The sequence below is a fragment of the Streptomyces sp. CCM_MD2014 genome (assembly GCF_000772045.1).
Lineage (GTDB): Bacteria > Actinomycetota > Actinomycetes > Streptomycetales > Streptomycetaceae > Streptomyces > Streptomyces salinarius.
Genome location: NZ_CP009754.1, coordinates 5,410,701 through 5,637,498 on the forward strand (window position 1 = coordinate 5,410,701; position 226,798 = coordinate 5,637,498).

Consider the following 226,798-nt stretch of genomic DNA (forward strand, 5'->3'; position numbering starts at 1 on the left):
CGTCCGTGGCGGCTCGCGGCCGAGGCGTCCGCGCTGCTGATCGCCGTGGTGGTCGCCTTCCCGCTCTACTGGATGGTGCTGAGCGCCTTCAAACCGGCCGGGGAGATCGAGTCGAGCGAGCCCCGGCCCTGGACGCTGACCCCCTCGCTGGATTCCTTCCGGCGCGTCTTCGAACAGCAGGAATTCGGCCGCTACTTTCTCAACAGCCTGATCGTGGCGGGTTCCGTCGTGATCGCCTCGGCGCTGATCGCGTTCCTCGCGGCGACCGCCGTGACGCGTTTCCGGTTCCGTTTCCGGACCACCCTGCTGATCATGTTCCTGGTGGCCCAGATGGTGCCCGTGGAGGCGCTCACGATCCCGTTGTTCTTCCTCATGCGGGACGTCGGCCAGCTGAACACGCTGGGTTCGCTGATCCTGCCCCACATCGCCTTCTCGCTGCCCTTCGCGATCTGGATGCTGCGGGGCTTCGTGAAAGCCGTGCCGGAGGCCCTGGAGGAGGCCGCCCACATCGACGGGGCGAGCCGGAGCCGCTTTCTCTGGCAGATCCTTTTCCCGCTGGTCTTCCCGGGGCTGGTGGCCACCAGCGTCTTCTCCTTCATCTCCACCTGGAACGACTTCCTGTTCGCCAAGTCGTTCATCATCAGCGACACCTCCCAGTCGACGCTGCCGATGGCGCTGCTGGTCTTCTACAAGCCGGACGATCCCGACTGGGGCGGCGTCATGGCCGCGTCCACGGTGATGACGATTCCGGTGCTGGTCTTCTTCGTACTCGTACAACGACGACTCGTCTCCGGCCTCGGCGGAGCGGTAAAGGACTGACGTGAGCGACGTTCTTCCCCAGCCCCAGCAAGTCTCCTCCCAGGAGGACGCCTTCTTCGACCTCGGCCCGGACACCGCTCTGGTGGCCGGCGACGGCACCGGGCGCACCGAGCGCTGGCTGCGCGCCACGCTGGGCGCCGCCACCGGTCTGCCGCTGGCGCCCGCAGCGGGTGGCGGCGGTGCCATCCGCCTCGCCCTCGACGCCGGCCTGCCCGACGAGGGTTACCGCCTGGTCGTCGCCCCGGAGGGCGTGCACCTCACCGGCGGCGACGCGGCCGGCCTGTTCTGGGGCGCCCAGACGCTGCGCCAGCTCCTCGGCCCGGACGCCTTCCGGCGCGCCCCGCTGCCCGGCCGCCGCTGGCGGCTGCCGCTGACCCGCATCGAGGACGCGCCCCGTTTCCGCTGGCGCGGCCTGATGCTGGACGTCGCCCGGCACTTCATGCCCAAGGACGGCGTCCTGCGCTACCTGGACCTGATGGCCGCGCACAAACTCAACGTCCTGCACTTCCACCTGACGGACGACCAGGGCTGGCGCGTGGAGATCAAACGCCACCCGAAGCTCACCGAGACCGGCTCCTGGCGCGCACGCACGAAATACGGCCACCGCGCCTCGCCGCTGTGGGAGGACAAACCCCACGGCGGTTACTACACCCAGGACGACATCCGGGAGATCGTCGCCTACGCGGCCGAACGGCACATCACCGTCGTCCCCGAAATCGACGTACCCGGACACTCGCAGGCCGCCATCGCCGCGTATCCCGAACTCGGCAACACGGACGTGATCGACACCACAGCGCTCTCCGTGTGGGACACCTGGGGCGTCTCCCCGAACGTCCTCGCGCCCACGGACGCCGTGCTGCGCTTCTACGAGGGCGTGTTCGAGGAACTGCTGGAGCTTTTCCCCTCGGAGTTCGTCCACATCGGCGGCGACGAATGCCCGAAGGAGCAGTGGCGGCGTTCGGCCACCGCGCAGGCGCGCATCGAGGAACTCGCCCTGGCGAACGAGGACGAACTCCAGGCCTGGATCATCCAGCACTTCGACACCTGGCTCACCGAACGCGGGCGCCGGCTCATCGGCTGGGACGAAATCCTGGAGGGCGGCCTGGCCAAGGGCGCGGCCGTGGCGTCCTGGCGCGGTTACGCGGGCGGGGTCGCCGCCGCGCGCGCGGGGCACGACGTCGTGATGTGCCCCGAGCAGCAGGTGTACCTGGACCACCGGCAGGCCCCGGGCGAGGACGAACCCGTGCCGATCGGCTTCGTGCGCACCCTGGAGGACGTCTACCGGTTCGAACCGGTTCCCGCCGAACTGACACCGGACGAGTCCGGACACGTGATCGGCACCCAGGCCAACGTGTGGACCGAGGTGATGGAGAACCAGGGGCGCGTGGACTACCAGGTGTTCCCGAGGCTCGCCGCCTTCGCCGAGGTCGCCTGGAGCGCCCTGCCGGCCCCCGCCGAGCGGGACTACGCCGCCTTCGAGCGGCGGATGGCCGCCCACTACCGGCGCCTGGACGCCCTGGGCGTCGACTACCGGCCGCCCGCCGGCCCGCTGCCGTGGCAGCGACGGCCCGGGGTGCTCGGCCGGCCGATCGACGGGCCGCCGCCGAACAAGTAGGAAAACTCCGCCACATAGCGAGACTCGGAACGTGAAACGCCCCTAAACGTCACCGAAGAGTGGCAACTCGCGCGCATGGCGCCCGGCTCCGATCACCGGAGATCCCGTACGAAAACGTCCCATCCCGCCGACGAGGCGGGCGAATGCCTCCTATGGGACCCCTGCGTTCGGGCCCTGCGAAGATGTGCCAGAGTTGCCACGTCCGCCCTGTGAGGTCGTACGGTACGGCCACATGGGCGGGACCAGGTGGGACAGCGGGAAGGGGCAGTCGGTTTGACCACGCACGCACCGCAGGCGGCGCAGGCCGTCACGCTGCCCACGACACTGGACGAGGCCGTGGCGGCGCTCGCGGCGATGCCCGCGGCCGTTCCGGTCGCGGGCGGCACCGACCTGATGGCGGCCGTCAACTCCGGCCAGCTCAGGCCCGCCGCGCTGGTGGGCCTCGGCCGGATCAGCGAGATCCGCGGCTGGCAGTACCAGGACGGCCACGCGCTGCTCGGCGCGGGCCTCACCCACGCCCGCATGGGCCGCCCCGACTTCGCGGCGCTCATCCCGGCGCTCGCCGCCGCCGCACGCGCCGCCGGACCGCCGCAGATCCGCAACGCGGGCACCCTGGGCGGCAACATCGCCTCGGCCGCCCCCACCGGGGACGCGCTGCCGGTGCTGGCCGCCCTGGAGGCGACGCTGATCATCGCGGGCCAGGAGGGCGCCCGGCGCGAGGTGCCGGTCTCCCACCTGCTGGCGGGCATGGAGATGCTCCGCGCGGGCGAGGTGATCGGCTACGTGCGCGTGCCGCTGCTGCACGCGCCGCAGGTCTTCCTGAAGGCGACCGGCCGCACCGGTCCCGGCCGCGCGACCGCCTCCGTGGCGCTGGTCCTCGACCCGGCCCGGCGCGGCGTACGGTGCGCCGTGGGCGCCATCGCGCCGATGCCGCTGCGGCCCCTGGAGGCCGAGCAGTGGGTGGCCTCGCTCATCGACTGGGACAACGGCCGCGCCATCGTCCCCGAGGCGCTGCACGGCTTCGGCGAGTACGTCGCCGCGGCCTGCATCCCCGACGAGGCCCCGGCCGAGGACGGCTCCGTGCCGCCGCTGCCGCCCGCCGTACTGCACCTGCGGCGCACCGTCGCCGCGCTGGCCCGACGAGCACTGGGGAGGGCACTGTCGTGACCGACGACCGGCATGGCGACGAGTACCGGGACGGGTACGGGGACGAGTACGGCGATCAGCACGCCGGGGGCACGCCGCCGAGCGGCGGACGCTGGGACCCGCTGCCCCAGGGCGACTACGACGACGGCGCCACCGCCTTCGTGAAACTCCCCGAGGGCGGCGTGGACGCGCTCCTCGCCTCCTCCGACAGTCCGCTCGCCGCGCCCGGCCACGGCTACGTGCCGCCCCAGATCACGGTCGCGCCCGCCACCACCGCCGGCACCGACCCGGCCGCCACGGGCTCCTGGGCGATGCCGTCGACGCCGTCCGCCCCCGTGGACGGCACCCAGTGGCAGGCGCCGGACGCCGGGCAGGGGTACGGCGACTACGCCGCCCACCACGACCCGTACGGCGGGGCGGCGCCCTACGGCACGCACCCCGGGCAGGGCGTCCCCGGGCAGGACGACCGGTTCGCCCACCAGCCCGGGCCCACCGGACAGTGGGACTTCTCGCAGGCCGCGCAGGCCTCCGAGGCCGACGCTGAGGCCGCTGCGCCGGCGCCGGCGCCGGGCCAGGACGTGACCGGGCAGTGGTCCATCCCCGTGGCCGGCGGTGACCTGCCGGACGAGTCGGGCGAGTTCACCACGTCGTCCCTGGCCGAGCAGTGGGGCACCGGTGCGCCCGCCACCCTGCCCGGCGGCGCTCCCGCCCCCTGGGCGACGCAGCCCTCCGGGCAGCCGTGGGGCGAACGCCGGGAGGAGAGCGGGCCGGACACCGGTGAACGGTCCGCCGAGGATCTGCGCCCACCGTCGACCCAGCCCGCCGGCCGGCCCTGGGGCGACGGCACGGCCCAGTCCGTCCCGACCGGCGAGGAGCGCCCCGCCGGGCTCCCGCACGCCCACGCCTCCGACGACGGCGCGAACGGTCCCGGCCACGACGGGGGCCGGTACGCCTCCGATTCCGCCGACGGCCCGCACACCCCCGGCCCCGCGGCCGGTGTGCACGGGTCCGATTCCGGCGGAGGGCCGTACGCGGCCGATCCCGCCGAGGGCATGAACGCGCCCGGTCCCGCCGAGGACCCACGGGTGTCCGCGTCCGCCGACGGCGCGAACGGTCCCGGCCACGACGGGGGCCGGTACGCCTCCGATTCCGCCGACGGCCCGCACGCCCCCGGCTCCGCGGCCGGTGTGCACGGGTCCGGTTCCGGCGGGGGGCCGTACGCGGCCGATCCCGCCGAGGGCATGAACGCGCCCGGTCCCGCCGAGGACCCACGGGTGTCCGCGTCCGACGACGGCGCGAACGGGCCCGGCCACGACGGGGGCCGGTACGCCTCCGATTCCACCGACGGCCCGCACGCCTCCGGCATGGACACCTCCGGCCACGCCGACGGCCCGCACGCCGACGGCCCGCACGCCCCCGGTCACGCCGACGGCGCGCAGGCGTCCGGCCCCGCGAACGGCATGCACGCGCCCGGTCACGCCGACGGCGCGCAGGCGTCCGCCCCCGCGAACGGCATGCACGCGCCCGGTCCCGCCGAGGGCGTGCGCCGGTCCGCTTCCGGCGCCGTCCCGTACCCGTCCGGCCCCGCCGACGGGACGGCCGGGGCGGCCACCGGGCCGGCCGGTGGGGCCGAGACGGTGGCCGGCGAGCCCGGTGGGGCCGAGGAGGCCCCTGAAGGCCCGGCAGAAGGCTCGGCGGGCCGCAGTGAGGAGACGGGGGGCGAACCCCGCCCGGAGGCCGCCGACGGCTCCGTGACGGGCTCGGCGCCGACCGCCGGTAGCGGGCCGGCGTCCGAGCTTGCGCGGGAGCACGGCCAGGAGCCGGCGTCCGGGCACGGGCAGGAGCCCGGAGGAGCGCCGCATCCGGAGCCCGCGGCCGGCCCGGCCGGCCCCGAGAGCGCCGACGGGCCCGGTCCGGCGGACGCCGAGGCGGACCCGGCCGACGGCGGTACCGGTTTGGACGGGACCCGGCCCGACGCCACCGACCCCGAAGCGGCCCCCGCCCCGGCCGCCACCGAGGAGCCACCGGCCCCCGTCGGCCCGCAGGACGAGCACCCCCTCGCCTCGTACGTGCTGCGCGTCAACGGCGCCGACCGGCCCGTCACCGACGCCTGGATCGGCGAGTCCCTGCTGTACGTGCTGCGTGAGCGGCTCGGCCTCGCGGGCGCCAAGGACGGCTGCTCGCAGGGCGAGTGCGGCGCCTGCAACGTGCAGGTCGACGGACGGCTCGTCGCCTCCTGCCTGGTCCCGGCCGTGACCTCGGCCGGCAGCGAGGTGCGCACCGTCGAGGGTCTGGCCACCGACGGACGGCCCTCGGACGTGCAGCGGGCGCTCGCCCGGCGCGGCGCGGTGCAGTGCGGCTTCTGCGTGCCCGGCATGGCGATGACCGTGCACAACCTCCTGGAGGGCAACCCGGCGCCGACCGAGCTGGAGGCCCGCCAGGCCCTGTGCGGCAACCTGTGCCGCTGCTCCGGCTACCGGGGCGTCCTGGAGGCCGTCCAGGAGGTCGTCGCCGAACGCGAGGCGCACGCCGACGCCGAGGCACACGCGGGCGCGGACGCCGACGAGCCCCGCATCCCGCACCAGGCCGGTCCCGGCGCGGGCGGCGTCAACCCGTCGGCGTTCGAGTCCCAGCCGCCACCGGACGCGCGGGACGCGACAGGACCGCACGACAGCCACCCGCCCTACGGCGAGCACGGCAACCACGGCCAGGACGGAGGCCACGCGTGAGCAACGACGCCGCGACTGCGGAGGCCGAGGGAACCGCCGAGACGGCCACCCCCGTCCCCGAGCCGATCCCGCACGGCCTCGGCGCGTCCCTGCCGCCCGCCGACGCCCGTGCCAAGACCGAGGGCACCTTCCCCTACGCCGCCGACCTGTGGGCCGAGGGCCTGCTGTGGGCGGCCGTACTGCGCTCACCGCACCCGCACGCGCGCATCGTGTCCATCGACACCAGCCACGCGCGCGACATGCCCGGCGTGCGGGCCGTCGTCACTCACGAGGACGTGCCGGGCACCCCCCTGCACGGCCGCGGCGGCCACGCCGACCGCCCGGTCTTCGCCTCCGACGTCGTACGCCACCACGGCGAGCCGCTCGCCGCCGTCGCCGCCGACCACCCGGACACCGCGCGGATGGCCGCCGCCGCCGTCATCGTCGAGTACGAGGTGCTCGACCCGGTCACCGACCCGGAGCAGGCCTTCGAGGCCGAGCCGCTGCACCCCGACGGCAACCTGATCCGGCACATCCCGCTGCGCCACGGCGACCCGGAGGCGGCCGGCGAGATCGTCGTCGAGGGCCTGTACCGCATCGGCCGCCAGGACCCGGCGCCCATAGGGGCCGAGGCCGGTCTGGCCGTACCGCGCCCCGACGGCGGCGTGGAGCTGTACCTGGCCTCCACCGACCCGCACGGCGACCGCGACATCGCCGCCGCCTGCTACGGCCTGTCGCCCGAACAGGTGAAGATCGTCGTCACCGGGGTGCCGGGCGCCACCGCGGACCGCGAGGACCAGGGCTTCCAGCTGCCGCTCGGCCTGCTGGCGCTGAAGACCGGCTGCCCGGTGAAACTGACCGCCACGCGCGAGGAGTCCTTCCTCGGGCACACCCACCGCCACCCCACCCTCCTGCGCTACCGCCACCACGCGGACGGCGAGGGCCGGGTGGTGAAGGTCGAGGCGCAGATCCTGCTCGACGCGGGCGCCTACGCCGACACCTCCTCGGACGCCCTGGCCGCCGCGGTGGCCTTCGCCTGCGGACCGTACGTCGTGCCGAACGCCTTCATCGAGGGCTGGGCGGTGCGCACCAACAACCCGCCCTCCGGCCACGTGCGCGGCGAGGGCGCCATGCAGGTGTGCGCCGCGTACGAGGCGCAGATGGACAAGATCGCCAAGAAGCTGGGCCAGGACCCGGCCGAGGTGCGGCTGCGCAACGTCCTGGCCACCGGGGACGTCCTCCCCACCGGCCAGACCGTCACCTGCCCGGCACCCGTCGCCGAACTCCTCCAGGCGGTCCGCGACTTCCCCCTCCCCGCCCTGCCCAAGGACACGCCCGAGGACGAGTGGCTGCTGCCCGGCGGTCCCGAGGGCGCGGGCGAACCGGGCGCGGTGCGCCGGGGCGTCGGCTACGGCATCGGCATGGTGCACATGCTGGGCGCCGAGGGCGCGGACGAGGTCTCCACGGCCACCGTGAAGGTCCAGAACGGCGTGGCGACGGTGCTGTGCGCGGCCGTGGAGACCGGCCAGGGCTTCACGACCCTGGCCCGGCAGATCGTCCAGGAGACCCTGGGTGTGGACGAGGTCCACGTGGCCCCCGTGGACACCGACCAGCCCCCGGCCGGCGCGGGCTGCCGCGGCCGCCACACCTGGGTGTCGGGCGGCGCGGTGGAACGCGCGGCCAAGATGGTCCGCACCCAGCTCCTCCAGCCGCTGGCCCACCAGTTCGGCATGTCCACGGAGCTGCTGCAGATCGCCGACGGCAAGATCACCTCGTACGACGGCGTGCTGTCGACGACGGTCGCCGAGGCGCTGGACGGCAAGGAACTGTGGGCCACCGCCCAGTGCCGCCCCCACCCGACCGAGCCGCTCGACGAGGCCGGACAGGGCGACGCGTTCGTCGGCATGGCCTTCTGCGCGATCCGCGCGGTGGTGGACGTCGACATCGAGATCGGCTCGGTCCGGGTCGTGGAACTGGCCGTCGCCCAGGACGTGGGCCGCGTCCTGAACCCGGCCCAGCTGGCCGCCCGTATCGAGGCGGGCGTCACCCAGGGTGTCGGCATCGCGCTCACGGAGAACCTCCGCACCCCGCGCGGCCTGATCCGCCACCCCGACCTGACCGGCTACGCCCTCCCGACGGCACTCGACACCCCCGACATCCGCATCGTGAAGCTCGTCGAGGAACGCGACGTGGTCGCCCCCTTCGGCGCCAAGGCCGTCAGCGCGGTCCCGGTGGTCGCCTCCCCGGCGGCCGTCGCCTCGGCCGTACGCGCGGCCACGGGACGCCCGGTCAACCGGCTCCCGATCCGCCCGCAGGCCGCGGTGGCCACCGGTCACTGAGCCGCTGGTCACGGGCGTGAGGCAACGCGGGGCGGGCCGGGCGCGTCCTACAGGCCGAACGGAGTCCGTGCGCGGGGAGCATTGTCAGTGGCGGCACGTAGCCTCCGAAGGAGCGCGAACGGCAGCCGCCGGCACGCGGACGGCCAGACATTCCCGGGGGAGACGATGCACGCGGTCACCGGCGGTACGACGACGATGCGGGACGCGGCGGCGGACGTCCGGCCGCCGCTCCCCTCACTGCTGACCCGGGTCCGCCTCGCGACGTCCGTGGAGGACGGCGCCGTCCGCCGTTCCCCGGGCGGCTGCGACCGGCCGTCCCTGTGGAACACGTCGGCGCTGATGAGCTGCCTGCTCCTGACGGTGGGCCACGGCACGACGCCGGGCACCACCCCGGACCTGCCGGCCCGCTTCCTGGACCGCGAGTTCGGCCGCCGCGGGGTGACGCGCTTCGAGGACATCGACTTCCCGACGACCCTCACCCACGAGCCCACCCGCCGCTTCCTGCGCGAGACGGGCCTGCCCGAGAACGCCCGCCCCTTCCGCCTCGACGCGGACGACCTGCCGCTCCCGACGCTGGCGGAGTACGGCGAGGACCACCCCGAGCACCCGCTCCCGCCCGACGCGGACCGTTTCGTACGCCTGGGACGGCTGACGGGCGGCGCCCACGTGGTCGTCCACGGCGCGACGGGCGCCGTCCTCACCTGGAGAACCCCCGACGGCACCCTCCACCCCCTGGTGGCGGACACCTCCGCCCTCGCCCTCACCCTGTGGGCACTGCGCCGGGCGGCTTCTCTTCCTCGCGGCTGAGGGTCTGGAAGTTCCCGTCATCGGGATCGCCCACGCTGCGCCGCATCTTCGGATGCTCCTTCGAGCCGCCGAATTCCCACGGGTTGCCGTCGCAGACGGTGGTCGAAAACCGCTTCGCCGCCCCGTCGTCGGGGTACACGCCCCACTCGCCGGTGCCGCTGCACTCCGAGACCTTGTCGCCGTCGTGGTCGTACACGGCGAGGTCGGTCACGACAACGGTGCCATCGGCATTGACGCGAAGGGTTCCGGCATCGTCCCCGGACCAGGTGCCCGCGACGTCGGCCCGAGCCAGTGTCTGCTGCTGCCACATGCATCCCGTGGCCAGCATCAGCACCGCGACCGCGCCCGCCGAGACCACCCCGCGCAACCTCACCGCAGCGACTCGCCCTCGTTCCTCACACATGACTCCCCCTGTGTACGTCGCACCCGGCCGACTCGTGCGAGAGCGGCCGGCACAGACGATGGCATGGAATTTGAACATGTTCAACTCTGTCGGGCCGGACCGGTCGTACGACCAAGGTCCCGGTCCCGTACCGTCTCCCGACAGGGGTCAAAGCGGGTCGTGGCCCTTACTCTGGCGACCATGACCGTCCCTGAGTCCCGTGACACCGATGTCGCGGTCCCCGCCGAGTCCTCCGCCCGTACCGGCGGGTCCGCCGCTTCCGCCGTCCCCGGCGAGACCGTGCTGAGCCGCGCCTACCGGGCGCTGAGTATCGGCATCGTCTCCGTCATCGTGCTGATCGCCTTCGAGGCGACGGCGGTCGGTACCGCGATGCCGGTGGCGGCACGGGAGCTGGACGGGGTGTCGCTGTACGCGTTCGCGTTCTCGGGGTACTTCACCACCAGCCTGTTCGGCATGGTGCTGTCCGGTCAGTGGTCGGACCGGCGCGGCCCGCTGGCACCGCTGACGACCGGCATCGCCGCCTTCGCGGCCGGGCTGGTGCTGTCCGGGACGGCCGGGGCGATGTGGCCGTTCATCCTCGGGCGGGCCGTGCAGGGGCTCGGCGGCGGGCTCGTGATCGTCGCGCTGTACGTCGTCGTGGGGCGGGCCTACCCGGAGCGGCTGCGGCCCGCGATCATGGCGGCGTTCGCGGCGGGCTGGGTCGTCCCGTCCGTCGTCGGGCCGCTGGCCTCGGGTGCGGTGACCGAGCACCTCGGCTGGCGCTGGGTGTTCGTCGGCATCCCGGTGCTGGTCGTCGTCCCGCTGGCCCTCGCGCTGCCGCAGATACGCAGCCGCGCGGCGGGTCCGGTAGGGGGAGGGGACGCACCGGCCTCCTTCGACCGCCGCCGGATCCGCCTCGCCCTCGCCATCTCGCTGGGCGCGGGCCTGCTCCAGTACGCCGCCCAGGATCTGCGCCCGGTCGCCCTGCTGCCGGGAGCCGTGGGCGTGGCGCTGCTCGTGCCCGCCGTGCTCGGGTTGCTGCCGCGCGGCACCTACCGGGCGGCGCGCGGGCTGCCCTCCGTGGTGCTGCTGCGCGGGGTGGCCGCGGGGTCGTTCATCGCCGCCGAGTCCTTCGTCCCGCTGATGCTGGTCACCCAGCGGGGGCTCAGCCCCACCCTCGCCGGGCTCTCCCTGGCGGCGGGCGGCGCGACCTGGGCCGGGGGTTCGTGGTTGCAGTCCCGGCCGCGCCTGGAGCCGTACCGGGAGCGCCTGATGAGCCTCGGCATGGTGCTGGTCGCGGCGGCCGTCGCCACGGCGCCCAGTGTGCTGATCGACGCCGTACCGGCCTGGACGGTGGCCGTCGCCTGGGGCTTCGGCTGCTTCGGCATGGGGCTGGTGATCTCCTCCACCAGCGTGCTGCTGCTCAAGCTCTCCGCCCCCGAGGAGGCCGGTGCCAACTCCGCCGCCCTCCAGATCTCCGACGGGCTCTCCAACGTCGTCCTCCTGTCCGTCGGGGGCGCGGCCTTCGCGGCCCTCGGCGGCGGCACCGTCAGCCATGCGGCCGCCGGGGCCGGTGAGGCCACCGGTTCCCACCCGGCGGCGTTCGCGGCGGTGTTCCTGCCGATGGCGGCCGTGGCGCTGGCGGGGGCGTGGGTGGCGACGCGGCTGCGGGAGAAGTGAGCCGTGGCGGCGGCGCGGCTCACGCGGGGGTGAGCCGCGGTGCACGGACGGGGCGGTTGTGACGTCCGTCCCACCCGGGGGTGACCCGCCCCCGTGCGCGCGTTGATCGCCTCGGCCCGCCGGTAGGGTGGCCCGGTTGTCATACGTGGCCGAGCCGTTCTACCCCCTTCGGAGACCGTGACTACCACCGCCAGCTCCAGCACCTCGCACCACCTGTCCCCGGCCTTCCCCGGCCGTGCCCCCTGGGGCACCGCCGGCAAGCTGCGGGCCTGGCAGCAGGGGGCGATGGAGAAGTACCTCCAGGACCAGCCCCGGGACTTCCTGGCCGTCGCCACCCCCGGCGCCGGAAAGACGACCTTCGCGCTGACGCTGGCGTCCTGGCTGCTGCACCACCACGTCGTGCAGCAGGTGACCGTCGTCGCGCCGACCGAGCACCTGAAGAAGCAGTGGGCCGAGGCCGCCGCGCGGATAGGGATCAAGCTCGACCCCGAGTACAGCGCGGGCCCGCTCAGCCGCGAGTACCAGGGCATCGCCATCACCTACGCGGGCGTCGGCGTACGCCCCATGCTGCACCGCAACCGCGTCGAGCAGCGCAAGACCCTGGTCATCCTCGACGAGATCCACCACGCCGGTGACTCCAAGTCCTGGGGCGAGGCATGCCTGGAGGCGTTCGAGCCCGCCACCCGCCGCCTCGCGCTCACCGGCACGCCCTTCCGCTCGGACACCAACCCCATCCCCTTCGTCACGTACGAGGAGGGCAACGACGGCATCCGCCGCTCCGCCGCCGACTACACGTACGGGTACGGATCCGCGCTCGCCGACGGCGTCGTGCGTCCCGTCATCTTCATGAGCTACAGCGGCAACATGCGCTGGCGGACGAAGGCGGGCGACGAGATCGCGGCGCGGCTCGGCGAGCCGATGACCAAGGACGCCGTCAGCCAGGCCTGGCGCACCGCGCTGGACCCGCGCGGCGAGTGGATGCCGGCCGTGCTGCGCGCCGCCGACCAGCGGCTGACCGAGGTCAGGAAGGCCATCCCGGACGCCGGCGCGCTCGTCATCGCCGCCGACCAGGACTCGGCCCGCGCCTACGCCAAGCTGATCCGCGAGATCACCGGCGACAAGGCCACCGTGGTGCTGTCCGACGACGCGGGCGCCTCGAAGAACATCGACACGTTCAGCCGGGGCACCGACCGCTGGATGGTCGCCGTGCGCATGGTGTCCGAGGGCGTCGACGTCCCCCGCCTCGCGGTCGGCGTCTACGCCACCACCATCTCCACCCCGCTCTTCTTCGCCCAGGCCGTCGGCCGTTTCGTACGGTCCCGGCGGCGCGGCGAGACCGCCTCCGTCTTCCTCCCCACCGTCCCGGACCTGCTCACCTTCGCCAACGAGATGGAGCGCGAGCGCGACCACGTCCTCGACAAGCCCAAGAAGGAGGGCGAGGAGGACCCCTACGCCGAGTCCGAGAAGGAGATGGAGGAGGCGAACCGGGAGCAGGACGAGGACACCGGCGAGCAGGAGCAGTTCGCCTTCGAGGCGCTGGAGTCCGAGGCCACCTTCGACCGGGTCATGTACAACGGCGCCGAGTTCGGCATGCAGGCCCACCCGGGCAGCGAGGAGGAGCAGGACTACCTCGGCATCCCGGGTCTGCTGGAGCCCGACCAGGTGCAGTTGCTGCTGCAGAAGCGGCAGGCCCGGCAGATCGCGCACAGCCGCAAGAAGCCCGACGAAGAGGCCGACCTGCTCGAACTGCCCGCCGACCGCCGCCCCGTCGTCTCCCACAAGGAGCTGATGGAGCTGCGCAAGCAGCTCAACACCATGGTCGGCGCCTACGTCCACCAGAGCGGCAAGCCGCACGGCGTCATCCACACCGAGCTGCGCCGCGTGTGCGGCGGCCCGCCCAGCGCCGAGGCGACCGGCGGTCAGCTGCGCCAGCGCATCGCCAAGGTCCAGGAGTGGGCGACGCGCATGAAGTGACGCGGCGCGGCACCGGAGGCGTGCGCAGTACGTACCGGGACAAACACAGGCAGTCGATAACGGTTGGTGCCCGGATTCTGGACGGAGCCTTCCGCTGAGCGGACCTGGTCGTTACTGTCCCGCTACGCACACGCCCCGTGGCAGCGCCGCCGCGGAGCGCAGCCGTGAAAGCGACTGGGCCCGCGACAAGGCCGGGCCGTCAGCCGATCGGCGGCCTCTCCAGCGCGTCGCTGACGGGACTCGGTGACGCATCCCCGCGAAGAGGGCGCCGACCTCACCACTAAGGAGTGGGCGTCGTGACCGCGGAGACCTCTCAGACGCTCGACCGGGGACTGCGGGTCCTCAAACTGCTGGCCGATACGGACCACGGGCTGACCGTCACCGAGCTGTCCCACAAGCTGGGAGTGAACCGGACCGTCGTGTACCGGTTGCTCGCCACGCTGGAGCAGCACGCACTCGTACGCCGCGACCTGGGCGGACGCGCCCGCGTCGGCCTCGGCGTACTGGGCCTGGGCCGCCAGGTCCACCCCCTGGTCCGCGAGGCGGCGATGCCTGCCCTGCGGGCCCTGGCGGAGGACATCGGGGCGACGGCCCACCTGACCCTGGTGGACGGCGCCGAGGCCTTGGCCGTGGCCGTCGTCGAGCCGACCTGGACCGACTACCACGTCGCCTACCGCGCGGGCTTCCGCCACCCCCTGGAACGGGGTGCCGCAGGCAAGGCCATCCTGTCCGCCCGCCGCCAGCCCCAGCCCGCCGACGAGGACGAGAACGCCCCCGGCTACACCCTCACCCACGGCGAACTGGAGGCCGGCGCCTGTGGCGCGGCGGCCCCCCTGCTCGGCGTCACCGGCGTGGAGGGCAGCGTCGGCGTGGTCATGCTGGCCGACGTCGTCCCGGAGCGCGTCGGCGAACGCGTGATGCACGCGGCCCGCGAGGTGGCGGAGGCGCTGCGGTGACGTTCCGTGCACCGGGTACGGGGAACATCGCCGGCCGGACCCCGCTGCACGAGGTCATGGCGCGGTTGCGCGGGCACCGGCCGGTCTTCCACTCCGAGGCCGACCTTCAGCACGGTTTCGCCCGGGTGCTGTGGGAGCTGGCACCGGAGGTCGAGGCCCGGCTCGAGGTCCCCCAGCGGACCGCGGGGAGAGCCGAGTACCTGGATCTCCTGTGCATCGGGCCGACGGCCCGAACCGCGGTGGAGTTCAAGTACTTCACCCGGGGCTGGACCGGCACGGCCGGCACACCGGCCGAGGAGTACGTTCTGAAGGAGCACGGGGCCACCGACCTCGCTCGTCTGCATTTCGTGCGTGACATCGCCAGGCTGGAGCGGTTCTGCGGACAGTCCGAGCAGGACGGCCTCGCGCTCATGCTGACGAACGAGCCGTCCCTGTGGACGCCACCGCCCCCCGGCCGTCGACGCACCCGGGATCACGAGTTCAGGATCCACGAGGGACGTGAGCTCGCCGGAACGCTCCGCTGGGCCGAGGGGGCGTACGAGCCGAACACCTGCACCCTGACGGGCGCCTACCCTCTCGCCTGGGAGGCGTACTCCGGACAGGGCGGGCCCGGCGGAGAGTTCCGCTGGCTGGCGGTGTACGTGAACCAGCGGGGTGCCGCAGGAGACGGCTGAGCCGCGCCATCAGCGGCACGTTAGATTGACCCCGTGCTCTCTCGTCTCACGCGTCCCCAGTTTCTCGCCGTCTGCGGTGTGCCCGTCGTCGCGCTGCTCGCGGCCGCCGTGTTCGCGCCGTTGCCGTTCTCCGTGGCGCAGCCGGGGCTGACGGCCGACGTGCTGGGCAAGAACCGGGGGGACGAGGTGATCACGATCAGCGGCGCGCCGACGCACGACACCAGCGGGCAGCTGCGGATGACCACGATCGAGGCGACCGGGCCGGACGCGAGCATTCACCTCGGGGACGTGCTCAGCAGCTGGTTCGACACCGACCGGGCCGTGATGCCGCGCGACGCCGTCTACCCGAGCGGCGACGACGTGAGCGAGATCGAGGAGTACAACCAGGAGCAGATGAAGGAGTCCCAGGACTCGGCGACCGCGGCCGCGCTCGGGTACCTCGGGATGGACCGGGACGACGTCGACGTGCAGTTGCGGCTCGAGGACGTCGGCGGGCCCAGCGCCGGGCTGCTGTTCTCGCTCGGCATCGTGGACAAGCTCGGCGCCGGGGACCTGACCGGGGGCAGGGTCGTCGCCGGGACCGGGACCATCACCGACGACGGCAAGGTGGGCGCCGTCGGCGGGGTGCCGCTCAAGACCCAGGCCGCCCGGCGGGACGGGGCCACCGTCTTCCTGGTGCCCGAGGCGGAGTGCTCCGACGCGCAGGCCGAGCTGCCGAAGGGGCTGCGGCTGATCCCGGTCACCACCCTCAAGGGCGCGGTCGACTCGCTGAAGGCGCTGGAGAGCGGGAAGGGCGGCGTTCCCGCCTGCTGACGGCCGGGAACAACCCCTCAGCCCTCCTTCACGAAGCCCTTCTCCTTCATCCAGTCCAGCGCCACCTGGTGCGGGTCCTCGCCGTCCACGTCGACCTTCGCGTTCAGGGTCTGCGCCACGTCGTTGGTCAGCGCCTTGGTGACCGGGTCGAGGACGGACGCGATCGCCGGCCACTTCTTCAGGGTGGCCGTGCGGACCATCGGCGCCGCGTTGTAGTTCGGGAAGAACTTCTTGTCGTCCTCCATCACCACCAGGTTCATGGACTTGATCCGCCCGTCGGTGGTGTACACCTCGCCGTACGTACAGGCGCCCTTCGCGGTCTGCGTGTAGATGATGCCGGTGTCCATCTGCGTGATGTTCCCGGCGGGCAGCGACATGCCGTACGCCTTCTCCAGGCCCGGCAGGCCGTCCGCGCGGTTGGCGAACTCGCCCTCCACGCACAGCGTCACCGCGCCGGGGTCGGACTTCGCCAGCTCCGCCACCTGCGACAGGGTCTTCGTGCCGTACCTCTTGTAGTTGGCCTGGTTCATCGCCAGCGCGTACGTGTTGTTCAGGCGGGCCGGCGGCAGCCACGTCAGCCCCTTCTTCGCGTCGGCCTCCTTCACCGCCTTCCACTGCTGCTCCGGGTCCGGGATCGGCTTGCTGTTGCCCAGGTACGTGATCCACGCGGTGCCCGTGTACTCGTACGTGGCGTCGGCGTCGCCGTTCTCCACCGCGGCGCGGGTGCCGACCGAGCCCTGGATGCCGGTGCGGTCGAGCACCTCCGCGCCGGCCGCCTCGAAGGCGATGCCCATGATCGCGCCCAGGATCAGCTGCTCCGTGAACTCCTTCGAGGTGACCGTGAGACCGGCCCCTTCCAACGGCTTCCCCTTGCCGATGGTGCCCGGCTCCACGTCGTCGACCATCGGGGAGCCGCTGGTCAGCCCGCAGCCGGCGGGGGCCGCGAGGAGTACCGCGGCCAGGGTCCAGCAGACGCGTCGCCTCATGTGCCCACCTCCAGCCCCCGCGGCCGCAGCAGCAGTTCCGCCAGCGAGGCCAGCCAGTCCACCAGCAGCGCCAGGGCCACGGTGAGGATCGATCCCAGGACCAGCACCGGCATCCGCTGGCTGGTGATGCCGGTGGTGATCAGCACGCCCAGGCCGCCGCCGCCGCCGAAGGTCGCGAGCGTCGCCGTACCGACGTTCAGGACGAGGGCCGTGCGCACCCCGGCCAGGATGAGCGGGACGGCGAGCGGGAGCTCCACCCGGGTCAGGACGCCCAGCGGGGACATGCCGATGCCGCGGGCCGCCTCCAGGAGCGTCGGGTCGTTCGCCTTCAGGCCGGCGATGGTGTTGGAGAGCACGGGCAGGACGGCGTAGATGATGATGCCGATCAGGGCGGCCCGGCGGCCGATGCCCAGCCAGATCACCAGCAGCGCCAGCAGACCGATCGCCGGCGTCGCCTGGCCCATGTTGGCGAACGCCATCGCGAACGGGGTGGCCTTCCGGAACATCCGCCGGGTGAGCAGGATGCCCAGCGGGATCGCGATGATCAGCACGAAGAAGGTGGAGATCACCGTGAGCTGGACGTGCTGCCACAGGGCCTTGGTCACCTGTCCGTTGCCGAGCGCGTTCCGGCTGAGCGCGTCCAGGTCCGCCTGCCGGTACCACAGCCAGGTCGCCAGCAGTACGGCGATCAGGACGACGGGCAGGAAGGTCAGCTTGCGCCAGCCGACCCGGGGGCCCTCCGGCGCCGGGGGCGGCGGGGAAGCCCCGGCCTCCTCCTCGTCCTCGCCCGCACCGGCGCCCTCGTCGCGGAAGGCGAGCCCCCTGACCTCGTGCTCGCCGTCGGGACGCCGGCCGGGCACGGGCCGGGAGGAGCCGCTCACGCGCGGCCTCCGACCCCGCCGAAGCCCTCCTGCTCGCTGTGCGTCTGGGTGGCCCGGGTCTCCTCCAGGTCGTGCTGGTGCTCCAGTGCGTCGAGCCGGTCGGCCTCCAGCAGCTCGTGCACGGAGTTCATCAGCGTCTCCATGTCCACGACGCCCTCGTACGCGCCGCGCCGCCCGGTGACCGCGACCCGCCCCGCGTTGTCGGTGAGCACCGCCTCCAGCGCGTCCCGCAGCGTGGCGTCCCGGGTCACCGTGTCGTGGACCAGCGTCCCGGCCCGCGCCAGCGAACCCTTGGCCCGCATCAGGTCGCCGCGCCGCAGCCACTTGTAGGGGCGCCCGCGCCGGTCCAGGAGCAGGATCTCGTTGCTGCCCGACTCCCGCAGCCGGTCGAAGATGTGCTGGAGCGGGTCCTCCACCGTCACCGTCGGGTAGTCGGTGATGCCGACGTCCCGCACCCGGGTCAGGTTCAGCCGCTTGAGGGCCGCGCCCGCGCCCACGAAGCCGGAGACGAAGTCGTCCGCCGGGTTGGTCAGGATCGCCTCCGGGGTGTCGAACTGCGCGATGTGCGAGCGCTCGCGCAGCACCGCGATCCGGTCGCCGATCTTGATCGCCTCGTCGAAGTCGTGGGTGACGAAGACGATCGTCTTGTGCAGCTCCCGCTGGAGGCGGATCAGCTCGTCCTGGAGGTGGTCCCGGGTGATCGGGTCGACCGCGCCGAACGGCTCGTCCATCAGCAGCACCGGCGGATCGGCAGCCAGCGCCCGCGCCACGCCCACCCGCTGCTGCTGGCCGCCGGACAGCTGGCGCGGATAGCGGCCGTGGAACTCCCCGGCGTCCAGGCCGACCAGGTCCAGCATCTCCTCCACCCGGGACCTGATCCTGGCCTTGGACCAGCCGATCATCCTCGGCACCAGCGCGATGTTCTGGGCGACGGTCATGTGCGGGAAGAGACCGGAGGACTGGATCGCGTAGCCGACCTTGCGGCGCAGCTTCACCCCGTCGATGTCGGTGACGTCCTCGCCGTTGATGCGGATGCGCCCGCCGCTGGGCTCGATCAGCCGGTTGATCATCTTCAGGGTGGTGGACTTCCCGCAGCCGGAGGGGCCGACGAAGACGACCGTCTCCCCGGCCTTGATCTCCATCGACACGTTCTCGACGGCGGGCTGCGGATTGCCGGGGTAGCGCTTGGTGAGGGACTCCAGCTCGATGGTCGCACCGGTGGCGCTGTCCGGCGCCTCGCCGCGGCCGTCGTCGGAAACGGAGCCGGACACGGATGTCTCAGACACGGATCCCCCTCGGAATGGTCAGCCGTCCCAGCAGCACGTACGCCGCGTCGAACAGCAGGGCCAGGACGATGATGCCGAGCGTGCCCGCGAGGACCTGGTTGAGCGCGTTCTTGCTGCCCAGCGAGGCGATCCCGCGGAAGATCTCGTTGCCGAGGCCCGGCCCGGAGGCGTAGGCGGCGATCGCCGCGATGCCCATCAGCATCTGCGTGGAGACCCGGATGCCGGTCAGGATCGGCGGCCAGGCCAGCGGCAGCTCCACCCGCAGCAGCCGCGCCGGGCGCGACATCCCGATGCCCTTCGCGGCGTCCACCAGCGCCGGGTCGACCCCGCGCAGGCCCACGATCGAGTTCCGCACGATCGGCAGCAGCCCGTACAGGGTCAGCGCCGTCACCGTCGGCGGCACACCGAGCCCCACGATCGGGATGAGCAGACCGATCATGGCCAGCGACGGGATGGTGAGGATCGTCGACGTGGACAGGGTCGCCAGGTTCCCCGCCCACTCGCTGCGGTAGGTGACGACACCGATCAGCACCCCGAGCAGGGTCGCCACCACCATGCACTGGAAGACGGCGCTGGCGTGCTGGGAGGCGTCGGCGAGCAGTTGCTGGTGGCGATCGCCCAGGTAGTCCCAGAAGTTCACGTCCGCTCACCTCCGGGATCGGGCCGGCCCGGCCTCAGTCGTGTCTGTCGCTGTCCGCCGCCGCCTGCTCCACCAGCGGGATGATCCGCAGCGGAACCGGGTTCTCCATGACGATCGCCGTGGCGGCCCGGACGATGCCATCAAAACCGACAACCCGGTCGATCACCCGCTGGAGATCGGCGTTCGAGCGGGCCACCAGGCGGCACAGCATGTCCCCGGTACCGGTCGTGGTGTGCAGCTCCAGAACCTCCGGAACCGTCGCCAAGTGCGCCCGTACGTCTGCCCCTTGGCCCTGCCGGATCTCCAGCGTGGCGAACGCGGTCACCGGGTAGCCGAGGGCCGCCGGGTCCACTTCCGGACCGAAGCCGCGTATGACTCCGTTCGACTGAAGCCGGTCGAGCCGCGCCTGGGCGGTGCCGCGCGCCACGCCCAGCCGCCGGGACATCTCCAGCACCCCGATCCGCGGCTCCCGCGCCAGCAGGCCGATGATCCGCCCGTCCAGCCGGTCGATCCCCTTGCCCGAACCCGCCACACCCCTCACCCCTCACCCTCCTGGCTGGTCATCCTGTACACATCGCCCGCCATCACCGGCGAACCACTGGTCAGGTTGCCCAGTGAAAACGCAAACTATTGCGCACCTTGCGGAGGCGGGAGAACCTGCGGCTATGACGCAGACCACACACCACACTCCCGACACCGCCCGGCAGGCCGACCCCTTCCCGGTCAAGGGAATGGACGCGGTCGTCTTCGCCGTGGGCAACGCCAAGCAGGCCGCGCACTACTACTCCACCGCCTTCGGCATGAAGCTGGTCGCCTACTCCGGACCGGAGAACGGCAGCCGCGAGACCGCGAGCTACGTCCTGGAGAGCGGCTCCGCCCGCTTCGTGTTCACCTCGGTGATCAAGCCCGCGACCGACTGGGGCACCTTCCTCGCCCAGCACGTGGCCGAGCACGGCGACGGCGTCGTCGACCTCGCCATCGAGGTCCCGGACGCGCGCGCCGCCCACGCCTACGCCGTCGAGCACGGCGCCCGCTCGCTCGCCGAGCCGCACGAGGTCAAGGACGAGCACGGCACCGTCGTCCTCGCCGCCATCGCCACCTACGGCGAGACCCGGCACACCCTCGTCGAGCGCACCGGCTACGACGGCCCGTACCTGCCCGGGTACGTCGCCGCCAAGCCGATGGTCGCCCCGCCGGAGCAGCGCGTCTTCCAGGCCGTGGACCACTGCGTCGGCAACGTCGAACTCGGCCGCATGAACGAGTGGGTCGGCTTCTACAACAAGGTCATGGGCTTCACGAACATGAAGGAGTTCGTGGGCGACGACATCGCCACCGAGTACAGCGCGCTGATGTCCAAGGTGGTCGCGGACGGCACCCTCAAGGTCAAGTTCCCGATCAACGAGCCCGCCATCGCCAAGAAGAAGTCCCAGATCGACGAGTACCTGGAGTTCTACGGCGGCGCCGGCGTCCAGCACATCGCGCTGAACACCAACGACATCGTGGCGACCGTCCGCGCGATGAGGGCGGCGGGCGTCGAGTTCCTCGACACCCCCGACTCGTACTACGACACGCTCGGCGAGTGGGCCGGCGAGACCCGGGTGCCGGTCGACGTCCTGCGCGAGCTGAAGATCCTCGTCGACCGCGACGAGGACGGCTACCTGCTGCAGATCTTCACCAAGCCGGTCCAGGACCGGCCGACCGTCTTCTTCGAGATGATCGAACGCCACGGCTCCATGGGCTTCGGCAAGGGCAACTTCAAGGCCCTGTTCGAGGCGATCGAGCGCGAGCAGGAGAAGCGCGGCAACCTCTGATCCAGCGTGGGTTAGGGCCTGTCCGGCGGATCAGGTCGCAGGACAGGCACGGCACCTCGTCGACGCCGGTGAGCGGGGCCTGGTGCGTGCAGCCGCAAGGCGGAGGAGGGCGTCGACGCGGAGCGTCGGCAACCGACGACAACGCCGCGGACGCGCGTGCCGGGCCCCGCGTCCGGGGCATGATCCGCCGGACAGGCCCTAGTCGGGCGGTCCCTCCAGCGGGGGCTCGCCCAGCTCCGTCAGCGCCCGCTTCGCCTCGGGGGCCCGCAGCGGCGAGAAGTACGGGTTGATCGTCAGCGCCTCCCGCAGATGCCGCCGCGCGGGCCCCGACCGCCCCAGCTCCTGCTCGATCACGCCCCGGTGGAACACGTACAGCGCGCTGCGCACCCCGCCGCCCTTGTCGCCGTCGGTCGCGATCGTCGCGAACTCCAGCGCCTTCTCGTCCTCACCGGTGCGGTGCAGCGCCCAGCCCAGCGCGTCGGCGACCGCGATCCCCGGCTGCCGTCCCCACTCCGCCCGCAGCAGACGCACCGCCTCGGCCGGATCACCGTGGTCCGCCTCCAGCCGCCCCAGCATCAGCGCCTCGTCCGCCCCGGCCTCCTCGGCGCCCCGCGCCCGCTCCCGCAGCAGGTCGTACTCCACCCGCGCGGCCTGCCCGAGGCCCAGCGATTCGTACAGCTCGCCCAGCTCCAGCGCGTACTCGGGACCGGGCCGCTTGGCCAGTGCCGCCTGGTACGCCGACAGCGCCTCGGTCGTCCGGCCCAGCGCCGCCAGCGCCCGGCCCTGGCCGGCCTGCGCGGCCCGCTGGTCCGGGTCGGTGCGCAGCGCCTCCTGGAAGAACCGCAGCGCCTCCTCGCGGTCCCCGCGCTCGAACGCCAGCCGCCCGGCCTGCTCCAGGTACGCCGCCCGCTCGGCCGGTGCCTCCGCCTTCGCCGCCGCGTCCGAGATGCGCGCCGCCGCGTCCTCCCGCCAGCCCCGGTTGCGGTAGACGGCGGCGGCCAGCGCGCTCACGGCGGGGGTCTCCGGCCGCAGCTCCATCACCTTGTCCAGGGCCCGGCCCACGCCCTTGTCGTCGCCGAGCCCCGTGTACGCGTGGATCAGCACGGCGTGCGCCGTCCACCGCTTCGGCGCCGCCTTCACCGCGCTCTCCCCCCACTTCTTCGCCGCCGGGAAGTCGCGGCGCGCCACCGCCAGCGCCGCCAGCCCCTCCAGGGCCTGAGGGTTGCGCTCGGGCCCCGTCTTCAGCGAGGTGCGCAGCGCCTTCTCGGCCTTCGGCCAGTTCGCGCCGTCCGCCGTCCGGCGGCCCTGCTCGACGTAGGCCGCGCCGAGCACCGCCCACGACGCCCCGTCCAGCGGATGCGCCCGCAGATGGGTCTCCCGGTCGCCGATCAGCGCCGCCAGGTCGGGCAGCGCGGCGGGCACACCCGTGGTGACCGCGCCCCGCGCGAGCGCCGCGGGCCCCGGTGCGGGCGGGGGAGCGTCACGCCCGTCCCAGGGCGCCGACAGCACCAGGACCCCGCCGAGTACGGCGGCCCCGGCGACGCAGGCGATCAGCGCGCGGCGCCCGCGGCGCGGCCGTCGCCCGCCTCCGGTCCGTCCCCGCGTGGCGTCCATGCCGTCCATGGCGTTCGTGCCGTTCATGGCGCTCACTGTGCGCCAATACGACGAGCACACCGGGCAGGCTACGGGTGCCGCCCATGGGGTTCACACCGATGGCCCCCGGGTGCGACGCTGTGATCATGAGCCGTATCGAAGCGCCTCGCGACGAAGACGACGCAGCCGCGACGGTCGACAGCACGCCCGGCAGCCCCCTCGCCGACCGGAGCACCCTCGTCGACCGGCTGCTGGCCGGGCTGCCCGCCGGGTCCGTCCTCACCGACCCCGACGTCACCGCCTCCTACGCCCACGACATGGCGAGCTTCTGCCCCGCCGGCGCCCCCGCCGTGGTCGTCCTGCCACGCACCGTGGAGGACGTCCAGCACGTCATGCGCACCGCCACCGAGCTGCGCGTCCCGGTGGTCCCGCAGGGCGCCCGCACCGGCCTGTCCGGCGCGGCCAACGCCACCGACGGCTGCGTGGTCCTCTCCCTGACGAAGATGAACCGGATCCTGGAGATCAACCCGGTCGACCGCGTCGCCGTCGTCGAACCGGGCGTCGTCAACGCCACGCTTTCCCGCGCGGTGAACGAACACGGGCTCTACTACCCTCCCGACCCCTCCAGCTGGGAGATGTGCACCATCGGCGGCAACATCGGCACCGCCTCCGGCGGCCTGTGCTGCGTCAAGTACGGGGTGACCGCCGAGTACGTCCTCGGCCTCGACGTCGTCCTCGCCGACGGCCGCCTGATGTCCACCGGCCGCCGCACCGCCAAGGGCGTCGCCGGATACGACCTCACCCGGCTCTTCGTCGGCTCCGAGGGCTCCCTCGGCATCGTCGTACGGGCGGTCCTCGCGCTGCGTCCCAAGCCGCCCGAGCAGCTGGTGCTGGCCGCCGAGTTCGCCTCCGCGTCCGCGGCCTGCGACGCGATCTGCGCCATCATGGAGGGGGGCCACGTCCCCTCCCTCCTCGAACTGATGGACCGTACGACCGTCAAGGCGGTCAACGACCTCGCCCACATGGGCCTGCCGGAGACCACCGAGGCACTCCTGCTGGCCGCCTTCGACACCACCGACCCGGCCGCCGACCTCGCCGCCGTCGGTGCGCTGTGCGAGGCCGCGGGCGCCACCCAGGTGGTCCCGGCCGAGGACGCCGCCGAGTCCGAACTCCTCCTCCAGGCCCGGCGTCTGGCCCTCACCGCCCTCGAAGCCGTCAAGGGCACCACGATGATCGACGACGTGTGCGTGCCGCGCTCCCGGCTCGGCGAGATGCTGGAGGGCATCGACCGGATCGCGGCGAAGTACGGCCTCACCATCGGCGTCTGCGCCCACGCGGGCGACGGCAACACCCACCCCACCGTCTGCTTCGACGCCTCCGACCCCGACGAGTCCCGGCGGGCCCGGGAGTCCTTCGACGAGATCATGGCCCTCGGCCTGGAACTCGACGGCACCATCACGGGCGAGCACGGCGTGGGCGTCCTGAAGAAGGAGTGGCTGGCGCGGGAGATCGGTCCGGTGGGCCTGGAGATGCAGCGGGCCGTCAAACAGGTCTTCGACCCGCTGGACATCCTCAACCCGGGCAAGCTGTTCTGACGGCTGGGGTCCCTCACCGGGCGAGCAGCTCGGCCAGCCCGTCGTCGATCCCGAGCTGCCGGCCCTCCGTCCCCGGCGGCACCGCCCGCAGGGTCCGCTCCAGCCAGGCCGACACCTGGGGCGTGGGCGCCTCCAGGAGGGCGTCGCCGTCCGGGCTGCTCAGCGCCATCAGCACGACGCTGCGGCCCTCCGCCTTCGACGGCCACACCCGCACGTCCCCGTGCCCGGACGGCCGGAAGACGCCCTCCACCAGCAGGTCACGGGCGAAGGTCCAGTGCACCGGGTGGCCGGAGTCGATGTGGAAGGTGACGTGGACGGCGTAGGGGTCGTCGGAGTGGTAGGCGAGCCGGGCCGGCACCGGGACGCCGTGCTCGGGCGACAGGATGAGCCGCAGCTCCAGCTCGCGCTCCACGACGGTGGGCCGGGTGGGGCCGGTGGGGTCGGTGTGCATGGCGGGTTCCTCTCCCGTGTCTCGTACGGTCCTTGCCCGGGGAGAGCGGCCGGCGGCCGGAGCATTACGCGGGTTCGCGGAACTTTTTTCCGAACCCCGGTTTGGCGGGAGTCCCGGTGAGCGGGTGCCCGGGCGTCCGGGTGTGAAGGTCCCTGCACGAGGTTGCCCGGAAAGGGGCGGGTACGGCGGGACCGGCGGTGCGGATTGCGCCCGTCTGATAGATGTTGGAGCCCCTCTATCAACCCCCGAGCAGATACGGGACGACGGACATGAGCGCCCCAACCCCGGCCCCCGGCGACGACAGGCCCCGCGAGGGGTATTACCCGGACCCGTCCATTCCCGGATACGTCCGGTACTGGAACGGCGCCTCATGGGTGGCGGGCACGAGCCGGCCCGCCCCCAAGGACGGCGAGCCGCTCGCGCCTCCGCCCGGCGCGCGGCCCTCCGTCGAGGAGACAGGACCGCACTTCTTCGACGAGGACCCGGTCGAGGACCCGCCGCCCGCCGCGGCCCAGCACGGCAGCCGTCCGGAGTCCGCCGCGGCCTGGGGCGCCGACCGCTCCGGTCCCGCCGACGCCCCGGAGCAGCGCGTGGCCTGGCCGGGCCCGGCGCGGGGTGCGGACCCGAGGGTCCCGCACACCCGGCAGCCGGCACCGGCCGCCGAGGGTGCCGCGGAGGCCGGCGGTCAGGGCGACGCGGCCGCCTCCGCTCCCGCCCCCGCGTCGGCTTCTCCGGCTGCCCCCGCGCCCGCCCCGGGACCCGGCCCGGCCTCTGCCCCTGCCTCGGCTTCCGCTTCCGCTTCCGCTTCCGGTGAGAGGGAGGCGGAGTCCCAGGCCGGCAACACCTTCGTCTTCCGTCGTCCCTCGGTGGGCCAGCAGGGGACACCGGCGCCGGGCGGTGCCCCCGCCCCCGCGGAGGACGAGGGCACCATGACCTTCCGCGCGGTCCCCCCGCGCACGGGCCCGCAGTCCGGCGGGCCCGGGGCCCCTTCCGGGACGGGTTCCGGCTCCGGCCCCGGCTTCGGGGCGGGCAAGGCGGCCGCCGCCCGGGCCGCCGCGGCGCAGACTCCCGTGGCGCAGACTCCCGCGGCGCAGACACCCGCGCCGCAGGCGCCCGCGGCTCCCGCCGCGCCTTCGGTTCCGCACCAGGCGTCCCCGCCGCAGCCCGCCCCCGCCGCCCCCGCCGCACCGGTGGCGGCGGGCGGGCCCGGTGGAGGTCAGGCCTCGTGGGCCCAGCAGGTCCACCGGCTGGCCGGGGCGGGCGGGGACGAGCAGCCCGTCGCGCCGTGGAAGCCACCGGTCGAGGACGTGTTCCAGGCCGCCGCCCGGCGTCAGGCGGCCGCCCGGCCCGCCGGGCTCGGCAAGCGACTGGCCGCCCGGCTGATCGACACGGTCGTCCTCGCGGGCGTCACCGCCGTGGCCGCCGTACCGCTCGGAATGAAGGCCGCGGACCACGTCAACGACAAGATCGACCAGGCGAAGCTCTCCGGCGAGACCGTCACGGTCTGGCTGCTGGACGGCACGACGTCCACGTACCTCGGCATCGTGCTCGCCGTCCTGCTGCTCTTCGGCGTCGTCTACGAGGCGCTGCCGACCGCCAAGTGGGGCCGCACCCCGGGCAAGAAGCTGCTCGGCCTGGAGGTGCGGGACATCGAGGCCCACGAGTCTCCGTCCTTCGGCGCGGCCCTGCGGCGCTGGCTGGTCTACAGCGTCCCGGGCCTCCTGGTCGTCGGCGTGGTCGGCATCGTGTGGTGCCTGTTCGACCGCCCCTGGCACCAGTGCTGGCACGACAAGGCCGCCGGCACGTTTGTCGCGGGCTAGCTCGGCCGTGGGGCGAGGGGGAGCGAGGGTCCCGTCCCCGGGTGCGGGTGCGCCGTGGTTCTCGCGCAGTTCCCCGCGCCCCTGAGGTACGTGCACCGGACGCCCCGTGAAGGGCGCGGGGCTGTATCGCATACGCGGCTCCGCCGCGTGGGCGCGACCAGCCCCCACACACACCCGCACCCGCCGGCGAAACCCGCACCCCACCCCCGAACGGCGCACGCCGGTCCACCGGACGGCCCTCGGCGGATGCGCCGTAGGAGACTCCGGGTTCGACTCGGGACATGAGCAGCGAACCGCCCCCCGGCGCCGGCGGGCAGCAGCCGCCGGACGACGACCCGCTGAGGAAGAACCCCTACGACAACCCGCCCCCGCCTCCCGGAGAAGGGGGCCCTCACGGCGGCGCCCCGCCTCCCGGCGGCGGCGGCCCTTACGGTGCTCCTCCCCCCGGCGGTGGCGGTCCCTACGGTGCTCCACCCCCCGGCGGCGGCGGCCCGTACGGCGGAGGTCCCTACGGCGGGGACCCGTACGGCGGTGGCGGTTACCCCGCCGATCCGCTGGCCGGGATGCCCCCGCTCGCCGACAGCGGGCGGCGCACGCTCGCGCGGATCGTCGACATGATCCTCGTGGGCATCGTGGTCTGGCTGCTCAGCTGGGCGTTCAACGTCCAGGAGTACACGGTGGACGGCGACGACGTCTCCGTCGGCAAGTCCTTCGGCCAGTCGGTGATCGCCGCCGTGCTCTACATCGCGTACGACACCTACATGACCACGAGGACGGGCCAGACCCTCGGCAAGAAGTGGCTCGGGATGCGGGTGGCCAACCTGGCCGACGGGGCGACGCCCTCGGTGCAGACGTCGCTGATCCGGGCCCTGGTGCTGTGGATCCCGTTCGCGTTCTGCTGCGCCTGCGTGTGGACGATCATCGCGGGCGGCTGGAGCTTCTTCGACAAGCCGTACAAGCAGGGCCTGCACGACAAGGCGGCCAAGACGGTCGTGGTCAGCACCCGTTGACGGTCAGGCGGCCCGCCCGCGCGTCGACTCGCCCGCGCCCGCGGAGACGCGGGCCGGCGCGGGCATCCGTACCGGCTCCCGGTCGTCGGCGAGTCGCCGGGCCGGCGCGGCGGTCACCGTGCGCGTGCCGGGCAGCGGGACCGTCATGGCGACCAACAGCCCGAGGGCGAGGGACGCGACGGCGATGAGAGCGACTCCGGGGCCCGAACTCGTCTGCGACAGCAGCAGCATGGCGAGCGTCGAGAAGATCACGGTGCACGAACCGTAGGCGAACTGTGCGGCAGTCGGACGGGGCATGGCCATCGTGTCCTCGGAAGGCGATCAGGGGGCTGGACGTGCTGTCGGCCTGGCTTTCCGCCGGTCTCCGGGCGTTCCGCCAAGCGACTCTAACCCGCTGTGTGCCCGAGGGGGAACGGTAGTAAGCACGACCTAACCGGCACGGCCGATGCACGGGGGGCGCACGGATTCATGGCGTACTGGAAGCGGGCTGTCCCGCGCGCCCGCCGGGCCCGGCCGGAGCCCGCCGGATCCCGCGAAGGTCACGATCCGGTGTCCGCAAAGCGAACGGCGGCTCCGCATAGTGCACTTGTTCTGCTCAAGTCAAGGTCTGTCTTTTCTGCCGAACCTCTAGTCAAATGTCGTCACTTGACAACACGCGTTGATCACGTGTGCGCGGACCTGCTCTGTCTTTGTCCCCCCTTCCGCGCGCGTGGACGCGGGGGAGGAAATCAAGTGACCAGAAGACCCTGGACGTTCAGAACGGCGGCGACCACCATCGCGCTCGCCACCGCTACCGCCACGCTCTCCGCGGCCGGCGTGGCCCAGGCGGACTCGCCGTCCCGGCCGGAGGCCGTGAACCGCCACGACCCCAGCCCGGACAAGACCGCGCGCTCCCACGACCTCAAGGGCCCCCTGAGCGACACCCAGGCCGCCCAGCGCGAGGAAGCCCTCAAGCAGGTCATCTCCGGCAACGCGTCGGTGAAGAAGAAGGACGGCTCGAAGGTCGTCCAGCTGAAGAGCAAGAAGGGCGACGCCAAGTACGTCGAGCTGGGCCGGGAGAAGACCGACAAGATCTTCACCATCCTGGTCGAGTTCGGCGACAAGGTCGACAGCCGCTACGGCGGCACCCCCGGCCCGCTGCACAACGAGATAGCCAAGCCGAAGCGCAAGGAGGACAACTCCACGGCCTGGCAGGAGGACTACGACCGGGACCACTACCAGGACCTGTACTTCGGTTCCGGTGAGGGCGTCCACTCGGTCAAGACGTACTACGAGAAGCAGTCCTCCGGCCGCTACTCGGTCGACGGCGAGGTCTCCGACTGGGTCAAGGTCCCGTACAACGAGGCCCGCTACGGCTCGAACAAGTGCGACCCGGACAACTGCGCCTGGTACGCGGTGCAGGACGGCGTCACCGCCTGGGTCGCCGACCAGAAGGCGGCCGGCCGCACCGACGCCCAGATCAAGTCCCAGCTGACCCAGTACGACCAGTGGGACCGCTACGACTTCGACGGCGACGGCGACTTCAACGAGCCCGACGGCTACATCGACCACTTCCAGATCGTGCACGCCGGCGAGGACGAGTCCGCGGGCGGTGGCGCGCAGGGCGAGGACGCCATCTGGGCCCACCGCTGGTACGCCTTCGGCACCGACGCCGGCGCCACCGGCCCGGCCGGCAACAAGCTCGGCGGCACCCAGATCGGCGACACCGGCATCTGGGTCGGCGACTACACCATCCAGCCGGAGAACGGCGGACTCGGCGTCTTCGCCCACGAGTACGGCCACGACCTCGGTCTGCCGGACCTCTACGACACCAACGGCGGCGACAACTCCACCGGCTTCTGGACGCTGATGTCGTCCGGCTCGTGGCTGGGCACCGGCCGCAACGAGATCGGCGACCTGCCCGGCGACATGACCGCCTGGGACAAGCTCCAGCTGGGCTGGCTGAACTACGACACCGCCAAGGCGGGCGTCAACTCCTGGCACAAGCTGGGCCTGGCCGAGTACAACACCAAGCACAAGCAGGGCCTGGTCGTCGAACTGCCGAAGAAGGCGGTCACCACCGAGATCGTTCCCCCCGCCCAGGGCGAGACCCAGTGGTGGAGCGGCAGCGGCAACGACCTCAGCAACACCCTGACCCGCAGCGTCGACCTCACCGGCAAGTCGTCCGCCTCCCTCACCCTGGACGGCTGGTACGACATCGAGGCCGACTACGACTACCTCTACACCGAGGTGTCCACCGACGGCGGCGCCAACTGGACCGCGGTCGACGGCACGTTCGACGGCAAGCCGATCCAGCGCGACGGCAGTGACAAGCCCGCCCTGAGCGCCACCGTGGACGCCTACGGCAAGCTCGTCTACCCGCTGGACGCCTACGCCGGCAAGAAGATCGACCTGCGCTTCCGCTACCAGACCGACGGCGGACTGGCCATGAAGGGCTTCGCCGCCGACGAGATCGCGGTGACGGCCGACGGCGAGACGCTCTTCTCCGACGACGCGGAGACCGAGGACGCCGCCTGGACGGCGGACGGCTTCACCCGCAAGGGCGCGTCCTTCACCAAGGACTACGCGCAGTACTACATCGCCGAGAACCGCCAGTACGTGTCGTACGACAAGACCCTCGAGGTCGGCCCGTACAACTTCGGCTTCTCGGAGCGCCCGAACTGGGTCGAGCACTACGCGTACCAGAACGGCCTGCTGATCTGGAAGTGGGACACCTCCCAGGCGGACAACAACACCAGCCAGCACCCCGGCACCGGTCTGATCCTGCCGATCGACTCGCACCCGACCGCGCTGAAGTGGAAGGACGGCACGGTCATGCGCAACCGCTTCCAGACCTACGACGCGCCGTTCAGCCGCTTCCGCACGGACGGCATGACGCTGCACAAGGCGGACGTCGCGAAGTACGTCCCGGGCTCGAAGGGCGTCTCGGTCTTCAACGACCGCAAGAACGACTACTACGACCCGGCGAACCCGACCGGCGGTGTCAAGATCACTGACACCAACACGAAGATCAAGATCCTCAAGGAGGCCAAGAACGGCTCGACGATCGAGCTCGAGGTTGGCCCCGCGGGCAGGTAAATAGCATCTGCCCAGGTCAGAGCATGATCGGCGGTGACCCCCTGGCGGGTCGCCGCCGATCCGTGTTTAGGTGCGTCCTGTGGTTCTCTTATTGACACCGGGCCGGGTGCCCGGACCGACCCAGGCTGACTCGGGGGTATGACCGCATGGCCGCAGGAGGCTTCTGCAAGCTGCCGAACGGCACGGTGGTGGTGGCACTGAACCTGCCCAGCCCCGCCGGCCCGGAGGCCGGGGGAGTGCGCTTTCTCGTCCACGCCCAGAACCGGGCGCGCGCCCTGACCAGGCTGCGCAACCTGGGGCTGCGCAGCGTCTACCTGCGGGGCAACGCGGCCCCGCCCAGCCCCGACGAGGTCACCGCGGTCCTGCACCACCCGGACGGCCTGATATGGCGCACGGCGCCGGTGGCCGGTGCCGTGGGCGGCCCGGACCTGGTCCAGGAGCTGTGGCACCCGATCCGGGCCCTGCTCAGACGCCCGACCGCCCAGACGTAGGGGCCCGGCCCTACTGCACGACCGGCTTCCCGGACAGCTCCACGCCGGCCTCCCGCAGCTCCTCCAGCGCCCGCTCCGTGGTCTCCACGGCCACCCCGGCGGTCAGGTCGAGCAGCACCTGCGTACGGAAGCCCTCGCGGGCGGCGTCCAGGGCGGTGGCCCGGACGCAGTGGTCGGTGGCGATGCCCACGACGTCGACCTCGTCGATCTCCCGGGCCCGCAGCCACTCGGCGAGCGCCGTGCCGTTCTCGTCGGCGCCCTCGAAGCCGCTGTAGGCGGCCGCGTACGCGCCCTTGTCGAAGACGGCGTCTATCGCGCCGGAGGCGACGGCCGGGGCGAAGTTCGGATGGAAGCCGACCCCTTCGGTGCCGGCGACGCAGTGCGCCGGCCAGGAGTGGACGTAGTCCGGGTTGTCGGCGAAGTGGCCGCCCGGCGCGACGTGGTGGTCGCGGGTGGCCACCACGTGGCGGTAGCCGGCGGGCGCCTGCCCGATCAGCTCGGTGATGGCGGCGGCCACGTCGGCACCGCCGGACACCGCGAGGCTGCCTCCCTCGCAGAAGTCGTTCTGCACGTCTACGACGATCAAGGCGCGGCGCATGGTCGGTGTCCTTCGACTGGGTGGGCTGTGGGCGGGGAGCGGGGAGTGGCTGGACGGACGGGGCTGATTCGGGCCTTGCGGGACCGGACCAGTTCTAGCTACCCGAGCCCCCCTGCGCGTACTCCGTCGGAATGACGGGTTCCCCTCGGGAGAGCTGGGTGGCGGACAGCGGCAGGTTGGCGCGGGCCGCCGCGTGCCGGTCCCGGGCGGCGTCCAGCGGCTCGCGGGCGACGACCTCGCCGCCCTTGACCAGCTCGACCAGGAGCTGCCGGTCGGCGAGATCGTCGGGCACCGGACCGGTGCCGACCACCTCGGCCTCGGCGTACCCGTCCGCGTCCAGGCGCCGGGCGGCCCACTTGCGGCCGCCGACGGAGGTCTTGCCGCCGCTGGACTTCTTGGCGACCGGCACCAGCGGCGCCCCCTCCGCCCCGGACTCGGCGCGGGCGACCAGCTTGTAGACCATCGAGGCCGTCGGGTGCCCGGAGCCGGTCACCAGCTGGGTGCCGACGCCGTACGCGTCCACGGGCGCCGCCGCCAGCGAGGCGATGGCGTACTCGTCCAGGTCCGAGGTCACGACGATCTTCGTCTCGGTCGCGCCCAGCTCGTCCAGCTGCTGGCGCACCCGGTGGGCGACGAGCAGCAGGTCGCCGGAGTCGATGCGCACGGCGCCCAGCTCGGGCCCGGCGACCTCCACCGCCGTACGGACGGCCTCGGCGACGTCGTAGGTGTCCACCAGGAGCGTGGTGTCCCGCCCCAGCGACTCCACCTGGGCGCGGAAGGCGTCGCGCTCGTTGTCGTGCAGCAGGGTGAAGGCGTGGGCGGAGGTGCCGACGGTGGGGATGTTGTAGCGGAAGCCGGCGGCCAGGTCGGAGGTGGTTGCGAAGCCGCCGACGTAGGCCGAGCGGGCGGCGGCGACGGCGGCCAGCTCGTGGGTGCGGCGGGCGCCCATCTCGATCAGCGGACGGTCGCCGGCGGCGGACGCCATCCGGGAGGCGGCGGCCGCGATCGCCGAGTCGTGGTTGAGGATGGAGAGGATCACCGTCTCCAGCAGCACGCACTCGCCGAAGGTGCCCTCCACCCGCATGATCGGCGACCCGGGGAAGTACACCTCGCCCTCGGGGTAGCCCCAGATGTCCCCGCCGAAGCGGTACTGGGCGAGCCAGTCCAGGGTCTCCTCGTCGACGATGTCCCGCTCGCGCAGGAAGCGCAGCACGCCCGCGTCGAAGCGGAAGTTCTCCACCGCGTCCAGCACCCGCCCCGTGCCCGCCACGACGCCGTAGCGGCGGCCGTCCGGCAGCCGCCGGGTGAAGACCTCGAACACGCTCCGCCGCCCGGCCGTACCGGCCTTCAGGGCGGCTCGGAGCATGGTCAGCTCGTACTGGTCCGTGAAGAGCGCCGTCGAGGGGACGTCCACCGGCAGCCCAAGGTCCGCTGTGTTCATACGACGGATCGTACCCCCATTTCGTCACTCTGACGATTTTGAGGGACGGCTGCTTCGCGTGGCGCCCGCCACAGGCCCGTTTGTGCGGGTGCCCCCCTGTGGTGGCAGCATGGGCAGTGTGACGGCAGCCGCACCCATGGAGATCGAGAAGACCGAGTCGGCGGAGGAGGTCTTCGCCGTACCCGAGCCAGACGTGCCCTGGGTGACGATCGTGCACAACGACCCCGTCAACCTCATGAGCTACGTGACGTACGTCTTCCAGACGTACTTCGGCTACTCCAAGGACAAGGCCACCAAGCTCATGATGGACGTCCACCACAAGGGCCGGGCGGTCGTCTCCAGCGGCAGCCGGGAGGAGATGGAACGGGACGTACAGGCCATGCACGGCTACGGCCTGTGGGCCACCCTCCAGCAGGACCGGAAATGAGCCCGGAAACGACCCACGCCCGCCCGCAGGACGGAAGCAGCTGAATCGCCTTCATGCCCGGACAATTCGAACCGCTCCCCGGCGGCGGCGCGGCCGTCGCGCTCGACGACGTCGAGATCTCCATCATCCGCTCGCTGGCCGTGCAGCTCCTGGAGCTGATCGGCCCGGGACCCGCCGAGGACGCCTCCGACGACCCGCTCGCCGAACTGTTCGCCGAGGGCCCGAGCGAGCCGCCCTCCGACCCGGTGCTGCGCCGCCTGTTCCCGGACGCCTACGGCGACCCCGAGGGCACCCCGCAGGCCGGGGAGGCCGAGGAGCAGCGGGCGTACTCAGCGGAGTTCCGTCGCTACACCGAGAACGACCTGCGGGCCGGCAAACGGGACAACGCGCTGGCGGTGGTCCGCACCCTGGACGCCCTCTCCTCGGCGTCGGCGGGCGAGGAGGGCGCGGTGCTGAAACTGTCGCCCCAGGAGTCCCAGCAGTGGCTGCGCGCCCTGAACGACCTGCGCCTGGCGATCGGATCCCGCCTGGAGATCGCCGACGAGGACGACACCGACCTGCTCTACCGGCTCCCGGACGAGGACCCGCGCAAGCCGATGGTGATGGCGTACCTGTGGCTCGGCGGGCTCCAGGAGTCGCTCGTCGTGACGCTGATGCCCTGAGAGCTCGTGCCCTCACGGCTTATGCCCTGGACGGGACGGTTTCGCCACTCTCCGTGGTCATGCGTCCGCTCAGCGGAGCCTCAAATCCGGATAACGATCCCGTCAAAGCTGCGCCCCTTTTGACGAAAAGGGGCGCATTTTGTCCGCTTCTACCTGTGTGACACGTCACAAACCGCCCCTGTGATCAGCGTCGCGGTCGTGGTAAATCTTCACGACCGCCCGGCGAACACCACCCGAATGTTCGGCCGGGTGCGCCACCGAGCCGGCAGACCGCCGGCCAGGCACCGAGCGGGATGTGAGGCCCGCTCAGCTCCATCATCCGGGGGGATCGAGACCCGATCCGAGGCCGAGTCGAGGCCCGGGTCGGCATGGAGAAAGGCGCACCACACATGACCTCTGCGCAGGTCGACACGGACAAGGCCCCCGAAGAGGGCTACGAGCGCGGTCTCAACAGCCGCCAGGTCCAGATGATCGCGATCGGCGGCGCCATCGGCGTCGGCCTCTTCCTGGGCGCCGGGGCCAACATCGCCAAGGCCGGCCCCAGCATCATCCTCATGTACGCCCTCGCGGGTGTGATCATCTTCTTCATCATGCGGGCGCTCGGCGAGCTGCTCCTCTACCGTCCCGTCTCCGGCTCCTTCGCCGAGTACTCGCGGGAGTTCCTCGGCCCCTTCTTCGGCTACTTCACCGGCTGGACGTACTGGCTGATGTGGGTGGTCACCGGCATGGCGGAACTCACCGCAGCCGCCATCTACATCCACTACTGGTTCCCGGACATCCCGCAATGGGTCTCGGCCCTGGTCTTCCTGGTCCTGCTGTTCGTGGCCAACCTGATCTCGGTGAAGCTGTTCGGCGAGATCGAGTTCTGGTTCTCAATGGTCAAGGTCACGGCCATCATCGGCATGATCGTGATCGGCATCGGCGTCATCACCTTCGGCTTCAGCCAGGCCGGTGACACCGCCGCCGTCTCCAACCTGTGGGAGTTCGACGGCTTCTTCCCCAAGGGCATCGGCTCGTCCCTGATGACCCTCCAGGGCGTCATGTTCGCCTACCTCGCCGTCGAGCTGGTCGGCGTCACCGCGGGCGAGTCCGAGAACCCGGAGAAGACCCTGCCCAAGGCGATCAACACCCTGCCCTGGCGCATCGCCCTCTTCTACGTCGGCGCCCTCACCGTCATCCTGGCCGTGGTCAAGTGGACCGAGTTCGCCGAGGGTGTCAGCCCCTTCGTGGAGGCCTTCGCGGTCATCGGCATCCCGGCCGGCGCCGGCATCGTCAACTTCGTGGTGCTCACCGCCGCGCTGTCCTCCTGCAACTCCGGCATGTACTCCACGGGCCGGATGCTGCGCACCCTCGCGGACAACGGCGAGGCCCCCAGGATCTTCAACAAGCTGTCGTCGACCAAGACCCCGGCCATCGGCATCTCCGTCTCGGTCGTCTTCATGGCCATCGGCGTGGTGCTGAACTACCTCGTCCCGGAGAAGGCCTTCGGCTACGTCACCTCCGTCGCCACCGCCGCCGGCATCTGGACCTGGCTGATGATCCTGATCAGCCACGTGCTGTACCGCCGCAAGGTCGTCGCGGGCCGCCTGCCCGCCTCCTCCTTCCCGGCGCCCGGCGGCTCGGTCTGCTCCTACATCGCCATCGCCTTCCTGCTCTTCGTCACCTGCCTGATCGCCTACGACGCCGACGCCCGCGTCTGCCTGTACGTGATGGCGGGCTGGGCCGTCGCCCTCGGCATCGGCTGGGCGGTGCTCAAGAGCCGCAACCCGCAGATCACCGAGCGGCCCGGCGAGCCGGAGTTCGAGAAGATCGGCTGACGGACGCACCGGCCGCCCCTGACCAGCGCCTTCGCGCGCACTCCAGGACATCCGGCCACCGGGGACGCTCGTGGCATCCCCATGGCCACCGCTCAGGATGTCCGGCATACGGGCTCCTCCGTACCACCCACCGGTACGGAGGAGCCCGTCTGCTTATCCTGGCCGCATGCTGACCATCACACAGGCCCTGTACGACCAGATCGTCGCCCACGCGCGCGCCGACCACCCCGACGAGGCGTGCGGCGTGGTGGCCGGTCCCGTCGGCGAGGGCCGCCCCGAGCGGTTCATCCCCATGCTCAACGCCGCCCGCTCGCCCACCTTCTACGAGTTCGACTCGCAGGACCTCCTCAAGCTCTACCGCGAGATGGACGACCGCGACGAGGAGCCCGTGGTCATCTACCACTCCCACACCGCCACCGAGGCCCATCCCTCCCGCACCGACATCACCTACGCCAACGAGCCCGGTGCCCACTACGTCCTCGTCTCCACCGCGGACACCGACGGCGTCGGCGAATTCCAGTTCCGCTCGTTCCGCATCCTGGAGGGCGAGGTCACGGAGGAGGAGGTCAAGGTCGTCGAGGCGTACTGATCCCGGCCTGCGGACGGAAAGAGTCCATCAGGTGAGATCACACTCCGGATGCCGGACCGGGAATCGATACGATGAGCCCATGGTTCTTCTCGACGTGAGCGAAAAGGCGCCGGGCACCCTGCTCGTGGCGCGGCTGCACGTCGACCTGTGCAGGCTGAAAAGCGCCATCTGTTGATCTTCGCCGCCGCCGTACGGCCGTGAGCCGCGGCGTGCTGACGTGTGCCGCCGCGCGCCCTACGAACCCACGACAAACTTCCGACAGGAGCACTCAGCCATGGCCATCGAGGTCCGCATCCCGACCATCCTCCGCCAGTACACCGACGGCCAGAAGGCGGTGGAGGGCAACGGGGACACCCTCGCCCAGCTCTTCGCCGACCTCGAGACCCGGCACACGGGCATCCAGGCCCGCATCGTCGACGGCGAGCAGCTCCGCCGCTTCGTCAACGTCTACCTGAACGACGAGGACGTCCGCTTCCTCGACGGCATCGACACCAAGCTGTCCGACGGCGACAGCATCACGATCCTGCCGGCCGTCGCCGGCGGCATGGCCTGATCGCCGATGCGCTACGACTCCCCGCTGGCCGCGGTGGGCAACACCCCCCTGGTGCGCCTGCCGCGGCTGTCGCCGTCCGACGACGTCCGCATCTGGGCCAAGCTGGAGGACCGCAACCCGACCGGCTCGATCAAGGACCGCCCGGCGCTCCACATGATCGAGCAGGCGGAGAAGGACGGCCGCCTCACCAAGGGCTGCACGATCCTGGAGCCCACCAGCGGCAACACCGGCATCTCGCTGGCCATGGCCGCCAAGCTCAAGGGCTACCGCATCGTCTGCGTGATGCCCGAGAACACCTCCCAGGAACGCCGGGACCTGCTCGCCATGTGGGGCGCGGAGATCATCTCCTCCCCGGCCGCGGGCGGCTCCAACACCGCCGTACGGGTCGCCAAGGAACTCTCCGCCCAGCACCCGGACTGGGTGATGCTCTACCAGTACGGCAACCCGGACAACGCCGGCGCCCACTACGCCGGCACCGGACCCGAGATCCTCGCCGACCTGCCGTCCGTGACCCACTTCGTGGCCGGCCTCGGCACCACCGGCACCCTCATGGGCGTCGGCCGCTACCTGCGCGAGCACAAGCCGGACGTGAAGATCGTCGCCGCCGAACCGCGCTACGACGACCTCGTGTACGGCCTGCGCAACCTCGACGAGGGCTTCGTGCCCGAGCTGTACGACGCCTCCGTCCTCACCACCCGCTTCTCGGTGGGCTCCGCCGACGCGGTCACCCGCACCCGCGAGCTGCTCCAGCAGGAGGGCATCTTCGCGGGCGTCTCCACCGGCGCCGCCCTGCACGCCGCGATCGGCGTCGGCAAGAAGGCCGTCAAGGCCGGCGAGAGCGCCGACATCGTGTTCGTCGTCGCCGACGGCGGCTGGAAGTACCTGTCGACCGGCGTCTACACCGCCGAGACGACCGAGGCGGCCATCGAGACCCTCCACGGCCAGCTCTGGGCCTGACGGTTCCTTCCGGACCGCCCGCACAACCGCCCCGTGACGCACGCGTCACGGGGCGCGTCAGCTCTCGGGCCGCCCGCCGGACCCACCCCGCCCGTCCGGGGGCCGCCGCTCCCGGCCCCGAGGCCGCCGCCCCCGGCCCCAGCCGTCGACGACCGTGGCGACGAGCGCGAGCAGGACCACCGCCGCGAAGACGAGCCACCAGGACGTGTTCATACCGAGGACCGTACCGGCGCACACCGCTCACGCGCGCCCCCTCAACGGCCCCGCACGCCCCACTTCCAGCCGAACCGGTGATCCCACAGGTGAGTTCGCCCACAACGGCCCCTGGCGGAGGAGCGACCACAGGTTTTGCGCCTTACGCTCGACAAACCGCACGACCCCCGTCTCTCCACACGCGCCAGCGGAGGTTTCTGCTTCATGAAGCTCACCGTCGTCGGCTGCTCGGGGTCGTTCCCGTCCGCGGAATCGGCCTGCTCGAGCTACCTCGTCGAGGCCGACGGCTTCCGGCTGCTCCTCGACATGGGCAACGGCGCCCTCGGCGAGTTGCAGCGCCACTGCGGTCTCTACGACCTCGACGCGATCTTCCTCAGCCATCTGCACGCCGACCACTGCATCGACATGTGCGCCTACTTCGTGGCGCGCTACTACCGGCACGACGGCGGCCGCTGCGCCCCCCTCCCGGTCTACGGACCCGAGGGCACCGAGCACCGGCTGACCACCGCCTACGCCGACACCCCCTCGGCCTCCTCCATGAGCGAGGTGTTCGACTTCCACACGGTCAAGCCGTCCACCTTCGAGGTCGGCCCGTTCACCGTGCACACCGAGCGCGTCGCCCACCCCGTGGAGGCCTACGCCATCCGCGTCGAGCACGGCGGCCGCTCACTGACGTACTCCGGCGACACGGGAGCCACCCCCGTGCTGGACGAACTCGCCCGCGACACCGACCTGTTCCTGTGCGAGGCCGCCTTCACACACGGCAAGGAGAACATCCCCGACCTGCACCTCAACGGACGCGAGGCGGGCGAGAGCGCCGCCCGGGCCGGCGCCCGGCGCCTGGTGCTCACGCACATCCCCCCGTGGACCGACCCCGAGGTCAACCGCGCCGACGCGCGCGCGGTGTACGACGGGACCGTGGACGTCGCCGCGGCGGGCGCGGTGTACGAGATCTGAGCCCGGGACTCCGGACACGGGGAAGGCCCCGGAACCTCGCGGTTCCGGGGCCTTCCGCACGCCGTGGGGCCGGGGCTCACGCCTTCGTGAGGTCCTCGACCTCCTCCTCGGGCTCGCGGCCCGGGGTCTTGAGGTCGAACTTGACGATCGCGAAGCGGAACGTCACGTAGTAGATCGCCGCGAACACGAGACCGATCGGGATGATCAGCCATGGCTTGGTGGCGAGGTGCCAGTTCAGGGCGTAGTCGATGAAGCCGGCCGAGAAGTTGAAGCCGGCGTGCACGCCCAGGCCCCACGTGACCGCCATCGAGACCGCGGTGAGCACCGCGTGCAGCACGTACAGGACCGGCGCGATGAACATGAACGAGAACTCGATCGGCTCGGTCACACCCGTGACGAACGAGGTCGCGGCCAGCGAGAGCATCATGCCGAGGACGGCCTTGCGGCGCTCCGGGCGGGCGGTGTGCGCCATGGCCAGGGCGGCGGCCGGCAGACCGAACATCATGATCGGGAAGAAGCCCGACTGGAAGATGCCGGCGGAGGGGTCACCGGCCAGGAAGCGGGTGATGTCGCCGTGCACCACGTCACCGGCGGAGTTGGTGAAGTCACCGAGCTGGAACCAGGCCACCGTGTTCACGAACTGGTGCATGCCGACCGGGATCAGCGCGCGGTTCACGCCGCCGAACAGGGCCGCGCCGCCGGAGCCGAGGCCCGTCATCCACTCGCCGAAGTTCGAGATGCCGTCGCCGATGGGCTCCCAGACCAGACCGAAGAAGACACCCACGACGATGCCGACGAACGCCATGATGATCGGCACCAGCCGGCGGCCGTTGAAGAAGCCCAGCCAGTCCACCAGCTTCTTGCGGTGGTACCGCTGCCACAGCACGGCGGCCAGCAGGCCCATGATGATGCCGCCGAGCACCCCCGGGTCGTTGTACGTCGCGGCGACGTCCTCGCCCTTCTGGACCACCGCCTCGGTGACCGGGAAGGCCTCCAGGACCTTGCTGTAGACGAGGAAGCCGACCACCGCGGCCAGCGCGGTCGAACCGTCCGCCTTCTTGGCGAAGCCGATGGCCACGCCTATGCAGAACAGGATCGGCAGCGAGCCGGTGAGCGCACCGCCCGCGTTGTTGAAGACGGCGGCGACCTTGTCCCAGCCGAGGCCGTCCTTGCCGAAGATGTCGTCCTGGCCGAGCCGGACCATGATGCCCGCCGCCGGCAGCACGGCGATCGGGAGCTGGAGGCTGCGTCCTACCTTCTGCAGCCCCTGGAAAAGACCGGATCCCCGCTTCTTTGCGGGGGCCGCCGTGTCGGTGGCGGTGCTCATGCTTCCTCCATCGGGTGGTGGTCTACACCACTCAGTGGTGTAGACCTGTTGTAGCACGATGAAGGCCGCGTAAGGAACCCGTGATTCCGCGACCGGAGCGCTACGCGCAGTACCCGGCCAAGTCCCCTGATCACAGGCGCGCGAGGGCGCGGAGAAGGCCCCCGGACCGTTGGTCCGGGGGCCTTCGCGAGACCACCCTCAAAGGGTACGTGAGGAACGGAAGAGGTCTACACCTTGGTGACGTCCTCCACCTCGTCCTCGGGCTCCCGCCCCGGAGTCTTCAGATCGAACTTCGTGATCGCGAACCGGAAGACCACGTAGTACACCACCGCGAAACACAACCCGATCGGAATGATCAGCCACGGCTTCGTCGCCAGGTTCCAGTTGATGACGTAGTCGATCAGCCCCGCCGAGAAGCTGAACCCGTCCTTCACCCCCAGCGCCCACGACACCGCCATCGACACTCCCGTCAGCACCGCGTGCACCGCGTACAGAAGGGGAGCGATGAACATGAACGAGTACTCCAGCGGCTCCGTGATCCCCGTCACGAAGGAGGTCAGCCCCACCGACAGCATCAGCCCGCCGACCTCCTTGCGCCGGCTCGGCCTCGCACAGTGCGTGATCGCCAGCGCCGCCGCCGGCAACGCGAACATCATGATCGGGAAGAAGCCCGTCGTGAACTGACCGGCGGTCGGATCCCCCGCAAGGAACATGTTGATGTCACCGTGCACCACCGTCCCGTCCGGCTTCGTGTACGAACCGAACTGGAACCACATCGGCACGTTCAGGAACTGATGCAGACCGATCACCAGCAGCGCACGGTTCGCCACCCCGAACACCCCCGCGCCCCACGCGCCGATCCCGGTCATCCAGTCGCTGAAGCTCTCCAGCGCGTCACCGATCGGCGGCCACACCCACAGACACAGCGCCGCGAACACGATCGCCACGAACGCCATGATGATCGGCACCAGCCGGCGACCGTTGAAGAAACCCAGCCAGTCCACCAGTTTCGTCCGGTGGAACCGCTGCCAGAAGTACGCCGTCAGCAACCCCATCACGATGCCGCCGAAGACCCCCGGGTTCTGGAAGACGAACGCCGTCACCTCGCCCGACCCGTCGGTCACCTGGCAACCGATCTGGGGGACGGCCCTCGACCCCTCCGGACAGTCCTCCGGAAACTGCCGCAGCACGTTGTAGTAGACGAGAAACCCCGCCACCGCAGCCAACGCCGTCGAACCGTCGGCCTTCTTCGCCATCCCGATGGCCACACCCACACAGAACAACAGCGGCAGCCCCAGCGACCCGTCGAGCAGCGCACCGCCCGCACCCGTCATCACCTTCGAGACGTTCGTCCAGCCCAGACCGTCGTCCCCGAACACGTCCGGCTGCCCCAGCCGGTTGAGAATGCCCGCAGCGGGCAGGACCGCGATGGGCAGCTGAAGACTGCGACCCATCTTCTGCAGCCCCTGGAACGCCTTGTTCCAGCGCACCCGAGCGGGACTGACCGTGCTGTCGGCACTCATCCGGTCTCCAATCGGTCGCCGGTACACTGGTGTAGACCAGTAGACGGACGGCACCGCCGTCGTGACCGCCATCATTCGGTACCCACCGCATGACCGCTCGCGAAGATGGGCCAACTGTGGGTTACTGCGACAAAGCGGCTCGGATCAGGGAGAACCAACATGGCCAGCAAGGCTGAGAAGATCGTCGCCGGCCTCGGCGGCATCGACAACATCGACGAGGTCGAGGGCTGCATCACCCGGCTGCGCACCGAGGTCCACGACGCCTCCAAGGTCGACGAGGCCGCCCTCAAGGCCGCCGGCGCCCACGGCGTCGTCAAGATGGGCACCGCCATCCAGGTCGTCATCGGCACCGACGCCGACCCGATCGCGGCGGAAATCGAAGACATGATGTGAACCACCGGTTCACCGGCAAGGGGCCTGTCCCGCCCGCCCACGGCGGGACAGGCCCCTTCCCCATGGGCCGCTAGGCTCACCCGCATGTCACGAATCGACGGCCGCACCCCCCAACAGCTCCGCCCCGTCACCATCGAACGCGGCTGGAGCAAGCACGCCGAAGGCTCCGTCCTCGTCTCCTTCGGCGACACCAAGGTCCTCTGCAACGCCTCCGTCACCGAAGGCGTCCCCCGCTGGCGCAAGGGCAGCGGCGAAGGCTGGGTCACCGCCGAATACGCCATGCTGCCCCGCGCCACCAACACCCGCGGCGACCGCGAGTCCGTCAAGGGCCGCATCGGCGGCCGCACCCACGAGATCAGCCGCCTCATCGGCCGCTCCCTGCGCGCCGTCATCGACTACAAGGCGCTCGGCGAGAACACCATCGTCCTCGACTGCGACGTCCTCCAGGCCGACGGCGGCACCCGCACCGCCGCCATCACCGGCGCCTACGTCGCCCTCGCCGACGCCGTCCACTGGGCCCAGCACACCAAGAAGCTGATCAAGCCCAGCCGCAAGCCCCTCACCGGCACCGTCTCCGCCGTCTCCGTCGGCATCGTCGACGGCACCCCCCTCCTCGACCTGCGCTACGAGGAAGACGTCCGCGCCGACACCGACATGAACGTCGTCTGCACCGGCGACGGCCGCTTCGTCGAGGTCCAGGGCACCGCCGAGGCCGAGCCCTTCGCCCGCGACGAACTCAACACCCTCCTCGACCTCGCCGCCGCGGGCTGCACGGAACTGGCCGAACTCCAGCGCAAGGCGCTCGACGCGGCCCTCGACAGGTAGGGCGAGTAAAGGGAACGCCAAAGGAGCGCAACTCGACCGCCCGACGACGCGTCCCTAGCAGTACAGCAAGCGAGCAGTACAGCACCACCACGGGCGTACGGCGGCAGGACCCCGCCGTGCGCCCGCCGCCGCACCGCACACGGGCCGCCCGGCCCTGTCCCAAGGGGAGGACCGAGACCCATGGCCGCGAGTCGCCACCGCCGCCTTCGCCGCACCGCCACCGCCGCCGCCACCGTGGCGGCCATCGCACTGACGGCCGGCCTCACCACCGGCTGCGACGCCGTCGACAAGGCGCTCGACTGCGTGCGCACGGCCGACGCGATAGCCGACAGCGTCACCGAGCTCCAGCAGGCGGTGGAGAACACGGACGACCCCACGCAGTGGGAGGAGTCCCTCGACTCCATCGACAAGAACCTCGGCAAGATCGGCGACCAGACCGACAACGCCGACGTCAACAAGGCCGTCGACGACCTCGGCAAGGCCGTCGACAACGTCCGCACCTCGGTGGAGAACGGCGACGAGACCCCCGACCTCAGCCCCGTCACCGACGCGGCGGGCGAACTGACGAAGGTCTGCACGCCGTAGCGGAGGGCTCGGTGGGGCGGGGCACCGGCTCCGGAATACTGGACCCCATGACCCGCCTCATCCTCGCCACCCGCAACGCCGGCAAGATCACCGAACTGAGGGCCATCCTCGCCGACGCGGGCCTGCCCCACGACCTCGTCGGCGCGGACGCCTACCCGCACATCCCCGACGTCAAGGAAACCGGCGTCACCTTCGCCGAGAACGCCCTGCTCAAGGCGCACGCCCTCGCCCAGGCCACCGGCCTGCCCGCCGTCGCCGACGACTCCGGCCTCTGCGTCGACGTTCTCAACGGCGCACCGGGCATCTTCTCCGCCCGCTGGGCAGGCCGCCACGGCGACGACCAGGCCAACCTCGACCTCCTCCTCGCCCAGATCGGCGACATCGCCGACGAGCACCGGGGCGCCCACTTCGCCTGCGCGGCGGCCCTGGCCCTGCCCGACGGCACGGAACGGGTGGTCGAGGGCCAGTTGCGCGGCACCCTCCGCCACGCCCCCGCCGGCACCGGCGGCTTCGGCTACGACCCGATCCTCCAGCCGGAGGGCGAGACCCGCACCTGCGCGGAACTGACGGCGGCGGAGAAGAACGCGATCAGCCACCGGGGCAAGGCGTTCCGGGCGCTGGTGCCCGTCGTGCGCGAGCTGCTCGGCTGAGCAGCGGAGAACGTACTGGTGCGGCCGGAGGGACTCGAACCCTCACGGGAGTTACCCCACTGGGACCTAAACCCAGCGTGACTGCCAATTCCACCACGGCCGCCCGGCGCTGCTGCCCGGCCATGCTACTGGTCGGGCAGCGCCGTCAGATCCCCAAGTCCTTGATGATCTTGGCCACGTGGCCCGTCGCGCGGACGTTGTAGAGGGCGCGTTCGACCTTGCCCTCCTCGTCCACGACGATCGTGGAGCGGATGACGCCCATGTAGGTGCGGCCGTAGTTCTTCTTCTCGCCGAAGGCGCCGTACGCGTCGAGGACCTTCTTGTCCGGGTCGGCGAGGAGGGTGACCTTCAGGGACTCGGTGTCGCGGAACTTGGCCAGTTTCTCGGGCTTGTCGGGGGAGATGCCGATCACGTCGTACCCGGCGCCGGCCAGCAGCTCCAGGTTGTCCGTGAAGTCGCACGCCTGCTTCGTGCAGCCGGGGGTAAGCGCCGCGGGGTAGAAGTAGACGATGACCTTGCGGCCCCGGTGGTCGGACAGGGACACCTCGTTGCCGTCGGCGTCCGGGAGGGTGAAGGCCGGGGCCTGGTCCCCGGGCTGGAGTCGCTCGCTCATCTGGTCAGCGTAACGGGGGGTCCTGACAGTGCGGAGCGGCAAGTAGCTGACAGACTGTCCGGGACAGTGTCGGAAGACTGCGGAGGCGTACGGTGGCGGACACGTCGGACATCAGAACCCCGGCGCAGATCGAGGCGGACATCAAGCGCCGCCGCGAGGTGCTGGCCGAGACGCTCGACGAGCTCGGGATGCGGGTGCACCCGAAGACGATCGTCGACGATGCGAAGGCCAAGGTCGCGGCCAGCGTCGATCACACGCTCGGCCGGGCGTACGTCCAGGTCAACCGCGTGGTCAGCGATGTGAGGGCGCAGTTCGTGGACGAGCAGGGCGCCCCGCGCATGGAGCGGGTCGTGCCGGCCGCGCTGGTCGTGGCCGGGGTCGTGGGGCTGCTCGCCCTGGGCGGCACCCGGCGGCGGAAGCGCTGAGCGGGGGCAGGTAGGTTCAGGGCGTGAGCGCCAAGAGAAACGAGCACGGTCCCCAGGACGACAAGTTGCCCATCCGGATGCTGCACGACCGCGTGCTCGTGCGGCAGGACACGGGCGAGGGCGAGCGGCGTTCCGGGGGCGGCATCCTGATCCCCGCGACGGCGGCCGTCGGCAAGCGCCTGGCCTGGGCCGAGGTCGTCGCGGTCGGGCAGAACGTACGGACCGTGGAGCCGGGCGACCGGGTGCTGTACGACCCGGAGGACCGTGCCGAGGTCGAGGTGCGGGGCGTGGGCTACGTGCTGATGCGCGAGCGCGATCTGCACGCCGTGGCCGCGGACCGGTTCGAGGGGTCGGAGGACTCCACCGGGCTGTACCTCTGAAGCACGGGTTCGCAGCACGACTCAGGGGCTGGTGATCAAGGTCACCGGCCCCTTTCTCCTGTCTTTGCTACCTTGGGAAGCACCCCGACGAGACGCGCCGTACCGGGCTGAAGGAAAAGACGACGCACCCCGTTCAGTTCGTTCACGGAGGTGCCTGTCATGGCGTGGGTTCTGCTCGTCGTCGCCGGTCTGCTCGAGGTCGGCTGGTCGATCGGGATGAAGTACACCGACGGTTTCACGCGGCTGTGGCCGAGTGTGTTCACCGGTGCCGGGATCGTCGCGAGCATGATGCTGCTGTCGTACGCCGCACGGACGCTGCCCATCGGTACCGCCTACGGCGTGTGGGTGGGCATCGGTGCGGCCGGGGCGGCGGTGCTCGGCATGGTGGTGCTGGGGGAGCCGGCGACCGCCGCCCGGATCTTCTTCATCTGTCTGCTGCTGGTCGCCGTCGTGGGGCTGAAGGCGACCTCCGGTCACTGACGCCGGGGTGTGACGGGGACGCCGGGGAAGCCGGTGTCGGTGTCGCCGCCGCCCGCGCCGTCGGTGTCCCCGCCGCCCGGGCCGGTGCCGCCGTTCGAGGAGTCGTCCCCGGAGTCGCCGCCCGAGTCGCCGCCGCCCGTGGGGCCGGGCTCGGTGCTGGGGCCGCCGGAGCCGGGAGTGCCGCCGCCGGTCGACGGGGGGTCGGACTCGGTGCCGCCGGAGTCGCCGGGCGGGGTGCTGCTGCCGGAGTCGCCCGGGGTGTCGCTGCCGGAGCCGTCCTCGTCGCCGGTGGACGGGGTGTCCGGGTCGCCGCTGCCGCTCTCGTCGCCGTCGCCGGGTTCGTCCGAGGCGTCGCTGCTGGGGGGCGCGGTGACGTCGGCACCGGCCTGGAGCTGGAGGTCGAAGTCGGTGACGGGTTCGCCCTTGAGGGCGTTGCGGGTGTACTGGCTCCAGATCTCGGCGGGGGCGCCGCCGCCGTTGATGCGGGGGAGGCCCATGGCGCCGTACAGGGACTTGTGGGCGGCGGTCTTGGGGTCCTGGCCCATGACGGCGACGACGGTGGCGAGGTCGGGGGTGTAGCCGGCGAACCAGGCGGCGGTGTCCTCCTCGGCGGTGCCGGTCTTGGCGGCGGCGGGGCGGCCGACGGCCTGGGCGGCGCTGGCGGTGCCGTTCTGGACGACGCTGCGCAGGACGGACGTGGTGGTGTCGGCGGCCTCGCGGCTGACGGCCTGGTGCTCGCGCCGCTCGGGCAGCTCGACCTCCTGCTTGCCGTCCTTCATGACCTTCTCGACCAGCGTGTAGGTGCTGTGCCTGCCGTGGTTGGCGAGGGTGGCGTAGGCCTCGGCCATGTCGAGGGGGCTGGCGGTGGCGACGCCGAGGGCGATGGAGGGGGAGGGGGTGAGTTCGGGCGTGTTCTTGGAGAGGCCGAGGTCGATCGCGGTCTGCATGACCTTGTCGGAGCCGACGTCGACGGCCATCTGGGCGTACACGGCGTTGATGGACTTGTCGGTGGCCTCGCGGACGGTGACGTTGCCGTAGTCGCGCTGGTCCTCGTTCTCGGGGGCGTAGCGGCCGCCGGCCCAGCCCTGGACGGGGCGTTCGCTGGTGCCGTCGTAGCGCGTGTTCGGGTTGATCGTCTGGCCGCTCTGGGTCTCGGAGTGGTTCTCGACGGCGGAGGTGAACACGAAGGGCTTGAAGGTGGAGCCGACCTGGAAGTCGCGGCGGGTGGCGTTGGGTGTGTACTGCTTGACGTAGTCGATGCCGTTGTACATGGCGACGACCTTGCCGGTCTTCGGGTCGACGGAGGCGCCGCCGGCGCGGACGTAGGTGTCGACCTTGCGTTCCTTCTTGTCCAGCTGGGACATGAGCTTGTCGTCGACGGCCTTGACGAAGGCGTCCTGCTTGTCCTTCTGGAGGGTGGTGGTGATGCGGTAGCCGCCGCGGCCGAGTTCCTCCTCGTCGACGATGCCGTTCTCGATCAGGTACTTCTTGACGATGTTGACGACGTAGCCGCGCTGTCCGGACATGTTGGTGGAGACGGTGGACTGCTTGGGCTTGGGGAACTTCGCGGCGGCGCGGTCGGAGGCGCTGAGCCAGCCCTTGTCGACCATGCCGTTCATGACGTAGTTCCAGCGGGCCTCGGCGGCGGGCTTGTTCTCGGGGTGGGCGACGACGTCGTACTGGCTGGGGGCGTTGAGCAGGGAGGCCAGGTAGGCGCCCTGGGCGGCGGTGAGGTCCTTGGCGTCGACGCCGAAGTAGGCCTGGGCGGCGGCCTGGATGCCGTAGGCGCCGCGGCCGAAGAAGCTGGTGTTGAGGTAGCCCTCGAGGATCTCGTCCTTGCTCTTCTCGCGGTCGAGCTTGATCGCGATGAAGAACTCCTTCACCTTGCGGGTGACCGTCTGTTCCTGGGCGAGGTAGTAGTTCTTGACGTACTGCTGGGTGATGGTGGAGCCGGACTGCTTGCCCTTGCCGGTGGCGGTGTTCCAGCCGGCGCGGACCATCGCCATGGGGTCGATGGCGGACTCGGTGTAGAAGTCGCGGTCCTCGGCGGCGAGGACCGCGTGCTGGGCGTCCTTGGAGATGCGGGCGAGGCCGACGCTCTCGCGGTTGACCTCGCCGTCGCGGGCGAGGACGGTGCCGTCGGCGTACAGGTAGACGTTGGACTGCTTGGTGGCGAGCGCGTTGGCGGCGGGGATCTTGACGAGGTGGTAGCCGAGGAAGAAGCCGCCGACGATGAGCAGCAGGCCGATGACGACGGTGCTCAGCACGATGCGCCAGGTGGGGATCAGCCGTCGCCAGCCGGTGCGCTTGGGCCGCTTCGCCTTCTTCGTCTTCCCGGCGGCGTCCGGTGTTCCCGACGCCCAGCCCCGGTTCGGCTGCTGTGGCTGCGGCTGCGGCTCGTCGCTCATCTCGTGCACGGACTCCTGTTTCATTTCGTACGGTTTTCGTACGTCTGAGTTCTTCTGAAGAAGACTCTCGCACCGTGAGTTCCGTTCCCACTCGACGGCACACCCGTGAAATTCCGTGGCGGGGGCCTGCGCGGTCGCACTAGGCTCCTGCGCTTCGGTGCCGGTCGGAGGGGGAGGGCTGTGGGTGCGGGCTCGGGGCGGTTGTACGTGGCCGTCGCGGCGGGTGGATTCCGACGGTACGCGACGTATCGGGCGGCCACAGCGGCCGGGGTGTTCACGAACACCGTTTTCGGACTGATCCTCGTATACACGTATCTGGCCCTGTGGGACGAGAAACCGCAGCTCGGGGGGTACGACCAGGCGCAGGCGACGACGTTCGTGTGGCTGGGGCAGGCGCTGCTGGCGGCGCTGGCGATCGGCGGCGGGGGCTTCGAGGACGAGCTGATGGAGCGCATCCGTACGGGTGATGTCGCCGTCGATCTGTACCGTCCGGTCGATCTTCAGCTGTGGTGGCTGGCGGCCGACGTGGGCCGGGCGCTGTTCCAGCTCCTGGGCCGCGGGGTGGTGCCTTTCGTGTTCGGATCGTTGTTCTTCCCGGTTGCGCTGCCGCGTGAGGTGAGTGTGTGGGCGGCGTTCCTGGTGACGCTGGTGCTGGCGATGCTGGTGGGTTTCGCGCTGCGCTATCTGGTGGCGCTGTCGGCGTTCTGGCTGCTGGACGGGACGGGGGTGACGCAGATGGCGTGGCTGGCGGGGCTGTTCTGCTCGGGGATGCTGCTGCCGCTGAACGTGTTCCCGGGGGCGCTCGGCGAGGTGGTGCGGGCGCTGCCGTGGTCGTCGCTGCTGCAGGCGCCGGCGGACGTGCTGCTGGGGGAGGCGGACCCGCTGCCGACGTATCTGTTCCAGGCGTCCTGGGCGGTGGCGCTGCTGGCGGTGGGCCGTCTGGTGCAGTCGGCGGCGACGCGGCGGGTGGTGGTCCAGGGTGGCTGAGGTGTCGTTTTCGGCCGACCGGGGCGTACGGCGGGGGCGGGTCGTCGAGGGGGTGCGGGCGTACGGGCTGATCGCCGGGATGTGGATCAGGTCGACGATGGCGTACCGGACGTCGTTCGCGCTGACGACGTTCGGCAACTTCGCGATGACCGCGCTGGACTTCGTGGCGATCCTGCTGATGTTCTCCCGCGTCGACGCGCTGGGCGGCTGGTCGTTGCCGGAGGTGGCGTTCCTGTACGGGTTGTCCGGGGTGTCCTTCGGCCTGGCCGACCTGGCGGTCGGCTCGATGGAGCGGCTGGGGCGCCGGGTGCGCGACGGCACGCTGGACACGCTGCTGGTGCGGCCCGTGCCGGTGCTCGCGCAGGTGGCGGCGGACCGGTTCGCGCTGCGCCGGCTGGGCCGGGTGACGCAGGGGGTGCTGGTGCTCGGGTACGCGCTGGTGGTCGTGGACGTCGACTGGACGGCGGGGAAGCTGCTGCTGATGCCGGTGATGCTGCTCGGCGGTGCGGGGATCTTCTGCGCGGTCTTCCTGGCGGCGGCGGCGTTCCAGTTCGTGGCGCAGGACGCCTCGGAGGTGGCCAACGCCTTCACCTACGGCGGTACGACGCTGCTGCAGTACCCGCCGACGGTGTTCGCGCTCGACCTGGTGCGCGGGGCGACGTTCGTGGTGCCGCTGGCGTTCGTGAACTGGCTGCCGGCGAGTTACGTGCTGGGGCGGCCGTATCCGCTGGGCCTGCCGGGGTGGGCGGCGTTCACGACGCCGTTGGTGGCCGCGGCCTGCTGTGCGCTCGCCGGGCTGGCGTGGCGGGCGGGTCTGCGTTCGTACCGGAGTACGGGGAGCTGAGGGAGATGACCGAGACGGCCGGGACGGCCGGGACCACGGCGGAGACGGCGGAGAGGGAGACCGTGACGGGCGGGGAGGCGGACGGCGGGGCCTTCATCGAGCTGGAGGGCGTGGAGAAGGTCTTCGACGTGCGCAAGAAGACGGGCTTCCTGAAGCGGGAGCGGCGGCGGGTGCGGGCCGTGGACGGGCTGTCGTTCACCGTGTCGCGCGGCGAGGTGGTCGGCTACATCGGCCCGAACGGCGCCGGGAAGTCTACGACGATCAAGATGCTCACCGGCATCCTGACACCGAGCGGGGGCCGGCTGCGGGTGGCGGGCATCGACCCGTCCCGGGAGCGGACCCGGCTGGCGCACCGCATCGGCGTGGTCTTCGGGCAGCGCACGACGCTGTGGTGGGACCTGCCGCTGATCGACTCCTACCGGCTGATGCACCGCATGTACCGCATCCCCGACGCCCGTTACCGCGAGAACCTGGACCGGTGCGTCGAACTGCTCCAGCTCCAGGACCTGTTGGACGTGCCGGTACGGCAACTGTCGCTCGGCCAGCGGATGCGCGGCGACATCGCGGCGGCGCTGCTGCACGATCCCGAGGTGCTGTACCTCGACGAGCCGACGATCGGGCTCGACGTCGTCTCCAAGACCAAGGTGCGGGGTTTTCTGCGGGACTTGAACGCGGAGCGCGGCACGACGGTGCTGCTGACCACGCACGACCTCCAGGACATCGAGCAGCTGTGCTCGCGCGTGATGGTCATCGACCACGGCCGGCTGATGTACGACGGCCCGCTGGAGGGCCTGCACGAGTCGGGGGAGAGCGAACGCACCCTGGTCGTGGACCTGGAACGGGAGTTGCCGCCGATCGAGGCGCCGGAGCCGGCGCGGGTGGTGCGGGTGGAGGGGCCGCGGCAGTGGCTGGCGTTCCCGGCGTCGGCGTCGGCGGCCGGGCTGGTGGCGGCGGTCGCGGCCCGGTATCCGCTGGTGGACCTGTCGGTGCGGGAGCCGGACATCGAATCGGTGATCGCGAAGATGTACGCGGAACGCGCGGGCGCGTAGTGTCCGGCGCGGTCACCTCGTAGGCTGCTGTACATGACCGACGACGCCCCGGAACTCCGCGCATCCGACGCCGACCGTGAACGAGTCGCCGAGGTCCTGCGCGACGCCCTCGCCGAGGGACGCCTGGACATGACCGAGTTCGAGGAGCGGCTGGACGCCACCTACAAGGCGCGGACGTACGGGGAGCTGGCGCCGATCACCCGGGATCTGCCGGTGGGCGAGGCGCCCGCGGCACCCGTGGCGCCCAGGGTGTCGATGACCAAGGAGCCCGAGCGGGCCGGGGGCTGGGCGGGACGGATCACCGGCGCGGAGCCCTCCTCGACCTGGGCGGTCGCCGTGATGTCCGGCTTCCAGCGCAAGGGGCGCTGGACGGTGCCGGGGCGGTTCAACTCCTTCGCGCTCTGGGGCGGTGGTGAGATCGACCTGCGTGAGGCGGACTTCTCGGCCGGCGAGGTCGTGCTCAACTGCGTCGCGATCATGGGCGGGATGCAGGTGATCGTGCCGCCCGGCGTCGAGGTGATCGTGCGCGGTATCGGCATCATGGGCGGTTTCGACCACCGCGAGGAGGGCGTCCCCGGCGATCCGGGCGCCCCGCGCGTCATCGTGACGGGCTTCGCCCTGTGGGGCGGGGTCGGCGTCGAGCGCAAGGTGACGCGGGCGGAGCGGCTGCGGCTGAAGGAGGAGCGCCGGCAGGAGAAGCTGGAGCGCAGGGCCGCCCGCAGGGAGCTGCACTCCGCCGTCCGGGAGGACGCCGAGTCGGCGCACCGCAGGATGCTGGAGGACCACCGCGACATGGTGCGCGAGCACCGCGAGGAACGCCGCGAGCGGCGCGAACTCCGCCACGAGGACCGCGACCGCCGCAGGCGGGGCGAGGACTGACGGGCGCCGCGGGCCGGGCGGCGCTACGCCGCGACGGGTGCCGCGCCCTTCAGGGTGTCCAGGTCGAGGATCTGGCCCATGCGCGCGTATCCCTTGTCGCCGGGGTGGAGGTGGTCGCCGCTGTCGTAGTCGGAGCGCATCCGGCGCGGGTCGTAGGGGTCGCGCAGGGCCTTGTCGAAGTCGACGACCGCGTCGAAGACCCGGCCGGAGCGGATCTCCTCGTTGATCTCCTGCCGCATCGTCTCGCGGGCCTCGGTGTAGCCGCCGTAGCCGCCGAACGGCAGGATCGTGCCGCCGACGACCCTCAGGCCCCGGTCGTGCGCCCGGTCGACGAGGGTGCGCAGGCCGGTGAGGATGCCGTCGCGGTCGGCGAGTTCGGGGCTGTGCAGGATGTCGTTGACGCCGAGGAGGACGACGACGACCTTGACGCCCGTGCGTTGCAGCACGTCGCGTTCGAAGCGGCTCAGACCGCTCGGGTTGTCGGCGGGCCGGCCCGTCCTGCCGGTCAGCAGGCGGTTGCCGCTGATGCCCTCGTTCACGACGCTGTAGCGGGGCGTGTCCCGGCCGTCGCCGGCCGCGTCGTGCAGCCGCTCGGCGAGGACGTCGGTCCAGCGGTGGTTGGCGTCGACGTCGGCGCCGAGACCGTCGGTGATCGAGTCGCCGAACGCCACCACCGTGCCGTCGGCCTCGTGGCTCAGCACGTCCAGCGCGGTCAGGTAGCGCCAGTACGGCGTGGGCGTGGTGTACGCGACGCCGGTGACGTCGGCCGTGCGGTCGCCGTCGGCGAGGTAGCTGGTCTGCCGGGCCATCGGATGGTAGGTCACCGGCCCGGACGGGAGCGGGGAGTACGTGGTGACCAGGACGTTCGCCCCGTAGGGGATGGCGATGCGGGCGACGTCGCTCATCACCTGGCCGCCCGCGGGGATGATCACCCGGGCGCTGCCGCCGAAGGTGAGCCGGCGCATGGTGTCGGCGGCGGCGGCGGCGGCCGTGTCCGGCCCCGCGGCCAGGGCTATCGAGGCGTGCGTGACGGTCAGCGGCGACTGGCCGTACAGGTTGGACAGGGTGATGCGCGCGCTGGTGCCGCCGACCGAGGTGTGCACGACGTTGCGCACGGAGCGGCCCGCCATGCCGGTCGTCTCGGTGCCGGGTTCGGCGGCGGCCGGCGCGGTGGCCCAGGCGCCCACCCAGACGCCCGTGGAGGCGGGGGCGGCCTCTCCCCGGGAGAGGCGGCCGCCGGCCTGCAGTGTGTGGTCCCCGGCGCCGACGTCCGCGGACGCTCCGGCGTATATGGCCGCGGAGATCGCCACTATCAGGGTGACGATCGCCGCGAGCAGGGCACGGTGCTTGGTGGGAGGCGCCCCCGCACCCCCGTCACGACCAGGGGTCATGCTGTGCTGTTCTCCTCGGGCGAGGGGAGCCCCGAGGGCTCCGGTCCGATGAACCCATGATGCGTCATGGGCGGAGGAAAGGCCGCGGGAGCCCCGGGCGTTCCCCCTCCCGGGACAGACGCCGGGAACTTGTGTTCCGTTCCGGGAGTCGGTCAGGAAGGGACAATGTGTGAGGGACGTATCAGCGAACGGTGGAGCGGATGGAACGCACGAAAGCGGAACTTCCTGCGGGTGCGGGGGACAGAGGTGGTTCCGGGGGCACCGGGACGGGCGCAGGGGAGGACGCCGGCGGCGCGGGTGCGGTCCGTGACCGTGCGATGACGTCGTTCAGCCCGGCCGACGAGATCAAGCGCCGCGGCGTGCGCCGGATGAAGCTCACCGCGACCGGCCTGCTGCTCTTCGTCGCCGTGGTCTACGTCCTGTCCGAGTGGGCCTCCCACCGCGGCGCGGGCGCCTGGGCGGGCTATGTGTCGGCCGCCGCCGAGGCCGGCATGGTCGGCGCGCTCGCGGACTGGTTCGCGGTCACCGCGCTCTTCCGCCACCCGCTCGGCATCCCCATCCCGCACACCGCGATCATCCCGAAGAAGAAGGACCAGCTGGGCGTCTCGCTGGGCGAGTTCGTCGGGGAGAACTTCCTCTCCGAGGCCGTCGTGCGCCACCGGCTGCGCGCCGTCGGCATCGGCAGCCGCCTCGGCGCCTGGCTCGCCGTGCCCGAACACGCCGACCGGGTGACGGCCGAGCTGTCCGCCGCCCTGCGCGGAGCCCTCACCGTGCTGCGGGACTCCGACGTCCAGGCGGTGGTCGGGGAGGCGATCACGCGCCGGGCCGACGCGCAGGAGATCGCGCCCGGCATCGGCAAGATGCTGGACCGGGTCGTCTCCGACGGCGGTCACAAGCGCGCCGTCGACCTGATCGTCTCCCGCGCCCACGACTGGCTGATCCTGCACGGCGACTCCGTGATGGACGCCGTGCAGGGCGGGGCGCCCGGCTGGACGCCCCGGTTCGTGGACCGGAAGATCGGCGACCGGGTCTACAAGGAGCTGCTGCGCTTCGTCACCGAGATGCGCGACATGCCCGCCCACCCCGCGCGCGGCGCCCTGGACCGCTTCCTCACCGACTTCGCCGCCGACCTCCAGTCCGACACGGAGACCCGCGCGCGCGTGGAGCGGCTGAAGACCGAGGTGCTGGGCCGCGGCGAGGTCCAGGACCTGATCGCGTCCGCCTGGACGGCCGTACGGTCGATGATCGTCTCGGCCGCGGAGGACGAGCGCAGCGAGCTGCGGCTCAGGGTGCGTGCCTCGCTGCTGTCGCTGGGCGCCCGGATGGCCTGTGACCCCAAGGTGCAGGCCAAGGTCGACGGCTGGGTGGAGGGCGCCGCGGTGTACGTCGTCACCACCTACCGCAAGGAGATCACCTCGCTGATCACCGACACGGTGGCGGGCTGGGACGCCGAGCACACCACGAAGAAGATCGAGGCGAACATCGGCCGCGACCTCCAGTTCATCCGCATCAACGGCACCGTCGTCGGCTCGCTGGCCGGGCTGCTGATCTACACCGTCTCCCGCATCCTGGGGGCGTAACCCCGTCCGCCGCGGGCACTCCCACGCCATGACAGGAGAATCGCCGGCGTCGGTGCCCGCCTCCACCGGCACGGTCACCACGGCCGTCCCCGCCCGACTGGACCGCCTGCCCTGGTCGCGCTGGCACTGGATGATCGTGATCGGCCTGGGCACCGTCTGGATCCTGGACGGCCTGGAAGTCACGATCGTCGGCAACGTCGCCGGGCGGATCGCCGAGGACGGCAGCGGCCTGGACATCAGCTCCGCCCAGATCACCGGCCTCGCCGCCGCCCTGTACGTGGCCGGCGCCTGCTCCGGGGCGCTGTTCTTCGGCTGGCTGACCGACCGGCACGGCCGCAAGAAGCTGTTCATGATCACGCTGGTGGTCTATCTGGCGGCCACCGCGCTGACCGCGGTCTCCTTCGAGTCCTGGTGGTTCTTCCTCTTCCGCTTCCTCACCGGCTTCGGCATCGGCGGCGAGTACGCGGCGATCAACTCCGCGATCGACGAGCTGATCCCGTCCCGCTACCGGGGCCGGGTCGACCTCATCATCAACGGCAGCTACTGGCTCGGCGCGATCGGCGGCGCCCTGCTGTCCATCGTGATGCTGGACACCGGCATCTTCGCCAAGGACGTCGGCTGGCGGCTCAGCTTCGCGCTCGGTGTGGTCCTGGGCCTGGTGGTGCTGCTGGTGCGGCGGCACGTACCGGAGAGTCCACGCTGGCAGTTCATCCACGGCCAGGGGGAGAAGGCCGACCGGCTCGTCGACTCCGTCGAACGGGAGATCGAGCGGGAGAAGGGTGAGAAGCTGCCGCCGCCCGCCGGTGAGATCACCATCCACCAGCGCAAGTCCATCGGCTTCGGTCTGATCGCCAGGACCGTCTTCGGCCGCTACCCGCGCCGCGCGGTCCTGGGTCTGTCCCTCTTCATCGGCCAGGCCTTCCTCTACAACGCCATCACCTTCGGCTTCGGCACCATCCTCATCACGTTCTTCGACGTGCCGACCGGCAGCACCGGCTACTACTTCGCCGTCATCGCCGCGGGCAACTTCTGCGGACCGCTGGTGCTCGGCCCGCTCTTCGACACGGTCGGCCGCCGGATCATGATCTCCGGCACCTATCTGCTCTCCGGCCTCCTGCTCTTCGGCACCGCCTGGCTCTTCGACCGCGGCTCGCTCACGGCGACGACCATGACGGCCTGCTGGTGCGTGGTGCTGTTCTTCGCCTCGGCGGGCGCGTCCAGCGCGTACCTGACCGTCTCCGAGATCTTCCCCATGGAGACCCGCGCCATGGCCATCGCCTTCTTCTACGCCCTCGGCACCGCCGCCGGCGGTATCAGCGGCCCGCTGCTCTTCGCCGACCTGACCGAGTCGGGCGTGGTCGGCGACACGGTCCTGGCCTTCCAGATCGGCGCCGGCCTGATGTGCGCGGCCGGCCTGGTGGCGGCGTTCCTCGCGGTGAAGGCGGAACGCCGCTCGCTGGAGGACATCGCGGAGCCGCTGTCGGCGGCGGCGCCGGACGCGCCCGGAAACGCGGGCTCCGGCGCGAAGACCGCGTAGCGTCGCCCCCGCAGGCCCGGTCCGACCCGGCACAGACGTCGAGGAGCCCCCGATGAGCATCCGCAGGATCGTCCCGAACATCCACGTCGAGGCCGAGGAGCAGTGGAACACGAGCAGGGACTTCTACGGCCTGCTCGGCTTCGAGGAGGTCATGGACATGGGCTGGGTGACGACCCTGGCCTCCCCGTCCAACCCCACCGCCCAGATCAGCCTCTTCACCGAGGAACGCACGGCGCCCGTCGTCCCCGACCTGAGCGTGGAGGTCGAGGACGTCGACGCGGTCTACGACCAGGTCGCCGCGTCGGGCGCCGAGATCGTGCGGGAGCCCCGGGACGAGGAGTGGGGCGTACGGCGCTTCTTCGTCCGGGCCCCGGACGGCCGGGTGATCAACGTGCTGACCCACCTGACCTGAGCCCCTTTGCAGGCCGGCGGTCCCGGCCGGGCCGGTGCCGTGCCGCTCAGGCGCGCCGGTCGGCGACCGCCCAGGAGGCCAGCGCCACGGCACCGGCCACGCCGAACACGGCGGGCCAGGCGCCCACCTTCTTGGCCAGCGGGTGCGACCCCGCGAACCCGGCGACGTACGCCGCCGTCAGCGCGCCCGCGGCCTTCCCGCCCGCCCGCGCCCGCCACTGCTGCGCGGCGGCGGCCCCGGCGACGGCGAGCACGGCCCCGCCGAGCTGCCGCTTCTTCGTCCAGCGGGCCACGCCGTACCCGCCGACGAGACCGCCCGCGGCGACCGCCGCGCTGGGAACCTTCGCCATCTCTGCCTCCTGCACTGCCGCACCGGTCCCGGTCGAACCGATGTCCGGCGCACCGACTTGCCGGGTTCAGGCTAATCCCCGCCCCTTTCGGCCGAACACCGAGCCCTGATCGCGACACTCGCGGGTATTCGTCCCGTTGGGGTAGCGGGAAGACGAGCACCGGAGGAGACGATGACCACGCAGCGCCCCGGCACCTGCGACCGGCCCCGCCCCCGGACGCTCACCGTGGACGGCGCCCGTGTCGCCTGCTGGGAAGCGGGACCGCGGGACGCCGAGCCCGTACTGCTCCTGCACGGCTACCCGGCCGACCACCACTGCTGGCGCCACCAGGTCCCGCCCCTGTCGGACCGGTACCGGGTCATCACCCCGGACCTCCTCGGCTGGGGCGCGTCCGACCGGCCGTTGCACCTGTCCTTCGACTACGACACGGAGGTCGCCCGGCTCGGCCGGCTCCTGGACGCGCTGGAGCTGGACTCGGTGAACCTGGCCGGCCACGACTACGGCGGCTTCCTCTCGCTCGGCTTCGCCCAGGCCCACCCCGGACGGGTACGCAGGCTGGCGATCCTCAACAGCCGGGCGCAGGGCACCTTCACCCGTCGCTGGTACGCCCTCTTCAGCCTGCTCGGCCTCGTCGGGCGCACCCCCGCCCTGCACCGTCCGGCGACGCGCCTGCCCTACGCCGCCCTCCACCGGCGCGCCTTCGCCCCGCTCGTACGCGCCGGACGGCTGGAGCCCGGCGTCCTGGACGGATACGTCGACTGGATGGCCACCCCCGAGGGCAGCCGCTGGCTGCTGCACTACTTCGGCGACTACCGCACCCCGCCCCGCCCCGAACTGCGCCGGGGCCTGCGTGACCTCGCCTGCCCGACGGCGGTCGTCTGGGGCGGCGCGGACCCGTATCTGAGCCCGGCCATCGCGACCGAGCTGGCCGAGACCGTGCCCGGCGCCGAACTGACGCTGCTGGACGACGCGGGCCACTGGGTGACGGACGAACGCCCGGACGCCGTGACGGCGGCGCTGGGCCGGCTGCTGGAGCGACCGACCCCGATCGGGTGAGACGCAGGTCACATGCGAGAGCCGCCGCGGCCTGTCACATCGCGCCGCCGGCATCCGTCGTAGCTGTGTACGACCAAGAAGCCAGTCAGGCAACGATGGAGAGGAACCCGTCATGGAAGCGCGTCTCAACATGTTCGCCAGCCCGCTCGCCGGCAAGATCCTGCGCCACATCAACTCCGCGGGCAAGGCCGTGTCCGACTCGACGCTGCCGGCCACGACCCAGGAGCTGGTCAAGATCCGCGCCAGCCAGATCAACGGCTGCGGCTTCTGCCTCGACATGCACACCAAGGACGCCGCGAAGGCGGGGGAGACCTCGCTGCGCCTCAACCTGATCGCCGCCTGGCGGGAGGCCAAGGTGTTCACCGACGCGGAGCGCGCCGCCCTGGAGCTGACCGAGCAGGGCACCCGCCTCGCCGACGCCTCCGGCGGCGTCACCGACGAGGCCTGGGCGAACGCGGCGAAGCACTACGACGAGGAGCAGCTCACCGCCCTCGTCGGCCTGATCGCCGTCATCAACACCTACAACCGCCTGAACGTCATCACCCAGCAGCCGGCCGGCGACTACGAGCCGGGGATGTTCGGCTGAGGCGCGGTCCCCGGACGGCACCCCCGGTACCCGGTCCCGCGCCCGCCGCTCAGCCGGCGTGCAGCAGGACCGGGAGCCGCTGGTGGCCGTTGCTGATCAGCGAGGGCACGGGCGGCAGCTCCTCGGCCGGGTCGGCGAGACGCAGGTCCGGGAAGCGGCCGAAGAGGCTCTCCAGCGCGAGGGTCACCTCCATGCGGGCCAGCGGCGCGCCCAGGCAGAAGTGCACGCCGTGGCCGAAGGCCAGGTGCTCCTTGACCGTGCGGGTCGCGTCGAAGGTGTCGGCGTCCCTGTGCCAGTCCGGGTGCCGGTTGGCGGCGGCGTACGAGGCGAGGATGGCCTCCCCGCGGGCGATGGTCCGCCCGTCCGGCAGCGGGATGTCGGTGACCGCGTACCGCAGCGGCAGGTGCTTGACCGCCGGTTCGTGACGCAGCGTCTCCTCCACCACGTCCCCCCAGGTGGCCTCGCCCTTGCGGACCAGGGCGAGCTGGTCGGGGTGGGTCAGCAGGGTGTGCACGGCCTGGTCGATGACGTTGACGGTGGTCTCGTAACCGGCGCTGATCATCAGCAGCAGGGTGTCGCGCAGCTCCTCGGGGGAGAGGCGGTCGCCGTCGCCCTCGTCGTCCCGCGCGGCGATGAGCAGCGACGTCATGTCGTCGCCCGGCGTCGCGCGCTTGGCCGCGATGAGCTGGTCCAGGACCCCGTACAGGCCCGCGGTGTTGGCCTGCGCCTCGGCCTGGTCCAGGGTGGTGTCGAAGACGCCGTCCACGACGGCGCGGAAGCCGTCGCGCTGGTCCTCGGGCACGCCCATGAGATGACCGATCACCGCGATGGGCAGCGGGTAGGCCAACTCCTGCCGCAGATCGACCGGTTCACCGGCGGGCAGCTCCGCGAGCCGGTCGACGAGAGCGGTCACCATCGTCTCGACGGCCGGCCGCATCGCCGCTATCCGGCGGGCGCTGAAGGCGGGCGCCACCAGGCGGCGCAGCTTGCGGTGGTTCGGCCCGTAGGCGGTGAACATGTTCTCCACCGCCACCCACAGCGCCAGCGGCCAGGTGGTGACGACCTCGCCGAAGGCGGGCCAGTGCGCCCGGGCGTCCTTGGACACGTCGGAGCTGGTGAGTAGCTGTTTGAGGAGGGCGGGATCGCTGACCGACCAGGCCTCGACGCCGAGGACGTCCACCCGAGTGGCCGGGCCGCGCTCCCGCAGGGCGCGGTGCTCGGCGTGGTGATCGGCGCCGGAGGGGTCGAGGACGAGGACGGGCTGCTGGGGCGCCATGGCCTGGCTCCTTAGTGTGCGGCGGGCTGAGCGGCGGGGAAGGTGACGGGCAGGGATTCGAGGGCGCGGTGGAACGGGCCGGGGCGCCAGGTCAGTTCGGCGAGCGGCCGGGCCAGGTCGGTCTCCGGCAGTGCGTCCAGGAGGTGGGTGACCGCGGTCTCGGCGATCAGGTAGGCGTGCGAGCGGGCGGGGCAGGTGTGCGGGCCGGCGCTCCACGCCAGGTGGGCGCGGTTGCCGCCGAGCCGCCCGCCGGGCACGCCCTCGGTGAGGGCCGGGTCGTTGTTCGCGGCCGCCATCGAGATCACCACCGGCTGGTCGGCCGGCAGCAGCACGCCCTCCACGTCGATGGGGTACGGCGGGTAGGAGATGCAGTAGTTGGCCATCGGCGGGTCGGTGTAGAGGACGGCGTCGAGGGCGTCGCGCACCGTGGACAGCCCGGCGTGCAGGTCGGCGGAGAACTCGTCGTCGGTGAGGATCTTCAGGATCGTGTTGCTGATCAGGTTGGTCATGGGTTCGATCCCGGCGCCGTAGAGCGTGACGAGCTGGTGGCTCATCTCCTCGTCGGTCAGCTCGACGGGGTGCTGGGCCAGCCGGGACGTGATGTCGTCGCCGGGGTGGGCCCGGCGCAGGGCCACCAGGTCGGACACGGCCCGGGCGAGGATCACGTTGCCCTGCTCGGCGTTGGTGGTGTCGAAGATCTTCGCCATGCCGTCGGCGATGCGCTGCCCGATCTCGTCCGGGCAGCCGAGCAGCGCGCTGAGCACGCTGAAGGCGATGGGGAAGGAGTACTGGGTCAGCAGGTCCGCCGACCCGGCCGCGCGGAAGCCGTCGATGGCCCCGTCGGCGACCTTCTCGACCAGGGCGCGCAGCCCGTGCTGGTCGACCTGGTCGATGGCGTGGGTGTTGGCCGCCCGGTAGCGGGCGTGCTCGGCGCCGCCCGAGCGCAGCGCGTTGGGCCGCCACTCCATCATCGGCCGCACCGGGCAGGTCGCCGGGATCAGCTTCTCCCAGGCGCGCGGGTCGGCCGGGAAGTGCAGCGGGTCGTTGAGGATGCGGCGGGCCTGGTAGTAGCCGATCACCAGGGTCGCGGGCACCCCGGGCGCCAGGTCGACCGGGACGAGCGGGCCGTGGGTGCGGCGCATGCTCCGGTAGGCGGCGTGCGGGTCGGCGGCGAACTCCGGTGTGTACAGGGCGATAGGGCCCGGGGGACCGGCGGGCGCGGGCTCGGCGGAGGGCAGCGTCATCGGCGGGACTCCAGGAGGGCGGCTGAACGGTGCTCGGAGAGGTACTCGGTGAGCGTGATCAGGGCGTGCAGGGAGGAGGTGCGGTCGCGGGCGTCGCAGTACGTCAGGGGCGTGGCCGGCTCCAGGGCCAGCGCCTCGCGCAGTTCGGCCTCGGGGTAACTCGGCGCGCCGGGGAAGGTGTTGATCGCGACGGCGTACGGAATGCCCGCGCTGTCGAGCAGTCCGAGGGCGTCGTGGGAGGCGTCGAGATCGCGTGTGTCGGCCAGGACGAGACAGCCGAGGGCGCCCTCGGCCAGGTCCTCCCACAGCGGCTGGAAGCGGGCCTGCCCCGGCAGCCCGAACAGGTACAGGGCGAGCCGGCCGCCGGCCATGTGGATGCGGCCGAAGTCCATCGCCACGGTGGTCGTCGTCTTGTGCGGGGTGCCGCGCAGGTCGTCCACACCGGCGCTGGCCTGCGTGATCGGCTCCTCCATCCGCAGCGGCCGCACCTCCGAGACGCTGCCGATCAGCGTCGTCTTGCCGACGCCGAAACCGCCCGCGACCACGATCTTGGCCGACCGGGTCACCGTGGCGGGGACGTAGGTGACGGACCCGTCGGCCCGGTCGGTGCCGTGGGCCCGCTCGGCGCCTTCGGCCGGGGTGGACTCGTCGGGCCGGGTGGACTCGTCGGTCCGGGTGGACGCGTCGGTCCGGTCAGACCATGGAGCGAAGTCCACGGAGTACCTCCTGCAGCAGGTCGAAGTCGGGCTGGTCGTCGGTCGCGTCGACCGGGCTGGCGAGGTGGCCGGAGTCCATCAGCGAGGAGACGAGGATGCGCACCGTCGAGGGCGGCAGCTCCAGCGCGGCGGCGATGTCGGCGACGGCCAGGCCGCCGTCCGCGCCGGCGAACAGCCGCATCACCCGCCGGGCGTCCGGCCCGAGCGTGTCCGTGGGGGCGGTCGCGGCGATGACCACGCTCTCCAGGCGCACGTCGTCGCGCGCACGGATCCGGCCCCCGGTGCGGACGTAGGGCCGGACCATGTCGGGGTCACGCCGCGGCCCGCTCATACCGGTGAGCCGCCGTCCGCGGCCGGAACCCGCGCCTGGACCGGCACGCGCTCCTCCGTGGCCAGCTCGTGCCCCACCCGGGTGGCGAGGCGCACCATGTGGTGCGAGATCAGCCCGACGTCGGCATCGGGGCCCGTCGTGCACACCGACAGCATGGTGTTCTTCGCGGCGGTGGTCGTCAGCCCGATGCAGCCGACCGACTCGATCAGCAGCTGCCGCATTCCCGAGCCGCCGGTGAACTCGTCCCAGGCCTTGCCCGCCGCGCGCAGCGCCGCCGTCAGCGCGGCGAACTTCTCCCCGTCGTCCTGGCCGATCGTCTCGGTGCGGGCCTTCAGCAGACCGTCGCTGCTCATCAGCACGGCGTACCGGACGCCCTCGACGCTGCCGAGTTCCTGGTCCAGCAGCCAGCCCAGGCCGTTGGTGTGTGTGTCTTGCACGATCAGTTTCCTTCGTCGTCAGCGCCGTCGTGGGGGGTGGGGTGGGCGGCGGAGGTGCGGATGGCGTCGGCGGAGGTCGGCGAGGGCCGCTCGCCCTCCCGGCCGCTGCGGGTGCCGGCCGCCCAGGCGGCGGCGACGGCGGGACGGCCGGGCTCGGTGTCGTCGGGAGCGGCGGGGCGGCGGCGCGCGGGGGCGGGCGCGGGGGAGCGCCGGCGGACGGTGAGGCCGCTGGCGGTGGTGGCGGGCGAGGGGGCGGGCGGGGTGGGGGACGACGCGGCCGGCTCGGGTGCTGGTGCCGGTGCCGGTGCCGGGGCCGGTTCGGCGTCGGGCGCGGCGGGAGCCGTGGTCACCGCCCGGCCCGGGGCCTCCTCCGCCGCCTGCGCCACCGCCTTCGGCGGCAGCGCCCGGGACACGGCCTGCGGCACCGGCTGGGCCGCCGCCGGGTCGACGATCAGGTTCTTCGGCAGGACGACCATGGCCCGGGTCCCCTGGTAGATGTTGGGCGCGGTCAGCTCGACGCGGAAGCCGTAGTTCTCCGCCAGCAGCGAGGCCACGCGCAGCCCGGTCTGGGGATGGGCGCCCAGGCGGGTGATGTCGTCGCGCTGCTCGCCGGACATCACGTCGCTCGCCCACAGCAGCCGCTCGTCGTCCATGCGCAGCCCGGCGTCGTCCACGATCAGGAAGCAGGCGTGGTGCCCCTGTTCCAACGAGACGTGGACGCTGGCGGCGGGCGGCGAGTAGCGCAGCGCGTTGTCCAGCAGTACGGCGAGCGCGTGCACGACCGCCTCCACGGCGCGGCCCTCGACCACCACGGACCCCATCTCGGGGTGCTTGATCCGCTCGTACCCCTCGATCCGGCCCATGGCCGCGCGCACGATGTCGGTCAACGTGGTGGCCGGCCAGCGCCGGGACAGCTTGTCCCCGGCGAGCACGGAGTACCCGGACGCCGTGAGCAGCATCTGCTGCGTCAGGTGGTCGATCTCCACGAGCGTCGCGTACGCCTCGTCCGAGATGTGCCGCCGTACGCCGTGGCTGACGGCCCGGCCCAGCTTCGCCGCGCGGGCCACGACGTTGTTGGCGAAGCCGCGCACGGCGGCGCGGGCCACGCCGACGGATTCCTGCCGTACCTGTGCGATCCGCCGCTCGGTGTCCTGCCGCGCCTGCTCGGCGGCGTGGGCCGCGGCCTGTTGGGCGGCCGTCCGTTCCTGCGCCCGCACGTCCCCCACCGCCGCGGCCACCGCGCCGGGCACGGCACGCAGCCGCTCGGCGAGCGGCGTACCGTCGAGCTGCGCCGGCACGGGAAGTCCGCCGCTCTCGGGGCCCGCGCCGCCGTGCCCGCCCTTCGCCACCGCCGGGATCACGGTGGACGCGAGATGCCCCACGCACTGTTCGGCGGCGACGAGTTGCAGGGTGAGCCGGTCGGCGTGCTCGCGCAGCTGCTCGGCCCGGCGCCGGGCCTGCTCGCCCTTGCGCCGGAAGTACCACGCGGCCCCGACTCCGGCCGCCGCCAGCACGGCGGTGGCGGTCACTATCAGTTCAGTCATCAGGTCCTCACGGATCGGAAGCCGTCGGTGTGGGCGAGGGTGGCCGAGGCGGGACGGCGCGCGGGGGCGGGGTGCCGTCCGGCCCGATGACGACCAAGCTCAACGAGCCGGAGCGGACCGGTGTCTCCGAAGGGCGCTTCGGGCTGCGGAGTCAGCAGCGACGCGGGCGACGGCGAAGGCGCACGACATGGATCTCCCGGGAACACGCGAGGGCCGGTACGAGCAGGGGTGCCGCGACGCGGACTCGAAGCGGGACGGGACACGGCCCGACCACCTCGAACTCCCGTATCCGCGAACGGCGTTCGACGTACGGGAAGCGACACTACCGCTTGTGCTCACGGGTCGTGGCAGCCTCGTGACCACGAGCCGGGGACGTCGGGGGTTTGACGCGAAAAATGCCCGAATGGCAGCCGAACGCCTTTGGCTGGAAAGGGAGTTGGCTCGGAGGGTGACGTCTTGGTAGGAGCGGTCCTGCGGTGGCTCGGCCGACGGCCGCCTCGCGCCCTCCCGGCCGCCCTCCCGGTCACCCCGAGGCCAGCTGCTCCGCGATCTCCTTGATCCAGCCGGCGGTCTTCTCCGGATCGTTGAGGCTCTCCGCCCATGCCTCCGGCTCCAGCTTGTGCTGGGCGGGGCCCGCCTTGAGCGCGACGAGCAACTCCCGGGCGGACTGCCGGATCTCGGGCGTCGTGTCGGCGCTCCCCGGGATGTCGGGACCGGCCGCGAGACCGTAGATCTTGCGGGCCATGGCCTGGCGTTCGCCCTTCGACACCTTCTTCCAGATCTTCAGGGCGTGCTTCAGCGAATCCTTGCGGGACCAGGCCTCCTCCGGCTGCTCGCCCTCCGGCGCCCAGCGCTCGGGGTGGCGGACCTCTTCGTAGCGCTTCGTGGCCGCGCGCCCCGCCTTGTACCCGGCCACGCCGAGAATGAGACCGGCCCCCACCGCCGCCGCGATCCAACCACCCGGGTTGCTGCCCAGCACCCCCGCCGCGGTGACCGCCGCCACGATGCCGCCCGCGGCCTTGGCGGGCTCGCCCACCACGCCGCCCATGGTCTCCTTGCCGATCTTGGCGAGCTGCTTCTTCTTCGCGTACTTCTGGGTCCCGCTCAGGGTCTGCGTGTCCTGCACGGCACGCCGGTAGGCCGCCGCGGCGCTCCCGGCGCGCTCGTACTCCTCCCGGATGGCGTCGAAGGCCGCCTCGGCGGCGGGGTACCACTCCCGGGCCGGCCGCCCCTGGCCGGCCTCCCTGACGGCGTTCAGCCGCGCGAACGCCGCGTCGACCCGCTGCGCGGCCTGGTCCGACTCCTCCCGCAGCCGGGCCAGCAGCTCCTCGTGGACGGCGCCCGGGTCCCCGAGCTGCTTGATCCTCCGGTACTTGCGGGTCGCTCCCCCGACCTTGCCCGCGGCCCGGGCGCCCTTCCACAGGCCGGTGACGGCACTGAAGACGCCGCTCACCTCGGCGGCGGTCGCCGCGTCGGCCGCCGCCTGGACCTTGGTCGCCTCCTTGGCGACGGCCGCGCCGTAGCCACCGGAACTGGCGGTGCCGACGACCGCGTCCGCTCCCTTGGTCCGGGCCTTCCTGTTCGCCGTGTGGTGCGCGGCACCGGTCCGCTTCTTCCTGGCGTCCTTCAGGTTCTTGAGCGAGTCGTAGGCGTTGACCACGACACCGGTGACCTCGGTGAGGAGGTTCCACGACCCGGCGGCCGTGCCCGCCGCGGCCGCGTCGTGCTTGAGGGCTCCGTCACCCGCCGCGGTGGCCACCTGGCCGAGGCCGGCGCTGGTGGGGGACTGGGCCCCCTTGGCCAGGTTGTCCACGGGGTCGAGATTCTTCTTGAACCGGTCCAGCAGCTCGGCGGCCCGCTTGACCAGCTCGTCCGCCGACCTCGCCGCGGCGGCCGCCTCCGCCTCCGATTCCGGTTCCGGCTCCCTGGCCGTCTCGAAGGTCTCCGGGGTGCCCGGCCGGGACGTCTCGTGGCTGTCCGGCGTGCCCGGCCGGGCGGTCACGAAGCTGTCCGAGCCGTCCGAGCTGCCCGACCGGGCCGTCACGAAGCTGTCCGGCGTGCCGGGCCGGGACGACTCCGCGGATTCCGGTGCCCGTTCCAAGGTCGCGTTCCGCACGCGCTGCACGGCGGCGGCCGCGGCCCGGTTGCCGACGCTGGACTGGAACCGCAGGAAGGCGTGTTCCGCCGAACGCCCCGACGGACTCCCGGCCCCGCCCGCGTCCCGTTCCCGACGCTGCCGGGCCGAGGCCGACGTGGCCACGGACGGCCGGGGCGAGGTGTGCTGGACCGGGGTGCTCATGGACGTGCCTCTCCTGCTGCCGGACCGGGCCAGGCGAAGCTAGCCGGGAACCGCGAACAACAGGGGTGCGGCAGGCGAACACCGCACGGACGCACGCGGAACGCGTCAAGATCACGCAGGCGGCACCTCGCCGACCTGCCCGGACACCGTGATCGGCGGTACCCGGGCCCGAGGGACGGGCGGGCGGTCTCCTCGCGCCCGCGCTTCACGCCGTCACCCGATGGCGTACGCCGGGCAAGCGATCTCGAACGCCACCGGCCCGATCAGACCGCCCCGATTCCCTCGCGGCCTGCGGGAAGCGACGACGGTCGCCACCCGGCCGGGCGTCGCCGGGCCGTGACGCACCCTCACCGCGTCACGGGTCCGGCTCACCGCGGCGGAGACCTCGCTCCCCGCCGCGGAGCAGCTCACCCCTGCGTCCCGTCCGCTGTCCGCTGTCCGCCGTCCGCTGTCCGCCGTCCGCTGCCAGCCGTCCGGAAGCGGGGCGGGGACGGGCCCGCCCCCCTCGCACCCGCCCATCACCGTCGTAGCAGCGCGTATCCGCCTCCACGGCACGGGACTGGAAACATCCCGAAGCGGTGCGGTCCCGAGGGCCGTTGCCGGAGACGGACTCGCGGCCCCCTCAGCGGACGGGCACCGGAGCGGTCGACGCCCGCCACTCCCGCCTGAGCAGCCCGTACACCCACGAGTCGGACACGTCGCCGTTGACGACGCAGTCCTCCCGCAGCGTCCCCTCCCGCACGAACCCGGCCTTCTCCAGGACCCGGGCGGACGCCGGGTTGCGCGTATCGACCTCCGCCTGCACCCGGTTCAGGTCCAGCGTGTCGAACGCCCACCCCAGCAGGGCACGCGCGGCCTCCGTCGCGTAACCGTGCCCCCACATCGCCTCGTCGAGGCAGTAACCGAACGACGCACTGCGGAAGACCGGGTTCCACTCGGCGAGACCGCACCAGCCGACGAAGGCCCCGTCGGACACGCGGTCGACGGCCACCCGCGCGCCGGTGCCCTCGTCCGCCAGCTTCCGGCACGTCGCCAGGAAGCGCTCGGCGCGGGCCGGTTCGGTCCACGGCGGGGAGTCCCAGTAGCGCATCACGGAGGTGTTGCTGTGCAGGGCGAAGAGAGGATCCGCGTCGGCGGCGGCGAAGGGACGCAACCGCAGCCGTTCGGTCCGCAGCACGGGAGTGGTCAGAGACATGCGCCTCATCCTGCGCCACCACGGGCCGGCCGGGCACCGAATTTCCGGTCCGCCCGCGGCAGGGCCGTCTCCGGCCGGCCCGGCGGGCCGCCCGCCCCGGCCCGGGTCGCGCGGCGGGCGAGCGCCCGACCCGTCACGACGGCGGGCGGCCCGCCGGGACCTCAGCGGCCGTGCGGCAGCTTCAGGGCCGCCGCGGAGCTGAGGAGCGCCCCGGCCGTGACGATCATCGAGGTGATGAAGATGGCGTCCGCGGCCGCGCCGGCCCCCGCGCCGTCGGCGGCGCTCAGGTAGACGCTGCCGTACGTGGCGACGCCGAGGACCTGGGCGACCTGGGCCCCGGTGGTCATCACACCGCTGGCGTCCGCGGCGTCGGCCGGCTTCACCTGGGCCAGGGCCACGGTCAGCAGCGGGCTGGTGATGTAGCCCATGCCGATACCGACGACCAGCTGGAGGCCCAGGAGGCCCGCCCCGCCGTCGCCGCCGGAGCGCATGGCGAAGCCGATGCCGCAGTACCCGAGGGCGGCGACCAGGCAGGCCACGGCGATCATCGGCCGGTGCAGCCGTGCGGGCACCTTCTGCCAGGTCAGGCTCCCGCCCGCCACGCCGAGGGCGAGCGGCGCGAAGGTCAGTCCGGTGCGCGTGGCCGACTCGCCGAGCGCCGTCTGCATGTGCTGGGAGAAGGCGAAGAGGAAGCCCGCGTACCCCGCCATGGTGAAGAAGTTCGCGGAAGCACCCGGGACGAGTCCGGGCGTCTTCAGGACCCTCCCCGGGATCAGCGGATCACCGCCACGGCGCGCGACCGCCCGCTCGGTGAGGGCGAATACGGCGAACATGGGAACGGAGACGATCAGGGACACCTGCATCCACAGCGGCCAGTCCTGGTCGTGTCCCATCACCAGCGGCACGACCAGCAGCAGCAGGGCTGCGGTCAGCGTGACCAGGCCGGGGATGTCCAGGGACTTGGGGTGTGCGGGCCTGCCCGGCGGCAGCAGGCGCAGGCCGGCGATCAGCAGCACCGCACCGATCGGCACGTTGATCAGGAACACCGGACGCCAGCCGGTGCCGAACAGGTCCGCACTGACGAGAACACCGCCGACCACCTGGCCGACGACGACACCGAGACCGATGACGGCGGCGTACAGGCTCAGCGCGCGGGCGCGCGCGGCACCCTCGAACGTGAGCTGGATCAGGCTGTAGACCTGCGGCATCATCAGCGCCGCCCCGACGCCCTGGACCACGCGCGCCCCGATCAGCAGGCCGGCGGTGGGGGCGAGTCCGCAGGCGAGGGAGGCCACGGTGAAGGTGACGAGGCCGAACAGGAACGCGGCACGGTAGCCGTTGCGGGCACCGAGCCGGGCGCCCGTGACCAGCAGCGTGGCGTACGCGACGGTGTACCCGGAGACGATCAGCTGCAGCGCCGAGCCCGTGGTGTCGAGGTCGGTGCGGATCGTCGGTGTGGCGACGTTGACGATCGTCGAGTCGAGCAGGGCCATGAAAACCGAGCCCAACAGCACGACCAGCATGAGATTGCTGCGGCGCCGCTCTGCGGAGGGGGTGGCGGTGGGTTCCGCGGGAGCCGAGTCGGCCCGCGTGCTTGTCGTCTCGCTCATGACCACGATGGTCCAGGTATCAGGATCCGGGTACCAGGTACGCGTTCATCCCGGTACCGGGAGTATCCGTCTACGGCGCGGAAGCGTCCTGCACACTGGAACGATGGCGCGGAGCGATCTGGAGCACGACGGCGGTACACCGGACGAAGAGGTCCGACGGCGTGCCGCACTGGGGGAGTTCCTGCGACGCCGGCGCGAGCGGGTCGCCCCGGAGACGGTGGGCATCGCACGGGGCACCCGGCGGCGCACGCCGGGCCTGCGCCGGGAGGAGGTCGCCCAGCTCTCCGGGATCGGTGTCGCCTGGTACACCTGGCTGGAGCAGGGACGGCGGATCAACCCCAGCGTCCAGGTGCTCGACGCGGTCGCCCGTACGTTGCTGCTCGACGAGACGGAGCGCAACCACCTCTACCGGCTCGCGGCGGTCCCCAGCGTGCCGGAGAAGGCGATGCCGGCCAGGTCGCAGCCGCCGGAGTACCGGACCATCCTGGAAGCCCTGGCACCGCTGCCGGCGACCATCGTGACGGCTCGCTACGACGTCCTCGCCTTCAACGACGCCTACGCCGCGCTCGACCCGGGTCTCGTGCTGGTACCGCCGCAGGAGCGGAACGTGCTGCACCACCTCTTCACCGCCCCGGAGCACGTCCAGCCCCTCGTCGAATGGGAGCGCGAAGTGTCCTTCATGGTCGCCCAGTTGCGCGCCGCCTTCGGACGGCGCCTGGGCGACCGGGAGTGGACCCGGTTCATCGACGGCCTCTGCGCCGCCAGTCCGCGGTTCGCGGCGCTGTGGGGCAGGCACGAGGTCGCCTCGTCGGAGGCGCGGCGCAAGTCCTTCTGGAGCGTGGACGGGGACGAGCTGCACCTGGTCGCGAGCGGCTTCGCGGTCGCCGCGGCGCCGGACACGAAGCTGTGGATCTACACGCCCGACGACCAGGACACCACCCGGCTGATCGACGCCCTCGTACGGCGCTACCGGAAGGCCGGAGCCGCGGAGCTGCTGCGCCTGGGCGCCCGTTCGGGGCGGGCCGGCGGACCACCGCGGGGAGCGTGACGACGACCGGGCTCTCAGGTGGACGTCGGCTGCCTCTGGCGCCCGGGGAACTCCGCCCCCGTCAGGGTCAGCAGCGGGGCGGACTTGACCGCGGTCTCCTCGAACTCGGCCTGCGGGTCCGACAGCGCGACGATCGCTCCGCCGATCCCGTAACGGACCCTCCCCGGGGTGAGAACCGCCGTTCGGATCACCACACTCAGATCCGCGGCACCGGACAGCGAGAAGTACCCGATCGCGCCCGAGTAGACGCCGCGGGGCCCGCCTTCGAGACGGTCGACGATCTCCATGGTGCGAATCTTGGGCGCGCCCGTCATCGATCCCGGCGGGAAGGAGGAGCGCACGCAGTCCACGGCCGTACGGTGCGGGCGCAGCCGGGCCCGCACCGTACTCACCAACTGGTGCACGGTCGCGTACGTCTCGACGTCGAAGAGCCCGCTGACCTCCACCGAGCCGGGCTCGGCGTACCGGCCCAGGTCGTTGCGCACCAGATCGACGATCATCAGGTTCTCGGCGCGGTCCTTCTCGTTCGCCCTCAGCTCCGACACGATCTCCGCGTCCTCGTGCGGCGCGGCTCCACGGGGCCGGGTGCCCTTGATGGGCCTGGACTCGGCCACGCCGTCCGCGCTCACGCTCACGAACCGCTCGGGCGACGTGCTCAGCACCGCCATGTCCCCGAAGCGCAGCAGCGCCGCGCAGGGGGAGGGGCTGGCACGTCGCAGGGTCCGGTACGACACCCAGGGGTCCAGATCGAGATCGGCCTCCGCGAGGTTGGTCAGGCATATCTCGTACGTCTCACCGGCGGCGATCTCCTCCTGGCAGGCGTCGATCAGCTTCAGGTACGCATCGTGGTCGTGCCGCAGCCGGACGGGAGCAGTCGCGGCGGCGACGGGGAGCTCCCGCGGGGAGACTCCCGCCAGCGCGCGCAGGGCCTGCCGGGTGTCGCGCAGCCAGGAACGAGCCGGCGCCTCGTCGCCCTGCTCGGCCAGCGCCAGCAGATGGGTGGTCCCGGTGGCGTGGTCGAGTACCACCGCGCGGTCGGCGAACACCAGGACGGCGTCGGCGTCCTGCGAGCGGTGCACGTTGGTCGCGCCGCACTGGGCCTTCAGTTCGTAGCCCAGATAACCGACCCACCCCAGCGTGAAGTCGAAGGGGAGGGAGGGCAGTTCCGTCCTCGTCGCCCGCAGGTCCGCGTCGAGCCAGTCGAGGAAGTCGCCGCTGACCATCTGCGTGCCCGTCGCGGAGCGCACCTCCACCGTGCCGCTCCAGACGTCGGCCCTGGCGACGCGCGCCAGCGGTCCCGAGGCGTCACCCATGAAGGAGAAGCGTCCCGCACGGTCGTCCGGCCTGCTGCTGTCCAGCCAGAAGGCGTGGTCGCCGGAGCCGAAGAGGTGCTCGAAGACCACCTCGTCGACCCACCGGGTGGGTACCGCCTCGGTCAGCACCCGCAGCCGGCGCGGTCGCGCCGCCGGGGGACGGGCGGAGCGAGGGAGCGCCGGTGCGGACGGCCGGAAGGGCTCCGGTGCGGTGCCGCGTTCCGCATGCCAGGAGCGGCTCGCCGCGACGAAGTTGGCGAGCAGTTCCTTGCCGTACTCGGTCAGTACCGACTCGGGGTGGAACTGCAGGCCCCAGATGGGGCGGTGCCGGTGACGCAGCCCCATCAGTACGCCGTCCGGCGTCCACGCGACGGCCTCGAGTTCGTCCGGCAGGCTCTGCACCGTGAGCGAGTGATAGCGCACTGCTTCGAAGGGCGAGGGGATGCCGTGGAACAGGTCACTGCCGTCGTGCAGCACGGGCGAGGTGCGGCCGTGCCGCGGTTCGGGGGCCCGTCCGACCACCCCGCCGTGCAGCAGCGCGACGCCCTGGTGCCCGAGGCAGACTCCGAGCACTGGTATCCGGGCGTGGCGCACGACGTCCGCGCACAGGCCGAAGTCCGCCGGGCGTTCGGGGCTGCCGGGCCCCGGCGAGAGGACCACCTGGTCGAACTCCGCGAGGCGCGAGTGATCCCAGCCGGGTTCGTCGTTGCGGATCACGACGGGTTCGCATCCGCTGACCTCGGTCAGGTAGTGGTACAGGTTGAAGGTGAAGGAGTCGTAGTTGTCGATCAGGAGCGTTCGCACGGATTCGCTGTCCCTGTGATCTCGTACAGGATGTGTTCGACGGACTCCGCGCCCTCGCGGACCGTCCGGCTGCGCAGGACCCGCAGCCGCCGACCGGACTCCTCGGCGAGCCGGTGCAGGACCGGGATGTCGCCGCGGTCGCTGAAGTGCAGCAGAACCCGGCCCCCGGGGGCGGCGTGCAAGGCGGCCTCGGCGAGGTAGCGCCGGTGGGTTCGGTAGCCGGGGTCCACGTACGCGCGTTCATGGATCGTGGTGGGCCGGTATCCGGGCGGCGCCAGGACGAAGTTCGAGTGCCAGTAGACGGTGTCGAAGCGTTCGGCGGGGCCGACTCGGCCGAACAGGTCGCTGTGCACCGCCGTCACGCGGTCCGTGACGTGGTGCCGGTGCGCGTTGAGGGCGGTGTTGCGCACCGCCTGCTCGCTGACGTCGACGGCGGTCACCCGGTCGCAGCCGGCCAGGGCGGCGGACACGGCGATGATGCCGGTGCCGCACCCGATCTCCAGCAGGGAGCCGCGGAGCAGCGGGGTCCCGCCGGGCTCCGTGAGGCCGAGCAGGTCCATGGCCACACCGGTCGAGGGCGAGAAGGGTGGTGCGAACACACCGTCCAGGAGGTCCCAGGTGCGGTCCGCCATGGTGAAGGTGCGCGGCCGTTCGGGATGGTGCAGGGACGCCCGGCTGCGTTCGAGCGAGCGTATGTAGCTCTGGATGTTCGACATGTTTCCCCCGTTTTCTGATGGAGGCCGTCGCAGACCATGACGGCTCCGGGGACATGTTTTCCCGGTCGGCGACGCCGTGGAAGGTGGGGGCACCACCCTCTGCGGCCTACGAGATGAGGGTGCGGCCACACATGATCGTTAGAATCCCAGATCGAAGGCCGAAAGGGGGCGCCATCACGATCGGTACGCTGCTGGAGAGTTGACTGGCCCAGGAAACGACGACAGGAGGCAACGGGACAGTGAACACGGAGAGGGAACAGTCCGGCTCCCCCACGTTAGAGGTCTTGGAACTGCTCGCACAGGACTCGCCGCTCCATCACTTTCAGGAACTCCTCAACCACGGCAGGCGACGCCTGTCCCAGGACCAGTTCGCCGAGCTGGAACGGGCGACGCAACTGGCCACGAACATCCACGCGGCCACCGTGCAGCGCCGCCAGCGGGAAGCGACCATGAGCGCGCTCGTGGACACGGTCCACGAGATGACGATGCCGTACGACCCCGACGCACTGCTGAAGGTCATCACGAACCGGGCCCGCCGACTGCTCGGTTCGGACATGGCCTACATCAGTCTGAACACGGGCGACGGCACCACGTACATCCACAGCTCGGACGGCGACACCACGTCGCTCAACGTCGGGCTGGTGGTGGAGCAGAGCCACGGTCTGGGGGCCATGGCACAGGAGGCCGGGGCGCCCTTCTGGACGCCCGACTACCTCAACGACACCCGCATTCCGCACGGGGAGCGGATCGACGAAGTCGTCCGCGTGGAGGGACTGCACGCGGTGATGGCGGTCCCCATCTCCAGCGGCGGCGAGGCCATCGGCGTCCTCTACACCGCCGACCGTTCCGCGCGCCACTACCTGCCCGACGAGATCAGTGTCATGCGTTCGATCGCCGACTTCGCAGCGGTGGCACTGGACCGGACCCGGATGCTGGACCGTACCCGGTCGGAGATGGCGGAACTGGAGTTGGTGCGCATCGCCGCACGCAGGGCCGCGGCCCACTCCGAACAACTCGACGACGTCCGGGCCCGCATGATCACTCAGGTGCTCGCAGACGGAAACCTCCAGGACCTCGTGAGCGTGGCCGCCGGTGTCCTGGGAGGGTCGCTCGCCGTGGCCGACGCGCACCGTCGAGTGCTCGCGTCGGCGGGCGACGCCTGGGAGATGGGGGAGGAGCTGCGGGAGCGGGCCCGCCTGGAGGCGCACACCGCACGCGGGCTCGTCTCCCTCGATGACGGCATATGGGCGACGCCCGTCGCCGCCGGGGCCGAGGACCTCGGGGTCGTCCTGTTCAGGTCCGGTGCGTCGCAGCCGCCGACCCCAGAGCTGGAACGGTTCTTCCGGTTCGTCGGACAAGCGGTGGCGCTGCTCCTGGTGATGCAGCGCAGCACCGCGGTGGCGGCCGGTCCGGTCCGCGACGCACTGCTCGACGACCTGCTCGTCCCTTCCCGGCATCCCAGCTCGCAGTTCACGCACCGGGCACGCCGGGTGGGTCTGGACCCGGACAGCCCGTACGTCGTCGTCCTCGCGCATCCGGAGGGCGGCGAGCACGGCAGGGCCGTCGTCTGGGCCTCCTCGTACGCCTACCGGCAGTGCGGGCTCAAGACCGTGAGCGGCGACTCCGTCGTACTTCTGCTGCCGGGCTCGGACGCCTCCTCGGCGGCGCGGGCCGTCTTCGAGGAACTCTCACCGCTGCTCAGCGAGCCCGTCACGGTGGCCGCGTCGGGCCCGGCCGATTGCCTCGGCCGGGTCGCCGACCTGTACCAGGAGGCCGTGAGCTGCTACGACGCGCTGATCGCGCTGGGCGGTGCGGGAAGTGCGGCGTCGATGGACGAACTGGGCTTCCTGGGCCTGCTGTTGTCCGGCGGCCACGACGTCGACGGCTTCATCGGGCTGACGATCGGCCCGTTGCTCGACCACGACGCGGAACGCGCCACGGACCTCGTCGCCACCGTCGAGGCGTACTTCGCCTCAGGGAACAGTCCCACACGTGCGGCCGAGGAGCTGCACGTGCACGCCAATACGGTCGCCCGCCGCCTCACCCGGATCACCGGTGTCCTGGGCCCGGACTGGCAGCAGCCGCCGCGGGCCGTGGACATCCAGCTCGCGGTGCGGCTGCTGCGGGCCAGGGAGGTTCTCCGCCGCAGGCGTGATCAGGCCGACATGCCGGGGAGGTGAGCGCAGTCGCCGTCGGCCTGCGCGGTCAACGCCTCGACGGCGTGGGCCGCGGAGGCGAGGGTGATGTGGCAGTGCCATCCGCGCAGCGAACGTCCTTCGAAGTCCCGCAAACCCGCCCGGTTCCCGAACCCGGCCAGGTCCTGCCGTACCCGCCCGGTGAGTGCGGCCAGCCGCAACAGCGCCGGCGACGGAGTCTGCGTCATGGTCGTCAGCCACGCCCCTCCGAAGCGGGACCGGTAGCTGTCCCACTCTCCCAGGAGCACGAGGTCCTGGGAGCCGCCCGGCAGCCCCACGCTCAGGCGGGCGACGGGGGTGTGCCGGATCCCGGAGGGAGCCGCCGTGCCGCCCCAGGCCACCGTGCGGCGCAGCCCCGGCACCGAGGCGAGCAACTGCTGCACGCGCACCTGGCCCTGACCGGGCCGGCGCACCCGTGCGTCCCGGGGGGTCACCCGCGTGGTGCCGGGAACGCGCACCAGCACGGGGACGCCCGCTGCGGAGAAGCGGTCGAGCGTGGCGGAGGGGTCCTCGGCCATCGTGTCGAGCACCACGGGAAGACGGGTGGCGTCGTGGACGCGGGAGAACCCCAGAGCCGCGGTGGCCGCGCACGCCTGCCGCGGTTCGGTGCGGTCGTCGTCCAGGAGGAGGCGCCAGGTCACCGGGGCGCTGACGCGATCGGACGCGGCCCACACGCCGAACGCCTGTTGGCCGTGGAAGGCTCCGCCGTGGTGCTCGTCGACACCCCAGCCCACGCCCACGGAGTGCTGCCCGGACTTCGGGATCGGCATGGGACGGACCACCCAGGCGCGGGCGCCGATGCGGGGGACGAGCCAGTCGGACAGGGCCTCGCGCAAGGACACCCAGTCCCAGGTGGAATTGCAGACGAAGTGGTGCAGGGGCTGCTCCATCGTGGGGTCGCCCAGGGACAGGGCGACGTTCCTGATGGACCGGCGGCCGTGTGCGCTCAGCAGTCCCCGCAGGTACTGCTCGCCCTTGTGCCTCTGGTCCCTGCGCGGGAGGACGGCGAAGAGAGCGGTGCTCAGGTCCTGGAGCAGGCTCTCCCGCGGGGAGTCGGCCACCATCAGGCCGGGTGTCCCGCCCCCGAACGCCTGCGCGGCCATCTGCCGTGGACCGACAACCCCGCGCGTGCGCTCCGCGTCGCTCGGCGACGCTCCCCCGTTGGCGAGAACGTTCACGGATTCCCCCTCTGTGTCGTTCCTGGACGGCTCCGCAGAGCCGGGTGGTCCCAGCATGCGGGGCACGTCGCCGGGCCGGGGAGGTGGAGGGAGGACTCCATGACCGGGGGGAGCGGTTGCCGCACCACCGCCGCCCGCGGCACCGTCGCCGACGGTGCCGCGGGCGGCGGTGGTGCGGCCCGGCGAGGTGGTGGCGGCCCCTACGCCCCGTCCGCCGGGTTGGTGACAGGACGAGGGTCGAAAGCCACCCGCTGACGGACGATCTTGCCGTCGACCACGTGGCTCCACGTGGCGACCGGCATCGGAGCGGCCACGCTGGTGTGCATCTCGAACCACGTCAGCACGTCGGGTCCGTCGCTGAAGACCTTCTTGACGACGATGTCGGTGTTGATCTCCGACGCTATCTCGATCTTCTCGCGGAACTCGTCGGCGCTGGTGGCGTAGCCGTAGGGGCCGACGAAGTCCACGTCGTCGGCGAGCAGCGAGCGCAGCGCGTCGAAGTCCTTGGCCCTCCACGCCGCGTAGTACGCGGCGGTGACGTGGGTCGGCTCGTCGGTCATCGGAGTGTTCCCTTCATCGGCTTTCCGGTCGGCGGGTTCCAGGAGGGCCTGGCGTTGAGTTCGGCCACGTCGTTGCCGGTGGTGGTGCGGTAGGTGCCGGCCAGCTTCCGGTAGACGCCCGCGGCAGCGGGACCGGCCCCGCTCTTCGGCTTGCCCCGGTGCATCCGCCGGTTGGCGTGGACCACGGTGTGGGTCGCGGGCCTGCGGTGATCCTCGTAGCCGCGCAGGGCGGCGACCGGGTCGCCGCCCCGCGCGAGCGTGTGGGCGAGGACCCGTGCGTCGACGACGGCCTGGGAAGCGCCGTTCGCGCCGACGGGGTACATGGGGTGGGCGGCGTCACCCAGCAGGGTCACCCGCCCCTCGCCCCAGTGGGGCAGGGGATCGCGGTCGACCATGGGGTATTCGAGGAGGTCGTCGGCGTCCGTCAGCATGGCGGAGACGTCGAGCCCGTCGACCCGCCGGCCCTCGAAGTGGGGCAGTACGTCCTCGATCCTTCCGGCCGAGTTCCAGGAGGCCGGGCCGCCGAGCGGGCCGGGGTCGCCGACCGGGACCATGCAGATCCAGTTCGTCAGCGAGCGGCCCCGCCGGGCGGCACCCGGGTCGATGGGGTAGGCGATCAGCCTGCTCCCCCCTCCCGCGTCCAGGTGCACCATGGTGCGACCGGTCAGGAACGCGGCCGTGTCCGTCGTCCCGCGCCACATCGTCGTGCCGGACCACTGCAACGGTCCCTCGTCCGGATGGAGGGCCGCGCGGACCGCGGAGTGCAGGCCGTCGGCGCCGACGACCAGGTCCGCCGCGAGGCCGAACGGGCGGTCGGCCCCCCGGTCGCGCAGTCGCACCTCCACGCCCGGGCCTTCCTGCCGCAGGCCCTCGAACGCCGTACCGGTGCGCACGGCCTCCGGGCCGAGCCGGTCACGCACCGCATCGAGCAGCAGCATCTGCAGCTTCCCGCGGTGGAGGGAGTACTGGGGCCAGTGGTAGCCGCGGGCGGTGCCGAGGTCCTCACGGTGCTGGACGGCCCCGGATCCGTCGACCCAGACCATTTCGGCAGTGGGGATTCCGATGGCGGACAGGCCGTCGGCGAGCCCGAGTTCGGTGAGTTCCCGCACCGCGTGCGGCTGGAGGTTGATGCCGACGCCCAGAGGGCGCAGGTGCCTGGTGCGTTCGACGACGACGGCCTCGATGCCTGCCGCGTGCAGGCTCAGGGCGGTGGTGAGACCACCGATGCCGCCTCCTACGACGAGCACTTTCACGTCGAGGCTCCCTTCACGGCTGGAGCCGGGTGGTGCCCCAGCTCCGGTCGTCGCGCCGGTCGTAGCGGAGCCTGCGGTGCAGCCGGCCGGAGTCGGCCGCCCAGAACTCCACTGCGGACGGCACCAGGAGGTAGCCGACGAAGCGCTGTGGACGTGGCAGGGGCTCGCCCAGCGCTTCCAGACGCGCGGCGTGCGCGCGCAGCGCGGCCACGTCGTCCAGCGGCTCGCTCTGTGCGGCCGCCGTCGACATGGCGTGCATGGGGATGGGCCGTCCGTGCCAGAGCTTGTCGGAAGCCTCGTCGTCGAGCTGCTCCACCTCTCCGGAGATGCTGATCTGCTGTGCGGTCTCACGCCAGTAGAGCAGCCCCGATGCCCAACCGGTGGCGGCCAGTTCACGCCCCTTCTGACTGGTGGTGTGGCTCATGAACACCAGCCCCCGGTCGGTCACCGAGTTGAACGCGACGATGCGGGTGGAGGCGCGGCCCCGGGCGTCGGCGGTGGCCAGAGCGAGGGCCCGCGGCTCGCGGACCCCTCGTTCCTCGGCCTGCGCGAGCCAGGTCCTCAGCAGGCCGAGCGGCTCCGGCGCCGGACGGTCGTACTCGGGGAAGGGGAGGTCGGTCGTTCCGCTGAGGGACTCGAACCGGCTGCTGCTCCCGCTGGTGGTGGTACTCATAGGAGTGGAGCCCTTCTAGACGTGAATGGTTCCCTCGGCGACGACTGCGCCGTTGCCGCCGACGTGGACCGTGCGGATGCCGTCACCCGTCCCGTCGGCCTGCGCGCGCATCAGCGACGGCCGGCCCATCTCCACCCCCTGGAGGATCCGCAGCTCCTCGCCGTACTTCGCGAGCCCGTGGCGGGCCAGGTGGATGGCCAGGGGACCGGCCGCGGAGCCCGTCGCCGCGTCCTCCACGACGCCGTACGCCGGGGAGAACATCCGGGTGCGCCACCGTGTGCCCGAGCCGGCGAAGCAGTTGGCCGCCATGTCGGGGAAGGCGGACAGGGCGCGGTGGTCAGGGCGCAGCGCGGAGAGCGCCGGGACGCTCTCGACGCCGACGAAGACATGACGCGGACCGTTGCGGTACGCCACCACCGGGGTGAGCGGCTCCTCCACGCCGAGCGCGTCGAGGAGTTCCGCGGCGTGCTCGTACGGTTCCCAAGTGGGCACAGGCTGCCGCATCCGCACCGACACCGCTCCGGCGTCGTCGCGGGACAGCTCGAAGGGGATGACACCCATGGCCGTCTCCAGGCGCAGCGAGTCCCGGCCGAGCGTGTGCCCGAGGGCAACCGCGGTGCCCAGCATCGGGTGCCCGGCGAACGGCAGCTCGTTGACGGGTGTGAAAATGCGGATGCGCGCGTCGCCGCCCTGCTCGGCCGGCCGGACGAAGGTGCACTCGGAGAGGTTCATCTCCTTGGCGATCTGCTGCATCCGCTCGGCCGTGAGGTCACCGGCGTCGAAGAAGACGGCCACCGGGTTCCCTTCCAGGGGCCTGTCGGCGAAGGCGTCCACAACCATGTAGCTGTGCATGAGTTCTCGTTCTCCTGAGGACGGTGCGGTGAGGTGCGCGGTGCCGGCCGTGAGTCACGGAGCGAAGCGCGTGCCCGGAGCACGCAGCGCGTGCACGCCCTCGGCCGTCGCCTCGACGTCGAACCGGGTCCGGTGCGTGGGGGGACCCCCGATCAGTTCGGCGGCGCGGTTGGGCGGCAGCTCCTCCGGGGCGGGCCTGTCGGTCTCCCAGACCATGACCGCGCCCCAGCGGTTCGAGGCCGCGTCGGCGACCCAGAACTTCATGAACAGACCCGCGACCCCGGACCACTCGGCGACCCCGTCGTCGTCCTTCAGATGGGTACGCATGGAATCGATCGTCTGCGCCGAGCCGGTCAGGTCCCACCATGCGATGTCGACCTTCATCAGGTGGGAATTCCGTCGCGCTTGACCTCCGGAACCGGTATTCCCAGGGCGCGCAGCTGCTGATTGGGGTTCATGAACTCGCGCTGCAGCTTGATCTTGCCGCCCTCGAATTCGAAGTAGTGCAGGAAGTGATTCCGGTAATGACCCTCGGGGTAGGCGGGGAACCTGATCTTTCCCTCGCCGTCGCACTCCACCCAGAAACGGTTCGGGTCCTGCGTCTCGTACACCTCGATGTTGATCCAGGCCCAGTCCGGGAAGCACTCGAGCGACCACACGGCGTGCTCGCCGAGACGGTCGCGACCGCGAATGACGATGGGCTCGCCGGTGTCCGTGGTCCACAGCCCGCCGCAGCCGTCCTCGGTGAACAGCAGGTGTCGCCGGAGCCGGTCCTCGCCCCGGGTGTTCATGTACTGCTCGACGACCGCCCGGTTGCTCGCGCGGAGTTCCGCGTCGTCGTGGAAGGTTTTCGGCTGCGTGCTTTCGGACATCACTGGCCTCCATCGATGGGAACACTGCGGCGCTCCGTACGAGCCGGACCGCACGTGAACTCTCGTGAGCAAGCACGCACCGCCGCAACACCGGAGTCCGGACTCCTTGAAGTCGGACCGGAGGTTCACCAGTACGTGACGGAGTCGGCCCGCGGACCTTCGCGTTTCCCGCCTGAATTGGCAAGAGTTGCAGCGCAGCCGCCTCCCGCCGATACCGGACGAGGCGGCACCCCACCATCTCAGGAGGTATCCGGTGAACAATGTCCACACGTTCCTCCGCTCATTGCCCGCGGCTCAGCAGCCGGACTGGGAAAGCCATACGGAATTCACCCGCGTCGAGGAAGAGCTGAGCGCCGCACCGGAACTCGTCGACGCCGCCGACGTCGACGCCCTGCACGCACACCTCGCCGAGGCGGCCGCCGGACACGTCCAGATCGTCCAGGCCGGCGACTGCGCCGAGGACTGGGCGGAGTGCAACGAGGGGGATGTCGCCCGGAAGGCGGGCCTCCTGGACGTGCTGGCCGGACTGATGCGCATGACCTCGCACAAGCCCGTACTGCGGGTCGGCCGCCTGGCGGGCCAGTACGGCAAGCCGCGCTCCCGCCCCACCGAGAGCGTGCGCGGCATGGAACTGCCGGTCTACCGCGGGCACATGGTCAACTCGCCCGAGCCGCATCTCAGGGCCCGCACCCCCGACCCGACCCGGATGCTCACCGGGTACCGGGCCGCCCGGGACGTACTGACCATGCTCGGCTGGGGCGGCGGTGCACGACGTGCCCGGCCCGGGACGGAGGTATGGACCAGCCACGAGGCACTGCTCCTCGACTACGAGCTGCCGATGCTGCGGACCCTGCCGGACGGCCGGCGGCTGCTCACGTCCACGCACTGGCCGTGGATCGGCGAACGCACCCGCCAGACCGACGGCGCCCACGTGGCCATGCTCGCCCAGGTGGCGAACCCGGTCGCCTGCAAGGTCGGTCCGGGCATGACCCGGGACGAGCTGCTCGATCTGTGCGAAGCGCTCGACCCCGGCCGGACACCGGGCCGGCTCACCCTCATCGCCCGCATGGGCGCGGACACGGTCGGCGAACGGCTGCCGGCCCTGGTCGCCGCCGTACGGACCGCGGGGCACCCCGTCATCTGGCTGACGGACCCGATGCACGGCAACACCGTCAGCGGCCCCGAGGGCCTCAAGACGCGGCTGGTGCGGACCGTCGTGCGCGAGGTCGTGGAGTTCCACCGGGCGGTGACCGACGGGGGCGGCGTCGCCGGCGGCATGCACCTGGAGACGACCCCCGACCAAGTCACCGAGTGCGTCGCGGACCACGACCGGATCCACGAGGTGGGCGACAAGTACACGAGCCTGTGCGACCCGCGGCTCAACCCCCGCCAGGCGATGACCGTGGCCTCGGCCTGGCTCGGCTGACGCGTTCCTCGTCCCGTCCCTCTCTCACCGAAAGGCCAGCCATGGGGGGAATCCCACCCATCGACCCCTATCCGATGCCCACCGAGGGCGACCTTCCGGCCAACACCGCACGGTGGACGGTCGATCCCGCCCGGGCCGTACTGCTCGTGCACGACATGCAGCGCTACTTCCTGCGGCCCTTCTCCGCCGACCGCGGACCCGGCGGCGAACTGGTGCACAACGCGGCGCTGCTGCGGGAGCAGTGTGCCGCCCTGGGCGTCCCGGTGGCCTACACGGCGCAGCCGGGCGGCATGAGCGACCAGGAGCGCGGCCTGCTCAAGGACTTCTGGGGCCCCGGCATGAAGGTGTCCCCGGAGGACCGCGAGGTCGTCGACGAGCTCGAACCCGCCCCGTCCGACTGGGTGTTCACCAAGTGGCGCTACAGCGCCTTCTTCAAGTCGGACCTGCTGGAGCGGATGCGCCGGCACGGCCGCGACCAGTTGATCGTCTGCGGCGTCTACGCCCACGTCGGCGTGCTCATGTCCGCCGTCGAGGCCTTCACCAACGACATCCAGCCGTTCCTCGTCGCCGACGCGGTCGCCGACTTCTCTCCGGAGTTCCACCGCATGGCGCTGGACTACGCGGCGCAGCGGTGCGCAATCGTCGCCACCACGAAGTCGGTGCTGACGCAGCTCACCGACGGGGACGGAGACGTCCGATGACCGATCTGCTGGGCCGCGTCCTCACCGATCCCCCCGCCGCCTATGCGCTGCTCCACCGTCCCGAGACCACCGGCCGCCCGGTGCTCGAGGTGCTGTTCGGCGACATCGCGACCGCCGACACGCTCGCCCGCATCCCGGTACCGGACGGTCCGCCCCGCACGGAGGGCACCCCGCAGCACGACGTGCTGGCCGTCGTCCCGTACCGGCAGATCTCCGAGCGGGGATTCGCAAGCAACGACGACGGCGAACCGCTGATCACCATGACCGTCACCGACCAGGGCGAACTCCCCGTGTGGGAGGCGCTGCACCGCCTTCCCGACGACCCGATCACCCTGACCGGCGAGCACTTCGACATCGACGACGACAGCTACGCCGCCCTCGTGCGCGAGGTCGTCGAGCACGAGATCGGCACGGGTGAGGGCGCCAACTTCGTCATCCGGCGATCCTTCGTGGCGGACATCACCGACTACACCCGGCACAGTGCGCTGTCCTTCTTCCGGCGGCTGCTGGCACGGGAGTCGGGCGCGTACTGGACCTTCCTGGTGCACACCGGGAGCCGTACCTTCGTCGGCGCCAGCCCGGAACGGCACGTCAGCCTGCACGGCGGCACCGCGGTCATGAACCCGATCAGCGGAACGTACCGCTATCCGGCGGCCGGACCGGACCTGCCGGGCCTGATGGACTTCCTGGCGGACCGCAAGGAGGCCGACGAGCTCTACATGGTCGTGGACGAAGAGCTCAAGATGATGGGCCGGATCTGCGAGTCGGGCGGGCGGGTGGTCGGACCGTACCTCAAGGAGATGGCCCGGCTGGCCCACACCGAGTACTTCATCGAGGGCCGCACTTCCCACGACGTGCGGGACATCCTGCGCGAGACGATGTTCGCGCCCACGGTCACCGGGAGTCCCCTGGAGAGCGCCTGCAAGGTGATCAGCCGGTACGAGAAGGAGGGCCGCGGCTACTACAGCGGTGTCATGGCCCTGATCGGCCGGGACGGCGCGGGCGAGCGGACCATGGACTCCGCCATTCTGATCCGCACCACCGACATCAGCGCCGAGGGGAGGGTCAGCATCGGCGTCGGCGCCACGCTGGTACGGCACTCGGACCCGCTGAGCGAGGCCGCCGAAACCCGCAGCAAGGCGGCCGGGCTCCTCGTCGCGCTGGGGGCCGGTGAAGGCACCCGGTTCGCCGAGCACCGCGACGTCCGCGCGGCCCTGGCCCGGCGCAACGACCGCATCGCCGACTTCTGGCTGCGTGACGCGCCCGAACGGCGTGAACCCGTACCGGAGCTCGCGGGCCGCGACGTGCTGATCGTCGACGCGGAGGACACGTTCACGGCCATGCTCGGCCACCAGCTGTCGTCGATGGGCCTGCGCGTCACGGTGCGCCGCTTCGACGAGCAGTACGACTTCGCCGCCCACGACCTGGTGGTCATGGGCCCGGGGCCGGGCGACCCCGGCAATGTCCGGCACTCGAAGATCAGCCATCTCCGGTCGGCCCTTTCGCAGCTCGTCGAGGAACGTCGTCCGTTCCTCGCCGTGTGCCTGAGCCATCAGGTGCTCGCCTCGCTGCTCGGGCTCGACGTGGTCCGCAAGGACGTGCCCCACCAGGGCCTGGCGAAGAGCATCGACCTGTTCGGCACCCGCGAGCGGGTCGGCTTCTACAACACGTTCGCGGCCCGCGGCGAGTCCGACAAGCTCGACCATCCGGAACTCGGCCCCGTCGAGGTCAGCCGGGACCCGGCGACCGGCGAGGTGCACGCCCTGCGCGGGGCCGGCTTCGCGTCGGTGCAGTTCCACCCCGAGTCCGTACTCACCGAGGACGGCGTGCGGATCGTCGGGGAACTGCTGACCGGCGTGGTGCACTCGCGGGAGTTCCGGCGGTGAGGTCCCTGACAGCCCGGGTCCCGGGCTCCAAGAGCATCACCAATCGTGCGCTGCTCCTCGCCGCGGCCGCGCGGGGCACGAGCCGGCTCACCGCCCCCCTGGTCAGCGACGACACGGTCGCCTTCCGGACCGCGCTGGAGCACCTCGGCGCCGGGGTGCGGGAGTCGGACGACGCCTGGGAGGTCACCGGGCTCGGACGGGGGCCGGTCGGCGGCGCCGACATCTGGTGCGCCGACGCGGGGACGGCGGCGCGGTTCCTGCCCCCGTTCGCCGCGACCGGACGGGGCACCTACCTCTTCGACGGTTCGGACCAACTCCGGGCCCGGCCCCTGCAGCCGCTCGTCGCGGCGCTGGAACGGCTCGGGGCGGACGTGGTCACGCAAGGCCCCCGCGTGCTCCCCCTGCGGGTACGGGCCGACGGTCTGAGTGGCGGAGAGCTGACGGTGGACGGCGGGCTGAGCAGCCAGTTCCTGAGCGGACTGCTGATGGCCGCACCCCTGGCGTCCGCGCCACTGACCGTGACCGTACGCGATCTGGTCAGCCGGCCGTACGTGGACATGACCCTCGCCCTGATGCGCCACTTCGGTGCCCGCGCGACCGCCGGGCCCCCGGAGGTCTTCACGATCGGCGACGGCGGCTACCGGGCCGCCGACCTGGCCGTCGAACCGGACGCCTCCACCGCCTCGTACTTCTTCGCGGCCGCCGCGGTCACCGGTACCGCGGTCACCGTGCCCGGCCTCGGGAGGAACAGTCTCCAGGGCGACCTGCGCTTCGTCGACACGCTGCGCCGGGCGGGCGCACACGTGGACATCGGCGACAGCGCGACCACGGTGACCGGCACGGGACGGCTCCGCGGCGGCTTCCACGTCGACATGGGGAAGATCTCCGACACCTTCATGACGCTGGCGGCCATCGCCCCGCTCGCCGACGGGCCCATCACCATACGCGGTATCGGGCACGCCCGGCTCAAGGAGTCGGACCGCATCGACGCCGTCGCACGCAACCTCGCGGCCTGCGGGATTCCCGTGGAGACCGGTCAGGACTGGCTCACGGTGCGCCCCGGCCACGTCGTCCCCACCCGGATCGCGTGCCATCGGGATCACCGCATCGCCATGGCGTTCTCGGTCCTCGGACTGCGCTCCCCCCGGCTGACGTTCGACGAACCGGAATGTGTGGTCAAGACCTTCCCGGCCTTCCACGAGGAGCTGAACCGGCTCTTTCCCGAAGGAGCGGGGCGCCGATGAGCACGGATCGGACACTGGTCGTCGGCGCCGGCCTCGGTGGCCTGGCGACGGCCCTGAGCATCGCGTCGCGCGGTCGCCGCGTCACGGTGCTGGAACGCAGGCAGGCCGTCGTCGAACCCGACGCGGGCACGCAGTTGGCGCCGAACGCCTTCCACGCGCTCGACTCGATCGGTGTGGGAAGGGACGTACGTGAACGTGCCTTGCTCCCCGAAGCGCTGTGCCTCAGGGACGCGGCGACCGGCGACCCACTCGCCCGGATGCCGCTGACCGGGACGTACCGGGATCGCTTCGGCGCGCCCTACGCCGTCGTGGACCGTGCCGGTCTCCACGCCGTGCTCATGGCGCTGTGCCGGGCCTCCGAATCGATCGAGCTGGTGACCGGCTGTGCGGTGGCCTGGTACGAGCAGGACGCGCGGACCGTCACCGTGGTGAGTGAAGCGGGGCAACGCTTCACCGGAACCGCGCTCGTCGCCGCCGACGGCATCCGGTCCACCGTGCGTCGCCGGCTCGTCGGCGACGGCGCCCCGAAGACGTCCGGCGACATGGTGTACCACGCGGTGGTCCCGCTCACGGACGCCGCGACGGCACTCCTGCCCGGCGAACCGGGTCTCGACGGGCCGACCGCGTGGTTGGCGCCGGGGCGGCACTTCGTCCACTTCGTCCACCGCACCGCCGACGGGAGGCCCGTACTCAACTTGGGCGTCACCCACGAGCAGGGTGTATCCGAGCCCGTGGTGGGCCTGCCGCCCGACACGTCCCACGTCCTCGGACTCTTCCCGGACCTGGCCGACTCCGCGCGGCGGCTCCTCCGACTGGGCACGGGCTGGCGCACCTGGGCGCTGTGTGACCGGGACCCCGTCGAGCGGTGGACCGACCACCGTGTGGCGCTGCTCGGCACCGCGGCCCACCCGATGCTTCCCTACGCGGTTCAGGGCGTCTCCCAGACACTGGAGGACGCCGCCGTCGTGGGCCGCCTCCTCGACTGCGAGGCGGCCGAGGTGCCGTCGCGCCTGAGCCGCTACGCGGCCGCACGCCGAGCCCGGGCGCACCGTGCCCAGCAGGTCTCGCGCGAGCTGGGCCGAAGACTCTTCCACCCGTCGGGCGGGCCGGCCCGGACACGCGACGCCATGCTCACGTCGCTGACGACTGAGGAACTGCACGACAAAGTGGCCTGGCTGCACGGGTTTCGCGATTTCGCCGAAGGAGACGAGAGTTGAGCAGGTTGCGCTGGCTGACCGCGGGGGAGTCCCACGGTCCCGCACTCGTCGCGACGCTGGAGGGACTGCCCGCCGGCGTGCCGATCACGACCGGCATGGTGGCGGACCACCTGGCGAGGCGGCGGCTCGGCTACGGTCGCGGTGCGCGGATGAAGTTCGAGCGCGACGAGGTCACCTTCCTCGGCGGCGTCCGGCACGGTCTGACCATGGGCTCCCCGGTCGCGGTCATGGTCGGCAACACCGAGTGGCCCAAGTGGGAACAGGTGATGGCGGCCGACCCGGTCGATCCGGAGGTGCTGGCCGGCCTTGCGCGCAACGCCCCGCTGACCCGTCCGCGCCCCGGCCACGCGGACCTCGCCGGGATGCAGAAGTACGGCTTCGACGAGGCCCGTCCGGTTCTGGAGCGTGCCTCGGCGCGTGAGACGGCGGCCCGGGTGGCGCTGGGCGCGGTGGCCCGGTCGTACCTGAAGGAGACGACGGGGGTCGAGATCGTCAGCCACGTCGTCGAGCTGGCGTCGGCGAAGGCGCCGCAGGGTGTGTACCCGACGCCGGACGACGTCGAGCGGCTGGACGCCGACCCGGTGCGCTGCCTGGACGCGGAGGCGTCGGAGGCGATGGTGGCCGAGATCGACCAGGCCCACAAGGACGGCGACACCCTCGGCGGCGTCGTCGAGATCCTCGCCTACGGCGTGCCGGTCGGTCTCGGTTCGCACGTCCACTGGGACCGCAAGCTCGACGCGCGGCTCGCGGGTGCCCTCATGGGCATCCAGGCGATCAAGGGTGTCGAGATCGGTGACGGTTTCGAGCTGGCCCGCGTGCCGGGCTCCCGGGCGCACGACGAGATCGTGAGCACGCCTGAGGGTGTCCGGCGGGTCTCCGGCCGTTCCGGTGGTACCGAGGGCGGCCTCACCACCGGTGAGCTGCTGCGGGTGCGTGCGGCGATGAAGCCGATCGCGACCGTGCCGCGCGCTCTGCAGACCGTGGACGTGAGTACCGGGGAGGCCGCGCAGGCGCATCACCAGCGTTCCGACGTGTCCGCGGTGCCGGCCGCCGGGATCGTAGCCGAGGCGATGGTGGCGCTGGTCCTCGCCGACGCGGTGGCGGAGAAGTTCGGCGGCGACAGCGTGACCGAGACCCGCCGCAACGTCCAGTCGTACCTCGCCAACCTGGCCATCCGATGAGCGGGACCCGCCGCCGGGCGGCGGTCCTCGGATCGCCGGTCGCCCACTCGTTGTCCCCGGTCCTGCATCGCGCCGCGTACGCGCACCTGGGCCTCGCCGACTGGTCGTACGACAGGTTCGACGTGGACGAGAGCGGCCTGGCGGAATTCCTCGACGGACTGGGCCCGCAGTGGGCCGGGCTGTCGCTGACCATGCCCCTGAAGCGTGCGGTGATCCCCTTGCTGGACGAGGTCAGCGCGACGGCGCGTTCCGTCGAGGCGGTCAACACGGTCGTGTTCACCCGGGACGGTCGGCGTCTCGGCGACAACACCGACATCCCCGGTATCGCCGCCGCCCTCCGGGAACGCGGCGTCCGGCACGTCGACTCGGCCACCCTGCTCGGCGGCGGCGCCACCGCTTCGTCGGCCTTGGCCGCGCTCGCGACGGGGGTCTGCGCCGGCGAGGTGGTGGCGTACGTACGCAGCCCACGGCGCGCGGCCGAGATGCGGGAACGGGGAGAACGGCTCGGCGTTCGGGTACGCACGCGGAACTGGGCGGACGCGCCGCAGGGGCTGTCCGCACCCCTGGTGGTGGCCACGACCCCGGCGGGGGTGACGGACGCTCTCGTGCCGGCCGTCCCGCCGGGACCGCGCACCCTCTTCGACGTGCTCTACTCACCGTGGCCGACCGCGCTCGCCGCACGCTGGTCGGCCCGGGGCGGGTCCGTACTCGGCGGCCTCGACCTGCTGGTCCACCAGGCGGTGCTCCAGGTGGAACGCATGACGGGCCGCGACGACGTCCCCCGCGCGGTACTGCGCCGCGCGGGGCTGGCAGCGCTGGACCACCGCGCGAGGCGGGCCCGTCCGAAGGCGGTCGTGATCGGTCCGATGGGCGTGGGCAAGTCCACGGTGGGCGCCCTGGTCGCCGAACGCCTGGGCTGCGGCTTCCGGGACACCGACGCGGACATCGAGACCGCCGAGCGCCGGACGATCACCGACATCTTCACCGCCGAGGGCGAGGGGCACTTCCGCACTCTGGAGAAGGCCGCCGTCGCGGCCGCGCTCGCCGAGCACACCGGCGTGCTCGCCCTCGGCGGCGGCGCGGTCCTCGCCGAGGAGACGCGGGAACTGCTCGCAGAACAGACCGTCGTCCTTCTGACCATGGACGTCGAGGAGGCCGTCAAGCGCACCGGCCTGAACGCGGCGCGGCCGCTGCTCGCGGTCAACCCGCGCAAGCAGTGGCGCGAGCTGATGGAGGCCCGTCGGCACCTCTACGAGGAGGTCGCCACGGTCGTCGTGGCCACGGACGGCCGCACCCCCGAAGAAGTCGCCGAAGCCGCCCTGGACGCACTGGAGTTGAAAGAGGCATGAGCGAGGAAGTCACCCGGATCCAGGTCGGCGGCACCGCGGGTTCCGATCCGTACGAGGTCCTGGTGGGCCGTCGGCTCCTGGGAGAGCTGGGCGGTCTGATCGGTGCCGGGGCGAAGCGGGTCGCGGTGATCCATCCCGAGGCGCTCGCCGAGACCGGTGACGCGCTGCGCGCCGATCTCGCCGAGCAGGGCTACGAGGCGATCGCCATCCAGGTGCCCAACGCGGAGGAGGCCAAGACGGCCGAGGTCGCCGCGTACTGCTGGAAGGCGCTGGGCCAGTCCGGCTTCACCCGTACCGACGTCGTGGTCGGCGTCGGCGGCGGGGCCAGTACCGACCTGGCCGGATTCGTGGCCGCCACCTGGCTGCGCGGGGTGCGCTGGATCGCGGTGCCCACCACCGTGCTGGCCATGGTGGACGCCGCGGTGGGCGGCAAGACCGGTATCAACACCGCCGAGGGCAAGAACCTCGTCGGCGCCTTCCACCCGCCCGCCGGTGTCCTGTGCGACCTGGCCGCCCTGGACTCCCTCCCGGTCAACGACTACGTCTCCGGCCTCGCCGAGGTCATCAAGGCGGGCTTCATCGCCGACCCGGCGATCCTGGACCTGATCGAGTCCGACCCGCAGGCCGCGCGCACCCCGGCTGGAGTGCACACCGCCGAGCTGATCGTGCGTTCCATCAGGGTCAAGGCCGAGGTCGTCTCGTCCGACCTCAAGGAGGCGGGCCTGCGGGAGATCCTCAACTACGGCCACACCCTCGGCCACGCCATCGAGAAGAACGAGCGCTACAAGTGGCGTCACGGCGCCGCCGTCTCCGTGGGCATGCACTTCGCCGCCGAACTGGGCCGCCTCGCGGGCCGGCTGGACGACGCCACCGCCGACCGCCACCGCACCATCCTCGAGGCCGTCGGCCTGCCGCTGCACTACCGCTACGACCAGTGGCCCAAGCTGGTCGAGAACATGAAGGTCGACAAGAAGTCCCGCGGCGACCTGCTGCGCTTCATCGTCCTGGACGGTCTCGCCAAGCCCACCGTGCTGGAGGGTCCCGACCCCGCCGTCCTCCTCGCCGCCTACGGCGAGGTGGCCACGAACGACCGGGCACGCACCGGACCGGATTCCCGCACCCCGTCTCGCTGAACAGAAGGATGTTGAGACACCGTGAGCACCAAGCCGACCACCGCAGACCTCGAGTGGACCGAGTTGGACCAGCGGGCCGTGGACACCGCCCGCGTCCTGGCCGCCGATGCCGTACAGAAGGTTGGCAACGGCCATCCGGGTACGGCGATGAGCCTGGCGCCCGCCGCCTACACCCTCTTCCAGAAGGTGATGCGGCACGACCCCGCCGACGCGAACTGGGTCGGACGCGACCGTTTCGTGCTGTCCGCGGGTCACTCGTCCCTGACCCTCTACACCCAGCTGTACCTGGCCGGCTTCGGCCTGGAACTGGACGACCTGGAGTCCTTCCGGACGTGGGGGTCGAAGACCCCCGGCCACCCGGAGTACGGCCACACCACCGGTGTGGAGACCACGACCGGTCCGCTGGGCCAGGGTGTGGCCAACGCGGTGGGCATGGCGATGGCCGCCCGCTACGAGCGCGGCCTGTTCGACCCCGGGGCCCCGGAGGGCGCTTCCCCGTTCGACCACTTCGTCTACTGCATCGCCGGTGACGGCTGTCTGCAGGAGGGTATCTCCGCCGAGGCGTCCTCGATGGCCGGTCACCAGAAGCTGGGCAACCTGGTGCTGCTGTGGGACGACAACCACATCTCCATCGAGGGCGACACCGAGACGGCCGTCTCCGAGGACACCTGCAAGCGGTACGAGGCCTACGGCTGGCACGTGCAGCGTGTCGCGCCGAAGCCGGACGGCGACCTGGACCCGCACGCGATCTACGACGCGATCCAGGCGGCGAAGAAGGTCACCGACCGCCCCTCCTTCATCGCGATGCGCTCGATCATCGCCTGGCCCGCCCCGCACGCCCAGAACACCGAGGCCGCCCACGGCTCCGCCCTCGGCGACGACGAGGTCGCCGCGACCAAGCGGGTCCTGGGCTTCGACCCGGAGAAGTCCTTCGAGGTCTCCGACGAGGTCATCGCGCACACCCGCAAGGCGCTGGAGAAGGGCCAGGCGGCCCGCGCGGTGTGGGAGAAGTCCTTCCAGCAGTGGCGGGACAACAACCCCGAGCGCGCCGCCGAGTACGACCGCGTCGCCAAGGGCGAGCTGCCCAAGGGCTGGGAGGAGAAGATCCCGGTCTTCGAGGCGGGCAAGGGCCTGGCGACCCGCGCCGCGTCCGGCAAGGTCCTCCAGGCCCTCGGCGCGGTCGTCCCGGAGCTGTGGGGCGGCTCGGCCGACCTCGCCGGCTCGAACAACACGACGATCGACAAGACGTCCTCCTTCCTCCCGGCGGGCAACCCGCTGCCGGAGGCGGACCCGTACGGCCGCACCATCCACTTCGGCATCCGCGAACACGCGATGGCCGCGCAGATGAACGGCATCACGCTCCACGGCAACACCCGCGTCTACGGCGGAACGTTCCTGGTCTTCTCCGACTACATGCGCAACGCCGTGCGCCTGTCCGCGCTGATGCACCTGCCGGTCACCTACGTGTGGACGCACGACTCCATCGGCCTGGGCGAGGACGGCCCGACCCACCAGCCGGTCGAGCACCTGGCCTCACTGCGCGCCATCCCGGGCCTGAACGTGGTCCGTCCGGCCGACGCCAACGAGACGGCGATCGCCTGGCGCGAGATCCAGCGCCGCTGGACCAAGGAGTTCGGCAAGGGCCAGCCGCACGGTCTGGCGCTGACCCGTCAGGGCGTGCCGACCTACGAGCCGAACGAGGACGCGGCCAGGGGCGGCTACGTGCTGTTCGAGGCCGAGGGCGGCGCACCCCGGGTGGTGCTGATCGCGACCGGTTCCGAGGTCCACGTGGCCGTCGGGGCGCGTGAGGCACTCCAGGCCGAGGGCGTGCCGACCCGTGTGGTGTCCATGCCGTGCGTGGAGTGGTTCGAGCAGCAGGACCAGGGGTACCGGGACAGCGTCCTGCCCCCGTCCGTGAAGGCCCGGGTCGCCGTCGAGGCCGGAGTCGCACTGACCTGGCACAAGTACGTGGGAGACACCGGCCGCATCGTCTCCCTGGAACACTTCGGCGCCTCCGCGGACGCCAAGGTCCTCTTCAAGGAGTACGGCATCACCGGTGACACGGTCACCGCCGCCGCGAAGGAGACCCTGTCCGCCGGAGAACGCTGACGCCGGACGCGGGACCCGCATGCCCGCGACCTCACGTTCGCCGTGTTCTGTCAGGGGCGGAAGACGGCCTACGGCTTCGCAGGCGTGGGACCGTCCGGCCCCGGCAACGGGCGCCTTCCCTGATGTGGACCTTCTCCCTCGCCCGCGGCCCTCCCGGCAGCCTCCCACCGACGGTGACCATCTGTGCGTCCGGAACGGCACCGCGGGCGCTAGGAACCGCAGGTGGAAGGCCTCCTCGGCCGCGGCCGACGTGCGCGGATCAACTGGCCTGGATCGCCGCCGAGTAGGACCACACGTCGGCCGGGAGCGGGTGATCGAGGCGCCAAGTGATCGCCATGGGCTTGCTGCCGGTGTGCTCCACGTAGCTTGCCGGGCCCAGGAGCATCCACGGCTGGGACTTGCCCGTGTCCGTATTCGCGTAACGGCGCATGAAGAGCAGGACGTGGGTGCCGCGACCGGCGTGCTGCTGGTAACGCCTGCCGGTGGCGGAGTCGGGGGAAGTCGCGTTCTGGGACTCCCAGTGGAAGAGGTTCGGGCTGATCGCGTAGTCCTTGTACCGGACGGTGGGTGAGAAGTCCTTCTCGTCTTTCTCGAGGGTGATCAGCAGCGCGTCGGTCCGGAACTCCTCCGCCCACTGCACTCCCTGGGCGAAGGATCTCGGCATCTGCCCACCGAATCGGGCGACGCCCAGGGCCGCCAGGATCTCCGACCGGTTGTACGAGCTGTGGACCTTCAGCGGCACGGTGCCGAGGGGGCCGTCGGGCAGCGGGATCGGCACGTGGTCGGCGCGGTCGATGACGTACGACAGCACCTGCCTGAGTTCGTCCCTCAGGGCTCGCTGCGGACGCAACGTCGCAAGCCCCTCCGAGTAGCTGGTGAACCCGCCCGCGTTGTCCCACAGGTTGAAGAAGAGCATGCGGGCGTAAGCCCGGCCCGTCCGGTCGAGTTCCTCGTACGGCGGGGCGTCGTCCGCCAGAAGGGTCAGATACGCCCGCGCACGCTCGGGATCGTCCACGTGCAGGAACGCGTGGACCCGCTTGAGGAGGGCTTCCTCCCCCGGCATAGCCGGTGCGGCGGCCAGGCCGGCACGGCGCAGCACCAGGGTCCAGGAGTTGTTGCTCTTGTACAGCTCCTTGATCTCACGGCGACTCTCGCGAAGGTAGTCGGCCAGGAGCGGCGTGCTGTACTCCTTGACCTCCTTCACCAGCGTCTTCACCGTGGCGGCCAACTGCGTCCTGATGTTGTCGAGGACGAGCTTCTTCGCTTTGCCCTCCAGGATGATCTGGCAGCCGGACGGCAACTGCGGAAAGCCCCGCTCGACGTGTTCGGCCAGCCGATTGCGCGACAGGTTGGTCATGGCCCGGAACTGCTCTTCGAAGCGGAACTCCGCTCGGTGCTGTCCGATGAAGTCGAGGACCGTGAGTACCGGCTTCGTGTCCGTGCGCCGCAGCCCTCGCCCCAGTTGCTGGAGGAAGACGGTGGCACTATTGGTGGGCCGCAGCAGGAGGAGCGTGTCCACGTCCGGGATGTCGAGCCCTTCGTTGAACAAGTCCACCGAGAAGATGACCTGGAGCTCACCGGCTTGGAGGTCGGACAGTGCTCGGGCGCGCACCTCTGCCGGCGAGTCGCTGTCGAGGGCGGCGGCCCGGAGGCCTGCCTTGCGGAAGTAGTCGGCCATGAAGTGCGCGTGCGCCTTGGTGACGCAGAAGCCCAGCGCACGCATGGCACCGGGGTCGGAGATCTTGTCCCGAACCTGCTTGACGACGATGCGCGCCCGGGCATCGTTACCCGTCAGGAGATTGCCGAGCTCCTGATCGGCGTACGAGCCCTTCTGCCACGTGAGGTTCGTGAAGTCGGTACCGTCGGGGATACCGAAGTAGTGGAAGGGGGACAGGAGGTCGTTCTCCAGGGCCTCCCAAAGCCTCATCTCGGCAGCGATGCGACCGTCGAAGAACTCGTCCTGGACATTGAGCCCGTCCATTCGCTCCGGTGTGGCGGTGAGCCCCAACAACTCCTTGGGCGTGAAGTGCTCGATCACCCGCCGATACGTACCGGCCGTGGCGTGGTGGAACTCGTCGATGACGATGATGTCGAAGTGGTCCGGGGCCAGCTGCTCCAGTCTCTGTAGGTTGAGAGACTGAACGCTGGCGAACACGTGGGTCCACTCCTGCGGATCGGCCCCGCCGTACAGCAACTCGCCGAACGATGCGTCGGCCAGCACCTCGCGGTAGGTACGCAGAGACTGCTTGAGGATCTCCTTGCGATGCGCCACGAACAGCAGCTTGGGGCGCCCGTTCGCCTGCTCGCTCAGCCCTCGATAGTCGAGGGCGGCCATCACGGTCTTTCCCGTACCGGTGGCTGCGACCAGCAGGTTGCGGTGCCGTCCCCGAATCTCGCGCTCGGCGCTCAGCCGCTCCAGCATGTCCCGCTGGTGCGGGAAGGGGCGCACCTGAAGACCGGACAGGTTGATCTGGAACCCGGACGGCGAAGCCGTTCCACCCGCCTGTGCCAGTGCCCTGTCGAGGCGCTCGTGGTCGAGACCCGGGTCGTACGTCTCGAACGCCGCGTCGTTCCAGTAGGCGTCGAAGGTGGCCTCGAACTTGTCTATCACCGCCGGTGTGGCCACCGACGACAGACGTACGTTCCACTCCAGGCCGTCGAGCAACGCAGCGCGGGAGAGATTGGAGCTGCCGACGTACGCCGTGTCGAATCCCGTCCTGCGCCGGAAGAGCCATGCCTTGGCGTGCAACCGTGTCGATCGGGTCTCGTAATTGACCTTCACGGTGGCGCCGAACTCGCGCACGAGCCGGTCGAGTGCGCGGCGGTCCGTGGCGCCCATGTAGGTCGTGGTGATGATCCGGATCGGGATGCCCCGCTCCTTCGCTGTGCGGAGCGAGTCCTCCAGCACCCGGATGCCGTACCACTTCACGAACGCGCAGAGCAGGTCGATTCGATCCGCCGTGGCCAACTCGGCCCGCAGCTCCGCGCCCAGGTTGAGGTCTTCGGGAGAGTTGGTGAGCAGAGACGTCTCGGAAAGAGGCGTGAGCGGGCGGATCGCGTACGCGCCCGGTGCCTCCTGCTCCGCCAGAGCCAACAACTGCCGGGGTCCCTCGACGATGGCGCTGACGGACTCGGCGCCGCTCTGCTCACCGACGTCGGCTGCCAGGGACTTCAGAATGCGGTTCGCGAAGGGAACCCGATGCTCGGGCCGGAGCTGGTGGAGGTGGCGGGCCACGATGTCGCCGACGTGGCGGGCCAGCACATGGGGTGACGATTCTGCACCGACCTCGGCCTCGACGGCCTTCCAACCGGCGGTCTCCAGCCGATCCAGGTCATCGCGCACGCGGTCCGTGACCAACTGCTCGTAGACCCCCGCGACCGGCTGCTCCGAACTCCCCGGCTGCTCCACCCCGACCCCTTTCACCAGCATGTGGACGTGGGGGAAGTTGTAGCAGGAGCCGCTGACATCAGAGGGGTGCGATCGCGTGGAATCAGCCGCTTCAGCGTGTACCAGAGCCGCCTTCGGGGGCTCTGTCGCCGCTGGTGTCCCTGACCGTTGTCAGCGTCTTTCCGACCCGATGGACCACCTCTCCCGGCGCCTCGTGCTTCCCGGAACCGAAGCACCGTCCAGCCCTGATCCCGCACACGCCTGGTCGTCTCGACCTCCCCGGCCGCAACGACGCGGACCCGGGTCGGATTGGTAACCTGCCCCGATGGACGAGGTGTTGGACGAGGGGCCGTTCTTCCACGGGACGAAGGCCGACTTGCGGGTCGGTGATCACCTCACCGCCGGTTTCCGTTCGAACTACCGGCCCGAGATCGTGATGAACCACATCTATTTCACCGCGTTGCGCGACGGTGCCGGCCTCGCCGCCGAACTCGCCGCCGGGGACGGTGAGCCGCGCGTGTACGTCGTCGAGCCGACCGGTGAGTTCGAGAACGACCCGAACGTCACCGACAAGAAGTTCCCGGGAAACCCGACCCGTTCCTACCGCAGCAAGGAACCGCTCCGGGTCGTCGCCGAGGTCACCGACTGGACGCGGCAGAGCCCCGAAGCCCTCCGGATGGTGCGTGACCGGCTGGCCGCGATGCGGCGGGAAGGGCGCTCGGAGATCATCAACTGACGCCTCTGGGCCCTGGCGTACGCCAGGGACCGGGCGGAGGGCTTCGACGGCGCGGACGCCTCCGTCGACGCCGTGGGAGACGGTTACGAAGCCGCCGGGCCGGTGGTGAAGAACGCCGTCGTCTTCTCCAGGCCCCGCGGGCTGAACATCGTGTCCAGGCTCCGGGCGGAGTCGGCGGCAGAAGCTTCGCTGCGCGGGAAGAGGGCTTCCTCGTAGGCGGTCAGGGCGGCCTCGGTGTCACCGGGGTGGGCGGCGATGGCCAGGGCGAGTTCGGCGCCGTCGAACATGGCGAGGTTCGCGCCCTCGCCGGCGAAGGGCGACATCAGGTGGGCGGCGTCGCCGAGCAGGGTCACGCCCGGCACACGGTCCCAGCGGTGGCCCACCGGCAGGGCGTGGATGCGGCGCGGGGTCATGGTGTCCGCGTCGGCGATCAGGCCGCGCAGGGTCTCGTCCCAGCCCCCGAAGCGGGCGAGGACGGCCTGCTTGGCCGTCGGCAGGTCGGAGAAGTCGACCGTGTCCAGCCAGCCCTCGTCCGCCCTGAGGGCGGCGTAGACGTGGAGGCTGCCGTCGGTCTCCTGGTGGGCGAGGATGCCGCGCTCGTCGCCGAGGCAGATGAAGAAGCCTCCGCCGACGACGGCCGCGCTGCGCGGATGGCGGGCCTCGGCCTCCAGCAGGTCGGTCTCCACGAAGGAGATCCCGGTGTAGGCGGGCTTTGCGCCGGAGAGCAGGGGCCGCACGCGCGACCAGGCGCCGTCGGCGCCGATCAGCAGGTCGGTGGTGATGGCGGAGCCGTCGGCGAAGGTCACCTCGTGGCGTTGGCCGTCCAGGGCGCGGACGCCGGTGACCTTCCTCCCCCAGTGGACCGTGCCGTCGGGGAGCGAGTCGAGGAGCAGGTCGCGCAGGTCGCCGCGGTCGACCTCGGGCCGGCCGCCGGTGCCGTCGTCCTCCTGTGAGACGTGAACGGTGCCGTCGCGCCCGAGCAGGCGCAAGGCCTGGCCGCCCGCGTGGACGATCTCGAGGAAGCCGTCGTGGAGGTCGGCGGCGTGCAGCGCCTTCTGGCCGTTCTCCTCGTGGATGTCGAGCATGCCGCCCTGGGTACGGGCCTCCCGGGACGGCTCCAGCTCGAAGACGGCCGCCTCGATGCCGTGGACCTGGAGGACACGGGCGGCGGTGAGGCCGCCGAGACCTCCGCCGACGATCGCGATGGGGTGGTGTGTGCTCATGGGGGCCTCCTAGGTGCTGGGGGCCGTCCTGAACCTCGAACGGCCTGCCCCTCCACCGTAACGAACGTGTTCGTGACGAACAAGTTCGCCCATGGGAGTGCCGGGCCCCTCCCGCGCTGCCCTCGCGTGGATCAGCAGTCGGAGCGGGAGTCCGCAAGGGGTCAGCCGGTCAGTCGGTCAGCCGGTGGTGTCCGGAACGGGGGTGTGGAGGATGCCGTTGATCACGAGGTCGAAGCCCCAGCGCAGCCGGGCGTCCTGGGTGCCGGACAGCAGCGCCGGCAGGTGCGCCTTGATCGTCGGGTGCTCGGCCTCGTGCACGTCGTGCGCGGCGCGGGTGAGTGCGTCCCAGTCGTCCTGGCTCATCGGGTCGCGTTCCTGGGTGCCGTGCTCCGCCGCGGTGGCGGTCGCGTACTGCAGGAGGTTGTCCACGCCCCAGGCGACCTGCTCCCGCGGGGCGCCGCTGCGGGAGAGCAGCAGCAGGAGGCGTTCGACCAGGTCGAGGTAGTTCGCGCCGCTGGGGCGTGCGACCAGGGCGGAGCGGGCCAGCTGCGGGTGCGCGAAGAGCAGCCGGGTGTAGGAGGTCAGGACCGCGACGAGGTCCTCGCGCCAGCCGGTCCCGGACCGGTCGGCGGGCAGCTCCACCTCGCCGAGGAGCGCGTCCAGGACGGCGGCGTGCAGCTCGGCGGTGTTGGCCACGTAGACGTAGAGCGAGGCCGGGCCGGTGTCCAGCTCCTGGGCCAGGCGCCGCATGGTGACCTTCTCCAGCCCCTCGGACCGCATGACCCGCACCGCCGCCTCGACGATCCCCCGCCGGGTGAGGGCCGGCTTGGCGGGTCGTTCGCGTCGGCTGATCGGTGCTCGCTTCGCAGTCGTACGCTCAGTCATACGCCGATCGTAACGAACGCGTTCGTTGCGCGAAGTGCCTCCACCTCGGGGTGCGCGCCCACCGCGAGTCCCGCACCGCCCGTCGGTGACCCGGCGGTCAGGCCTTCGGGCCGCTCGCCGGGAACCCCGTCAACCCGTCCGGCACCGCGGCCGACGAGGCCCCGCCCGCCGGCGGCGAGGCTCTCGCACCCGCAGACCCCGGCGACGCCGGAACTCATCGGCCCCGCGCCGCTTTCCTACCTCCCGTGGCACTCCCCGTACGCCCGCCCCGACCCGCACCAGCACGCCGCCCCGCGCTGCGGCGGCCACGCCACCGCGAGCCCCCGGGCCGCCAGTGTCGTCGCGTACTGGGGGAGCAGGACCGGGTCGGCCGGGGACGCGCCCTCCGACGCCGCGAAGGCCTCGTAGGAGGGGACCGTGCCCGGGACCACGCCCAGGTTCGGGGTGCCCGAGGAGGCCAGTTCGCGCAGGGCCGCCTCTATCGACGCCAGGTGCTCCTCGTAGGAGGGGTACTCGGCGGCGAGGGGCGGGTAGGCCTCGATCAGTTCCGCCAGCTCGCCGGCCGGCCAGTGGAGCATGGCCACCGGGAAGGGACGGGACAGGGCCTCGCGGTAGGCGCCCAGCTCGGCGCGCAGGCGGAGGATCTCCGCCTCCAGGTCCGCCGGGTTGTCCGAGCCCAGGGACCAGACCCGCTTGGGGTCGTGCAGCTCGTCCAGCGAGATCGGCATCGAGTGCAGGGTGTCGGCCAGGGTGTCCCACTCGTCGTGGGCCAGGCCCAGCATGCGGCGGACGCGGTGACGGCCGTAGAGGAGGGGGTGGGTCGAGTACGGGGGTTCCGGTACGTCGGTGAGGAGCAGGCGGGCGCCCTCCGTGAACGTCTCGTGCGCCGCCTCCAGCTCGTCGTGGGACTCCAGGGCCTCGGCCACGATCACCCAGGGGGCCGGGTCGCGCGGCGCCGCCGCACGTACGCCGTCGATGATCGCCCTGGCCTCGGCCTCGTGGTCGTACTCCCAGAGGTTCGACGCCTTCAGGGCGCGGACCAGGGACGGGTTGTCCAGGGGAGCGGGGGCCGTTTCGGAGGGCGACAGCAGGCGGTCGTAGAGCTTGGTCGCGGCCGGGCGGTCGCCGGACAGTTCCAGGTGGGCCGCGGCGCGCAGCAGCAGGGCCTCGGCGTCCTCGGGGTAGAGGCCGGCGGTCCGTTCCAGGCGGGCCGCCTCGGCGGCGTGGTCGACGTTTTCGGCGGGCGTGTCGGGGCGCATGGAGGACACGGTACTGCCGTGGGGTGACGAGGGTGAGGGGCCCGGGGGCGGGGACCCCGGATGTGCGGTCGGGCTCCGGGGGCGATACCGGCTCGCGTACGGCTCCTGTATAACTTGGGCAAACGCGTGTACGCGAGCAGGTGGAGTGAGGGGCGGCGGATGAGTCGGGGACGGGCCGTGGTTCGGGTGTCCCGTGCGCTGTTCGTACTGCTCCTCGTGATCCTGCCCGTCGCGCTGGTCGACGTCGGCGGCCTCTCCGCCACCGTCGCGCTCGCCGCGACCACCGCGGTCGCCTCCGCGCTCGCCGCGTGTGCCGTCGTCGCCGCCCGCTGTGCGCCCGCCGTGCCGCCCACCCGGGTGCGCACGGCCATCAGGGACCGTGACCTGCGTACGGCCTTCCTGCCCCAGCGCGATCCCGACGCCCCCGGCCGCCGCAGGCCCCGGGCGCCCGGACACGCCCTGCCGGCGACCACCGCGTAGGGCGGGGCTTCTCCCGTACTCCTGGCCCCGCGCCGGTCGTGTCGTCATGCCGCCCCACCTTCATCCGGCACGACGAGACCCCCGGAGGGCTCACCACCCATGTCCGTTTTCGCCAGCCTGGTCGAGCACCTCGCCGACCTGCTCCAGCCCCTGTTCGGCGCCTCGGCCGCGGCCGCCGCCATCGTCCTGTTCACCGCCCTCGTACGGCTCCTCGTCCACCCGCTCTCGCGGGCCGCCGCGCGCGGGCAGAAGGCGCGCACCGAACTCCAGCCGCGGATCGCCGAACTGCGCCGCAAGCACGCCAAGAACCCCGAGAAGCTCCAGCGGGCGGTCCTCGACCTGCACGCCGAGGAAAAGGTGTCCCCGCTGTCGGGATGCCTGCCCAGCCTGTTCCAGCTGCCCGCGTTCTTCCTGCTCTACCACGTCTTCTCCAGCTCGGAGATCGGCGGCCGGACCAACGGACTCCTCTCCCACCAGCTCCTGGCGGCCCCGCTCGGCGGGCGCTGGGCCGACGCGCTCGGCGACGGCGGGCCGCTCGGGGGTGCGGGGCTCGTGTACGTCGCGCTGTTCGCGGTCGTCGCCGGGGTCGCCACCTTCAGCTACCGGCTCACGAAGCGGACGATGGCCGCGCGGCCGGTGCTGCCCACCGGTGACGCGGACGCGGTGCCGGGTGTCGGCGCGATCACCAAGGTCATGCCGTTCATGTCCTTCTTCACGCTCGTCACCGTGGCCGTGGTGCCGCTGGCCGCCGCGCTGTACGTCGTCACCAGCACGACGTGGAGCGCCGTCGAACGGGCGGTGCTCTACCGCTGAGCGCCGGCCGGCCCGGCCGGGTCTGCGGGGATGAACACCCAGGTCAGGCGGAATACCGGAGGCAGGGGCCTTGTTGACCGCCGTTGTCGATCAACAAGGAGGAGAACCCCGTGCCTGCGATCCTTCGGCCCCGGGCGCTGCGTCCCGGCGACCTCGTGGTCGTCACCGCTCCCTCGGGCCAGCTCGAGCCGGGTGAGGAACCACTGCTCGCCCGCGGTGTGGCGATGCTCGAGCGGATGGGTTTCCGCGTGCGGGTCAGCCCAATGATCGACCCGGCGCGGAACCGCTGGTGGGCGTCGGGCACTCCCGCGGAGCAGGCTGACGAACTGAACGCTCTGCTGCGGGACCCGGAGGTGCGGGCCGTCGTCGCGCATACCGGGGGACAGGCGACCATCGGCTATCTCGACCTGATCGATCTGGACGCGATCCGGGCCGACCCGAAGCCGATCATCGGCTACAGCGACATCTCGTTGCTGCACATGGCGTTGCACGCCCGGACCGGCCTCATCGGTTTCCACGCCGACATCGCCACCCACGGTTTCGGCGGCGACTGGTACACGCTGGGCGACGAGGCCCGTCGATCCGAGCTGGTCGACCTCTACACCCGGGTGCTCACCAGGGCCGAGGCTCCGGGCGCGCTGCCGGCGAGGGCGGCTTGGGAGACCTGGCGGCCGGGCAGCGCGCGGGGGCCACTGTTCGGCGGCTTGCTGAACCGTCTGGTCCTCCTGCAGGCGACGCCGTTCGCGCCGGCCGCGGAACGGTTCGAGGGCGCCGTGTTGTTCTGGGAGGAGCTGCAGCGGCCGGTCTCGCGGATCTGGAACGACCTGCACACCTTGCGGCTGTCCGGGGTGCTGGACCGGATCGCCGGCATGGTGGTCGGCATCCCGACCGAGGTCGCGCCCCACGAGGGCGGCGGGCAGCGCGCGGATCTGCGGGACGTGGTGCTCGACGTCCTGGGCCGACGTGACATCCCGGTTCTCGCGCAGGTCGACTTCGGCCACACCTCCCCGAACCTGCCGCTGCCCCTCGGCGTCCGCGCACACGTGGACGCGGACAACCGGACGCTGTCCCTGATCGAGCCGGCGGTCGCCGAAGGCTGAGTCGTGCGATGCCGGACCGACCGCTCATCGGTGGTCGGATCCCGCGGGACCGGGCTGTCCGTGAACGGCCCGGAACGTTCCCGCCGCGGTGAAGGCGTCGGCGATCGGCGCGATCAGCGAGGCGAAGCGGCGGGCCCCCGCGGTGCCGATCGGCGCCCACAGCGCGGCGCAGTGCTCGTCCGTCTCCGCTTCGACGCGCTCGCGTGCCGCACGGCCGTCATCCGTGAGGACGCCGTGGGAGTCGAGCCAGCCGCGCGCGGCCAGGCGCGCCGTCGCCGCACTCCACTCCTGGTCGTCCCACTGACGGGTCGCCCGCGCGAGAGCGGTCGGGAGGCCGCCGGCCGCGGTGTGCAGAACGAGGCAGTCGCACGGCCCGATGCCGTTGTCGGCGAGTACGACGAGATGGGCGTCGCCACGCCACTCGCGGGCGACCGTGATCCGCTGCCACAGCGCGACCAGGGGGTCGGACGGCAGCGCGACCGAGGCGTTCGCGGCGGCGAGCACCTTGCCGGCGTAGTCGGCACCGGCGACCACCGGGTCGATCAGCGAGCGCGCCTCGGCGAGGTGGTCGTCCGTGAGACGTACGTCGACACGCCGCATCGCCCGGTCGGCGGCCCGGAAGCGGGCGGCCTGCCATCGCTCGGGCGGCGCGGCCTCCCACACGCCCGCCATGGCCCGCACCGCCCGCGGGCTGAAGTTGTAGAAGGCCGCGAGCGTGACCTGCCACGGGACCGCGCCCATCGCGGCCGACCGGAAGGCCAGATACGCCGGGCCCCGCTCGGTCACGCCGAGCCCGGCCGCCTCCTCGGCGGTCTCGGGGACGAGATAGGTGAACAGGTGGGCGGCGCTGACGGCGCGGCTGACCTCGCGGACGGCGCCGAGGTCCGTCGGACCGTCGCCGGTGCGGGTGGAGCCGGGGAGGGCGGCGAGATGCGTCACGGTGGTGTCTCCGGGAGTCGGTGGGCGTGGTCAGGCGGGTGTTTCGGCAGTGGCGACCAGAACCGCGCGGGCGAGTGTGTGACCGGCCATGGTGAAGCCGAGGACGGCCGGTGTGGCGTCGGCCGGGACACCTGTCGAGGGGATGTCGAGGGCGTGCACCACGACGAAGTAGCGGTGCGGGCCGTGTCCGGCCGGCGGGGCGGCGCCGATGTAGCGGGCGACGCGGGCGTCGTTGGGCAGCTGGTAGGCGCCCTCCGGCAGAAGTGAGCCGGTGTCGTCGCCGGCGCCCTCGGGGAGTTCGGTGACGGTGGCGGGGATGTCGGTGACCGCCCAGTGCCAGAACCCGGACCCGGTGGGGGCGTCGGGGTCGTAGACGGTGACGGCGTAGCTCTCGGTGCCGTCCGGGGCGCCGCTCCAGGACAGCTGCGGGGACACGTCCTTCCCGCCGGGCAGGCCGGAGGAGTGCTGCTCGGGCGGCCAGGCGGCGCCGTCGGTGACGGTGGTGCTGGTGACGGTGAACGAGGCCGCCTCGGGGAGGCGGGCGAAGGGGTCGTTGGCGGGCACAGCGGTCGTCCTTTCCGAGAACATGTCCGTCGGCTACTGAATCGACGTTACCACCAATAATCGATTATCTTCGCGATCATCTAGGATGAGTGCATGACTCAGACGGCGCAGCCCTCGACCCCGCCGGGGAAGAAGATGCTTTCCGAGCAGGTCTACGCCCACCTGCGGGACGCGATCATGCGCGGGCACCACCCCCCGGGCGCCCCTCTCAAGCCGCAGGATCTCGCCAAGGAGCGGGGCGTGAGCCTGGCCGTGGTGCGCGAAGCGCTCGTCCGGCTGGTCGGCGAGGGGCTCGCCGACCGGCTGCCCAACCGGGGTTTCGCCGTCCCGTCCTTCTCCGACCGCCGCTGGCAGGAGATCGCGGAAGCCCGCCGGACCGTCGAACCGGCCGTCCTGCGCATGTCCGTCGAACGCGGCGACGTCGACTGGGAGGCCCGTGTGCGGGCCGCCCACCATCGCCTGGCCCGTACTCCGCCGTACGAACCGGAGGAGGGCGAGTACTACACCGCCGCCTGGGCCGAGGCGCACCGGGTCTTCCACCGGACCCTGCTGGAGGGCTGCGGCAACCCGGTGCTGCTGGACACCTTCGACCGGATGTGGACCGCGAGCGAACTGGCGCGCCGCTGGTCGGCGCACCGCGATCCCGGCCGGGACGGCGTCGAGGAGCACCGCCGGCTGGAGGAGGCGGTGCTGGCCCGCGACGCCGACACCGCAGCCGCGGTCCTGGCCCGGCACCTGACCCTGACCGCGGCTGCTCTCACCGGCGATCCGGGCCGGGCGACCTAGGCTCACGCCGCCACGGCGAGGTCGAGGTGGCCGGCGGCACGGCCACGGTCCGCCGGGGTGTGGTCGCGGTCCGGTCCACCGGGGCCTGGCTACGGTCCAGTACGTGAACGGGGTATTGCGGAGTGGACCCCGGCCTTGGAGGATCGACCAGCCCTCCGATGCTTGTCGCGTCGCTGCCGCACCCAGGTCGCGCATCGTCGGGCGGGCTGCCCGCGATCGAGGAGTTGGGGATCATGAAGCTGTTGCGAGTCGGTACCGCGGGGTCGGAGCGTCCCGCGCTGCTCGACGCCGACGGGACCCTGCGAGACCTGTCGGGCGTCGTCACGGACATCGACGGCGAACTGCTCGCCGACGCGAGCGCTCTCGGTCGGATCCGGTCCGCCGCCGGGGCCGGTGAGCTGCCCGCCCTGGACGCCACCGGGCTGCGCGTCGGACCGCCGGTGGGACGCATCGGCAAGATCGTGTGCATCGGGCTGAACTACTACGACCACGCCCGCGAGACCGGGGCCGAGCCGCCCGCCGAACCGGTCGTCTTCCTCAAGACGCCGGACACGGTGGTCGGGCCGCACGACACGGTGCTCGTGCCGCGCGGTTCCACCAGGACCGACTGGGAAGTCGAGCTGGCGGTCGTGATCGGGCGTACGGCCCGCTATCTGGAGTCGGCCGAGGAAGGGCTCGCGTGCGTCGCCGGATACGCGGTCGCGCACGACGTGTCCGAGCGGGAGTTTCAGATCGAGCGCGGCGGGACCTGGGACAAGGGCAAGAACTGCGAGACGTTCAACCCGCTGGGCCCGTGGCTGGTGACCGCCGACGAGGTGCCCGACCCCCAGCGGTTGTCGCTGCGGCTGTGGGTCAACGGCGAGCTGAAGCAGGACGGGACGACGGCGGAGCAGATCTTCCCCGTGGGGGAGGTCGTGCGGTACGTCAGCCAGTTCATGGTGCTGCGCCCCGGTGACGTCATCAACACCGGGACGCCGGCGGGCGTGGCGATGGGGCGGCCCGAGCCGAAGCCGTACCTGCGGGCGGGGGACGTCGTCGAACTGGAGGTCGAGGGGCTGGGGCGGCAGCGGCAGGAGCTGAAGGGGGCCTGAGCGTGAGGGCGGGCGGTCTCCCGGCCGGTCGGGTGTCCGTGCCGGGGCCGTCCGTGTGATGGTCGCCCGGCGAGGGAATGTTCTCCGGCGGGCGCGAGCGGCCGCCGGAGAGCCTGTGGGCCATGCACTCCATCAGACAACGTATGGCCGCTCTCCGGCCCCGCATGGGCCGGACCGGGCTGGCCTGCGCCCTCGTGGCGGGCCTCGCGCCCGCCCTCGTCGTCGGGGCCGGGGCCTCGCAGGCGCAGGCCGAACCGTTGCCGGGCGGACTCGGGCCGTGTGTCGGGACGCAGTGCCCCGACGAGTTCCCCGAGATCAACAACGGCCCGTTCGCGGGGCGCGACAACGCCGTCAACGTCTTCGCCGGTGACGACTTCCGCGTCCGGGGACGGGCCGCCGAGGCCGAGGGCCGGGTCGTCGTCCTCGACGACTTCGACATGAACAAGAGCGAGGGCGGCAGCGCCGTCTACGACATCGGCATCGCGGGCGTCGGCTCGCGCGTGCCGCCGCCGGACGGGGCCGACTTCCTGACCACCGGGAACGACATCACCGTCGCGCCGGGGCAGCGGCTGCTCGCCGACGGCGGGGTCGTCCGCTACGGCGGCACGGTGACCGGGACCGTGACCGGCGACCTCGAACACGACCCGGACGCCGCCGACCCCTACCTCGGTCTGCGCGACGAGCTCACCGCGGCCAGCCAGTGCTACGCCCGGGTGGACGGCGAGCTGCGGACCGCTACGGGAACGGCCGTCAACCAGGGCTACCAGACCGTCTTCACGGGCGACGGCACGTCGGACATCCAGGTGTTCAACGTGGACTTCGACCTGGCCAGTGCCTCCGGCGGGCAGCAGGGGATCGTCTTCGACGAGATCCCCGGCGACGCGACCGTCCTGGTGAACATGCTCGGCTCCGAGCGCACCGTCAACACCTACAGCGGCGGCATCGCCGACGACACCGACCCCCTCAACGGCTACCGCGAGCGTCTGCTCTGGAACTTCCCCGACGCCACCACGGCGAACTTCGCCGGCACGGGACAGTTCCAGGGCAGCGTGCTGGTCGGACCGCAGAACTCCATGTCCACGGTGTCGCTGCCCGGCATCAACGGGCGCTTCTACAGCGCCGGTTCCATCACCCACACCAGCGAGCAGTCGGGCGTCGAGTTCCACGCCTACCCGTTCAACGGCGACCTCCCGGACTGCGGTGACACACCTCCCGGTCCCGGCCCGGGCCCCGTGACGGGTGAGGTGCGGGTCGTCAAGACGGACGCGGAGTCCGGGGACGCGCTGGCCGGGGCGGAGTTCGAACTGTGGGAGGAGACCAACGGGGTCGACGGTCTTCAGACCGGCGGGGCGAACCCGGACACGCAGGTGGGAGACGTCTGCACGACGGACGCCGGCGGCGTGTGCGCGCAGACGGTGCCGACCGGTACGTACTACTGGCGTGAGACGGCCGTGCCCGACGGCTACGAGCTGCCCGACCCCAACGTCTTCGGCCCGCTGGAGCTGACGGAGGACAACGCCGCGGGCGGGGTGCGGCTCGAGGCGCGGAACACCCCCGAGGACGAGCCCGGTCCGGTGACGGGGCGGGTCCAGGTCGTCAAGACGGACGCGGAGTCCGGGGACGCGCTGGCCGGGGCGGAGTTCGAGCTGTGGGAGGAGACCAACGGGGCCGACGGTCTTCAGACCGACGGGGCGAACCCGGACACGCAGGTGGGAGACGTCTGCACGACGGACGCCGACGGCGAATGCACCCGGGTGGTGCCGACCGGTACGTACTACTGGCGTGAGACGGCCGCGCCCGACGGCTACGAGCTGCCCGACCCCAACGTCTTCGGCCCGCTGGTGCTGACGGAGGACAACGCCGGGGAGGGCGTCCGGGCCGAGGCGGAGAACACCGCCGGCGACGACGGCCTCGACACGGGACAGGTGCGGATCCGGAAGATCGACGCCGAGTCGGGCGCCGTGCTGCAGGGAGCGGTCTTCGAGCTGTGGGAGGAGACCAACGGCGTCGAAGGCCTCCAGACCGACGGTGCCGACCCCGACACCCGGATCGGCGGCGACTGCGTGACCGGCCCCCTGGGGCGGTGCGCGCGGACGGTGGAGCCCGGCACGTACTACTGGCGTGAGACCGCCGCACCCGACGGCTACGAGCTGCCCGACCCGAACGTCTTCGGCCCGCTGGTGCTGACCGAGGGGAACCTCGAGGACGGCGTGCAGATCGAGGCGGAGAACACCCCGGAGGACGAGCCCGGCCCGCCCGGACCCGACGACGAGGGCTCCATCGAGGTGGAGAAGACCGACGCGGGGAACGGCGAGCCGCTCGCCGGCGCGGAGTTCGAGCTGTGGGAGGAGACCAACGGGCTGGCCGGTCTCCAGACCTCCGGTGACAACGCCGACACCCTGACCGGGGACTGCACCACCGACGCTTCCGGCGGCTGTGTCTTCGAGGACCTCGAACCCGGGTCGTACTACCTGCGGGAGACCGCCGTGCCCGAGGGGTACGAGCTGCCCGCGGACCCGGTGACCGGCCCGATCAGGGTGACCGAGGCGAACGCCGGGGACGGCGTCACCGTGCGCATCGACAACGAGCGCGAGGGCGACGACGGCCACGGGGGCTACGGCGACGACGGCGGTCACGGGGGTGACGACGGGCACGACGGGCACGACGGGCACGACGGCGGCTACGGCCACGGCTCCGACTACGGAACCAGGTAGCGGCGGCGCGACCCGGACGCACACCACGCCGGCCGCGGGGACCTCACCCCGCGGCCGGCGTTCGCGCGTTCGCCCGCGCCCGCCGTCACGCCAGGAGCGCGGCGAGCCGGCGCCAGCCCTCCCGGGGGAGGCGGGCCGTGTCGTCCTCCACGAGCTGGAGGGCCACGTGATCGGCTCCCGCGGCGTGGAAGGCGTCGATGCGGGCGCGGATCGTGGCCTCGTCGCCCCAGGCGAACACGGCGTCGATGAGGCGGTCACTGCCGCCGCCCGTGACGTCGTCGTCCGTGAAACCGAGGTTCAGGAAGTTCCTCGTGTAGTTCGGCAGCTTCAGGTACATGGCGAGGTAGGCGCGGGCCGTCGCACGGGCGCGGGACGGGTCGGAGTCGAGGACGACCTTGAACTCCGGGGCCAGCAGCGGGCCCTCGCCGAGCCGTTCGCGGGCCTGCGCGGTGTGCTCCGGGGTGACCAGGTACGGGATCGCGCCCGCCGCCCGGTCCCGGGACAGGTCCAGCATCTTCGGGCCCAGCGCCGCCAGCACCCGGTGCCCGGAGCGCATCCCGGCCCGGTCCAGCTCGTCCAGGTAGCCGACCATCGTCGAGTACGGGCGGCGGTAGCCCTCCGCGAGCGGGGCGTGGCTCACTCCGAGGCCGAGCACGAAGCGGCCCGGGTGGGACACCTCCAGCTCGGCGAAGCCCGCCGCCGCCTCGGACGCCTCGTGCTCCCAGATGCTCTGGATGCTGGTGCCGACCACGATCCGCTCGGTCGCCTCGATCAGCGGGGCCGCGTTCCGGGCGGAGCTGTTGCCGCCGAGCCACAGGGCGCCGTAGCCGAGCCGTTCCAACTCGGCGGCGGCCTCGGCGCGTTCGGTCGCGCCCTCCGGGTCCTCGGAGCGCAGGGGCACGCTCCAGACGCCGTACCGTCCGACCGATTCCTTCAGGGAAGCCGTCGCCTCGTTCATCGGTTGTGATCCCTCCGGTGGGCACCGTGATCATGCTGCGTGTCTGCCTGCCAACCACGGGTACCCACCGCTGATTCCCCGACCGCGCCCGTCCGGGTCACTCGCCCAGGAACCGCTCCAGTGCCTCCACCACCAGCCGGTGGTCCTCCACCTGCGGCAGCCCGGAGACCGTCACCGCGCCGACGACACCGACGCCGGCCACCGTGACGGGGAAGGAGCCGCCGTGCGCCGCGTACGTGCCGGGGTCGAGCCGCGAGGACTCCTCGAAGGACGTGCCCTTGGCCCGGAAGCGCGAGCCGACCAGGTACGACGCCGAGCCGTACCGCTCCACGACGCGGCGCTTGCGGGCGATCCACGCGTCGTTGTCGGGGGTGGAACCCGGCAGGGCGGCGTGGAAGAGCTGCTGCCCGGCACGGTGGATGTCGACGGCGACCGGGGCCTCGCGCTCCCGGGCCAGCTCGACGAGCAGGGAGCCCAGCGCCCACGCGTCGTCGTTCGTGAACCGGCGGAAGACCAGGCGGCGTTCCTGCTCCTCCAGCTCCGCGACGGTGGGGGGCGTCGGCGTGGTGCTCACAGGGCCACCACCACTCCGTCGCGGGCGGACCGGCGGGCCGCCTCCAGTACGTCCAGGGCGGCGGCCGCCTCCCGCGCGTCCACCGGATTCGGGCCGCCCTCGCGCAGGGCCTTCGCCACCGCCGCGTAGTACGCGGGGTAGTCGCCCGCGACGGTCGCCGCCACCCGACCGCCGCCGGTCAGCGGGGAGTCGCCGGCGCCGACGCGGCCCCACAGCGACTCGTCCTCCTCGCCCCAGCCGGGGCCCGGCCGCTTGCCCTCGCGCAGCGCCGCCTCCTGCGGGTCGAGACCGTGCTTGACGTAACCCGCCGTCGAGCCGAGCACCCGGAAGCGGGGGCCGAGCTGGGCGGCGGTGGAGGAGACGTAGAGGTGGGAGCGGACGCCGTTCGCGTGCGTGAGCGCGAGGAACGTGTCGTCGTCCGCCTCCGCGCCCGCCCGCCGGACGACGGACTCGGCGTACACCTGCGTGACCGGGCCGAAGAGGACCAGGGCCTGGTCGACGACGTGGCTGCCGAGGTCGTACAGGAGGCCGCCGATCTCCGCCGGGTCGCCGGACTCGCGCCAGCCGCCCTTCGGCTTGGGCCGCCAGCGCTCGAAGCGGGACTCGAAGCGCCACACCTCGCCGAGCGCGTCGTCGGCCAGCAGCTCGCGCAGGGTGAGGAAGTCGTTGTCCCAGCGGCGGTTCTGGAAGACGGAGAGGAGCAGGCCGCGCTCCTCGGCCAGGGCGGCCAGCGCACGTGCCTCGGCGGCCGTGCCCGCGACCGGCTTGTCCACCACGACCGGCAGGCCGGCCTCCAGGGCCCGCGTGGCGAGCGGTACGTGCGTCTTGTTCGGGGACGCGACGACGACCAGGTCCAGCTCGCCGGCCCGGTCGAACAGCTCGTCGGGCGTGGCGACGGTGCGCACGTCCGGGAACTCGGCGCGGGCCTGCTGCTGCCGCTCCGGGTGGGAGGTGACGACCGTGTCCAGGGCCAGGCCCTCGGTGGCGGCGATCAGCGGGGCGTGGAAGACGGAACCCGCGAGGCCGTAGCCGACGAGGCCGACGCGCACAGGGGGAGTGCCGGGAGGGGTAGCAGTCATGCGTCCTACTTTCGCAACGGTGTTGCCAAAGTGCAAGCGCCGGGGACAATGGGGATGTGAACAGGAGCAACGCGGGTGACGGTGCCAATCTGCTCGCCCTGCGCAGCCACAACACCGCCCTGGTGCTCGACCTGCTGCGCACCGCCGGCGCCGAGGGCATCAGCCGGCTGGAACTGGCCGAGCGCACCGGGCTCACCCCGCAGGCGGTCAGCAAGATCACCGCACGGCTGAGGGGCGAGGGCCTCGCCGCCGAGGCCGGACGCCGCGCGTCCACCGGCGGCAAGCCGCGCACGGTGCTGCGCCTGGTGCCGGGGGCGGGCCACGCCCTCGGCGTCCACCTGGACCGGGACGAGCTGCGGGCGGTGCTGGTCGACCTCGACGGCGCGGTGGTGGGGGAGCGGTGCGCTCCCCTCGACCTCGGCGCGGGGGCCGAGGTCGTGCTGGCGGGGGTGGCGCGGGCGGCGCGGGAACTCGTCGCGGAGGTACTGGGACCGCCTGTCGCGGAGCGCCCCGGCCCGCCCGGCGCGGAGGGCCCGCGGACGCCGGCGACGGAGGTGCCGGGCGCGTGGGTCGGGGGGGAGCGGGACTCCGGGGCGGGGGGGCCGGGGGAGCGAACCTCGGGGACGTCGGATCCGGGGGAGCGGGCCTCCGGCGAGCGGGAGCCGGGGGAGTCGGCCTCGGAGGAGAGGGTCTCGGAGGAGCGGGCCGCGGAGGGGCGGGTGTCCTGTGCCGGGGAGGGCGCGCCGCCGGGCGCCGCTCTGGACGCCGCGCCCACCCTCCTCGGCCTCGGCGTCGCCCTTCCCGGGCCGCTCGATCACGTCCGGGGTGTGCTGCACCGGGTCACCGGCTTCCCGGAGTGGGACGGTTACCCGCTGCGGGACGCGCTGGCGCGGCGGCTGGGCGTGCCGGTCGTCGTGGACAAGGACACCAACGCGGCGGCGCTCGGCCTCGCGATCGGAGGCGGGAGTGCCGACGGGGGGCGGGGCGGCGGCTCCTTCGCCTACCTGCACCTCGGTACGGGGCTCGGCGCCGGTCTCGTCTTCGGCGGCCGGGTGCACCGGGGCGCCCGGACCGGTGCCGGGGAGTTCGGCCACCAGGTCGTCCAGCTCGACGGGCCGCCCTGCACCTGCGGCGCCCGGGGCTGCATAGAGGCACTGTGCCTCGCCGCCGTCGCCCGCGGGGACCTCGCGGAGGCGGCGAGGGTGCTCGGGGCGGGCGCCGCGAACCTCGCCGGGCTGCTGGACATCGACCTGGTGCTGCTGGGCGGCCGCACCGTCGCCGCCGCGTCCGAGGCCTTCGTCCACGGCGTCGGCGCGGTCCTCGACGCCCGCGCCCGGCGCGAGGGCGGCCACACGGGCGCCGTACCGGTGCGGATCGCCCCGGGCGGGACGCGGGCGGTCGCGGAGGGCGCGGCCCAACTGCTGCTCGCGCCGCTGTTCGGGCGCGGGGACGGCGGCTGAGCCGGCCGGATTCCCACAGCCGGACAGGCCGGCCCGGCCCGCCGCGTGACCCGCGCCGGGGGGGTACCGACCTGCGCGGGCTGTCGATCCGGCCCGTCCCGGTGGCAGGACCGGCCCGCCCGCCCCGGTGGCCGAGCCGGCCGTCTCCGTTCACCCCGTCTCCCGTGTCTCGAACATCCCCGCGTGGACTGTCCGAACGACCAGGCCCCCGGCGCTCCCGTCCGCTCCGGGATTCCCGAGCACGGACGCGTGCCGAAGTACTACGCCGTCAAGGCACGGATCGACCTTCTCGTCCGCAGACCGGCTGAGGGCGGCGCCATCCCCACCGAGCGGGACCTCTCCGAGCGGTACGGGGGCGCCCGCGAGACCGTGCGGCAGGCCCTGTGCGAACTCGTGTTCGACGTCTGGAAGGAAGCCACCGGAAGCTGAGACGGCCGTTCCCACAAGATCCGGCACTGTTTAGGCTGAGGCACACGCAGGACCGCCCAGGCAGGAGACCGAGCACATGGCAGACCGCAAGCCCATCGAGTCGTGGCTCACCGACATGGACGGGGTCCTCATCCACGAGGGCGTGCCGATCCCCGGCGCCGACGCCTTCATCAAGAGGCTCCGTGAATCCGGCAAGCCCTTCCTGGTCCTGACCAACAACTCGATCTACACCCCGCGCGACCTGCACGCCCGGCTGCGCCGCATGGGCCTCGAAGTGCCGATCGAGTCCATCTGGACCTCGGCCCTGGCCACCGCCCAGTTCCTGGAGGACCAGCGGCCCGGCGGCTCGGCGTACGTCATCGGCGAGGCCGGTCTGACCACGGCCCTGCACGACATCGGCTACATCCTCACCGACCACGACCCCGACTACGTGGTCCTCGGCGAGACCCGCACCTACTCCTTCGAGGCCATGACGAAGGCGGTACGGCTGATCAACGCCGGCGCCCGCTTCATCTGCACCAACCCCGACGAGACCGGCCCCTCCACCGAGGGCCCGCTCCCGGCGACCGGCGCGGTGGCCGCCCTGATCACCAAGGCGACCGGCAAGCAGCCGTACTTCGCGGGCAAGCCCAACCCGCTGATGATGCGCACCGGGCTCAACGCGATCGGCGCCCACTCCGAGACCAGCGCCATGATCGGCGACCGCATGGACACCGACGTGCTGGCGGGCATGGAGGCCGGGATGCAGACCTTCCTCGTCCTGACCGGCCTCACCCGGCCCGAGCAGGTCGAAAACTTCCCGTACCGCCCGTCGCAGGTGGTCGACTCCATCGCGGACCTCGTGGAACGGGTCTGAAACCCGGACCTCCTCCGCATGACCCGATCGGAGTAGCCCCGCCCCCGCGCAGGATGCGGTGACGGGGCCCGCGGGGGAGCCTCCAGGTAACTGGAGGTACACGATGGGCTCACTGAAAGTAACCCTCTGCGCGGGAGCCGCGCTGGCCACCGCGCTGTGCGCACCGGCGGCCCACGCCTACGCGGCGGAGGGCGGCGGTGTCTCCGTGTCGCCGTCCTCGCCCGCCCCCGGCACCGACGTCACGCTCCGCGTGCCCGACTGCACCGAGAGGACGGCCGTCGCGGTCTCCGCGGCCTTCGAGTCGGACGTACGGCTCAGCCTGGCCGCGGAGGACGGCGTCCTCGTCGGCTCCAGCCGGGTCCGCACCAGCGTGCGGGCCGGTGCGTACGCCGTGCAGGTCAAGTGCGGCGAGCAGGCACGCAAGGGCACCATCACCGTCCACGACGAGAGGCGCCCGACCGCGCCCGCCTCGCCCGTCGCCCCCGTCGACGCGGGCGGCGGCGGCACCGCGGAGCTGGCCGCGTCGGGGACCGGGGACGGGGCGCGCGTCGATCCCCCCGGCACGGCGCACACCGTGACCGGCCTGGTGCTCGCGGGCATCGCCGCCGTCGCCGTGGCACTGCGCAGCGTCCGCAGCCGGAGCCGCGGGACGGACTGACCATGTCCGGACAGGACGAGCGGGACGAGCGGGGCACCGCACGGAAGACGGTGCCCGAGACCGCCTCGGAGACCACGCCGACGACCGCCGCCGCCGGCGGGCGTCTGGTCACCGGCATCGCCTGGGCGGTGCTGCTCCTCGGGCTGTGGCTCTGGGGCCGCGAGGCCACCGACGTGCGCGAGGGCATATCGCGGCCGGCCACCGGGGACATGGCGGCGGCCGGGCGGCCCCCCGACGTCCCCCTGCCCCCGGCCCACGCGCCCCTCGACGACGCCCGGCCGCAGCGGCTCGACGTCCCCGGACTCGACATCGACGCCCCCGTCGTGGCCCGCGGCCTCGACGCCGAGGGCGCCATCGAACCACCGCCCTTCGACCAGCCCGGCACCGTCGGCTGGTACGCGGCCGGGGTCACCCCCGGAGCCGCCGGGACCGCCCTGATGGTGGGTCACGTCGACACCGAGACCCGGCCCGCCGTGTTCTACCGGCTCAGCACCCTCGAACCCGGCCAGACGATCCGGGTGACCCGCGACGACGCGGAGGTCGCCGAGTTCACCGTCGACGACGTCCAGGTCCTCACCCGCGACGGCTTCGACGCCCAGCAGGCCTACGGACCCCGCGACACGGACCGCTCCGAACTCCGCCTCATCACCTGCGGCGGCACCTTCGACCGGGCCACCGACAGCTACACGGCCAACGTCGTCGTCTCCGCCTACCTGACCGGAACCGGCTCCGCCGGCCACGCCACCCGGTGAGCGGTCCCGTCTCCCGCGCCGCCGGACCATGTCGGCGGCAGATTCTTCGCGCCCCTCCCCGTCCGGCGTCCCGGTCGGCGACGAGGAGGGCGGCGGCGAGGGCACTCGGGCCGGCCCGTTTCGCCTCCCGACGTCCGTCGAGCGATGACCCCGTGGGCGCACGAGGCGTATGTCAGGATTGAGCCTCGGAACAGTGCACCCATGGGGGGTTGGATGTACGGCAGCAAGCCGGCCGGAAGCATGTCCAGGAGGCGGGCTGCGTCGGCGGCGGTGCTCGGAGCGGCGGCACTGCTGCTCGCGGGCTGCTCCTCGTCCGGTGACGGGGACGGCGGGGGCAAGGGTGCGGGCGCCGGGATCACGCAGCAGCCCAAGGAGGCCGACCCGTTCTGGGTCAACCCCGACGGCACCGCGGCCCGGCAGGTGGCCTCGCTGACCGAGGCGGGCGAGAAGGACCAGGCCGAACAGATCCGCAAGATCGCCCAGCAGCCGACCGGCGAGTGGATCAGCCCGGAGAACCCCGAGGAGCAGGCCCGCGGCTTCACCGAGGCCGCCGACGAGGCCGGCCGCACCGCGCTGCTCGTCCTCTACAACATCCCGCACCGCGACTGCGGCCAGTACTCCGAGGGCGGCGCCGCGGACGGCGACGCCTACCGCTCCTTCGTCGACGGCGTCGCCAAGGGCATCGGCGACCGCGCCGCCACCGTCGTCCTGGAGCCGGACGCGGTGCTCCACCTCGTCGACGGCTGCACCCCGCAGGAGTTCCACGAGGAGCGCTACGACCTCCTCAAGGGCGCGATCGACAAGCTCACCGCCCTGAAGAACACCAAGGTGTACCTGGACGCGGGCAACGCCGGCTGGGGCCACCCCGACCAGATCTTCGACCCCCTGAAGCGGGCCGGCATCGACCGGGCCGACGGCTTCGCGGTCAACGTCTCGAACTTCTACACCACCGAGGACTCCATCGCCTACGGCAAGCAGCTCTCCGCCAAGGTGGGCGGCAAGCACTTCGTCATCGACACCAGCCGCAACGGCAACGGCCCCTACACCGAGGGCGCCCCGGACGAACGCTGGTGCAACCCCCCGGGCCGAGCCCTCGGCGAAACCCCGACGACGAAGACGGCCGACCCCCTGGTCGACGCCTACCTGTGGGTCAAGCGCCCGGGAGAGTCCGACGGCGAATGCAAGGGCGGCCCGAAGGCGGGGGAGTGGTGGCCGGAGTACGCCTTGAAACTGGCGCAGGGATAAACGCCCCAGGGGTGCGGGGCTGTGACATGTGCGGCTACCGCCGCGTGCCCGTGGCAAGCCACAGTGCTTTCCGCACCCCTGGTCGCACCCCGCCAGAGCGCTACGGCACCCGCACCCACTCCGCCTTCGAAGGCGTCCCCTCCCCGTCCGTCACGAACATCATGTACCACCCCGACTGCACCAGGTTCTCGTTCTTCGGCACCGTCACCGTCAGCTTGTCCCCCTCCGCCTCGAAGTCCAGCGCGATGGACCGCTGATCCACGTCCGTGACATGCGTGGACGCGCTCGGCCGGATCAACCGCACCTTCTTGACGGTGGACGCCGCACGCGAGGTGAACGTCCCCGACTCGCCGCGCCCGATGGTCTGCGGGCCCCCGGAGAGATCCGGCCGCGAGTCGCGGTACAGGTACGGCGGGGTGTAGATCTCGATCCGCTGCTCGAACTTGCCCGGCTTGGTGTTCGCCTTGTCGGCGTAGAGCGAGTCCGAGCCGAAGAACATCAGGCGTCCGTCGGGCAGCAGGATCGAACCGGAGTGGTAGTTGCGGCCCACCAGCGGATCGGCGACCCGCTCGAACGAGTTGGTGTCCGGGTGGTAGAGCCGCGCCTGGAGGATGTTGGAGTCGCTGCGGCCGCGGTAGTCCTCCGAGCCGCCGGAGACCAGCACGCTGTCGTCGGGCAGGACCGAGGCCTGCGGATAGCGCGTGCCCTTCTCCAGTGACGGCCCGTCGACGAACTTCGGGTCGTCCGCCTTGAGGTCGACGATCCGGGTCTTCTCGCTGGACAGCTTGGACTCGCCGACCCCGCCGCCGCCGATCACCATGAACCTCTCGTCCTGCGCCGGAGGCAGCAGCACGGTGTTCGCCGTCTCCAGCATGTTCGCGTCGCTCATGCCGGGGACCTCGGTGAACTTGTTGGTCTCCACGTCCCAGATGCCCGGGGTGCGGCCCACGTCGTCGGGGCCGTAGCCGGCGTTCGCGCCCGAGTAGAAGATCTTGCCGTTCTGCATCAGGAACAGCGCCGGGTACGTCGGGAACTGGCGGACCTTGTCGGTGTAGGTCCACTCCTTGGTCTTCGGGTCGTAGATCTCGTTCTTGCCCGGGACCAGCTGGCCGATGTCGTCGAGGCCGGAGACGCTGAGGATCTTGCCGTCGCTCAGGGTGGTGAGCGTCGGGTACCAGCGGGCCTCGTGCATCGGGTCGACCTTGATGTACTTCTCGGCGACCGGGTCGAACTCGAAGGCGTCCCGGATGCCCTGGAAGTCCTTCTTGTCGAGGGCGAGCTTCTGCGCGATGCCGTACGTGTTGCGCGCGTCGGCACCCGACAGGCCCTGGACGCGGTAGTTGTCCTCGGTGCCCGTCTCGTACTTGTGGCCGCTCTTCTGCGCCTCGACGTAGATCCGGCCGAGACCCGGGTCGTTGCGCAGGAACTTCCCGGTCTCCTTGTCGAAGACCTTCTCGGCGCGGGGCACCAGGACCGGGTCCTTGGAGACGAAGGTCTTGCCGTTCTCCTTGCCGGTGAACTTGGTGCCCGCCGGGAGGGTGATCGGCTTGTCCGGGTTCTCGTTGTGGACGACCATCAGGCCGCCCGCCTTGGTGACGTCGCCCTTGAGCTTCTCGTACCGCTTGGTACCGCCCGCGATCAGCAGATTGCCGTTGGCGAGCTGGGTGTGCCCGGTGCAGAACAGGTCGGTGGGCGTCGGCACCTTCTTGATGGTGCCCTTGACGGGGTCCCAGATCCGGGTGTCGTACTGCTTGTCGTCGGAGTTGTCCTGGTTGTTGCCGGACCCGGCGACCATCAGCACCTTGCCGGTGCGCAGCAGGGCCGCGTGGATGGTGTTCTGCCGGTACTTCTCGGGAAACTCGATGATCTCCCACTTGCCGTTGGCGGCCTTGTACTCCGGCTGGTTGATCTTGTACTGGTGGTATTTCTCGGTTCCGAAGCGGTAGAGCCACGGTCCGTTCATCCCGGCCAGCGCGACTACCACCGCCGTACCTATCGCGAAGCGACGGGCCCGGCGGCGGCCGGCACGGTCTTTCATTCCTTACGTCCCCCAAGTCCACCAAGGGCGATCTGCATCGTCTGGTCGTCGCCCCCGTCGGCGGAGGCGGCCCAGTTGGGCGTCTGCTGCGGCGCGTGCTGTCCGTACGGCTGTCCGTAGGGCGCCTGCTGCCGCCCGTACGGCGCGTCGGCCGGTCCGGGCGCGGGCTGCTGCGACGGGGCCCGAGGCGCGGGCTCCGCCGCCGCGACCGGCGGTTGCTTCTTCGCCTTCCTCAGCTCGTGACGCCAGGCGAACATCGGCGAGGCGGTGATCAGCAGCGCGAACGTCGCCCAGACGATCATCGCGGGGTGCGAGTGGCCGAGGACGAGGCCGGCGGCGATCGAACCGGCGAAGATCACGATGAAGTACCAGTGGTACCGGAAGGTGCCGAACAGGGTGTCGGGGCTGGCCGAGTCGCCCTTCGGGGTCACCACGAACTTGCTCTTGCGGCGCAGCACGGAGTCGACGAGCGCCTTCGCGTACAGCGGCGCCGACAGCGCGGACATGATCATGCCGGCCACGCCGCCGGAGCCCTCCGGCTCGTGCGGGGAGACGTTGTGGCGGCGGTTCCAGACGTACAGGCCGATCTGGAGCGCGGAGGCGTTGCCGTAGAGCATCAGCCAGACCGCCGGGTCGATGTTGACGCCGGATGCGCCCAGGCCCAGGAACAGGCAGCAGCTCAGCGCCGCCAGGATCCAGTTCAGGGCCGACATCGGATAGAAGATGATCATCATGGTGTAGTTGAAGAGCTTGCTCGGCGGCAGCGAGTACCAGCCCTTCCAGTACTGCTTGAGGATCGTCTCGTACGTCCCTCGCGACCAGCGCATCTGCTGGGTGAAGAAGTCGGTCCAGGCGTTCGGGCCCTCGCCGACCGCGAGCACGTCCGGGGTGTAGACCGAGCGCCACTTGCGGCCGGTGGCCGGGTTCTTGTGGCGGTGCATCTCGAACCCGGTCGCCATGTCCTCGGTGATCGAGTCGTACAGGCCGCCGATCTGCTTGAGCGCCCGGATGCGCACCGCGTTGGAGGTGCCCACGAACATCGGCCCGCCGTAGCGGTTGCCGGCGCGCTGGATCAGCGCGTGGAAGAGGAACTGCTGCGACTCGGCGGCCTTGGTGATCGGGTTGTCGTAGTTGCCGTAGACCTGCGGGCCGATGACGAAGCCGACGTCCGGGTCGCGGAAGAAGCCGAGCATCCGCTCCAGGTAGTTGGGCAGCGGCACGTGATCGGTGTCGACGGAGGCGAAGAAGTCGTAGTCGTCGCCGTGCGCCTCCAGCCAGGCGTTGTAGTTGCCGTGCTTGGTCTTGGCGCGGTGCGGGCCCTTCTTCCGGTTCCACTTGGCGACGCCCTTGCGGGAGAAGTGGTGCACGCCCAGGCGCGCGCACACCTCCTTCACCTCCGGGTCGTCGCCCTCGTCGAGGAGCCAGACGTGCATCAGACCGCGGTGGCGGATCTTCACGGCCGCCTCCAGGGTCTTCGTCACCATCTCCAGCGGCTCCTTGCCGGGCACGAAGGAGGTGAGGAAGGCGACCCGGGTGCCGGTCTCGGGCACCACCGGGACCGGGTCGCGGGCGACCAGGGTGGCGTGCGCGTTCGACAGCACGTTCAGGCAGCGGAACAGCTCGATCAGGCCGATCGCGACGAGCATCACGATGTCGAGCGCGGGCAGCCAGGAGAAGGCCGGGTAGTCGCGCTCCGTCCAGTGCTCGGGCTGGAGCAGCCAGACCAGCAGCACCACCGAGAGCAGCGGCGCGGCGGCCAGCATCAGGGCGACCCGGATGCGGTGCGGCTCCTGCGAGATCAGCGAGCGGTACTGCACCCGGTACGGCTTGTTCGGGTCGGGCTGGGTGAGGGGGCCCGCGAGGCGGCTGTAGTGCTCGTAGTCGTACTTCGGCAGCGTCTTCTTTATCCGGCGGAACGAACCGGTGTTCCAGTTCCGGTGCCCGGGCACCCGGAGCTGGGTGGTCTGGGACGGGTCGTGGTCCGGCCCGGCGCCCGTCGGCGTCGACGTCATGTGTCATCCCCCCACACGCGGGTCAGTGCGTGTTTGGTCGCTTCCTTCGCCTGCTCGGGTCCCCCTCGACCGTCACGGACGTGTCAGTGGTGGGTCATGGTCACCACGGCATGCACACCATATAGACATGGAAATGGCGACCCCCGGTTGCATGATGCCCCCCTCGGCATCCCCTCCGCATCCGGCCCCCAGCCGGACCAGGGTTCTACGGCGTTCGTCATGATCGCAAGACGTTCCGGAGCCGAATGCACCGAAGGCCCCTCGTGTGATACGAGAGGCCTTCGACCGTCTGTGCGCCGCCAGGGACTCGAACCCCGGACCCGCTGATTAAGAGTCAGCTGCTCTAACCAACTGAGCTAGCGGCGCCTGCTGACCTGCACAACTCTACCCGATGCCGACCGGTGCTCCGGACCACCGCCGGCCGTCCCCGGTGCAGGCCTCATCGGCCCGGGTACATCATTCGGACCGTCAACATGCGCGTGATGTGGACAGTTGAGAAACTGACCGACATGTACCGAAGTGCGCCGCCGCGGACATTTCCACCGGGAGTGTGAGGGGAATCGCATGGAGACTCCCGTATTCGAGGAAATCGATCCCGCGATCGATTGCGAATGTCCCGGCTGCCGTCACTGGCGGTGCGTTCTGCCGCATTCCCCGGCAGGCCGCGCGCTCGCCCATCCGGCGGCGTACCGCACGCTGGTCGTGGCCACCGCCGCCGCTTCCGCGACCGTCGTGTCCGCCCTCGGCGCGGGGCCGGCGGCGGCGCTCCCGGCGGCCGCCCACGCGCCCCACCGGCCGGGTGTCCCCGCGGATTCCGCTTTCGCGGATTCGGCGGATCCGGCGCGTGACGAGCCGGGCACCCCTCAGGGGCCAAGGTCCCCGCTGTACGGCGCGACCGGGCGGCCCGCGGCGCCCCCGGCCGGCGCGGAACTGGCCGGCATCACCCGTACGGAGATCATCGACCGGGCCAAGACCTGGGTGGCCGCGAAGGTCCCCTACAGCCTGACCGCGTACTGGTCCGACGGTTACCGGCAGGACTGCTCGGGCTTCGTGTCGATGGCCTGGAAGCTGCCCGCCAACGAGTGGACCGGCAGCCTCGGCACCGTCGCCGACCGCATCACCAAGGAGGAGCTGCGGCCCGGCGACATCCTGCTGTTCCACAACGCGTCCGACCCGGAGAAGGGCTCCCACGTGGTGATCTTCGGCGGCTGGACGGACGGGACGCGCACCGCCTACACGGCCTACGAGCAGACCCCGCCGCACACCCGCAAGCTGGATACGCCGTACGCCTACTGGAGCAACTCCGCCAAGTACCTGCCGTACCGCTACAAGGGGGTCGTCGCGGACCAGGCGGGCAAGGCCGGGACGCCCCCGGACGCGCCGGACGCGGCCGCCGGGCCCGCCTCGCACGGAGTGGCGGGCTACCCCGGGCGGGGCATGTTCCGGCCGGGCGCCGACAACGTGTACGTCACCCGGCTCGGCAGGCAGCTGGTGAAGAAGGGGTTCGGCGCCCACTACACGAAGGGCCCGGGGCCGCGCTGGAGCGAGGCGGACCGGCTGGGCGTCCAGGCCTTCCAGCGTGCGCAGGGCTGGCGCGGCGGGGCGGCGGACGGCTTCCCGGGCCCGGAGACCTGGCGGCGGCTCTTCTCGTGACCCGCACCCCGCAGGTGATCACCCGTTCATGACGCGTCTGGCGCGGAGGCTGGAGCACGCATGAGTACGAACACGACATCCTCGACCGACTCCTCGACCCCGTCGGCCGGTTCCTCGGCCGTCCCGTCGGCCGGCTCCTCGACCGCCCCCTCGACCGGCTCGTCGGCCGAGTCCTCCACGGGGGCGCGGGCCGCGGTACCCGAGGCCGGGACCCGGCCCGCCCGGCTCATTCACAACGAGGCCACCACGGAGATCCCCGTCCACCTGCTGTTCCGGGACGACCCCGACCCGGCGCCGGTCCCGCTGCGGCCCGCGGTCGTCGCGCGGCGGCAGGGTCCGGGGGAGCGGCCCGGGACCCGGCGCCCCGTCAACGCCCGCCCCCGCACCGTGCCGTCGGTCGACCCGGAGCTGAGGGAACGTCCGGCCCGGGTGCTGCCCGGCGCGGCGGGCGTGGCCGCGGGGCTGTGCGGGGTGGCCGGGTGTGCGGCGACCTCCTGGTGGGCCGGTCTCGTACCTCCGCTCGCCGCGCAGGCGCTGGGACTGCCGGCGTACGCGGGAGCCGGGCTCGGGCCCGCGCAGTGGGCGGCGTACGCGGCCGCCGGGGCGCTGGGGATGTTCGGATTCGGCGGGCTGGCCCGGGGGCGCACCGGGCGGGCCTGGGTGCTCGGCCTGTTCGGCCGCTACCGCGGGACGGTGCGGCGCACGGGTCTGATGTGGGTGAACCCGTTGCTGCTGCGCCGCCGGGTGGACGTACGGCTGCGGCACTGGCGCAGCGAGCCGATGCCCGCGGCCGACGGCAACGGGGTCGCGCTCAGGGCGGTGACGCTGGTGGTGTGGCGGGTGCGGGACACCGTGAAGGCCACGCTGGGCGTCGAGGACCACGAGACGTATCTGCGGGAGTGCGTCGAGGCGGCGCTGGCCCGGGTTCCGGTGGAGCCGCTCGGCACGGTCCGCAGCTCGGCGGACGTGGCCGGGGACACGCTGACCCGGCTGGTGGCGGCGGACGCGGCGCCGGTCGGCCTGGAGGTGTTCTCGGTACGGCCGGTCCGGGTGGAGTACGCCCCCGAGGTCGCCGCCGCCATGCACCGGCGACGGATCGCGGCGCTGGACGCGGCGCAGCGGGCGAGTGTGCTGACCTCGGTCGTGGACTCGGTGGAGGACACGGTGACCCGGCTGACCATGCGCGGCCTGGTCGAACTCGACGACTACGAGCGCAAGGTGCTGGTGAAGGACCTGACCGTGGCGTTCTGCGCGGGACGGGGGGACACCGGGGCGTGACCCGTCCGGCTGCCCGGCGCGGGCGGGCAGCGCGTTCCGCCTTTGGTATGGACATGTTCAACTCACGGCAATAATCTGAAACTTGGTCTAGACCTGCACGGCTCACTGAACTTCCCCACACGTCACAGGGAGCAGCAGTATGCGCACAAGGACCAAGTTGTACGCGGCCGCGCTGGGCATGGCGACCACCGGAGCCCTCGTGCTCTCGTCCGGCGGCGCCAGCGGTCACGGCTACACCGACCTGCCCGTCAGCCGGCAGAAGGTGTGCCAGAACGGGACCGTCGGCGGGTGCGGTGCCATCCAGTGGGAGCCGCAGAGTGTCGAGGGCCCCAAGGGGTTCCCGGCCTCCGGGCCGGCCGACGGAAAGATCTGTTCCGCGGGCCACGGGTCGTTCGCCGCGCTCGACAGCCCCAAGCAGCCGAACGGCCAGGCGTGGCCGACCACCCGGGTGAACGGCGGGCAGAGCTACACCTTCCGCTGGCAGTTCACCGCCCGGCACGCCACGACCGACTTCAAGTACTACGTCACCAAGCCGGGCTGGAACCAGAACCACAACCTCGCCCGGTCCGACCTCAACCTCACGCCGTTCTTCACGGTGCCCTACGGCGGCAAGCAGCCCCCGGCCACGCTCTCCCACACCGGCACCCTGCCGTCCGGGCTGAGCGGGCACCACGTGATCCTCGCGGTGTGGACGATCGCCGACACGGGCAACGCGTTCTACGCGTGCTCGGACGTCACCTTCTGAACAGGAGAAAGGCCCCCTCGCTCGGCGAGGGGGCCTATCCTGCTGTGCGCCGCCAGGGACTCGAACCCCGGACCCGCTGATTAAGAGTCAGCTGCTCTAACCAACTGAGCTAGCGGCGCATGACTCCCGCCGTCCGCTTTCCGCGGCCGGCGACGAAGAAAATACTACCCGGTCCCGGGCAGTGCTCGTGACCAGCCCCGGACGGGCCGCCGGGCAGACCCTAGATCGCCATGGACAGCAGTACCGGCGCCGCGCTCCGGTTCAGCTCGTCCGCGGCCTCGCGCAGCCGGTGCGCGTGCTCGACCGGGAGCGACAGGGCCAGGCAGCCCGCGGCGGAACCGGCGGTGATCGGGACGGCCGCGCAGACCGTGCCCACCGCGTACTCCTGGAGGTCGAGGACCGGCACGGTGGCCGGCTGGGACTCCAGTCGGGACAGCAGCAGCTTGTCGCTGGTGATGGTGCGCGAGGTCAGGCGGGCCATCTTGTGCCGGGCGAGGTGGTCGAGGCGGCCCGCGTGGTCCAGCTGGGTCAGCAGGCTCTTGCCCACCGCGGTCGCGTGCGCCGAGACCCGGAAGTCCACCCACTCGTTCACCCTGGGCGTGGCCGGGCTGTCGGCGTACTGGGTGACGCTGACCTCGCCGTCGACGTACCGGCTGATGTAGACGGCGGCGCCCACCGAGTCGCGCAGCCGGTCCAGGGTGCGCTGGAGCTTGTCGCGCAGCGCCTGCTCCCGGCCGTGGGCCGAGCCGAGGCGGGCCAGCGACTCCCCGGTGACGTACGTGCCGTCGGCGGTCTGCTCGACGTAGCCCTCGCGGCGCAGCATGCGCAGGAGCGGGGTCAGTCGCTCCCGGTCGAGGCCGCTTCGGCGGGCTATCTCGGTGTCGGTGACACCGGAGGTGTGCCGCGTCACCGTCTCCAGGACGCGCAGGGCGTCCTGGGCCGAGTGGTGCGGCGCGGTCGGCTTGTGCTGCAGCGCCACGGTGGTCTCCCCCTGCGCTAGCTGATGGGCCCCTCCCCCTGTCCCTGCCTGTGCCCCCGGTGCGGACAGCGGATGACGTCCACGATAGCCGCCAAAGTGCCCGATGTGAGGGGGTGTTGGCCGAATTTCAGGGCCCCCAACTGCGGCGCTGGCCCGCTGGCATATGCCAGCGGAATGCCCCAACGTCCCGACCTCGGACGTTGGGGCAGTCGCGCCGTGTGGTCACAGGACCGCGCTGAGGAACTCCCGCGTACGGTCGTGCTCCGGCTCGCTGAAGATCTTCTCCGGCGCTCCGGCCTCGATGACCCGGCCCGAGTCGAACATCAGGACCTGGTCCGAGATGTCCCGGGCGAAGTTCATCTCGTGGGTCACGCAGAGCATCGTGATGTCCGTGCTGCGGGCGATGTCCCGCAGCAGGTCCAGGACGCCGGCGACCAGCTCCGGGTCGAGCGCCGAGGTCACCTCGTCCAGCAGCAGCACCTTCGGGCGCATCGCCAGTGCCCGGGCGATCGCCACCCGCTGCTGCTGGCCGCCGGAGAGCTGGGCCGGGCGGGCGTCGCACTTGTCGGCCAGGCCCACCATGTCGAGCAGGCCCTTGGCCCGCTCCACGGCCTCGTCCTTGGACATCCCGAGCACCGTCACCGGCGCCTCGGTGATGTTGCGCAGCACGCTCATGTTCGGGAACAGGTTGAACTGCTGGAACACCATCCCGATCTGCTTGCGGACCTCGCGGCGCTCCTTCTCGGTCGCCGGGAAGAGCTTCTGCCCGTCCACGGTGATCGTGCCCTCGTCGGGCTTGAGCAGCGTCATCAGCAGCCGCAGGATCGTCGTCTTGCCCGACCCGGACGGGCCGATCAGGGTGACGTGCTTGCCGGCGTCGACGGAGAAGTCCAGGTGGTCGAGGACGGTGTTGTCCCCGAACCGCTTGGTGACCTGCTCCAGGCGTATCAGTTCGCCGGAGCTGCGCTCGGGGCTTTTCTCGGGGTTGGGAAGAGTGTCAGTGGGCAAGGCGTCGCTCCAGGGCTCGCAGGGCAAGGGAGGCCAGGTAGGAGATGACGATGAAGGCCACGCCGATCACCGTCAGGGGCTCGGTGAACTGGAAGTTCTGCTGCGAGAACAGCCGCGCCTCGCCGAGCATCTCCAGCACCGTGATCGCCATCAGCAGCGGCGTGTCCTTCAGCATGGAGATCACGTAGTTGCCGAGGGCGGGGGCCACCCGGCGGATCGCCTGCGGCAGGATGACCGCCGTCCAGGTCCGCCGCATCGGCAGGTTCAGCGCCGTCGCGGCCTCCCACTGGCCGACCGGCACTCCCTCGATGCCGGCCCGGTAGACCTGCATCGTGTACGTCGAGTAGTGCAGACCGATGGCGACCACACCGGTGGTCAGCGCCGAGAAGGTGATGTTCCACTCGGGCAGCACGTAGAAGAGGAAGAACAGCTGCACCAGCAGCGGGGTGTTCCGGACGAACTCGGTGATCACACCGACCGGCCAGGTCACCCAGCGGCTCGGCACCCGCATCAGCAGCGCCCACACCAGGCCGAGGCCGAAGGAGACCAGCGAGCCGAGCACCAGGATCTGCAGGGTGACCAGCAGGCCGTCCCAGAAGTGCGGCATGAAGTCGGAGACCGCGCTCCAGTCCCAGTTCACGACACACCACTTCCCTCAGGCACCCGCACGGCCGCCGTCTTCTTCTGCGGCGCCTTGCCGACGCCCGCCTTCAGCTTCTTCTCCAGGCCGCGCATCACCCGCGTGAGCAGGAACGCGATCACGAAGTAGATCAGCAGGATGTACGTGTAGATCTCCGCGCTCTCCTGCAGCGCCAGGCGGACCAGGTTGCCGCTGAAGGCCAGGTCGCCCATGCCCATGATCGACACCAGGGCGGTGCCCTTGAGCAGCTCGATCAGCAGGTTGGAGAAGGGCGGGATCATCTCCGGCACCGCCTGCGGCAGCAGGATCAGCTTCATCCGCTGCCAGGGCGTGAAGCTGAGGGCGATGCCGCCCTCCTTCTGCGCCGGATCGACCGCGCCGAGCGCGCCGCGCACGATCTCGGAGCCGTACGCCCCGTAGGTCAGGCCGAGCGCCAGCGTGCCCGCCCACATCGGCACCAGCTGCCAGCCGAAGGCCGGGGGCAGCACGAAGAAGACCCAGAAGATCATCACCAGCGCGGAAGTGCCGCGGAACACCTCGGTGTAGAAGCCCGCGAGGAAGCGGACGATCCACAGCCGGTGGGTGCGCGCGATGCCGACCACGAAGGAGACGCCCGCCGCGAGCAGGGCGCTGAAGAAGAGCAGCTGAATGGTGACCCAGACGCCCTGGAGTACGAGTTCCCACAGTCCCGAGGTCATCCGCCGCAGAGCTCCTTCGCGGTCAGATCGGTCATCTCGTTCTGGGTGAAACCGAAGGGCTTGAGGATGCGCAGCAGTTCGCCGCTCTTCTTGAGCTTCTGCAGCTCGACGTTGAAGGCGTCCCGCAGGTTGGTCTCGTCCGGTCGGAAGGCGAATCCGCCGCCGTCGACGTGCGGCTTGCCGTCGACGACCGGCGCGAACGCCTCGGTCGCCTCCGCCTTGGTGGACTTCTTGACCACTTCGCGGACGGTCAGTGCCGTACCGGCGAAGACGTCCACGCGCCCGGACTCGACGGCGTTGAGTCCGGCCACCTGGTCGGGGACGATCAGGATGTCGTCCTCCTTGTACCCGTGCTCCACCGCGTAGGCGATCTCGGCGTAGCCGGTGCCGGTCGCGAACTTGGCCTTCTTCTTGACGACGTCCTCGTAGTCGTGCAGCCCGAGCGGGTTGCCCTTGCGCACGATGTACGCGTCGAGCATCTGGTAGTCGGGGTCGGAGAAGATGACCTGCTGGCACCGGTCGGGGTTGATGTACATCCCGGCCGCCACGACGTCGAACTGCTGCGAGGCCAGGCCCGGGATCAGGGAGCCGAACTCCGTCGGCACCGGCTGCACCCGGTCCACTCCGAGCCGCTTGAAGATGACCTTCGCCAGCTCCGGCGCCTCACCGGTCAGCTCGCCGTTCTTGTCGATGTACCCGAAGGGGATCTCGCCCGCGATGCCGAGCCGGGCGACTCCCTGTGCCCTGAGCCGGCCGAGCAGGTCACCCCCCTTGACGTCGGACGCCGTGGCCACCCGCGAGCAGCCGGCCGCCCCCAGTGCGCCGAGCGCCGCGACCCCCGCGAGCAGCGACCGGCGGGTGGGCCCGGCTGTCCTGGACCTTTGGTCGGATATACCCCATGGCGGGGTTCTGTGTGGTGGAGCCATGGGCGCGCAGCTACCCGAAGGCGGGCAGGTTATGCCGATCTTTTTCAGTCCGATACATCGGCCCGGCGCCCTTGACCGCGGGGCCGTTCGGCACTGCCATGGAGGGCATGGCTGATCGCTACATCGAAGTCTCGCTGGTCAAGCGTGGAATCACCTGCACGGCCCAACTGCTCGACGACCGGGCCCCGATCACCTGCGCGGCCGTCTGGGACGCGCTCCCCCTCGGCGGCGACGTGTATCACGCCAAATACGCCCGCAACGAGATCTACGCCCTTTTCCCGCCCTTCGCGACATCCGAACCGCCCCTGGAGAACCCGACGGTCACGCCCATTCCGGGTGACCTGTGCTATTTCGCCTTCGCGGGCGCCGAGTTGGGCACGAAGGCGTACGGCTACGACCGCGAGGTCCGCCCCGGCACCACCCTCGTCGACCTGGCCCTCTTCTACGAGCGCAACAACCTCCTCCTCAACGGCGACGTCGGCTGGGTCCCCGGCACCGTCTGGGGCCGCATCACCGAAGGCCTGGAAGACATGGCCGAGGCCTGCAACGACCTGTGGCGCACCGGTGCCGCGGGGGAGACGCTCAGCTTCCGCCGGGCGTAGCCGACGACACGGAGAACCCCTCACCGCCGTACAGCGACTCGTACTCGATCTCGATGACGAGCCGCCGGTCGATCAGGTGCCAGAACTCCTGGAGCCGGTCGGGGCCGGTGCTGCCGGACCGGTCCAGGAGCACCAGGAACGTCTCCTGTCCGGCGAGCACGACGGAGCCCGCCCGCAGGGAGTACGTCTTCGGCCGCAGCCCGGGGGCGAAGATCGCCCCCTTGACCTCCCGGTTCCACTCCCCGGCCGCCGCGCCGTCCAGGCGCACCACGGTGCGCGTCACGACGGCCGGGCCCAGGCCGGCGTTGACGAGTTTCAGCCCGACCCCGTCGTCCTGGCGTATCCGCCGGATCTGCAGCAGGGGTCTGACCGACTGCCGGTTGTGCAGCCGGGTCGCCCTGGTCTGGGCCCAGCTGACCCACAGCGATCCGAGCGCGATGACGGTGGCGGCCACGGCGATGACCGTCTCCGCGTTCAACCGGCGTTCCGTATGGTCATGAGGCGGCGTCCGCCCCGTACAGCGCGTGCGCGGCCCGCAGCACGAGGTCGTCGCGATGCCGCGCCGCGACGATCTGGAGGCCGACGGGCAGCCCGTCGCCGTCGGTCCCCACCGGCACCGTCGCCGCCGGCTGCTGTGTCAGGTTGAACGGATAGGTGAACGGCGTCCATCCGGTCCACCGCCGGTACCCGGACCCCTTCGGCACCTCCGCCCCCGCCTCGAACGCCGTGATCGGCAGCGTCGGCGTCACCAGCAGGTCGTACCCCTGATGGAAGACCCCCATCCGCCGCCCCAGCTCCATCCGCACGTCCACCGCCGCCAGATAGTCCAGCGCCGAGTACCGCGCCCCCGCCCCCACGATCTCCCGCAGCCCCGGGTCCAGCAGCTCCCGCTGCCCCGCCCGCAGATGCTGCACCACCCGCGCCGCCCCGCTGAACCACAGGGTGTGGAAGGCGTCCACCGGGTCGGCGAAGTCCGGGTCGGCCTCCGTCACGTACGCGCCCAGCTCCGCCAGACGTTCCACCGCCCGCCGCACCGGCCCGGCCACCGCGGGACGCACCGCCACCTGCCCGCCGAGCGAGGGCGAGTACGCCACCCGCAGCCCCCGCACCCCGCCCGACAGCGCCTCGGTGTACGAGCCCGGCGCCGGTCCGAGCGCCGACCAGTCCCGGGCGTCCGGGGTGCCGATGACGTCCAGCATCAGCGCCGCGTCCGCCGCGTCCCGGGTCATCGGGCCGACGTGCGCCAGCGTGCCGAACGCGCTCGCGGGGTACAGCGGCACCCGCCCGTACGTCGGTTTCAGGCCGAAGACGCCGCAGAAGGAGGCGGGGATGCGCACGCTGCCGCCGCCGTCCGTGCCCAGCGCCAGCGGCCCCGCCCCGAGCGCCACGGCCGCCGCCGCGCCCCCGCTGGAACCGCCCGCCGTGCGGGACGGGTCGTGCGGGTTGCGGGTGACGCCGGACAGGGGCGAGTCCGTCACGCCCTTCCAGCCGTACTCCGGCGTCGTGGTCTTGCCGACGAACACCGCGCCGTGCTCGCGCAGCCGGGCGACGGACGGCGCGTCCTCGTCCCAGGGGCCGTCCGGCGAGACGGCCCGCGAGCCGCGCAGGGTGGGCTGACCGCGCGTCAGCAGGATGTCCTTCACCGTGACCGGCACCCCGTCGAGCCGCCCGCACGGCTCCCCGCGACGCCACCGTTCCTCGGCCCGGCGGGCCCGGTCCAGCGCCTCGTCGCCGGTCAGCCGGACGAACGCGTTCACCTCTGGCTGGATCCGCTCGGCCCGCTCCAGGACCGCCCGGGTCGCCTCCACGGGGCTGAAAGCACCCTTGCGGTAGCCGTCGACGAGCTGTACGGCGGTCAGCTCGGTGAGGTCGGTCATGCAGCACCCTCCCGCAGGTCTTGGGACGTCGGTGTCGTCGGCGACGTCAGTGTCCGGGCACGTATCCGCGCTTCTTGTCGACCACGTTGGCCAGCGGTCCGCCCGCCGCCCAGCTCTCGAACAACTCCACGAACTGGTCTCCCAGTTCGTCCCGCCAGCCGATCGTGTCCCCGCTCATGTGCGGTGAGACGATCAGCCCCGGCACCTCCCACAGCGCGCTGTCCGGCGCGAGCGGCTCGTCGTTCAGCACGTCCAGGGCGGCGCCCGCGATCCGGCGCGCGGTCAGCGCCTCGACCAGGTCCTCCTCGACGACCAGCGGGCCCCGCCCCACGTTCACGAACCGGGCGGAGGGCCGCATCAGAGCGAACCGCCGGGCGTCGAACATGCCGCGCGTGTCGTCGGTGAGCGGGGCCGCCGCCACCACCCAGTCGGCCCCGGCCAGCAGCCGGTCCAGCTCCTCGGTCCCGTGCACGCCGGGACGCGCGGTGCGGCCGACCAGCGCGGTGGTGACGCCGAGCGCCTCCAGCGTGCTCGCGATCGCCCGCCCGATCGGCCCGGTGCCCACCACGCAGGCGCGGGTTCCGGCCACCCGCATCGACTCGCGGTGCCGCCAGGTCCGCTCGCCCTGCAACCGCAGGGTGGCCGGCAGGTCCTTGGCCATCGCCAGGACGAGCGCGGCGACGTACTCGGCGATCGGCCGGTCGAAGACGCCGCGCGCGTTGGTCACCACCGTGTCCGACTCGGCCAGCTCCGGGCACATCAGATGGTCCACGCCGGCGCTGGCCGTGTGCACCCAGCGCGGGCGCGGGCCGCCGCCGGGCCACGCCTCGCGCACCGCGTGGGAGGTGAAGTCCCACACCAGCAGGACGTCGGCGTACGGCAGCCGCTCGGCCAGCGTCGCCGCGTCGGCGTGCTCGACGCGGGCCCGGCCGGTCAGCCGGCCCAGACGGGGGAGCGGCTCGGCGTCCAGGACGAGGAGCGTGGGCACGGGCGGGGACGCGGGCGTGGGCGAGGGCATGGTCATCGGCGGGCCTGTCTCCGGTCGGGGAAAGCGGGGCGGTTCAGGAGTTGACGGGGGACTTAACCAGCTGTTGACCTGGAGGTGATGCGGGCGGATTGACCACGCTCGCACCGGAACCTACCTTCGTCAACACGGCCGTTCATAACGGTGCGTTGCCCTCTCCTTCCTCAGTGTGAGGCCGGTGCGTGCCATGGACATCTCCTTTCTCGGCGGACCAGCTCCGCAACGCGGGGTCGGCGTGGTCGCCCCGTTCGACTTCGCACTCGATCGCGAGCTGTGGCGATGGGTGCCCGACGACGTGTCACTCCACATGACACGGACACCCTTCGTACCCGTCGAGGTCAGTCTGGACCTCGCCCGGATGGTCAGCGAGCACGAGACCCTGGGCGAGGCGGTCCGCACCCTCAACGCCATCGCACCCCAGGTCGTCGCCTACGCCTGCACCTCGGGCAGCTTCGTCGGCGGCATCGCAGGGGAACGCGCCATGTGCGAGGCGATGACCTGGGCGGGCGCCGTCCCGTCCGTCACCACCTCCGGCGCACTGCTGGACGCGCTGACGGAGCTGGGCGTACGCCGGGTCGCGCTGGTGACGCCGTACACCGTGTCCGTGACCCGGGCGCTGGAGGCGTACGTCGCCGAGGCCGGCGTCACGATCAGCGGCTGCGCCTTCATGGGGCTGACCCGGCACATCTGGAAGGTCCCGTACCGCGACGTGTCCGACATGGCCCGCCGGGCGGTGCCCAGGCCCGGGGCGGCGGACGCCCTGTTCATCTCCTGCACCAACCTCCCCACCTACGACGTCATCCCGCAGCTGGAGGCCGAGCTGCGGATCCCGGTGATCTCGGCCAACCAAGTGACGATGTGGGCGGCGCTGCGCCGACTGGGTACCCCTGCGGTGGGGCCGTACCAGGCGCTGACCGATCCGTCGGCGCGCATCGGCCCCGCGGCGAGGGGTGCGGCCGGTCCCGCGGTGGTGGGGCCCGCCGGTCCCGTCGACCCCGCGGTGGCGGGCCCGGTCGGACCCGCCGCGGCGGACCTGCCGGGCGTCGGTGACGTCCCGGACTCGGAACAGCAGCAGGAAGGGTGGACATGACAGCACTGGGAATCCTGTACCCGGGCCACTCCGGCGAGGACGACTACCCACGCATCGAGCAGCTCCTGAGCAGCGGCATCCGGGTGGACCTGGTGCACACGGACATCGGCGAGGACGCCCACCGGGTGGACGCGCTGCTCGAGATGGGCTCGCCGCAGCGGCTCGAGGCGGGCGTGGCCGAGCTGCGGCTGGCCGGTGCCGACGCGGTGGTCTGGGCCTGCACCAGCGGCAGCTTCGTACACGGCTGGGACGGCGCCCACGAACAGGTGCGTGCGCTGGCCCGGACGGCGGGCATGCCGGCCTCGTCCACCTCCTTCGCCTTCGTGCACGCGGTGAAGGAGATCGGGGCGCGACGGGTCTCGATCGGCGCGACCTACCCGGAGGACGTGGCCCGGATCTTCGCGGACTTCCTCGGCACCGCCGGCATCGAGGTGACCGGCGTCGTCAGCTCGGGCATCATCACGGCCGCGGAGGTCGGCACCTGGACCGAGAAGGAGGTACTTGCGCTGGCCCGCGCCGCCGACCGCCCGGACGCCGAGGCGGTCCTCCTCCCGGACACGGCCCTGCACACGGCGGCCCACATCCCGGCCCTGGAGAAGGAACTGGGCAAGCCCGTCCTCACCGCCAACCAGGTCACCATCTGGGAGGCCCTGCGCCTGGCCGACCGCCGCGTCAACGCCCCCGAGCTGGGCGCGCTGTTCACCCGGGAGCCGGTGGTGCAGGTCTGAGCGAGCGCCGTACGGAACGGAAGAACCCCGGTCCCGCGTGAGCGGGACCGGGGTTCTCGTCGAGCGCTGGGCAGGCCTTGCACCTGCATTTCCCCACGGGAAGTGGGGCGTCTTTCCTTGGACCACCAACGCGCTGCCTGCTGCGGGAGGTTGGCCTCCGTGATCAGGCAGGATGATCGTATCGCAGCTTCGGCCGAGGTGCACATCGAGGCACTTTCGTTCATGTAGAAGAAGACCGTTCCTCATGCTGAACGTTCGAGATCTCGCCTGACCTCTTGTCAGCTTCCGGGGGGATCCCTATTCTCACGCTGAGAAAGCGCTTTCCGCCATGATGTGATTGACATGATCACGTCATGGTTTCCGTTCCGGCATGTGAAGGCGAATGGGGAGACCGAGGATGAGACGACCAGTCGCGCTGCGACTCCAAGCGGCACTGGGCACGCTGGCCCTCGCGGCCGCGGCCGGTGTGGTGCTGACGATGCCCGAGACGGCGTCGGCGGCGGCCGGCGGCGCCACCGGCTACGCGACCCAGAACGGCGGCACCACCGGCGGCGCGGGCGGGGAGACCGTCCGCGCCACCACCGGCACGGCGATCCACGAGGCCCTGTGCGGCCGGGCCAGCAGCTCCACCCCGATCGTCATCGAGGTCGAGGGCACCATCAACCACGGCAACACCAGCAAGGTGTCGGGCGACAGCTGCAACACGGCCGCCGACAAGATCGAGCTCAAGCAGGTCAGCAACATCACGATCGTCGGCGTCGGCAGCGGCGCCGTCTTCGACCAACTGGGCATCCACATCCGGGAGTCCAGCAACATCGTCATCCAGAACGTGACCGTCCGGAACGTCAAGAAGTCCGGCTCGCCCACCTCCAACGGCGGCGACGCCATCGGCATGGAGAGCGACGTCCGCAACGTCTGGGTCGACCACTCCACCCTGGAGGCGTCGGGCGGGGAGTCGGAGGGCTACGACGGCCTCTTCGACATGAAGGACAACACCCAGTACGTCACCCTGTCCTACAGCGTCCTGCGCGACTCCGGGCGCGGCGGACTCATCGGCTCCAGCGAGAGCGACCGCTCCAACGGCTACGTCACCTTCCACCACAACCTGTACGAGAACATCGACTCCCGGGCACCCCTGCTGCGCGGCGGCGTCGCCCACATGTACAACAACCACTACGTGAGCCTGAACGAGTCCGGGATCAACTCCCGCGCGGGCGCCAAGGCCAAGGTCGACAACAACTACTTCGAGGACTCCAAGGACGTCCTCGGCACCTTCTACACCGACCAGGCCGGCACCTGGCAGGTCAGCGGCAACATCTACGACAACGTGACCTGGTCCGAGCCCGGCGAGGACAACAACCCGGCCGGCCCGGACCCGCAGTCCACCACCACGGTGTCCATCCCTTACTCCTACACCCTGGACGACGCCTCCTGCGTGCCGTCCGTGGTGAGCGCCACGGCGGGCGCGAACAAGGGCCTGAAGGTGTCGGACGGCAGTTGCACGCCGCAGACCCCGGACCCGACCGACCCCACCGACCCGGGCCCGACCGACCCGACGGACCCCACGGACCCGACCGACCCGGATCCGACCGATCCGCCGAGCGGGACCAACCTCAGCATCGGCGCCGGCTCCGACGGCTCGTCCAAGGCGAGCGGCACCAGCTACGGCAACGTCCGCGACGGTGACCTCGGCACCTACTGGTCCCCGGCCGGCACGACGGGCTCCGTCTCCGTCAAGTGGTCCTCCGCCCAGACCGTCGGCAAGATCAACATCAGGGAGGCGGCGGGCTCCGAGGGCACGATCGGCTCGTACCGCGTCCTCGACCACGGCACCGGCGCCGTCCTGGCCTCCGGCAGTGGAGCGGGCGTGATCACCTTCTCCCCGGTCTCGCTGGAGAAGATCACCTTCGAGATCACCGGCGCCTCGGGCACCCCGAGGATCGCCGACGAGACGTACGCCGGCTGACCCGGCCGGGAGAGGGCGGGGTGTGTCCGGGCCGCGGTGCCGGACACGCCCCGCCCTCTTGCGCGGGCGCGGGACAATGGACGGTGGCCCGCTCCACCGGAGTGCCCCGCGTCCCGGGGAGGGCCGTCGCGACGTACGAGGAGGACAGACATGGCGGAGCCCACGCCGCGTCGGCACGAACCGCGGCTACGCCCCGCGCCCCTGCTCTTCGAGCCGGCCGAGGCGGCCGCCGATCCCGAGCACTTCTTCGACCTCGAGTCGATCGACGACCCCCGGGCCCTGCTGGAACGGGCCACCGAGCTGACCCACGCGTTCCGCGCCGCGGCGGACCGGGCGATGGAGTTCCAGGCGGTCGCGGCGGCACAGCTGGCCGATCCGAGGCGGTTCGACCGCCTGACCACCGCCGACATCGCGGAACGCGCCGAGTGGACCGAGGACTACGCCAAGAAGATGGTGGAGTTCGGCCGCGACCTGATGCGCGGCGAACCGGCCGAGTAACCGGGGCGCATATGACAGGAGGGTGGGCAAGATACTCCCTTCCCGGTCGTCGTGTCACCGTTTCCCGTAACCCGGCGGAGCGTGTCGTTCACACACGGTAGATATTTGCGTATGAGCAGCACACGCAACGCCACGCCCCACGTCTCGGACGTCACCTCGGACGGCGCCGCCTGGCTGGCGTCGGCGGGCGCGTACCCGCGCCACACGCTCGCGCTGTGGGAGGAGCGGCCGGGGGCGCCGGTCGTCCTGCCCTGCGGCTCCGCCTTCGACGTGGTGAGCGCTCCGGCGATCTTCGGCCGCCGGATGCTCGACCGGATGTGGGAGGACGGCCCGGGGTCGGGGCCGGTGGCGGAGTTCCGCGGCCGGATGCTGCTGTTCGCGGCGCCGGGCACCGCCCAGCGCCTGCCCTCGCTCCTCGACTGGGAGGAGTGGGGCGCCCGCGGCCGGGAGAGCGGCCGTACGGGTGCGGTACCGCCCCTGCTGTGCCACGGCGCCGGGGACGCGGTGACCGTCCCGCCCCCCGCGGGTACGGCCCCCGCGGACGCGCCGCCGCGGTCCGGGTCCCGCTGGCTGGTGGCCCCGGACACCCGCCGGCCCTGGCTGCCCGGCCCGGAGATCCTGCTCTGGGCGGCGGTGCGGGCGGCCCGGGCGGCGGTGCGGATTTCGATTTTTCCTCCCGCCGAGCAGGATGCTAAGGTCTACGACGTCAGCAGGCGCCGCTAGCTCAGTTGGTTAGAGCAGCTGACTCTTAATCAGCGGGTCCGGGGTTCGAGTCCCTGGCGGCGCACGATGGCGATGGCGAGGCGTGTTCGCGGAAAGCGCGAAGCGGCCTCGCCATCGTTGTTTTTGCGCGGCTTCGCCGCGCGTCGTGGGGGCTTCGCCACCCACACCCCCGTGCGCGGTGGGCCGGGGGTGCCGGGCTCGCCCGATGCCGGTGTGGGCCGGGAGCGAGTGGGTTGCCGGGGATCTGTGGGCCGGGGACGAGTGGGTCAGCCGGGTGTGATCCGTACGGTCCAGGCGCCCGACTCCGTGCGGGCCTCGACCTCCACCCTCACGCCGTCTCCCGGCACCGTGAAGCTCTCGCCGAGGCCCACCGGGGCGTCGGCGAGCGGGGGGTAGACCGAGCCGGCCCAGCAGGCCTCGGTGTCCGGGTGGGCGTCGACCACCTCGATCGGCCCGCCCCCCGACTGCTCCCCGCTGCGCACCCGGTACACCAGCACCCCCGCCCGGCACGCGGAGACGTCGTTGCCGACCGGCGTGCGCACCTCGAAGGCCAGCGCGCTGCCCGCTCCCGTACGCACCACCGCGAGCTTCGTACCCCGTCCGAGGCCGAAGGCCGGGGCGCCGGCGGCACCGGTCACCACCACCCCCGGGCCCGCGCCCAGCGGCTCCAGCGTCAGCCGGGTCGGCTCGCCGCCCCGCACGCACGCCACCTGCCGGAGCTGCAGCCAGCCCAGCTTCCACTTGTGCCAGCCGAAGAGGTCCGGGGCCAGTCCGAACTGGCTGCCCATCAGGTCCCAGTCGCCGACATGTGTGTCCCAGTCGCCCTTGCCGTCGACCGGACGGTGGTACAGGTCGGGCAGGTCGAAGACGTGCCCCGTCTCGTGGGCCAGGACCAGCCGGTCCGGCGGATGGTTCTCGAAGACCGTGACGACGCGCCGGATGTCCGTGCCGTCGGCCCGCATCGGGGTGTCCAGGTTGACGACCTTCGTGGCGTCGGAGTCCACCCCCGGCGCGTCCGGGTCCGCGACGAAGTAGACGACGTCGTACCGGGAGAAGTCGACGTGCGGGTCGGCCGCGGCCAGCGCGTCGCGCAGGTAGGCGGCCCGGTGCTCCGGGCTCCAGTCGCGCCGTATGGCGTACGACGTCGACGGGCTCGGCATCCGGATCCAGTCCCGCAGCGGGTGCGGACGCAGCGTGAAGGCGCCGTAGGAGGCGCGCCGGAAGAAGTCGCCGGTGGCGGGGAAGTGGTCGGCGGCGAGTTCGGCCGGTGCCGTCAGCGGCTGGGAGTCGGGGAAGGACAGGAACACCATCACCGCGTCCAGGGCGCGGGCCGGCCGCGGGTAGGCGGCGTTCCAGGTGTCCAGGCCCTCGGAGTGGTGCACGTCGGTGCGCTGGAGGGCGCAGGGCTCCGGGGAGAAGGGCTCGGCGACCGAGGGCGCGGTGATCAGGGACGTCGCGGCGAGCGCCGACATCGTGGTGCACACCGCGGCGGTGCTGCGCAGCCTCGTCCGCGCCCCCCGTGCCGTGCCCGCCTCCCGGGGAAGTCGCCTCAGGGGGAACTGGCGCGGCACATGAACCTCCGGACGCGGTCGACGGGACACCGCACCCAGCTTGTGCATGATTGTCGTATTACGACCTGTTCGCCTGCACCGGATGGGTGAGCCGGCCGGGATTTCGCCGGAGTTCTCCCGAACGACATCCCGAAGACACTCACGGAACGTCACAACTGGTCGGAGGGGTGACGGACCCGTCCAGGTGTGGGCAGAAACGATCTGCCAGAGGGGTCGCTCGGTCCGAAGCGCGGAACGGCGGCTGGAAGGGCCCGGTGTCAGCCTCTATGATCGGCACACTTTCCTGCACGAACAGAGCACGAACAGAGATCGAGGCACTGCGGGAGCGAGCGGTGAACGGAACCTCCGAAGGGCCGGCGCCCGCGACAGACCTCGGCCCGTCGGCCACCACAGACAGTGACGAAGGTCTGGCTCCTCGTGCCGGGCGTACGGAGCCCCCGGCCTACCGGTCGGTGTTCACCACGGCCCCGCTCGCCATGGCCGTCGTCGACGCCGAGGGCCTGGTCGTCAGCGCCAACGACTCCCTGGGCGCCCTGCTCGGCACCGACCCGGACGCGCTGGCCGGGTCCGTCGCGGCCGACCTCGTCGACCTCGCCTCCGACGCCGGCACCTGGCACGCGTACCGCGAGGTGCTGCGCGGGCACCGGTCCCGGCTGCGCTGCACCAGACGGCTCAAACGGGCCGACGGGCACTCCCTGTGGGCCCAGGTGACGGTCGAACCACTGGCCGGCTCCGGGGGCGAGGGGCACGGCGACGCCGAGGGGCTGCTGCTCTCCGTCGCCGACGTCAGCGCCCGGCGCGAACTCCAGGCGCGGCTGCGCCACCTCCAGATGCACGACCCGGTGACCCGGCTGCCCAACCGCGCCCTGTTCTTCGAACGTCTGACGGCCGCGCTGGAGGCGGAGTCGTACGAGAACGGCGGCACCGGCCGGATCGGCGTGTGCTACCTCGACCTGGACGGCTTCAAGGCCGTCAACGACACCCACGGCCACCGCGTCGGCGACCGGCTGCTGGCCGCCGTGGCCGAACGGCTGACCAGGTGCGCGGAGGAGGCCGCCCACGCCCGCTCCGGTCCGCCGCTGGTCGCCCGGCTCGGCGGCGACGAGTTCGCCCTCCTGGTGGAGGACTCCACCGGCACCGACCAGCTCGCCGACCTGGCCGGGTCGGTCCTGGCGGCCCTCCAGCCGCCCTTCGAGCTCTGCGACCGGCGTCTGTCGGTCACCGCCTCGGTCGGCGTCGTCGAACGCCACACCGCCGGCACCACCCCCACCGCCCTGATGCAGGCCGCCGACACCACCCTGTACTGGGCCAAGGCGGACGGCCGGGCCCGCTGGACCCTCTTCGACCCCGAACGCAACGCCAGCCGCATGACCCGCCAGGCGCTGGCCGCCACCCTCCGGCCCGCCATCGAACGCGGCGAGTTCGCGCTGGAGTACCAGCCGCTGGTCGGCATGGAGGACGGCCGGGTGCGGGGCGTCGAGGCGCTCATCCGCTGGAATCATCCTCAGTTCGGCGTACTTGCGCCGAATCGGTTCATCGCACTGGCGGAGGAGGATGGTTCGATCGTTCCCCTCGGCCGCTGGATCCTGCGCACCGCCTGCCACCAGGCCCGCCGCTGGCAGCTGGCCCACCCCGACGAGCCGCCGATCTTCGTCAGCGTCAACGTGGCCGTCCGCCAGGTCTGGGACTCCGACCTGGTCGCGGACGTGGCCCGCACCCTGGAGGAGACGGGCCTCGCCCCGGAGCTGCTCCAGCTGGAGCTGACGGAGTCGGCGGTGATGGGGTCGGCCGGACGCCCGCTCCAGGTCCTCAAGGCGCTCAGCGACATGGGCGTCCACATCGCCATCGACGACTTCGGCACCGGCTACTCGAACCTGGCCTACCTCAGCCGGCTGCCGGTCTCGGTGCTGAAGCTGGACGGCGCGTTCGTACGGGGCTTCCAGTACGAGGCCGTGTCCGAGGCCGCCGTTTCAGAGGCTGCCGGGACCGGGACGGGTGCCGGTGCCGGAGAGGGCGCCGGGGTCGCCAATCCGGCCGACGAGGTCATCGTCGAGGCGATGGTCCAGCTCGCCCACCGCCTCGGCCTGACCGTCACCGCCGAGTGCGTGGAGACCTCCGACCAGGCGAGCCGCCTGCGCCGCATCGGCTGCGACACCGGCCAGGGCTGGCTCTACTCCCGGCCGGTGGCACCGGACCGCATCTCCGCGCTGCTGGGCTCGGGACCGGCGGGCGTTCAGGCCGGCGTCGGCAACCCGTAGGCGTCGGCGATCAGCTCGTAGGAGCGCAGCCGTACGTCGCCGCCGTGGGCGTTGGCGGTGAGCATCAGCTCGTCGGCTCCGGTGCGCTTCTGCAGGTCGTCGAGGCCGGCCCGGACCTCGTCGGCCGTGCCGTGGATGACATTGCTGTTCCAGGACCGCACGAACTCCTCCTCCATCGGGCTGAAGTCGTACGCCTCGGCCTCCTCCGGCGTCGGCACCAGCCCCGGGCGTCCGGTACGCAGCCGGACCATGTTCAGCGCGGCCGCGAGCACCTGCCTGCGCGCCTCCTTCTCGTCGTCGGTCGCGAGCGCGGAGACGCCGATGAGGGCGTACGGCGCGTCCAGCACGGCGGACGGCCGGAAGGACTCCCGGTACAGGTCGAGCGCGGGGATCGTGTTCTGCGCCGAGAAGTGGTGCGCGAAGGCGAACGGCAGCCCGAGGGTGCCGGCCAGCCGCGCGCTGAACCCGGAGGAGCCGAGCAGCCACACCGGCGGCCGGTGCGCCGACTGCACACCCCCGGGGGAGGTCGCCTGCACGGGTCCCGGCACGGCGTGGATACGGGCGTACGGGTGCCCGTCCGGGAAGTCGTCGTCCAGGAACCGGATCAGCTCGGCGAGCTGCTGCGGGAAGTCGTCGGCGCCCTCGTTGAGCCGGTCCGTGCGGCGCAGGGCGGCGGCGGTGGCCCCGTCCGTGCCGGGCGCCCGCCCGAGCCCGAGGTCCACCCGCCCCGGCGCCATCGCCTCCAGCGTCCCGAACTGCTCCGCGATGACGAGCGGCGCGTGGTTGGGCAGCATGACGCCGCCGGACCCGAGCCGGATGCGGTCGGTGTGGGCCGCCAGGTGGGCGAGGATCACCGCGGGGGAGGAGGAGGCGACGCCGGGCATGGAGTGGTGCTCGGCGACCCAGTACCGCTGGAACCCGCGCGCCTCGGCGAGCCGCACGATGTCCACGCTGGTCCGCAGCGCGTCGGTGGCGGTCCGGCCGGCCCCGACGGTCACCAGGTCCAGTACGGAGAGGGGGACGGGAGCGGTGCCGTGGGCGGTGCCCCGGATCTCCTCTGCGGCGTCTGCGGCCATGGTGGGGTGCCTCCTGTGATTGACGTACTCGTACGCGGGTCGCTTCGCGACGTAACAGGAGGGGGTCTCCGGTTATTCCCGGGCGGGGAGCGGAGTGGGGATCAGGTGATCCGGATAGGCCGGGCACGACGGTTCCCGTGAGGACCCGCGCCTTCACCGCCGTCTTCGCGAACCGGTCGAGGCAGCGCTCGGCCACGAATCCGTCGAACGCGGCGAAGTGTGCGTGCGGCAGTCCCTTGGCACGGCTCCACGGGGCACGGCTCCGCGGGGCACGGCTCCGCGGGGCACGGCTCCGCGGGGCACGGCTCCGCGGGGCACGGGTCAGCGGGTCACGCGGTGGCGGAGGCGGACGACGCCTGATGCGAAGGTGTGGGCCTCCACGAGCTCGAGCTTCACCCGGCGCTCGTCCCGGGTGAAGTACGGGGTGCCGCCGCCGACCAGTACCGGGTGGACCACGGGCCGGTACTCGTCGATGAGGCCGGACGCGGCGGCCTCCGCGGCCAGGGTCGCGCCGCCGATCGCGATGTCGCCGTCGCCGGGTTCCGCCCGTAGGCGCTCGATTTCCTCCGCCAGGGTGCCGGAGGCCAGGCGGGTGTTGGTGCCCCGCACCGTCGTCAGCGTCCTGGAGAAGACCACCTTCGGCAGCGCCTTCCAGAGCGCCGCCCACTCCAGTTCCGCCGCGTCGAGCGACTCGTCCTGCTCGGCGGTCTCCCAGTACAGCATCGTCTCGTACAGGCGCCGGCCCAGCAGGTGGACGCCGGTCTGCCGCAGCTCGTCGGTGAAGTGGCGGAAGACCTCCTCGTCCGGGTCGCTCCAGTCGATGCCGCCGTCCGGATCGGCGATGTAGCCGTCGAGGGAAACGTTCATCGAATAGGTCACCCTGCGCATCGGAAGGCCTCCTCGGTAGCCGTTCGGGTCCGACGGTACGGCTGCCGGGCGAGCGCCGCAGCGGCTTCTGCGCGGAACCGTTCGGTGTGAGGAGATCTCCCGGACCGCGGCCCAAGACCCCCCGTCCGTGCCGGGCACCGGGGCGGCCCCCCCGGCTCCTGCTCGGCATCGGTGTCGAGGACGTCGGCGAGACGCTGCGCCGGGTGCGGACGCCGGGCGGGTGGCGGTGCCCGGGCCTGTCCGGCACAGGACCTTGGCGGCTCACGCGCGGGCCGGGGCCGCGTCAGGTGGTGGGGCGGGCCCCGGGGGTGTGGCCGAAGGTGCGGCGGAAGACGCTGATGAAGGTGCTGGCGGACGACCAGCCGCAGCGGTGGGCGACGGCGGTGACGGGGATGTCGTCGGCCAGGAGGATCAGGGCGTGGTGGAGTCTGATCTGGGTGCGCCACTGGGGGTAGGTGAGGCCGAGGTCGTCGTGGAGGCGGCGGGAGAGGGTGCGGGCGCCGGCGCCGATCTGGCGTCCGAGGGCGTCGAGGGAACGGTTGTCGGCCGGGTCGGTGCGCAGGATGTCGTGCAGTGCGCGGAGCAGGGGGTCGGTGGGGGCCGGCAGGTGCAGGGGGAGTTCGGTGGAGAGGGCGAGCCGGTCGAGCATGACGGCGCGCAGGCGGCGGTGGGGCGGGGTGTCGTCGCCGGGATCGCGGGTGTAGGCGACGATGAGTTCGCGCAGGAGGGGGCTGACGGCGAGGACGGCGGGCTTGTCCAGGCCGAGGGGGTTGTCGGTGGTGGGCAGGCCGACGAGGTGGAGGTCGAGTTCTCCGTGGGCCTGGTGCCGGTGGACGGTGCCGGCGGGGATCCAGAGCGCGCGGTTGGCGGGCGCGATCCAGGAGCCCGCGTCGGTGGTCACCGCGATGGTGCCGCGGCTGGCGTAGACGATCTGATGGTCGTCGTGGCGGTGGGCGTCGATCTCACCGCCGGAAGCCAGGCGCTGAGTCCGGGTCGGCGCGACGGGGGTGTGGCGGATTTTCTGCATCATCTGTCAATCTATCGAAAGCGCGACACCGGGTGCGCCTTCCAGCATGGGTGGGGTGCGAAGGAAAACACCGATCTTGCTGCTGGCCGTGGGGCATGCCTGCGTCGACGTCTACCAGGGCGCCGTCGCGGCGTTGATCCCGTTCTTCGTGGCCGAACGGGACTACACCTACGCGGTCGCCTCCGGCATCGTGCTGGCCGCGTCCCTGCTGTCGTCGGTGGCCCAGCCGCTGTTCGGGCTGCTCACCGACCGGTGGGGTATGCCGTGGCTGCTGCCGGTCAGCACCCTGCTGGCCGGGGCGGGCATCGCGCTCAGCGGCCTGAGCGGCTCCTACGGGCTCACCCTGTTCTTCGTCGCCGTCTCCGGGATCGGCGTGGCCGCCTACCACCCGGAATCCGCCCGTGCGGCCCGGCAGGCGAGCCGGGGCAGTCACAGTGCGATGAGCTGGTTCTCCCTCGGCGGGAACATCGGCTTCGCGATCGCCCCGCTCATGGTGGCGGCCTCGATCGGACACGGCTCCCTGCGCTGGACACCCGTCCTGGTCCTGCCCGCGCTCACCGGCACCGCCCTGTGCGTGCCCGTCCTGCGGATGCTCGCCCGGCCCCAGACCGCTACGGCCAAGACCCGGAAGCCCCCCGGCCCGGACGACGTGGCCTCGTTCGTGAAGCTGTCCCTGGCGGTCGTCTTCCGCTCCATCGTCTTCACCGGCCTGAGCACCTTCATCTCCCTCTACGCCCGGCAGCGCATGCAAGGCAGCGCCACCGCGGGCACCGTCGCCCTGTTCCTGCTGTTCCTCGGCGGTGCCGTCGGCTCGGTCCTGGGCGGGTTCCTGGCCGGCCGCTACGACCGCGTCCGCGTCTCGCGCTGGTCCTACCTGCTCTCCATCGCCGCCGTCACCGGCGTGATCTACATACCGGGCCCGGCCCTGTTCCTCTTCGTGGCCCTCACTTCCGCCGGCCTGTACGTCCCCTTCTCCCTCCAGGTCACCCTCGGCCAGGACTACCTGCCCTCCCGCATCGGCACCGCCAGCGGCATCACCCTCGGTCTCACGGTCAGTATCGGCGGCCTCGTCAGCCCCCTGCTGGGCCACCTCGCCGACACCACCACCCTCCGGACCGCCCTCACGCCCCTGATCGCCATGCCCGCGCTGAGCTGGCTCCTCTTCCGCGTCCTGCCCGAACCCGCCTCCCCCGGCAGTCGGACCGTCACGCCCGTGCCCGCGCCCGCACGGCAAGACGGGTAGCCCGGCGCCGGCCAGTGGAGGGCCGGGCGTACCCGCCCCGCGCGGCCGGCGGCGGGCCATCGGTCGTCGACGCTCTAGTCGACCGGCGCGACCCGGATCAGGTTGCCGTCCGGGTCCGTGATCGCGAAGGTGCGGCCGAAGGGCTCGTCGTGGGGTTCTTCCGCCACCGTGACGCCCTTGGCGACCCACTCGGCGTGGAGGGCGTCGATGGCCGCCGAGGAGCCGGGGACCATCAGACCGACCTCCGAGGTGCGCGGGGTCCGTGGCGTGACCTGGTCGGCGCGGCCGCTCCAGAGGGCGAAGAGGACTCCGGGCGCGACCTCGAAGGGGACGTAGCGGGGGGTGGTGATCACCGGCTTGATGTCGAACAGGTCGGAGTAGAAGGCGGTCGCGCGCTCGACGTCGGTGACGTAGACGAGGAAGAGGTTGGGTGCGGACATGGGTGACTGCTCCTTCCGGGGCGGGCCGGTCGGTTCCGGCCCTTGGTGCCAGCCTCGCCTGAGAACATGACAGGAGTTGTCCTGTTCGGGGCTACGGGTCTTCGGGTCTTCGGGTGAGGGGGCTGTCGATGAGTCGGCCGCAGCGGTTGATCGAGCTTCTCGCGGCCCTGCAGGCGCGGCCGCGGACCACCGCCGAGGAGTTGGCCGAGGAGCTGGGGGTGTCGACGCGGACCGTGCTGCGCGATGTGCGGGCGCTCGTCGACGCGGGGATCCCCGTCTTCACCGAGCGAGGGAAGTACGGCGGCATCAGTCTGCTGCCCGGTGACCAGGCCGACCTGTCGAAGCTGACGACCGGCGAGGCGGACCTGCTGCGGGCGGTCGGGCTCGACCTGGAGCGGGCCCGGCAGCTCGGCGGCGAGGCGGCCGCCCGGTCGGCGCTGCGCAAGCTCACCTCGCGCAGACGGCCGCCGTCCGCCCGGGACGAGCTGCCGCTCGCGCTGACGGACGTGATCGCGATCGACAACCGTCCCTGGTTCGGGGAGGCCGCGCCCCTGCCCGATGTCGCGGGGCTGGTGCGGGACGTGCGCACGGGGAGGCGGTTGCGGATCGTCTACCGCAGGAGCGGGGCCGCGTCCGCGCGGGAGTTCGTGGTCGATCCCTACGGGCTCGTGCAGCGGGGCGGGCGGTGGTATCTCGTGGCCGACCGGGACGGCGAGCCACGTCTGTTCCTGCTCACCCGGCTCCGGCGGTGGGCCGTGCTCGACGACGGGCGCCGGCTGCGGCCGGGTGCCGACCTCGCCGGTACGGCACGGGAGTTGGGCGAGGCGCTGGAGAGCAGGGAACGTGTGATGGTCACGGCGCGCGTCGACGCCGGCAGCCTCGACCTCGCCCGCCGGATCCTGGGCGCCAGGCTCAGGGCGGCGGGCGATCGGGGGGCGGACGGACGGGTCGAGATCACCGTGGCGTACGACGGGGTGGACGGCGTGCGGCAGTTGCTCCAGTTCGGCGAGCACATCGAGGTCGTCGGCCCGGAGGCGGCCCGCCGGCTGGTCGCGCGGCTCGCCGCCCACCTCGCCGGCACCCACGCCCCCCTCGGCGAAACATGAGCGCTCGCCCCGCATCCGTCGCCGAACCGCACTCGCCGCGCGAGTACAGCCCCTACGGCGCCACGTCCTCCAGCGTGCGGCCGCTCGTCTCCTCGGCCCAGGCCGCCGCCGACAGGGAGCCCGCGACGGCGACGACCGCGAGGGTCACGAACACCGTGCCGATCGCGCCCCCGGCGTAGATGGCGCCCACGACGATCGGGCCCAGGATGACGCCCAGGCGGTTCGTCGCGCCGCCCACGCTGGAGCCCAGCGCCCTGATGCGGGTGGGGAACAGCTCCGGCGTGTACAGGTAGAGGCAGATGTTGGAGCCGAAGAGGAAGACCGCCGCCAGGGACGTCCAGGCCAGGACGCCGCCCGCCGAGTCGCCGGCGGTCAGGCCCAGGACGAGCAGGCACAGTGCCGCCGCCGCCATGCACCAGATCACCGTGTTGCGGCGGCCGGCCCGGTCGACGGTGAGGGCCACGAGCAGACAGCCGGCCAGCCCCGCGCAGCTCGTCACCGTCGAGTAGAGCAGTGCCGTGGACAGGTCGAGGCCGAAGTGGTCCTTGTAGATGGTCGGCAGCCAGGACGTGATGCCGTAGTTGGCGAAGTAGCCCGTGAACCACAGGGACCCGACGACGAGCGTGCGCCGGCCGTACCTGCCGGTGAGGAGTTCGCGCAGGCCGCCGCTGCCGCCCTTGCCCGAGGGCGTGGTGCCGGGGCGCACCGGGGCGGGCTCCGGGAGCGGGGCTCCCGTGATTCGCTCCACCTTCCGCTCGATCGACGCCATCGTCGCCACGGCCTCTTCGTGCCTGCCGTGGTCGGCGAGCCACCGCGGTGACTCCGGGACCCAGCGGGCGAGGGCGAAGCACAGCAGGCCGGGGACGGCCGCCAGGCCGAACATCCAGCGCCAGCCGAGCAGCGGCACCAGCCACGCGGCGAGGAGCGCGCCCGCGGTCAGACCGGCCGGGAACACCAGCTCGTACAGGAGGACGAAGCGGCCGCGCTGGTGGGCGCGGGTGATCTCCGCGATGAAGGTGGCCGCGATCGGCACCTCGCCGCCGATGGCCATGCCCTGGACGAAGCGGAGTGCCATGAAGGGCTCGGGGGAGGTGCACAGGGTCAGGGCCAGGTTGCAGACGCCGGACAGCGCGATGCAGCCGGCGATGACCTTCACGCGGCCGATCCGGTCCGCGAGCCGGCCCGAGACCAGGGCGCCGATCAGCATGCCGACCGAGCCGACCGTCATGAGGGCGGTGACCTGGGCCGTGCCGAGGTGCCACTCGCCGCGCAGGTCGGGCAGCGCGTAGGCGATCAGAAGCTGGTCGAACGCCTCGAAGAACGTGACGGCGCCGACGACGAGCCGGACCATCACCTGCCAGCGGCACAGCGGCAGGCGTTCGAAGCGGGCGCCGATGGTGGCCGCGAGCGCCGCCGAGTCGTCGTCGTTCTCGCCGTCGTCCTGTCGGCCCGGGGTGTCACGGGCTGCGTCGATCGTCATGGGTGGGTCTCCGGTGTCCCGTGCGTCGGAGTGCGCGAGCCCGCACGGAAGGGTTCGGGCCGCACGGCACGGCGGAGCGGCCGCGTGCCGGCGGCGATGAGGGTTGGAGAGGTGCGGCGACGCCCCACTTATGTAGGCGCTGAATGTCTCAGTGCTTAAGTTCTACCGGTAGCCCGCCGAGGTTAGGCAAGCCTTACTCTCGACGTCGTCAAAAATTCCCCGGCCAGGGCCCTTGCGGGAAAATTATTTAAGCCCTTAGATTTCTAGCGCTTAGACACGCCCCTTCCCGGAGGTCCCCATGCCGCGCATCCCAGCCGACGAGATCCTCATCGCGGGGCAGTGGCGGCTTGGCGGCGGTCTGCCGATCCACACCGTCGACCCGGCCGACGGCACCGTCCTCGCCACCGTGCACGCCGCCTCGCCGGAGGACGTGAATGAGGCCGCGCACGCCGCCGCCGCGGCCGCCGCCGCCCCCGAGTGGCGCGACCTGCGGCCCCACCGCCGGGCCCGCGTCCTGTACCGGATCGGCGACCTGATCGAGGAACACGCCGACGACCTCGCCGCGCTCCAGACCGCCGACACCGGCAAGACGCTCGCCGAGACCCGCGCGCTCGCCCTGAGCGCCGCCGGCACCTTCCGGTACACGGCCGCGGCGCTGGAGACCGCCGAGGAGGCGATCACCCCCTCGCGCGGCCCGTACCTGACCATGAGCACCTACGAGGCGATCGGCGTCGTCGGCGCGATCAACCCGTGGAACTCCCCGATCGCCTCCGACGCGCAGAAGGTCGCCCCGGCGCTGGGCGGCGGCAACGCCGTGCTGCTCAAGCCCGCCGAGTGGACCCCGCTGGTCTCCCTCGCCTTCGGGCGGCTCGTCCACCGGGTGCTGACCGAGGAGGGGCTGCCGACCGCGCTGCTCGCCGTACTGCCGGGCAAGGGCCGCGTCGTCGGCGACGCGATCGTCCGGCATCCGCTGGTCGGCCGGATCGGCTTCACCGGCGGCACCGCCACCGGGCGCGCCATCGCCCGCGCCGCCGCCGACAAGCTCGTCCCCGCCTCGCTCGAACTGGGCGGCAAGTCGCCGACGATCGTGCGCGAGGACGCCGACGTCGAACAGGCCCTGGCCGGCGTCATGTACGGGATCTTCTCCTCCAGCGGCCAGTCCTGCATCGCGGGCTCGCGGCTGTTCGTGCACCGCTCGCTGTACGACTCCTTCGTCGGCGAACTGGTGGAACGGGTGCGCGAACTGCGCGTCGGACCCGGCACGGACCCCGGCACCCAGGTCGCGCCGCTCGTGCACCACGCGCACCGCGACGCCGTCGCCGCGGCCGTCGACCGCGCCCTGGAGGAGGGCGGCCGGGTGCTGTGCGGCGGCGCCGCCCCCGAGGGCGAGCGGTACGCCGGGGGCGCCTACTACCTGCCGACCGTCATCGACTCCCTGCCGAACTCCGCCCGCGTCTGCCAGGAGGAGGTCTTCGGCCCGGTCCTGGTCGCCCTGCCCTACGCCGACGAGGACGAACTGGTCGCCCTGGCCAACGACTCCGTCTACGGCCTCGCCTGCGGCATCTGGACCCGGGACGCGCGCGCCGCCTGGCGGCTCGGGCGGCGCATCGAGGCCGGAACGGTCTGGATCAACACGTACAAGCAGTTCTCCATCTCCACCCCCTTCGGCGGGATGAAGGACTCCGGGCTCGGCATCGAGAAGGGCCGCGACCTGATCCGCGCCTACCAGCGGCAGAAGTCCCTGTACTGGGGCACCGACGCCACGCCCCTGCCCTGGGCCAACTGACCCACCCCGAGGGAGATCCCGCCATGAACCAGCCCCCGATGCCCCCGATCGGCCGCCTGCGCGCCCTGCGCTCGGTCGAGCTGCTCACCCCGAACTTCGCCGACGCCGTGGACTTCTACGAGGAGGTCTGGGGCCTGGAGGTCGTCGAGGCCGAACACAGCGCCAGCTGGCTGCGCGGCACCGGCGAGGAACACCACGCCCTCAGGCTGACCCGCTCCGACACGATCGGCCTCGGCCGGCTCGTCTTCGCCCTCGGCACCCCGGCCGAGGTGGACGAGGCCGCGCGGCGGCTGCGGGCGCGCGGCATCGCCCTCGTCACCGAACCCGGCCCCCTCGACCAGGTCGGCGGCGGCTACGGGCTGCGCTTTTACGACCTCGACGGACGGCTGATCGAACTCTCCGCCGACACCTGGGCGGTCACCGCACGCGGCCGGGACACGCCCCTGCCGGTCGGCGTCACCCACGCCGTCCTCAACACCCCCGACATCGACGCCTCCGTCGCCTTCTACCAGGACGTGCTCGGCATGCGCGTCTCGGACTGGTCCGAGCACCAGATGGCGTTCCTGCGCTGCGGCACCGACCACCACTGCGTCGCCTTCAACCAGGCGCCGTGGGTCTCCCTGAACCACGTCGCCTACGAGATGACGTCGCTGGACCACTTCATGCGCGGCCTCGGCCGGCTCCGGCACCACGGCATCACCCCCGAGTGGGGCCCCGGCCGGCACGGGCCCGGCAACAACACCTTCTCCTACTTCACCGACCCCACCGGCCTGGTGTGCGAGTACACCACCGAGGTCGCGCAGATCGTCGAGGACACCTGGATCTGCAAGGTGTGGCGGCGCACCCCCGAGCTGTCCGACCTGTGGGGCACCGCCGGCCCGCCCTCGGCGCGGATCCGCGCCCACATGGCAGGCACCCCCGACGGCAGCCCGGTCACCGAACCCGTCACCCCGCCCGTGGACGCCCCGGCGGACGCCCCCGCCCGTACGAGCACCGGCACCGAAGGAGCAGCGGCATGAACGGCGGCACACGCAAGGTCGGCCTCATCGGCTGGGGCGCCATCGGCCGTACCGTCGGCGGCGCCCTCGCCGCCGGCGAGGTGCCCGGCGCCGAACTCACCGGCATCGTCGACAACCGCCCCCTCGGCGACGCCGTTCCCGCGCCGCAGCTCACGGTGGAGCAGGCCCTCGCCGCCTGCGACCTGATCGTCGAGGCCGCGGGACAGGGCGTCGTACGGGAATGGGGCGAGACGGTCCTCGCCTCCGGCACCGACCTGCTCGTGGCCTCCACCGGAGCGCTCACCGACGAGGAGCTGGCCAAGAAGCTCCTCGCGGCCGGGCCCGGCCGGGTCTACTTCACCGGCGGGGCGGTCGGCGGACTCGACCTGCTCCAGGCCGTACGAGCCATGGGGCCGCTCGGCGAGGTCACGCTGACCACCACCAAGCTGCCGTCCACCCTCGAACAGCCCTGGATGGACGAGGAGACCCTCGCCCGGCTGCGGTCCGCGACCGCGCCGGTGGAGGTCATGACCGGCACCGCACGCGACGTACCGGTCAAGTTCCCCAAGTCCACGAACGTCGCCGCCTCCGTCGCCCTCGCGGTCGGGGACCTCGACGCCGTACGGGTACGGGTCGTGGCCGACCCCACCGCCTCCCACACCTGCCACGTCGTCGAGGCGAGCGGACCGCAGGGCTCGTACCGCTTCGAGGTGCGGCACGTCCCCGACCCGGGCAACCCGGCCACCAGCCAGGTCGTCCCGTACGCCGTACTGCGCTCGCTCGCGGCCCTCGCCGGACGCCGGGGGCAGATCCTGTGACCGCCCACGACCTCGCCGGGCTGCACCTGGCGGAGACCGGCGACGCCGGGCCGCTGGTGCTGTGCCTGCACGGCATCGGCTCCTCGTCCGCCGCCTTCGCGCCCCAGACCGGGGCCCTCGCCGCCGCCGGTCACCGGGTCGTCGCCTGGGACGCCCCCGGATACGGCAGGTCCGCCGACCCGGACGGCGACCTCACCCTCGACGACTACGCCGACACCGCGGCCGCCGTCATCCGCGCCCGCGCCGCCGACGCCCACGTCGTCGGCGTCTCCTGGGGCGGCGTGATCGCACTGCGGCTCGCCACCCGGCACCCGGAACTCGTCGCCTCCCTCACCGTCGCCGACTCCACCCCCGGATCCGGCACCAGCCCCGAGAAGGCCGCCGCCATGCGCGCCCGCGTCCCGGAGCTGGAGCGCCTCGGCCCGCGCGCCTTCGCCGAGGAACGCGGCCCCCGGCTGCTGTCGCCGGACGCGCCGCCCGAACTGGTGCGCCGGGTCGTCGACACCATGGCCGACTCGATCCGCACGCCCGGCTACCGGCAGGCGGCCGAGTCGATGGCCGCCACCGACCTGCGCGGCGAACTCGCCGACGTCATCGCGCCCACCCTCGTCCTGTGCGGGGACCAGGACCGGATCACCGGCCCCGACGCCTCACAGGTCCTGGCCGGCGGTCTGCACCGGACCGCCTACGTGATCGTCAAGGACGCCGGTCACCTGGCCAACCAGGAGCGGCCCGAGCACTTCAACGCCTGGCTGCTCTCCCACCTCCACATCGTCACCGACACCCGCAACCACCTCCAGAAGGGCTGATCACCATGCCGCTGACCACCGACGAGTACGACAACGGCTCGGACCTCGCCAAGTACACCGACTCCCTGATCGCCACCAAGGCCTCCCGCGAGCCGGACTGGGGCACGCTGTCCTTCCAGGAGAAGGCGGGCCCGCAGTACAAGCGGGCGCAGATCCGCTACGTCGGTTCCGGCGCCACCGGCAACCACGAGGACGACGGCCGGATCCTGCCCTCGGGCGGCTTCACCTTCTCCAACATGCTGCTGCCGCCCGGCGCCGAGGGCCCCGCCCACACCCACCACGACGTCGAGGAGGCCTTCTTCGTCCTGGAGGGCCGGGTCCGCGTCGGCATCCACCGCGGCCCCGACGAGACCGAGTACCGCACCCTCGGCTACCGCGACATGATCGTGGTCCCGGCCGGGGTGACCCGCTCGCTGAAGAACGAGGGCGACACCGACGCGCTGTTCTGCGTCATCATCGGCACCCGGAAGCCGCAGGTGCCGACCTACCCCGAGTACTCCCCGCTGTACGGCGTCACCCGTGACTGACCCGGCGGGCGCACGCCCCACCGTCGTCGTGACCGGCGCCGGCCGTGGCCTGGGGGAGGCCATGGCCCGCCGGGCGGCGGCCGACGGGTACCGCGTCGTCGTCGCCGAGCTCAACGAGGAGTGGGGCGCCCGTACGACGGCGGCGATCCGGGCGGCGGGCGGCGCGGCCGACTTCGTCGCGCTGGACGTCGCCGACCCCGCCTCCGTCGAGGCGCTGGCCGCCCGCGTCGCGCCCGGCGGACCCGCGTACGGCGGCCCCGTGTACGGCCTGGTCAACAACGCGGCGCTGGCCAACGGCGTCGGCGGCCGGGAGTTCCAGGACCTCGACGTCGAGACCTGGGACCGGCTGATGACCGTCAACGCCCGCGGCCCCTGGCTCGTCGCCAAGCACCTGCTGCCCCTGATGTCCGGCCCCGGACGCATCGTCAACATCGCCTCCGACGCCGCCCTCTACGGCTCCCCGCGCCTCGCCCACTACATCGCCTCCAAGGGCGCGGTCCTGGCCCTGACCCGGGCGATGGCCCGCGAACTGGGCGAGCGGGGCATCACCGTCAACGCGGTGGCGCCCGGCCTGACGGAGGTCGAGGCGACCGAGACGGTACCGGCCGAGCGGCACGCGCTGTACGCGGCGAACCGCGCGATCCCCCGGCCGCAGCAGCCCGACGACCTGGTGGGGCTCGTCTCCTTCCTGCTCGGCGAGGAGTCCCGCTACCTCACCGGACAGGTGGTCGCCGTCAACGGCGGCTTCACCATGCACTGAATCCCGCTCCCCGCCCCCTCCACACCCCCGTTCGCAAGGAGTACCCATGGACCTCGGCCTCGCCGACCGCACCGTCCTGGTCACCGGCGGCAGCTCCGGCGTCGGCCTGGCCACGGTCCGCGCCCTGCTCGACGAAGGCGCCCGCGTCGCCACCTGCGGCCGCGACGCCGACCGGCTCGCCAAGGCCGCCGCCGGTCTCGGCGCCGGCCGGGACCGCCTGTACACGGGCGTCTGCGACGTCCGGGACGCCGACGCCGTACGGGACTTCACCGAGCGCGCCGCCGACCGCCTCGGCGGACGGCTCGACGGGCTCGTCAACAACGCGGGCCAGTCGCGGATGAAGACCCTCGACGAGACGACCGGGGACGACTGGCGCGACGAGCTGGAGCTGAAGTTCGCGGGCGTGCTCCATCCCCTGGCCGCCGCCCGCGGCCGGCTCCGCGCCTCCGACGCCGCCGCGATCGTCAACGTCAACGCCGTCCTCGCCAAGCAGCCGGAGACCCGGCTGATCACCACCAGCGCCGCCCGCGCCGGCATCCTCAACCTCTCCGCCTCGCTGGCCCGCGAACTCGCCCCCGAGGGCATCCGCGTCAACTCCGTCTGCCTCGGCCTGGTCGACACCGGCCAGTGGACGCGCCGCCACGCCGCCGCCGACAGCGGGCTCACCTACGAGGAGTGGCAGGCGGAGATCGCCGCCGACCGGGGCATCGCGCTGGGGCGCCTCGGCCGTGCCGAGGAGGTCGCCTACGCGATCGTCTCGCTGCTCTCGCCGCGCGCCTCCTACATCACCGGAACCAGCATCGACGTCTGCGGCGGAGTCGGCCGCGGCATCCTCTGAGGAGTTCGCATGCGTTACGACCACGGTGGCGGACTCCTGACCGCCCATCTCAAGTCCCTCGGCGTCGACACCGTCTTCGGCATCGTCTCCGTGCACAACCTGCCGCTGGTGGAGGCCGTCGAGGCCGACCCGGAGCTGCGGTTCGTGCCGGTGCGGCACGAGGCGAGCGCCGTCAACGCCGCCGACGCGTACGGCCGGGCCCGCGGCTCGATCGGCTGCGCGCTCACCTCCACCGGCACCGGCGCGGGCAACGCGGCGGGCTCCCTGATCGAGGCGCTGTCCTCCGGGACGGCGGTGCTGCACATCACCGGCCAGGTGGAGTCCGCGTACCTCGGCAGCGGGCGCGGCTTCATCCACGAGACCAAGGACCAGCTCGGCATGCTCGCCGCGGTGTCCGCGTACGCCGCCACCGTCACCTCCGCCCGCGACGCCGGCCGCGTCCTGCGCGAGGCGTCCGCCGCCGCGCTCGCCGTGCCGGGCGGTCCGGCGAGCGTGGAGTGGCCGATCGACCTCCAGTACGCCGTCCAGGAGGACGACGGCGAGACCGCGCCCCTCGCCGGACCCCCGGTGCCGGACCCGTCCGAGCTGGCGGCGGCACGCGAGCTGCTGGCCTCCGCCCGACGCCCGCTGATCTGGGCCGGGGGCGGCGCGAGCACCGCCCGCGAGCACCTGCTCGCCCTGCTGGAGGCGACCGGCGCGGGCCTGCTCACCTCCAACTCCGGTCGCGGCGCCGTACCCGAGGACCACGACCAGGTCGTCGGCAACTTCGCCACCACGCCCGCCGGACGCGCGCTCCTGGCCGACGCGGACGTGCTTGTCACCGTCGGCACCCACTTCCGCTCCAACGAGACCGCCGACTACGGGCTCCGCCTCCCCGAGGCGCACATCCAGATCGACGCCGACGCCGCCGCCCTCGGCCGGGTGTACCCCGCACGGCACGGTCTGCACGGCGACGCGCGGGCCGTCCTGCCGTCGCTCACCGGGGCCGCCGTACGGGCCGACGCGCACTGGACGGACCGGGTCCGCCGGGTGCGCGACGAGGTGCGGGCCGCCCTGCACGACGGCATCGGCCCGCAGGCCGCGATCTGCGACGCCCTCGCCGCCGCCCTGCCGCGCGGCAGCGTCGTCGCCCGGGACGTGACCATCCCGTCCTCCTCCTGGGGCAACCGCCTGCTGCCGGTCCACGACCCGCGCGCCAACGTCTTCCCGCGCGGCGGCGGCATCGGCCAGGGCCTCGCCATGGGCATCGGCGCCGCCCTCGCCCGGCCCGACGAGCCCACGGTCGTCATCGCGGGCGACGGCGGCCTCGCCGTGCACCTGGGCGAACTGCTCACCCTCGCCCAGGAGCGGCCCCGCCTCACCCTGATCGTCTTCAACGACGGCGGCTACGGCGTACTGCGCAACATGCAGGCCACCTACACCGAACGCCGCTCCGGAGTCGACCTGTTCACCCCCGACTTCGCCGGGCTCGCCGCCGCCTGCTCCCTCCCGTACGCACGCATCGGCGACGCGAGCGAGGCCGCCAAGGTGATCGACGCCGCCGTCGCCTCCGACGGGCCGACCCTCGTCGAGGTCGACCTGGCCGCGCTCGGCCCGATGAAGAACCCGTTCACCCCGCCCGTCAAGATCCCCGCCCGGTAGGGAGGCCCGCCGACATGAGCACCACCGAAGAGCAGGAACTGGACCTCCTCGTCCACCGCACGACCTGGGAGGCGCAGGGCGTCCTCTCCGTCGAGCTGGTCCACCCGGACGGCAAGCCGCTGCCCGCCTGGACACCCGGCGCCCACCTCGACCTGCACGTGGGCGGTCACGTCCGCCAGTACAGCCTGTGCGGTGACCCCGAGGACGCCGGGAGGTACCGGCTCGGCATCCTCGACGAGCCCGCCTCGCGCGGCGGTTCGCGCCATGTGCACACCAGGCTGCGGCCCGGCCAGACTGTGCGGGTGGCCGGGCCGCGCAACCACTTCGCCCTCGAACCCGCCGCCTCCTACGTCTTCGTCGCCGGCGGCATCGGCATCACCCCGATCCTCGCCATGGCCCGCCGGGCCGAGCGGGACGGCATCCCCTACCGGCTGGTCCACGGCGGCCGGACCCGCGCCTCGATGGCCTTCGGCGGCGAACTCGCGGCGCTCGGCGGCGAGGTGACCCTCGTACCGCAGGACGAGCAGGGGCACATCGACGTGGCCGGCATCCTCGCGGACCTCCCGGCGGACGCGCTCGTGTACTGCTGCGGACCCGAGCCCCTGCTCAAGGCCGTCGAGGAGGCGGCGCCCGAGGGACGGCTGCGCACCGAGCGGTTCGCCGCGCCCGCCGTGACCCGCGAGGGCGACGACGGCGCCTTCGACGTCGAGTGCCGGGCGTCGGGCGTGACCCTGCGCGTGGAAGGCGGCACCTCGATCCTGGAGGCCGCCGAGAACGCCGGACTGGCCGTCACCTCCTCCTGCCGGGACGGCATCTGCGGCTCCTGCGAGACCCGCGTCCTCGCCGGCACCCCCGACCACCGCGACTTCCTGCTCAGCGACGCCGAACGCGCCGCGGGCGAGACGATGATGATCTGCGTCTCGCGCTGCGCCTCGGACCGCCTCGTCCTGAACCTCTGACCGCCTCACGCCTGCGATGGAGAACGCCGTGCCCGAGACCGCCTGGCCGTACCTGGACCCCCACCAGACCCGTGACCACGAGCCCACCCCGTACGAGCTGAAGCTCGCCCGCACGCTCGAGGACATCTTCACCAAGGACGGTCACGAACTGACCGACGTGATCGACGGACTCAACTCCCGCCAGCTGCGCACGCCCACCGGCGAGCCCTGGACCGAGGAGTCCTTCCGCGCCGAGATGAACCGCCTGGGAGCCTGACATGACCCTCTCGACCCACGACTCCGCCGACCACATCTACGCCCACGGCCTGCGCAACCAGTGGCACCCCGTCGTACCGTCCCACTTCGTCGCGCCCGGCGGCATGCGCAGGGTGACCGCGCTCGGCGAGAACTGGCTGCTCTTCCGCAAGTCCGACGGCGGCCTGTCCATGCTCGCCGACCGCTGCCCCCACCGCGGCGCGCCCCTGTCCCTCGGCAAGCACCTGGGCGACCGAGTCGCCTGCTGGTACCACGGCGTCGAGGTCGACACCGCCGGCACGGTCACCTCGGTGCCCGGACTGCCCGGCTGCAACCTGGAGGGCAAGACGCTGGTCACCTCGCTGCCCGTGCGCGAGGTCGGCGGCGCGGTCCTCGCCTACTTCGGCGACGAGGAGCATCCCGAGCCGGTCGAACTCACCCTCCCCGAGCCGCTGGCCGACGACGAGATCTCCGCGTTCCTCTGCTACGCGGAGTGGGACGTGCCGTGGCGGTTCGCCATGGAGAACCTGCTCGACCCGATGCACGGCGCGTTCCTGCACTCCGAGTCACACACCATGTTCGCCGGTGACACCACGGCCAAGTTCCGCATCCGGGAGACCGGGCGGGGTTACTTCTTCGAGAAGACCGACCAGCGGGGCGTCAACTTCGACTGGGTCGAACTGTGCCGCACCGGCGTCGACTGGGTGGACCTCTCCATCCCCTACCCGCCGTCCGCGGGCCCCGGCGGACCCTTCGGCATCGTCGGCATGGCCTGCCCCGTGGACGCGGGGCGCACCGGCGTCTTCTTCTGGCGCTACCGCAAGGTGAGCGACTGGCAGCGCGACACCTGGCGGCTCCTGTACAAGACCCTCATCGAGGCCCGCCACTGGGAGGTGCTGGAGCAGGACCGCGTGATGCTGGAGAACATGCCCGCGGACGCCGACCAGCGCGAGAACCTCTACCAGCACGACCTGGGAGTGGTCCGGCTGCGCCGGCTGTACCGGGCGCAGGCGGAACAGCAGTCGGCGGTTCAGCCCGTCCCGGCCGGCTGATCCGGGGCGGCGTCGTCGGAGTCCACGATCGAGCGCTCCAGCTTCGACAGCAGACGGCTCAGCTGACGGTGCTCGGCGGGGGAGAGCCCGCCGAGCATCCGGCGTTCGTTCTCCAGGTGCTCGGCGAACACCTCGTCCACCTTCGCCAGGCCCGCCTCGGTGAGCCGCGAGTACACCACGCGCCGGTCCTCGGCGTCCCGTTCGCGCACCAGCAGGCCGTCCTTCTCCAGCCGGTCGAGCCGCAGCGTCACCCCCGCCGAGGAGACCAGCCCGGAGGCGGCGAGCTGTCCGGCGGTCAGCCGGTACGGGGCACCGGACCTGCGCAGCGCGGTCAGCACGTCGAACCCGGCGACGGACAGCCCGTGCTCGTCGAGCCGCGAGGTCATCCGTTGCTGGTACTGCAGATACGACCGGTGCAGCCGGGCCAGCACCTCCAGCGGCGAGGTGTCCAGCTCGGGCCGCTCCCGCGCCCAGTCCGCGACGATCCCCGCCACCGCGTCCGGCCGCCTCGCCGCCCTGCCCTGCGCCATATCATCCCCTCGCGGCGTACGTTCAGATGGAGAAATCTTAGCCCTAAGGGAAATCCCCCGTCCGCCGGTCCGCTCCGACTCCCGGGCGCCCGGCGGGGCTGCGGGTCGGGTGGGAGGGGTGGTGGTCAGGGCCGCCAGGTCACCCGGTGTTTCCGCGGGGTGGGCCGGCACCGCGTGGTTGGCCTCCCATCCGTCGGGGCTGTGTCGTTCGGCCGCCTCCGGCGGCGTGCCGGACTCCGTCCGGCGGTTGGGCGGCGCGGCGCTGCGGGTCGGGTGGGAGGGGTGGTGGTCAGGGCCGCCAGGTCACCCGGTGCTCCGCGAGGTGGGCGAGCACCGCGTGGTTGGCCTCCCAGCCGTCGGGGAACTTCACCAGCGTTCCCAGCTGGACCGGTTCCGTGGACGGGTAGTCGTCCAGCAGGGCGCCCACGCCCTCGCGGCAGACCACGATGCACGCGTGCCGGTGCCGGGAGGCGAGGACGCACAGGCGGCCGGTCTCCAGGTGGAAGGCGGTGGCGTCGGGGCGGCCGGAGAGCGGGTGCAGGACGACCGTGACGTCGTACTCGCGGCCCTGGAGGCGGTTGGCCGTGTCCACGGTCACGTCGTGCACGCCGAGGTCGGCCAGCGCCGCGCGGACCGCCGCCGCCTGGTCCCGGTGCGCCGTGCCGACGGCGACACGGGCGGCGGTCAGGGGAGCGGGGTCGGGGGAGCGCTCGGACGTCGCCCGTCCCTCCCGGTCGAGCAGGCGCCGGACCACCGCCGCCACCGCCCGCACCGCCTCCGGGTCGGTGCGCGGGGTGTGCCGGGGCGGCAGTTCCAGCAGGCCCCAGCCCGAGGCGGCCGCCTCGTCGATCACCCGGTCGGGACCCGAGCCGTCCGACGGCACCGCGAAGGCCAGGCGCCGGTCGCCGTGGTCCGTGCCGCTGCGGAAGGGCGTGTACGGGTAGAAGGCGTCCGAGACCAGCCGGGCCGCCGACGCGGGCAGGCGCCAGGAGACCGGGAGACGGTGCTGGGGGAGCCCGGGGTTGTGGGCCAGGAGGGTCGTCACCGCCGAGGACGACGGGTCGTAGGCCAGGCCTGCCCACTGCTCGCCGCCCACCGTCGAAAACGGGTCCAGCTGGCCCGGGTCGCCCACGAACAGCGCCCGTTCGAAGAGCCCGGCGACCGCGAGCAGGGAGTCCGAACGCATCTGGTACGCCTCGTCGACGATCGCGTGCCGCCACGGCTCGTCCACCGTGACGTGCGCCCACTTCGCCGCCGTGGACAGGACGACGGACAGCCCGGCGAGGTCGGCGGCCTTCGCCGACTTGCGGACGTTCTCCAGAGCGTCGAGCGCCTTGTCGTACGGGTCGGCGTCACTGCTGTGCAGGCGGCCCACCGGAAGGTCCGGGTTCTTCTCGGCCAGGCGCAGCACCAGGTCGTCCACCTGCGCGTTGGTCTGCGCCACCACCATCAGGGGGCGGCCCGCCTCGGCCAGCTCCAGCGCCGCCCGCACCACGAGCGTGGACTTCCCGGCGCCGGGCGGGGAGTCCACGACGACGCCGCGCTCGGTGCCGTGCAGGGTGTCGTGGAGGATCGCCGCGGTGGCGCGGGCCGCCTCCGCGCCCGGGTCGAAGGGCGCGGGTGCGGGTGCGGACAGGGCCTCGGCGGTCACAGCAGGTCCTCCTCGGTCTGGGCGTCGGCGGCCTCCGGCACCGCGGCCGCCTCACCGGGCGGGCCGCCGTGCGTCCACGGGGTCTGCTCCGGGTCGGGGAGCTTCGCGCCGCCCCGCTGCTCGTGCTCGAAGAGCGTGAAGCAGACCAGGTCGCCCTTCTCGGGCACCGACCCGGCCTCGGGCTCCTTGCCGCGGCCCATCTTGTCCATGATCCGCAGGACCAGCGTCCCGCCCACGGCCCCGGCCCCGTCGTCCGGGCCGTCGTCCGACGGCGCGGGGCCGACGTACTCCGCCGTCTGGGGTTTGCCGCCCAGCGAGCGGTACACCTTCACCCGCTCGCCCAGGTGCGGGCGGTCGTCCGTGCGGACCGTCACCAGCGGGCGCGGACTGGGCCGCTTGCTCTCGCTGTACGCCATCACCACGTCGACGACCTCACCCGCGAACGCCTCCCCGGACAGCCGGCGCCCCGCCATCACCAGCGGGTCGTCCAGCGCCTCCTGGGCCTCCAGACGGGCCTGCTCGCGCTCGCGCGTGGCCAGCTTGTTCGCCGCCGTCACCGCGTCGTCCCGGCGGGGCTGCGGGGGCTCACCGGCCAGGATGCGGTCGCGGTGCGAGGTGAACGACCAGCGGTCGCGGGTCCAGCGCTCCTCGACGTGCGCCCCTTCGGGCAGCTCGCCCAGCAGGTCCAGGCCCCGCCACACCGCGTCCCAGGTGGGGCGGGTACGGCTCTCGACCAGGACGCGGATCTCCCGCTCGGCGGCCACGAGCGCGCCGAGCCGGTCGTCCGCCTCCAGTCCGTCCTCGGCGGCGGCCAGCGCGGTACGGGCGCGGTCGTAGCGCTCGATGGCGGGGGCGAGCAGCTTGTTGTCGAAGGCCGGGTCGGTCGCCGGGCCCGCCGGCGGGCACAGCAGCTGCCCGTCGGCGTCGCGGGCCAGCTCGGCGCGGCGGGCCGCCTCGGCGCCGGTCGGGCCGGGGTCCTCGGCGTCCTCCGGCGCGATCCACGCGAGCAGGGCGCCCAGGTGCTGGTCCTCCAGCGTGGACTGCCCGGTCGCCCAGTGCCGGCCCAGCAGGTCGGTCATGGCCAGGAGGAGGGAGGAGCCGGGCACGCGGGCCCGCTCGCCGTAGTGGGTCAGCCACCGGCCGAGCAGCGGCACCCGGGGCGGCGCGGGGTGCGGGGTCTCCGGGTCCTGCTCCGCCGTACGCCGAAAGCGCATGGAGCGGCCCAGCAGCCGTACGAAGTCGATGCCCGCGCGGCTCGGCACGACCAGCTGCGCGGCGTCCGCGCACAGGTCGACCTCGACCTTGACCCGCTTGCCCGTCTCCGGGTCGGTCTCGGTGCGCTCGGCGGCCTCTACGCGCTCCGCGTACGCCTCGACGTGCGGCAGCACGATGTCGGCCAGCTCGGCCAGGAACGCGAAGCGCAGGTCGCGGTCGCGGGGCTGCGGCACGACCAGCAGCCGCGGCGCGTCCCGGTCGGTGCCGACCAGCGCGCCGAGCGGGGCCCCGGCCTCACCGGCGGTGATCAGCGGCACGAAGACCAGCGGACGGTCGGACAGGTGCCGGTGCCGGACGGTGGCGGCGGGCTGGGCACGGCCGGTGCGCACGGCCTCCAGCCGGGCGAGCGTGGTGATCAGCGACACGCGGACACCTCGCCGGCCCCGACTCCGGTCCCCGCCCCGGCGCCGATCCCGCGAGCGCCGCCGTCGCCCGCCGTTCCGCCGGGTGCCGCACCGGCCGTCGCGAGCGCCTCCGCGCGCAGCCGGGCCGCCCTGCGCAGCGCGGCCACCGCCGGGTCGTCCGGGTCGCCGGCCTCCCCGCGGGCCGCGGCCAGCACCTCCTCGACCGTGGACAGCCCGCCCAGCTCGGCCCGCACCGGGCGGCCCAGGCAGGTCACCGCACCGGCGTCGCGGGAGCGGGCACGGCAGTGGAAGGCCAGCTCGCACGCGGACAGGCACTCCGGCGCGTACGTCGCCGGAACCGCCTCGACCGCCGCCGCGAGCTCCTCGGCCGACTGGTCGGGGGAGAAGCAGACGCCCTCCGGGAGCGCGTCGGCGATCTCCTCGATACGGGTCAGCCGGGCCAGTTGGCGGTCGGTGACGGCGCGCTGCTTGCGCACGTCGACGGCGGACGCGGTGGGCAGGTTGGAGAAGTCCTTGGGGCAGACCAGCAGGACGCGGTGGCGCACGCGCGGGGCCGGGTCCAGCCGGGCCGCGACCCGCTCCAGGGCCAGCACGTACACCGCGGCCTGCCGTGCCGCGGCGCCGACCTTCGCCGGGTCGGCGGAGCCGTCCAGCATGGGGAAGGACTTGATCTCGACGACCGTCCAGCTGCCGTCCGGGTGCACCACCACGGCGTCCGGCTCCAGGAAGGCGGGAGAACCGGCGACCTCGAGGGCGAGCATCGGATGGTCGAGCAGCGTCCACGCACCGGCGGTGCCGGTGGCCTCGCGCAGGGCCAGCGACGTGCGCGCCGCACGCCCCTCGGGGCCGGTGGCGGACAGGTCGGGCACCTCCACCCGGGCCTCGGCGGGCGGCTCGGCACCGCGGTCCAGCTTCTCGTGCACGAGCCGCAGCAGCTCGGCGCCGCCGTCCGCCTTCACCTTCGCCTCGAAGGCGTTGCCCCGGACGAGGGCGAACTGCGACTGCCCGAAGACCGACGGAGAGCCCAGCGCGCTCGCCAGCGAGCCCTTGTCCACCCCGGCGCCGTCGAGGATCGCCCGTCGGCGACACCCAGGGTTGGCGGCGAGGGCGGCCAGGGCGCGCGCGTCCAGCGCCTTGGCCGGTACGTCGGGACCGCGCAGCTCAGCGAGCCGGTGCCGGAGTCTCGTCCCCTGCGTCCGAGGGGGCGGGGTCCGGCTCGGCTCCCGCTCCGAGCCGCTGCTCGCGCTGCCGTGGAAATCGCTCACCCGCGGAAGTCTGGCATCCGCCACTGACATTCGCGGAACCCGCGCCGTCGGCGGCGGTGGCGGAGGCGGTCGCCGGGGCGGAACCGGCGGCGGCCGCGGGGGCGTCGCCGGAGGCGGTCCCGGCCGGTGCGAGACGGGCCGGGAGCCGGGAGCGCAGCCGCTGGGCGGTCCGCAGCACGAACGGCGTCAGCAGCAGCCCCGCACCCATCACGGCCGCGCCCGCGACCGCGTCGAGGAAGTAGTGGTTCGCGGTGCCCATGACCACGATCGTGGTCCCCAGGGGGTAGACGACGGCGACCACCTTCGCCGCGCGCGTGCCGCCGTAGCGCCACAGCATCACCCCGCACCACAGGGCCCAGCCCACGTGCAGGCTCGGCATCGCCGCGTACTGGTTGGTCATGCCGCCCATGCCGCGCGGCGCGCTCGCCGCGCCGCCCCACCAGCCGTACGAGCTGTACTGGGCCATCGTGTCGACGAAGCCGTGGGAGGCGTCCAGCAGCCGGGGCGGGCAGGTCGGCAGGAGGGTGAAGCCGATGAGACCGATGAACGTGGACGTCATCAGCCAGGTGCGGGCGGCCCGGTAGCGCACCGCGCGGGAGCGGAACAGCCAGATCAGGACCGCCGGGGTGACGAGGTAGTGCAGCGACGCGTACCAGAAGTCAGCCGGGACGCCGATCCACGGCTCCCTGGTGAACAGACGGTTGAGGGGGTGCTCAGCGTTGAGGAAGAGCGCCTTCTCGATGTCCAGGATGGCCAGGCCGTGGTCGACGGCGTCCGCGACGTCGCCCCGCACGAGCAGGCGCCCGGCGCTGTAACAGGCGTACACGAGGACGATGAGCGGCAGCTCGGTCCACCAGCGCAGCCGAGTCTTCGGGGCCGTCTCGGTGCCCGGTTTCTCGGTGTGCCGCAATCCGATCGCCCTCCCCCTTCTCACTTCTCGTTCACTCGTGCGCCCGGACGGACACGGACGAGCCACTCTACGGCCTGGCCGGGCCCGCTCCTCGAAGCGCCCTCGGACCGGATAGACGCCGGCAGTGCCCCTCGGGTTGCCCGCACGGACAGTACGGGATGATGGAGAGGTCCTCTCAGACATTTCTCCCGGAAAGGCCTCTTCATGGCACCGCGCATTCTGCTGGCCCGGCACGGACAGACGGAGTGGTCGCTGTCCGGCAGACACACCGGCAGGACCGACGTGCCGCTCCTGGAGGAGGGCCGGCGCGGCGCGAAGCTGCTCGGCGAGCGGCTGCACCGGGCGCCGCTGGACGGGCTGGACGGCGTGGAGGTGCGGACCAGTCCGCTGGTGCGCGCGAGCGAGACCTGCGAGCTGGCGGGCTTCGGGGAGCGCGCACGCGCGTGGGACACGTTGATGGAGTGGGACTACGGCGCGTACGAGGGCATGACGCCGGACCAGATCCAGGCGGTGCGGCCCGGCTGGCTGATCTGGCGGGACGGGGTGCCCGAGGGGGAGAGCGTGGCGGACGTCACGGCGCGCGCGGACGAGGTGGTGGCGTGGGCGCGGGAGGCGGACCGGGACGTGCTCGTCTTCGCCCACGGGCACGTGCTGCGGGCGATCGGGGCGCGGTGGCTGGGGCTGCCGGTGTCGTTCGGGGCGCGGATACGGCTGAATCCGACGTCGCTGTCGGTGCTGGGGTGGGCGTACGGGGAGCCGGCGGTGGAGAGCTGGAACGACGTGGGGCACCTCGTCGGCTGACGGTTGGTGCGGGTGCGGGTGCGGGTGCGGGTGCGGGTGCGGGTGCCGGTTCCGGTGCCGGTGGCGTGCTTGGCGGTGCACGGCGTCGGGGCTGGGCGAGGTGGGGTGCGCGGCCCGGCGTTGCGGGGTGCCGCCGCGCCCACCCGTGCCGCCCCAGCGGCACGACTGCCCGCAGCGGCGGCGGGGGACGGCGGGGGCGGTGCGGCTGCCCGCGGCGGCCGGGGGGACGGCGGGGGCGGTGCGGCTGCCCGCGGCGGCGGTGGTTACGCCGGGCGGGGGAGCGCTGCGTGGCGGTCCAGGAAGGCGGAGACGCCCGAGGAGCGGCGGTGGGGGAGGAGGACGCGGGTCGTGCCCGCCAGCATCGTGTGGATGCGGGAGGACTGGACCTCGCCCAGCAGGTCCAGGACTCGCATCCCCGCCCCCGCCGCCTCGTCGGGGCGCCCGCCCCGGGCCAGGTCGTCCGCCAGCTCCGCCGAGTACAGCGCGAGGTTCCGGGTGAAGTGCGGGTCCTGGAGGTCCGCCGCCCGCCGCGCGTGCCGGGCGGCCCGGGGCCAGTCGCCCAGGGTGGACCAGCACTGGGCCTCGAGTCCCTCCAGTTCGGCCTCGCCGTAGAAGCTCATCCACTCGGGGTCGGTGTCCGAGGGACCCCGCCCGTAGAAGGTCTGTGCGCGGACCAGCGCCTGCTCGCAGCCGACCCGGTCGGCGAGCCCCGCCCAGCCGCCCGCCTCGCGCAGCGCCAGCAGGGACATCAGCCGGTGGGAGCCCAGCGGGCGGGCGGCGCGCTGCGCGGCCTGCGCCGCCCGTACCGCCTCGCGCGGGCGGCCGGCGTCGCGGGCCAGGAACGCCATGTTGCAGAAGGCGTGCGCCTCCAGGCCCGCGTCGCCGTTCATGCGCGCGGTGGCGAGGGCCTCGGCGTAGTGGGAGCGCGCGTCGTCGAAGCGCCCCGAGTCGTGCGCCAGCCAGCCCACGGAGATCGCCAGTTCACCGGCGCCCGTGTAGAGCCGGTCCGCGGTCGCCTGCCGGGACGCGCCGGCGTCCAGGAGTGCGTACGCGGTGCGCAGCGGGGCCGCCGCGCGCCGGTAGAGCCCGTCCGCGCCGTGCCGGTCGTCCAGCAGCCGGATCCGGCGGACGGCTTCCTCGAGGGCGCCGGCCTCGCCCGTCCCGGCCCTGCGCGTGGGGCGCCCGGCCGCCGCGGCGTCGAGGGCGAGTCCCAGGGGGCCGAGCGAGGCGGCGGCCACCGTGGCACCGCTCGTCATGAATGCGCGACGCAGCACGTCGCTCTCCTCGTTGTTGTCGTGCGTTTCGTACAGGTCTTCCAGGTCTTGCGTGTCTCCGACGTCATGCGTGTCGTACGTGTCGTACGGCTCACCCGCCCCCCGCGACTCAACGGTGGCGCGCGCCTGGCGTCCGCGCACCGACGAGCGGGGTGCGAACCCCAGGTCGGTGAGCGTGCGGCCGGGGAACATGTGCAGGAACACCCGTTCGTAGGCGTAGTTGGGGCAGCGGATCTCGCCCGCCTCGACCCGGCCGACGTAGCGCGCGTCGCAGCTGACCCGCTCGCCGATCTCGCGCGCGGCCCGGCGGACCGCCGCCGCGAACTCCGCCGGGGAGCGCTTGCCGCGCAACCGCCTGAAGGCGAGGTTCGGCCGCGGGGGCCGTTCTGGCTGGGCGGAGGTCACCGTTGACGACGCCATGGCCGGGTCCTCTCGTGCGAACCGTCGAACCATGCCGGGGAAGGACACGACCGTGCGGCCCTGTTTCCGGCGAGCAAGAACGTACCGGCTGTGACGGAGTCGGTACGCACTGTTTGGCTACAAACCGGATATCTCATCCACGATCTGCCATGAAGTGCCATCCTTTGCGGCGGCCCCGTGCCGTAGCCGTTGACGGTCCGCCGCGTTGAACCGGGTGGACCGGGAGGCCCCCGACTCCCGATCCGCTCGTCCGAGGAGGAGTTCCGTGGTGGAGGCCGGGATGGACACCAGCATCAGCGTTCCCCCCTGCGACGCCTGTGACGTCGTCACCGTGCCGACCCGGCAGGGTCTGGAGGCGGTCGACATCATCAGGCGGGGAGCCGGTGAGGGGGTGGGCTCGGTGCTCCACGACGACGGCTGCGACACCCTGGGCTTCCTGGTGCCGCCGGGCACCGCCGCCGCGTGGGACGTGCCGGGCAGCACCTGCACGGAGACGGACGGCCGGGGCCTGAGCATCGTCCCGGAGCCCGAGCCGCCCGTGGAGGGCTCCGACTGGCTGCTGCCGCCCGGCGAGGCGGACCTGGCGACCGACCCCGCCGTCCTGCGGGCCGCGCTGGGCGAGGCGGCCCGGCTGATCAGGGCCGCGGACAGCTGCCGCTGAGGAAGGCCCGCGGACGGCTGCCGCTGCGGAGGCCCGCCCGCGCGGTCCGACAGACGGCTGCCGCTGCGGAGGCCCGCCTGCCCGGTCCGACAATGGACCCATGGGAAAGTCCAGGAACAACGCCCGTCGCGGGCGCGCCGCCGCCGAAGCCGTCGTCGAGGACGTGGACGGAGGACGCGCCGAGCTGGTGCCCGACCGGGACCGGCCCCGGGCCTGGACGCTGCTGATCGACGGCGCCCCGCAGTCGCACGTCGACCTCGACGACCCGGCGTACCTGTCCTTCGAGTACCAGCGCCGCATCGGCCACGTCATCGACCTGGCCGCCCCGCCGGGCAGGCCCGTCCGGGCCGTGCACCTGGGAGGCGGCGCACTCACCCTCGCCCGCTACGTCGCCGCCACCCGCCCCCGCTCCACCCAGCAGGTCGTCGAGCGCGACGCCGCCCTCGTCCACCTGGTCCGCCGGGAGCTCCCGCTGGACCCGGCCGCGCGGATACGGGTGCGTTCCACCGACGCCCGCGCCGGGCTGGCCAAGGTGCCCGACGGCTGGGCGGACCTCGTCGTCGCGGACGTCTTCGCCGGCGCCCGCACGCCGGCCCACCTGACCTCCGCCGAGTTCCTCGACGAGGTGCGGCGCGCGCTCGCGCCCGGCGGGGTCTACGCCGCCAACCTCGCGGACGGTCCGCCGCTCGCCCACCTGCGCGGCCAGATCGCCACCGCGGCCGCCCGGTTCGCCGGACTCGCCCTCGTCGCCGACCCGGCCGTACTGCGCGGCAAACGCTTCGGCAACGCGATCCTGGTCGCCTCCGACCACCCGCTGCCCCTCGCCGAACTCACCCGCCGCGCCGCCTCCGACCCGCACACCGCACGCGTGGAACACGGCCGCGCGCTCACCGACTTCAGCGGCGGCGCCCAGCCCGTGACGGACGCGGCGGCGGTGGACTCGCCCGCGCCGCCGGAGTCCGTCTTCAAGTGAGCCCGTAGGGGGGGGGCGGCTCGGGTCAGTAACTGCCGATCTCCACCCGCGGCGGCCCGTCGTGCCAGGTGCAGAACACCGACACCCGGTCCGCGCCCGAGGTGAACTCCACCCGGATCCACGACTCCGTCTTCCACACCTGCATCGACCAGCCCGCACCCGGCGTCGCCGACACCAGGGACGCGGACGACGTACCGAGGTCGAAGACCGCGCGGCCCCCGTCGGTGTCGTAGCTCCTGACCCGGCCGGACGTCGCGGGGGCGGGGCTCGCCGGGTCCGCGGGCGGCGAGGTGGACGGCGCGGTGCGCGAAGGGGCGGGGTCCGGCTCGCGGGGCGTCCCGCTCGGCACCGGCGACGCGCTGTCCGAGGGCGAGGGCGAGGGCGACGGCCGGCTGGTGGACGACGCCAGGGACTCACCGGCGTCGCCGTCGTCCCCCTCCCGCACGCTCGCGTCGGCGGCCGTGATGGGCAGCGCTCGGGGGGCGTCGTAGGCCGTTCCGGCCATCACCGTGTGGACACCCCACCACGACAGGGTGACCGCGGCGCCGGTGGCGAGCAGCCAGGCGATCACGTGGACGAGTCCTCTGCGCATCGCCGCCATACTGCCTCACCCGCCCCACGCGTGTCGCCCGAACGTCGTGTGGCCCGGGCCCGGGCGGAGTTGTCCACAGGCCCGGACCGGGTCGGTCCGCATGGCGTACGGTGCCGCCCATGGCAAGTGTGCTCGTGGTCGAGGACGACCAGTTCGTACGCTCGGCGCTCATCCGGCAGCTCACCGACGCCTCGCACACCGTGCGCAGCGTGGGCACGGCACTGGAGGCGCTGCGCGAGGTCGCCCATTTCCGGTTCGACGTGGTGATCCTGGACCTCGGACTGCCCGACCTGGACGGCTCCGAGGCGCTGAAGATGCTGCGCGGCATCACCGACGTACCGGTGATCGTCGCCACCGCCCGGGACGACGAGGCGGAGGTGGTACGGCTGTTGAACGCGGGCGCGGACGACTACCTCACCAAGCCGTTCTCCGCCGAGCACCTGTCGGCCCGGATGGCGGCCGTGCTGCGCCGGGCCCGCGGCGGCCCGGCGGAGGCGGCGCCCCCGACCGTCCTCAGGGTCGGCGGCCTCACCGTCGACCCGCTGCGCCGCCAGGCCGAACTGGACGGGACGGCACTGGACCTGACCCGCCGCGAGTTCGACCTGCTCGCCTTCCTGGCCGGCCGGCCGGGCGTCGTCGTTCCCCGCAAGGAGCTGCTCGCCGAGGTGTGGCAGCAGTCCTACGGCGACGACCAGACCATCGACGTCCACCTGTCCTGGCTGCGCCGCAAACTGGGCGAGACCGCGGCCCGGCCCCGCTACCTGCACACCCTGCGCGGCGTCGGCGTGAAGCTGGAGCCACCACGACTGGAGCCACCACGATGAGATGGGCCCTGGTCAAGGTCTCGCTGGCGGTCACCGCGATGGTCGTGGTCGCCTTCGCCGTGCCCCTCGGACTCGTCATCCGGGAGATGGCCCGCGACCGCGCCTTCTCCAACGCCGAGCGGGAGGCCGCCGCCGTCGCCCCCGCCCTGTCCATCACCACCGACCGGGAGCAACTGGAACGCGTGGTGGCCTCCGCCGGTTCGGACGCCGGGATGGCCGTGCACATACCGGCGCCCGGCGACGGGAGCGGGGACGCCACCGACATCGGGCGGCAGCGCGCCACCGACGAGGACATCGCCGCCGTACGGGAGATGGGGCGGGCCTCGACCACCGAGGTGGGCGGCGGCTCCACCCTGCTCCAGCCGGTCGCGCTCAGCTCCGGCGAGATCGCCGTCGTCGAGGTGTACGTGCCCGAGTCGGCGGTGACCAACGGCGTCGGCACGGCCTGGGCGGTGCTCGCGGCGGTCGGCGCCGCCCTGATCGTCGGCTCGGTCGCGGTCGCCGACCGGCTGGGCGTACGGATGGTGCAGCCCGCGCGGCGCCTGGTCGACGGGGCGCACGAGCTGGGGGAGGGCAGGCTGGGGGCGCGGGTGCCCGAGGAGGGGCCGGACGAACTGCGGCGCGCCGCCGTCGCGTTCAACTCCATGGCCGACCAGGTCGTGCAGCTCCTCGCCAACGAACGGGAGCTGGCCGCCGACCTGTCCCACCGGCTGCGCACCCCGCTGACCGTGCTGCGCCTCAACGCGGCCTCGCTGGGCGACGGCCCCGCCGCCGAGCAGACCCGGGCCGCCGTCGAGCAGTTGGAGCGCGAGGTCGACACCATCATCCGCACCGCACGGGACGCCAAGCCGCAGACCGCGGCCGCCGGTCCCGGCGCCGGGTGCGACGCGGCCGAGGTGGTCCGGGAGCGGATGGGGTTCTGGTCGGCGCTCGCCGAGGACGAGGGCCGCAAGTGGCGGGTGGCCGGCGCCGACCGGCCGGTGCGCATACCCGTGGCCCGCGCCGACCTGGCCGCCTCCCTCGACGCGCTGCTCGGCAACGTCTTCCGGCACACCGCCGAGGGCACCGCCTTCGCCGTCGACCTGCACAACGGCGAGGACGCGGTGATCGTGCTCGTCTCCGACGCGGGCGCCGGGATAGCCGACCCCGAGGCGGCGATGGCCCGCGGCCGGGGTTCGGGCACCGACGGGTCGACCGGGCTCGGCCTGGACATCGTGCGCCGGATGGCCGAGTCGACCGGCGGCGACGTGCGCATCGGCTCCTCCGTGCTGGGCGGCACCGAGGTGCGGATCTGGATCCAGCTGGACGGGCGCACGGCACCGGTGCGGCGCGGGCACCGGGGAGCGGTACGCCGGCGCAGACAGGGCCGTACGCAGGCGCAGGCGCAGGCGCCGGCACCGGCGGCCCGGGCCGGTCGCGACCGTTGACCGGCCCCGACCATTAATCGGTCCCCATGCCTTCCTTAAGCCCACCCTAAGATCGTCAACCCCCGTCCGGATCGGGCTCTTTGCCCGTTTCCGGATCGCTAGCGTGCTGCCGCACCCACCCCCCACCCCGCCCTCGCCGCGTCCCCGCGAGGGCACCGTGAACAGCGAAGGCAGGCACGTGATGCGTACGCACCGACGCAAGGTCAGTGGCAGGAACAAGGCGATCGGCGCCGTCGTCGCGGCGGCCGTGGCCGGGGGCGGCGCGCTGCTGTTCACCAGCACCGCCCAGGCGGCCGCGGTCGGCGCCGCGTACACGAAGACCAGCGAGTGGTCGACGGGCTACACCGCCCAGTACGTCGTCACCAACACCAGCGGGCAGACGAAGGCCGACTGGACGCTGGAGTTCGACCTGCCCTCCGGCACGAAGCTCGGCTCCCTGTGGAACGCCGAGTCGAAGGTCGACGGGCAGCACGTCACCGTGACCCCGCCTAAGTGGGACACGGACGGGCTGAAGGCCGGCGAGTCCGTCACGGTCGGCTTCGTCGTCAACGGCACCGCCGACCCCACCGGTTGCCTCGTCGACGACGCCGCCTGCTCGACGGACGACGGCGCCACCCCCGAGCCCAGCGGCCGTCCCACCGAGCCCCCGGCCCCGACGCCCACGCCGACCCCCACACCCACGGCCACCGGTACCACCGGGCCGGCCCCGACCGACACCCCCACCACCCCGGCGCCCACCGGAACCCCCGGCGACGGCACCGCCGCGGGCGCGGGCTTCGCGCCGTACGTCGACACCTCCCTCTACCCGGCCTTCGACCTGCTCGCGCACTCCGCGGCGACCGGCGTGAAGGAGTACAACCTCGCCTTCGTCACCGACGGCGGCGGCTGCACCCCCAAATGGGGCGGCGTCACCGACCTCGGCGGCGACGCCGTCGCGAAGCAGATAGGGGACCTGCGTGCCAAGGGCGGCGACGTCCGCGTCTCCTTCGGCGGCGCGTCCGGTTCGGAACTGGGCACGACCTGCACGTCGGCCGACGCGCTCGCGGCGGCGTACGGCAAGGTCGTCGACGCCTACCGGCTCACCAAGGTCGACTTCGACGTCGAGGGCGGCGCCCTGCCCGACACGGCCGCCAACACCCGCCGCGCCCAGGCGATCGCCGCGCTCCAGAAGCAGCACCCCGGCCTGGACGTCTCCTTCACCCTCCCGGTGATGCCCGAGGGCCTCACCCAGGCCGGCGTCGACCTGCTCGCCGACGCCGAGGAGAACGGCGTGGACATCGGTGCCGTCAACATCATGGCGATGGACTACGGCCCCGCGTACAGCGACGACATGGGCACCTACGCCACCCAGGCCGCCACCGCCACCCAGGCCCAGATCAAGGGCGTTCTCGGCCTGTCCGACGCGGAGGCCTGGAAGACGGTCGCCGTCACCCCGATGATCGGCGTCAACGACGTCGCCTCCGAGGTCTTCACGGTGGACGACGCCACCCAGCTCGTGGAGTTCGCCGAGTCCAAGGGCCTCGGCGCGCTGTCCATGTGGTCCGCCACCCGCGACAAGGCCTGCCCCGGCGGCCCCAAGCCCTCGGCCGACGCCACGTGCAGCTCCGTCGACCAGGCGCCCGACGCCTTCTCCAAGGCGTTCGCCGCCTACAAGTAGGGCGGCCCGGCTCCCCGGGCAGGGCCGGGCCCCACACCGGCCCTGAGAGCGGGGCGCGGCATCCCCCCGTGGGATGCCGCGCCCCGCTTCCCGCGTTCCTCCGGCTGCCCGAAGGCCTACTCGGCCGACTCCCCGAAGGCCTGCCCGGCCGCGTCCAGCGGCGGCAGCGTCCCCGTGCGGGCCGCCCGGCCGTACCACAGGGCGCTCGACTTCGGGGTGCGCTGCTGGGAGGCGTAGTCGACGTACACCGCGCCGAAGCGCTTCTCGTAGCCGTACGCCCACTCGAAGTTGTCCAGCAGGGACCACAGGTAGTAGCCGCGCACGTCGGCCCCGTCGGTGATGGCCTGCCGGACCGCCTGGAGGTGGCCGTTCAGGTAGGCGACCCGATCGGGGTCGTGCACCGAGCCGTCCGCGCCGGGCTTGTCGTCGTAGGCGGCGCCGTTCTCGCTGATGTACAGCGGGATGCCGGGGGCCTCGCGGTTGTAGCGCATGATCAGCTCGTGCAGGCCGGACGGGTCGACGCTCCAGCCCATCGCCGTGCGCTCGCCCGGCGGCTGGTGGAACGCCACGTCGTCCGCGGCGGGCCACGGCGAGTGGTCGCTGGCGCCGTGACCGTCGGCGCGCGGGGCGCGCGAGTCGGCGTCGGCCGCCGACACCACGGTGGGCGTGTAGTAGTTGAGGCAGATCGCGTCGATCGGCTGGCGGATCTGCCCCAGGTCGCCGTCCTGGACGTAGGACCAGTCCGTCACCGGCGCCGTCGCCTCCAGCAGGGACTGCGGGTAGGCGCCGTGCAGGATCGGGCCGTGGAAGATCCCGCCGGACAGGTCGTCGATCCTGCGGGCCGCCGCCAGGTCCGCCGGGCTCTGCGACAGCGGCCGCACGACGGACGTGTTGAGGCTGATCGCCACCGAGTTGCGGGCCGGCATCACCGATCGCAGTGCCACCGTGCCCAGGCCGTGCGCCAGGTTCAGGTGGTGCGCGGCGCGCAGCGCGGCCGCCGGGTCGGTGCGGCCGGGGGCGTGCACACCGGAGGCGTAGCCCAGGAAGGCGGCGCACCACGGCTCGTTGAGCGTGATCCACTGCTCCACCCGGTCGCCGAGGGCCTCGCCGACGATCTGCGCGTACTCGGCGAACCGGTAGGCCGTGTCCCGTTCGGGCCAGCCGCCCGCGTCCTCCAGCTCCTGGGGCAGGTCCCAGTGGTAGAGGGTGACGGCGGGCTTGATCCCGGCGGCCAGCAGCTCGTCGACCAGGCGGCGGTAGAAGTCCAGGCCGCGCTGGACGGCGGGCCCGCGGCCGGTGGGCTGCACCCGGGGCCAGGAGATCGAGAAGCGGTAGGCGCCGAGGCCCAGGTCCTTCATCAGCGCCACGTCGTCGCGGTAGCGGTGGTAGTGGTCGACAGCGATGTCACCGGTGTCCCCGCCGGCCGTCTTCCCGGGGGTGTGGCTGAAGGTGTCCCAGATCGAGGGGGTACGGCCGTCCTCCCGCACCGCGCCCTCGATCTGGTACGCCGAGGTGGCGGCGCCCCACAGGAAGGCAGGGGGGAAGGTCACCGGGGTCACCGGCGTTGCGGACTCAGGCATGGAAGCGCTCCCATTGCGGGTCATGGCGGGTCGGGTCGGGGAAGACCGACACGTGGAAGTACGAGGGGGGAAGGCGGGGCCGGGACGGCGGTGGCCCGGCCCCCGGGACGGGTGTCATCCCTTGACGGCGCCCTGCATGATGCCGCCCACGATCTGCTTGCCGAAGATCGCGAACACCAGGAGCAGCGGCAGCGTGCCCAGCAGCGCGCCGGCCATGATCAGGGACTGGTCCGGGGTGTAGCCGCGGCCCAGTCCGGCGAGGGCGACCTGCACGGTCGGACTGCCGTTCTGCGTCAGCACCAGGAACGGCCACAGGAAGTCGTTCCAGGACTGTACGAACATCAGCATGCCGAGCACGGCCATCGCGGGCCGCGCCGCCGGGAACACCACGTGCCACACCACGCGCCAGCTGCTGGCACCGTCGACGCGCGCGGCCTCGATGATCTCGTCGGGCAGCGCCTGGAGCAGGTACTGCCGCATGAAGAACACGCCGAACGCGTTCACCAGGGACGGCAGGATCACCGCCTGGAGCTGGTCGGACCAGTCCAGCTTCGCGACCATCATGTACAGCGGGATGATGCTGAGCTGCGGGGGCACCATCATCGTGCCGATGACGATCAGCATGAGCGCGTTGCGCCCGCGGAAGCGCAGCTTGGCGAAGGCGAACCCGGCGATCGTCGACAGGAAGACGATGGTGAACGCCGAGATGCCGGCCACGATGGTGGTGTTGAGGAACGCCTCGCCGAGGTTGGCGTCGTTCCAGGCGATCTCGAGCTTGTCGAAGAGGTTGCCGCCGAACCAGAAGGGCGGCGGTGTCTGGGCGAGCCGCTGGTTGTCGCGTGAGGCGGCGATCGCCGTCCACACCAGCGGGAAGAGCGAGCCGATGGTGAACAGGGCGAGGATGATGTAGGCGATCGGCCCCGCGTGCAGGTGCCCGCCGGCCCGGGAGGACTTGGAGCCTCGTCGGCCCCTGCCCTTGCGGGACGGGTCGGGTGCCGCGTCGGCCGGGGGTTTCGTCATGGTCGTCGTCACGGCCGGTTCTCCTTAACTACTGGCGCGCAGCCGGCGCGAGATGACGGCGTTCAGGATCCCGATCACGATGAGGATCAGGAACATCGCCCAGGCGATCGCGGAGGCGCGGCCCAGGTGCTGGTTGACCCAGCCCTGTTCGTACAGGTACAGGCCGAGCGTCTGGAACTGGTGCTGGGAACCGCCCGAGGCACCCTTGTTCGCGTCGAACAGCAGCGGCTCGCCGAAGACCTGCGAGGCGCCGATGGTCGACACGACGACCGTGAACAGGATCGTCGGACGCAGCGAGGGCAGCGTGACGTGGATGAACTGCCGCCAGCGGCTGGCGCCGTCCAGCGCCGCCGACTCGTAGAGGTCCTGCGGGATCGCCTGCATCGCGGCCAGGTAGATCAGCGCGTTGTAGCCGGTCCAGCGCCAGATGACGATCGAGGACACGGCGAACTTCGACGCCCACGAGCCGTTCTGCCAGTCGATCTTGTCCAGGCCCACCAGGTCGAGGACCCAGTTGATCATGCCGTAGTCGCGGCCGAAGAGCAGCACGAAGACCAACGAGGCCGCCGCGATCGACGTCGCGTACGGCGCCAGCATCACGACCCGGTAGAAGGTCGAGGCCCGCAGCTTGTAGTTGAGGATGTGCGCGAGACCCATGGCCATCAGGAGCTGCGGCACCGTGGAGATGATGCCGATCCACAACGTGTTCTTCGCCGCGTTCCAGAAGAAGTCGTCGTCGAAGATGCGGGTGTAGTTGTCCAGGCCCGTCCACTTCATGTCGGTGGGCGCGGTCAGCTCCACCGTGTGCAGCGAGGCCCAGCCGGTGTAGATCAGCGGGAACAGGCCGAAGGCGACGAAGAGCAGGAAGAACGGCGAGACGAACGCGTACGGGCTCCAGCGGATGTCCCGCTGCCAGCGCCGGGAGAGTTTCGCCCGCTTGCGGTCGGCCTCGGCGGCCCCCCTGCCGCCGGGCGGGCGGCCCGGGGCCGCGCCCCCCTTGACGGGGGACGCGGCGGTGTCGTGCCGGGTGGTCATTCCGGTCACTTCTCCAGGTTGTTGTCGATGGTCTTCACGGCGTTGTCCCAGGCGTCCTTGGGCGACTTGCCCTGGGTGACGAGGATGACGCCGTTGTCCGTCAGACCCTGCTGGATGATCTGGTCCTTCGGGCCGATGACCTGGGTCGGGATCTGCTCGGCGGCCTTGGCGAACAGCTCACCGATGGGCGCGTCGCCGGTCATGTCGTTCTTGCCGCCGGTCACCTGCGGGAGCTTGTACGCGGCGGGCGCGCTCGGGAAGCTGCCCATCTTGGAGAAGAGCTTGGCCTGCTGCTCGGGCGCGGTCAGCCAGGTGACCAGCTTCTGGGCCTCCTTCACGTGCTTGCCGCTCTTGGGCACGCCCAGGAAGGTGCCGCCCCAGTTGCCGGACTTCGGGGCCTGGGCCACGTCCCACTTGCCGGCGGAGTCCGGCTGCGACTTGGCCTTGATGGTGCCGAGCATCCACGGCGGGCAGGCGACGGTGGCGAACAGGCTGTTGGAGATGGTCTGGTCCCAGGCCGGCTGGAACTGGGTCTGCGACTGGACCAGCCCCTTCTCGGCCGCCTCGGCGGTCAGGTCGAAGGCCTTCTTGACCTCCGGGTTGGTCTTGTAGATGACCTTGCCGGAGGAGTCGTAGAACTTCTCCTCCTCACTGCTGAGGATGGCGTTGATCAGACCGCCGGGGGAGTCCATGAAGTAGGTGTCCTTGCCGGCACCCTTCTTGTACTTCTCGCCGGCCTCGATGAACTTGCTCCAGTCGCCGGCCCACAGCTTGGAGACCTCGTCGCGGTCCGTCGGCAGGCCCGCCTTCTCGAAGAGGTCCTTGCGGTAGCAGATGGCCATCGGGCCGATGTCCGTGCCGAGGCCTATCGTGGCGCCGTCCTTGGTGGTGGCCTGCTGCCACTTCCAGTCCAGCCAGTTGTCCTTCTTGACGCCCTCGGCCTTGGACATGTCCTCGAACTTGTCCGCCTGGGTGGCGACGACCTCGGCGATGTTGCCGACCTCGATCGCCTGCACGTCCTGGAGGCCGCTGTTGGTGGTGAGGTGGTTGACCAGAGCGGGGTAGTAGTTCTCGTTCCGCTCGGTGACGTTCTCCTCGATGTTGATGTCCGGGTTGAGCTTCTCGTACTCCTCGTAGAGCCCGGCCTCCTTGAAGCCCATCGTCCCGAACAGACCGAGGGTGATCGTGGTCTTGCCGCTGCTGTCGCCCGACGACGAGCTGTCCTCGTCCTTCCCGTCGTCGGCACAGCCGGCCAGCAGCCCGGCGCCCAGCGACGCGATGGCCGCCATGACCACCACTCTGCGGGCCGATCCTCTGCGTGCTGCTCGCATTGCGTCCTCCTGTTGCCCTGACGTGCCGACCCCCCGGCCAACTGCATGGTTGGACCCGCTGCTTCATGTGGTGCGTTCGTCGCTGCGGCTCGGGCGTGGAACGTGCGGGATGTGTATGTGCCAGGTAGTGTGGGAGCGCTCCCACAAGTGATGTGTTGAAGAGTCGCGGGTCCGGGCGGGGGTGTCAAGGGAACGGACGCGACGAATTGCGTTCAGTTATCGGCCTGTTAACTGGACGTTGCGAGCGGCACGGAGACACTCCCGTACGGCGGGGGAGGGGCCGGAGTCGGTCATTACACCCGACCGGCCTGTTAAATTCCAGGCCAGCCGCAGAGTGCGGGGGTGACGACGGGAGGCGGGGCCGATGGCAAGCCACGGTGTGCGTGGGCGGAGCGGTGGCCGGCCCACCCTCGAAGAGGTGGCGGCACGCGCGGGCGTCGGCCGCGGCACGGTCTCCCGCGTGATCAACGGCTCCCCCCGGGTGAGCGACGCGACCCGGGCGGCCGTCGAGGCGGCGGTCGAGGAGCTCGGCTACGTCCCGAACACGGCGGCCCGCGCGCTGGCGGCCAACCGTACGGACGCGATCGCCCTGGTGGTGCCCGAGCCGGAGACCCGGTTCTTCGCGGAACCGTACTTCTCGGACATGCTCAAGGGTGTCGGCTCCGAGCTGTCCGACACCGAGATGCAGCTGCTGCTGATATTCGCGGGCAGCGACCGGGAGCGGGAGCGGCTCGCCCAGTACCTCGCGGCGCACCGGGTGGACGGCGTCCTGCTCGTTTCGGTGCACGCCGACGACCCGCTGCCCGATCTGCTGACCCAGCTGGAGATCCCCGCGGTGATCAGCGGCCCGCGTTCGGCGGCGGAGCCGCTGGCGTCGGTGGACTCGGACAACTACGGCGGTGCCCGCTCGGCCGTCGAGCACCTGCTGTCCCGGGGGCGCGGCCGCATCGCCCACATCACCGGCCACCTCGCCGTCTACGGCGCCCAGCGACGCGTCGACGGCTACCGCGACGCCCTGCGTGAGGCGGGCCACGAGGTGGACGAGGGGCTGATCGAGCCGGGCGACTTCACCGAGGAGGGAGGGCGCCGCGCGATGGCGGAACTGCTGCGCCGGCACCCCGACATCGACGCGGTCTTCGCCGCCTCGGACGTCACCGCGGCCGGTGCCGGCCAGGTGCTGCGCGAGGCGGGGCGGCGCATCCCGGACGACGTGGCGCTGGTCGGCTACGACGACTCGGCGATCGCCCGGCACATGGAGCCGCCGCTGACCAGTGTCCGCCAGCCCATCGAGGAGATGGGCCGCGCGATGATCGACCTGCTGCTGGCCGAGATCGCCGACCGCAGGCCGGCCGCCTCGCGAGGGCTGGAGCGGCACCAGGTGGTGCTGGCGACGGAGCTGGTGGAGCGCCGGTCGTCCTGAGGCGGGCGGGGCCGTGCGATGGTGCGGTCCCGCGGGTGCCGCCCCGCCGGTGCTCCAACGCAATCAGCCGGTGACTCTCTTCCGAGAGTCACCGGCTGATCACTCAGGGTGAGTGACGGGACTTGAACCCGCGGCATCCTGGACCACAACCAGGTGCTCTACCAGCTGAGCTACACCCACCAAGGCCGGTGCTCGAATCCCGCGTGGCGGGGTTTCCCGACCGGCTGAGAAAAAGTGTACAGGGTCCGAAGGGGTGCTCGCGCCCGGCTTTCCGGACGCCGCCGCCCGGCGGGCCCGAGCCGCTATCCGGCGCTTACGACGTGCTTCGCGGCGATGGCCCTGGCCGTGTCGGAGTCGGGGCCGGGCTGCGGGACGAAGACGGCCTCGCGGTAGTAGCGCAGCTCGGCGATGGACTCGCGGATGTCGGCGAGCGCGCGGTGGTTGCCGTTCTTCTCGGGGCTGTTGAAGTACGCCCGCGGGTACCAGCGGCGGGCCAGCTCCTTGATCGAGGAGACGTCGACGATCCGGTAGTGGAGGTAGCCCTCCAGCGCGGGCATGTCGCGCAGCAGGAAGCCGCGGTCGGTGCCGACGGAGTTGCCGCACAGGGGGGCCTTGCCGGGCTCCTTCACGTGCTCCCGCACATAGGCCAGGACCTGCGCCTCCGCATCGGCCAGGGTGGTGCCGCCGTCCAGCTCCGCGAGCAGGCCGGAGGCGGTGTGCATCTCGCGCACCACGTCCGGCATCGTCTCCAGGGCCCGGTCCGGCGGGCGGACGACGATGTCGACGCCCTCGCCGAGGATGTTCAGCTCGGAGTCGGTGACGAGGGCGGCAACCTCGATGAGCGCGTCGTCGGACAGCGAGAGGCCGGTCATCTCGCAGTCGATCCACACCATGCGATCGTTCATGCGGGCCACTTTACGGTGGGCGCCTGTCTATCGGGCCCCCGGCGTCGGTGCGGGCCTTGCCGGGAGCTGCCGACCCCGTGCCCCGCTTCGGCCCTGAACGGGCCTCGTCCCACAGACCGGACGGGCTGCCCCCGCCCGGCGTCGGACGCGAACGCCGGACGGGCCGAACCGGCCCGCCCGGCGTTCAGAGCGGGTGCGTCACCTCACGGCGCGCTGCGCTGCCCCGGCACGCCGGCCGCGCCCGCCGGCATCGGGGTGGCGGTGCGGCGGGTCTGGAACGGGACCGCGTTCTCCGGGGGGAGGGCGGCCGGCGGGTCGGACGGGGGCAGGGGACGTGAGGCCCCGGCCGTGTCCGGGTCGGGCTGGCGGTCGCCCTGGGGGCGGCGGGCCCGGTAGGCGGCGCGGTACGCGGCCGGGGACGAGCCCAGCTGGCGGCGGAAGTGGCCGCGCAGGGCGACCGGCGAGCGGAAGCCGCAGCGGCCCGCGACCTCGTCCACCGAGTAGTCCGACGTCTCCAGGAGGCGCTGCGCCTGCAGGACCCGCTGGGTGATCAGCCACTGGAGCGGGGCGCTGCCCGTCAGCGAGCGGAACCGGCGGTCGAAGGTGCGGCGGCTCATGTAGGCGCGCGCGGCCAGCGTCTCCACGTCGAACTGCTCGTGGAGGTGCTCCAGCGCCCAGGCGACGACCTCGGCGAGCGGGTCGGCGCCGATCTCCTCCGGTAAAGACCTGTCCAGGTAGCGCTCCTGGCCGCCGCTGCGGCGCGGCGGAACCACCAGGCGGCGGGCGAGCGCGCCGGCCGCCTCGTTGCCGTGGTCCGTGCGCACGATGTGCAGGCACAGGTCGATCCCGGCCGCGGTGCCCGCGGACGTCAGCACGTCGCCGTCGTCCACGAACAGCTCGCGGGGGTCCACGTGCACCGACGGATAGCGCTTGGCCAGCGTCGGCGCGTACATCCAGTGCGTGGTGGCGGGGCGGCCGTCCAGCAGGCCCGCCGCGGCGAGGACGAAGGCGCCCGTGCACAGGCCGACGATGCGCGCCCCCTCCTCGTGCGCCCGGCGCAGCGCGTCGAGCGCCTCCTCCGGCGGCGGCGAGGTGATCGACCGCCAGGCCGGCACGACCACGGTGCCCGCGCGGGAGATCGCCTCCAGGCCCTGCGGCGCGGTGAGTTCCAGGCCCCCCGTGGTCCGCAGCGGGCCCTCCTCGCCGGCGCACACCAGCAGCCGGTAGCGCGGCACGCCGGCGTCCTGGCGGTCGATCCCGAACACCGACAGCGGTATGGAACTCTCGAAGATGGGGCCGCCGCTGAACAGCAGCACCGCGACGATCTCCTTGCGGCGTCGCCCGGAGAGCTTCCGGGCCGCGGCTTCCGGCGCGGCAGTGGAGTCGTGGCTCATCCTGCTAAGCCCCCCTCGGTGGTCGCGGCGCCCCTTACCCTTCGGGCCTGTCGCTCCAACACGTTTCCCCTCGGTCCTGCACGAGTCCCCCGCCCAGACGGTCAAGATCGAATCTACTGCGTCCCGCCGCGCCGAGGTGGCTGGTTCGGCACTTGGGACATTGTCGACATGGCAACTTGGCGTGAAGCAGTCGATCACGAAGCGTCGCACTCCCGGGAGCCCCTGGGAAGTGCGCCTTGTGTCAGTGGCCAATCCGCGTAGGGTGCGCAGGGGTCCCGAGACCCTTTCCGTGCAGGTGGAACGGGGGATTGGGGGTGGTGAGGGGTGTGGATGCGCCACCTGCGGAAGTTGGCTGAAAAGAAGCGGAACGGTGCGCGGAAACCGGTCAGTCGACCGGTGTGTTTTCCCCAGCGTGCCGTCCGCCCCTGCGGGCCCGCCGCCGCGCCGCGACGCGCTCGGACCGCCGCAGCAGCAGGCGGCACACGCCGGTGACGGCGGCCAGGCCCAGGGCCGTGCCGACGGCGCCGGCGAACGAGGCGCCGTACCAGAGGAGCGCGACCGGGACGAGGAAGCAGCTGAACGCCGCCCAGCGGACGAGGTCGGTGACGCCGTCGCGGCCGGGCGCGCCGGGCGTCGGCTCGGCGGGGCGGTGCGGTCCGGTCACGGGTGCTCCCTGGGGTGGCGGCACGGAGATCAACGTCCGCGCGGCGCATCGGTCACGACCGGTGACCGGCAGTTGAATCCCGTGCAAACCGCCTGTACAGAGCAGCAACCATTGCGTTACGGGCGCCCTCTCGGGCATGCTCCGGTGCAGCCCGCGGCGGACCCTCCGCGGGATCTGGGCGAAGGAGGCGTGCCGCCGTACCCTTGGGGGTATGGGGTTGGGAAGACCATTCCCGGACACACAGCTCCGCCGCACACTGTTGTCCCCCATAGAGGATAAAAACGCCGAGACAGCCATGGCCGGTCACGAATTCTTCGAACCCGCGGACCGCAAGCGGCCCGTCGCCGAACCTACGGCGGCCGAGCCCCTGGCGGCCGAAGAGCCACGCCAGTCGTGCGACCCAGCCTTCAAGCACGGCGTCGTCGTCGGCTTCGACGGCTCCACCTCCAGCGAGCGCGCCCTCGCCTACGCCATCGGCATGGCCTCCCGGCTGGGCTCGGGCCTGGTCATCGTGCACGTCGCCAACCGGCTGCCCACCACGGTGTGGGCCGGGTGCGAACCCCCGGTCTTCGTCGACGTGCCCGACCACCGCACCGAGGTGCTCGGTCTGGAGCTGGCGTGCGCGGACTACCTCGCCGAGGTGCCGTGGATCCTGGTCGAGCGCGGCGGCGACATCTGCCACGAACTCGAGGAGGTGGGGCGGGAGTACGAGGCGGACGCCATCGTCGTCGGCTCCAGTCACGGCCTGGTCGGCCGCCTCTTCGGCTCCGTGGCGGGCCGCCTCGCGAAGCGGGCGAAGCGGCCCGTGGTCGTCATCCCCTGACCGGGCGGGTGCCGGCTACTCCACCGTCACGGACTTGGCCAGGTTGCGCGGCTTGTCGATGTCCCGGCCCAGGGCCAGCGCCGTGTGGTAGGCGAGGAGCTGGAGCGGGATGCCCATGAGGATCGGGTCCAGCTCGTCCTCGTTCTTCGGGACGACGATCGTGTGGTCGGCCTTCTCCTGCTCCCGGTGGGCGACCGCGAGGATCTGACCGCTGCGGGCCTTGATCTCCTCCATGGCCGCGCGGTTCTTCTCCAGCAGGTCGTCGTCCGGCACGATCGCGACCGTCGGCAGGGCGGGCTCGATCAGGGCGAGCGGGCCGTGCTTCAGCTCGGAGGCCGGGTAGGCCTCGGCGTGGATGTAGGAGACCTCCTTGAGCTTCAGGGAGGCCTCGCGGGCGACCGGGTAGCCCCGCACACGGCCGATGAAGAGCATCGAGCGGGCGTCGGCGTACTGCGCGGCCAGCTTCTTGACGTCCTCCTCCTGCTTCAGCATCTCCTCGATCTGCGCGGGCAGCTTGCGCAGGCCCTCGATGATCCGCTTGCCGTCGCGGACCGACAGGTCGCGGGTGCGGCCCAGGTGCAGGGCGAGCAGCGCGAACGCCACGCAGGTGTTGGTGAAGCACTTGGTGGACACCACGCACACCTCGGGCCCGGCGTGCACGTACATGCCGCCGTCGGCCTCGCGGGCGATCGCCGAGCCGACGACGTTGACGATGCCGAGCACGCGGGCGCCCTTGCGCTTCAGCTCCTGCACGGCCGCCAGCACGTCGTACGTCTCTCCGGACTGGGAGACGGCGATGTACAGGGTGTCGGGGTCGACGACCGCGTTGCGGTAGCGGAACTCGGAGGCCGGCTCGGCGTCCGCGGGGATGCGGGCCAGCTCCTCGATCATCTGGGCGCCGATCTGGCCCGCGTGGTACGAGGTGCCGCAGCCCAGGATCTTCACGCGGCGCACGGCGCGCGCGTCGCGGGCGTCCAGGTTGAGGCCGCCGAGGTGCACGGTGGAGAAGCGGTCGTCGATCCGGCCGCGCAGCACGCGGTCCACGGCCTCGGCCTGCTCGTGGATCTCCTTGTGCATGTAGGTGTCGTGGCCGCCCATGTCGTAGGAGGCGGCCTCCCACTCCACGGTGGTGGGCTCGGACGTGGTGCGGGTGCCCTCGGTGGTGTAGGTGCGGAAGTCGTCGGCCTTGAGGGTGGCCATCTCGCCGTCGTCGAGCGTGACTATCTGCCGGGTGTGGGCGACCAGCGCGGCGATGTCCGAGGCGACGAACATCTCCTTCTCGCCGATGCCGAGGACGACCGGCGAGCCGTTGCGGGCGACGACGATGCGCTCGGGGAAGTCGGCGTGCATCACGGCGATGCCGTACGTGCCCTCGATCACCCGCAGGGTCTCGCGGACCTTGTCCTCCAGCTTGGCGCCCTCGGAGCGGGCGATGAGGTGGACCAGGACCTCGGTGTCGGTCTCGGAGAGGAACTCGACGCCGTCCGCCTCCAGCTTGCGGCGCAGGTCGGCGGCGTTGTCGATGATGCCGTTGTGGACGACGGCGACCTTGTTGTCGGCCGACATGTGCGGGTGGGCGTTCACGTCGGAGGGGGCGCCGTGGGTGGCCCAGCGGGTGTGGGCGATGCCGGTGGTGCCCTTGAAGCGCGCCGGGACCTTGGCCTCCAGGTCGCGCACCCGGCCCTTGGCCTTGACCATCCTGAGGCCGGCCGCCTTCGGGGAGGTGACGACGATGCCCGCCGAGTCGTAGCCGCGGTACTCCAGGCGCTGCAGGCCTTCCAGGAGCAGGGGCGCGACGTCACGCTTGCCGATGTATCCGACGATTCCGCACATGTAGACGTATCCCTCGTGTCCTTCTCGGCCTGCTCAGCCGTAGACGATGCGGCGCAGCTGACGGAGCGACAGCTCCGGCGGCGCGACCGCGCGGTATTTCAGTTCCGCCTCGATCCGTTCGAAGATCGTCGCGTTCACCAGGCCCTGGGCCTGGAGCTCGCGGTGGCGGCGACGGACGTACTCCTCGGTCGTCTCGTCGAAGTAGGCGAGCACGTCCTGGACCACGCGCAGCGCCTCGCCCCGGCTCAGTGGGGTGGACCGCGTCAGATGATCAACAAGTTCGTCGTGCACCCGGTAGATCCTGGGGTAAGGGGGACGCTTGTGCAAGAATCCTGCCCGATATCGGGCAGGGACGGGTGTGTCTGTGGGGGTGCTGTGTCTACATCCGTTTCAGAATCGCCTGTTTCGCCAGGCTGAACTCCTCGTCGGTCAGTACTCCGGAGCGGTGCAGCTCCCCCAGCTCGCGCAGCCGGCGCAGCAGCGCGTCGTGGTCGTCCTCGGCGGCCGGCGCGGGCGCCGGTACGGGGCTCTCCCCGGCCGGGCCGGCGTCCTCCAGGGCCGGGCGGGCGGCCGGGTGCGGCAGGCGGGCCTGTACGGCCGCGGCCACCAGGGCCATCAGCGGGTCCTTCTTGAAGCCCCACAGCTCCACCGCGTTGGGGTCGTACTTGGGCGGCACCTTGCCCGGCGCCGCCCGCACGGTGAAGCGCAGGTGGCCGTTCTCCAGGCCGGCCGACGGCTGCCACTCCACGGCGACGATGTCCGCGAGGGGAAGGGTGCGCGGGCCGGCGGCCGACTTGGCGTCCTCCGCCTGCCACTTCCACTCCAGGCGCACCTGCTCGCCGTCGAAGTGCGCGATGCCGTCCCCCGCCGACACCGACAGCGGCACCGACGGCCCCGGCAGCAGGTACGCGTCCACCGGGCCGGACGGAACCTGGTCGAGGAGCAGGGCGTTGCGCACCTCGTCCACGAAGTACTCGGCCACGCCGTACCGGTCGGGCTCCACCAGGAGCTGGTACGGGTCGTGCGGCTCGGTCAGCCGGCCGCCCGTCGCGTGCACCAAGGGGTCGGCGCCGTCCCGCAGCCGCAGCCTCAGCCGCCCCGACTTCTTCCCCTGCTCGAACGATATGCCCGCCAACGCGGCGAGCGGCACGAGCAGTTCACCCAGCTCCCTGCGGAGCAGACCGACGTTCTTGTCCCGCCCGGGTGTCAGCCGCAGGGCGTCGCCGTCGAAGACCCACGTTCCGTCCTTCTGGATGATTTCCGCCATGCGTGGATTGTTTCATCGCTCCCGCGGGCGGTGATGGTGCGGGAGAGTGGTCCACACCTGTCCCCAACCCCCCTCCTCGGACCCCTGATTGCACGCCTCGCGAAGGGAGCGCACGTGAGACCTCATCGACGGCACCACAGAACGACTCCCCGCATCACCCGGCTGCTGGGAGCGCTGCTGCTGGTGGCGGCGGTCGGCGCCATGACCACCGGCGCCGCCCCGGACCGGAAGACGGCCGCGGAACCCGTGCCCCTCGACCGGGTGATCCCGGCCCCCGCCTCGGTCGACCCCGGCGGTGCCCCGTACCGCATCACCCGCGGCACCCACATCCGCGTGGACGACTCGCGCGAGGCCCGCCGCGTCGGCGACTACCTCGCCGACCTCCTGCGGCCCGCCACCGGATACCGGCTCCCCGTCACCACCCACGGCCACGGGGGCATACAACTGCGCCTGGCCGAGGGACCCTACGGCGACGAGGGCTACCGCCTCGACAGCGGCCGCTCCGGCGTCACCATCACCGCCCGCAAGGCCGCGGGCCTCTTCTACGGCGTCCAGACGCTGCGTCAGCTGCTGCCTCCCGCCGTCGAGAAGGACACCGCACAGCCCGGCCCCTGGCTGGTCGCGGGCGGCACCATGGAGGACAGCCCGCGCTACGCCTGGCGCAGCGCCATGCTCGACGTCTCCCGGCACTTCTTCGGCGTCGACGAGGTCAAGCGCTACATCGACCGCGTCGCCCGCTACAAGTACAACAAGCTCCACCTGCACCTCAGCGACGACCAGGGCTGGCGCATCGCCATCGACTCCTGGCCGCGCCTGGCGACCTACGGAGGCTCCACCGAGGTCGGCGGCGGCCCCGGCGGCCACTACACCAAGGCGGACTACAAGGAGATCGTCCGCTACGCGGCCTCGCGCCACCTGGAGGTGATCCCCGAGATCGACATGCCGGGCCACACCAACGCCGCCCTCGCCTCCTACGCCGAGCTGAACTGCGACGGCGTGGCACCCCCGCTCTACACCGGCACCAAGGTGGGCTTCAGCTCGCTGTGCGTGGACAAGGACGTCACCTACGACTTCGTGGACGACGTCCTCGGCGAACTCGCCGCGCTCACCCCCGGCCGCTACCTGCACATCGGCGGCGACGAGGCGCACTCCACGCCGAAGGCCGACTTCGTGACGTTCATGAAGCGCGTCCAGCCGATCGTCGCCAAGTACGGCAAGACGGTCGTCGGCTGGCACCAGCTGGCCGGCGCCGAACCGGCCGAGGGGGCGCTCGTCCAGTACTGGGGCCTGGACCGCACCGGCGACGCGGAGAAGGCCGAGGTCGCCGAGGCCGCCAGGAACGGCACCGGGCTGATCCTCTCCCCGGCCGACCGGACGTACCTGGACATGAAGTACACCAAGGACACCCCGCTGGGCCTGTCCTGGGCGGGCTACGTCGAGGTGCAGCGGTCCTACGACTGGGACCCGGCCGCCTATCTGCCGGGCGCCCCGGCCGACGCGGTCCGCGGGGTCGAGGCCCCGCTGTGGACGGAGACCCTGTCCGAGCCGGACCAGCTGGACTTCATGGCCTTCCCGAGGCTGCCGGGCGTCGCCGAACTGGGCTGGTCCCCGGCGTTCACGCACGACTGGGACACCTACAAGGTGCGGCTCGCCGCGCAGGCCCCGTACTGGGAGGCGGCGGGGATCGACTTCTACCGCTCGCCGCAGGTGCCCTGGACCTGACCCGGACGGCACGACGGGCACCCCGGAGGACCGTCTCCGGGGTGCCCGTCCGTCTGTGGGTCAGAGTCCCGCGATGGGGTTCCTCAGGGTCCCGATCAGCTGGAGCGCGCCGGACGGGTCGGCCAGGTCCACCATCTGCCGGTTGTCCCGCAACTGGAGCCGGTTGAGGCAGGACAGCGCGAACTCGGGCGCGAACATGTCGTACCGCTCGAACTTCTCGGCCAGTTCCGGCACCGATGCCTGGTACTCCCGGGTGACCTCGGCGACCGTCCGCCAGAAGGCGTCCTCCTCCACGATCCCCTCCTCCGCCAGGTTCGCGGCGAGGAAGCGGAAGAAGCAGTCGAAGACGTCCGTGAAGATCGACAGGAGCTTCTTGTCGTCCGGCACGTCCACCGCGATCCGGGAGACCTCCGGCGGCAGTACGGCGTCCGGGTCCATCACCGCGATCTCCTCGGCGATGTCCTTGTAGATCGCGCGCCGCACCACCCCGTCCGCCAGGACGAGGATCACGTTCTCGCCGTGCGGCATGTACACCAGGTCGTAGGCGTAGAAGCTGTGCAGCAGCGGGACGTAGTAGGCGCGCAGGTAGTGCCGCAGCCACTCGGCGGGCGCGAGCCCCGACCGCTCGATCAGCGCGCCCGCGAAGGAGGCTCCCTCGTGGTCCACGTGGACCAGGGAGGCCATGGTGGCGAGCGTCTCGCCCTCCTGGAGGGAGGGCACCGGGCTCTCCCGCCACAGCGCCGCCAGCATCTTGCGGTACGGCGAGTAGCGGTCGGTGGCCTTCTCGTACTCCAGGTGCCGGTAGCCCACGGCCGCCCGCTCCCGGATGATGCTCAGCCCCGTCTCCTTCAGCACCGGGTCGCCCTCGATCAGCCGGGCGAGCCAGTCGTTGATGGCCGGGGTGGCCTCCATGTAGGCCGCCGACAGGCCGCGCATGAAGCCCATGTTGAGGACGGACAGGGCCGTCTTCACGTAGTGCTTCCCGGGGTGCGAGGTGTTGAAGAAGGTGCGGATGGACTGCTGGGCCAGGTACTCGTCGTCGCCCTCGCCCAGGCACACCAGGTGCCCGCGGGCGACCTCGGCGGCGAAGGTGACGGTGAGCTTGTTCCACCACTGCCAGGGGTGGACCGGGATGAACAGGTAATCGGCGGGGTCCAGGCCCTGCTCGCGCAGCACGCCGTGGAACCGCTCGACGGTGGCCGCGCCCAGCTCGTCCCGGACGAAGGACTCGTACTCGATGCCCACGCCCGCCGTGAACGCCGCCCGCGAGCGGTGCGCCGCCAGCCACACCAGCCGGACCGGGCTCGCCGTCTCGGGGGCGTACGACAGGTACTCGTGGATGCCGAAGCCGAGCCGGCCGTTGTTGGCGACGAAGCAGGGGTGGCCCTCGGTCATCCCGGTCTCGACGGCCTGGAAGTCGTCGCTCCGGGCCAGCTCGGCGGAGGTGATCCGCGGCTTGGTCAGCTTGTAGCAGGTGCCGGAGAGGGTGGAGGAGATCTCCTCCAGGTAGACCGGGAGGATCTCGTCGCTGAGCCCCAGGGTCTCCTTCAGCTCGATGAAGAAGTCCAGCGCGGCGAGCGGCAGTTCGGCGCCGTCGCGGTGGCGGGTGATCGAGTCGGCGTCCACCTGCCAGTGGTCCAGGGCGCGGACCGTGGCGGTGAAGCGGTAGGCGGTCTTGCCGTCGTCGCCGCGGACGGTGTACGCCGTCCCGTCCGGCTCCCGCTCGGGGGTCAGCAGGCGTTCGTGCGTGAACTCGGCCAGCGCCTTGCGGATCAGGAGGCGGTTGGCCCGCTCCCAGCGTGCGGGGGAGAGGTGGGCGACGGCGTCGGCGAGGCTCATGCGGACACCGCCTTCTCGAACTGCTCACGGGTGCAGAAGCTCAGCAACGCCTTCTTCTCCGGCTTCTGGATCTCGCGCTCGGGCACGAATCCGACGGCTGCGTTCAGGGCGTGGACGGCGGTGTTGGCGACGTCCGGCTCGACGACGACCCGCCGGGTCGCCGGGTCGGCGAACAGCTCGGCCATCACGGTGGTGATCACGGCGCGGGTGAAGCCGTGCACGGGCCGGTCGGTCGGCGCGACCAGGAAGTGCATGCCGACGTCACCGGGCTCGGGCTCGTACAGTCCGACCAGCTCGCGGTGGGCCGGGTCGTAGCGCTCCATCAGGAAGGCCGGGACGCCGTCGTGCAGGCCGAGGTGGGCCTGCTGGTGCTCGTCGGCGGCCAGCTCCATGTACGCCCGCTCGACGTCCACCAGCCCGGCGTCCTGCATCATCCAGAACGCGGACTTGGGGTGGGTGAGCCAGCCGTGCAGCAGTACGGCGTCCTTCAGCGGGTCGACGGGGCGCAGGGTCAGCGCCCCGACGGCGGCGGGGGTGGCGGTGCTCATGCGGCTCATACGGCGAACTCCTGGAACGCGATCGTCTTCTCGACCGGGTAGTACTCGCGGCCGAGCAGCTCCCGGACGATGCAGCTGTTGCGGTAGGCGCCCATGCCCAGGTCGGGGCTGGTGACGCTGTGCGCGTGGACCCCGGCGTTCTGCAGGAACACGCCGGCTCCCGTGACGTCCACGGCGTAGTTGCGGGCGATGTCGAAGTTGCCGCGGGAGTCGTAGCGCAGCCGGTCCCGGACGGGCTTGAGGAACTCCGGCTCGGTGTACCGGTAGCCGGTGGCCAGCACCAGGCCCTCGGTCTCGATCTCGAAGTCCGCGCCCTGCTCCTGCTGACGGAAGCCGAGCGTGTACGTGCCGTTGGCGTACCGGGCGCTGGTCAGCGCGGAGTTGGTGAGCAGGCGGGTGGGGACCGGGCCGCCGAGTCTCTTCTGGTAGAGCAGGTCGAAGATCTCGTTGACCAGGTCGCCGTCGATGCCCTTGAACAGGCCCTTCTGCTCGGCCGTGAGGCGGTAGCGGGTGTCCTCGGGCAGCGCGTGGTAGTAGTCCACGTACTCCGGGGAGGTCATCTCCAGCGTGAGCTTGGTGTATTCGAGGGGGAAGAAGCGCGGGGAGCGGGTGACCCAGTTCAGCTGGTAGCCGTGGACGTCGATCTCGCCCAGCAGGTCCTGGTAGATCTCGGCGGCGGACTGGCCGCTGCCGACCAGCGTGATCGACTTCTTCTTCACCAGCTCGGCCCGCTGCTGGACGTACCGGGAGTTGTGGAGGAAGTCGCCGGCCAGGCCCCGGCAGGCGTCCGGGACGTACGGCGGGGTGCCGGTGCCGAGGACGAGACGGCGGGCGCGGTAGGTGTCGCCGGAGGTGGTGGCGACGGCGTACAGCTCCTCCCGCTCGTCGTACGTGACCTCGGTGACCGTGGTGGAGAAGCGGACGCTGCTCAGCTTGTGCGCGGCCCAGCGGCAGTAGGCGTCGTACTCGACGCGCAGGGGGTAGAAGTTCTCGCGGATGTAGAACGAGTACAGCCGCCCCTGCTCCTTCAGGTAGTTGAGGAAGGAGTACGGCGAGGTCGGGTCGGCGAGGGTGACCAGGTCCGACATGAACGGGGTCTGGAGGTGGGCGCCGTCCAGGAACATGCCGGCGTGCCACTCGAAGTCCGCCTTGGACTCCAGGAAGACGCCGTTCAGCCCGTCGATGGGCTCGGTGAGGCAGGCGAGGCCGAGGTTGAAGGGGCCGAGGCCGATGCCCACGAAGTCGTAGGCGGTCTCCGGGGCTTCAGGAAGCGCGGTCAAGGGAGTCTCCCAGGTACTGCTCGGCGTGGCCGGCGATCAGGTCGAGGACGGCGGCGATGTCGTCCGCGGTCGTCTCGGGGTTGAGCAGGGTGAACTTCAGGTAGTGGCGTCCGGCCACCTTGGTGCCCGCGACCACGGCGTCGCCGGAGGCGAACAGGGCCTTGCGGGCGTACAGGTTGGCGCGGTCGATCTCGGCGGGGTCGGTGACGGCCGCCGGGATGTAGCGGAAGACCAGGGTGGAAAGCGACGGCTGGACGACCACGTCGAAGCGCGGGTCGGCGGCGAGCAGTCTCCAGCCCTCGGCGGCCAGGTCGCAGACCTCGTCGAAGAGTTCGCCGATGCCGTCGGCGCCCATGACGCGCAGGGTCATCCACAGCTTGAGCGCGTCGAAGCGGCGGGTGGTCTGGAGGGACTTGTCCACCTGGTTGGGGATACGTTCCTGCACCATGCGGCGCGGGTTGAGGTACTCCGCGTGGTAGGTGGCGTGGCGCAGGGTGGCCGCGTCGCGGACCAGTACGGCGGACGAACTCACGGGCTGGAAGAAGGACTTGTGGTAGTCCACGGTGACGGAGTCGGCCCGCTCGATGCCGTCGATGCGGTCCCGGTACTTCAGGGAGGCCAGCAGCCCGCAGCCGTAGGCCGCGTCCACGTGCATCCACACCCCGTACTGCTCGCACAGCCCGGCGATCTCGGGCAGCGGGTCGATGGAGCCGAAGTCGGTGGTGCCGCCGGTGGCGACGACGGCCATGGGGACGAGGCCGTCGCTCACGCAGCGCTCCAGCTCACGGGCGAGGGCGACGGTCTGCATGCGCTTGTCGTGGTCCACGGGGATCGACACGACGGCGTCGGGGCCGAGACCGAGCAGTTTCGCCGACTTCTTCACGCTGAAGTGGCTCACCTCGGAGGCGAAGACGCGCAGGTCGGCGAGGGACTCGGCCTTGGCCTCCTCGCGGGCCAGCAGCAGTGCCTGGAGGTTGGACTGGGTGCCGCCGGAGGTGAACACGCCGTCGGCCGCCGGGCCGAGGCCGATGCGGCCCGTGGTCCAGTCGATCAGTTTCCGCTCGATGAGCGTGCCGCCGGCCGACTGGTCCCAGGTGTCCAGGGAGGAGTTGACGGCGGACAGGACCGCCTCGCCGAGCACCGCCGGTATGACGACGGGGCAGTTGAGGTGGGCGAGGTAGCGGGGGTGGTGGAAGTAGACGGCGTCGCGGAGGTAGACGTCCTCCAGCTCGTCGAGGACCGCGGCCGTGTCGTGCAGCGGCCGGTCGAGGTCGATCCCGTCGATGCGGGGGGAGAGGGCGTCGACCGTGACACCGGTGAACGGGCGGTCGGTGGTGGCGAGTTTGGCGGCCACCCGCTCGACTCCTTCGGTCACGGAGCGGCGGTACTGCTCCGCGGTGGTGTCGTTGAGCAGGTGCGAGCGCATGTGGGGGTCCTCCGGTGGGGACGGTCCGAGAGGGGCGGGAGAGGGCTGAACCCTCGCTTCGACTTAGGTTAGCCTAACCTAAGTCGAGTGGATCAAACGCGCGGCTGCGGGTGACCGCCGTCACTGTGGTCCCGCGTGGCGGCGTCGTGGCCGGACGTCAGCCCTGCTCGCGGAGCTGTTCCTCCGTCAGGCCCCGGCGCCAGTAGCCGACGAAGGTGACGCGCCGGCGGTCGATGCCGCGCTCGGCCACGAAGTGCCGGCGCAGCAGCTTCACGCACCCCGACTCGCCGGCGATCCAGACGTAGGGGTGCTCGGCGGACGGGAGCCGGGCGTCCCGGAGCGCGGCCAGCGTCGCCTCGGGGCCGCCGCCGGCATCCCCGACCAGCCAGGTGACCTCGGCGTCCGCGACGGTGTCGAGGTCCTGCACGTCCTCGGCGTGCGGCACCGAAGCCACACCCGGGCGCGGGTTCCGGCCGGCAGTGACTCCACGACGGCGCAGGCGGCCGGCACGGCGGTCTCGTCGCCCCAGATCACCACCAGGTCGGTGTCCTCGGGCGGCCGGAAGCGGATCGCCCGGTTGTCGGCGACGGCGGGGCCGAGCAGCAGTACGCGGTCGCCCGGGGCGGCGTGGGCGGCCCAGCGGGCGGCGGGGCCCGCCTGGACCGGCGAGCCCGGTTCGACGCCGTGGAGCACGAAGTCGATGTCGATCTCGGCGGTGTGCCCGTCGCCGTCCCGGCGCAGCGCCCGCAGCGTGTACGAGCGCATCACCGCTCTTACGTCGTCGGGCAGTTCACGCCAGCCCTGCCACCAGCCGTCGCCCAGCTCGACCGGCACCGCGGGCTCGGCCTGCCCCGGGTGCGGCAGGAACAGCGACAGGGACTGGTCCTGCCCGTCGGAGTGGAAGGCGCGCAGGTCGGGCCCCGCGAAGGTGACCCGGGCCAGGGACGGTCCGAGCCGCCGCGTCCGTACGACCTGGAGGGAGAAGAAACGGAACGGGGCGGCCACGGCCGTCGTCATGGAGGGCTCCGGGGGTCAAGGGGGGAGGGTCAGCCGACCTTCTTGGCGTTCTCGATCGCCTCGGCCAGGTTGTCGAGGAGCGGCGTGCACTTGTCGTAGGACAGGATCGGCTCGGGGGAGCGGGCGATGACCTGGCCGGCCTTGACCGCGGGGAGCTTCTTCCAGGTGCCCTCGGTGATGTCCGCGGGCTGGATGGTGGAGGCGCGGTCGTCCATGATGATGACGTCGGCCGGGTACTTGTCCACGTTCTCCCAGCTCAGGGACTCGAACCAGCCGCCGGTCGCCTTCTTGGCCTCCTCGGAGGGCTCGACGAAGTTCACGCCGAGGGCCTTGAAGTACTCCAGGTCCACCGAGAGGTTGGTGCCGGAGACGTAGAACAGGTCGGGGCTCGCGGAACCGGCCAGCACCCGGATCTCGGGCCGGGCCTTGGCGGCGGCGCGCAGCCGGGCGGCGGCCTTGTCGAAGGCGGCCTTGGCGTCGGTGACCTTCTTGGCCTTCATGTCCGCGCCGAGCGACTCGGCCAGCTCCCACATGCGCTGCAGCGGCTGGGTGAGCTGGCGGTCGAAGACCGAGACGGCCACGCTCGGGGCCAGCTTGGCGATCTTGTCCTTCGACTCCTCCGGGACGGACCAGAGAGTGCCCGCGGTGTCGAAGGTCGTGGTGATGAGCACCTCGGGGGCGAGGGAGGCGTACTTCTCGACGTTGAGCTTGCCCCACTCGTTGCCGAGGACGGTGACCTTGTCCACGTCGAGGTCGCCGGCCTGCACGTCGGGCTTGCCGTCCTTGGTGGTGGTCGGGCCGAAGACGCCCTTGACCTGGACCCCGTAGTCGTAGAGGGCGGCGGCGACACCGGTGAAGGCGACGATGTTCGTCGGCACCTTGTCCAGCTTCACGGTCGTGCCGCGGTCGTCCTTGAAGGACCAGGGGCCGGACTTGGCGCCGCCACCCGTCTCGTCGCCCGAGCCGCCGCTCTTGCCGTCGTCGTCCCCGCAGGCCGCGAGCACGGCACCGAGGCCGAGGGCGCCACCGGCGGCGAGGATTCCGCGGCGGGTGGGGTGGGTAGCTCTGGCGTTGGACATGGTGGTGGCTGCCTTCGAACGGTGCGGAGCGTCGCGCTCTGCGGGACAATTCGAAGGTAGGTTAGCCTAACCTCAGATCTTGTCCAGGGGCGGGGCCCGGGTGCGGCCCCGCCCACGGCCGTCCGGGTCTCAGCTCACCAGCCCCAACTCCCGTGCGATCAGCATCCGCTGGACCTCGCTGGTGCCCTCGCCGATCTCCAGGATCTTCGCGTCCCGCCACATGCGGGCCACCGGGTACTCGTTCATGAAGCCGTAGCCGCCGTGGATCTGGGTGGCGTCCCGGGCGTTGTCCACCGCGACCGTCGACGAGTACAGCTTCGCCAGCGCCGCCTCCTTCTTGAACGGCTCGCCCGCCACCAGCCGCGAGGCCGCGTCCCGCCAGGCGAGGCGGGAGGTGTGGGCCTTCATCTCCATGTCGGCGATCTTGAACTGGATGGCCTGGTTGGCGCCGATGGGCTTGCCGAAGGCGTGACGTTCCTTCGCGTAGGCGACCGACTCGTCCACACAGCCCTGCGCGAGCCCCGTGCCCAGCGCGGCGATGGCGACCCGGCCCTCGTCCAGGATGCGCAGGAACTGCGCGTAGCCGCGCCCCTGCTCGCCCAGCAGGTTCGCCGCCGGGACCCGGACGTCGGCGAAGGACAGCTCACGGGTGTCCGACGCGTTCCAGCCGACCTTGGAGTACGGGGCGGCCACCGTGAAGCCCGGGGTGCCCGACGGGACGATGATCGACGAGATCAGGGGCCGTCCGTCCGGCTTGCGGCCGGTGACCGCCGTGACGGTCACCAGGCCGGTGATGTCCGTGCCGGAGTTGGTGATGAAGCACTTGGTGCCGTTGATCACCCATTCGTTCGTCGCCTCGTCCAGGCGGGCCGTGGTCCGGGTCGCGCCCGCGTCGCTGCCGCCGTCCGGCTCGGTGAGGCCGAAGGCGCCCAGGATCTCGCCGGAGCACAGCCGGGGCAGCCACTCGCGCTTCTGCTCCTCGGTGCCGAACAGGTGCAGGGGCATCGCGCCCAGCGAGACGCCCGCCTCCAGCGTGATCGCCACCGACGAGTCGACCCGGGCCAGCTCCTCCAGGGCGATGCCGAGGGCGAAGTAGTCGCCGCCCATGCCGCCGTACTCCTCCGGGAACGGCAGCCCGAACAGGCCCATGCGGCCCATCTCGCGGACGATCTCGTACGGGAACTCGTGCCGCTCGTAGAAGTCGCCGATCTTGGGCGCCACCACGTCGTGGGCGAACTCCTCCACCGTGCGGCGCAGTTCCTCGAGTTCGGGGGAGAGCTTGTGGTCCATGGTGTTCACGACTCCTGGTGGGAGAGGGCTCGAACGGTGCGGGACGGGCTGGGCCGGCCCAGGTGCGCGGCCATCCAGACGCTTGTGGCGACGAGACGGCCGAGGTCGACTCCGGTGTCGATGCCGAGGCCCCGCAGCATCCACACGAGGTCTTCGGTGGCGAGGTTGCCGGTGGCGGACTTCGCGTACGGGCAGCCGCCCAGGCCGCCGGCGGAGGCGTCCACCGTGGTGACGCCCTGCCGGAGTGCGGCCAGCGTGTTGGACAGGGCCTGGCCATAGGTGTCGTGGAAGTGGACGCCCAGCGCGGACACCGGCACGCCCGCCTCGGCCAGCGCGGTGAGCAGGGCCGTCACATGGCCCGGGGTGGCGACCCCGATGGTGTCGCCGAGACTCAGCTCGTCGCACCCCATGTCCAGCAGCGCCCGGCAGACCCGCACCACCTGGGGGAGCGGGACCGGGCCCTCCCACGGGTCGCCGAAGCACATCGAGAGGTAACCGCGTACGTGGACGTCCTCGCCCTTCGCCCGGGTCACCACCGGCTCGAACATGGCCAGCGCCTCGTCCACCGTGCGGTTGAGGTTGGCCTTGGCGAAGGACTCCGTGGCGCTGGCGAACACCGCGACGCGGCGCGCGCCGAGCGCGAGGGCCCGGTCCAGGCCCCGCTCGTTCGGCACCAGCACCGGCAGCGACACCGGCAGGTCGGAGACCCGCGGGTACAGGTCCTCGGCGTCCGCCAGCTGGGGGACCCACTTGGGGTGGACGAAGCTCGTCGCCTCGATCGTGCTCAGGCCCGTGCCGGCCAGCCTGCGGACGAACTCCGCCTTGACGGCCGTCGGCACGGTCGCCTTCTCGTTCTGCAGTCCGTCGCGGGCGCCGACCTCGTGGATGCGGACGCGGGCGGGCAGTCCGTCCGCCGGTACGGGCATCGGGAGCCCCAGCTCCGGGGTGTTCATGTCGTCTCCTGCCCCTCGTCGGTGGGTGCGATGACCGCCAGCACCTGGTCCATGGCGACCGTTGTGCCCGGCGCCACGTCCAGCTCGGCGACGGTGCCCGCGTGCGGGGCGGAGATGACGTGCTCCATCTTCATCGCCTCCACCACCAGCAGGCTCTGCCCGGCGCTCACCTCGTCGCCGACGGCGACCTTCACCACCGTCACCGTGCCCGGCATCGGCGCGGTCAGCGAGTCGGCGCCCGCGTGGGCGGCCCGGTTGAGGGAGGCGGCGACCGGGTCGTGGTCGCGCACGTGCCAGGCGTCACCGTCGCGGCCCAGCCAGCTGCCGTCCGGCAGGGCGGTGAAGGTGTGGGCGACGCCGTCGAGCAGGAAGGTGAACCGGTACCCGTCCTCGGGCCGCGGAGGCGTGCCCCCGGACCCCCGCACGGGCGTGTCGCATCCCGGCAGCAGCAGCTCCACTCCTCGGGCCGGTGCCCGGCGCACGCGCACGGTCACCGGGTCGTGGCCCGCCGCCCGCAGATGGTGCGCCGTCCAGGCACGCTCCCCGCCCATGCGCCAGCCGTCCGCGGCGGCGAACGGGTCGGCCCAGCCGGGGCCGCCGACGGGCGTGAGGGAGACCTGGCGCAGCAGCGCGGCCGCCGCGTACGTCGCCGCCGGAACCTCGTGCGGTACGAGTCCGTCGACCTCCCGCTCCACCAGCCCCGTGTCCAGGTCGCCCGCGACCACCGCCGGATGCGCGAGCAGCCGCCGCAGGAACCCCGCGTTGGTGGGCACGCCCAGGGTGACCGTCCCGGCCAGCGCCGCCCGGAGCTTGCGCAGCGCGGTCTCCCGGTCGGGGCCGTAGGCGATCACCTTGGACAGCATCGGGTCGTACAGGCTGCCCACCTCGGTGCCCTCGCTGAGCCCCGAGTCGGTGCGCACGCCGTCGCCCTCGGGCTCGCGCAGCCGCAGCACCGTGCCGCCGGAGGGGAGGAAGCCGCGGGCCGGGTCCTCCGCGCACAGCCGGGCCTCGATCGCGTGGCCGGTCAGCCGTACGTCCTCCTGCGCGAAGCCGAGCCGCTCGCCGGCCGCCACCCGCAGCTGCCACTCCACCAGGTCCAGGCCGGTCACCAGCTCGGTCACCGGGTGCTCGACCTGGAGGCGGGTGTTCATCTCCATGAAGTAGTACTGCGAGGGGTCGCCGCCCGGCACGATGAACTCCACCGTGCCCGCGCCCCGGTAGCCGCAGGAGCGGGCCGCCTGCACGGCCGCCTCGCCCATCGCCGCCCGCGTCGCCTCGTCGAGGAGGACGCTGGGCGCCTCCTCGATCACCTTCTGGTGGCGGCGCTGGAGCGAGCACTCGCGCTCGCCGAGGTGCACGACGTTCCCGTGGCCGTCGGCCAGCACCTGGATCTCGATGTGCCGGGGACGGTCGATCCACCGCTCCACCAGCAGCGTGTCGTCGCCGAAGGAGGCGCGGGCCTCGCGGCGGGCCGCGGCGATCTCGTCGGCCAGCACGGCCTCGTCGCGCACCAGCCGCATGCCCTTGCCGCCGCCGCCCGCTGAGGGCTTCAGCAGGACCGGGGTGCCGATCTCGCGGGCGGCCTCGGCCAGCTGCTCGTCGGTGAGCCCGCTGCCGCTGGAGCCGGGGACGACCGGCACGCCGGCCGCCCGCACCGTCTCCTTGGCGCGGATCTTGTCGCCCATCAGGGCGATCGCGTCGGCGGGCGGCCCGATGAAGACCAGCCCCGCCTCCTCGCAGGCCCGCGCGAAGCCGGCGTTCTCGGCGAGGAAGCCGTACCCCGGGTGCACGGCCTGCGCGCCCGTCCGGGCCGCCGCTTCCAGCAGCCGCTCGACGGACAGGTAGCTCTCGGTCGCCGGCGCCGGGCCGATCCGTACCGCCTCGTCGGCCTCCCGCACGTGCCGCGCGTCCGCGTCGGCGTCGGAGAAGACCGCCACCGAGCGCACGCCCATCGAGCGCAGCGTCCGGATGACGCGGACGGCGATCTCGCCCCGGTTGGCGACGAGCACGGTGTCGAACATGCGCGGCGTGTCCTTCGTGTTGTCCATGGGTCCCCTCCTCACATCCGGAAGACGCCGAACTGGGGCTCGCCCAGCGGCGCGTTGGCGCAGGCGGTCAGGGCCAGGCCCAGCACCTGCCGGGTGTCGGCCGGCTCGATCACGCCGTCGTCCCACAGGCGGGCGGTCGCGTAGTAGGCGTTGCCCTGGTGCTCGTACTGGGCGCGGATCGGCGCCTTGAAGGACTCCTCCTCCTCGGCCGGCCACTCCTCGCCGCGACCCTCCAACTGGTCCCGCTTGACCGTGGCCAGCACGGACGCGGCCTGCTCGCCGCCCATCACGGAGATCTTGGCGTTGGGCCACATCCACAGGAAGCGCGGCGAATACGCCCGCCCGCACATCGAGTAGTTCCCCGCGCCGTACGACCCGCCGACGACCACCGTCAGCTTCGGCACGCGCGTGCACGCCACCGCCGTGACCATCTTGGCGCCGTGCTTGGCGATGCCGCCGGCCTCGTAGTCCCGGCCCACCATGAACCCGGAGATGTTCTGCAGGAACACCAGCGGGATGCCGCGCTGGTCGCACAGCTCGATGAAGTGGGCGCCCTTCTGGGCCGACTCGGAGAACAGGATGCCGTTGTTGGCGACGATGCCGACCGGGTGGCCGTGGATCCGGGCGAAGCCGGTGACCAGGGTCTGTCCGTACTCGGACTTGAACTCGGCGAAGCGGGAGCCGTCCACCACGCGCGCGATGACCTCGCGGACGTCGTAGGGGGTGCGGGAGTCGACCGGCACCGCGCCGTACAGCCCCTGCGGGTCCACCTTCGGCTCGACGGCCGCCTCCACGCCCCAGGGGAGCGTGGAGCGCTCCGGCAGGGTGGAGACGATCTGCCGCACGATGCGCAGCGCGTGCGCGTCGTCCTCGGCCAGGTGGTCGGTCACGCCGGACACGCGCGAGTGGACCTCGCCGCCGCCCAGCTCCTCCGCCGTGACGACCTCGCCGGTGGCCGCCTTCACCAGCGGCGGGCCGCCCAGGAAGATCGTGCCCTGGTTGCGGACGATCACCGCCTCGTCGCTCATCGCCGGGACGTACGCGCCGCCCGCCGTGCAGGAGCCGAGGACGGCGGCGATCTGCGGGATGCCGGCGCCGGACATCCGGGCCTGGTTGTAGAAGATCCGCCCGAAGTGCTCCCGGTCGGGGAAGACCTCGTCCTGCATCGGCAGGAAGGCGCCCCCGGAGTCCACCAGGTACAGGCACGGCAGCCGGTTCTCCAGCGCCACCTCCTGCGCCCGAAGGTGCTTCTTCACGGTCATCGGGTAGTACGTGCCGCCCTTGACGGTGGCGTCGTTGGCGACGATCACGCACTCCCGGCCGCTGACCCGCCCGATGCCGGCGATGACGCCGGCGGCCGGGGCCGCTCCGTCGTAGAGCCCGTCGGCCGCGAGCGGCGCCAGCTCCAGGAACGGCGAGCCCGGATCGAGCAGCGTGTCCACGCGGTCGCGCGGCAGCAGCTTGCCGCGCGCGGTGTGCCGGGCCCGCGCCCGCTCGCCGCCGCCCAGCCGGGCCGCCGCGAGCTTGGCGCGCAGCTCCTGAACGAGGGCGGCGTGCGCCTCCTCGTTGGCCCGAAAGGCCTCCGAGGCGGGGTCGGCCGCCGTCGTCAGCTCCGGTGCCTCTTGCATCCTGCGGTCCCCTCACCCAGTGATCGACCAGTTAATGAGCGTTAACGCATTTCCTTCAGGTTAACGACCGCTAACCTCCCTGTCTAGAATCGACTCCATGGCCACCAGAACCGACGCCCCCACCCGCCGCGAGCAGATCCTCAAGGAGGCCGCCCGGCTCTTCGCCGAGCGCGGCTTCCACGGGGTCGGCGTCGACGAGATAGGCGCCGCGGTCGGCATCAGCGGCCCCGGCCTGTACCGGCACTTCCCCGGCAAGGACGCGATGCTCGCCGAGCTGCTGGTCGGGATCAGCGACTCGCTGCTGACCGGGGCGAAGCGGCGGCTGGCGGAGGCGGACGGGGCGGCCGGCTCCGGGGCGGGCGCCGGCGCGACGGGTCCCGGGGCGGTCCTCGACTCGCTCATCGAGGGGCACATCGACTTCGCGCTCGACGACCGCCCGCTCATCACCCTGCACGACCGCGAGCTGGACCGCCTGCGGGACGCCGACCGCAAGATGGTGCGGCAGTTGCAGCGCCAGTACGTCGAGCTGTGGGTCGGGGTGCTCCGGGAGGTCTACCCCGCGCTCGCCGAGCCCGCCGCCCGCTCCGCCGTCCACTCGGTCTTCGGCCTCCTGAACTCCACCCCGCACCTGGGCCGCCCGGGACGCGCGGCGACGGCGGAACTGCTGCACCGGATGGCGCGGGGGGCGTTCGCGGCGGTGGGGGAGGCGTAGGGCCGGTTCGGCGCCCCGCTTCCCGGAGTGACGAGGGTTACCCGCGTCCCGGTCTGGACGCCCGTCCCTACCCGCCGGTACGGTTGAGTCTGAGCAAGCGCTTAGACATTCGACCCTGGAGGTGGCGCGGTGCGCCGTACGGTGTTCAACGAGGACCACGAGGCGTTCCGGGAGACCCTCCGCGCCTTCATCGAGGCCGAGGTCGTCCCCGTCTACGACGACTGGTTCGCCGCGGGCCAGGCGCCGCGCGAGTTCTACTACAAGCTCGGCGAGCTGGGCATCTTCGGCATCAACGTGCCCGAGGAGTTCGGCGGCGCCGGCATGGACAGCCACAAGTTCGAGGCCGTCCTCTACGAGGAGACCGCACGCGCGGGCGTCCAGTTCGGCGGCTCCGGCGTCCACGTGCTGCTCGCCCTGCCCTACATCAACATGCTGGCCACCGACGAGCAGAAGAAGCGCTACCTGCCGAAGTTCGTCACCGGCGAGGAGATGTGGGCCATCGCGATGACCGAGCCGGGCACCGGCTCCGACCTCGCGGGCATGAAGTCCACCGCCAAGCTCTCCGAGGACGGCACCCACTACGTCCTCAACGGTGCCAAGACCTTCATCACCGGCGGCGTGCACGCCGACAAGGTGATCGTCTGCGCCCGCACCGCCGCGCCCACCGCCGAGGACCGCCGCCACGGCATCTCCCTGTTCGCCGTGGACACCAAGTCCGAGGGTTACTCCGTCGGCCGCAAGCTGGACAAGCTGGGCCTGCGCACCTCCGACACCGCCGAGCTGGCCTTCGTCGACGTCAAGGTCCCCGCGGAGGACCTGCTCGGCGAGGAGAACAAGGGCTTCTCCTACCTCGGCCACAACCTGGCCTCCGAGCGCTGGGGCATCGCCTACGGCGCCTACGCCCAGGCCAAGGCCGCGGTCCGCTTCGCCACCCAGTACGTGCAGGAGCGCACCGTCTTCGGCAAGCCGGTCGCGCACTTCCAGAACACCAAGTTCGAGCTGGCCGCCTGCCAGGCCGAGGTGGACGCCGCCGAGGCCGTCGCCGACCGCGCCACCGAGGCCCTGGACGCCGGCGAGCTGACCCCCGCCGAGGCCGCCAGCGCCAAGCTGTTCTGCACCGAGGTCGCCCACCGCGTCATCGACCGCTGCCTCCAGCTGCACGGCGGCTACGGATACATGAACGAGTACCCGATCGCCCGCCTGTACGCGGACAACCGCGTCAACCGCATCTACGGCGGCACCAGCGAGGTCATGAAGATGATCATCGCGAAGAACATGGGGCTGTGACCCGAGGGTCATGAGCGAAGCACTCCAGTCCCTCCTCGATCTGCTCGACCTCGAGCGGATCGAGGAGGACATCTACCGCGGCCGCTCCCGCTCCGCCGTCGTCCCCCGGGTCTTCGGCGGGCAGGTGGCGGCCCAGGCCATGGTCGCCGCCGGCCGCACGGTCCCGGCGGACCGGCACGCGCACTCCCTGCACGCGTACTTCCTGCGCCCCGGCGACCCCGGCGCCCCCATCGTCTACAACGTCGACCGGCTGCGCGACGGCCGCTCCTTCACCACCCGCCGCGTCGTCGCCGTCCAGCACGGCAAGCCGATCTTCACCCTGTCGGCGTCCTTCCAGACGTACGAGGAGGGCCTGGACCACCAGGCCCCGATGCCGCCCGCACCGGACCCGGCGACCCTCCCCACCGGCGAGGAACGGCTGCGGGCCTACCCGCACCTGCCCGCCGAGACCGTGGAGCGCTTCCTGGAGGCCCGCGCCGCCGTCGACCTGCGCTACGTCGACGACCCGCCCTTCGGGGACTTCGGCACCCCGCGCGAACCGCACTCCCAGGTGTGGTTCCGCACCAACGGCAAACTCGCGGACGACCCCCTGCTGCACGTCGTCCTCGCCACCTACGTCTCCGACATGACCCTGCTCGACTCGGTCCTGCTCGCGCACGGCCGCGGCGGCTGGGCCGTCGGCGACGTCGTCGGGGCCTCACTGGACCACGCCATGTGGTTCCACCGCCCCTTCCGCGCCGACGAATGGCTGCTGTACGACCAGCAGTCGCCGTCCGCGTCCGGCGGCCGGGGCCTCGGCCAGGCCCGCATCCACACCCAGGACGGCCGGCTCGCCGTCTCGGTCGTCCAGGAAGGCGTGGTCCGCGTCCCTCGGGAACACTGAGGGGCATGGCGGACACAGGGGACACGGCGGACGCGAAGAAGAACGGCGACAGCACCTTCACGGTGCTCGTCGCCGCCTTCGCCAATCTGGGCATCGCCGTCGCCAAGGCGGTGGCCGGCGTGATCAGCGGCTCCAGCGCCATGCTGTCCGAGGCCGCGCACTCGGTCGCCGACACCGTCACCGAGGTCCTGCTGCTGACCTCGCTCAAACGCAGCGTCCGCCCCGCCGACGAGGACCACCCCCTCGGCCACGGCCCCGAGCGGTACGTCTGGGCGCTGCTCGCCGCCGTCGCCACCTTCGTCGGCGGCGCCGTCTTCTCCCTCTACGACGGCATCCACACGCTCACCCACGGCGAGGACCTCGGCGACCCGCTGGCGTCGTACATCGTCCTGGCCGTCGCCTTCCTCCTGGAGGGCTACTCGCTGCGCACCGGCCTCAGGCAGGTCCGCGGCGAGGCCGCCCACCACCGGGTCTCCTTCGGCCGCTATCTGCGCCGCACCCCCGACACCGCCGTCAAGGCCGTCGTCATGGAGGACTCCGCCGCCCTGGCCGGCCTGCTCCTGGCCGCGGGCGGGCTGCTCGGCGGACAGCTCACCGGATCGGGCGTCTGGGACGCCGTCGCCTCGCTGTGCATCGGCGCGCTGCTCCTGTACGTCGCCTGGGTGCTGGGCCGCTCCAACGCCGAGTTCCTCGTGGGCCGCGCCCTGCCGCGCTCCGTGCGGGACCGGATCCGGGCGGAGCTGGTGGCCGTCGAGCACATCGAGGCCGTGCTGGAACTGACCACTCTCGTGCAGGGGCCGGGCGAGGCCCTGGTCGCCGCCAAGGTCGACTTCCGGGACGTGTCGACGGCGGCGCAGATCGAGTGGGCGTGCGAGCGGGCCGAGCAGCGGCTGCGCGAGGAGTTCCCGATCGTGCGCCGGGTCTATTTGGACCCGACGCCGGGCTTCGCGCAGCGCCGCTCGGAGGGGCTCAACCCCTGGCCGTAGGAGCCGTGGCAGCCCAGCCGCAGGGGCGCGGGCTACTTCAGCCCGGCCTCCGTCAGCAGGTACGCCGTCATCGGGTCGTAGTAGCGCGGGCTGACGACGTGGTCGTCCAGCGGCACCGCCACCTGGAGGGTGCCCTCGGACTCGGCGAGGAAGAGCGCCGGGTCGTTGCAGTCCGCGTAGCCGACCGAGTCCACGCCGTGCTGGGCGGCGTACCCGGCCCAGCCGTGGTCGGCGACCACCAGGTCCGGCAGTGGGCGGCCCTCCCGCTCCAGGCCGGTCAGGATGGCCTTCATCGGTTCGCCCGAGTGGGTGTGCCACAGCGAGGCCCCGTGCTCCAGCACGGACACGTCCGCGAACTGCTGCACGTACCCCTCCTCCGTGGTCAGCCCCTCCGGGATCACGACGATCTCGCAGCCCGCGTCCCGCAGCGCGGCGGCCGTGGCGCGGTGCACGTCGAGCAGTCCGCCGGGGTGGCCGGTCGCGAACAGCACCCGCTGCCCGCCGTCGGCCGCCTTGCGCAGCCGCCCCGCCGTCCGCTCCAGCGCCGAAAGGGTCAGCTCGGGATCGATGGTGTCCTGGCCGTACCGGTGCTCGGGGTCGTCGTTGACGCCGACCCGCTCCGCCATCACCGCGAGCACGTCCTGCTCGTCGCTCCAGCGGTCGCCCAGCTCCAGACCGAGCCAGAAGCCCCGGTCGCCGTTGGCCAGCTTCCGGTAGTGGGAGAGGTTGTTCTCGCGGGGAGTGGCGACGTCGCCCGCGATACGGGTTCTGACGAGGTGCTCGGCGAGTTCGGCGCGGCTGGGTGTCCCGGGTATCGGCATGGCTCCATTGTGAGGCAGCACGGGGCCGGGCAGCAGTCGGTCCCGGCGGGATAGCCGATTCCTCCAGTCCCCGGGGCGCGAGTGGACGGAATGTACATGTCGCAGCGCCATTTCGGCCATCTAGTCTGCGACGACCGGCTGCCTCGCTCACCAGTACAGTCGGACAGCAGTAGTACATACGCGACGAAGCGTAAGAAGGAAGGCAGTGCATGAGCAGCAACGAGACGCCCCGCGGCCCCGTCGACTCCTCCCGGATCCCGCGCTACGCGGGCCCAGCGACCTTCGCCCGGCTGCCCCGTCTCGACGAGGTCGGCACCGCCGACGTCGCCGTCGTGGGCGTGCCGTTCGACTCGGGCGTCTCCTACCGGCCCGGCGCCCGCTTCGGCGGCAACGCCATCCGCGAGGCCTCCCGTCTGCTGCGCCCCTACAACCCGGCCCAGGACGCCTCCCCCTTCGCCCTCGCCCAGGTCGCCGACGGCGGCGACATAGCCGTCAACCCCTTCAACATCAACGAGGCCGTCGAGACCGTGGAGGCCGCCGCCGACGACCTCCTCGGCACCGGCGCCCGCCTGATGACCCTGGGCGGGGACCACACCATCGCCCTGCCGCTGCTGCGCTCGGTCGCCAAGAAGCACGGCCCGGTCGCCCTGCTCCACTTCGACGCCCACCTGGACACCTGGGACACCTACTTCGGCGCCGAGTACACGCACGGCACCCCCTTCCGCCGCGCCGTCGAGGAGGGCATCCTCGACACCTCCGCCCTCTCCCACGTGGGCACCCGCGGCCCGCTGTACGGCAAGAAGGACCTCACCGACGACGAGAAGATGGGCTTCGGCATCGTCACCTCCGCCGACGTCTACCGCCGCGGCGCCGACGAGGTCGCCGACCAGCTCAGGCAGCGCATCGGGGACCGCCCGCTGTACATCTCCATCGACATCGACTGCCTGGACCCCGCCCACGCCCCCGGCACCGGCACCCCCGAGGCCGGCGGCATGACCTCCCGCGAGCTGCTGGAGATCCTGCGCGGCCTGGCGTCCTGCAACCTGGTGTCGGCCGACGTCGTCGAGGTCGCCCCGGCCTACGACCACGCGGAGATCACCTCGGTCGCGGCCTCCCACACCGCGTACGAACTGACGACGATCATGTCCCGCCAGATCGCCCGGGAGAAGGCGGCGAAGTGACCCACGACCACGACCTGGTACTCCGTCCGACCGCCGCGCAAGCGGAGGTCGCGCTGAACCCGCCTCCCGGCCGCAACGGCGGAGACCTGGTCGTGGAGAGTCTGGCCGGGCTCGGCGCGACCACCGTCTTCGGTCTGCCCGGCCAGCACGCCCTCGGCATGTTCGACGCCCTCCGCCGCTCCGACCTGCGCTACATCGGCCTGCGGGTGGAGAACAACGCCGGCTTCGCCGCCGACGCGTACGGCCGCGTCACCGGCGAGGCCGCCCCGCTGCTCCTGTCCACCGGTCCGGGAGCCCTCACCTCCCTGGCCGCGCTCCAGGAGGCACGGGCGGCCTCCGCCCCCGTCCTGGCCGTCAGCAGCCAGGTCCCGACGGCCGGCCTCGGCGGCGGACGCCACGGCTACCTGCACGAACTCCCCGACCAGGCCGCGTCCTTCCGCGGCGTGGTGAAGTCCGTCCACACGGTCCGCACCCAGTCCCAGATCCCGTCCGCGATCGCCGAGGCGTGGACGTCGGCACTGACCGTCCCGCACGGCCCCGTGTGGGTGGAGATCCCGCAGGACGTCCTGCTGGCCGAGACGCGGATCCCGGTCGTGACCGGCGGCGACACCTTCCCCGAGGAACTGCCCCCGCGCCCCGAACTGACGGCGGTCGCCGCCGACCTGCTGACCCGCGCGGAGCGCCCCGCGATCGTCGCGGGCGGCGGCGTCGTCCGGGCCGACGCCTCGAAGAAGCTCCGGCAGCTCGCGGAACGCCTCCAGGCCCCCGTCGTCACGACCTTCGGCGGCAAGGGCGCCTTCCCCTGGACGCACCCCCTGTCCCTCCAGTCCTGGCTGGAGGACCGCCACACCACGGACTTCCTGGAGGACGCCGACGTACTCCTGGTCGTCGGCTCGGGCCTCGGTGAACTCTCCTCGAACTACCACACGTTCAAGCCCCGCGGCCGGATGATCCAGATCGAGGCCGACCTCGGCAAGCTGGAGTCCAACCACCCGGCCCTCGGCATCCACGCCGACGCCCGCCTCGCCCTCCAGGCGCTGCTGGAGACGGTGGGGGAGCGCACCGACCCGCGTGCTCCGGAGCGGGTCCGCGCGGTACTGGACAAGGTCCGCGACCGCATCGCGGCGCAGGAACTCACCCTGGAGCAGGACGTCCTGGCCGCCGTCCGCGAAGCCCTCCCGCCCGGCGCCCCGTCCTTCTGGGACATGACGATCCTGGCCTACTGGGCGTGGTCGGCCTTCGACGCCAAGGCCCCGAACACCATGCACTCCGCCCAGGGCGCCGGCGGCCTCGGCTACGGCTTCCCGGCCGCCCTGGGAGCCGCGGTCGCCGACCCCACCCACCCGGTGCTGGCGGTCTCCGGTGACGGCGGCGCCCTGTACTCCGTCGCCGAGCTGGCCACCGCCCGCCAGTACGACCTGAACGTCACCTGGCTGATCGTCGACGACGGCGGCTACGGCATCCTGCGCGAGTACATGACCGACGCCTTCGGCGCGCCGACGGCGACGGAACTGACCCGTCCCGACTACGTGGCGCTGGCCGAGTCGTTCGGGGTGCCGGGCGTGCGGACGTCCCCGCAGACCCTGGCGGCCGACCTCGCGAAGGCCCTCGCCGCACCGGGCCCCTCGGTGGTCGTCCTCCCGGCCGTCCTGCGGATGTTCGCGCCGACGCACCTGGAGTGACGACGCGTCACAAAGCCGTGGAGGAGCCGGGCGTGTCCTGTGACAGTGCTGTGACGCGGAGCACACGGTTCCACCCGTAGGCGATTTATAGCGTCAAGGAATCATGTCGACCTGAAAGGTTGCACTTCCTTGAAGAAGACCGTTGCGCCCGTTTTTGTCGCTTCTTCTCCGTCCGCCGTCTCCTCCCCTCGCCGGCGCGTGCTGCGCGGGGCCGCCGGCGCCGTCGCGGTGACCGGCATGGTCCTGGGCTCCGCGATGACCGCCGTCGCCGCCCCCTCCCCGACGCCGACTCCGACGCCCTCCGTCACCGACGGCGGCTCCCCGGGCCAGGGCCCGGTGACGCCGGTGACCTCCCCGACTCCGACGCCCTCCGTCACGGACGGCGGCCAGGGCCCGGTGACGCCCGTGACCTCCCCGACCCCGACGCCCTCCGTCACGGACGCCGGCTCGGACGGGCAGGGTCCGGTGACGCCCGTGCGCTGCGTGGCGACGAAGACCCAGAACATAGGCGCCGGCACCGCCGCGGTCCTGACGATCGGCCCGGCCGGCCCGTCCGTCCGCTTCAAGGGCTCGGGCGAGGACGGCTACCTGCCGGGTCTGTCCCTGGACCGCACGCACCCGAAGCTGCCCGCGAGCGCCGGCTTCCTCGCCGAGATCCTCCGGCCCGACAGCAGCCACCCGCAGTTGCGGACGAACATGGAGGGCGGCGGCCACCCGGCGTCGGTCACCTCGTTCCCCAGCCTGCCGGAGGGGTGCGACTTCACGTACCCGACCGACGACTCGGGCCGGGCGGCGCAGCCGGGCGCGTCGGGGCGGGGCGGCACCGTCCAGACGTCCGTGGTTCCCAAGGGCGGCGTCGCGGCGGGCTACGAGGCTTCGGACGGCGGGGACTCGTCGTACGTGGCGATCGGCGGAGCCGCCGCGGCCGCCGGTGCCGCCGGTCTGGCCTTCGTGGCTCTGCGCCGCCGCCGGCCGGCCGCCGCGCGCTGAAGCGAGCCACCACCCCCCACCCTGGTCCGGCCCGCCGGACCAGGGCCGTCAGGAGACCCGACCATGCACCTGACCGCCGGACGCCGAGTGGCCGCAGCCCTGCTCGTCCTGCCCTTCGCCGCCGCACTCGCCGGCTGCGGGGCGGACGGGCACGCGGCCACCCCGCCCCCGCACATCACCCCGTCCGCCACCGCGCCCGGCACGCCCGCGTCGAGCGGGACGACCGCACCGGCCGCGATGCCCGCCTCCGTGCCGGTGCGGGTCGCCATCCCCGCCGCCGGGGTCGACACCGCACCCCTGCTCCGGCTCGGACTGAACGACGACGGCACCATCGAGGTCCCCTCCGTGCCGCAGGCCGACCGCATCGGCTGGTACGAGAACGGCGTCACTCCCGGTGAGACCGGGCCGGCCGTCCTCGTGGGCCACTTCGACACCGTGAACGGCCCGGCGGTCATGCGGAACGTGGGGAAGATCAGGCCCGGCGACACGATCGACGTGGCCCGCGAGGACGGCACCCGGGCGGTCTTCGCCGTCACCGCGCTGGAACAGGTCGGCAAGGACGCGTTCCCCACCGACAAGGTCTACGGCAGGACCGACCGTCCCGAGCTGCGCCTGATCACCTGCGGCGGCGAGATCACCGACGGCCACCGCCCGGACAACATCATCGTCTACGCCGACCTCCTGGGCTGACCGCCTACCAGATCGACTCCACCCACTCCGGGTGGTCGACGAACGGGTTGCGGTTGTGCTGGTACTCGTCGTAGATGACCTGGTTGCGCCGCTCCTCGAAGGCGTCCGGCGGGTCCTCGTCGTTCCACGCCTTCAGCACGGAGAGCTTGCCGATGTACGGGTTGCTGCCGTTGTCGACCCGGTCGTTGGCCTCCAGGTCGGCGAAGCCGTCGCCGCCCTCGTAGCGGACCGCCATGTAGAAGATCATGCGGGCCACGTCGCCCTTGACGGCGTCGCGGGGTTCGAAGGAGTCGGAGTCGGTGAGGCTGCCGCCGCCCCCGCTGACCGCGCTGCCACCGTTGTCGAAGTCCTTGTTGCCCCGGACGCTGTTGACCCGGACGTCCGAGGGGCGCAGGTGGTGGATGTCCGTGCCGGGCCCGGTCGAGGTGCCGAAGTCGCCGTGGGACTTGGCCCACACGTGCTCGCGGTTCCAGTCGCCGGTGTCGCCGCCGTTGAGCGACTTGCTGCGGGAGACGCCCGAGTAGAGCAGGATCACGTTCCCGCTGTTGTCCGGGTCCTCGTCGGTGGCCTTGAGGGCGTCCCAGACCGCCGAGTACGACAGCTTCGTCTGGTCGCTGATGATGGTGTGCAGGGCGGCCTTGAGGCTGTCGCCCGTCTTCCCGATCGCGTCCTTGTAGTAGGTCGAGTCGTAGTCCGATGCCGTGGTGGCCGCCGATGCGGTCGTCGCCGTGGCCGGGGTCGCGGCCAGTGAGGGGGCGGCGACCGCGGCCAGTGCGGCGGCCGCGGCGAGGGCCGCCGCCTTCCGGCGGCGGGTGCGTATCGCGAGCATGTGGGGTGTCCGATCTACGCGTGTGGAGTCCTGCGGTAGATCGAGCGTGACATGGACATGTAGGAGGTGGGGTGTACGGACGGTGTCGATTGCGTGACGACGTCGCGCGCCGTGACCGGTCCGCCGTCACTCAACCAGTTCGGGGAAGGCCTCCTTGAGGTCGGCCAGCTGGGCGCGGTAGCCGGCGTTGAATTCGGCCAGCCCTCGCTCGCCGAGGTTCTTGTCGAAGGCGACGCTCTGCCTGGGCACCAGGGCGGGCATCGCGCGGAACATCTCGTCGACCGCCTTCGCGTGCCGTCCCTTCTGGACGGTGGCCACCAGGTCGTTGAAGAGATCCAGCTTCAGGGCCTGGACGCGTTCCCTCGGACTGTCCTGCCCCGTGAGTTCCTCGTCGCCGGCCGGCTTCGGCCCGGAAGGCTCGGTGAGGGACTTCAGCACCCGCATCGTCGCGTACAGCCGACCGGCCAGCTTGTGGCCGCTCTCGTTCTGCTCCGGCATGGCTGAATACTTGCCACCGGTACGCCGTCGAACCCCGCCCTTCGCGAAACGGCCAACTCTTGGCCATTCCTCCCGCCTATGGTTTCGGCCATGCGTCCGAGAATGCTCCGCACCTCCCTCGCCGCCCTCACCGCGGGCCTCGCGGCGGCCGGCTGCCTCGTCGCCGCCGGACCGGCCGCCGCCGCGCACGACAGGCCTCCCCGGCAGGCCTGCTCGCCCGCCGTCTCCCCGACCGGCTACTCCGACGCCCTCGACAAGACGACGTACGAGGGCACTTACGTCGGGAACCTCTCCGCCCTCGCCCCCGACCGGCGCGGCGCGCTGGCCGCTCTCTCCGACCGCTCCGCCCTCTTCCGGCTGGACGCGCGCACCCTCGAGCCGCGCGCCGTGATCCCGCTCGCCGACGAGAAGGGCGCCGCCCTCGACTCCGAGGGGCTGGTCGTCGACCGGGACGGCACCTACCTCGTCTCCTCCGAGACAGAGCCGTCCGTCCGCCGCTACTCGCGCACCGGCGAACTGCTCGGCCGTCTGCCCGTGCCCGACGAGCTGCGCACCGCTCCCGAGGGCCGGGCGAGGGCCAACGGCAGCTTCGAGGGGCTGACGCTCCTGCCCGGCGGACGGACCCTGCTCGCCTCGATGGAGTACCCGCTCGACGGCGACCCGGCCGACCTGGTCCGTTTCCAGACGTGGCAGCGGACCCGGCACGGCGACTTCCGGCCGGGTGTGCAGTACGCCTACCGGACCGACCCCGGCCTCGGCGTCTCCGAGGTCACCGCGACCCCCGACGGCCGCCTCCTCGTCCTGGAGCGCGGCTTCACCGCCGGCGTCGGCAACACGATCCGCCTCCATCTGGCCGACCGGCCCGGCCACGGCACCGCGCTGCGCAAGCGGCTCCTCGCCGACCTCGCCGACTGCCCCACCCTCGGCGCCACCGCCGAGCAGCCGCAGCCCAACCCGCTCCTCGACAACTTCGAGGGGATGGCGGTGACCGGCCGCTCCGGAGGCCGCCTGGAGGTCCTCGTCGTCAGCGACGACAACCAGAACGACGTCCAGACCAGCCGCTTCCTCGGGCTCCGCGTACGCGCCTGACCACCCGGCCGATCGTTGCGGCGGGATGAAATCCCCGCTCGCCCGTGTTGGTGCCTTCCGGTAGATCAGGTGAGCAGGACGACCGGAGGGCACGGCGTGGACGCGCAACGGGGCTGGGTACGACGACTGGCGGGGTACGCCTGGCGGTATCCCAAGGACGTCGTTCTCGCCCTCGGGGCCTCGCTGGGCGGCATGGCCGTCATGGCCTTCGTCCCCCTGATCACCAAGGTGATCATCGACGACGTGATCGGCGCCAAGACGAGGGACATGGCCGTGTGGGCCGGTCTGCTCGTCGGCGCCGCGCTGGCCGTCTACGCCCTGACCTACATCCGCCGCTACTACGGCGGCCGGCTCGCCCTCGACGTCCAGCACGACCTGCGCACCGACATGTACGGGACGATCACCCGGCTCGACGGCAGACGGCAGGACGAGCTGTCCACGGGGCAGGTGGTCGGGCGGGCGACCAGCGACCTCCAGCTGATCCAGGGCCTGCTGTTCATGCTTCCGATGACCATCGGGAACGTCCTGCTCTTCCTGATCTCCCTGGTGATCATGGCGTGGCTGTCCCTGCCCCTCACCCTGGTCGCGCTGGCCGTCGCCCCCGCCCTGTGGCTCATCGCCCGCCGCAGCCGCACCCGGCTGCACCCCGCCACCTGGTACGCGCAAGCCCAGGCCGCCGCCGTCGCCGGAGTGGTCGACGGCTCGGTGAGCGGCGTCCGCGTGGTGAAGGGCTTCGGACAGGAGGAACAGGAGACCGGCAAGCTCCGCGAGGTCGGGCGCAAGCTCTTCGCGGGGCGGCTGCGCACCATCAAGCTGAACGCCACCTACACCCCGGCCCTCCAGGCCGTCCCCGCGCTCGGACAGGTCGCCATGCTCGCCCTCGGCGGCTGGCTGGCCGTCCGCGGGCACATCACCCTGGGCACCTTCGTCGCCTTCTCCACCTACCTCGCGCAGCTGGTCGGCCCGGTCCGGATGCTGGCCATGGTGCTCACCGTCGGCCAGCAGGCCCGCGCCGGCACCGAGCGCGTCCTGGAGCTGATCGACACCGAGCCGTCCATCGAGGACGGCACCAAGACCCTCCCGGCCGACGCGCCCGCGACCGTCGAGTTCGACGACGTCGCCTTCGGCTACGGCACGGCCGACGGGGAGCCGCGGCCCGTGCTCGACGGCCTCTCCTTCGAGATCCGCGCCGGTGAGACCCTCGCCGTCGTCGGTTCCTCCGGTTCCGGCAAGTCCACCGTCTCGCTGCTCCTGCCGCGCTTCTACGACGTGACGCGCGGCGCCGTCCTGGTCGGTGGCCACGACGTGCGCGAGCTGACCCTCGACTCGCTGCGGGCCGCCGTCGGCCTGGTGCCCGAGGACTCCTTCCTCTTCTCCGACACCGTCCGCGCCAACATCGCCTACGGCCGCCCGGACGCCACCGACGAGGAGATCGAGGCCGCCGCCCGGGCCGCGCAGGCCCACGGGTTCATCACCGAGCTGCCCGACGGCTACGACACGACCGTCGGCGAGCACGGGCTGACCCTCTCCGGCGGCCAGCGCCAGCGCGTCGCGCTCGCCCGGGCGATCCTCACCGACCCCCGCCTGCTGGTCCTCGACGACGCCACGTCCGCCGTGGACGCCCGCGTGGAGCACGAGATCCACGAGGCGCTCAAGCAGGTCATGCGGGGCCGCACCACGCTCCTCATCGCCCACCGCCGCTCCACCCTCGGCCTCGCCGACCGCATCGCCGTCCTCGACCGGGGCCGCCTCGCCGACCTCGGCACGCACGAGGAGCTCCAGGAGCGCTCCGCCCTCTACCGGCGCCTGCTCACCGACCCCGACGAGCTGGGCGGCGTCTCGCCGGGCCACGCACGCCCCGCCGAGCAGACCGAGGACACCTCCGTACGGGACGAGCTGGACGCCGAGTTCGACGCCGAGCGCGGGGTCACGCCCCGGCTGTGGACCGGCGACCGCGCGCCCAAGGACACCGCGCTCGCCGGCACCCCGGCCACCCCGGAGCTGCTCGCCCAGGTCGACGCGCTGCCCCCGGCGAACGACACCCCGGGCATCGACGAGACGGCGGCGGTGCGCCCCGAGTCCTCGTACGGCCTGCGACGCCTCCTGCGCGGCTTCCGCACCCCGCTGCTGATCAGCCTCGCCCTGGTGGCCGTGGACGCGGGCATGGGCCTGCTGCTGCCGGTGCTGATCCGCGACGGCATCGACGACGGCGTCACCCGGGCCGCCCTCGGCGCGGTGTGGGCGTCCTCGCTGCTCGGACTGCTCGCCGTACTCGCCCAGTGGGCCGCCCAGACCGGTGAGATCCGCATGACCGGCCGGACCGGCGAGCGGATCCTCTACTCGCTCCGCCTGAAGATCTTCGCCCAGCTCCAGCGGCTCGGCCTCGACTACTACGAGCGCGAGCTGACCGGCCGGATCATGACCCGGATGACGACCGACGTGGACGCGCTGTCGACGTTCCTGCAGACCGGACTCGTCACCGCCTTCGTCTCCGTCGTCACCTTCTTCGGCATCATGGTCGCCCTGCTCGTGATCGACGTGGAGCTCGCGCTGATCGTCTTCGCGACCCTGCCGCCGCTGATCGTCGCCACGTACTTCTTCCGCCGGGCCAGCGTGAAGGCCTACGAACTGGCCCGCGAGCGGGTGTCCACGGTCAACGCCGACCTCCAGGAGTCGGTGGCGGGCCTCAGGATCGTGCAGGCCTTCCGGCGCGAGCGGGACGGCGGGCGGCGGTTCGCCGAGCGCAGCGACAGCTACCGGCAGGCCCGCATCCGCGGACAGTGGCTGATCTCGATCTACTTCCCGTTCGTGCAGCTGCTGTCCTCGGCCGCCGCCGCGGCCGTGCTGGTCGTGGGCGGCGCGCGGATCGACGACGCCACGCTGACGACCGGCGCGCTGGTGGCGTACCTGCTCTACATCGACCTGTTCTTCGCCCCGGTCCAGCAGCTCTCCCAGGTCTTCGACGGCTACCAGCAGGCGTCCGTCTCGCTGGGCCGCATCCAGGAACTGCTGCGCGAGCCCACCTCGACCCGGGCCGCCGACAAGCCCGCCGAGGTCGCCTCGCTGCGCGGCGAGATCGCCTTCGAGGACGTGCACTTCCGGTACGGGGGTGCCGACGAGGGGGAGGCGGCCCTCACCGGCATCGACCTGCGCATCCCCGCCGGACAGACCGTCGCCTTCGTCGGCGAGACCGGCGCCGGCAAGTCGACGCTGGTGAAGCTGGTGGCCCGGTTCTACGACCCGACCGGCGGCCGGGTCACCGTCGACGGACGGGACCTGCGCACCCTCGACCTCACCTCCTACCGGCACCGGCTCGGAGTCGTCCCGCAGGAGGCGTACCTCTTCCCGGGCACCGTCCGGGACGCCATCGCCTACGGCCGTCCGGACGCCACCGACGCCGAGGTGGAGGCGGCGGCGCGGGCGGTCGGCGCGCACGAGATGATCGCCACGCTCAAGGGCGGCTACCTGCACGAGGTCGCCGAGCGGGGACGCAACCTCTCCGCCGGACAGCGGCAGTTGATCGCGCTGGCCCGCGCCGAGCTGGTCGACCCCGACGTCCTGCTCCTCGACGAGGCCACGGCCGCCCTGGACCTGGCCACCGAGGCTCAGGTCAACCAGGCCACCGACCGCATAGCGGGACGCCGTACGACGCTGGTGGTCGCGCACCGGCTGACCACGGCCGCCCGCGCGGACCGCGTCGTCGTCATGGACGGCGGCCGGGTCGCCGAGGACGGCACGCACGACGAACTGCTGGCCCTCGGCGGACGGTACGCGCGGCTGTGGCGCACCTTCGTCGGCGCGTCCGAACCGGAGGAGCCGGTCGGCGCGACGCGCTGACGCGCTCGCGCAACCGTGCGACACCTGTCCTGCGTCCGTACACCCGTACGTCGCCAGTGATCGTGCTGTCGTCAGTGATCACGTCACGGAGGGGGATCGCAGTGGGCCGGGACGGTGCCGCAACTCGCCGTCGGCTGGCGCTCGGCACGGCCGTGCTGAGCGCCGCCGCGCTGCTCACCGTCGCGCTGCCGCAGCAGGCGCACGCCGCCACGGGATGCCCCGGCCGCAAGGTGCGCACCCTCCACTTCGCCACCGGATCCGTCCTCGTCCACAAACGCGGCGGTTACGTCTGCGCCGTCACCGTCCCGAAGAAGCCGGGCACGAAGCGGCAGATGTCCGTGAGCGTGCGGCCCCGGGGCGGCCGTGCGGTCGTGGACTCGGGCCGGTTCGCCCACCGCGCCGGGCCGGTGACCGTGCACGCCGGGAAGCGCTGCGTGTGGGTGACCGGCAAGGTGTCGGGGAGTTCGGTGAGTTCGGGCTGGATCCTCTGCTGACCGCGGTGCCCGAGCCCTGGTGTTCGCGGGAGTTGCTCCGATAGCTTCCGGCGGACATCCGTTTCACAGGGAGGGTGCATGCGCAAGGCGCTCAGATGGCTGCTGGCGCTCGTGGTGCTCATAGGCACCGTCAGCACGGCGGGCGCGGCCACCGCCGCCGAGCCGAAGGCCGGCGACATCAAGGCCCGGCTGCTGTCCATACCGGGCATGAGCCTGATCGAGGAGAAGCCGTACACCGGCTACCGCTTCTTCGTCCTCAACTACACCCAGCCGGTGGACCACCGGCACCCGTCCAAGGGCACGTTCCAGCAGCGGATCACCGTGCTGCACAAGGACGTGAACCGGCCGACGGTCTTCTACACCGGCGGCTACAACGTCTCCACGAACCCCAGCCGGCGCGAGCCGACCCAGATCGTGGACGGCAACCAGGTCTCCATGGAGTACCGCTACTTCACGCCGTCCCGGCCCGCCCCGGCCGACTGGACCAAGCTGGACATCTGGCAGGCCGCCAGCGACCAGCACCGCATCTTCGAGGCGTTGAAGCCGGTCTACTCCGAGAACTGGATCTCCACCGGCGGCTCCAAGGGCGGCATGACCGCCACCTACTACGAGCGCTTCTACCCGCGCGACATGGACGGCGTCGTCGCCTACGTCGCCCCCAACGACGTGGTGAACAAGGAGGACTCGGCCTACGACCGCTTCTTCGCCCGCGTCGGCACCGAGGAGTGCCGCGACAAGCTCAACGGCGTGCAGCGCGAGGCGCTGGTGCGCCGGGCGCCGCTGGAGAAGAAGTACGCGGCGTACGCGGCCGAGAACGGCTACACCTTCGACACCATCGGCAGCCTCGACCGCGCCTACGAGGCCGTCGTCCTCGACTACGTGTGGGGCTTCTGGCAGTACAGCACCCTCGCCGACTGCGCGGACATCCCGGCCGACGCGAAGCACGCCACCGACGAGGCGATCTGGGACTCCGTCAACACCATCTCGGGCTTCTTCGCCTACACCGACCAGGGTCTCGAGACCTACACGCCGTACTACTACCAGGCGGGCACGCAGCTGGGCGCCCCGACGATCCACTTCCCGCACATCGAGAAGAAGTACATCCGGTACGGCTACCAGCCGCCGCGCAACTTCGTGCCCCGCTCCATCCCGATGAAGTTCGAGCCGTGGGCGATGCGGGACGTCGACACGTGGGTGCGGCACAACGCCCGGCACATGCTGTTCGTGTACGGCGAGAACGACCCGTGGGGTGCCGAGCCGTTCCGGCTCGGCCACGGCGCGCGCGACTCCTACGTCATGACCGCGCCCGGCATGAACCATGGGGCGAACGTGGCCGGCCTGGTGCCGGACCAGAAGGCGCTCGCCACCGCCCGCATCCTGGACTGGGCAGGCGTCGCCCCGGCCAAGGTCCGGGAGAACCCGGCGGCGGCCAAGCCGCTGGCGGCGTTCGACGCGAGGCTCGACAAGCGGGACGTCGAGCGCGAGCCGGCGCTGCGCCCGTAGCGGCGTCTCCTCCGGCACGGTGACGTGCCCGGCCGCCGCCTTCACAGCGGCCGGGCACAGCCCACCGGGTGCGCGCCGCCGAGCCGGACGTACAGACCGGTCGAGGCGGGGCAGTCCGCCCGGACGGCGACCGCCTCGACCACCTTGAACCGAGGCGCGCGCTCGCCCTCGGCGTCGCACGCGGTCTCGCGGACCCTGCCGCCGCCGAGGTCGCGTACGCAGTCGCCGACGACGGTGCGCGGGCCGCCTCCGCCGCCCGGGTCGCCGGGGTGCGGCGGCCGCAGCTTGCGCATGCAGGCGTACCCCAGGGGCACGGCGCCGTCGCCGTCCTCGTCGGCGGCCGGGCGCCGCTCGCTGATGTGCAGGACGAAGTCGGTGGTGGCCGGGCACGGCGGTCCGCCGCTCGCGCGGCCGCCCTCCCGGGCGACCACGCGGGCCGCCGCCCGCTCGCTGTCGCAGGGCACCTCGGTCGGGTCGGCCGTGCCGAACGAACTGCACTCGCCGACCGCCAGGAACACCGCCCCGTATCCGGACGGCCGCACCTCGGCGGAGTCCGCCGCCGACCCCGGTCGCTCCCCGCCGGCTCCCGTGCCCGCCGGGCCGTCCGACGGCCCGTGACACCCGGTCAGTACCGCGGCCACCAGCGTCGCCGACAGCGCGCACAGCGCTCCGGCAGCCCCTCGCTCCCGCATCGCCGCCCCCCTGCGATCCCCGGTCCAGCGTGGCCCGCCGGGACGGGCGCACACCAGACGCGCGGGAGGCTTTGCGCACGGGGCACGGGGGCGCCCCCGGCGCGTGTCGCAAACCGCGCTACGGCCGGACCGCTCCCCGGGTCCCCGGCGGACCGCGCCCCGGACCACGACTGGACCGCGATCCGGGTTACCGGCGGGCCGCGATCCGCGCCAACGGCCGGACCGCGCCCCGGGCCACGGCCGGGCCGCGCCGCGGGCCACGGCGGGCCACGATCCGGGTTGCCGGCGGGCCGCGGTCCACGCCAACGGCCGGACCGCGCCCCGGGCCACGGCCGGACCGCGCCCCGGGTTACCGGCGGACCGCGCCCCGGGTTACCGGCGGGCCGCGCCTTGGGTCACGGCCAGACCGCGATCCGGGTTACCGGCGGGCCGCGCCTTGGGTCACGGCCAGACCGCGATCCGGGTTGCCGGCGGGCCGCGATCCGCACTAACGGCCCGACCGCGACCCGGACCGCGACCCGGGTCACCGGCGGACCGCGATCCGGGTTACCGGCGGGCCGCGCCCCGGGTCACGGCCAGACCGCGCCCCGGACTACGACCGGACCGCGATCCGGGTTGCCGGCGGGCCGCGCCCCGGGTCACGGCCAGACCACCATCCGGGTTACCGGCGGGCCGCGCCCCGGGCCACGGCCGGACCGCGCCCCGGACCAAGACCGGAACGCGATCCGGGTTACCGGCGGACCGCGCCCCGGGTTACGGCCGGACCGCGCCCCGGACTACAACCGGACCGCGACCCGGGTTACCGGCGGGCCGCGATCCGCGCCAACGGCCCGACCGTGCCCCGCGCTACGACCGGTAGGTGAGCCCGTGCCCGAGCGGGAGGAGCACCGTGTCCGGATCGTCCGCGCGTACCACCGGCACCGGCAGCTTCCCGCGCGGCCGTGCCCGTCCGGCGATCACGCGGGCCGCTGCCCGCACCTCCACGTCGGTCCAGGAGTAGGCGGCGAGGAAGGCGGGGACGCCGGGGAGCTGGGCGACGTCGTACGGATTGCGGACGGCGACCGCGACGACCGGCTTCCCGGTCTCCAGCAGCCGGGTGACCAGGGTCCGCTGGCTGCTGCCCGCGGTCACGTTGTACGTGGCCACGACCACCGCGTCGGCGTCCCCGGCCGCCGCGACGGCGCGGTCGATCACGGCGGCGGAGGGCGCGGTGCCGGTGGACAGGGCGGTGGCCGTGAAGCCCAGTTCCGTGAGCGCGCCCGCGAGGACACCGGTGGGCGGCCCGGTCGTGCCCGACGGCGAGGCCGGGTCGGCGCCCACCACCAGCAGCTTGCGGTGCTCGCGGCGCGACAGCGGCAACAGGTGCCCCTCGTTGACCAGCAGCGTGGTGGTCCGCTCGGCGATCCGGTCGGCCGCGGCCAGGTGCGCCCGGGTGCCGACGGTCCGGTCGACGTCCCGGCGGCTGGTGTACGCGTCCCGGAACAGGCCCAGTTTGGCTTTCAGCCGCAGCACGCGCAGGATCGATTCGTCGAGCCGCGCCTCGGTCAGTTCGCCGTCCTTCACGGCCGTCAGCACGGCGTTCCAGGCGAGCGGCAGGTCCGGCGGGTTGAGCAGCTGGTCGACACCGGCCTTCAGCGCCAGCACCGGCACCCGCGCGTCCCCGTACTTGGTCCGCACACCCTGCATGCCGAGGGAGTCGGTGACCACGACCCCGTCGTAACCCAGCTCCTCGCGCAGGATGCCGGTGAGGATGGGGCGGGAGAGGGTGGCCGGATCGCCGGAGTCGTCGAGCGCGGGGACCATCAGGTGGGCGGTCATGATCGCGTCGATGCCGGCCTCGATCGCCGCGCGGAAGGGCGGCGCGTCCAGCTCCTCCCACTCCTGACGGCTGTGCGTGATGACCGGGAAGCCGGTGTGGCTGTCGGTGGCGGTGTCGCCGTGCCCGGGGAAGTGCTTGGCGCACGCGGCCACGCCGGACCGCTGATACCCCGTCACCTCGGCGGCCACCAGCTCCGCGACGGCCTCCGGGTCGGCGCCGAAGGACCGCACGCCGATGACGGGGTTGGCCGGGTTGACGTTCACGTCGGCCACGGGGGAGTAGTCCTGGCGGATGCCCAGGGCGTTCAGCTCGGCGCCCGCGATCCGGCCGAGGGTACGGGCGTCGGAGCGCGACCCGCCCGCCCCGACGGCCATCGCGCCCGGGAAGAGGGTGGCGGGCTCGCCCACGCGGGCCACTATGCCGTGCTCCTGGTCGGTGGAGATCAGCACGGGCAGGCCGCGCGGCTGCTCCAGGGACGCCTTCTGGATGCCGTTGGACAGATCGGCGATCTGGTACGGGTCGCGGGTGTTGTGCGCCCAGGCGAAGTAGATGATGCCGCCGACCCGGTAACGGGCGATCAGCTCGGCCGCGGTGCGGACGCCGATCTCCTCGAGGTTGGCGTCGATGTCGGCCTGGTCGGGGTCGGTGGCGGAGTGTCCGTAGACCCGCATGACGAAGAGCTGGCCGACCTTCTCCTCCAGCGTCATCCGGGAGATGAGCGCGCGGAGCTTGTCGTCGTCGGGCCTGCGGGCGTCGGCGTACGCCGTGCCGCTCCCGGCCGCGAGGGCCGCGGTGACGACCGCGGTGGCGGTGAGGACGGTACGTCTGGAGGGCTGTGCGGTGCTTCCCGTGCCGGCCGTGCTGCTGTGGTGCACGTGCGCTCCTTCCGGAGAGCTGGTGAAGGAAACTGCCAAGGAGTCACCAATATCCGGGAAGTTTCTGCCAGTCAAGGGACCGCACAGAGGCCGAGCGCTGAGAAGGCGCTTGCTCCAACCCGCCGGGGCCGGGCCGGTGACGGGACGTCGGCCGGGCGGAGCCGACGGCCGGGGATGCCGGGGCGGCCTGGCTCAGGCTGAGCCGGCCACTGCCGCGGGAGCGGCGTGGGCCGAGGCGTCCGGCCAGTGGGCCCGCAGCGTGCGGACCGCTTCCGCGATGGCCGGACGGCGCGCCGCGCCGGTGCGCCACAGGGCGTACAGCCGCCGTACCGGCATCGGGTCGAGCGGCACCTCCACCACCCCGGCGGGCAGGGGACCGCGCCCCAGCCGAGGGATGAGGGCGACGCCGAGACCGGCGGCGACCAGCGCGACGAGCGTCGGGTTCTCGTCCGCCTGGTGGACGATGTCCGGTTCGTGCCCGGCGCCCCGCAGCGTGCGCAGCAGCCAGTCGTGGCACACCCGCCCGGGCGGCTGGCAGATCCACCGCTCCCCGCCCAGCTCCGACCGCCGTACCGCGCTCCGGCCCGCGAGGCGGTGGCCCTCGGGCACCAGCAGGTCGCACAGGTCCTCCCCGATCCGCGCCTGCTCCACCCCGGCCGGCGCCGGCAGCGGGGCGATGTCCCAGTCGTGCGCCACCACCAGATCGACCGCCCCCTTGGCGACCAGGTCCACGGACAGGTGCGGGTCGACCTCGGTGAGCCGCGTGTCGAGCGCGGGGTGGCGTACCGCCAGGTCGGCCAGGACGGACGGCAGCAGGCCACGTGCCGCCGAAGCGAACGCGGCGATCGTCAGCCGCCCCGACGGCACCCCACGCCGTTCCTCCAGCCGGGTCTCCGCCCGCTCCACGATGGCCAGCAACTCACCTGCCACGCCGACGAGTTGCCACGCGTCGTCGGTGAGCCGCACCCCGCGCCCCTCCCGCTCGAGCAGCACCGTCCGGGTCTCCCGCTCCAGCTTGGCGATCTGCTGCGACACGGCGGACGGGGTGAAACCGAGCGCGGCGGCGGCCGCCCCGACCGTCCCGTGCACGGACACGGCGTGCAGGGCGCGCAGGCGCTGGAGGTCGAGCATGACGGCGGCTCCCGGGGAACGGACGGAGGGGCGGCGGGTGGAACCAATCAACAGCAATGCTTCATCCAACCATGCAGTAATCATCGCTGGTGCTACACGGTCGTCCCGGCGGATCCTCGACGCATGCGACCTTCCCACCTCTTCCTCGCCGTGCTCGTCGCCGCCGTCTGGGGCGTGAACTTCACGGTCATCGAGATCGGCCTCGGCCACTTCCCGCCGCTCCTCTTCTCCGCCCTGCGCTTCCTGGCGGCCGCGCTGCCCGCCGTCTTCCTGGTGGGCCGCCCGAAGGTGGCCTGGAAGTGGATCGCGGCGGTGGGACTGGTCCTCGGCGTGGCGAAGTTCGGCCTGGTCTTCGTGGGCATGGACGCGGGCATGCCGGCCGGACTGTCCTCCCTCGTGCTGCAGATCCAGGCGGTGTTCACCGCGGTGATCGCCGCCGCGGTCCTGCGCGAACGTCCCTCCCGCGTCCAGGCCCTGGGCATGCTGGTCGCGCTGGCCGGCATCGGTGTGGCGGCCATCGACGAAGGCACCTCGGGACCGCTGGGCGCGTTCCTGATGGTGGTCGGCGCGGCGGCGGCATGGGGCGTGTCCAACGTCCTGACCCGCCGGGCGTCCCCGCCCGACGCGCTGAACTTCATGGTGTGGGTCTCCACCGTCCCCGTGCTGCCCCTGCTGGCCCTCTCCCTGCTCACCGAGGGCCCCGCCGAGGACCTCGCGGCCCTGCGCGCCCTGGACTGGCAGGGGACGGGCACGATCCTCTTCGTCGCCTGGGTCTCCACCGTCTTCGGCTTCGGCGCCTGGGGCTGGCTGCTGCGCCGTCACCCCGCCTCGACGGTCGCGCCGTTCTCGCTCCTGGTCCCGGTCTTCGGCATGTCGTCGGCGGCCCTCTTCCTCGGCGAGTCGGTGACCCCCCTGCGCTGGTGCGCGGCGGCCCTGCTGGTGGGCGGAGTGGCGCTGACGACGCTCACCCCCGCCCGCGGGCGCACACCGGAGGCGGCCGTCCGCACCTCCCCGCAATTCGCTGGACGGGCCCCCGCACCGGCTGAAGAATCCGTCGGGTGACATTCGCACTGAAGGGCCCGGTCCTCGAAGGCGCGCTGGTACGACTGGAGCCGCTGGACCACCGGCACGCGTCCGACCTGGCGGCGGCGGCGCGGGAGGACCGCGGCACCTACGACTTCACGTCGGTCCCGGGCCCCGACGAGGTCGGCGCCTACATCGACGACCACCTGGCCACGGCGGCCACCGGACGCCTCGCGCCCTACGCCCAGGTGTCCCTGGCCACCGGCCGCGCGGTCGGCGCCACCGCCTACTGGGAACCCCGCTCCTGGCGCACCGACGACGCGCTCGACGCCGTCGAGGTCGGCTTCACCTGGCTGGCCCGGTCCACCCAGGGCACGGGCGTCAACGCCGAGGCCAAGCTGCTGCTGTTCCGGCACGCCTTCGAGGTCTGGGGCGTGTCCCGCGTGGACCTGAAGACCGACGCCCGCAACCGGCGCTCCCGCGCCGCGATCGAGAAGACCGGCGCCCGCTTCGAGGGCGTGCTGCGCAACTGGTCCCGCTCCTTCGTGCCGGGCGAGGAGGGCCGGCTGCGCGACTCCGCGATCTACTCGATCACGGCGGCGGAGTGGCCGGGATGCCGGGCGCGGCTGGAGGACCGGGTGCGCG

204 protein-coding genes, 5 tRNA genes, 3 pseudogenes and 1 riboswitch (2 of these 213 only partly in view) are annotated in these 226,798 nt (G+C 72.2%); of the genes and pseudogenes, 114 read left to right on the forward strand and 98 right to left on the reverse strand.

All coding sequences use genetic code 11. The features are described 5' to 3' along the window. The 6 genes from NI25_RS24145 to NI25_RS24170 form a co-directional block, all read left to right on the forward strand. On the forward strand, positions 1 to 819 hold the 3' portion of the coding sequence (locus NI25_RS24145) for a carbohydrate ABC transporter permease (RefSeq protein ID WP_061444440.1). 27 nt of this gene lie to the left of the window's left edge; the window shows 819 of its 846 coding nt (coding positions 28–846); the start codon falls outside the window, past its left edge; its stop codon occupies positions 817 to 819. 1 nt (position 820) lies between these two features. Then, entirely contained in the window at positions 821 to 2,434 is a 1,614-nt protein-coding gene (locus NI25_RS24150; RefSeq protein WP_061444441.1) for a beta-N-acetylhexosaminidase, read from the forward strand. A 273-nt stretch (positions 2,435 to 2,707) separates the two neighbouring features. Beyond that, entirely contained in the window at positions 2,708 to 3,601 is an 894-nt protein-coding gene (locus NI25_RS24155; RefSeq protein WP_061444442.1) for an FAD binding domain-containing protein, read from the forward strand. Beyond that, a complete protein-coding gene (locus NI25_RS40330; protein ID WP_061444443.1) occupies positions 3,598 to 6,309 on the forward strand; it encodes a 2Fe-2S iron-sulfur cluster-binding protein in 2,712 nt (903 codons plus the stop codon). Before NI25_RS24155 ends, NI25_RS40330 begins: the two co-directional genes overlap by 4 nt. Further along, positions 6,306 to 8,627 (forward strand): xanthine dehydrogenase family protein molybdopterin-binding subunit, encoded by a 2,322-nt coding sequence (locus tag NI25_RS24165; RefSeq protein WP_061444444.1) that lies wholly within the window; start codon positions 6,306 to 6,308, stop codon positions 8,625 to 8,627. Before NI25_RS40330 ends, NI25_RS24165 begins: the two co-directional genes overlap by 4 nt. A gap of 165 nt (positions 8,628 to 8,792) precedes the next feature. Next, entirely contained in the window at positions 8,793 to 9,434 is a 642-nt protein-coding gene (locus tag NI25_RS24170) for an SUKH-4 family immunity protein (RefSeq protein WP_061444445.1), read from the forward strand. On the opposite strand, the gene NI25_RS24175 is transcribed toward NI25_RS24170, so the two are convergent. Beyond that, positions 9,388 to 9,792, reverse strand: a complete 405-nt coding sequence (locus tag NI25_RS24175; protein ID WP_061444446.1) for a hypothetical protein — start codon at positions 9,790 to 9,792, stop codon at positions 9,388 to 9,390. The two genes, NI25_RS24170 and NI25_RS24175, sit on opposite strands and share 47 nt — an antisense overlap. A gap of 225 nt (positions 9,793 to 10,017) precedes the next feature. On the opposite strand from NI25_RS24175, the gene NI25_RS24180 reads away from it, so the two are divergent. From NI25_RS24180 to NI25_RS24200, 5 genes are all read left to right on the forward strand, one after another. Beyond that, positions 10,018 to 11,496 carry an MFS transporter gene (locus NI25_RS24180; RefSeq protein ID WP_061444447.1) on the forward strand — a complete coding sequence of 493 codons (1,479 nt, stop codon included), beginning with the start codon at positions 10,018 to 10,020 and terminating at the stop codon, positions 11,494 to 11,496. A gap of 177 nt (positions 11,497 to 11,673) precedes the next feature. Beyond that, complete coding sequence (locus tag NI25_RS24185) at positions 11,674 to 13,470, forward strand: DEAD/DEAH box helicase (protein ID WP_061444448.1); 1,797 nt, start codon at positions 11,674 to 11,676, stop codon at positions 13,468 to 13,470. Between the two features lie 296 nt (positions 13,471 to 13,766). Next, positions 13,767 to 14,426 carry an IclR family transcriptional regulator gene (locus NI25_RS24190; RefSeq protein WP_061444449.1) on the forward strand — a complete coding sequence of 220 codons (660 nt, stop codon included), beginning with the start codon at positions 13,767 to 13,769 and terminating at the stop codon, positions 14,424 to 14,426. After that, entirely contained in the window at positions 14,423 to 15,100 is a 678-nt protein-coding gene (locus NI25_RS24195) for a hypothetical protein (RefSeq protein WP_061444450.1), read from the forward strand. The genes NI25_RS24190 and NI25_RS24195 overlap by 4 nt, the downstream gene beginning before the upstream one ends. 33 nt (positions 15,101 to 15,133) lie before the next feature. Next, positions 15,134 to 15,913 (forward strand): S16 family serine protease, encoded by a 780-nt coding sequence (locus NI25_RS24200; RefSeq protein WP_061444451.1) that lies wholly within the window; start codon positions 15,134 to 15,136, stop codon positions 15,911 to 15,913. Positions 15,914 to 15,930: 17 nt separating this feature from the next. Here the strand turns inward: NI25_RS24200 and NI25_RS24205 are convergent, their stop codons facing one another. From NI25_RS24205 to NI25_RS24225, 5 genes are read right to left on the reverse strand one after another with little or no spacing between them, the layout of a single operon-like run. Continuing rightward, on the reverse strand, positions 15,931 to 16,899 hold the full coding sequence (locus NI25_RS24205) for a glycine betaine ABC transporter substrate-binding protein (protein WP_061444452.1): 969 nt from the start codon (positions 16,897 to 16,899) through the stop codon (positions 15,931 to 15,933). After that, on the reverse strand, positions 16,896 to 17,780 hold the full coding sequence (locus tag NI25_RS24210; RefSeq protein WP_061444453.1) for an ABC transporter permease: 885 nt from the start codon (positions 17,778 to 17,780) through the stop codon (positions 16,896 to 16,898). The genes NI25_RS24205 and NI25_RS24210 overlap by 4 nt, the downstream gene beginning before the upstream one ends. Beyond that, positions 17,777 to 19,051, reverse strand: coding sequence for a betaine/proline/choline family ABC transporter ATP-binding protein (locus tag NI25_RS24215; protein WP_061444454.1), 1,275 nt, complete (start codon positions 19,049 to 19,051; stop codon positions 17,777 to 17,779). Before NI25_RS24215 ends, NI25_RS24210 begins: the two co-directional genes overlap by 4 nt. A 7-nt stretch (positions 19,052 to 19,058) precedes the next feature. Then, a complete protein-coding gene (locus tag NI25_RS24220; protein WP_061444455.1) occupies positions 19,059 to 19,706 on the reverse strand; it encodes an ABC transporter permease in 648 nt (215 codons plus the stop codon). Positions 19,707 to 19,740: 34 nt separating this feature from the next. After that, the gene (locus NI25_RS24225) at positions 19,741 to 20,238 is read right to left on the reverse strand and encodes an Lrp/AsnC family transcriptional regulator (protein ID WP_061444456.1); all 498 of its coding nucleotides are present in this window, start codon (positions 20,236 to 20,238) and stop codon (positions 19,741 to 19,743) included. Between the two features lie 133 nt (positions 20,239 to 20,371). On the opposite strand from NI25_RS24225, the gene hppD reads away from it, so the two are divergent. Continuing rightward, positions 20,372 to 21,517, forward strand: coding sequence for a 4-hydroxyphenylpyruvate dioxygenase (gene hppD, locus NI25_RS24230; protein ID WP_061444457.1), 1,146 nt, complete (start codon positions 20,372 to 20,374; stop codon positions 21,515 to 21,517). A gap of 198 nt (positions 21,518 to 21,715) precedes the next feature. Here hppD and NI25_RS24235 read toward each other — a convergent pair whose 3' ends face one another. Then, positions 21,716 to 23,158, reverse strand: a complete 1,443-nt coding sequence (locus NI25_RS24235) for a tetratricopeptide repeat protein (protein ID WP_420710758.1) — start codon at positions 23,156 to 23,158, stop codon at positions 21,716 to 21,718. Positions 23,159 to 23,250: 92 nt separating this feature from the next. Here NI25_RS24235 and NI25_RS24240 point away from each other — a divergent pair, with 92 nt between their 5' ends. After that, a complete protein-coding gene (locus NI25_RS24240) occupies positions 23,251 to 24,705 on the forward strand; it encodes an FAD-binding oxidoreductase (protein ID WP_107071825.1) in 1,455 nt (484 codons plus the stop codon). Between the two features lie 13 nt (positions 24,706 to 24,718). On the opposite strand, the gene NI25_RS24245 is transcribed toward NI25_RS24240, so the two are convergent. Continuing rightward, positions 24,719 to 25,156 carry an SsgA family sporulation/cell division regulator gene (locus tag NI25_RS24245; RefSeq protein WP_061444458.1) on the reverse strand — a complete coding sequence of 146 codons (438 nt, stop codon included), beginning with the start codon at positions 25,154 to 25,156 and terminating at the stop codon, positions 24,719 to 24,721. Between the two features lie 269 nt (positions 25,157 to 25,425). On the opposite strand from NI25_RS24245, the gene NI25_RS24250 reads away from it, so the two are divergent. Together NI25_RS24250 and NI25_RS39765 are read left to right on the forward strand one after the other, a co-directional pair. After that, positions 25,426 to 26,976 carry an RDD family protein gene (locus NI25_RS24250; protein ID WP_061444459.1) on the forward strand — a complete coding sequence of 517 codons (1,551 nt, stop codon included), beginning with the start codon at positions 25,426 to 25,428 and terminating at the stop codon, positions 26,974 to 26,976. Positions 26,977 to 27,257: 281 nt separating this feature from the next. Next, entirely contained in the window at positions 27,258 to 27,986 is a 729-nt protein-coding gene (locus tag NI25_RS39765; RefSeq protein WP_078884720.1) for an RDD family protein, read from the forward strand. A 3-nt stretch (positions 27,987 to 27,989) separates the two neighbouring features. Here NI25_RS39765 and NI25_RS24260 read toward each other — a convergent pair whose 3' ends face one another. Next, positions 27,990 to 28,283, reverse strand: a complete 294-nt coding sequence (locus tag NI25_RS24260) for a hypothetical protein (protein WP_061447074.1) — start codon at positions 28,281 to 28,283, stop codon at positions 27,990 to 27,992. 435 nt (positions 28,284 to 28,718) lie between these two features. On the opposite strand from NI25_RS24260, the gene NI25_RS24265 reads away from it, so the two are divergent. Further along, a complete protein-coding gene (locus NI25_RS24265) occupies positions 28,719 to 31,064 on the forward strand; it encodes an immune inhibitor A domain-containing protein (protein WP_061444461.1) in 2,346 nt (781 codons plus the stop codon). A 146-nt stretch (positions 31,065 to 31,210) separates the two neighbouring features. Continuing rightward, positions 31,211 to 31,555 carry a hypothetical protein gene (locus NI25_RS24270; RefSeq protein ID WP_061444462.1) on the forward strand — a complete coding sequence of 115 codons (345 nt, stop codon included), beginning with the start codon at positions 31,211 to 31,213 and terminating at the stop codon, positions 31,553 to 31,555. Between the two features lie 10 nt (positions 31,556 to 31,565). Here the strand turns inward: NI25_RS24270 and NI25_RS24275 are convergent, their stop codons facing one another. Both NI25_RS24275 and NI25_RS24280 read right to left on the reverse strand, forming a co-directional pair. After that, complete coding sequence (locus NI25_RS24275; protein WP_061444463.1) at positions 31,566 to 32,153, reverse strand: nicotinamidase; 588 nt, start codon at positions 32,151 to 32,153, stop codon at positions 31,566 to 31,568. Between the two features lie 94 nt (positions 32,154 to 32,247). Next, the gene (locus NI25_RS24280) at positions 32,248 to 33,594 is read right to left on the reverse strand and encodes a nicotinate phosphoribosyltransferase (protein WP_061444464.1); all 1,347 of its coding nucleotides are present in this window, start codon (positions 33,592 to 33,594) and stop codon (positions 32,248 to 32,250) included. Positions 33,595 to 33,703: 109 nt separating this feature from the next. Here NI25_RS24280 and clpS point away from each other — a divergent pair, with 109 nt between their 5' ends. From clpS to NI25_RS24310, 7 genes are all read left to right on the forward strand, one after another. After that, a complete protein-coding gene (gene clpS / locus NI25_RS24285) occupies positions 33,704 to 34,021 on the forward strand; it encodes an ATP-dependent Clp protease adapter ClpS (protein WP_031042763.1) in 318 nt (105 codons plus the stop codon). A 53-nt stretch (positions 34,022 to 34,074) separates the two neighbouring features. Then, complete coding sequence (locus tag NI25_RS24290) at positions 34,075 to 34,683, forward strand: DUF2017 domain-containing protein (protein WP_061444465.1); 609 nt, start codon at positions 34,075 to 34,077, stop codon at positions 34,681 to 34,683. Between the two features lie 389 nt (positions 34,684 to 35,072). Then, on the forward strand, positions 35,073 to 36,500 hold the full coding sequence (locus NI25_RS24295) for an amino acid permease (protein ID WP_061444466.1): 1,428 nt from the start codon (positions 35,073 to 35,075) through the stop codon (positions 36,498 to 36,500). Positions 36,501 to 36,666: 166 nt separating this feature from the next. Then, positions 36,667 to 37,089 carry a Mov34/MPN/PAD-1 family protein gene (locus tag NI25_RS24300; protein WP_061444467.1) on the forward strand — a complete coding sequence of 141 codons (423 nt, stop codon included), beginning with the start codon at positions 36,667 to 36,669 and terminating at the stop codon, positions 37,087 to 37,089. A gap of 79 nt (positions 37,090 to 37,168) precedes the next feature. Continuing rightward, positions 37,169 to 37,264 (forward strand): putative leader peptide, encoded by a 96-nt coding sequence (locus tag NI25_RS40645; RefSeq protein ID WP_309546867.1) that lies wholly within the window; start codon positions 37,169 to 37,171, stop codon positions 37,262 to 37,264. 99 nt (positions 37,265 to 37,363) lie between these two features. Then, positions 37,364 to 37,642 (forward strand): MoaD/ThiS family protein, encoded by a 279-nt coding sequence (locus tag NI25_RS24305; RefSeq protein WP_061444468.1) that lies wholly within the window; start codon positions 37,364 to 37,366, stop codon positions 37,640 to 37,642. 6 nt (positions 37,643 to 37,648) lie between these two features. Further along, on the forward strand, positions 37,649 to 38,599 hold the full coding sequence (locus NI25_RS24310; RefSeq protein ID WP_061444469.1) for a PLP-dependent cysteine synthase family protein: 951 nt from the start codon (positions 37,649 to 37,651) through the stop codon (positions 38,597 to 38,599). 57 nt (positions 38,600 to 38,656) lie between these two features. Here NI25_RS24310 and NI25_RS38785 read toward each other — a convergent pair whose 3' ends face one another. Beyond that, positions 38,657 to 38,812 (reverse strand): hypothetical protein, encoded by a 156-nt coding sequence (locus NI25_RS38785; RefSeq protein WP_061444470.1) that lies wholly within the window; start codon positions 38,810 to 38,812, stop codon positions 38,657 to 38,659. Positions 38,813 to 39,016: 204 nt separating this feature from the next. Between NI25_RS38785 and NI25_RS24320 the strand changes: the two genes are divergently transcribed. Next, positions 39,017 to 39,769: an MBL fold metallo-hydrolase gene (locus NI25_RS24320; protein WP_061444471.1), complete on the forward strand. Its 753-nt coding sequence runs from the start codon at positions 39,017 to 39,019 to the stop codon at positions 39,767 to 39,769. Between the two features lie 76 nt (positions 39,770 to 39,845). Here NI25_RS24320 and NI25_RS24325 read toward each other — a convergent pair whose 3' ends face one another. Both NI25_RS24325 and NI25_RS24330 read right to left on the reverse strand, forming a co-directional pair. Continuing rightward, positions 39,846 to 41,096, reverse strand: coding sequence for a PTS transporter subunit EIIC (locus NI25_RS24325; protein WP_061444472.1), 1,251 nt, complete (start codon positions 41,094 to 41,096; stop codon positions 39,846 to 39,848). A gap of 227 nt (positions 41,097 to 41,323) precedes the next feature. Further along, on the reverse strand, positions 41,324 to 42,619 hold the full coding sequence (locus NI25_RS24330; RefSeq protein WP_061444473.1) for a PTS transporter subunit EIIC: 1,296 nt from the start codon (positions 42,617 to 42,619) through the stop codon (positions 41,324 to 41,326). 159 nt (positions 42,620 to 42,778) lie between these two features. On the opposite strand from NI25_RS24330, the gene NI25_RS24335 reads away from it, so the two are divergent. From NI25_RS24335 to rdgB, 4 genes are all read left to right on the forward strand, one after another. Then, positions 42,779 to 43,012 carry a glucose PTS transporter subunit EIIB gene (locus NI25_RS24335; RefSeq protein WP_061444474.1) on the forward strand — a complete coding sequence of 78 codons (234 nt, stop codon included), beginning with the start codon at positions 42,779 to 42,781 and terminating at the stop codon, positions 43,010 to 43,012. Positions 43,013 to 43,096: 84 nt separating this feature from the next. Continuing rightward, positions 43,097 to 43,837, forward strand: coding sequence for a ribonuclease PH (rph, locus tag NI25_RS24340; RefSeq protein WP_061444475.1), 741 nt, complete (start codon positions 43,097 to 43,099; stop codon positions 43,835 to 43,837). Between the two features lie 180 nt (positions 43,838 to 44,017). Next, positions 44,018 to 44,422, forward strand: a complete 405-nt coding sequence (locus NI25_RS24345) for a hypothetical protein (RefSeq protein WP_061444476.1) — start codon at positions 44,018 to 44,020, stop codon at positions 44,420 to 44,422. 47 nt (positions 44,423 to 44,469) lie between these two features. Then, complete coding sequence (gene rdgB / locus NI25_RS24350; protein ID WP_061444477.1) at positions 44,470 to 45,072, forward strand: RdgB/HAM1 family non-canonical purine NTP pyrophosphatase; 603 nt, start codon at positions 44,470 to 44,472, stop codon at positions 45,070 to 45,072. A 16-nt stretch (positions 45,073 to 45,088) separates the two neighbouring features. Here rdgB and NI25_RS24355 read toward each other — a convergent pair. Then, positions 45,089 to 45,175, reverse strand: a tRNA-Leu gene (locus tag NI25_RS24355). Between the two features lie 42 nt (positions 45,176 to 45,217). After that, positions 45,218 to 45,685 (reverse strand): thioredoxin-dependent thiol peroxidase, encoded by a 468-nt coding sequence (gene bcp / locus NI25_RS24360; RefSeq protein ID WP_061444478.1) that lies wholly within the window; start codon positions 45,683 to 45,685, stop codon positions 45,218 to 45,220. Between the two features lie 92 nt (positions 45,686 to 45,777). On the opposite strand from bcp, the gene NI25_RS24365 reads away from it, so the two are divergent. The 3 genes from NI25_RS24365 to NI25_RS24375 all read left to right on the forward strand — a co-directional run bounded on the left by NI25_RS24365 (position 45,778) and on the right by NI25_RS24375 (position 46,970). After that, complete coding sequence (locus NI25_RS24365; protein ID WP_061444479.1) at positions 45,778 to 46,110, forward strand: DUF3618 domain-containing protein; 333 nt, start codon at positions 45,778 to 45,780, stop codon at positions 46,108 to 46,110. 23 nt (positions 46,111 to 46,133) lie between these two features. Next, positions 46,134 to 46,490, forward strand: a complete 357-nt coding sequence (locus tag NI25_RS24370) for a GroES family chaperonin (RefSeq protein ID WP_003975911.1) — start codon at positions 46,134 to 46,136, stop codon at positions 46,488 to 46,490. Positions 46,491 to 46,551: 61 nt separating this feature from the next. Beyond that, positions 46,552 to 46,619: riboswitch (guanidine-III (ykkC-III) riboswitch) on the forward strand. 30 nt (positions 46,620 to 46,649) lie between these two features. Then, entirely contained in the window at positions 46,650 to 46,970 is a 321-nt protein-coding gene (locus tag NI25_RS24375; RefSeq protein ID WP_019325643.1) for a DMT family transporter, read from the forward strand. On the opposite strand, the gene NI25_RS24380 is transcribed toward NI25_RS24375, so the two are convergent. Beyond that, positions 46,964 to 49,378 (reverse strand): transglycosylase domain-containing protein, encoded by a 2,415-nt coding sequence (locus NI25_RS24380; RefSeq protein WP_199561122.1) that lies wholly within the window; start codon positions 49,376 to 49,378, stop codon positions 46,964 to 46,966. The two genes, NI25_RS24375 and NI25_RS24380, sit on opposite strands and share 7 nt — an antisense overlap. A gap of 180 nt (positions 49,379 to 49,558) precedes the next feature. Between NI25_RS24380 and NI25_RS24385 the strand changes: the two genes are divergently transcribed. The 4 genes from NI25_RS24385 to NI25_RS24400 all read left to right on the forward strand — a co-directional run bounded on the left by NI25_RS24385 (position 49,559) and on the right by NI25_RS24400 (position 53,137). After that, positions 49,559 to 50,365 carry an ABC transporter permease gene (locus NI25_RS24385; protein ID WP_061444480.1) on the forward strand — a complete coding sequence of 269 codons (807 nt, stop codon included), beginning with the start codon at positions 49,559 to 49,561 and terminating at the stop codon, positions 50,363 to 50,365. Between the two features lie 79 nt (positions 50,366 to 50,444). Beyond that, positions 50,445 to 51,209: an ABC transporter permease gene (locus tag NI25_RS24390; RefSeq protein ID WP_267485814.1), complete on the forward strand. Its 765-nt coding sequence runs from the start codon at positions 50,445 to 50,447 to the stop codon at positions 51,207 to 51,209. A gap of 5 nt (positions 51,210 to 51,214) precedes the next feature. Continuing rightward, the gene (locus NI25_RS24395) at positions 51,215 to 52,258 is read left to right on the forward strand and encodes an ABC transporter ATP-binding protein (RefSeq protein ID WP_233520771.1); all 1,044 of its coding nucleotides are present in this window, start codon (positions 51,215 to 51,217) and stop codon (positions 52,256 to 52,258) included. Positions 52,259 to 52,291: 33 nt separating this feature from the next. After that, the gene (locus NI25_RS24400) at positions 52,292 to 53,137 is read left to right on the forward strand and encodes a DUF1707 SHOCT-like domain-containing protein (protein WP_061444481.1); all 846 of its coding nucleotides are present in this window, start codon (positions 52,292 to 52,294) and stop codon (positions 53,135 to 53,137) included. 23 nt (positions 53,138 to 53,160) lie between these two features. Here the strand turns inward: NI25_RS24400 and NI25_RS24405 are convergent, their stop codons facing one another. Beyond that, positions 53,161 to 54,528 carry an SGNH/GDSL hydrolase family protein gene (locus NI25_RS24405; RefSeq protein WP_061444482.1) on the reverse strand — a complete coding sequence of 456 codons (1,368 nt, stop codon included), beginning with the start codon at positions 54,526 to 54,528 and terminating at the stop codon, positions 53,161 to 53,163. A 200-nt stretch (positions 54,529 to 54,728) separates the two neighbouring features. On the opposite strand from NI25_RS24405, the gene NI25_RS24410 reads away from it, so the two are divergent. The 3 genes from NI25_RS24410 to NI25_RS24420 are packed head-to-tail and all read left to right on the forward strand — an operon-like array spanning position 54,729 to position 58,057. Then, a complete protein-coding gene (locus NI25_RS24410; RefSeq protein ID WP_061447078.1) occupies positions 54,729 to 56,108 on the forward strand; it encodes a DUF445 domain-containing protein in 1,380 nt (459 codons plus the stop codon). A gap of 28 nt (positions 56,109 to 56,136) precedes the next feature. Beyond that, a complete protein-coding gene (locus NI25_RS24415) occupies positions 56,137 to 57,645 on the forward strand; it encodes an MFS transporter (protein WP_061444483.1) in 1,509 nt (502 codons plus the stop codon). A gap of 52 nt (positions 57,646 to 57,697) precedes the next feature. Beyond that, positions 57,698 to 58,057: a VOC family protein gene (locus tag NI25_RS24420; RefSeq protein WP_061444484.1), complete on the forward strand. Its 360-nt coding sequence runs from the start codon at positions 57,698 to 57,700 to the stop codon at positions 58,055 to 58,057. A 46-nt stretch (positions 58,058 to 58,103) separates the two neighbouring features. Here the strand turns inward: NI25_RS24420 and NI25_RS24425 are convergent, their stop codons facing one another. Continuing rightward, entirely contained in the window at positions 58,104 to 58,406 is a 303-nt protein-coding gene (locus NI25_RS24425) for a hypothetical protein (protein ID WP_061444485.1), read from the reverse strand. A gap of 171 nt (positions 58,407 to 58,577) precedes the next feature. Here NI25_RS24425 and NI25_RS24430 point away from each other — a divergent pair, with 171 nt between their 5' ends. Next, complete coding sequence (locus NI25_RS24430; RefSeq protein WP_061444486.1) at positions 58,578 to 59,462, forward strand: alpha/beta fold hydrolase; 885 nt, start codon at positions 58,578 to 58,580, stop codon at positions 59,460 to 59,462. Positions 59,463 to 59,574: 112 nt separating this feature from the next. Beyond that, positions 59,575 to 60,048 carry a carboxymuconolactone decarboxylase family protein gene (locus tag NI25_RS24435; protein ID WP_061444487.1) on the forward strand — a complete coding sequence of 158 codons (474 nt, stop codon included), beginning with the start codon at positions 59,575 to 59,577 and terminating at the stop codon, positions 60,046 to 60,048. Between the two features lie 49 nt (positions 60,049 to 60,097). Here NI25_RS24435 and NI25_RS24440 read toward each other — a convergent pair whose 3' ends face one another. From NI25_RS24440 to NI25_RS24485, 9 genes are all read right to left on the reverse strand, one after another. Beyond that, on the reverse strand, positions 60,098 to 61,324 hold the full coding sequence (locus NI25_RS24440) for a cytochrome P450 family protein (protein ID WP_061444488.1): 1,227 nt from the start codon (positions 61,322 to 61,324) through the stop codon (positions 60,098 to 60,100). A gap of 11 nt (positions 61,325 to 61,335) precedes the next feature. Then, the gene (locus NI25_RS24445; protein WP_061444489.1) at positions 61,336 to 62,568 is read right to left on the reverse strand and encodes a cytochrome P450; all 1,233 of its coding nucleotides are present in this window, start codon (positions 62,566 to 62,568) and stop codon (positions 61,336 to 61,338) included. Continuing rightward, complete coding sequence (locus NI25_RS24450; protein WP_078884897.1) at positions 62,565 to 63,113, reverse strand: GTP-binding protein; 549 nt, start codon at positions 63,111 to 63,113, stop codon at positions 62,565 to 62,567. Before NI25_RS24450 ends, NI25_RS24445 begins: the two co-directional genes overlap by 4 nt. Positions 63,114 to 63,261: 148 nt before the next feature. Continuing rightward, complete coding sequence (locus NI25_RS24455) at positions 63,262 to 63,615, reverse strand: DUF742 domain-containing protein (RefSeq protein WP_061444490.1); 354 nt, start codon at positions 63,613 to 63,615, stop codon at positions 63,262 to 63,264. After that, entirely contained in the window at positions 63,612 to 64,052 is a 441-nt protein-coding gene (locus NI25_RS24460; protein WP_061444491.1) for a roadblock/LC7 domain-containing protein, read from the reverse strand. The genes NI25_RS24455 and NI25_RS24460 overlap by 4 nt, the downstream gene beginning before the upstream one ends. Positions 64,053 to 64,054: 2 nt before the next feature. Continuing rightward, a complete protein-coding gene (locus NI25_RS24465) occupies positions 64,055 to 65,596 on the reverse strand; it encodes an ATP-binding protein (protein ID WP_061444492.1) in 1,542 nt (513 codons plus the stop codon). Positions 65,597 to 66,119: 523 nt separating this feature from the next. Continuing rightward, a complete protein-coding gene (locus NI25_RS39490; protein WP_061444493.1) occupies positions 66,120 to 67,895 on the reverse strand; it encodes a hypothetical protein in 1,776 nt (591 codons plus the stop codon). A gap of 622 nt (positions 67,896 to 68,517) precedes the next feature. Continuing rightward, a complete protein-coding gene (locus tag NI25_RS24480; protein WP_061444495.1) occupies positions 68,518 to 69,090 on the reverse strand; it encodes a GNAT family N-acetyltransferase in 573 nt (190 codons plus the stop codon). Between the two features lie 161 nt (positions 69,091 to 69,251). Further along, complete coding sequence (locus NI25_RS24485) at positions 69,252 to 70,700, reverse strand: MFS transporter (RefSeq protein WP_061444496.1); 1,449 nt, start codon at positions 70,698 to 70,700, stop codon at positions 69,252 to 69,254. A gap of 103 nt (positions 70,701 to 70,803) precedes the next feature. On the opposite strand from NI25_RS24485, the gene NI25_RS24490 reads away from it, so the two are divergent. Beyond that, positions 70,804 to 71,748 (forward strand): helix-turn-helix transcriptional regulator, encoded by a 945-nt coding sequence (locus NI25_RS24490; RefSeq protein WP_061444497.1) that lies wholly within the window; start codon positions 70,804 to 70,806, stop codon positions 71,746 to 71,748. Between the two features lie 14 nt (positions 71,749 to 71,762). Here NI25_RS24490 and pabB read toward each other — a convergent pair whose 3' ends face one another. Then, positions 71,763 to 73,865 carry an aminodeoxychorismate synthase component I gene (gene pabB, locus NI25_RS24495; RefSeq protein ID WP_061444498.1) on the reverse strand — a complete coding sequence of 701 codons (2,103 nt, stop codon included), beginning with the start codon at positions 73,863 to 73,865 and terminating at the stop codon, positions 71,763 to 71,765. Further along, the gene (locus NI25_RS24500; protein ID WP_061444499.1) at positions 73,850 to 74,581 is read right to left on the reverse strand and encodes a 50S ribosomal protein L11 methyltransferase; all 732 of its coding nucleotides are present in this window, start codon (positions 74,579 to 74,581) and stop codon (positions 73,850 to 73,852) included. Before NI25_RS24500 ends, pabB begins: the two co-directional genes overlap by 16 nt. Positions 74,582 to 74,865: 284 nt before the next feature. On the opposite strand from NI25_RS24500, the gene NI25_RS24505 reads away from it, so the two are divergent. Then, a complete protein-coding gene (locus NI25_RS24505; protein WP_233520772.1) occupies positions 74,866 to 76,761 on the forward strand; it encodes a helix-turn-helix domain-containing protein in 1,896 nt (631 codons plus the stop codon). On the opposite strand, the gene NI25_RS24510 is transcribed toward NI25_RS24505, so the two are convergent. The 7 genes from NI25_RS24510 to NI25_RS24540 form a co-directional block, all read right to left on the reverse strand. Then, a complete protein-coding gene (locus NI25_RS24510; RefSeq protein WP_158508463.1) occupies positions 76,737 to 77,954 on the reverse strand; it encodes a transposase in 1,218 nt (405 codons plus the stop codon). The genes NI25_RS24505 and NI25_RS24510 overlap by 25 nt on opposite strands. Positions 77,955 to 78,154: 200 nt before the next feature. Beyond that, a complete protein-coding gene (locus NI25_RS24515) occupies positions 78,155 to 78,514 on the reverse strand; it encodes a nuclear transport factor 2 family protein (protein WP_061444502.1) in 360 nt (119 codons plus the stop codon). Further along, on the reverse strand, positions 78,511 to 79,767 hold the full coding sequence (locus tag NI25_RS24520) for an FAD-dependent monooxygenase (RefSeq protein WP_061444503.1): 1,257 nt from the start codon (positions 79,765 to 79,767) through the stop codon (positions 78,511 to 78,513). Before NI25_RS24520 ends, NI25_RS24515 begins: the two co-directional genes overlap by 4 nt. Before the next feature lie 13 nt (positions 79,768 to 79,780). Next, complete coding sequence (gene phzG, locus NI25_RS24525) at positions 79,781 to 80,440, reverse strand: phenazine biosynthesis FMN-dependent oxidase PhzG (protein WP_061444504.1); 660 nt, start codon at positions 80,438 to 80,440, stop codon at positions 79,781 to 79,783. A 15-nt stretch (positions 80,441 to 80,455) separates the two neighbouring features. Next, a complete protein-coding gene (locus tag NI25_RS24530; RefSeq protein ID WP_061444505.1) occupies positions 80,456 to 81,292 on the reverse strand; it encodes a PhzF family phenazine biosynthesis protein in 837 nt (278 codons plus the stop codon). Positions 81,293 to 81,346: 54 nt separating this feature from the next. Continuing rightward, complete coding sequence (locus NI25_RS24535; protein WP_061444506.1) at positions 81,347 to 81,676, reverse strand: hypothetical protein; 330 nt, start codon at positions 81,674 to 81,676, stop codon at positions 81,347 to 81,349. Then, a complete protein-coding gene (locus NI25_RS24540) occupies positions 81,676 to 82,164 on the reverse strand; it encodes a PhzA/PhzB family protein (RefSeq protein WP_061444507.1) in 489 nt (162 codons plus the stop codon). The genes NI25_RS24535 and NI25_RS24540 overlap by 1 nt, the downstream gene beginning before the upstream one ends. A 253-nt stretch (positions 82,165 to 82,417) precedes the next feature. On the opposite strand from NI25_RS24540, the gene NI25_RS24545 reads away from it, so the two are divergent. The 10 genes and pseudogenes from NI25_RS24545 (at position 82,418) to tkt (ending at position 94,410) form a co-directional block, all read left to right on the forward strand. Further along, positions 82,418 to 83,590 carry a 3-deoxy-7-phosphoheptulonate synthase gene (locus NI25_RS24545; RefSeq protein WP_061444508.1) on the forward strand — a complete coding sequence of 391 codons (1,173 nt, stop codon included), beginning with the start codon at positions 82,418 to 82,420 and terminating at the stop codon, positions 83,588 to 83,590. Between the two features lie 41 nt (positions 83,591 to 83,631). Then, positions 83,632 to 84,291 carry an isochorismatase family protein gene (locus NI25_RS24550; protein WP_061444509.1) on the forward strand — a complete coding sequence of 220 codons (660 nt, stop codon included), beginning with the start codon at positions 83,632 to 83,634 and terminating at the stop codon, positions 84,289 to 84,291. Then, positions 84,288 to 86,177, forward strand: coding sequence for an anthranilate synthase family protein (locus tag NI25_RS24555; RefSeq protein WP_061444510.1), 1,890 nt, complete (start codon positions 84,288 to 84,290; stop codon positions 86,175 to 86,177). The genes NI25_RS24550 and NI25_RS24555 overlap by 4 nt, the downstream gene beginning before the upstream one ends. Positions 86,178 to 86,182: 5 nt before the next feature. Further along, positions 86,183 to 87,421 (forward strand): 3-phosphoshikimate 1-carboxyvinyltransferase, encoded by a 1,239-nt coding sequence (gene aroA / locus NI25_RS24560; RefSeq protein WP_199561123.1) that lies wholly within the window; start codon positions 86,183 to 86,185, stop codon positions 87,419 to 87,421. After that, positions 87,418 to 88,638: an FAD-dependent monooxygenase gene (locus NI25_RS24565; RefSeq protein ID WP_061444512.1), complete on the forward strand. Its 1,221-nt coding sequence runs from the start codon at positions 87,418 to 87,420 to the stop codon at positions 88,636 to 88,638. Before aroA ends, NI25_RS24565 begins: the two co-directional genes overlap by 4 nt. Continuing rightward, positions 88,635 to 89,819 (forward strand): chorismate synthase, encoded by a 1,185-nt coding sequence (gene aroC / locus NI25_RS24570; protein WP_061444513.1) that lies wholly within the window; start codon positions 88,635 to 88,637, stop codon positions 89,817 to 89,819. The genes NI25_RS24565 and aroC overlap by 4 nt, the downstream gene beginning before the upstream one ends. After that, positions 89,816 to 90,646 (forward strand): annotated as a pseudogene (locus tag NI25_RS40335) (shikimate dehydrogenase); the annotation flags it as partial. The gene aroC and the pseudogene NI25_RS40335, both read left to right, overlap by 4 nt. A 39-nt stretch (positions 90,647 to 90,685) precedes the next feature. Next, the gene (locus tag NI25_RS40340; protein WP_233520858.1) at positions 90,686 to 91,168 is read left to right on the forward strand and encodes a shikimate kinase; all 483 of its coding nucleotides are present in this window, start codon (positions 90,686 to 90,688) and stop codon (positions 91,166 to 91,168) included. Further along, on the forward strand, positions 91,165 to 92,301 hold the full coding sequence (gene aroB / locus NI25_RS24580; RefSeq protein ID WP_061444514.1) for a 3-dehydroquinate synthase: 1,137 nt from the start codon (positions 91,165 to 91,167) through the stop codon (positions 92,299 to 92,301). Before NI25_RS40340 ends, aroB begins: the two co-directional genes overlap by 4 nt. Before the next feature lie 21 nt (positions 92,302 to 92,322). After that, positions 92,323 to 94,410, forward strand: coding sequence for a transketolase (gene tkt / locus NI25_RS24585; RefSeq protein ID WP_061444515.1), 2,088 nt, complete (start codon positions 92,323 to 92,325; stop codon positions 94,408 to 94,410). Between the two features lie 259 nt (positions 94,411 to 94,669). On the opposite strand, the gene NI25_RS24590 is transcribed toward tkt, so the two are convergent. Then, positions 94,670 to 97,840: a DUF3427 domain-containing protein gene (locus NI25_RS24590; RefSeq protein WP_061444516.1), complete on the reverse strand. Its 3,171-nt coding sequence runs from the start codon at positions 97,838 to 97,840 to the stop codon at positions 94,670 to 94,672. A gap of 283 nt (positions 97,841 to 98,123) precedes the next feature. On the opposite strand from NI25_RS24590, the gene arr reads away from it, so the two are divergent. Then, positions 98,124 to 98,534: an NAD(+)--rifampin ADP-ribosyltransferase gene (gene arr, locus NI25_RS24595; protein WP_061444517.1), complete on the forward strand. Its 411-nt coding sequence runs from the start codon at positions 98,124 to 98,126 to the stop codon at positions 98,532 to 98,534. 83 nt (positions 98,535 to 98,617) lie between these two features. On the opposite strand, the gene NI25_RS24600 is transcribed toward arr, so the two are convergent. From NI25_RS24600 to NI25_RS24610, 3 genes are all read right to left on the reverse strand, one after another. Further along, a complete protein-coding gene (locus NI25_RS24600) occupies positions 98,618 to 99,757 on the reverse strand; it encodes an FAD-dependent oxidoreductase (RefSeq protein WP_061444518.1) in 1,140 nt (379 codons plus the stop codon). A gap of 177 nt (positions 99,758 to 99,934) precedes the next feature. Continuing rightward, on the reverse strand, positions 99,935 to 100,642 hold the full coding sequence (locus NI25_RS24605; protein WP_061444519.1) for a TetR/AcrR family transcriptional regulator: 708 nt from the start codon (positions 100,640 to 100,642) through the stop codon (positions 99,935 to 99,937). A 236-nt stretch (positions 100,643 to 100,878) separates the two neighbouring features. Beyond that, entirely contained in the window at positions 100,879 to 101,901 is a 1,023-nt protein-coding gene (locus NI25_RS24610) for an SEC-C domain-containing protein (RefSeq protein WP_061444520.1), read from the reverse strand. A gap of 159 nt (positions 101,902 to 102,060) precedes the next feature. Here NI25_RS24610 and NI25_RS24615 point away from each other — a divergent pair, with 159 nt between their 5' ends. From NI25_RS24615 to NI25_RS24625, 3 genes are all read left to right on the forward strand, one after another. Further along, the gene (locus NI25_RS24615; protein ID WP_061444521.1) at positions 102,061 to 102,381 is read left to right on the forward strand and encodes a DUF6412 domain-containing protein; all 321 of its coding nucleotides are present in this window, start codon (positions 102,061 to 102,063) and stop codon (positions 102,379 to 102,381) included. A 99-nt stretch (positions 102,382 to 102,480) separates the two neighbouring features. Beyond that, positions 102,481 to 103,194, forward strand: coding sequence for a YidC/Oxa1 family membrane protein insertase (locus NI25_RS24620; protein ID WP_061444522.1), 714 nt, complete (start codon positions 102,481 to 102,483; stop codon positions 103,192 to 103,194). Positions 103,195 to 103,304: 110 nt separating this feature from the next. Then, on the forward strand, positions 103,305 to 104,294 hold the full coding sequence (locus NI25_RS24625) for a S66 peptidase family protein (RefSeq protein ID WP_061447080.1): 990 nt from the start codon (positions 103,305 to 103,307) through the stop codon (positions 104,292 to 104,294). A 24-nt stretch (positions 104,295 to 104,318) separates the two neighbouring features. Here NI25_RS24625 and NI25_RS24630 read toward each other — a convergent pair whose 3' ends face one another. Then, positions 104,319 to 105,233, reverse strand: coding sequence for an SCO6745 family protein (locus NI25_RS24630; RefSeq protein WP_061444523.1), 915 nt, complete (start codon positions 105,231 to 105,233; stop codon positions 104,319 to 104,321). 30 nt (positions 105,234 to 105,263) lie between these two features. Next, on the reverse strand, positions 105,264 to 105,797 hold the full coding sequence (locus NI25_RS24635) for a YbhB/YbcL family Raf kinase inhibitor-like protein (RefSeq protein ID WP_061444524.1): 534 nt from the start codon (positions 105,795 to 105,797) through the stop codon (positions 105,264 to 105,266). A 93-nt stretch (positions 105,798 to 105,890) separates the two neighbouring features. Between NI25_RS24635 and NI25_RS24640 the strand changes: the two genes are divergently transcribed. From NI25_RS24640 to NI25_RS24650, 3 genes are all read left to right on the forward strand, one after another. Next, a complete protein-coding gene (locus NI25_RS24640; protein WP_061444525.1) occupies positions 105,891 to 106,583 on the forward strand; it encodes a GntR family transcriptional regulator in 693 nt (230 codons plus the stop codon). A 233-nt stretch (positions 106,584 to 106,816) separates the two neighbouring features. Then, entirely contained in the window at positions 106,817 to 107,674 is an 858-nt protein-coding gene (locus tag NI25_RS24645) for a fumarylacetoacetate hydrolase family protein (protein ID WP_061444526.1), read from the forward strand. Between the two features lie 122 nt (positions 107,675 to 107,796). Then, entirely contained in the window at positions 107,797 to 110,388 is a 2,592-nt protein-coding gene (locus NI25_RS24650) for a SpaA isopeptide-forming pilin-related protein (RefSeq protein ID WP_107072099.1), read from the forward strand. Positions 110,389 to 110,473: 85 nt separating this feature from the next. On the opposite strand, the gene NI25_RS24655 is transcribed toward NI25_RS24650, so the two are convergent. The 3 genes from NI25_RS24655 to NI25_RS24665 all read right to left on the reverse strand — a co-directional run bounded on the left by NI25_RS24655 (position 110,474) and on the right by NI25_RS24665 (position 112,999). Then, a complete protein-coding gene (locus NI25_RS24655; protein ID WP_061444528.1) occupies positions 110,474 to 111,346 on the reverse strand; it encodes an LLM class F420-dependent oxidoreductase in 873 nt (290 codons plus the stop codon). Between the two features lie 97 nt (positions 111,347 to 111,443). Continuing rightward, complete coding sequence (locus NI25_RS24660; RefSeq protein WP_061444529.1) at positions 111,444 to 111,920, reverse strand: heme-degrading domain-containing protein; 477 nt, start codon at positions 111,918 to 111,920, stop codon at positions 111,444 to 111,446. Beyond that, a complete protein-coding gene (locus tag NI25_RS24665) occupies positions 111,917 to 112,999 on the reverse strand; it encodes a Gfo/Idh/MocA family oxidoreductase (protein ID WP_061444530.1) in 1,083 nt (360 codons plus the stop codon). The genes NI25_RS24660 and NI25_RS24665 overlap by 4 nt, the downstream gene beginning before the upstream one ends. Before the next feature lie 56 nt (positions 113,000 to 113,055). Here NI25_RS24665 and NI25_RS40345 point away from each other — a divergent pair, with 56 nt between their 5' ends. The 6 genes and pseudogenes from NI25_RS40345 to NI25_RS24695 all read left to right on the forward strand — a co-directional run bounded on the left by NI25_RS40345 (position 113,056) and on the right by NI25_RS24695 (position 118,399). Then, complete coding sequence (locus NI25_RS40345; RefSeq protein WP_061444531.1) at positions 113,056 to 114,459, forward strand: ROK family transcriptional regulator; 1,404 nt, start codon at positions 113,056 to 113,058, stop codon at positions 114,457 to 114,459. A gap of 183 nt (positions 114,460 to 114,642) precedes the next feature. After that, positions 114,643 to 114,861, forward strand: a pseudogene (locus NI25_RS24675) (GntR family transcriptional regulator); the annotation flags it as partial. Positions 114,862 to 114,964: 103 nt separating this feature from the next. Next, positions 114,965 to 115,744: an HAD-IIA family hydrolase gene (locus tag NI25_RS24680; RefSeq protein ID WP_061444532.1), complete on the forward strand. Its 780-nt coding sequence runs from the start codon at positions 114,965 to 114,967 to the stop codon at positions 115,742 to 115,744. A 103-nt stretch (positions 115,745 to 115,847) separates the two neighbouring features. After that, positions 115,848 to 116,402 carry a hypothetical protein gene (locus NI25_RS24685; RefSeq protein ID WP_061444533.1) on the forward strand — a complete coding sequence of 185 codons (555 nt, stop codon included), beginning with the start codon at positions 115,848 to 115,850 and terminating at the stop codon, positions 116,400 to 116,402. Between the two features lie 2 nt (positions 116,403 to 116,404). Continuing rightward, on the forward strand, positions 116,405 to 117,154 hold the full coding sequence (locus NI25_RS24690) for a class F sortase (RefSeq protein WP_107071829.1): 750 nt from the start codon (positions 116,405 to 116,407) through the stop codon (positions 117,152 to 117,154). Between the two features lie 213 nt (positions 117,155 to 117,367). Beyond that, positions 117,368 to 118,399 (forward strand): glycoside hydrolase family 6 protein, encoded by a 1,032-nt coding sequence (locus NI25_RS24695; RefSeq protein ID WP_061444534.1) that lies wholly within the window; start codon positions 117,368 to 117,370, stop codon positions 118,397 to 118,399. A 100-nt stretch (positions 118,400 to 118,499) separates the two neighbouring features. On the opposite strand, the gene NI25_RS24700 is transcribed toward NI25_RS24695, so the two are convergent. The 3 genes from NI25_RS24700 to NI25_RS24710 all read right to left on the reverse strand — a co-directional run bounded on the left by NI25_RS24700 (position 118,500) and on the right by NI25_RS24710 (position 122,815). Further along, positions 118,500 to 120,437: a kelch motif-containing protein gene (locus NI25_RS24700; RefSeq protein ID WP_061444535.1), complete on the reverse strand. Its 1,938-nt coding sequence runs from the start codon at positions 120,435 to 120,437 to the stop codon at positions 118,500 to 118,502. Continuing rightward, positions 120,434 to 122,449 (reverse strand): glycosyltransferase family 2 protein, encoded by a 2,016-nt coding sequence (locus tag NI25_RS24705; protein WP_061444536.1) that lies wholly within the window; start codon positions 122,447 to 122,449, stop codon positions 120,434 to 120,436. Before NI25_RS24705 ends, NI25_RS24700 begins: the two co-directional genes overlap by 4 nt. 292 nt (positions 122,450 to 122,741) lie before the next feature. After that, positions 122,742 to 122,815: transfer RNA gene (locus NI25_RS24710), tRNA-Lys, on the reverse strand. A 198-nt stretch (positions 122,816 to 123,013) separates the two neighbouring features. Between NI25_RS24710 and NI25_RS24715 the strand changes: the two genes are divergently transcribed. The 3 genes from NI25_RS24715 (at position 123,014) to NI25_RS24725 (ending at position 126,125) form a co-directional block, all read left to right on the forward strand. After that, complete coding sequence (locus NI25_RS24715; RefSeq protein WP_061444537.1) at positions 123,014 to 124,102, forward strand: peptidoglycan-binding protein; 1,089 nt, start codon at positions 123,014 to 123,016, stop codon at positions 124,100 to 124,102. Positions 124,103 to 124,162: 60 nt separating this feature from the next. Further along, positions 124,163 to 125,380 carry an SPFH domain-containing protein gene (locus NI25_RS24720; RefSeq protein WP_233520773.1) on the forward strand — a complete coding sequence of 406 codons (1,218 nt, stop codon included), beginning with the start codon at positions 124,163 to 124,165 and terminating at the stop codon, positions 125,378 to 125,380. A 139-nt stretch (positions 125,381 to 125,519) separates the two neighbouring features. Then, positions 125,520 to 126,125 carry a lytic polysaccharide monooxygenase auxiliary activity family 9 protein gene (locus tag NI25_RS24725; protein WP_061444538.1) on the forward strand — a complete coding sequence of 202 codons (606 nt, stop codon included), beginning with the start codon at positions 125,520 to 125,522 and terminating at the stop codon, positions 126,123 to 126,125. Positions 126,126 to 126,170: 45 nt separating this feature from the next. Here the strand turns inward: NI25_RS24725 and NI25_RS24730 are convergent. The 6 genes from NI25_RS24730 to ehuB all read right to left on the reverse strand — a co-directional run bounded on the left by NI25_RS24730 (position 126,171) and on the right by ehuB (position 130,376). After that, positions 126,171 to 126,244: transfer RNA gene (locus tag NI25_RS24730), tRNA-Lys, on the reverse strand. Positions 126,245 to 126,345: 101 nt separating this feature from the next. Next, positions 126,346 to 127,104 carry an IclR family transcriptional regulator gene (locus tag NI25_RS24735; protein ID WP_061444539.1) on the reverse strand — a complete coding sequence of 253 codons (759 nt, stop codon included), beginning with the start codon at positions 127,102 to 127,104 and terminating at the stop codon, positions 126,346 to 126,348. Between the two features lie 222 nt (positions 127,105 to 127,326). Next, positions 127,327 to 128,112 (reverse strand): ectoine/hydroxyectoine ABC transporter ATP-binding protein EhuA, encoded by a 786-nt coding sequence (ehuA, locus tag NI25_RS24740; protein WP_059300561.1) that lies wholly within the window; start codon positions 128,110 to 128,112, stop codon positions 127,327 to 127,329. Next, a complete protein-coding gene (ehuD, locus tag NI25_RS24745; RefSeq protein ID WP_061444540.1) occupies positions 128,102 to 128,752 on the reverse strand; it encodes an ectoine/hydroxyectoine ABC transporter permease subunit EhuD in 651 nt (216 codons plus the stop codon). The genes ehuA and ehuD overlap by 11 nt, the downstream gene beginning before the upstream one ends. Continuing rightward, positions 128,749 to 129,450 (reverse strand): ectoine/hydroxyectoine ABC transporter permease subunit EhuC, encoded by a 702-nt coding sequence (gene ehuC, locus NI25_RS24750; protein ID WP_061444541.1) that lies wholly within the window; start codon positions 129,448 to 129,450, stop codon positions 128,749 to 128,751. The genes ehuD and ehuC overlap by 4 nt, the downstream gene beginning before the upstream one ends. Beyond that, complete coding sequence (ehuB, locus tag NI25_RS24755) at positions 129,447 to 130,376, reverse strand: ectoine/hydroxyectoine ABC transporter substrate-binding protein EhuB (RefSeq protein WP_107071830.1); 930 nt, start codon at positions 130,374 to 130,376, stop codon at positions 129,447 to 129,449. The genes ehuC and ehuB overlap by 4 nt, the downstream gene beginning before the upstream one ends. A gap of 107 nt (positions 130,377 to 130,483) precedes the next feature. On the opposite strand from ehuB, the gene NI25_RS24760 reads away from it, so the two are divergent. Next, complete coding sequence (locus NI25_RS24760) at positions 130,484 to 130,978, forward strand: DUF3830 family protein (protein WP_061444543.1); 495 nt, start codon at positions 130,484 to 130,486, stop codon at positions 130,976 to 130,978. Here the strand turns inward: NI25_RS24760 and NI25_RS24765 are convergent. From NI25_RS24765 to NI25_RS24775, 3 genes are read right to left on the reverse strand one after another with little or no spacing between them, the layout of a single operon-like run. Next, positions 130,959 to 131,456, reverse strand: a complete 498-nt coding sequence (locus NI25_RS24765; protein WP_228954885.1) for a hypothetical protein — start codon at positions 131,454 to 131,456, stop codon at positions 130,959 to 130,961. The genes NI25_RS24760 and NI25_RS24765 overlap by 20 nt on opposite strands. Positions 131,457 to 131,472: 16 nt before the next feature. Next, positions 131,473 to 132,855 (reverse strand): amidase, encoded by a 1,383-nt coding sequence (locus NI25_RS24770; RefSeq protein ID WP_061444544.1) that lies wholly within the window; start codon positions 132,853 to 132,855, stop codon positions 131,473 to 131,475. A gap of 46 nt (positions 132,856 to 132,901) precedes the next feature. Then, on the reverse strand, positions 132,902 to 133,879 hold the full coding sequence (locus NI25_RS24775; RefSeq protein ID WP_061444545.1) for a D-2-hydroxyacid dehydrogenase: 978 nt from the start codon (positions 133,877 to 133,879) through the stop codon (positions 132,902 to 132,904). 187 nt (positions 133,880 to 134,066) lie between these two features. Here NI25_RS24775 and NI25_RS24780 point away from each other — a divergent pair, with 187 nt between their 5' ends. The 6 genes from NI25_RS24780 (at position 134,067) to NI25_RS24805 (ending at position 138,948) form a co-directional block, all read left to right on the forward strand. Next, the gene (locus NI25_RS24780; RefSeq protein WP_061444546.1) at positions 134,067 to 134,969 is read left to right on the forward strand and encodes an aspartate/glutamate racemase family protein; all 903 of its coding nucleotides are present in this window, start codon (positions 134,067 to 134,069) and stop codon (positions 134,967 to 134,969) included. Then, complete coding sequence (locus NI25_RS24785; protein WP_061444547.1) at positions 134,966 to 135,697, forward strand: aspartate/glutamate racemase family protein; 732 nt, start codon at positions 134,966 to 134,968, stop codon at positions 135,695 to 135,697. The genes NI25_RS24780 and NI25_RS24785 overlap by 4 nt, the downstream gene beginning before the upstream one ends. Positions 135,698 to 136,094: 397 nt before the next feature. Next, entirely contained in the window at positions 136,095 to 137,663 is a 1,569-nt protein-coding gene (locus NI25_RS24790; RefSeq protein WP_061444548.1) for a pectate lyase family protein, read from the forward strand. A 150-nt stretch (positions 137,664 to 137,813) separates the two neighbouring features. Beyond that, positions 137,814 to 138,161: a hypothetical protein gene (locus NI25_RS24795; RefSeq protein WP_061444549.1), complete on the forward strand. Its 348-nt coding sequence runs from the start codon at positions 137,814 to 137,816 to the stop codon at positions 138,159 to 138,161. A 111-nt stretch (positions 138,162 to 138,272) separates the two neighbouring features. Continuing rightward, positions 138,273 to 138,884, forward strand: coding sequence for a bifunctional DNA primase/polymerase (locus NI25_RS24800; protein ID WP_061444550.1), 612 nt, complete (start codon positions 138,273 to 138,275; stop codon positions 138,882 to 138,884). Beyond that, positions 138,875 to 138,948, forward strand: a tRNA-Lys gene (locus NI25_RS24805). Before NI25_RS24800 ends, NI25_RS24805 begins: the two co-directional genes overlap by 10 nt. Positions 138,949 to 139,150: 202 nt before the next feature. On the opposite strand, the gene NI25_RS24810 is transcribed toward NI25_RS24805, so the two are convergent. Continuing rightward, a complete protein-coding gene (locus NI25_RS24810; protein WP_107071832.1) occupies positions 139,151 to 140,503 on the reverse strand; it encodes a M6 family metalloprotease domain-containing protein in 1,353 nt (450 codons plus the stop codon). A gap of 284 nt (positions 140,504 to 140,787) precedes the next feature. Between NI25_RS24810 and NI25_RS24815 the strand changes: the two genes are divergently transcribed. After that, positions 140,788 to 142,713 (forward strand): putative bifunctional diguanylate cyclase/phosphodiesterase, encoded by a 1,926-nt coding sequence (locus NI25_RS24815; protein ID WP_061444552.1) that lies wholly within the window; start codon positions 140,788 to 140,790, stop codon positions 142,711 to 142,713. Here the strand turns inward: NI25_RS24815 and NI25_RS24820 are convergent. Next, positions 142,689 to 143,789 carry an LLM class flavin-dependent oxidoreductase gene (locus NI25_RS24820; RefSeq protein ID WP_061444553.1) on the reverse strand — a complete coding sequence of 367 codons (1,101 nt, stop codon included), beginning with the start codon at positions 143,787 to 143,789 and terminating at the stop codon, positions 142,689 to 142,691. The two genes, NI25_RS24815 and NI25_RS24820, sit on opposite strands and share 25 nt — an antisense overlap. 137 nt (positions 143,790 to 143,926) lie before the next feature. Here NI25_RS24820 and NI25_RS40790 point away from each other — a divergent pair, with 137 nt between their 5' ends. Further along, complete coding sequence (locus tag NI25_RS40790) at positions 143,927 to 144,205, forward strand: pentapeptide repeat-containing protein (RefSeq protein ID WP_233520774.1); 279 nt, start codon at positions 143,927 to 143,929, stop codon at positions 144,203 to 144,205. On the opposite strand, the gene NI25_RS24825 is transcribed toward NI25_RS40790, so the two are convergent. After that, positions 144,111 to 144,677 carry a dihydrofolate reductase family protein gene (locus NI25_RS24825; RefSeq protein ID WP_061444554.1) on the reverse strand — a complete coding sequence of 189 codons (567 nt, stop codon included), beginning with the start codon at positions 144,675 to 144,677 and terminating at the stop codon, positions 144,111 to 144,113. The two genes, NI25_RS40790 and NI25_RS24825, sit on opposite strands and share 95 nt — an antisense overlap. 283 nt (positions 144,678 to 144,960) lie before the next feature. Continuing rightward, positions 144,961 to 145,704, reverse strand: a complete 744-nt coding sequence (locus NI25_RS24830; protein ID WP_061447085.1) for an AraC family transcriptional regulator — start codon at positions 145,702 to 145,704, stop codon at positions 144,961 to 144,963. Between the two features lie 55 nt (positions 145,705 to 145,759). Here NI25_RS24830 and NI25_RS24835 point away from each other — a divergent pair, with 55 nt between their 5' ends. Further along, entirely contained in the window at positions 145,760 to 146,947 is a 1,188-nt protein-coding gene (locus NI25_RS24835; protein WP_061447084.1) for an MFS transporter, read from the forward strand. Between the two features lie 74 nt (positions 146,948 to 147,021). On the opposite strand, the gene NI25_RS24840 is transcribed toward NI25_RS24835, so the two are convergent. Beyond that, the gene (locus NI25_RS24840; RefSeq protein ID WP_061444555.1) at positions 147,022 to 147,387 is read right to left on the reverse strand and encodes a VOC family protein; all 366 of its coding nucleotides are present in this window, start codon (positions 147,385 to 147,387) and stop codon (positions 147,022 to 147,024) included. A gap of 128 nt (positions 147,388 to 147,515) precedes the next feature. Here NI25_RS24840 and NI25_RS24845 point away from each other — a divergent pair, with 128 nt between their 5' ends. Next, the gene (locus NI25_RS24845; RefSeq protein WP_061444556.1) at positions 147,516 to 148,493 is read left to right on the forward strand and encodes a helix-turn-helix transcriptional regulator; all 978 of its coding nucleotides are present in this window, start codon (positions 147,516 to 147,518) and stop codon (positions 148,491 to 148,493) included. Between the two features lie 52 nt (positions 148,494 to 148,545). Here the strand turns inward: NI25_RS24845 and NI25_RS24850 are convergent, their stop codons facing one another. After that, entirely contained in the window at positions 148,546 to 149,973 is a 1,428-nt protein-coding gene (locus NI25_RS24850) for an MFS transporter (RefSeq protein ID WP_061444557.1), read from the reverse strand. A gap of 298 nt (positions 149,974 to 150,271) precedes the next feature. Here NI25_RS24850 and NI25_RS24855 point away from each other — a divergent pair, with 298 nt between their 5' ends. Genes NI25_RS24855 through NI25_RS24905 form a run of 11 tightly spaced genes read left to right on the forward strand, consistent with a single transcriptional unit; the run spans position 150,272 to position 160,395 of the window. Further along, positions 150,272 to 151,759, forward strand: coding sequence for an aldehyde dehydrogenase family protein (locus NI25_RS24855; protein WP_061444558.1), 1,488 nt, complete (start codon positions 150,272 to 150,274; stop codon positions 151,757 to 151,759). 23 nt (positions 151,760 to 151,782) lie between these two features. Then, a complete protein-coding gene (locus NI25_RS24860; protein ID WP_061444559.1) occupies positions 151,783 to 152,778 on the forward strand; it encodes a VOC family protein in 996 nt (331 codons plus the stop codon). Then, a complete protein-coding gene (locus tag NI25_RS24865) occupies positions 152,775 to 153,575 on the forward strand; it encodes an aspartate dehydrogenase domain-containing protein (protein WP_061444560.1) in 801 nt (266 codons plus the stop codon). Before NI25_RS24860 ends, NI25_RS24865 begins: the two co-directional genes overlap by 4 nt. Then, positions 153,572 to 154,384: an alpha/beta fold hydrolase gene (locus NI25_RS24870; protein ID WP_061444561.1), complete on the forward strand. Its 813-nt coding sequence runs from the start codon at positions 153,572 to 153,574 to the stop codon at positions 154,382 to 154,384. The genes NI25_RS24865 and NI25_RS24870 overlap by 4 nt, the downstream gene beginning before the upstream one ends. Positions 154,385 to 154,389: 5 nt before the next feature. Next, a complete protein-coding gene (locus tag NI25_RS24875) occupies positions 154,390 to 154,911 on the forward strand; it encodes a cupin domain-containing protein (protein ID WP_061444562.1) in 522 nt (173 codons plus the stop codon). Next, positions 154,904 to 155,671, forward strand: a complete 768-nt coding sequence (locus tag NI25_RS24880) for an SDR family oxidoreductase (protein ID WP_078884726.1) — start codon at positions 154,904 to 154,906, stop codon at positions 155,669 to 155,671. Before NI25_RS24875 ends, NI25_RS24880 begins: the two co-directional genes overlap by 8 nt. A 46-nt stretch (positions 155,672 to 155,717) precedes the next feature. Further along, on the forward strand, positions 155,718 to 156,509 hold the full coding sequence (locus NI25_RS24885; RefSeq protein WP_061444563.1) for an SDR family oxidoreductase: 792 nt from the start codon (positions 155,718 to 155,720) through the stop codon (positions 156,507 to 156,509). A gap of 9 nt (positions 156,510 to 156,518) precedes the next feature. Next, positions 156,519 to 158,150: a thiamine pyrophosphate-binding protein gene (locus NI25_RS24890; RefSeq protein WP_061444564.1), complete on the forward strand. Its 1,632-nt coding sequence runs from the start codon at positions 156,519 to 156,521 to the stop codon at positions 158,148 to 158,150. Positions 158,151 to 158,164: 14 nt separating this feature from the next. Then, on the forward strand, positions 158,165 to 159,109 hold the full coding sequence (locus tag NI25_RS24895; protein WP_061444565.1) for a PDR/VanB family oxidoreductase: 945 nt from the start codon (positions 158,165 to 158,167) through the stop codon (positions 159,107 to 159,109). A 28-nt stretch (positions 159,110 to 159,137) separates the two neighbouring features. Continuing rightward, positions 159,138 to 159,365 carry a recombinase-like helix-turn-helix domain-containing protein gene (locus tag NI25_RS24900; protein WP_078884899.1) on the forward strand — a complete coding sequence of 76 codons (228 nt, stop codon included), beginning with the start codon at positions 159,138 to 159,140 and terminating at the stop codon, positions 159,363 to 159,365. A 1-nt stretch (position 159,366) separates the two neighbouring features. Next, a complete protein-coding gene (locus NI25_RS24905; protein WP_061444567.1) occupies positions 159,367 to 160,395 on the forward strand; it encodes an aromatic ring-hydroxylating oxygenase subunit alpha in 1,029 nt (342 codons plus the stop codon). Here the strand turns inward: NI25_RS24905 and NI25_RS24910 are convergent. The 5 genes from NI25_RS24910 to NI25_RS24930 form a co-directional block, all read right to left on the reverse strand. Continuing rightward, positions 160,374 to 160,925, reverse strand: coding sequence for a MarR family winged helix-turn-helix transcriptional regulator (locus NI25_RS24910; RefSeq protein ID WP_061444568.1), 552 nt, complete (start codon positions 160,923 to 160,925; stop codon positions 160,374 to 160,376). The two genes, NI25_RS24905 and NI25_RS24910, sit on opposite strands and share 22 nt — an antisense overlap. A 289-nt stretch (positions 160,926 to 161,214) precedes the next feature. Further along, positions 161,215 to 162,576, reverse strand: coding sequence for an AAA family ATPase (locus NI25_RS24915; protein WP_061444569.1), 1,362 nt, complete (start codon positions 162,574 to 162,576; stop codon positions 161,215 to 161,217). Continuing rightward, on the reverse strand, positions 162,573 to 164,216 hold the full coding sequence (locus NI25_RS24920) for a hypothetical protein (RefSeq protein WP_061444570.1): 1,644 nt from the start codon (positions 164,214 to 164,216) through the stop codon (positions 162,573 to 162,575). The genes NI25_RS24915 and NI25_RS24920 overlap by 4 nt, the downstream gene beginning before the upstream one ends. Beyond that, positions 164,207 to 165,481 carry a hypothetical protein gene (locus tag NI25_RS24925; RefSeq protein ID WP_107071833.1) on the reverse strand — a complete coding sequence of 425 codons (1,275 nt, stop codon included), beginning with the start codon at positions 165,479 to 165,481 and terminating at the stop codon, positions 164,207 to 164,209. Before NI25_RS24925 ends, NI25_RS24920 begins: the two co-directional genes overlap by 10 nt. Further along, on the reverse strand, positions 165,378 to 166,391 hold the full coding sequence (locus NI25_RS24930) for a phosphatase PAP2 family protein (protein ID WP_061444572.1): 1,014 nt from the start codon (positions 166,389 to 166,391) through the stop codon (positions 165,378 to 165,380). The genes NI25_RS24925 and NI25_RS24930 overlap by 104 nt, the downstream gene beginning before the upstream one ends. A gap of 204 nt (positions 166,392 to 166,595) precedes the next feature. Between NI25_RS24930 and NI25_RS24935 the strand changes: the two genes are divergently transcribed. After that, entirely contained in the window at positions 166,596 to 167,192 is a 597-nt protein-coding gene (locus NI25_RS24935) for a histidine phosphatase family protein (protein WP_061444573.1), read from the forward strand. Positions 167,193 to 167,455: 263 nt separating this feature from the next. Here NI25_RS24935 and NI25_RS24940 read toward each other — a convergent pair whose 3' ends face one another. Next, complete coding sequence (locus tag NI25_RS24940) at positions 167,456 to 168,886, reverse strand: hypothetical protein (RefSeq protein WP_061444574.1); 1,431 nt, start codon at positions 168,884 to 168,886, stop codon at positions 167,456 to 167,458. A gap of 280 nt (positions 168,887 to 169,166) precedes the next feature. On the opposite strand from NI25_RS24940, the gene NI25_RS24945 reads away from it, so the two are divergent. Then, positions 169,167 to 169,547, forward strand: a complete 381-nt coding sequence (locus NI25_RS24945) for a hypothetical protein (RefSeq protein ID WP_061447087.1) — start codon at positions 169,167 to 169,169, stop codon at positions 169,545 to 169,547. Between the two features lie 100 nt (positions 169,548 to 169,647). Next, entirely contained in the window at positions 169,648 to 170,520 is an 873-nt protein-coding gene (locus NI25_RS24950; RefSeq protein ID WP_061444575.1) for a spermidine synthase, read from the forward strand. Between the two features lie 25 nt (positions 170,521 to 170,545). On the opposite strand, the gene NI25_RS24955 is transcribed toward NI25_RS24950, so the two are convergent. After that, positions 170,546 to 171,112 carry a hypothetical protein gene (locus NI25_RS24955; RefSeq protein WP_061447088.1) on the reverse strand — a complete coding sequence of 189 codons (567 nt, stop codon included), beginning with the start codon at positions 171,110 to 171,112 and terminating at the stop codon, positions 170,546 to 170,548. A gap of 119 nt (positions 171,113 to 171,231) precedes the next feature. On the opposite strand from NI25_RS24955, the gene NI25_RS24960 reads away from it, so the two are divergent. From NI25_RS24960 to NI25_RS24970, 3 genes are all read left to right on the forward strand, one after another. After that, positions 171,232 to 171,936 carry a response regulator transcription factor gene (locus NI25_RS24960; RefSeq protein WP_061444576.1) on the forward strand — a complete coding sequence of 235 codons (705 nt, stop codon included), beginning with the start codon at positions 171,232 to 171,234 and terminating at the stop codon, positions 171,934 to 171,936. Continuing rightward, the gene (locus NI25_RS24965) at positions 171,933 to 173,363 is read left to right on the forward strand and encodes a sensor histidine kinase (RefSeq protein WP_061444577.1); all 1,431 of its coding nucleotides are present in this window, start codon (positions 171,933 to 171,935) and stop codon (positions 173,361 to 173,363) included. The genes NI25_RS24960 and NI25_RS24965 overlap by 4 nt, the downstream gene beginning before the upstream one ends. 181 nt (positions 173,364 to 173,544) lie before the next feature. Then, the gene (locus NI25_RS24970; protein WP_061444578.1) at positions 173,545 to 175,020 is read left to right on the forward strand and encodes a cellulose binding domain-containing protein; all 1,476 of its coding nucleotides are present in this window, start codon (positions 173,545 to 173,547) and stop codon (positions 175,018 to 175,020) included. A 116-nt stretch (positions 175,021 to 175,136) separates the two neighbouring features. Here the strand turns inward: NI25_RS24970 and NI25_RS24975 are convergent, their stop codons facing one another. From NI25_RS24975 to NI25_RS24990, 4 genes are all read right to left on the reverse strand, one after another. Then, positions 175,137 to 176,600 carry a GH1 family beta-glucosidase gene (locus NI25_RS24975; RefSeq protein WP_061444579.1) on the reverse strand — a complete coding sequence of 488 codons (1,464 nt, stop codon included), beginning with the start codon at positions 176,598 to 176,600 and terminating at the stop codon, positions 175,137 to 175,139. 114 nt (positions 176,601 to 176,714) lie between these two features. Further along, positions 176,715 to 177,632 (reverse strand): carbohydrate ABC transporter permease, encoded by a 918-nt coding sequence (locus tag NI25_RS24980; RefSeq protein ID WP_061444580.1) that lies wholly within the window; start codon positions 177,630 to 177,632, stop codon positions 176,715 to 176,717. Between the two features lie 12 nt (positions 177,633 to 177,644). Continuing rightward, the gene (locus NI25_RS24985) at positions 177,645 to 178,655 is read right to left on the reverse strand and encodes a carbohydrate ABC transporter permease (protein WP_061444581.1); all 1,011 of its coding nucleotides are present in this window, start codon (positions 178,653 to 178,655) and stop codon (positions 177,645 to 177,647) included. A 5-nt stretch (positions 178,656 to 178,660) separates the two neighbouring features. Next, the gene (locus tag NI25_RS24990; RefSeq protein ID WP_061444582.1) at positions 178,661 to 179,986 is read right to left on the reverse strand and encodes an ABC transporter substrate-binding protein; all 1,326 of its coding nucleotides are present in this window, start codon (positions 179,984 to 179,986) and stop codon (positions 178,661 to 178,663) included. Positions 179,987 to 180,350: 364 nt separating this feature from the next. Between NI25_RS24990 and NI25_RS24995 the strand changes: the two genes are divergently transcribed. Continuing rightward, complete coding sequence (locus NI25_RS24995) at positions 180,351 to 181,406, forward strand: LacI family DNA-binding transcriptional regulator (protein ID WP_061444583.1); 1,056 nt, start codon at positions 180,351 to 180,353, stop codon at positions 181,404 to 181,406. A gap of 107 nt (positions 181,407 to 181,513) precedes the next feature. Here NI25_RS24995 and NI25_RS25000 read toward each other — a convergent pair. The 4 genes from NI25_RS25000 to NI25_RS39785 all read right to left on the reverse strand — a co-directional run bounded on the left by NI25_RS25000 (position 181,514) and on the right by NI25_RS39785 (position 184,369). After that, positions 181,514 to 181,586, reverse strand: a tRNA-His gene (locus tag NI25_RS25000). 122 nt (positions 181,587 to 181,708) lie between these two features. After that, entirely contained in the window at positions 181,709 to 182,311 is a 603-nt protein-coding gene (gene orn, locus NI25_RS25005) for an oligoribonuclease (RefSeq protein WP_061444584.1), read from the reverse strand. 203 nt (positions 182,312 to 182,514) lie between these two features. After that, complete coding sequence (locus NI25_RS25010) at positions 182,515 to 183,705, reverse strand: helix-turn-helix domain-containing protein (protein ID WP_061444585.1); 1,191 nt, start codon at positions 183,703 to 183,705, stop codon at positions 182,515 to 182,517. 385 nt (positions 183,706 to 184,090) lie between these two features. After that, positions 184,091 to 184,369, reverse strand: coding sequence for a hypothetical protein (locus tag NI25_RS39785; protein ID WP_061444586.1), 279 nt, complete (start codon positions 184,367 to 184,369; stop codon positions 184,091 to 184,093). A 295-nt stretch (positions 184,370 to 184,664) separates the two neighbouring features. On the opposite strand from NI25_RS39785, the gene NI25_RS25020 reads away from it, so the two are divergent. Further along, the gene (locus NI25_RS25020) at positions 184,665 to 185,192 is read left to right on the forward strand and encodes a universal stress protein (protein ID WP_007449983.1); all 528 of its coding nucleotides are present in this window, start codon (positions 184,665 to 184,667) and stop codon (positions 185,190 to 185,192) included. Between the two features lie 15 nt (positions 185,193 to 185,207). On the opposite strand, the gene glmS is transcribed toward NI25_RS25020, so the two are convergent. From glmS to NI25_RS25035, 3 genes are all read right to left on the reverse strand, one after another. Continuing rightward, positions 185,208 to 187,025: a glutamine--fructose-6-phosphate transaminase (isomerizing) gene (gene glmS, locus NI25_RS25025; protein ID WP_061444587.1), complete on the reverse strand. Its 1,818-nt coding sequence runs from the start codon at positions 187,023 to 187,025 to the stop codon at positions 185,208 to 185,210. Positions 187,026 to 187,058: 33 nt separating this feature from the next. Next, positions 187,059 to 187,316: a hypothetical protein gene (locus tag NI25_RS25030; protein ID WP_003976012.1), complete on the reverse strand. Its 258-nt coding sequence runs from the start codon at positions 187,314 to 187,316 to the stop codon at positions 187,059 to 187,061. Between the two features lie 88 nt (positions 187,317 to 187,404). Then, complete coding sequence (locus NI25_RS25035; RefSeq protein ID WP_061444588.1) at positions 187,405 to 188,292, reverse strand: DUF4429 domain-containing protein; 888 nt, start codon at positions 188,290 to 188,292, stop codon at positions 187,405 to 187,407. 114 nt (positions 188,293 to 188,406) lie between these two features. On the opposite strand from NI25_RS25035, the gene NI25_RS25040 reads away from it, so the two are divergent. Further along, positions 188,407 to 190,014, forward strand: a complete 1,608-nt coding sequence (locus NI25_RS25040) for a beta-N-acetylhexosaminidase (RefSeq protein ID WP_061444589.1) — start codon at positions 188,407 to 188,409, stop codon at positions 190,012 to 190,014. A gap of 60 nt (positions 190,015 to 190,074) precedes the next feature. On the opposite strand, the gene NI25_RS25045 is transcribed toward NI25_RS25040, so the two are convergent. From NI25_RS25045 to NI25_RS25090, 10 genes and pseudogenes are all read right to left on the reverse strand, one after another. Beyond that, complete coding sequence (locus tag NI25_RS25045) at positions 190,075 to 191,853, reverse strand: IucA/IucC family protein (RefSeq protein ID WP_061444590.1); 1,779 nt, start codon at positions 191,851 to 191,853, stop codon at positions 190,075 to 190,077. After that, entirely contained in the window at positions 191,850 to 192,401 is a 552-nt protein-coding gene (locus NI25_RS25050; protein WP_199561124.1) for a GNAT family N-acetyltransferase, read from the reverse strand. The genes NI25_RS25045 and NI25_RS25050 overlap by 4 nt, the downstream gene beginning before the upstream one ends. Before the next feature lie 5 nt (positions 192,402 to 192,406). Then, a complete protein-coding gene (locus tag NI25_RS25055; RefSeq protein ID WP_061444592.1) occupies positions 192,407 to 193,690 on the reverse strand; it encodes a lysine N(6)-hydroxylase/L-ornithine N(5)-oxygenase family protein in 1,284 nt (427 codons plus the stop codon). Further along, positions 193,674 to 195,116, reverse strand: coding sequence for a lysine decarboxylase DesA (gene desA, locus NI25_RS25060; protein WP_061444593.1), 1,443 nt, complete (start codon positions 195,114 to 195,116; stop codon positions 193,674 to 193,676). Before desA ends, NI25_RS25055 begins: the two co-directional genes overlap by 17 nt. 157 nt (positions 195,117 to 195,273) lie before the next feature. Beyond that, positions 195,274 to 196,133 (reverse strand): annotated as a pseudogene (locus NI25_RS25065) (siderophore-interacting protein). 29 nt (positions 196,134 to 196,162) lie between these two features. Continuing rightward, entirely contained in the window at positions 196,163 to 197,212 is a 1,050-nt protein-coding gene (gene desE, locus NI25_RS25070; RefSeq protein WP_061444594.1) for a siderophore-binding protein DesE, read from the reverse strand. Between the two features lie 129 nt (positions 197,213 to 197,341). Beyond that, a complete protein-coding gene (locus NI25_RS25075; protein WP_061447089.1) occupies positions 197,342 to 198,502 on the reverse strand; it encodes an acyl-CoA dehydrogenase family protein in 1,161 nt (386 codons plus the stop codon). 5 nt (positions 198,503 to 198,507) lie between these two features. After that, entirely contained in the window at positions 198,508 to 199,455 is a 948-nt protein-coding gene (locus tag NI25_RS25080; RefSeq protein WP_061444595.1) for a hydroxymethylglutaryl-CoA lyase, read from the reverse strand. Then, the gene (locus NI25_RS25085; RefSeq protein WP_061447090.1) at positions 199,452 to 201,476 is read right to left on the reverse strand and encodes an acetyl/propionyl/methylcrotonyl-CoA carboxylase subunit alpha; all 2,025 of its coding nucleotides are present in this window, start codon (positions 201,474 to 201,476) and stop codon (positions 199,452 to 199,454) included. The genes NI25_RS25080 and NI25_RS25085 overlap by 4 nt, the downstream gene beginning before the upstream one ends. A 38-nt stretch (positions 201,477 to 201,514) precedes the next feature. Continuing rightward, a complete protein-coding gene (locus tag NI25_RS25090; protein WP_061444596.1) occupies positions 201,515 to 203,131 on the reverse strand; it encodes a carboxyl transferase domain-containing protein in 1,617 nt (538 codons plus the stop codon). A 97-nt stretch (positions 203,132 to 203,228) separates the two neighbouring features. Here NI25_RS25090 and NI25_RS25095 point away from each other — a divergent pair, with 97 nt between their 5' ends. From NI25_RS25095 to NI25_RS25110, 4 genes are all read left to right on the forward strand, one after another. Next, complete coding sequence (locus NI25_RS25095) at positions 203,229 to 203,843, forward strand: TetR/AcrR family transcriptional regulator (RefSeq protein WP_061444597.1); 615 nt, start codon at positions 203,229 to 203,231, stop codon at positions 203,841 to 203,843. Between the two features lie 129 nt (positions 203,844 to 203,972). Then, positions 203,973 to 205,130 carry an acyl-CoA dehydrogenase family protein gene (locus tag NI25_RS25100; protein ID WP_061444598.1) on the forward strand — a complete coding sequence of 386 codons (1,158 nt, stop codon included), beginning with the start codon at positions 203,973 to 203,975 and terminating at the stop codon, positions 205,128 to 205,130. A gap of 10 nt (positions 205,131 to 205,140) precedes the next feature. Continuing rightward, positions 205,141 to 206,013: an acyl-CoA thioesterase gene (locus tag NI25_RS25105; protein ID WP_061444599.1), complete on the forward strand. Its 873-nt coding sequence runs from the start codon at positions 205,141 to 205,143 to the stop codon at positions 206,011 to 206,013. Positions 206,014 to 206,018: 5 nt separating this feature from the next. Next, positions 206,019 to 206,999: a cation diffusion facilitator family transporter gene (locus NI25_RS25110; RefSeq protein WP_061444600.1), complete on the forward strand. Its 981-nt coding sequence runs from the start codon at positions 206,019 to 206,021 to the stop codon at positions 206,997 to 206,999. Positions 207,000 to 207,031: 32 nt separating this feature from the next. Here NI25_RS25110 and NI25_RS25115 read toward each other — a convergent pair whose 3' ends face one another. Next, complete coding sequence (locus tag NI25_RS25115) at positions 207,032 to 207,820, reverse strand: phosphatase (protein WP_061444601.1); 789 nt, start codon at positions 207,818 to 207,820, stop codon at positions 207,032 to 207,034. A gap of 209 nt (positions 207,821 to 208,029) precedes the next feature. Between NI25_RS25115 and speB the strand changes: the two genes are divergently transcribed. The 4 genes from speB to NI25_RS25135 all read left to right on the forward strand — a co-directional run bounded on the left by speB (position 208,030) and on the right by NI25_RS25135 (position 212,363). Continuing rightward, the gene (gene speB / locus NI25_RS25120) at positions 208,030 to 209,001 is read left to right on the forward strand and encodes an agmatinase (protein ID WP_061444602.1); all 972 of its coding nucleotides are present in this window, start codon (positions 208,030 to 208,032) and stop codon (positions 208,999 to 209,001) included. Beyond that, positions 208,998 to 210,683, forward strand: coding sequence for a thiamine pyrophosphate-binding protein (locus NI25_RS25125; RefSeq protein ID WP_061444603.1), 1,686 nt, complete (start codon positions 208,998 to 209,000; stop codon positions 210,681 to 210,683). Before speB ends, NI25_RS25125 begins: the two co-directional genes overlap by 4 nt. Positions 210,684 to 210,812: 129 nt before the next feature. Beyond that, entirely contained in the window at positions 210,813 to 211,673 is an 861-nt protein-coding gene (locus tag NI25_RS25130; protein ID WP_148315153.1) for a hypothetical protein, read from the forward strand. A gap of 63 nt (positions 211,674 to 211,736) precedes the next feature. Next, entirely contained in the window at positions 211,737 to 212,363 is a 627-nt protein-coding gene (locus NI25_RS25135; RefSeq protein WP_061444605.1) for a class F sortase, read from the forward strand. 4 nt (positions 212,364 to 212,367) lie between these two features. Here the strand turns inward: NI25_RS25135 and NI25_RS25140 are convergent, their stop codons facing one another. Together NI25_RS25140 and NI25_RS25145 are read right to left on the reverse strand one after the other, a co-directional pair. Continuing rightward, a complete protein-coding gene (locus NI25_RS25140) occupies positions 212,368 to 213,192 on the reverse strand; it encodes an endonuclease I family protein (RefSeq protein ID WP_061444606.1) in 825 nt (274 codons plus the stop codon). Between the two features lie 126 nt (positions 213,193 to 213,318). Then, positions 213,319 to 213,690: a hypothetical protein gene (locus NI25_RS25145; RefSeq protein WP_061444607.1), complete on the reverse strand. Its 372-nt coding sequence runs from the start codon at positions 213,688 to 213,690 to the stop codon at positions 213,319 to 213,321. Between the two features lie 90 nt (positions 213,691 to 213,780). Between NI25_RS25145 and NI25_RS25150 the strand changes: the two genes are divergently transcribed. From NI25_RS25150 to NI25_RS25165, 4 genes are all read left to right on the forward strand, one after another. Continuing rightward, positions 213,781 to 214,779 (forward strand): esterase-like activity of phytase family protein, encoded by a 999-nt coding sequence (locus NI25_RS25150; RefSeq protein WP_061444608.1) that lies wholly within the window; start codon positions 213,781 to 213,783, stop codon positions 214,777 to 214,779. Positions 214,780 to 214,875: 96 nt separating this feature from the next. Further along, entirely contained in the window at positions 214,876 to 218,616 is a 3,741-nt protein-coding gene (locus NI25_RS25155) for an ABC transporter ATP-binding protein (protein WP_061444609.1), read from the forward strand. 101 nt (positions 218,617 to 218,717) lie between these two features. Further along, the gene (locus NI25_RS25160; RefSeq protein WP_061444610.1) at positions 218,718 to 219,110 is read left to right on the forward strand and encodes a hypothetical protein; all 393 of its coding nucleotides are present in this window, start codon (positions 218,718 to 218,720) and stop codon (positions 219,108 to 219,110) included. 78 nt (positions 219,111 to 219,188) lie between these two features. Further along, positions 219,189 to 220,613 (forward strand): S28 family serine protease, encoded by a 1,425-nt coding sequence (locus NI25_RS25165; protein WP_061444611.1) that lies wholly within the window; start codon positions 219,189 to 219,191, stop codon positions 220,611 to 220,613. 41 nt (positions 220,614 to 220,654) lie between these two features. Here the strand turns inward: NI25_RS25165 and NI25_RS25170 are convergent, their stop codons facing one another. The 3 genes from NI25_RS25170 to NI25_RS25180 form a co-directional block, all read right to left on the reverse strand. After that, positions 220,655 to 221,305 (reverse strand): hypothetical protein, encoded by a 651-nt coding sequence (locus NI25_RS25170; protein WP_061444612.1) that lies wholly within the window; start codon positions 221,303 to 221,305, stop codon positions 220,655 to 220,657. An 846-nt stretch (positions 221,306 to 222,151) separates the two neighbouring features. Beyond that, entirely contained in the window at positions 222,152 to 223,999 is a 1,848-nt protein-coding gene (locus NI25_RS25175; RefSeq protein ID WP_061444613.1) for a glycoside hydrolase family 3 protein, read from the reverse strand. Positions 224,000 to 224,191: 192 nt separating this feature from the next. Next, a complete protein-coding gene (locus NI25_RS25180; RefSeq protein ID WP_061444614.1) occupies positions 224,192 to 225,130 on the reverse strand; it encodes a LysR family transcriptional regulator in 939 nt (312 codons plus the stop codon). A gap of 123 nt (positions 225,131 to 225,253) precedes the next feature. Here NI25_RS25180 and NI25_RS25185 point away from each other — a divergent pair, with 123 nt between their 5' ends. Then, entirely contained in the window at positions 225,254 to 226,192 is a 939-nt protein-coding gene (locus NI25_RS25185) for an EamA family transporter (RefSeq protein ID WP_061444615.1), read from the forward strand. Continuing rightward, positions 226,189 to 226,798: the 5' portion of a GNAT family N-acetyltransferase gene (locus NI25_RS25190; RefSeq protein ID WP_061444616.1), read on the forward strand. It continues 71 nt past the right edge of the window; 610 of the gene's 681 nt are visible here — the first part of the coding sequence; the start codon lies at positions 226,189 to 226,191; the stop codon falls past the right edge of the window. The genes NI25_RS25185 and NI25_RS25190 overlap by 4 nt, the downstream gene beginning before the upstream one ends.

What these genes read in the sequence shown, in the direction of transcription:
- NI25_RS25170 (WP_061444612.1), bottom strand. Translation starts at nt 221,305, where the DNA reads ATGCGGGAGCGAGGGGCTGCCGGAGCGCTGTGCGCGCTGTCGGCGACG.
- NI25_RS24335 (WP_061444474.1), top strand. Translation starts at nt 42,779, where the DNA reads ATGGCCAGCAAGGCTGAGAAGATCGTCGCCGGCCTCGGCGGCATCGAC.
- NI25_RS25185 (WP_061444615.1), top strand. Translation starts at nt 225,254, where the DNA reads ATGCGACCTTCCCACCTCTTCCTCGCCGTGCTCGTCGCCGCCGTCTGG.
- NI25_RS24415 (WP_061444483.1), top strand. Translation starts at nt 56,137, where the DNA reads ATGACAGGAGAATCGCCGGCGTCGGTGCCCGCCTCCACCGGCACGGTC.
- NI25_RS24300 (WP_061444467.1), top strand. Translation starts at nt 36,667, where the DNA reads ATGCTGACCATCACACAGGCCCTGTACGACCAGATCGTCGCCCACGCG.
- NI25_RS24830 (WP_061447085.1), bottom strand. Translation starts at nt 145,704, where the DNA reads ATGCAGAAAATCCGCCACACCCCCGTCGCGCCGACCCGGACTCAGCGC.
- NI25_RS24795 (WP_061444549.1), top strand. Translation starts at nt 137,814, where the DNA reads ATGGCGGAGCCCACGCCGCGTCGGCACGAACCGCGGCTACGCCCCGCG.
- NI25_RS24825 (WP_061444554.1), bottom strand. Translation starts at nt 144,677, where the DNA reads ATGCGCAGGGTGACCTATTCGATGAACGTTTCCCTCGACGGCTACATC.
- NI25_RS24990 (WP_061444582.1), bottom strand. Translation starts at nt 179,986, where the DNA reads ATGCGAGCAGCACGCAGAGGATCGGCCCGCAGAGTGGTGGTCATGGCG.
- NI25_RS24845 (WP_061444556.1), top strand. Translation starts at nt 147,516, where the DNA reads ATGAGTCGGCCGCAGCGGTTGATCGAGCTTCTCGCGGCCCTGCAGGCG.
- NI25_RS24820 (WP_061444553.1), bottom strand. Translation starts at nt 143,789, where the DNA reads ATGGCCGCAGACGCCGCAGAGGAGATCCGGGGCACCGCCCACGGCACC.
- NI25_RS25145 (WP_061444607.1), bottom strand. Translation starts at nt 213,690, where the DNA reads ATGCCGGAGCAGAACGAGAGCGGCCACAAGCTGGCCGGTCGGCTGTAC.
- NI25_RS24375 (WP_019325643.1), top strand. Translation starts at nt 46,650, where the DNA reads ATGGCGTGGGTTCTGCTCGTCGTCGCCGGTCTGCTCGAGGTCGGCTGG.
- rdgB (WP_061444477.1), top strand. Translation starts at nt 44,470, where the DNA reads ATGACCCGCCTCATCCTCGCCACCCGCAACGCCGGCAAGATCACCGAA.
- NI25_RS24600 (WP_061444518.1), bottom strand. Translation starts at nt 99,757, where the DNA reads ATGAGCACACACCACCCCATCGCGATCGTCGGCGGAGGTCTCGGCGGC.
- NI25_RS24310 (WP_061444469.1), top strand. Translation starts at nt 37,649, where the DNA reads ATGCGCTACGACTCCCCGCTGGCCGCGGTGGGCAACACCCCCCTGGTG.
- NI25_RS24680 (WP_061444532.1), top strand. Translation starts at nt 114,965, where the DNA reads ATGGCAGACCGCAAGCCCATCGAGTCGTGGCTCACCGACATGGACGGG.
- NI25_RS24305 (WP_061444468.1), top strand. Translation starts at nt 37,364, where the DNA reads ATGGCCATCGAGGTCCGCATCCCGACCATCCTCCGCCAGTACACCGAC.
- NI25_RS24480 (WP_061444495.1), bottom strand. Translation starts at nt 69,090, where the DNA reads ATGTCTCTGACCACTCCCGTGCTGCGGACCGAACGGCTGCGGTTGCGT.
- NI25_RS24390 (WP_267485814.1), top strand. Translation starts at nt 50,445, where the DNA reads ATGTGGATCAGGTCGACGATGGCGTACCGGACGTCGTTCGCGCTGACG.
- NI25_RS25050 (WP_199561124.1), bottom strand. Translation starts at nt 192,401, where the DNA reads ATGAGCACCGCCACCCCCGCCGCCGTCGGGGCGCTGACCCTGCGCCCC.
- NI25_RS24890 (WP_061444564.1), top strand. Translation starts at nt 156,519, where the DNA reads ATGCGTTACGACCACGGTGGCGGACTCCTGACCGCCCATCTCAAGTCC.
- NI25_RS24960 (WP_061444576.1), top strand. Translation starts at nt 171,232, where the DNA reads ATGGCAAGTGTGCTCGTGGTCGAGGACGACCAGTTCGTACGCTCGGCG.
- NI25_RS25090 (WP_061444596.1), bottom strand. Translation starts at nt 203,131, where the DNA reads ATGCAAGAGGCACCGGAGCTGACGACGGCGGCCGACCCCGCCTCGGAG.
- NI25_RS24590 (WP_061444516.1), bottom strand. Translation starts at nt 97,840, where the DNA reads ATGCTGGTGAAAGGGGTCGGGGTGGAGCAGCCGGGGAGTTCGGAGCAG.
- NI25_RS24400 (WP_061444481.1), top strand. Translation starts at nt 52,292, where the DNA reads ATGACCGACGACGCCCCGGAACTCCGCGCATCCGACGCCGACCGTGAA.
- NI25_RS24685 (WP_061444533.1), top strand. Translation starts at nt 115,848, where the DNA reads ATGGGCTCACTGAAAGTAACCCTCTGCGCGGGAGCCGCGCTGGCCACC.
- speB (WP_061444602.1), top strand. Translation starts at nt 208,030, where the DNA reads ATGAGCAGCAACGAGACGCCCCGCGGCCCCGTCGACTCCTCCCGGATC.
- ehuB (WP_107071830.1), bottom strand. Translation starts at nt 130,376, where the DNA reads ATGGCTCCACCACACAGAACCCCGCCATGGGGTATATCCGACCAAAGG.
- clpS (WP_031042763.1), top strand. Translation starts at nt 33,704, where the DNA reads ATGGGCAGTGTGACGGCAGCCGCACCCATGGAGATCGAGAAGACCGAG.
- NI25_RS24855 (WP_061444558.1), top strand. Translation starts at nt 150,272, where the DNA reads ATGCCGCGCATCCCAGCCGACGAGATCCTCATCGCGGGGCAGTGGCGG.
- NI25_RS24775 (WP_061444545.1), bottom strand. Translation starts at nt 133,879, where the DNA reads ATGACCATGCCCTCGCCCACGCCCGCGTCCCCGCCCGTGCCCACGCTC.
- NI25_RS24665 (WP_061444530.1), bottom strand. Translation starts at nt 112,999, where the DNA reads ATGACTGCTACCCCTCCCGGCACTCCCCCTGTGCGCGTCGGCCTCGTC.
- NI25_RS24715 (WP_061444537.1), top strand. Translation starts at nt 123,014, where the DNA reads ATGGAGACTCCCGTATTCGAGGAAATCGATCCCGCGATCGATTGCGAA.
- NI25_RS24655 (WP_061444528.1), bottom strand. Translation starts at nt 111,346, where the DNA reads ATGAACGAGGCGACGGCTTCCCTGAAGGAATCGGTCGGACGGTACGGC.
- phzG (WP_061444504.1), bottom strand. Translation starts at nt 80,440, where the DNA reads ATGAGTACCACCACCAGCGGGAGCAGCAGCCGGTTCGAGTCCCTCAGC.
- NI25_RS24205 (WP_061444452.1), bottom strand. Translation starts at nt 16,899, where the DNA reads ATGAGGCGACGCGTCTGCTGGACCCTGGCCGCGGTACTCCTCGCGGCC.
- NI25_RS24260 (WP_061447074.1), bottom strand. Translation starts at nt 28,283, where the DNA reads ATGCCCCGTCCGACTGCCGCACAGTTCGCCTACGGTTCGTGCACCGTG.
- NI25_RS39490 (WP_061444493.1), bottom strand. Translation starts at nt 67,895, where the DNA reads ATGAGCACCCCGGTCCAGCACACCTCGCCCCGGCCGTCCGTGGCCACG.
- hppD (WP_061444457.1), top strand. Translation starts at nt 20,372, where the DNA reads ATGACGCAGACCACACACCACACTCCCGACACCGCCCGGCAGGCCGAC.
- NI25_RS24180 (WP_061444447.1), top strand. Translation starts at nt 10,018, where the DNA reads ATGACCGTCCCTGAGTCCCGTGACACCGATGTCGCGGTCCCCGCCGAG.
- NI25_RS24780 (WP_061444546.1), top strand. Translation starts at nt 134,067, where the DNA reads ATGGACATCTCCTTTCTCGGCGGACCAGCTCCGCAACGCGGGGTCGGC.
- ehuC (WP_061444541.1), bottom strand. Translation starts at nt 129,450, where the DNA reads ATGACCTCGGGACTGTGGGAACTCGTACTCCAGGGCGTCTGGGTCACC.
- NI25_RS24445 (WP_061444489.1), bottom strand. Translation starts at nt 62,568, where the DNA reads ATGACGCTGCCCTCCGCCGAGCCCGCGCCCGCCGGTCCCCCGGGCCCT.
- NI25_RS24455 (WP_061444490.1), bottom strand. Translation starts at nt 63,615, where the DNA reads ATGAGCGGGCCGCGGCGTGACCCCGACATGGTCCGGCCCTACGTCCGC.
- NI25_RS25115 (WP_061444601.1), bottom strand. Translation starts at nt 207,820, where the DNA reads ATGCCGATACCCGGGACACCCAGCCGCGCCGAACTCGCCGAGCACCTC.
- NI25_RS24840 (WP_061444555.1), bottom strand. Translation starts at nt 147,387, where the DNA reads ATGTCCGCACCCAACCTCTTCCTCGTCTACGTCACCGACGTCGAGCGC.
- NI25_RS24395 (WP_233520771.1), top strand. Translation starts at nt 51,215, where the DNA reads ATGACCGAGACGGCCGGGACGGCCGGGACCACGGCGGAGACGGCGGAG.
- NI25_RS24645 (WP_061444526.1), top strand. Translation starts at nt 106,817, where the DNA reads ATGAAGCTGTTGCGAGTCGGTACCGCGGGGTCGGAGCGTCCCGCGCTG.
- NI25_RS24325 (WP_061444472.1), bottom strand. Translation starts at nt 41,096, where the DNA reads ATGAGCACCGCCACCGACACGGCGGCCCCCGCAAAGAAGCGGGGATCC.
- NI25_RS39765 (WP_078884720.1), top strand. Translation starts at nt 27,258, where the DNA reads ATGAGCAGCGAACCGCCCCCCGGCGCCGGCGGGCAGCAGCCGCCGGAC.
- NI25_RS25075 (WP_061447089.1), bottom strand. Translation starts at nt 198,502, where the DNA reads ATGGACCACAAGCTCTCCCCCGAACTCGAGGAACTGCGCCGCACGGTG.
- NI25_RS24725 (WP_061444538.1), top strand. Translation starts at nt 125,520, where the DNA reads ATGCGCACAAGGACCAAGTTGTACGCGGCCGCGCTGGGCATGGCGACC.
- NI25_RS40645 (WP_309546867.1), top strand. Translation starts at nt 37,169, where the DNA reads ATGGTTCTTCTCGACGTGAGCGAAAAGGCGCCGGGCACCCTGCTCGTG.
- NI25_RS25105 (WP_061444599.1), top strand. Translation starts at nt 205,141, where the DNA reads ATGAGCGAAGCACTCCAGTCCCTCCTCGATCTGCTCGACCTCGAGCGG.
- NI25_RS24690 (WP_107071829.1), top strand. Translation starts at nt 116,405, where the DNA reads ATGTCCGGACAGGACGAGCGGGACGAGCGGGGCACCGCACGGAAGACG.
- NI25_RS24640 (WP_061444525.1), top strand. Translation starts at nt 105,891, where the DNA reads ATGACTCAGACGGCGCAGCCCTCGACCCCGCCGGGGAAGAAGATGCTT.
- desA (WP_061444593.1), bottom strand. Translation starts at nt 195,116, where the DNA reads ATGCGCTCGCACCTGCTCAACGACACCACCGCGGAGCAGTACCGCCGC.
- NI25_RS24950 (WP_061444575.1), top strand. Translation starts at nt 169,648, where the DNA reads ATGGGAAAGTCCAGGAACAACGCCCGTCGCGGGCGCGCCGCCGCCGAA.
- NI25_RS24705 (WP_061444536.1), bottom strand. Translation starts at nt 122,449, where the DNA reads ATGACGTCGACGCCGACGGGCGCCGGGCCGGACCACGACCCGTCCCAG.
- NI25_RS24850 (WP_061444557.1), bottom strand. Translation starts at nt 149,973, where the DNA reads ATGACGATCGACGCAGCCCGTGACACCCCGGGCCGACAGGACGACGGC.
- NI25_RS24405 (WP_061444482.1), bottom strand. Translation starts at nt 54,528, where the DNA reads ATGACCCCTGGTCGTGACGGGGGTGCGGGGGCGCCTCCCACCAAGCAC.
- NI25_RS24965 (WP_061444577.1), top strand. Translation starts at nt 171,933, where the DNA reads ATGAGATGGGCCCTGGTCAAGGTCTCGCTGGCGGTCACCGCGATGGTC.
- NI25_RS24970 (WP_061444578.1), top strand. Translation starts at nt 173,545, where the DNA reads ATGCGTACGCACCGACGCAAGGTCAGTGGCAGGAACAAGGCGATCGGC.
- NI25_RS24380 (WP_199561122.1), bottom strand. Translation starts at nt 49,378, where the DNA reads ATGAGCGACGAGCCGCAGCCGCAGCCACAGCAGCCGAACCGGGGCTGG.
- NI25_RS24320 (WP_061444471.1), top strand. Translation starts at nt 39,017, where the DNA reads ATGAAGCTCACCGTCGTCGGCTGCTCGGGGTCGTTCCCGTCCGCGGAA.
- NI25_RS25045 (WP_061444590.1), bottom strand. Translation starts at nt 191,853, where the DNA reads ATGAGCCTCGCCGACGCCGTCGCCCACCTCTCCCCCGCACGCTGGGAG.
- NI25_RS24440 (WP_061444488.1), bottom strand. Translation starts at nt 61,324, where the DNA reads ATGGCGCCCCAGCAGCCCGTCCTCGTCCTCGACCCCTCCGGCGCCGAT.
- NI25_RS24700 (WP_061444535.1), bottom strand. Translation starts at nt 120,437, where the DNA reads ATGAAAGACCGTGCCGGCCGCCGCCGGGCCCGTCGCTTCGCGATAGGT.
- NI25_RS24540 (WP_061444507.1), bottom strand. Translation starts at nt 82,164, where the DNA reads ATGTCCGAAAGCACGCAGCCGAAAACCTTCCACGACGACGCGGAACTC.
- NI25_RS24615 (WP_061444521.1), top strand. Translation starts at nt 102,061, where the DNA reads ATGAGTCGGGGACGGGCCGTGGTTCGGGTGTCCCGTGCGCTGTTCGTA.
- NI25_RS24605 (WP_061444519.1), bottom strand. Translation starts at nt 100,642, where the DNA reads ATGACTGAGCGTACGACTGCGAAGCGAGCACCGATCAGCCGACGCGAA.
- NI25_RS25180 (WP_061444614.1), bottom strand. Translation starts at nt 225,130, where the DNA reads ATGCTCGACCTCCAGCGCCTGCGCGCCCTGCACGCCGTGTCCGTGCAC.
- NI25_RS24280 (WP_061444464.1), bottom strand. Translation starts at nt 33,594, where the DNA reads ATGAACACAGCGGACCTTGGGCTGCCGGTGGACGTCCCCTCGACGGCG.
- NI25_RS24170 (WP_061444445.1), top strand. Translation starts at nt 8,793, where the DNA reads ATGCACGCGGTCACCGGCGGTACGACGACGATGCGGGACGCGGCGGCG.
- NI25_RS25020 (WP_007449983.1), top strand. Translation starts at nt 184,665, where the DNA reads ATGGCCGGTCACGAATTCTTCGAACCCGCGGACCGCAAGCGGCCCGTC.
- aroB (WP_061444514.1), top strand. Translation starts at nt 91,165, where the DNA reads ATGAGCGAGGAAGTCACCCGGATCCAGGTCGGCGGCACCGCGGGTTCC.
- NI25_RS24865 (WP_061444560.1), top strand. Translation starts at nt 152,775, where the DNA reads ATGAACGGCGGCACACGCAAGGTCGGCCTCATCGGCTGGGGCGCCATC.
- NI25_RS24650 (WP_107072099.1), top strand. Translation starts at nt 107,797, where the DNA reads ATGCACTCCATCAGACAACGTATGGCCGCTCTCCGGCCCCGCATGGGC.
- NI25_RS24785 (WP_061444547.1), top strand. Translation starts at nt 134,966, where the DNA reads ATGACAGCACTGGGAATCCTGTACCCGGGCCACTCCGGCGAGGACGAC.
- NI25_RS24270 (WP_061444462.1), top strand. Translation starts at nt 31,211, where the DNA reads ATGGCCGCAGGAGGCTTCTGCAAGCTGCCGAACGGCACGGTGGTGGTG.
- NI25_RS24245 (WP_061444458.1), bottom strand. Translation starts at nt 25,156, where the DNA reads ATGCACACCGACCCCACCGGCCCCACCCGGCCCACCGTCGTGGAGCGC.
- NI25_RS24345 (WP_061444476.1), top strand. Translation starts at nt 44,018, where the DNA reads ATGGCCGCGAGTCGCCACCGCCGCCTTCGCCGCACCGCCACCGCCGCC.
- NI25_RS25150 (WP_061444608.1), top strand. Translation starts at nt 213,781, where the DNA reads ATGCGTCCGAGAATGCTCCGCACCTCCCTCGCCGCCCTCACCGCGGGC.
- NI25_RS24550 (WP_061444509.1), top strand. Translation starts at nt 83,632, where the DNA reads ATGGGGGGAATCCCACCCATCGACCCCTATCCGATGCCCACCGAGGGC.
- NI25_RS24955 (WP_061447088.1), bottom strand. Translation starts at nt 171,112, where the DNA reads ATGCGCAGAGGACTCGTCCACGTGATCGCCTGGCTGCTCGCCACCGGC.
- NI25_RS24610 (WP_061444520.1), bottom strand. Translation starts at nt 101,901, where the DNA reads ATGCGCCCCGACACGCCCGCCGAAAACGTCGACCACGCCGCCGAGGCG.
- NI25_RS24410 (WP_061447078.1), top strand. Translation starts at nt 54,729, where the DNA reads ATGGAACGCACGAAAGCGGAACTTCCTGCGGGTGCGGGGGACAGAGGT.
- NI25_RS25140 (WP_061444606.1), bottom strand. Translation starts at nt 213,192, where the DNA reads ATGCTCGCGATACGCACCCGCCGCCGGAAGGCGGCGGCCCTCGCCGCG.
- NI25_RS40340 (WP_233520858.1), top strand. Translation starts at nt 90,686, where the DNA reads ATGGGCGTGGGCAAGTCCACGGTGGGCGCCCTGGTCGCCGAACGCCTG.
- NI25_RS24975 (WP_061444579.1), bottom strand. Translation starts at nt 176,600, where the DNA reads ATGCCTGAGTCCGCAACGCCGGTGACCCCGGTGACCTTCCCCCCTGCC.
- rph (WP_061444475.1), top strand. Translation starts at nt 43,097, where the DNA reads ATGTCACGAATCGACGGCCGCACCCCCCAACAGCTCCGCCCCGTCACC.
- NI25_RS24860 (WP_061444559.1), top strand. Translation starts at nt 151,783, where the DNA reads ATGAACCAGCCCCCGATGCCCCCGATCGGCCGCCTGCGCGCCCTGCGC.
- arr (WP_061444517.1), top strand. Translation starts at nt 98,124, where the DNA reads ATGGACGAGGTGTTGGACGAGGGGCCGTTCTTCCACGGGACGAAGGCC.
- glmS (WP_061444587.1), bottom strand. Translation starts at nt 187,025, where the DNA reads ATGTGCGGAATCGTCGGATACATCGGCAAGCGTGACGTCGCGCCCCTG.
- NI25_RS24895 (WP_061444565.1), top strand. Translation starts at nt 158,165, where the DNA reads ATGAGCACCACCGAAGAGCAGGAACTGGACCTCCTCGTCCACCGCACG.
- NI25_RS24565 (WP_061444512.1), top strand. Translation starts at nt 87,418, where the DNA reads ATGAGCACGGATCGGACACTGGTCGTCGGCGCCGGCCTCGGTGGCCTG.
- NI25_RS24250 (WP_061444459.1), top strand. Translation starts at nt 25,426, where the DNA reads ATGAGCGCCCCAACCCCGGCCCCCGGCGACGACAGGCCCCGCGAGGGG.
- NI25_RS24235 (WP_420710758.1), bottom strand. Translation starts at nt 23,158, where the DNA reads ATGAACGGCACGAACGCCATGGACGGCATGGACGCCACGCGGGGACGG.
- NI25_RS24695 (WP_061444534.1), top strand. Translation starts at nt 117,368, where the DNA reads ATGTACGGCAGCAAGCCGGCCGGAAGCATGTCCAGGAGGCGGGCTGCG.
- NI25_RS24985 (WP_061444581.1), bottom strand. Translation starts at nt 178,655, where the DNA reads ATGACCACCCGGCACGACACCGCCGCGTCCCCCGTCAAGGGGGGCGCG.
- NI25_RS24485 (WP_061444496.1), bottom strand. Translation starts at nt 70,700, where the DNA reads ATGAGCGAGACGACAAGCACGCGGGCCGACTCGGCTCCCGCGGAACCC.
- NI25_RS25035 (WP_061444588.1), bottom strand. Translation starts at nt 188,292, where the DNA reads ATGGCGGAAATCATCCAGAAGGACGGAACGTGGGTCTTCGACGGCGAC.
- NI25_RS24490 (WP_061444497.1), top strand. Translation starts at nt 70,804, where the DNA reads ATGGCGCGGAGCGATCTGGAGCACGACGGCGGTACACCGGACGAAGAG.
- NI25_RS24435 (WP_061444487.1), top strand. Translation starts at nt 59,575, where the DNA reads ATGGAAGCGCGTCTCAACATGTTCGCCAGCCCGCTCGCCGGCAAGATC.
- NI25_RS24940 (WP_061444574.1), bottom strand. Translation starts at nt 168,886, where the DNA reads ATGGCGTCGTCAACGGTGACCTCCGCCCAGCCAGAACGGCCCCCGCGG.
- NI25_RS24885 (WP_061444563.1), top strand. Translation starts at nt 155,718, where the DNA reads ATGGACCTCGGCCTCGCCGACCGCACCGTCCTGGTCACCGGCGGCAGC.
- NI25_RS24875 (WP_061444562.1), top strand. Translation starts at nt 154,390, where the DNA reads ATGCCGCTGACCACCGACGAGTACGACAACGGCTCGGACCTCGCCAAG.
- NI25_RS24810 (WP_107071832.1), bottom strand. Translation starts at nt 140,503, where the DNA reads ATGCACAAGCTGGGTGCGGTGTCCCGTCGACCGCGTCCGGAGGTTCAT.
- NI25_RS24425 (WP_061444485.1), bottom strand. Translation starts at nt 58,406, where the DNA reads ATGGCGAAGGTTCCCAGCGCGGCGGTCGCCGCGGGCGGTCTCGTCGGC.
- NI25_RS24800 (WP_061444550.1), top strand. Translation starts at nt 138,273, where the DNA reads ATGAGCAGCACACGCAACGCCACGCCCCACGTCTCGGACGTCACCTCG.
- NI25_RS24770 (WP_061444544.1), bottom strand. Translation starts at nt 132,855, where the DNA reads ATGACCGACCTCACCGAGCTGACCGCCGTACAGCTCGTCGACGGCTAC.
- NI25_RS24910 (WP_061444568.1), bottom strand. Translation starts at nt 160,925, where the DNA reads ATGGCGCAGGGCAGGGCGGCGAGGCGGCCGGACGCGGTGGCGGGGATC.
- NI25_RS25110 (WP_061444600.1), top strand. Translation starts at nt 206,019, where the DNA reads ATGGCGGACACAGGGGACACGGCGGACGCGAAGAAGAACGGCGACAGC.
- NI25_RS24935 (WP_061444573.1), top strand. Translation starts at nt 166,596, where the DNA reads ATGGCACCGCGCATTCTGCTGGCCCGGCACGGACAGACGGAGTGGTCG.
- NI25_RS24295 (WP_061444466.1), top strand. Translation starts at nt 35,073, where the DNA reads ATGACCTCTGCGCAGGTCGACACGGACAAGGCCCCCGAAGAGGGCTAC.
- NI25_RS24515 (WP_061444502.1), bottom strand. Translation starts at nt 78,514, where the DNA reads ATGACCGACGAGCCGACCCACGTCACCGCCGCGTACTACGCGGCGTGG.
- NI25_RS24500 (WP_061444499.1), bottom strand. Translation starts at nt 74,581, where the DNA reads ATGTCGAACATCCAGAGCTACATACGCTCGCTCGAACGCAGCCGGGCG.
- NI25_RS24620 (WP_061444522.1), top strand. Translation starts at nt 102,481, where the DNA reads ATGTCCGTTTTCGCCAGCCTGGTCGAGCACCTCGCCGACCTGCTCCAG.
- NI25_RS24555 (WP_061444510.1), top strand. Translation starts at nt 84,288, where the DNA reads ATGACCGATCTGCTGGGCCGCGTCCTCACCGATCCCCCCGCCGCCTAT.
- NI25_RS25165 (WP_061444611.1), top strand. Translation starts at nt 219,189, where the DNA reads ATGCGCAAGGCGCTCAGATGGCTGCTGGCGCTCGTGGTGCTCATAGGC.
- NI25_RS24430 (WP_061444486.1), top strand. Translation starts at nt 58,578, where the DNA reads ATGACCACGCAGCGCCCCGGCACCTGCGACCGGCCCCGCCCCCGGACG.
- NI25_RS24465 (WP_061444492.1), bottom strand. Translation starts at nt 65,596, where the DNA reads ATGACTGAACTGATAGTGACCGCCACCGCCGTGCTGGCGGCGGCCGGA.
- NI25_RS24420 (WP_061444484.1), top strand. Translation starts at nt 57,698, where the DNA reads ATGAGCATCCGCAGGATCGTCCCGAACATCCACGTCGAGGCCGAGGAG.
- NI25_RS25085 (WP_061447090.1), bottom strand. Translation starts at nt 201,476, where the DNA reads ATGTTCGACACCGTGCTCGTCGCCAACCGGGGCGAGATCGCCGTCCGC.
- NI25_RS38785 (WP_061444470.1), bottom strand. Translation starts at nt 38,812, where the DNA reads ATGAACACGTCCTGGTGGCTCGTCTTCGCGGCGGTGGTCCTGCTCGCG.
- desE (WP_061444594.1), bottom strand. Translation starts at nt 197,212, where the DNA reads ATGTCCAACGCCAGAGCTACCCACCCCACCCGCCGCGGAATCCTCGCC.
- NI25_RS24530 (WP_061444505.1), bottom strand. Translation starts at nt 81,292, where the DNA reads ATGCACAGCTACATGGTTGTGGACGCCTTCGCCGACAGGCCCCTGGAA.
- bcp (WP_061444478.1), bottom strand. Translation starts at nt 45,685, where the DNA reads ATGAGCGAGCGACTCCAGCCCGGGGACCAGGCCCCGGCCTTCACCCTC.
- NI25_RS25080 (WP_061444595.1), bottom strand. Translation starts at nt 199,455, where the DNA reads ATGAACACCCCGGAGCTGGGGCTCCCGATGCCCGTACCGGCGGACGGA.
- orn (WP_061444584.1), bottom strand. Translation starts at nt 182,311, where the DNA reads ATGAACGATCGCATGGTGTGGATCGACTGCGAGATGACCGGCCTCTCG.
- NI25_RS24330 (WP_061444473.1), bottom strand. Translation starts at nt 42,619, where the DNA reads ATGAGTGCCGACAGCACGGTCAGTCCCGCTCGGGTGCGCTGGAACAAG.
- NI25_RS24290 (WP_061444465.1), top strand. Translation starts at nt 34,075, where the DNA reads ATGCCCGGACAATTCGAACCGCTCCCCGGCGGCGGCGCGGCCGTCGCG.
- NI25_RS25095 (WP_061444597.1), top strand. Translation starts at nt 203,229, where the DNA reads ATGGCCACCAGAACCGACGCCCCCACCCGCCGCGAGCAGATCCTCAAG.
- NI25_RS24945 (WP_061447087.1), top strand. Translation starts at nt 169,167, where the DNA reads ATGGACACCAGCATCAGCGTTCCCCCCTGCGACGCCTGTGACGTCGTC.
- NI25_RS25010 (WP_061444585.1), bottom strand. Translation starts at nt 183,705, where the DNA reads ATGAGCCACGACTCCACTGCCGCGCCGGAAGCCGCGGCCCGGAAGCTC.
- NI25_RS24760 (WP_061444543.1), top strand. Translation starts at nt 130,484, where the DNA reads ATGGCTGATCGCTACATCGAAGTCTCGCTGGTCAAGCGTGGAATCACC.
- NI25_RS25135 (WP_061444605.1), top strand. Translation starts at nt 211,737, where the DNA reads ATGCACCTGACCGCCGGACGCCGAGTGGCCGCAGCCCTGCTCGTCCTG.
- NI25_RS24535 (WP_061444506.1), bottom strand. Translation starts at nt 81,676, where the DNA reads ATGAAGGTCGACATCGCATGGTGGGACCTGACCGGCTCGGCGCAGACG.
- NI25_RS24905 (WP_061444567.1), top strand. Translation starts at nt 159,367, where the DNA reads ATGACCCTCTCGACCCACGACTCCGCCGACCACATCTACGCCCACGGC.
- NI25_RS24275 (WP_061444463.1), bottom strand. Translation starts at nt 32,153, where the DNA reads ATGCGCCGCGCCTTGATCGTCGTAGACGTGCAGAACGACTTCTGCGAG.
- NI25_RS24720 (WP_233520773.1), top strand. Translation starts at nt 124,163, where the DNA reads ATGAGTACGAACACGACATCCTCGACCGACTCCTCGACCCCGTCGGCC.
- NI25_RS24790 (WP_061444548.1), top strand. Translation starts at nt 136,095, where the DNA reads ATGAGACGACCAGTCGCGCTGCGACTCCAAGCGGCACTGGGCACGCTG.
- NI25_RS24995 (WP_061444583.1), top strand. Translation starts at nt 180,351, where the DNA reads ATGGCAAGCCACGGTGTGCGTGGGCGGAGCGGTGGCCGGCCCACCCTC.